This window comes from Pseudomonas sp. zfem001, from assembly GCF_032621725.1.
GTDB lineage: Bacteria > Pseudomonadota > Gammaproteobacteria > Pseudomonadales > Pseudomonadaceae > Aquipseudomonas > Aquipseudomonas sediminis.
The window spans coordinates 57,672-284,639 of sequence record NZ_JAVYJI010000007.1 but is presented as its reverse complement, the minus strand read 5'-3'; the positions used below and the strand labels follow the sequence as shown (position 1 = coordinate 284,639).

General features: G+C 62.2%; 210 protein-coding genes, 4 tRNA genes and 2 pseudogenes (2 of these 216 running past the window's edge). 150 read left to right on the top strand and 66 right to left on the bottom strand.

What is annotated here, in order from left to right:
- The 3 genes in view from RTH74_RS21780 to RTH74_RS21770 are tightly spaced (each overlapping or abutting the next) and all read left to right on the top strand, a layout consistent with a single transcriptional unit that may run on beyond the window.
- Window positions 1–4,432, top strand: the final stretch of a protein-coding gene (locus RTH74_RS21780) for a non-ribosomal peptide synthetase (protein WP_316916028.1). It extends 4,580 nt beyond the left edge of the window; the window shows 4,432 of its 9,012 coding nt (coding positions 4,581–9,012); its start codon lies off the left edge, out of view; the stop codon is at window positions 4,430–4,432.
- Window positions 4,429–8,211 (top strand): amino acid adenylation domain-containing protein, encoded by a 3,783-nt coding sequence (locus RTH74_RS21775; RefSeq protein WP_316916027.1) that lies wholly within the window; start codon window positions 4,429–4,431, stop codon window positions 8,209–8,211. The genes RTH74_RS21780 and RTH74_RS21775 overlap by 4 nt, the downstream gene beginning before the upstream one ends.
- The gene (locus tag RTH74_RS21770) at window positions 8,211–9,854 is read left to right on the top strand and encodes a cyclic peptide export ABC transporter (protein ID WP_316916026.1); all 1,644 of its coding nucleotides are present in this window, start codon (window positions 8,211–8,213) and stop codon (window positions 9,852–9,854) included. Before RTH74_RS21775 ends, RTH74_RS21770 begins: the two co-directional genes overlap by 1 nt.
- A 4-nt stretch (window positions 9,855–9,858) precedes the next feature.
- On the opposite strand, the gene fhuF is transcribed toward RTH74_RS21770, so the two are convergent.
- A complete protein-coding gene (gene fhuF / locus RTH74_RS21765) occupies window positions 9,859–10,584 on the bottom strand; it encodes a siderophore-iron reductase FhuF (protein ID WP_316916025.1) in 726 nt (241 codons plus the stop codon).
- A 288-nt stretch (window positions 10,585–10,872) separates the two neighbouring features.
- Here fhuF and RTH74_RS21760 point away from each other — a divergent pair, with 288 nt between their 5' ends.
- The 3 genes from RTH74_RS21760 (at window position 10,873) to RTH74_RS21750 (ending at window position 13,594) form a co-directional block, all read left to right on the top strand.
- Complete coding sequence (locus tag RTH74_RS21760; RefSeq protein ID WP_179544549.1) at window positions 10,873–11,088, top strand: MbtH family protein; 216 nt, start codon at window positions 10,873–10,875, stop codon at window positions 11,086–11,088.
- Window positions 11,088–11,864, top strand: coding sequence for an alpha/beta fold hydrolase (locus tag RTH74_RS21755; RefSeq protein ID WP_316916024.1), 777 nt, complete (start codon window positions 11,088–11,090; stop codon window positions 11,862–11,864). The genes RTH74_RS21760 and RTH74_RS21755 overlap by 1 nt, the downstream gene beginning before the upstream one ends.
- Before the next feature lie 305 nt (window positions 11,865–12,169).
- Window positions 12,170–13,594, top strand: coding sequence for a diaminobutyrate--2-oxoglutarate transaminase (locus tag RTH74_RS21750; protein WP_316916023.1), 1,425 nt, complete (start codon window positions 12,170–12,172; stop codon window positions 13,592–13,594).
- Window positions 13,595–13,671: 77 nt separating this feature from the next.
- On the opposite strand, the gene sstT is transcribed toward RTH74_RS21750, so the two are convergent.
- Window positions 13,672–14,895, bottom strand: a complete 1,224-nt coding sequence (gene sstT, locus RTH74_RS21745) for a serine/threonine transporter SstT (protein ID WP_316916022.1) — start codon at window positions 14,893–14,895, stop codon at window positions 13,672–13,674.
- Window positions 14,896–15,276: 381 nt separating this feature from the next.
- Between sstT and RTH74_RS21740 the strand changes: the two genes are divergently transcribed.
- Both RTH74_RS21740 and RTH74_RS21735 read left to right on the top strand, forming a co-directional pair.
- Window positions 15,277–16,518, top strand: coding sequence for a glutamine synthetase family protein (locus RTH74_RS21740; protein ID WP_316916070.1), 1,242 nt, complete (start codon window positions 15,277–15,279; stop codon window positions 16,516–16,518).
- A gap of 39 nt (window positions 16,519–16,557) precedes the next feature.
- Window positions 16,558–17,886, top strand: a complete 1,329-nt coding sequence (locus tag RTH74_RS21735; protein WP_316916021.1) for an MFS transporter — start codon at window positions 16,558–16,560, stop codon at window positions 17,884–17,886.
- Between the two features lie 4 nt (window positions 17,887–17,890).
- On the opposite strand, the gene RTH74_RS21730 is transcribed toward RTH74_RS21735, so the two are convergent.
- From RTH74_RS21730 to flgA, 4 genes are all read right to left on the bottom strand, one after another.
- Window positions 17,891–18,640 carry a flagellar regulator YcgR PilZN domain-containing protein gene (locus RTH74_RS21730; RefSeq protein ID WP_316916020.1) on the bottom strand — a complete coding sequence of 250 codons (750 nt, stop codon included), beginning with the start codon at window positions 18,638–18,640 and terminating at the stop codon, window positions 17,891–17,893.
- Between the two features lie 90 nt (window positions 18,641–18,730).
- The gene (locus tag RTH74_RS21725) at window positions 18,731–19,198 is read right to left on the bottom strand and encodes a flagellar export chaperone FlgN (RefSeq protein WP_316916019.1); all 468 of its coding nucleotides are present in this window, start codon (window positions 19,196–19,198) and stop codon (window positions 18,731–18,733) included.
- Between the two features lie 50 nt (window positions 19,199–19,248).
- Entirely contained in the window at window positions 19,249–19,584 is a 336-nt protein-coding gene (gene flgM / locus RTH74_RS21720; RefSeq protein ID WP_003460690.1) for a flagellar biosynthesis anti-sigma factor FlgM, read from the bottom strand.
- A gap of 135 nt (window positions 19,585–19,719) precedes the next feature.
- Window positions 19,720–20,478 carry a flagellar basal body P-ring formation chaperone FlgA gene (flgA, locus tag RTH74_RS21715; RefSeq protein WP_316916018.1) on the bottom strand — a complete coding sequence of 253 codons (759 nt, stop codon included), beginning with the start codon at window positions 20,476–20,478 and terminating at the stop codon, window positions 19,720–19,722.
- Between the two features lie 77 nt (window positions 20,479–20,555).
- On the opposite strand from flgA, the gene RTH74_RS21710 reads away from it, so the two are divergent.
- From RTH74_RS21710 to RTH74_RS21400, 63 genes are all read left to right on the top strand, one after another.
- A complete protein-coding gene (locus RTH74_RS21710) occupies window positions 20,556–21,488 on the top strand; it encodes a chemotaxis protein CheV (RefSeq protein WP_316916017.1) in 933 nt (310 codons plus the stop codon).
- Window positions 21,489–21,531: 43 nt separating this feature from the next.
- On the top strand, window positions 21,532–22,359 hold the full coding sequence (cheR, locus tag RTH74_RS21705; RefSeq protein WP_099523164.1) for a protein-glutamate O-methyltransferase CheR: 828 nt from the start codon (window positions 21,532–21,534) through the stop codon (window positions 22,357–22,359).
- 363 nt (window positions 22,360–22,722) lie between these two features.
- Window positions 22,723–23,130: a flagellar basal body rod protein FlgB gene (flgB, locus tag RTH74_RS21700; protein ID WP_037002939.1), complete on the top strand. Its 408-nt coding sequence runs from the start codon at window positions 22,723–22,725 to the stop codon at window positions 23,128–23,130.
- An 11-nt stretch (window positions 23,131–23,141) separates the two neighbouring features.
- Complete coding sequence (flgC, locus tag RTH74_RS21695; protein ID WP_013714948.1) at window positions 23,142–23,585, top strand: flagellar basal body rod protein FlgC; 444 nt, start codon at window positions 23,142–23,144, stop codon at window positions 23,583–23,585.
- A 21-nt stretch (window positions 23,586–23,606) separates the two neighbouring features.
- Entirely contained in the window at window positions 23,607–24,272 is a 666-nt protein-coding gene (gene flgD / locus RTH74_RS21690; protein WP_099523162.1) for a flagellar hook assembly protein FlgD, read from the top strand.
- Window positions 24,273–24,308: 36 nt separating this feature from the next.
- Window positions 24,309–25,679 (top strand): flagellar hook protein FlgE, encoded by a 1,371-nt coding sequence (gene flgE / locus RTH74_RS21685; protein ID WP_316916016.1) that lies wholly within the window; start codon window positions 24,309–24,311, stop codon window positions 25,677–25,679.
- A 210-nt stretch (window positions 25,680–25,889) separates the two neighbouring features.
- Window positions 25,890–26,630 carry a flagellar basal body rod protein FlgF gene (locus RTH74_RS21680; RefSeq protein WP_206408975.1) on the top strand — a complete coding sequence of 247 codons (741 nt, stop codon included), beginning with the start codon at window positions 25,890–25,892 and terminating at the stop codon, window positions 26,628–26,630.
- A 46-nt stretch (window positions 26,631–26,676) separates the two neighbouring features.
- Complete coding sequence (gene flgG, locus RTH74_RS21675; protein ID WP_074681288.1) at window positions 26,677–27,462, top strand: flagellar basal-body rod protein FlgG; 786 nt, start codon at window positions 26,677–26,679, stop codon at window positions 27,460–27,462.
- A 38-nt stretch (window positions 27,463–27,500) separates the two neighbouring features.
- Window positions 27,501–28,223: a flagellar basal body L-ring protein FlgH gene (gene flgH / locus RTH74_RS21670; RefSeq protein ID WP_074916121.1), complete on the top strand. Its 723-nt coding sequence runs from the start codon at window positions 27,501–27,503 to the stop codon at window positions 28,221–28,223.
- Window positions 28,224–28,479: 256 nt separating this feature from the next.
- Window positions 28,480–29,559 (top strand): flagellar basal body P-ring protein FlgI, encoded by a 1,080-nt coding sequence (locus RTH74_RS21665; RefSeq protein WP_037002928.1) that lies wholly within the window; start codon window positions 28,480–28,482, stop codon window positions 29,557–29,559.
- 13 nt (window positions 29,560–29,572) lie between these two features.
- Window positions 29,573–30,757 carry a flagellar assembly peptidoglycan hydrolase FlgJ gene (flgJ, locus tag RTH74_RS21660; RefSeq protein WP_316916015.1) on the top strand — a complete coding sequence of 395 codons (1,185 nt, stop codon included), beginning with the start codon at window positions 29,573–29,575 and terminating at the stop codon, window positions 30,755–30,757.
- 9 nt (window positions 30,758–30,766) lie between these two features.
- A complete protein-coding gene (gene flgK, locus RTH74_RS21655) occupies window positions 30,767–32,812 on the top strand; it encodes a flagellar hook-associated protein FlgK (RefSeq protein ID WP_316916014.1) in 2,046 nt (681 codons plus the stop codon).
- 68 nt (window positions 32,813–32,880) lie between these two features.
- Window positions 32,881–34,569: a flagellar hook-associated protein 3 gene (locus RTH74_RS21650; protein WP_316916013.1), complete on the top strand. Its 1,689-nt coding sequence runs from the start codon at window positions 32,881–32,883 to the stop codon at window positions 34,567–34,569.
- 40 nt (window positions 34,570–34,609) lie between these two features.
- Window positions 34,610–35,941 (top strand): UDP-glucose/GDP-mannose dehydrogenase family protein, encoded by a 1,332-nt coding sequence (locus RTH74_RS21645; protein WP_316916012.1) that lies wholly within the window; start codon window positions 34,610–34,612, stop codon window positions 35,939–35,941.
- A gap of 123 nt (window positions 35,942–36,064) precedes the next feature.
- Window positions 36,065–36,835, top strand: coding sequence for a glucose-1-phosphate cytidylyltransferase (rfbF, locus tag RTH74_RS21640; RefSeq protein ID WP_316916011.1), 771 nt, complete (start codon window positions 36,065–36,067; stop codon window positions 36,833–36,835).
- Window positions 36,832–37,908, top strand: a complete 1,077-nt coding sequence (rfbG, locus tag RTH74_RS21635) for a CDP-glucose 4,6-dehydratase (protein WP_316916010.1) — start codon at window positions 36,832–36,834, stop codon at window positions 37,906–37,908. Before rfbF ends, rfbG begins: the two co-directional genes overlap by 4 nt.
- Window positions 37,899–38,456 (top strand): dTDP-4-dehydrorhamnose 3,5-epimerase, encoded by a 558-nt coding sequence (rfbC, locus tag RTH74_RS21630; protein ID WP_316916069.1) that lies wholly within the window; start codon window positions 37,899–37,901, stop codon window positions 38,454–38,456. Before rfbG ends, rfbC begins: the two co-directional genes overlap by 10 nt.
- Window positions 38,453–39,676 carry a class I SAM-dependent methyltransferase gene (locus RTH74_RS21625; protein ID WP_316916009.1) on the top strand — a complete coding sequence of 408 codons (1,224 nt, stop codon included), beginning with the start codon at window positions 38,453–38,455 and terminating at the stop codon, window positions 39,674–39,676. The genes rfbC and RTH74_RS21625 overlap by 4 nt, the downstream gene beginning before the upstream one ends.
- Entirely contained in the window at window positions 39,673–40,515 is an 843-nt protein-coding gene (locus RTH74_RS21620) for an NAD(P)-dependent oxidoreductase (protein ID WP_316916008.1), read from the top strand. Before RTH74_RS21625 ends, RTH74_RS21620 begins: the two co-directional genes overlap by 4 nt.
- 44 nt (window positions 40,516–40,559) lie before the next feature.
- A complete protein-coding gene (locus RTH74_RS21615; RefSeq protein ID WP_316916007.1) occupies window positions 40,560–41,561 on the top strand; it encodes a class I SAM-dependent methyltransferase in 1,002 nt (333 codons plus the stop codon).
- Window positions 41,554–42,327: a cephalosporin hydroxylase family protein gene (locus tag RTH74_RS21610; protein ID WP_316916006.1), complete on the top strand. Its 774-nt coding sequence runs from the start codon at window positions 41,554–41,556 to the stop codon at window positions 42,325–42,327. The genes RTH74_RS21615 and RTH74_RS21610 overlap by 8 nt, the downstream gene beginning before the upstream one ends.
- A 37-nt stretch (window positions 42,328–42,364) precedes the next feature.
- Window positions 42,365–47,500 (top strand): glycosyltransferase, encoded by a 5,136-nt coding sequence (locus RTH74_RS21605; protein WP_316916005.1) that lies wholly within the window; start codon window positions 42,365–42,367, stop codon window positions 47,498–47,500.
- A gap of 248 nt (window positions 47,501–47,748) precedes the next feature.
- Window positions 47,749–49,233 (top strand): flagellin, encoded by a 1,485-nt coding sequence (locus tag RTH74_RS21600; protein WP_316916004.1) that lies wholly within the window; start codon window positions 47,749–47,751, stop codon window positions 49,231–49,233.
- A gap of 72 nt (window positions 49,234–49,305) precedes the next feature.
- Window positions 49,306–49,698, top strand: coding sequence for a flagellar protein FlaG (locus tag RTH74_RS21595; RefSeq protein WP_316916003.1), 393 nt, complete (start codon window positions 49,306–49,308; stop codon window positions 49,696–49,698).
- Window positions 49,699–49,777: 79 nt separating this feature from the next.
- The gene (gene fliD / locus RTH74_RS21590; protein WP_316916002.1) at window positions 49,778–51,250 is read left to right on the top strand and encodes a flagellar filament capping protein FliD; all 1,473 of its coding nucleotides are present in this window, start codon (window positions 49,778–49,780) and stop codon (window positions 51,248–51,250) included.
- Between the two features lie 3 nt (window positions 51,251–51,253).
- Window positions 51,254–51,646 carry a flagellar export chaperone FliS gene (gene fliS / locus RTH74_RS21585; RefSeq protein ID WP_106734291.1) on the top strand — a complete coding sequence of 131 codons (393 nt, stop codon included), beginning with the start codon at window positions 51,254–51,256 and terminating at the stop codon, window positions 51,644–51,646.
- Between the two features lie 102 nt (window positions 51,647–51,748).
- Window positions 51,749–52,129 (top strand): flagellar export chaperone FliS, encoded by a 381-nt coding sequence (gene fliS / locus RTH74_RS21580; RefSeq protein WP_316916001.1) that lies wholly within the window; start codon window positions 51,749–51,751, stop codon window positions 52,127–52,129.
- 21 nt (window positions 52,130–52,150) lie between these two features.
- Window positions 52,151–52,444: a flagellar protein FliT gene (gene fliT, locus RTH74_RS21575; protein WP_106734292.1), complete on the top strand. Its 294-nt coding sequence runs from the start codon at window positions 52,151–52,153 to the stop codon at window positions 52,442–52,444.
- Between the two features lie 259 nt (window positions 52,445–52,703).
- Window positions 52,704–54,179, top strand: a complete 1,476-nt coding sequence (locus RTH74_RS21570) for a sigma-54 dependent transcriptional regulator (protein ID WP_316916000.1) — start codon at window positions 52,704–52,706, stop codon at window positions 54,177–54,179.
- 167 nt (window positions 54,180–54,346) lie between these two features.
- Window positions 54,347–55,561 carry an ATP-binding protein gene (locus tag RTH74_RS21565; protein ID WP_316915999.1) on the top strand — a complete coding sequence of 405 codons (1,215 nt, stop codon included), beginning with the start codon at window positions 54,347–54,349 and terminating at the stop codon, window positions 55,559–55,561.
- A gap of 3 nt (window positions 55,562–55,564) precedes the next feature.
- On the top strand, window positions 55,565–56,980 hold the full coding sequence (fleR, locus tag RTH74_RS21560) for a sigma-54-dependent response regulator transcription factor FleR (protein WP_316915998.1): 1,416 nt from the start codon (window positions 55,565–55,567) through the stop codon (window positions 56,978–56,980).
- Between the two features lie 251 nt (window positions 56,981–57,231).
- Window positions 57,232–57,561 (top strand): flagellar hook-basal body complex protein FliE, encoded by a 330-nt coding sequence (gene fliE, locus RTH74_RS21555; RefSeq protein ID WP_013714978.1) that lies wholly within the window; start codon window positions 57,232–57,234, stop codon window positions 57,559–57,561.
- 10 nt (window positions 57,562–57,571) lie between these two features.
- Entirely contained in the window at window positions 57,572–59,356 is a 1,785-nt protein-coding gene (gene fliF, locus RTH74_RS21550) for a flagellar basal-body MS-ring/collar protein FliF (protein WP_316915997.1), read from the top strand.
- Entirely contained in the window at window positions 59,349–60,365 is a 1,017-nt protein-coding gene (gene fliG / locus RTH74_RS21545) for a flagellar motor switch protein FliG (protein ID WP_099523135.1), read from the top strand. Before fliF ends, fliG begins: the two co-directional genes overlap by 8 nt.
- 3 nt (window positions 60,366–60,368) lie before the next feature.
- Window positions 60,369–61,169: a flagellar assembly protein FliH gene (gene fliH / locus RTH74_RS21540; RefSeq protein WP_316915996.1), complete on the top strand. Its 801-nt coding sequence runs from the start codon at window positions 60,369–60,371 to the stop codon at window positions 61,167–61,169.
- The gene (fliI, locus tag RTH74_RS21535) at window positions 61,159–62,505 is read left to right on the top strand and encodes a flagellar protein export ATPase FliI (RefSeq protein ID WP_316915995.1); all 1,347 of its coding nucleotides are present in this window, start codon (window positions 61,159–61,161) and stop codon (window positions 62,503–62,505) included. The genes fliH and fliI overlap by 11 nt, the downstream gene beginning before the upstream one ends.
- 46 nt (window positions 62,506–62,551) lie before the next feature.
- The gene (gene fliJ / locus RTH74_RS21530; protein ID WP_021489636.1) at window positions 62,552–63,001 is read left to right on the top strand and encodes a flagellar export protein FliJ; all 450 of its coding nucleotides are present in this window, start codon (window positions 62,552–62,554) and stop codon (window positions 62,999–63,001) included.
- A gap of 85 nt (window positions 63,002–63,086) precedes the next feature.
- Window positions 63,087–63,392, top strand: coding sequence for an STAS domain-containing protein (locus RTH74_RS21525; RefSeq protein ID WP_003460737.1), 306 nt, complete (start codon window positions 63,087–63,089; stop codon window positions 63,390–63,392).
- A gap of 2 nt (window positions 63,393–63,394) precedes the next feature.
- Window positions 63,395–65,083: a fused response regulator/phosphatase gene (locus RTH74_RS21520; protein WP_316915994.1), complete on the top strand. Its 1,689-nt coding sequence runs from the start codon at window positions 63,395–63,397 to the stop codon at window positions 65,081–65,083.
- Window positions 65,084–65,113: 30 nt separating this feature from the next.
- A complete protein-coding gene (locus RTH74_RS21515) occupies window positions 65,114–65,467 on the top strand; it encodes an Hpt domain-containing protein (RefSeq protein WP_316915993.1) in 354 nt (117 codons plus the stop codon).
- Window positions 65,468–65,534: 67 nt separating this feature from the next.
- Entirely contained in the window at window positions 65,535–66,761 is a 1,227-nt protein-coding gene (locus RTH74_RS21510) for a flagellar hook-length control protein FliK (RefSeq protein ID WP_316915992.1), read from the top strand.
- Between the two features lie 227 nt (window positions 66,762–66,988).
- Window positions 66,989–67,510 carry a flagellar basal body-associated protein FliL gene (gene fliL, locus RTH74_RS21505; RefSeq protein ID WP_316915991.1) on the top strand — a complete coding sequence of 174 codons (522 nt, stop codon included), beginning with the start codon at window positions 66,989–66,991 and terminating at the stop codon, window positions 67,508–67,510.
- A 12-nt stretch (window positions 67,511–67,522) separates the two neighbouring features.
- A complete protein-coding gene (fliM, locus tag RTH74_RS21500) occupies window positions 67,523–68,494 on the top strand; it encodes a flagellar motor switch protein FliM (RefSeq protein ID WP_017679168.1) in 972 nt (323 codons plus the stop codon).
- A 71-nt stretch (window positions 68,495–68,565) separates the two neighbouring features.
- Window positions 68,566–69,042, top strand: coding sequence for a flagellar motor switch protein FliN (fliN, locus tag RTH74_RS21495; protein WP_106734304.1), 477 nt, complete (start codon window positions 68,566–68,568; stop codon window positions 69,040–69,042).
- Between the two features lie 2 nt (window positions 69,043–69,044).
- Complete coding sequence (gene fliO, locus RTH74_RS21490) at window positions 69,045–69,476, top strand: flagellar biosynthetic protein FliO (RefSeq protein WP_316915990.1); 432 nt, start codon at window positions 69,045–69,047, stop codon at window positions 69,474–69,476.
- On the top strand, window positions 69,476–70,261 hold the full coding sequence (fliP, locus tag RTH74_RS21485) for a flagellar type III secretion system pore protein FliP (RefSeq protein ID WP_099523125.1): 786 nt from the start codon (window positions 69,476–69,478) through the stop codon (window positions 70,259–70,261). The genes fliO and fliP overlap by 1 nt, the downstream gene beginning before the upstream one ends.
- Before the next feature lie 11 nt (window positions 70,262–70,272).
- Complete coding sequence (gene fliQ, locus RTH74_RS21480; RefSeq protein ID WP_003460763.1) at window positions 70,273–70,542, top strand: flagellar biosynthesis protein FliQ; 270 nt, start codon at window positions 70,273–70,275, stop codon at window positions 70,540–70,542.
- A gap of 13 nt (window positions 70,543–70,555) precedes the next feature.
- Window positions 70,556–71,332 carry a flagellar biosynthetic protein FliR gene (gene fliR, locus RTH74_RS21475; protein ID WP_099523124.1) on the top strand — a complete coding sequence of 259 codons (777 nt, stop codon included), beginning with the start codon at window positions 70,556–70,558 and terminating at the stop codon, window positions 71,330–71,332.
- Between the two features lie 2 nt (window positions 71,333–71,334).
- Window positions 71,335–72,471 carry a flagellar biosynthesis protein FlhB gene (flhB, locus tag RTH74_RS21470; RefSeq protein ID WP_316915989.1) on the top strand — a complete coding sequence of 379 codons (1,137 nt, stop codon included), beginning with the start codon at window positions 71,335–71,337 and terminating at the stop codon, window positions 72,469–72,471.
- Between the two features lie 83 nt (window positions 72,472–72,554).
- Window positions 72,555–74,702 carry a flagellar biosynthesis protein FlhA gene (gene flhA, locus RTH74_RS21465; protein WP_316915988.1) on the top strand — a complete coding sequence of 716 codons (2,148 nt, stop codon included), beginning with the start codon at window positions 72,555–72,557 and terminating at the stop codon, window positions 74,700–74,702.
- A gap of 11 nt (window positions 74,703–74,713) precedes the next feature.
- Window positions 74,714–76,024 (top strand): flagellar biosynthesis protein FlhF, encoded by a 1,311-nt coding sequence (gene flhF, locus RTH74_RS21460; RefSeq protein ID WP_106734309.1) that lies wholly within the window; start codon window positions 74,714–74,716, stop codon window positions 76,022–76,024.
- Window positions 76,025–76,137: 113 nt separating this feature from the next.
- Entirely contained in the window at window positions 76,138–76,968 is an 831-nt protein-coding gene (gene fleN, locus RTH74_RS21455) for a flagellar synthesis regulator FleN (RefSeq protein WP_162843938.1), read from the top strand.
- Complete coding sequence (gene fliA / locus RTH74_RS21450) at window positions 76,965–77,711, top strand: RNA polymerase sigma factor FliA (protein ID WP_166432387.1); 747 nt, start codon at window positions 76,965–76,967, stop codon at window positions 77,709–77,711. Before fleN ends, fliA begins: the two co-directional genes overlap by 4 nt.
- Before the next feature lie 99 nt (window positions 77,712–77,810).
- Window positions 77,811–78,185 carry a chemotaxis response regulator CheY gene (locus tag RTH74_RS21445; protein ID WP_169968482.1) on the top strand — a complete coding sequence of 125 codons (375 nt, stop codon included), beginning with the start codon at window positions 77,811–77,813 and terminating at the stop codon, window positions 78,183–78,185.
- Between the two features lie 19 nt (window positions 78,186–78,204).
- The gene (locus tag RTH74_RS21440; RefSeq protein ID WP_106734310.1) at window positions 78,205–78,993 is read left to right on the top strand and encodes a protein phosphatase CheZ; all 789 of its coding nucleotides are present in this window, start codon (window positions 78,205–78,207) and stop codon (window positions 78,991–78,993) included.
- A 12-nt stretch (window positions 78,994–79,005) separates the two neighbouring features.
- On the top strand, window positions 79,006–81,219 hold the full coding sequence (locus tag RTH74_RS21435) for a chemotaxis protein CheA (protein WP_099523118.1): 2,214 nt from the start codon (window positions 79,006–79,008) through the stop codon (window positions 81,217–81,219).
- Between the two features lie 45 nt (window positions 81,220–81,264).
- Entirely contained in the window at window positions 81,265–82,401 is a 1,137-nt protein-coding gene (locus RTH74_RS21430; RefSeq protein WP_316915987.1) for a chemotaxis response regulator protein-glutamate methylesterase, read from the top strand.
- Window positions 82,402–82,426: 25 nt separating this feature from the next.
- Window positions 82,427–83,167: a flagellar motor protein gene (locus RTH74_RS21425; RefSeq protein WP_316915986.1), complete on the top strand. Its 741-nt coding sequence runs from the start codon at window positions 82,427–82,429 to the stop codon at window positions 83,165–83,167.
- Window positions 83,168–83,179: 12 nt separating this feature from the next.
- Window positions 83,180–83,989: a flagellar motor protein MotD gene (motD, locus tag RTH74_RS21420; RefSeq protein WP_316915985.1), complete on the top strand. Its 810-nt coding sequence runs from the start codon at window positions 83,180–83,182 to the stop codon at window positions 83,987–83,989.
- Window positions 83,990–84,071: 82 nt separating this feature from the next.
- Window positions 84,072–84,860, top strand: a complete 789-nt coding sequence (locus tag RTH74_RS21415; protein WP_316915984.1) for a ParA family protein — start codon at window positions 84,072–84,074, stop codon at window positions 84,858–84,860.
- A gap of 86 nt (window positions 84,861–84,946) precedes the next feature.
- Complete coding sequence (locus tag RTH74_RS21410; protein ID WP_179544586.1) at window positions 84,947–85,750, top strand: CheW domain-containing protein; 804 nt, start codon at window positions 84,947–84,949, stop codon at window positions 85,748–85,750.
- 95 nt (window positions 85,751–85,845) lie between these two features.
- Window positions 85,846–86,325 carry a chemotaxis protein CheW gene (locus tag RTH74_RS21405; RefSeq protein ID WP_003243242.1) on the top strand — a complete coding sequence of 160 codons (480 nt, stop codon included), beginning with the start codon at window positions 85,846–85,848 and terminating at the stop codon, window positions 86,323–86,325.
- Between the two features lie 3 nt (window positions 86,326–86,328).
- On the top strand, window positions 86,329–86,742 hold the full coding sequence (locus tag RTH74_RS21400; RefSeq protein ID WP_099523112.1) for a DUF2802 domain-containing protein: 414 nt from the start codon (window positions 86,329–86,331) through the stop codon (window positions 86,740–86,742).
- A 56-nt stretch (window positions 86,743–86,798) separates the two neighbouring features.
- Here RTH74_RS21400 and RTH74_RS21395 read toward each other — a convergent pair whose 3' ends face one another.
- Together RTH74_RS21395 and RTH74_RS21390 are read right to left on the bottom strand one after the other, a co-directional pair.
- Window positions 86,799–87,149, bottom strand: a complete 351-nt coding sequence (locus RTH74_RS21395; protein ID WP_316915983.1) for an EscU/YscU/HrcU family type III secretion system export apparatus switch protein — start codon at window positions 87,147–87,149, stop codon at window positions 86,799–86,801.
- On the bottom strand, window positions 87,146–88,675 hold the full coding sequence (locus RTH74_RS21390) for a flagellar hook-length control protein FliK (RefSeq protein ID WP_316915982.1): 1,530 nt from the start codon (window positions 88,673–88,675) through the stop codon (window positions 87,146–87,148). The genes RTH74_RS21395 and RTH74_RS21390 overlap by 4 nt, the downstream gene beginning before the upstream one ends.
- Window positions 88,676–88,879: 204 nt before the next feature.
- On the opposite strand from RTH74_RS21390, the gene ccmA reads away from it, so the two are divergent.
- The 10 genes from ccmA (at window position 88,880) to RTH74_RS21340 (ending at window position 96,193) form a co-directional block, all read left to right on the top strand.
- The gene (ccmA, locus tag RTH74_RS21385) at window positions 88,880–89,524 is read left to right on the top strand and encodes a cytochrome c biogenesis heme-transporting ATPase CcmA (protein ID WP_316915981.1); all 645 of its coding nucleotides are present in this window, start codon (window positions 88,880–88,882) and stop codon (window positions 89,522–89,524) included.
- Complete coding sequence (gene ccmB / locus RTH74_RS21380) at window positions 89,521–90,192, top strand: heme exporter protein CcmB (RefSeq protein ID WP_037002833.1); 672 nt, start codon at window positions 89,521–89,523, stop codon at window positions 90,190–90,192. Before ccmA ends, ccmB begins: the two co-directional genes overlap by 4 nt.
- Before the next feature lie 65 nt (window positions 90,193–90,257).
- Window positions 90,258–91,013 carry a heme ABC transporter permease gene (locus RTH74_RS21375; protein WP_079783422.1) on the top strand — a complete coding sequence of 252 codons (756 nt, stop codon included), beginning with the start codon at window positions 90,258–90,260 and terminating at the stop codon, window positions 91,011–91,013.
- The gene (gene ccmD, locus RTH74_RS21370; RefSeq protein ID WP_079783423.1) at window positions 91,010–91,186 is read left to right on the top strand and encodes a heme exporter protein CcmD; all 177 of its coding nucleotides are present in this window, start codon (window positions 91,010–91,012) and stop codon (window positions 91,184–91,186) included. Before RTH74_RS21375 ends, ccmD begins: the two co-directional genes overlap by 4 nt.
- On the top strand, window positions 91,183–91,671 hold the full coding sequence (ccmE, locus tag RTH74_RS21365) for a cytochrome c maturation protein CcmE (RefSeq protein ID WP_099523107.1): 489 nt from the start codon (window positions 91,183–91,185) through the stop codon (window positions 91,669–91,671). The genes ccmD and ccmE overlap by 4 nt, the downstream gene beginning before the upstream one ends.
- The gene (locus RTH74_RS21360; RefSeq protein WP_316915980.1) at window positions 91,668–93,641 is read left to right on the top strand and encodes a heme lyase CcmF/NrfE family subunit; all 1,974 of its coding nucleotides are present in this window, start codon (window positions 91,668–91,670) and stop codon (window positions 93,639–93,641) included. The genes ccmE and RTH74_RS21360 overlap by 4 nt, the downstream gene beginning before the upstream one ends.
- Window positions 93,638–94,177: a DsbE family thiol:disulfide interchange protein gene (locus tag RTH74_RS21355; RefSeq protein WP_316915979.1), complete on the top strand. Its 540-nt coding sequence runs from the start codon at window positions 93,638–93,640 to the stop codon at window positions 94,175–94,177. Before RTH74_RS21360 ends, RTH74_RS21355 begins: the two co-directional genes overlap by 4 nt.
- Window positions 94,174–94,662 carry a cytochrome c-type biogenesis protein gene (locus RTH74_RS21350; protein WP_316915978.1) on the top strand — a complete coding sequence of 163 codons (489 nt, stop codon included), beginning with the start codon at window positions 94,174–94,176 and terminating at the stop codon, window positions 94,660–94,662. Before RTH74_RS21355 ends, RTH74_RS21350 begins: the two co-directional genes overlap by 4 nt.
- On the top strand, window positions 94,659–95,870 hold the full coding sequence (gene ccmI, locus RTH74_RS21345) for a c-type cytochrome biogenesis protein CcmI (RefSeq protein WP_316915977.1): 1,212 nt from the start codon (window positions 94,659–94,661) through the stop codon (window positions 95,868–95,870). The genes RTH74_RS21350 and ccmI overlap by 4 nt, the downstream gene beginning before the upstream one ends.
- Window positions 95,867–96,193 carry a hypothetical protein gene (locus tag RTH74_RS21340; RefSeq protein WP_099523102.1) on the top strand — a complete coding sequence of 109 codons (327 nt, stop codon included), beginning with the start codon at window positions 95,867–95,869 and terminating at the stop codon, window positions 96,191–96,193. Before ccmI ends, RTH74_RS21340 begins: the two co-directional genes overlap by 4 nt.
- A gap of 84 nt (window positions 96,194–96,277) precedes the next feature.
- Here the strand turns inward: RTH74_RS21340 and RTH74_RS21335 are convergent, their stop codons facing one another.
- The 10 genes from RTH74_RS21335 to gcl all read right to left on the bottom strand — a co-directional run bounded on the left by RTH74_RS21335 (window position 96,278) and on the right by gcl (window position 108,478).
- Window positions 96,278–97,735: a DASS family sodium-coupled anion symporter gene (locus RTH74_RS21335; protein ID WP_316915976.1), complete on the bottom strand. Its 1,458-nt coding sequence runs from the start codon at window positions 97,733–97,735 to the stop codon at window positions 96,278–96,280.
- 83 nt (window positions 97,736–97,818) lie between these two features.
- A complete protein-coding gene (locus RTH74_RS21330; protein WP_316915975.1) occupies window positions 97,819–98,685 on the bottom strand; it encodes an ion transporter in 867 nt (288 codons plus the stop codon).
- A gap of 64 nt (window positions 98,686–98,749) precedes the next feature.
- Entirely contained in the window at window positions 98,750–99,139 is a 390-nt protein-coding gene (locus RTH74_RS21325; protein ID WP_316915974.1) for a hypothetical protein, read from the bottom strand.
- Between the two features lie 59 nt (window positions 99,140–99,198).
- Window positions 99,199–100,224: a DNA topoisomerase IB gene (locus RTH74_RS21320; RefSeq protein WP_316915973.1), complete on the bottom strand. Its 1,026-nt coding sequence runs from the start codon at window positions 100,222–100,224 to the stop codon at window positions 99,199–99,201.
- A 171-nt stretch (window positions 100,225–100,395) separates the two neighbouring features.
- Window positions 100,396–101,304 (bottom strand): urea transporter, encoded by a 909-nt coding sequence (locus tag RTH74_RS21315; RefSeq protein WP_316915972.1) that lies wholly within the window; start codon window positions 101,302–101,304, stop codon window positions 100,396–100,398.
- A 249-nt stretch (window positions 101,305–101,553) separates the two neighbouring features.
- Window positions 101,554–102,969 carry a pyruvate kinase gene (pyk, locus tag RTH74_RS21310; protein ID WP_099523096.1) on the bottom strand — a complete coding sequence of 472 codons (1,416 nt, stop codon included), beginning with the start codon at window positions 102,967–102,969 and terminating at the stop codon, window positions 101,554–101,556.
- A gap of 208 nt (window positions 102,970–103,177) precedes the next feature.
- Window positions 103,178–104,497, bottom strand: a complete 1,320-nt coding sequence (locus RTH74_RS21305; protein WP_316915971.1) for a glycerate kinase — start codon at window positions 104,495–104,497, stop codon at window positions 103,178–103,180.
- 410 nt (window positions 104,498–104,907) lie between these two features.
- A complete protein-coding gene (locus tag RTH74_RS21300; protein WP_316915970.1) occupies window positions 104,908–105,798 on the bottom strand; it encodes a 2-hydroxy-3-oxopropionate reductase in 891 nt (296 codons plus the stop codon).
- A gap of 26 nt (window positions 105,799–105,824) precedes the next feature.
- Window positions 105,825–106,607, bottom strand: coding sequence for a hydroxypyruvate isomerase (gene hyi / locus RTH74_RS21295; RefSeq protein WP_316915969.1), 783 nt, complete (start codon window positions 106,605–106,607; stop codon window positions 105,825–105,827).
- Between the two features lie 95 nt (window positions 106,608–106,702).
- Window positions 106,703–108,478 carry a glyoxylate carboligase gene (gene gcl / locus RTH74_RS21290; RefSeq protein WP_316915968.1) on the bottom strand — a complete coding sequence of 592 codons (1,776 nt, stop codon included), beginning with the start codon at window positions 108,476–108,478 and terminating at the stop codon, window positions 106,703–106,705.
- Between the two features lie 109 nt (window positions 108,479–108,587).
- Between gcl and RTH74_RS21285 the strand changes: the two genes are divergently transcribed.
- Together RTH74_RS21285 and RTH74_RS21280 are read left to right on the top strand one after the other, a co-directional pair.
- Window positions 108,588–109,502, top strand: a complete 915-nt coding sequence (locus tag RTH74_RS21285) for a LysR family transcriptional regulator (protein ID WP_099523091.1) — start codon at window positions 108,588–108,590, stop codon at window positions 109,500–109,502.
- Between the two features lie 176 nt (window positions 109,503–109,678).
- Entirely contained in the window at window positions 109,679–110,113 is a 435-nt protein-coding gene (locus tag RTH74_RS21280) for a GlcG/HbpS family heme-binding protein (protein ID WP_125880175.1), read from the top strand.
- Window positions 110,114–110,391: 278 nt separating this feature from the next.
- On the opposite strand, the gene RTH74_RS21275 is transcribed toward RTH74_RS21280, so the two are convergent.
- Window positions 110,392–111,036, bottom strand: a complete 645-nt coding sequence (locus RTH74_RS21275; RefSeq protein ID WP_017679203.1) for a TetR/AcrR family transcriptional regulator — start codon at window positions 111,034–111,036, stop codon at window positions 110,392–110,394.
- Between the two features lie 213 nt (window positions 111,037–111,249).
- Here RTH74_RS21275 and moaA point away from each other — a divergent pair, with 213 nt between their 5' ends.
- Window positions 111,250–112,245: a GTP 3',8-cyclase MoaA gene (gene moaA, locus RTH74_RS21270; protein ID WP_316915967.1), complete on the top strand. Its 996-nt coding sequence runs from the start codon at window positions 111,250–111,252 to the stop codon at window positions 112,243–112,245.
- A 41-nt stretch (window positions 112,246–112,286) separates the two neighbouring features.
- Window positions 112,287–113,126: a transporter substrate-binding domain-containing protein gene (locus tag RTH74_RS21265; RefSeq protein WP_316915966.1), complete on the top strand. Its 840-nt coding sequence runs from the start codon at window positions 112,287–112,289 to the stop codon at window positions 113,124–113,126.
- Window positions 113,127–113,130: 4 nt separating this feature from the next.
- On the opposite strand, the gene RTH74_RS21260 is transcribed toward RTH74_RS21265, so the two are convergent.
- The 7 genes from RTH74_RS21260 to puuE all read right to left on the bottom strand — a co-directional run bounded on the left by RTH74_RS21260 (window position 113,131) and on the right by puuE (window position 121,198).
- Window positions 113,131–114,597, bottom strand: coding sequence for an NCS1 family nucleobase:cation symporter-1 (locus RTH74_RS21260; protein WP_179544602.1), 1,467 nt, complete (start codon window positions 114,595–114,597; stop codon window positions 113,131–113,133).
- A gap of 524 nt (window positions 114,598–115,121) precedes the next feature.
- Entirely contained in the window at window positions 115,122–115,982 is an 861-nt protein-coding gene (locus RTH74_RS21255) for an outer membrane protein OmpK (RefSeq protein ID WP_099523086.1), read from the bottom strand.
- A gap of 76 nt (window positions 115,983–116,058) precedes the next feature.
- Window positions 116,059–117,561: a nucleobase:cation symporter-2 family protein gene (locus RTH74_RS21250; RefSeq protein WP_316915965.1), complete on the bottom strand. Its 1,503-nt coding sequence runs from the start codon at window positions 117,559–117,561 to the stop codon at window positions 116,059–116,061.
- A gap of 252 nt (window positions 117,562–117,813) precedes the next feature.
- Entirely contained in the window at window positions 117,814–119,151 is a 1,338-nt protein-coding gene (locus RTH74_RS21245; RefSeq protein WP_316915964.1) for a urate hydroxylase PuuD, read from the bottom strand.
- A 47-nt stretch (window positions 119,152–119,198) separates the two neighbouring features.
- The gene (locus RTH74_RS21240) at window positions 119,199–119,702 is read right to left on the bottom strand and encodes an ureidoglycolate lyase (protein ID WP_099523083.1); all 504 of its coding nucleotides are present in this window, start codon (window positions 119,700–119,702) and stop codon (window positions 119,199–119,201) included.
- Between the two features lie 42 nt (window positions 119,703–119,744).
- Window positions 119,745–120,260, bottom strand: coding sequence for a 2-oxo-4-hydroxy-4-carboxy-5-ureidoimidazoline decarboxylase (gene uraD / locus RTH74_RS21235; RefSeq protein ID WP_064495564.1), 516 nt, complete (start codon window positions 120,258–120,260; stop codon window positions 119,745–119,747).
- A complete protein-coding gene (gene puuE, locus RTH74_RS21230; protein WP_179544606.1) occupies window positions 120,257–121,198 on the bottom strand; it encodes an allantoinase PuuE in 942 nt (313 codons plus the stop codon). Before puuE ends, uraD begins: the two co-directional genes overlap by 4 nt.
- A gap of 402 nt (window positions 121,199–121,600) precedes the next feature.
- Between puuE and uraH the strand changes: the two genes are divergently transcribed.
- Window positions 121,601–121,954: a hydroxyisourate hydrolase gene (gene uraH / locus RTH74_RS21225; RefSeq protein WP_072425641.1), complete on the top strand. Its 354-nt coding sequence runs from the start codon at window positions 121,601–121,603 to the stop codon at window positions 121,952–121,954.
- A gap of 207 nt (window positions 121,955–122,161) precedes the next feature.
- Here uraH and RTH74_RS21220 read toward each other — a convergent pair whose 3' ends face one another.
- A complete protein-coding gene (locus RTH74_RS21220) occupies window positions 122,162–122,956 on the bottom strand; it encodes a hypothetical protein (protein ID WP_125880158.1) in 795 nt (264 codons plus the stop codon).
- Between the two features lie 36 nt (window positions 122,957–122,992).
- On the bottom strand, window positions 122,993–123,985 hold the full coding sequence (locus RTH74_RS21215; protein WP_316915963.1) for an alpha/beta fold hydrolase: 993 nt from the start codon (window positions 123,983–123,985) through the stop codon (window positions 122,993–122,995).
- Between the two features lie 124 nt (window positions 123,986–124,109).
- Here RTH74_RS21215 and aroC point away from each other — a divergent pair, with 124 nt between their 5' ends.
- From aroC to RTH74_RS21190, 5 genes are all read left to right on the top strand, one after another.
- Entirely contained in the window at window positions 124,110–125,201 is a 1,092-nt protein-coding gene (aroC, locus tag RTH74_RS21210) for a chorismate synthase (RefSeq protein WP_316915962.1), read from the top strand.
- A 13-nt stretch (window positions 125,202–125,214) separates the two neighbouring features.
- The gene (locus RTH74_RS21205) at window positions 125,215–126,366 is read left to right on the top strand and encodes an MFS transporter (protein WP_099523077.1); all 1,152 of its coding nucleotides are present in this window, start codon (window positions 125,215–125,217) and stop codon (window positions 126,364–126,366) included.
- A 16-nt stretch (window positions 126,367–126,382) separates the two neighbouring features.
- Window positions 126,383–126,922, top strand: a complete 540-nt coding sequence (locus RTH74_RS21200) for an acireductone dioxygenase (protein ID WP_316915961.1) — start codon at window positions 126,383–126,385, stop codon at window positions 126,920–126,922.
- Between the two features lie 61 nt (window positions 126,923–126,983).
- A complete protein-coding gene (locus RTH74_RS21195; protein ID WP_037002762.1) occupies window positions 126,984–127,175 on the top strand; it encodes a PLDc N-terminal domain-containing protein in 192 nt (63 codons plus the stop codon).
- Complete coding sequence (locus RTH74_RS21190; protein WP_316915960.1) at window positions 127,172–127,729, top strand: histidine phosphatase family protein; 558 nt, start codon at window positions 127,172–127,174, stop codon at window positions 127,727–127,729. Before RTH74_RS21195 ends, RTH74_RS21190 begins: the two co-directional genes overlap by 4 nt.
- 34 nt (window positions 127,730–127,763) lie before the next feature.
- Here RTH74_RS21190 and RTH74_RS21185 read toward each other — a convergent pair whose 3' ends face one another.
- The 3 genes from RTH74_RS21185 to RTH74_RS21175 form a co-directional block, all read right to left on the bottom strand.
- A complete protein-coding gene (locus tag RTH74_RS21185; protein ID WP_316915959.1) occupies window positions 127,764–128,249 on the bottom strand; it encodes a methylated-DNA--[protein]-cysteine S-methyltransferase in 486 nt (161 codons plus the stop codon).
- A 3-nt stretch (window positions 128,250–128,252) separates the two neighbouring features.
- Window positions 128,253–129,131, bottom strand: a complete 879-nt coding sequence (locus tag RTH74_RS21180) for a DNA-3-methyladenine glycosylase (protein ID WP_316915958.1) — start codon at window positions 129,129–129,131, stop codon at window positions 128,253–128,255.
- Window positions 129,132–129,307: 176 nt separating this feature from the next.
- On the bottom strand, window positions 129,308–130,321 hold the full coding sequence (locus RTH74_RS21175) for an AraC family transcriptional regulator (RefSeq protein WP_316915957.1): 1,014 nt from the start codon (window positions 130,319–130,321) through the stop codon (window positions 129,308–129,310).
- Between the two features lie 98 nt (window positions 130,322–130,419).
- On the opposite strand from RTH74_RS21175, the gene RTH74_RS21170 reads away from it, so the two are divergent.
- From RTH74_RS21170 to RTH74_RS21150, 5 genes are all read left to right on the top strand, one after another.
- Window positions 130,420–131,895 (top strand): NAD(P)/FAD-dependent oxidoreductase, encoded by a 1,476-nt coding sequence (locus tag RTH74_RS21170; protein ID WP_316915956.1) that lies wholly within the window; start codon window positions 130,420–130,422, stop codon window positions 131,893–131,895.
- A complete protein-coding gene (locus RTH74_RS21165) occupies window positions 131,879–132,808 on the top strand; it encodes an alpha/beta hydrolase (RefSeq protein WP_316915955.1) in 930 nt (309 codons plus the stop codon). Before RTH74_RS21170 ends, RTH74_RS21165 begins: the two co-directional genes overlap by 17 nt.
- Window positions 132,808–133,569 (top strand): SDR family oxidoreductase, encoded by a 762-nt coding sequence (locus tag RTH74_RS21160; protein ID WP_316915954.1) that lies wholly within the window; start codon window positions 132,808–132,810, stop codon window positions 133,567–133,569. The genes RTH74_RS21165 and RTH74_RS21160 overlap by 1 nt, the downstream gene beginning before the upstream one ends.
- 319 nt (window positions 133,570–133,888) lie before the next feature.
- On the top strand, window positions 133,889–134,233 hold the full coding sequence (locus RTH74_RS21155; RefSeq protein WP_017679242.1) for a ribonuclease E inhibitor RraB: 345 nt from the start codon (window positions 133,889–133,891) through the stop codon (window positions 134,231–134,233).
- A 237-nt stretch (window positions 134,234–134,470) separates the two neighbouring features.
- Window positions 134,471–135,178, top strand: a complete 708-nt coding sequence (locus RTH74_RS21150) for a type 1 glutamine amidotransferase (RefSeq protein ID WP_279921138.1) — start codon at window positions 134,471–134,473, stop codon at window positions 135,176–135,178.
- 40 nt (window positions 135,179–135,218) lie between these two features.
- On the opposite strand, the gene RTH74_RS21145 is transcribed toward RTH74_RS21150, so the two are convergent.
- The 8 genes and pseudogenes from RTH74_RS21145 to acnA form a co-directional block, all read right to left on the bottom strand.
- Window positions 135,219–135,755 (bottom strand): DinB family protein, encoded by a 537-nt coding sequence (locus RTH74_RS21145; protein ID WP_279921139.1) that lies wholly within the window; start codon window positions 135,753–135,755, stop codon window positions 135,219–135,221.
- A gap of 22 nt (window positions 135,756–135,777) precedes the next feature.
- Window positions 135,778–136,341, bottom strand: coding sequence for a GNAT family N-acetyltransferase (locus RTH74_RS21140; RefSeq protein WP_279921140.1), 564 nt, complete (start codon window positions 136,339–136,341; stop codon window positions 135,778–135,780).
- A 24-nt stretch (window positions 136,342–136,365) separates the two neighbouring features.
- Window positions 136,366–137,068: pseudogene (locus RTH74_RS21135) on the bottom strand (SDR family NAD(P)-dependent oxidoreductase).
- Between the two features lie 218 nt (window positions 137,069–137,286).
- A complete protein-coding gene (locus RTH74_RS21130) occupies window positions 137,287–137,649 on the bottom strand; it encodes a VOC family protein (protein WP_316915953.1) in 363 nt (120 codons plus the stop codon).
- A gap of 31 nt (window positions 137,650–137,680) precedes the next feature.
- Window positions 137,681–137,917 (bottom strand): helix-hairpin-helix domain-containing protein, encoded by a 237-nt coding sequence (locus tag RTH74_RS21125; RefSeq protein WP_059391504.1) that lies wholly within the window; start codon window positions 137,915–137,917, stop codon window positions 137,681–137,683.
- Window positions 137,918–138,370: 453 nt separating this feature from the next.
- Complete coding sequence (locus RTH74_RS21120; protein ID WP_316915952.1) at window positions 138,371–138,760, bottom strand: hypothetical protein; 390 nt, start codon at window positions 138,758–138,760, stop codon at window positions 138,371–138,373.
- A 287-nt stretch (window positions 138,761–139,047) separates the two neighbouring features.
- Window positions 139,048–140,613: a PAS domain-containing methyl-accepting chemotaxis protein gene (locus RTH74_RS21115; RefSeq protein WP_316915951.1), complete on the bottom strand. Its 1,566-nt coding sequence runs from the start codon at window positions 140,611–140,613 to the stop codon at window positions 139,048–139,050.
- Between the two features lie 181 nt (window positions 140,614–140,794).
- Entirely contained in the window at window positions 140,795–143,536 is a 2,742-nt protein-coding gene (acnA, locus tag RTH74_RS21110; RefSeq protein WP_316915950.1) for an aconitate hydratase AcnA, read from the bottom strand.
- Window positions 143,537–143,790: 254 nt separating this feature from the next.
- Here acnA and rlmM point away from each other — a divergent pair, with 254 nt between their 5' ends.
- Together rlmM and tusA are read left to right on the top strand one after the other, a co-directional pair.
- Window positions 143,791–144,846: a 23S rRNA (cytidine(2498)-2'-O)-methyltransferase RlmM gene (gene rlmM, locus RTH74_RS21105; protein WP_316915949.1), complete on the top strand. Its 1,056-nt coding sequence runs from the start codon at window positions 143,791–143,793 to the stop codon at window positions 144,844–144,846.
- A gap of 68 nt (window positions 144,847–144,914) precedes the next feature.
- A complete protein-coding gene (gene tusA, locus RTH74_RS21100) occupies window positions 144,915–145,166 on the top strand; it encodes a sulfurtransferase TusA (protein WP_003460892.1) in 252 nt (83 codons plus the stop codon).
- Window positions 145,167–145,256: 90 nt separating this feature from the next.
- On the opposite strand, the gene RTH74_RS21095 is transcribed toward tusA, so the two are convergent.
- The gene (locus tag RTH74_RS21095) at window positions 145,257–146,330 is read right to left on the bottom strand and encodes a DUF3080 domain-containing protein (protein WP_316915948.1); all 1,074 of its coding nucleotides are present in this window, start codon (window positions 146,328–146,330) and stop codon (window positions 145,257–145,259) included.
- Window positions 146,331–146,369: 39 nt separating this feature from the next.
- On the bottom strand, window positions 146,370–147,743 hold the full coding sequence (locus RTH74_RS21090) for an MATE family efflux transporter (protein WP_316915947.1): 1,374 nt from the start codon (window positions 147,741–147,743) through the stop codon (window positions 146,370–146,372).
- 150 nt (window positions 147,744–147,893) lie between these two features.
- Here RTH74_RS21090 and pdxB point away from each other — a divergent pair, with 150 nt between their 5' ends.
- The 3 genes from pdxB to RTH74_RS21075 all read left to right on the top strand — a co-directional run bounded on the left by pdxB (window position 147,894) and on the right by RTH74_RS21075 (window position 150,145).
- A complete protein-coding gene (pdxB, locus tag RTH74_RS21085; RefSeq protein ID WP_316915946.1) occupies window positions 147,894–149,024 on the top strand; it encodes a 4-phosphoerythronate dehydrogenase PdxB in 1,131 nt (376 codons plus the stop codon).
- Window positions 149,025–149,204: 180 nt separating this feature from the next.
- Entirely contained in the window at window positions 149,205–149,690 is a 486-nt protein-coding gene (locus tag RTH74_RS21080; RefSeq protein WP_037002727.1) for a glutathione peroxidase, read from the top strand.
- Window positions 149,687–150,145: a MarR family winged helix-turn-helix transcriptional regulator gene (locus RTH74_RS21075; protein ID WP_296235963.1), complete on the top strand. Its 459-nt coding sequence runs from the start codon at window positions 149,687–149,689 to the stop codon at window positions 150,143–150,145. Before RTH74_RS21080 ends, RTH74_RS21075 begins: the two co-directional genes overlap by 4 nt.
- Here the strand turns inward: RTH74_RS21075 and RTH74_RS21070 are convergent.
- Window positions 150,135–152,456, bottom strand: a complete 2,322-nt coding sequence (locus RTH74_RS21070) for a response regulator (RefSeq protein ID WP_316915945.1) — start codon at window positions 152,454–152,456, stop codon at window positions 150,135–150,137. The two genes, RTH74_RS21075 and RTH74_RS21070, sit on opposite strands and share 11 nt — an antisense overlap.
- A gap of 110 nt (window positions 152,457–152,566) precedes the next feature.
- Between RTH74_RS21070 and RTH74_RS21065 the strand changes: the two genes are divergently transcribed.
- A complete protein-coding gene (locus RTH74_RS21065) occupies window positions 152,567–153,457 on the top strand; it encodes an ATP-binding protein (protein ID WP_316915944.1) in 891 nt (296 codons plus the stop codon).
- Entirely contained in the window at window positions 153,454–153,936 is a 483-nt protein-coding gene (locus tag RTH74_RS21060; protein ID WP_316915943.1) for a GAF domain-containing protein, read from the top strand. The genes RTH74_RS21065 and RTH74_RS21060 overlap by 4 nt, the downstream gene beginning before the upstream one ends.
- A 138-nt stretch (window positions 153,937–154,074) precedes the next feature.
- Here RTH74_RS21060 and RTH74_RS21055 read toward each other — a convergent pair whose 3' ends face one another.
- The gene (locus tag RTH74_RS21055; protein ID WP_316915942.1) at window positions 154,075–154,737 is read right to left on the bottom strand and encodes a glutathione S-transferase family protein; all 663 of its coding nucleotides are present in this window, start codon (window positions 154,735–154,737) and stop codon (window positions 154,075–154,077) included.
- 47 nt (window positions 154,738–154,784) lie between these two features.
- A complete protein-coding gene (locus tag RTH74_RS21050) occupies window positions 154,785–155,552 on the bottom strand; it encodes a hypothetical protein (protein ID WP_316915941.1) in 768 nt (255 codons plus the stop codon).
- Window positions 155,553–155,774: 222 nt separating this feature from the next.
- Here RTH74_RS21050 and RTH74_RS21045 point away from each other — a divergent pair.
- The 4 genes from RTH74_RS21045 (at window position 155,775) to RTH74_RS21030 (ending at window position 156,153) form a co-directional block, all read left to right on the top strand.
- A tRNA-Glu gene (locus RTH74_RS21045) sits at window positions 155,775–155,850 on the top strand.
- Window positions 155,851–155,865: 15 nt separating this feature from the next.
- Window positions 155,866–155,941 (top strand) — tRNA-Gly (locus tag RTH74_RS21040).
- A 46-nt stretch (window positions 155,942–155,987) separates the two neighbouring features.
- Window positions 155,988–156,063: transfer RNA gene (locus tag RTH74_RS21035), tRNA-Glu, on the top strand.
- A 14-nt stretch (window positions 156,064–156,077) separates the two neighbouring features.
- A tRNA-Gly gene (locus RTH74_RS21030) sits at window positions 156,078–156,153 on the top strand.
- Window positions 156,154–156,265: 112 nt separating this feature from the next.
- Here the strand turns inward: RTH74_RS21030 and RTH74_RS21025 are convergent.
- On the bottom strand, window positions 156,266–156,673 hold the full coding sequence (locus tag RTH74_RS21025; protein WP_099523050.1) for a PA2817 family protein: 408 nt from the start codon (window positions 156,671–156,673) through the stop codon (window positions 156,266–156,268).
- Window positions 156,674–156,815: 142 nt separating this feature from the next.
- Complete coding sequence (locus RTH74_RS21020) at window positions 156,816–159,263, bottom strand: acyl-CoA dehydrogenase (protein WP_316915940.1); 2,448 nt, start codon at window positions 159,261–159,263, stop codon at window positions 156,816–156,818.
- Window positions 159,264–159,403: 140 nt separating this feature from the next.
- Between RTH74_RS21020 and RTH74_RS21015 the strand changes: the two genes are divergently transcribed.
- The 6 genes from RTH74_RS21015 to queF all read left to right on the top strand — a co-directional run bounded on the left by RTH74_RS21015 (window position 159,404) and on the right by queF (window position 167,177).
- Window positions 159,404–160,066, top strand: a complete 663-nt coding sequence (locus RTH74_RS21015) for a transglutaminase family protein (protein ID WP_316915939.1) — start codon at window positions 159,404–159,406, stop codon at window positions 160,064–160,066.
- Between the two features lie 154 nt (window positions 160,067–160,220).
- Window positions 160,221–161,153: an ABC transporter ATP-binding protein gene (locus RTH74_RS21010; protein WP_099523047.1), complete on the top strand. Its 933-nt coding sequence runs from the start codon at window positions 160,221–160,223 to the stop codon at window positions 161,151–161,153.
- Window positions 161,150–161,944 (top strand): ABC transporter permease, encoded by a 795-nt coding sequence (locus RTH74_RS21005; protein WP_099523046.1) that lies wholly within the window; start codon window positions 161,150–161,152, stop codon window positions 161,942–161,944. Before RTH74_RS21010 ends, RTH74_RS21005 begins: the two co-directional genes overlap by 4 nt.
- A gap of 156 nt (window positions 161,945–162,100) precedes the next feature.
- Window positions 162,101–163,123, top strand: a complete 1,023-nt coding sequence (locus RTH74_RS21000) for an efflux RND transporter periplasmic adaptor subunit (RefSeq protein ID WP_316915938.1) — start codon at window positions 162,101–162,103, stop codon at window positions 163,121–163,123.
- Entirely contained in the window at window positions 163,120–166,188 is a 3,069-nt protein-coding gene (locus RTH74_RS20995; protein WP_316915937.1) for an efflux RND transporter permease subunit, read from the top strand. Before RTH74_RS21000 ends, RTH74_RS20995 begins: the two co-directional genes overlap by 4 nt.
- Window positions 166,189–166,346: 158 nt before the next feature.
- Window positions 166,347–167,177, top strand: a complete 831-nt coding sequence (queF, locus tag RTH74_RS20990; RefSeq protein ID WP_316915936.1) for an NADPH-dependent 7-cyano-7-deazaguanine reductase QueF — start codon at window positions 166,347–166,349, stop codon at window positions 167,175–167,177.
- Window positions 167,178–167,244: 67 nt separating this feature from the next.
- On the opposite strand, the gene RTH74_RS20985 is transcribed toward queF, so the two are convergent.
- From RTH74_RS20985 to RTH74_RS20975, 3 genes are all read right to left on the bottom strand, one after another.
- Window positions 167,245–167,511: a DUF4404 family protein gene (locus RTH74_RS20985; RefSeq protein WP_021490580.1), complete on the bottom strand. Its 267-nt coding sequence runs from the start codon at window positions 167,509–167,511 to the stop codon at window positions 167,245–167,247.
- 116 nt (window positions 167,512–167,627) lie between these two features.
- The gene (locus tag RTH74_RS20980; RefSeq protein ID WP_316915935.1) at window positions 167,628–168,344 is read right to left on the bottom strand and encodes an HAD family phosphatase; all 717 of its coding nucleotides are present in this window, start codon (window positions 168,342–168,344) and stop codon (window positions 167,628–167,630) included.
- A gap of 62 nt (window positions 168,345–168,406) precedes the next feature.
- Entirely contained in the window at window positions 168,407–168,817 is a 411-nt protein-coding gene (locus tag RTH74_RS20975) for a thioesterase family protein (RefSeq protein WP_316915934.1), read from the bottom strand.
- A gap of 103 nt (window positions 168,818–168,920) precedes the next feature.
- Here RTH74_RS20975 and RTH74_RS20970 point away from each other — a divergent pair, with 103 nt between their 5' ends.
- Window positions 168,921–169,625 carry a VacJ family lipoprotein gene (locus tag RTH74_RS20970; RefSeq protein WP_099523040.1) on the top strand — a complete coding sequence of 235 codons (705 nt, stop codon included), beginning with the start codon at window positions 168,921–168,923 and terminating at the stop codon, window positions 169,623–169,625.
- A gap of 57 nt (window positions 169,626–169,682) precedes the next feature.
- On the opposite strand, the gene RTH74_RS20965 is transcribed toward RTH74_RS20970, so the two are convergent.
- The gene (locus RTH74_RS20965) at window positions 169,683–169,982 is read right to left on the bottom strand and encodes a PilZ domain-containing protein (protein ID WP_021490576.1); all 300 of its coding nucleotides are present in this window, start codon (window positions 169,980–169,982) and stop codon (window positions 169,683–169,685) included.
- 214 nt (window positions 169,983–170,196) lie between these two features.
- Between RTH74_RS20965 and rssB the strand changes: the two genes are divergently transcribed.
- Window positions 170,197–171,381, top strand: coding sequence for a two-component system response regulator RssB (gene rssB / locus RTH74_RS20960; protein ID WP_021490575.1), 1,185 nt, complete (start codon window positions 170,197–170,199; stop codon window positions 171,379–171,381).
- 8 nt (window positions 171,382–171,389) lie between these two features.
- Window positions 171,390–171,872, top strand: a complete 483-nt coding sequence (gene rssC, locus RTH74_RS20955; protein WP_026088796.1) for an anti-sigma factor antagonist RssC — start codon at window positions 171,390–171,392, stop codon at window positions 171,870–171,872.
- Between the two features lie 130 nt (window positions 171,873–172,002).
- Here rssC and tal read toward each other — a convergent pair whose 3' ends face one another.
- Window positions 172,003–172,929 (bottom strand): transaldolase, encoded by a 927-nt coding sequence (tal, locus tag RTH74_RS20950; RefSeq protein ID WP_021490574.1) that lies wholly within the window; start codon window positions 172,927–172,929, stop codon window positions 172,003–172,005.
- A 195-nt stretch (window positions 172,930–173,124) separates the two neighbouring features.
- Between tal and RTH74_RS20945 the strand changes: the two genes are divergently transcribed.
- Window positions 173,125–173,427: a winged-helix domain-containing protein gene (locus RTH74_RS20945; RefSeq protein WP_021490573.1), complete on the top strand. Its 303-nt coding sequence runs from the start codon at window positions 173,125–173,127 to the stop codon at window positions 173,425–173,427.
- Here the strand turns inward: RTH74_RS20945 and dusA are convergent.
- Complete coding sequence (gene dusA / locus RTH74_RS20940; protein ID WP_279921170.1) at window positions 173,421–174,422, bottom strand: tRNA dihydrouridine(20/20a) synthase DusA; 1,002 nt, start codon at window positions 174,420–174,422, stop codon at window positions 173,421–173,423. The genes RTH74_RS20945 and dusA overlap by 7 nt on opposite strands.
- 240 nt (window positions 174,423–174,662) lie before the next feature.
- Here dusA and RTH74_RS20935 point away from each other — a divergent pair, with 240 nt between their 5' ends.
- The 14 genes and pseudogenes from RTH74_RS20935 to nahK all read left to right on the top strand — a co-directional run bounded on the left by RTH74_RS20935 (window position 174,663) and on the right by nahK (window position 193,501).
- Complete coding sequence (locus RTH74_RS20935; RefSeq protein ID WP_316915933.1) at window positions 174,663–175,589, top strand: LysR substrate-binding domain-containing protein; 927 nt, start codon at window positions 174,663–174,665, stop codon at window positions 175,587–175,589.
- Between the two features lie 415 nt (window positions 175,590–176,004).
- Entirely contained in the window at window positions 176,005–177,195 is a 1,191-nt protein-coding gene (locus tag RTH74_RS20930) for an aromatic ring-hydroxylating dioxygenase subunit alpha (RefSeq protein ID WP_316915932.1), read from the top strand.
- Window positions 177,196–177,205: 10 nt separating this feature from the next.
- The gene (locus tag RTH74_RS20925; RefSeq protein WP_316915931.1) at window positions 177,206–178,651 is read left to right on the top strand and encodes an aldehyde dehydrogenase family protein; all 1,446 of its coding nucleotides are present in this window, start codon (window positions 177,206–177,208) and stop codon (window positions 178,649–178,651) included.
- A gap of 5 nt (window positions 178,652–178,656) precedes the next feature.
- Window positions 178,657–178,821 (top strand): annotated as a pseudogene (locus RTH74_RS20920) (rubredoxin); the annotation flags it as partial.
- Window positions 178,810–180,063, top strand: a complete 1,254-nt coding sequence (locus RTH74_RS20915; RefSeq protein ID WP_316916068.1) for an FAD-dependent oxidoreductase — start codon at window positions 178,810–178,812, stop codon at window positions 180,061–180,063. The pseudogene RTH74_RS20920 and the gene RTH74_RS20915, both read left to right, overlap by 12 nt.
- Before the next feature lie 10 nt (window positions 180,064–180,073).
- Window positions 180,074–181,402 (top strand): FAD-dependent oxidoreductase, encoded by a 1,329-nt coding sequence (locus RTH74_RS20910; RefSeq protein ID WP_316915930.1) that lies wholly within the window; start codon window positions 180,074–180,076, stop codon window positions 181,400–181,402.
- The gene (locus tag RTH74_RS20905; protein ID WP_074941209.1) at window positions 181,399–181,770 is read left to right on the top strand and encodes an ethanolamine utilization protein EutQ; all 372 of its coding nucleotides are present in this window, start codon (window positions 181,399–181,401) and stop codon (window positions 181,768–181,770) included. The genes RTH74_RS20910 and RTH74_RS20905 overlap by 4 nt, the downstream gene beginning before the upstream one ends.
- 82 nt (window positions 181,771–181,852) lie before the next feature.
- Entirely contained in the window at window positions 181,853–183,124 is a 1,272-nt protein-coding gene (locus RTH74_RS20900) for an MFS transporter (protein ID WP_177432912.1), read from the top strand.
- Between the two features lie 305 nt (window positions 183,125–183,429).
- Window positions 183,430–184,983 carry a BCCT family transporter gene (locus RTH74_RS20895; RefSeq protein WP_316915929.1) on the top strand — a complete coding sequence of 518 codons (1,554 nt, stop codon included), beginning with the start codon at window positions 183,430–183,432 and terminating at the stop codon, window positions 184,981–184,983.
- A gap of 169 nt (window positions 184,984–185,152) precedes the next feature.
- Window positions 185,153–187,543: a pyrroloquinoline quinone biosynthesis protein PqqF gene (gene pqqF, locus RTH74_RS20890; protein ID WP_316915928.1), complete on the top strand. Its 2,391-nt coding sequence runs from the start codon at window positions 185,153–185,155 to the stop codon at window positions 187,541–187,543.
- A 314-nt stretch (window positions 187,544–187,857) separates the two neighbouring features.
- A complete protein-coding gene (locus tag RTH74_RS20885; RefSeq protein WP_106735313.1) occupies window positions 187,858–189,042 on the top strand; it encodes a porin in 1,185 nt (394 codons plus the stop codon).
- A gap of 72 nt (window positions 189,043–189,114) precedes the next feature.
- Entirely contained in the window at window positions 189,115–189,507 is a 393-nt protein-coding gene (locus RTH74_RS20880) for a hypothetical protein (protein WP_279921178.1), read from the top strand.
- Between the two features lie 258 nt (window positions 189,508–189,765).
- Window positions 189,766–190,929, top strand: coding sequence for a nitric oxide-sensing protein NosP (gene nosP / locus RTH74_RS20875; protein WP_106735315.1), 1,164 nt, complete (start codon window positions 189,766–189,768; stop codon window positions 190,927–190,929).
- Window positions 190,859–193,501, top strand: coding sequence for a hybrid sensor histidine kinase/response regulator NahK/ErcS' (gene nahK / locus RTH74_RS20870; protein WP_316915927.1), 2,643 nt, complete (start codon window positions 190,859–190,861; stop codon window positions 193,499–193,501). The genes nosP and nahK overlap by 71 nt, the downstream gene beginning before the upstream one ends.
- A 250-nt stretch (window positions 193,502–193,751) precedes the next feature.
- Here nahK and RTH74_RS20865 read toward each other — a convergent pair whose 3' ends face one another.
- The 8 genes from RTH74_RS20865 to RTH74_RS20830 all read right to left on the bottom strand — a co-directional run bounded on the left by RTH74_RS20865 (window position 193,752) and on the right by RTH74_RS20830 (window position 200,811).
- Window positions 193,752–194,171 carry a GNAT family acetyltransferase gene (locus tag RTH74_RS20865; protein ID WP_316915926.1) on the bottom strand — a complete coding sequence of 140 codons (420 nt, stop codon included), beginning with the start codon at window positions 194,169–194,171 and terminating at the stop codon, window positions 193,752–193,754.
- A gap of 154 nt (window positions 194,172–194,325) precedes the next feature.
- Entirely contained in the window at window positions 194,326–194,991 is a 666-nt protein-coding gene (locus RTH74_RS20860) for a response regulator transcription factor (RefSeq protein WP_316915925.1), read from the bottom strand.
- Between the two features lie 23 nt (window positions 194,992–195,014).
- On the bottom strand, window positions 195,015–195,590 hold the full coding sequence (locus RTH74_RS20855; protein ID WP_316915924.1) for a PQQ-dependent catabolism-associated CXXCW motif protein: 576 nt from the start codon (window positions 195,588–195,590) through the stop codon (window positions 195,015–195,017).
- A 235-nt stretch (window positions 195,591–195,825) separates the two neighbouring features.
- The gene (locus RTH74_RS20850; protein WP_316915923.1) at window positions 195,826–196,617 is read right to left on the bottom strand and encodes an ABC transporter permease; all 792 of its coding nucleotides are present in this window, start codon (window positions 196,615–196,617) and stop codon (window positions 195,826–195,828) included.
- Complete coding sequence (locus RTH74_RS20845) at window positions 196,614–197,474, bottom strand: ABC transporter ATP-binding protein (RefSeq protein ID WP_316915922.1); 861 nt, start codon at window positions 197,472–197,474, stop codon at window positions 196,614–196,616. Before RTH74_RS20845 ends, RTH74_RS20850 begins: the two co-directional genes overlap by 4 nt.
- Complete coding sequence (locus RTH74_RS20840; protein WP_316915921.1) at window positions 197,471–198,436, bottom strand: YVTN family beta-propeller repeat protein; 966 nt, start codon at window positions 198,434–198,436, stop codon at window positions 197,471–197,473. The genes RTH74_RS20845 and RTH74_RS20840 overlap by 4 nt, the downstream gene beginning before the upstream one ends.
- A 112-nt stretch (window positions 198,437–198,548) precedes the next feature.
- Window positions 198,549–199,730, bottom strand: coding sequence for an ABC transporter substrate-binding protein (locus tag RTH74_RS20835; RefSeq protein WP_316915920.1), 1,182 nt, complete (start codon window positions 199,728–199,730; stop codon window positions 198,549–198,551).
- Between the two features lie 121 nt (window positions 199,731–199,851).
- A complete protein-coding gene (locus RTH74_RS20830) occupies window positions 199,852–200,811 on the bottom strand; it encodes a tetratricopeptide repeat protein (RefSeq protein WP_316915919.1) in 960 nt (319 codons plus the stop codon).
- Window positions 200,812–201,060: 249 nt separating this feature from the next.
- Between RTH74_RS20830 and RTH74_RS20825 the strand changes: the two genes are divergently transcribed.
- The 3 genes from RTH74_RS20825 (at window position 201,061) to RTH74_RS20815 (ending at window position 203,569) form a co-directional block, all read left to right on the top strand.
- On the top strand, window positions 201,061–201,498 hold the full coding sequence (locus RTH74_RS20825) for a copper-binding protein (protein ID WP_316915918.1): 438 nt from the start codon (window positions 201,061–201,063) through the stop codon (window positions 201,496–201,498).
- A gap of 13 nt (window positions 201,499–201,511) precedes the next feature.
- Window positions 201,512–202,813 (top strand): histidine kinase, encoded by a 1,302-nt coding sequence (locus tag RTH74_RS20820; protein ID WP_316915917.1) that lies wholly within the window; start codon window positions 201,512–201,514, stop codon window positions 202,811–202,813.
- Between the two features lie 105 nt (window positions 202,814–202,918).
- Complete coding sequence (locus RTH74_RS20815; protein ID WP_316915916.1) at window positions 202,919–203,569, top strand: response regulator transcription factor; 651 nt, start codon at window positions 202,919–202,921, stop codon at window positions 203,567–203,569.
- Window positions 203,570–203,741: 172 nt separating this feature from the next.
- On the opposite strand, the gene RTH74_RS20810 is transcribed toward RTH74_RS20815, so the two are convergent.
- The 4 genes from RTH74_RS20810 to exaA all read right to left on the bottom strand — a co-directional run bounded on the left by RTH74_RS20810 (window position 203,742) and on the right by exaA (window position 208,608).
- Entirely contained in the window at window positions 203,742–205,043 is a 1,302-nt protein-coding gene (locus RTH74_RS20810; protein WP_316915915.1) for a sorbosone dehydrogenase family protein, read from the bottom strand.
- The gene (locus RTH74_RS20805; protein WP_316915914.1) at window positions 205,040–205,468 is read right to left on the bottom strand and encodes a DUF2231 domain-containing protein; all 429 of its coding nucleotides are present in this window, start codon (window positions 205,466–205,468) and stop codon (window positions 205,040–205,042) included. The genes RTH74_RS20810 and RTH74_RS20805 overlap by 4 nt, the downstream gene beginning before the upstream one ends.
- A gap of 517 nt (window positions 205,469–205,985) precedes the next feature.
- On the bottom strand, window positions 205,986–206,645 hold the full coding sequence (locus tag RTH74_RS20800; RefSeq protein WP_079783512.1) for a pentapeptide repeat-containing protein: 660 nt from the start codon (window positions 206,643–206,645) through the stop codon (window positions 205,986–205,988).
- Between the two features lie 100 nt (window positions 206,646–206,745).
- Window positions 206,746–208,608 (bottom strand): quinoprotein ethanol dehydrogenase, encoded by a 1,863-nt coding sequence (exaA, locus tag RTH74_RS20795; protein ID WP_420713174.1) that lies wholly within the window; start codon window positions 208,606–208,608, stop codon window positions 206,746–206,748.
- A gap of 329 nt (window positions 208,609–208,937) precedes the next feature.
- Between exaA and pedF the strand changes: the two genes are divergently transcribed.
- The 4 genes from pedF to RTH74_RS20775 all read left to right on the top strand — a co-directional run bounded on the left by pedF (window position 208,938) and on the right by RTH74_RS20775 (window position 212,133).
- Complete coding sequence (gene pedF / locus RTH74_RS20790) at window positions 208,938–209,357, top strand: cytochrome c-550 PedF (protein ID WP_143507084.1); 420 nt, start codon at window positions 208,938–208,940, stop codon at window positions 209,355–209,357.
- Window positions 209,358–209,505: 148 nt separating this feature from the next.
- Window positions 209,506–210,378 carry a substrate-binding periplasmic protein gene (locus RTH74_RS20785; protein ID WP_031306804.1) on the top strand — a complete coding sequence of 291 codons (873 nt, stop codon included), beginning with the start codon at window positions 209,506–209,508 and terminating at the stop codon, window positions 210,376–210,378.
- A 21-nt stretch (window positions 210,379–210,399) separates the two neighbouring features.
- Window positions 210,400–211,149 carry a quinoprotein dehydrogenase-associated SoxYZ-like carrier gene (locus RTH74_RS20780; protein WP_196448379.1) on the top strand — a complete coding sequence of 250 codons (750 nt, stop codon included), beginning with the start codon at window positions 210,400–210,402 and terminating at the stop codon, window positions 211,147–211,149.
- Window positions 211,150–211,203: 54 nt separating this feature from the next.
- The gene (locus tag RTH74_RS20775) at window positions 211,204–212,133 is read left to right on the top strand and encodes a quinoprotein relay system zinc metallohydrolase 1 (protein WP_316915913.1); all 930 of its coding nucleotides are present in this window, start codon (window positions 211,204–211,206) and stop codon (window positions 212,131–212,133) included.
- A gap of 169 nt (window positions 212,134–212,302) precedes the next feature.
- Here RTH74_RS20775 and RTH74_RS20770 read toward each other — a convergent pair whose 3' ends face one another.
- Entirely contained in the window at window positions 212,303–212,689 is a 387-nt protein-coding gene (locus RTH74_RS20770; protein WP_106735332.1) for a hypothetical protein, read from the bottom strand.
- Between the two features lie 217 nt (window positions 212,690–212,906).
- Between RTH74_RS20770 and RTH74_RS20765 the strand changes: the two genes are divergently transcribed.
- From RTH74_RS20765 to RTH74_RS20710, 12 genes are all read left to right on the top strand, one after another.
- Entirely contained in the window at window positions 212,907–214,682 is a 1,776-nt protein-coding gene (locus RTH74_RS20765) for a methanol/ethanol family PQQ-dependent dehydrogenase (protein ID WP_316915912.1), read from the top strand.
- Window positions 214,683–215,004: 322 nt separating this feature from the next.
- Window positions 215,005–216,525: an aldehyde dehydrogenase family protein gene (locus RTH74_RS20760; protein WP_099523006.1), complete on the top strand. Its 1,521-nt coding sequence runs from the start codon at window positions 215,005–215,007 to the stop codon at window positions 216,523–216,525.
- 525 nt (window positions 216,526–217,050) lie between these two features.
- A complete protein-coding gene (gene pqqA, locus RTH74_RS20755) occupies window positions 217,051–217,122 on the top strand; it encodes a pyrroloquinoline quinone precursor peptide PqqA (RefSeq protein WP_003243383.1) in 72 nt (23 codons plus the stop codon).
- Window positions 217,123–217,169: 47 nt separating this feature from the next.
- On the top strand, window positions 217,170–218,084 hold the full coding sequence (gene pqqB / locus RTH74_RS20750; protein WP_115291353.1) for a pyrroloquinoline quinone biosynthesis protein PqqB: 915 nt from the start codon (window positions 217,170–217,172) through the stop codon (window positions 218,082–218,084).
- Between the two features lie 87 nt (window positions 218,085–218,171).
- Window positions 218,172–218,924 carry a pyrroloquinoline-quinone synthase PqqC gene (pqqC, locus tag RTH74_RS20745; protein WP_179544696.1) on the top strand — a complete coding sequence of 251 codons (753 nt, stop codon included), beginning with the start codon at window positions 218,172–218,174 and terminating at the stop codon, window positions 218,922–218,924.
- A gap of 100 nt (window positions 218,925–219,024) precedes the next feature.
- On the top strand, window positions 219,025–219,306 hold the full coding sequence (gene pqqD / locus RTH74_RS20740) for a pyrroloquinoline quinone biosynthesis peptide chaperone PqqD (RefSeq protein ID WP_017363275.1): 282 nt from the start codon (window positions 219,025–219,027) through the stop codon (window positions 219,304–219,306).
- Window positions 219,278–220,432, top strand: coding sequence for a pyrroloquinoline quinone biosynthesis protein PqqE (pqqE, locus tag RTH74_RS20735; RefSeq protein WP_316915911.1), 1,155 nt, complete (start codon window positions 219,278–219,280; stop codon window positions 220,430–220,432). Before pqqD ends, pqqE begins: the two co-directional genes overlap by 29 nt.
- Complete coding sequence (locus tag RTH74_RS20730) at window positions 220,420–222,318, top strand: S9 family peptidase (protein ID WP_316915910.1); 1,899 nt, start codon at window positions 220,420–220,422, stop codon at window positions 222,316–222,318. Before pqqE ends, RTH74_RS20730 begins: the two co-directional genes overlap by 13 nt.
- Before the next feature lie 77 nt (window positions 222,319–222,395).
- Complete coding sequence (gene ercA / locus RTH74_RS20725) at window positions 222,396–223,559, top strand: alcohol dehydrogenase-like regulatory protein ErcA (protein ID WP_316915909.1); 1,164 nt, start codon at window positions 222,396–222,398, stop codon at window positions 223,557–223,559.
- Window positions 223,543–225,267, top strand: a complete 1,725-nt coding sequence (locus RTH74_RS20720) for a NahK/ErcS family hybrid sensor histidine kinase/response regulator (protein WP_316915908.1) — start codon at window positions 223,543–223,545, stop codon at window positions 225,265–225,267. The genes ercA and RTH74_RS20720 overlap by 17 nt, the downstream gene beginning before the upstream one ends.
- Before the next feature lie 80 nt (window positions 225,268–225,347).
- Window positions 225,348–225,755: a PA2779 family protein gene (locus RTH74_RS20715; protein WP_143507104.1), complete on the top strand. Its 408-nt coding sequence runs from the start codon at window positions 225,348–225,350 to the stop codon at window positions 225,753–225,755.
- Window positions 225,740–226,693 (top strand): PA2778 family cysteine peptidase, encoded by a 954-nt coding sequence (locus RTH74_RS20710; protein ID WP_420713173.1) that lies wholly within the window; start codon window positions 225,740–225,742, stop codon window positions 226,691–226,693. The genes RTH74_RS20715 and RTH74_RS20710 overlap by 16 nt, the downstream gene beginning before the upstream one ends.
- A gap of 49 nt (window positions 226,694–226,742) precedes the next feature.
- Here the strand turns inward: RTH74_RS20710 and RTH74_RS20705 are convergent, their stop codons facing one another.
- A protein-coding gene (locus RTH74_RS20705; protein ID WP_316915906.1) for an FAD-binding oxidoreductase crosses the window boundary here: on the bottom strand, window positions 226,743–226,968 show its 3' portion. It continues 1,058 nt past the right edge of the window; the window shows 226 of its 1,284 coding nt (coding positions 1,059–1,284); the start codon falls outside the window, past its right edge — the gene reads right to left on this strand; the stop codon is at window positions 226,743–226,745.

Sequence of the window (226,968 nt, the reverse complement as noted above, 5' to 3'; positions counted from 1 at the left end):
GGCATTGCCGCAGGGGGCGATCAGCGCCAAGTTCGACCTGACTTTCAACCTGTTCAGCCAGGGCCGTGGCGATGAGGCCAGCAGCCAACTGATCGTCGAATACGCCACCGCGCTGTTCGAGCCGGCGCGCATCCAGTGCCTGGTGGACGACTACCTGGGCGTGCTGGCCAGCCTGGTGCATCTGGATCTGCAGCAGCCGCTGCTGGCGCTGCCACTGCCCTCGGTGCAACGCCTGCATAGCGCGGGCGACGCTGCCGAGCTGGATGTCGAGGCGGATTTCGTGACCCGCTTCGAGGTGCAGGCCGCCGTGCATCCCGAGCGCACCGCGCTGTTCTGCCGTGACCGGCAACTGAGCTATGGGCAGTTGCAGGCGCAGGCCAACCAGCTTGCGCATTGGCTGCTGAGCCAGGGTGTAACGGCAGAATCGACTGTTGCCTTCTGCCTGCCGCGCGACGAACGCCTGCTGCTCTGCCTGCTGGGCATCCAGAAGGCCGGGGCGCAGTACCTGCCGCTCGACCCCAGCCATCCGCCTGCGCGCCAGGCCGCCATCGTGCAGCGGGCACGGCCGCATCTGCTGCTGTGCGAGCGCGAGGATGAGCATTTCCCGGCTGGGCTGCGTTGTCAGCGCTGGCAGGACCTGGCCTTGTCGGCGCAGCCGGTCGATGCCCCGGCGCTGCCGAGGCATTTGCAACAACTGGCCTATACCCTCTACACCTCCGGCTCCACAGGGCAGCCCAAGGGCGTGCAGATCAGCCGGGGTAACTTCGCCAACTTCCTTTTGGCGATGGAGCGCGCCTTGCCGCTGGACGGCGTGCAGCGCTATCTGGCGCTGACCACCGTGACCTTCGATATCAGCGGCCTGGAGCTGTGTCTGCCACTGGTACGCGGGGCCAGCGTGGTGCTGGCCGATGACGAGCAACGCCAGGACCCGCTGCTGTTGGCGCAACTGATCCGTGAGAAGGCGGTGGATCTGATCCAGGCCACCCCGGCGACCTGGGCCATGCTGCTTCAGGGCGATCGCCAGGTGCTGGCCGGGCGTGTCGCTTTGGCTGGTGGCGAGGCACTGGCAGCGGAAATGGCCAGTGCACTGAAACCACTGGTGCGCTGCCTGATCAACGTCTACGGGCCGACCGAAACCAGCGTCTGGTCGACCCAAACGCCAGTGACTGAGCTGACTCAGTCGGTGGTGCCGATTGGTAGGCCGCTGCTCAACACGCGCTGCCATGTGCTCGACGAGTTTCTCTGTGAGGTTCCGCCGGGCCGTGCCGGCGAGCTGTATATCGCAGGCGAAGGGCTGGCCCGTGGTTATGCCGAGCAACCGGCGCTGAGCGCCGAACGCTTTATCGCCGACCCGTTCGGCACAGGCGGGCGTCTGTACCGCACCGGTGATCTGGCACGCTGGCAGGCTGATGGCCAGTTGTACTACCTGGGCCGCAGCGATGATCAGATCAAGCTGCGTGGCTTCCGTATTGAGTTGGGCGAGATCGAGGCGGCGCTGCTCAGCTACCCTGATGTCGCCCAGGCGGTGGTGGCGGTGCAGGGCGAGCACCTGGCTGCGTTTTGGGTCGCACAGTCTGGCGCAGAGCCGAGTGCCGACGCGCTGCGCGAGCATCTGCAAGCACGCCTGCCGGTGTATATGCTGCCAACCCATCTGCAAGCGCTGGACACCTTGCCGCTCAACAGCAACGGCAAGGTGGATCGCAAGCAGTTGCCGCAGATGAGTGACGCGCCCCGCACGGCAGACAGCGCACAGCGGCCAATGAGCGCCAGCGAGGCGTTGCTGAGCGAGATCTGGGCGCAGGTGCTGCAGCTTGAGCAGGTGCCGCTCGGTGGGCATTTCTTCCAGCTCGGCGGGCACTCGCTGATGGCTGCGCAGGTGCGCGCGCGGCTGCGCGAGCAGGGCTTCGAGGTGCCGCTGCGTTGGTTGTTCGAGACGCCCGTGCTGACGGAGCTGGCGGCGCGCCTTGAGACCCAGGCCGCCGCCATCGACCCGGCCACATTGAACATCGCGCGGGTCGACCAGCAACTCGACCAGCCGCTGTCGCCGGCACAGCAACGGGTCTGGCTGATGCAGCACCTGCAGCCGGACGACAGCAGCTTCAACATGAGCAGCAACGTGCGCCTGCTTGGCCAGCTCGATGTCGAGGCATTGCAGCGGGCCTTGCAGCGCGTGGTGCGGCGCCACGCGATTCTGCGCACTACCTATCACCAGCAGCAGGGGGAGGCGCGTCAGCGCATCCATGCGCAGTCGACGCTGACCTTGCAGGAGGTGATCGTCAGCGCAGCACAGTGGACGCAGGCCGCCCATGAGCTGGCCACGCGACCGTTCGACCTGAGCAGTGAGGTTTCGCTGCGGGCAGTGCTGTATCGCTTGGGCGAGCAAGAGTATGTGCTGCAGCTGGTGCTGCACCATATCGCTTCCGATGGCTGGTCTGGCTCGGTACTGATCAGTGAGCTGGTCGATGGCTACGAGGCGTATAGCCAGGGCCAGGCTCCGGTCGAGCAGGCGCTGGAAATCCAGTACGTCGACTATGCCGCCTGGCAGGCTTCACCCGCGCTGCGCGCGCGTCAGCGCCAGGGTCAGCAGTTCTGGCAGCAGACCTTGGCCGGTATTCCAAGCCAGGTGCCATTGCCGTTCGACTTCCCGCGCGCCGAGGCTGATGTCAGCGCAGGGGCGGCGCTGGATTTCCAGTTGCCGGCGGCGACGCTGGCGCGTCTTGAGGTCTTGCAGCGCGACAGCGGCGTGTCGCTGTTCATGCTGTTGCTGACGGTTTATGCCGCCGTGCTGCAACGGGAAACCCAGGGCCGTGATCTGGTGATCGGCACCGACGTGGCCAACCGCGAGCACCCGGCCACCGAGGCGCTGATCGGCTTTTTCGTCAACCTGTTGGCGTTGCGCATCCGCGTGCAACCGGAGCTGAGTTTCCGTGAGCAGGCGGCACTGGTACGCGATGTCTGCCTGGATGCCTTCGCCTGGCAGGACACGCCGTTCGAGCAGGTGGTCGAATGCCTCGATCTGCCGCGCGTGGCCAATCAGCATCCGCTGTTGCAGACGCTCTTCGTGCTGGACAACACACCACGTCAGGCGCGGCGTCTGGGCAGTCTCGAAGTGACGTCGCTGACGGGTGAACAACAACACTCCAAGTTCGATATGGCGCTGTTCGCCAGTGCCGACGGCGATGCCCTCAGCCTGCGCTGGGTGTATCGCACCAGCCTGTTCCGCGCGGCCACCATCGAGTGCCTGCGTGACAGCTTCCTGGCACTGCTCGAGGCCGCACTGACTGCACCGGACAGCCCTATCGACGCCTTACCTCTGCCTTTCAAGGGAGCCGCTGCCATGTCCACCGCTACGGACAATCCGCTGCAACGCAAGATGAGTAAACTCGGCAAGATGCGCCAGAGCGGCCCGGCTGTGGCTGCCGCTCCTATTGAAACCCGGCCACTGCGCGCGGGCTCCAACTTCCCACTGCTGGTGCAGTTGCGTGATCGTGAACTGGCGCCTGCGGTTTGGGCCGAAGCCAATCGCGAGAGGGTGGAGGGTTGGTTGCGTGAGCACGGCGGGATTCTCTTCCGTGGTTTCGATCTGCCCACCCCGGCGGACTTCGAGCAGTTCTGTCAGACGCTGTGCCCGGAGCTGTACGGCCAGTACGGCGATCTGCCTAAGAAGGAGGGCGGCAAGAAGATCTACAAGTCCACGCCGTACCCGAAAGACCGTATGATCATGTTCCACAACGAGAGCGCCCACCAGCATCGCTGGCCGCGCCGCCAGTGGTTCTATTGCGAGACGCCGGCTGCCAGCGGCGGGGCCACGCCCATCGTCGACAGCCGTGAGGTTTACCACGAGCTGCCGAGCTGGCTGCAGGACAAGTTGCGCCGCAAGCAACTGATGTACGTGCGCAATTTCAGCGCCAGCCTGGACGTTAGCTGGCAGCACTTCTTCCAGACCGAGGAGCGTGCCGAGGCCGAGCGCATCTGCCGCGAGGGTGGCATCGAGTTCGAGTGGCGCGGCGCCAACGAATTGCACACGCGTCAGGTCTGCCCGGCGGTGATCCTTCACCCGCTGACCGGCGAGGCCAGCTTCTTCAACCAGATCCAGCTCTACCACCCGGCGTTTCTCGATGCCGATATCCGTGAGCAATTCCTCAAGGGGCGCGACAGCGTGCTGCCTCGGCAGGTGTTCTACGGCGATGGCAGCGAACTGGAAGAGGCCGCCATCGAGGCGATCAACGCCGCCTACGAGCGTTGTGCGGTGCGCTTCGACTGGCAGCGCGGCGATGTGGTGATGCTCGACAACATGCTCGCCGCCCATGCCCGCGACCCCTTCGAGGGCGAGCGGCGCATCGTCGTCGCCATGGGCGATATCTACCGCCGCGATCAGGTTGCGGCCGCACCGGCCATGGCCGCGGAAAACGCTTTGGAGATGACACCATGATGGATCTTGGCCAGACCCTGACACCGGCCCAGAAACAACTGGCCGAGACCAACCCGCAGGGGTATCGCTGGGTGCGGATGGCCCTTGCAGGCATTGTTCCTGAGCGCGTCGAGCAGCGCCTGCGTGATCTGCTCAATCGCCATGCGGCGCTGCGTCTGCGCTACCAGCGCCCGCTCGGTGCCACAGGCTTGCGCCAGCGCGTGACCGAGCCGGGCGAGTTGCGTCTGGACTGGCGCCAGGCTGCGGCAGGCATGGATACAGCCACCTGGCAGCGCGAGGCTTGGGCGCATTGCCAGGCCCAGCAGCCTGACCTGTTGGCCTGGTGGTGTGATCAACAGCTATGGCTGGCACTGCCGGCCTACTCGCTGGATCTGCGCAGCTTCGAGCAACTGCGGCGCGAGCTGTTGGGACAGGGCGTTGCGGGTGATGACGAGCCGATGCAGTACAGTGATTACGCCGAGTGGATCGCCGGCCTGCAACTGGACGAGGACGCCGAGCAGGGCGTGCAGTTCTGGCGCAACCTGGCCCTGCAGGAGGTGCCGGGGCTGCGCCTGATCGAACGCTATGGCATGGCCAGCGGTGCCCGTGGCTGCGTGCAGCAGGCGCTCGACCCTGCATTGCGTTCGGCTGTGCAGACACTGGCCGAGGGCGAGGCGCTGGCTATCGAGCCGCTCGTCCTGGCCGCCTGGGGCGCCTTGCTCGGCCGCATCAACGGTCAGCGCCATGCGCAACTGGGCCTGCAGCACGACCCGCGTGACGACTACGAGGAACTGCAGGGTGCCTACGGGCTGTTCGAGCAGACCCTGCCCATGCAGGTGCATCTGTCCGAGCACGCCAGTTGGCTCAGCCTGGCGCGGCAACTGGCGCGGCAACTGGAAAACGCCGTGCTCTGGCAGGAGTACCTCGGCCAGGCCGAGCTGCTGCCGGAGTGGCGCGCCAGCTATCAGGCCGGGCTGCGCGTGCAGCATCTGGCCGATGTGCAGGCGCTGCAGGCCCTGTCCTTCGACACACCGCTGGAGCTGCAGCTGCACTGGCTGCTGGATGAATCCGGCCAGGGCCAGTTGGCCCTGGTGTACGACAGCGGGTTGTATCGCCGTGAGCAGATGCAGCTGTTGCTGCGCCGCTACGTGCACTGGGTCGGCCAACTGTTGCAGGCGCCGCAAGCGCCGCTGGATAGCCTGGATGCCTTGCTGGCGGAGGAGGCGCAGCCGGCTGCGACTGCCGCGGAGTTGCCAGCGGATGTCGATATCGTCGAGCGATTCCGCACCCATGCGCGCAACCAGCCGCACAGCCCGGCGCTGCGCGATGGCCGACAGGTGCTGTCTTACGCCGAGCTGGACGAGCTGAGCGATCGGGTAGCCGGCAGCCTGCATCAGGCTGGCGTTGGCCCGGATCAGGTAGTGGTGCTGCTGCTGCCGCGCAGCGCACAGATGCTGGCTGCCATGCTCGCCTGCTTCAAGGCCGGTGCGGCCTATCTGCCGCTGGATTCGGCGCTGCCACCGTTGCGCCTGGCCAGCATTCTCGACGATGCCAAGCCAGCGCTGCTGTTGCATCTGGATGAGCAGGCGAACCCGAGTGAGGTGCCCAGCCTGGCCTGGTCGCAGGCCAGCAGTGCAGCGCCACTGCCTGCGCCTGTGGCCAGCGCGCCGCAGCACCTGGCCTATGTGCTCTACACCTCGGGCACCAGCGGCAAGCCAAAAGGTGTGCAGATCGAACAGGGGCAACTGCGCCATTATTCGAGCCAGATCATCCATGCCCTGGATCTGCCGGCTGGCGCGCATTACGGGCTGGTGTCGTCGCTACTCGCCGACCTGGGCAATACCGTGCTCTACCCGGCCTGGTTGCAGGGCGGCTGCGTGCACCTGCTGAGCCAGGCCAGCGTTACCGATGCACAGGCCTTCGCCGAGGAGCTGCGCGAACATCCGCTGGATGTGCTGAAGATCGTTCCGTCGCACCTCGAGGCCTTGATCGGCGAGCATCCGCTGGAGGGTGTGCTGCCGCGTCAGGTGCTGGTGCTTGGCGGCGAAGCGGTGGGCGAGAGTCTGCTGGCGCGGCTGGCACAGGCTGGCGCTGGCTGCCGCCTGTACAACCACTACGGGCCGAGCGAAACCACGGTGGGCGTGCTCTGGCGCGCCATCGACAGCGAGCAGGGGAGTAGCGGCACGGCCCTGAATCAGGTGCTTGGCAACAACCGCATCTTCCTGCTCGACGACCAGCAGCGCCCCGTGCCTTGCGGGCAGGCGGGTGAGCTGTGCGTGGCCGGTGCCAGTGTCGGTCGTGGTTATCTGGGCAATGTCGGTAGTTCGGCATTCGGTCAAGACCCGCTGTCCGGCGCGCGCCTGTATCGCACCGGAGACCTGGCGTTGCGTCAGGCCGATGGCGCCTTGCGCATTCTCGGGCGCAACGATCAGCAGGTGAAGATTCGCGGTTTCCGCCTGGAACTGGCGGAGGTCGAGCAGGCCTTGCGCGGCCTGCCGGGTGTGCAACAGGCGGCGGTGCTGCTCGATGGCGAACGCCTGCTGGCCTTCGTCGTGGAGGAAGAGGGGCAGGGCCGTGCAGCCAACCTGCTGCGCGACGACCTGGCCCAACAACTGCCGGACTACATGCTGCCCGCCGGCATCTTCGCCCTCAAAGCCCTGCCGCTGAACAGCAATGGCAAGCTCGATCGTCAGGCGCTGCTGGAGCGTGCCCGGCAGCGTATGCAGGGCGCGCGCGTGGCCCCGGTCGGTGAGCTGGAGAGCGCTGTGCTGGAAATCTGGTGCCGCGTGCTGGGTGTCGAGGATCTCGGCGTGACCGACAACTTCTTCGCCATGGGTGGGCATTCCCTGGCGGCGATCAAGGTGGTGGCGCTGATTCGCGAGCAACTGGGGCTCAACCCGCCAACCAATCTGCTGTTCGAGCGGCAGACCGTGCGCGAACTGGTGCATAGCCTCGATCAGGGCGTGAGCAGCGAGGGCTGGCAGGTGCTGAGCGATGTGCCCGGAGATGCGCCGGCCTTGCTCCTGGTACATGGCGCGGATGGTCACCTGAAAGACTACCGACCGTTGCTGGCGCAACTGGGCGAAAACCAGGCCGTTTATGGCCTGGCGGCATTTGAAGAGGGTTGGCAAAGCAAGGATCTGGACGCGCTGCTGCAACGCTATGTGCAGAGCATTCCCGAGTCGCTCAAGCAGCGGCCGCTGGTGGTGCTGGGCTGGTGCCTGGCTTCGCGTCTGGCGCTGCTGTTGATTGCGCACCTGCAGTCAGCCGGCTTCAGCATCGAGGCCCTGGCAGTAGTGGATCATGACCCGCAGCGCAGCCTTGCTGGCGACGGCGACGAGGGTGGCCAGTTGCTCGCCGACCTGGTGTTCCTCTGCGGCAGCCGTGCGCGGCCGCTTGGCGACAGGTTGCGTGAGCGTCTGGCCAGGCAACTGGTCGCTTGCGATTATGCCGAGGGGGTGACCCGCCTGCTGGCCGACGCCGAAGTGCGCGAGCATCTGCAGTGGGAGGGCGCTGAGGCCGAGTTGCAGGCAGCGATGGTGCGCTACCGGACGATCAAGACACGCCTGTACGAACAGGCCTTGCCGGTGGTCGAGGTGCCCATCTGGTTGTGGCGCAGCAATGCCCACCGTGATCTGCGTACACCCTGGCAGGCACATACGCGCAAGACGCTGCATGAACTGAGCCTGGATGTCGGCCATCATGCGATCCTTGCCGAACCGCGCCTGAGTGCGGATCTGTTGTCCTTGCTGGCGCCGAGCATTGCGCCGCAACACCAAGCCGAGAAGGTGTCGAGCTGATGATGTTATTGAAGGAACTGCTGATTGACGCGCGCTGGCGCATTTTCCTGGCGGTGCTGTGCAGTGCCTTGAGTGCGGCCTGCAGCATCGGCCTGATCGGCTATATCAACCGCAGTCTGGAGCAGGGGCTGGATGACCTGAGCCAGGCGCTGGCGCTGTTCGCCGGCCTGCTGTTGCTGTTGTTCGTCAGCGGCACCCTGGCCCAGTGGCTGCTGGTGCAGATCGGCCATCGCCTGGTCTATCAGTTGCGCCTGCGCCTGGTGGGCAAGGTGCTCGGCACCGCCCTGGAGCGCATCGAGCGGCTGGGCAGCCCGCGCATCTACAACGCCCTGACCAAGGACGTGACCACCGTGGCCACGGCCTTCAAGCAACTGCCGGTCTCTCTGTACAACGGCCTGTTGCTGCTGGCTGGCCTGGCGTACATGGCCTGGCTGAGCCTGCCGTTCTTCGCCCTGACCCTGGTGGTGATCGCCTTCGGCGTGGCGCTCGACGTGCTGCTCGGGCGCAAGGTCAAGCGCCTGATGCAGCAGGTGCGGCAACAGGATGACCGCCTGACCGAGCAGTTCGAGGCCACCATTCACGGTCGTTGCGAACTGGCCTTGAGTCGGGAACGTCGGCAACTGCTGTACAACCAGCGCCTGGAGCCTATCGCCCGCGATTCTCTGCAGGCCTCGGTACGCGCCGATACCCTGTGGGCGATCAACCTGAACTGGACCTCGCTGCTGGTGTTCCTGCTGATCGGCACGCTGTTCTTCCTCGGCCAGGGCCTTGGGATGCTGAGCCAGCAGGTGGTGGTGGGCTACGTGCTGGCGATCATGTTCCTGCGCACGCCGATCTCGATGATCCTCGATGCCGTGCCGGCGGTGATCCGCGGCCATGTGGCCTTGCAGGCCATTGATGACCTGGCGCTGGGCGAGACCGTGCACTTCACCCTGCCGCCCAAGGCATCCGAGCCTTTCCGTGAGTTGCGCCTGAGCAAGGTGCAATACCGCTACCCTGGGCAGAACGACGAGTTTGCCTTCCACTTGGGCCCTATCGATCTGCATATTCGTCGTGGTGAGCTGATCTTTATCGTCGGCGGCAATGGCAGTGGCAAGTCGACCCTGGCCAAGCTGCTGACCGGGCTCTACCAGCCCAGCGAAGGGACGGTCACGCTCAATGGCGTGACGCTGGATGCCGCGCACAGCGAATGGCACCGCGAGCATTTCGCGGCGATCTTCGCCGACTTCTATCTGTTCGCCGATGTGCTGGGGGAGAACGGCCAGCTCGATGGGCTGGAAGAGCGGGTCGAGCACTACCTGCAACGCCTGGGGCTGGCGCACAAGGTGCAGTTCGTGGAAGGGAGCCTGTCCACCACGGCGCTGTCCCAGGGGCAGCGCAAGCGTCTGGCCCTGCTGTTGCTGATGATGGAAGGGCGCGAAGTGCTGCTGCTCGACGAATGGGCGGCGGACCAGGACCCGGTGTTCCGCCACGTCTTCTATCACGAACTGCTGCCGGAACTGCAGGCGGCTGGCAAGACGATCATCGCCATCAGTCACGATGACCGCTACTTCGACGTGGCCGACCGCATCTACCGGCTCGACTACGGCCAACTGGTGGATTACGACCACAGCAGCGAGAGCCCTTTCCAGGTCGTCAGGTAGTGGGTTACTCGGGCCTCTTGTCGCGATCGAGCGGGCAACTGCTGCAATAGTCGACGCCTGGCAGGCGGTAGCGAATGCAGCAGATGCGCCTTAGCCGCTGCGGTTCGCTGGCGCCGACGTCTTTGTAGTACACCGGGGCGAATAGCGGATTGCGCCGGCCATCGGGGCGCAGCCGGCTTTCCAGCACGGCTCTGGCCGGGGTGGAGCAACCGGCCGTTGCCAGTGGATGCCGTTCGGTTTGTGTGGTGGCGAATTCGAAGAGGTTGCCGGCGTTGCTCCAGAACAGGCGTGGCGAGGCTTTCGAGACGCTGGCCATTACCTCGATCACCGGTTCAAGATGCCCTTCTACCAGGGTTCTGAAGCGCTCGAAGGGCGAGCAGGGGGGTAGAGCTTTGCCTTCATGGGACAGGCGTAGGCCGAGCGGTTTGCCTTCTGCCGACAGGGCGATGCCGACATCGCTCAGGGCGATAGGCAGTTCGCGCTGCAAGAGCAAGCTGGCCGCCACGGTGGGGGCCAGGAAGCAGAAATACCATTTCGACCAGATGGAGGTCAGCGCCAGCAGATCGCCTGTGCCACGGCGGGCTGCCAGGTCACCAATGAACTCGGCGAAATAGTCCGGCTGAAACAGTTGCGAGCCGGCAACTGCCTGCTGTTGATCATCGGCCAACTGCAGGTTTTTCCCATAGGCAGCCAGCTGGCCGCTGAACAGCGGGGCAAGACTGTCGATCATCAGAGACGCTCGTTGCCGCTGCCAGGCAGCGTTGGAGGTGGGGCGAGAGGGGAAGGGGTTATCTGAGCCATGCTTGATATTTGCTGGTGAGACTCGTTATCACTTGAGGTGCCGGCAGTATAAACACACCTCATCCTGCAAGCGAACCGGACAGTGGTGCCGGGGTGAGAGAAACCTCAAAATTGGTTAATGATAATTGTTATTAACTGTATTATTCTGCATTCGCTTGCATGGCGATCGATAAATGGCCGCGAGCATTTGCATCGTCAGTTAAAAACGGAGTGAAACATGAGTCTGGACAGTCCTGAAACACGCTTCCTGGTTGTGGTCAACGCTGAAGAGCAATACTCCATCTGGCCTGAGTACAAGGAAATACCGCAAGGCTGGCTCGAAGCCGGCAAGCAGGGCAGCAAGGAAGAATGCCTGGCCTACATCGAAACGGTGTGGACCGACATGCGCCCGCTTAGCTTGCGTCAAGCCATGCAGGGGCAAGGGCGCGTTTGATGCATCAGCCATCCAGCTACTGGTTTTCTCTGTTGACTGGTGGCGCCCATCGGCCTGCGTTGCGGCTTTACTGTTTTCCTTATGCTGGGGCTGGGCACACGGTTTTTCAGCATTGGCGTGTTGGGTTACCGAGCGATATCGAGCTGGCTCTGATCAAATTGCCGGGGCGCGGGGCGCGTTTCGGCGAGCCTCGGGCGACTTCATTGGCCGAGTTGGCCGAAGCCCTGACCGTGGCAATCGTCCAGGCCAGTACCGATGGCATTCCCTTCGCTTTCTTTGGCCACAGCATGGGCGCGCTACTGGCTTTCGAGACGGCGCGCCGGCTGGCTCGGCAGGAATTGTCGCCGGCCCTGTTGCTGGTTTCGGCACGCACTGCGCCAGTCGCCCATGGCTGGCGCGAGCGGGTCGCGGATCTGCCGTCTGCGCAGTTTCTCGAGGTCATCCGTGGCATGAACGGGATGCCTAGGGAGGTGCTGGACAACCCTGAGTGGATCGAACTTTTCCTCCCGATCATCCGGGGTGATTTCGCGCTTTGCGAAGATTATCGCTACAGCGCTGCGCCGGCGTTGCCGTGCGCGATCCATGTGCTGGCTGGAGAGGCGGATGCCAGTGTGCCTCTGTCACTGCTCGATGGATGGGCTCAGGAAAGTCAGGCCGAGTGCCGGACATGGCTGTTTCCCGGCGGTCATTTCTATCTGTTCGAGCAGGAACCCGAATTGTTCGCCCTGCTGCAACGCCTGTTGCTGAGTGAGCCACTGCGACAATTCGCCAACTGACTACAGCGATCATCGCTGCCGCTCTAAGTCCATTGTTTCCTGCCGCGTTGATAACGGGGTTGCGGTGGCGCCAGTAGAAACCGGGCGCTTTCTGTATCTGTGACGCATCTCGCGTGTCATGTTTGATTAATATAATGATAGTAATTATCATTTATAAAATGCCGTTCACCACGAATATGCAGGGGCATTGCTGCGGGCCGATCGACGGCGTCGGAGTGTTGCCAGGATGGTGATGCCATCGCATCGCTTGGCTCCCGTGGTGTCTGTCAGATCACGCGCCACTGGCGCGACACGAGGATGCAGTCATGAATGCGATCACCCCGATTTCCACCACCATCGTCGATCTACAGAGCCGGCACAGCGGGCTCCGTCAATGCTACTGCCTGGACAGCACGCCATTGCTGCAACGGCAAACACAGCGCGAGTCGAATGCGCGCAGCTATCCGCGGCGCATACCGCTGGAGTTGAAGCGGGCACAAGGTGTTTACGTCGAGGATTCGCGCGGGCAGGTCTACATCGATTGCCTGGCGGGGGCCGGTACGCTGGCGCTCGGGCACAATCATCCGGTGGTGGTCGAGGCGATCCAGCGAACCCTGGCATCGGGCATCCCATTGCACACCCTTGATCTGAGCACCTCGATCAAGGATGCCTTCGTACAGACCCTGTTCGATCTGCTGCCGAGTGAGTTCGCCAAGGACGCGCGTATCCAGTTTTGCGGCCCGACCGGGGCGGATGCGGTGGAGGCGGCGCTCAAGCTGTCGCGTACGGCAACCGGGCGGCAGAGCGTGCTGGCGTTCCATGGTGCTTACCATGGCATGACCCTTGGCACGCTCTCGATCAGCGGCAATCTTGGACCGAAGAGTGCGTTGGGTGGGCTGCTGTCTGGTGTGCAGTTCCTGCCGTATCCACATGAATACCGCTGCCCGTTCGGGTTGTCCGGCGAGCAATCGATCGATGCCAACCTGCATTACATTCGCCACCTGCTCAGCGACCCGGAAAGTGGCGTGACTCAGCCAGCCGCGATGATCCTGGAAACGGTGCAAGGCGAGGGCGGCGTGATTCCCGCGCCTGATCGCTGGCTGCAGGGGCTGCGGGCTATCACCCGTGAGCATGGCATTCCGCTGATTCTCGACGAGATTCAGTGCGGCATCGGCCGTACCGGTGATCTTTTCGCCTTCGAGCGCAGTTCGATCAGTCCCGATGTCATCACGCTGTCGAAAGCCATCGGCGGCGGTTTGCCGCTCTCAGTGGTGGTCTATCGTGGCGAGCTCGATCAATGGCAGCCGGGCGCCCATGCTGGCACCTTCCGTGGTAACCAGTTGGCCATGGCCGCTGGTGATGCCACCTTGCGCTTCATTCAGCGCGAAGGCATCACCGAGCACGTCCGCGGCGTCGGTGCGCGGTTGCAAGGCGTCTTGCAGGGGCTGCAAGCCGAGTTCGATTGGGTGGGGGATGTACGAGGCCGTGGCCTGATGCTGGGCATGGAGATCGTCGACCCGTCCCGCAATGACGGTGCTGGTCGTCCCGTGGCTGATGGTGAACGGGCGCGCAAACTGCAGCGTGCTTGTCTAGAGCGCGGGTTGATCGTCGAGCTGGGCGGGCGCCACGGGGCGACCGTCAGGTTCCTGCCGCCGCTGATCATCAGCGAGGCCGAGATCGACCTCGTCGGGCAGATTCTCTACCAGGCCGCCCAGTCCGTTCAGGGGTTCGCTCTGGCAGCGCAGCAGTGAGCTGCATGCGACAAGTTTGAGCTCTTGCTCCGTGTGATAGAAAGAAGGCTTGCGCATCGCACAAGCCTTCTTTTGTTTCAGCCCTGGTGTTCTTCTTTCGCCATGCAGGCAGCCGCCGTGAACAGCACGTCGGTAGAAGAGTTCAGCGCGGTTTCTGCCGAGTCCTGAACGATGCCGATGATGAAACCGATGGCGACGATCTGCATGGCCACCTCATTAGGTATACCGAACAGGCTGCAGGCCAGCGGGATCAGCAGCAGCGAGCCGCCAGCCACGCCCGAGGCGCCGCAGGCACTGATCGAGGCGAGTACGCTGAGCAGCAGGGCAGTGGGCAGGTCGACGGGGATCTCCAGAGTGTGCACGGCCGCCAGGGTCAGGACGGTGATGGTGATGGCCGCACCGGCCATGTTGATGGTGGCGCCGAGTGGAATGGAGACGGAGTAGGTTTCTTCGTGCAGGTTCAGGTCCTCGCACAGTTGCAGGTTGACCGGGATGTTGGCGGCCGAACTGCGGGTGAAGAAAGCGGTGATCGCACTGCCACGCAGGCAGGTCAGCACCAGCGGGTAGGGATTGCGACGGATCTTCCAGTACACCAGCACCGGGTTCATGACCAGGGCCACCAGCAGCATGCAGCCGACCAGCACCACCAGCAGATGCAGGTAGCCCAGCAGGGCGTCGAAGCCGGATTCGGCCAGGGTCGCTGCGACCAGGCCGAAGATGCCCAGCGGCGCCAGGCGGATCACCAGCTTGACGATGGCGGTGACAGCATTGGACAGGTCGCCGAGCAGTTGTTTGCTGCTGGTACTGGCATGGCGGAAGGCAAAACCGAGGCCGATGGCCCAGGCCAGAATGCCGATGAAGTTACCCTTCAACAGAGCATTGACGGGGTTGTCGACCGCGTTCATCAGCAGGGTCTTGAGCACCTCGCCAATGCCGCCGGGCGGTGTCAATTCTGCGGCCTGGCTGCTCAGCACCAGCGAGGAGGGGAAGGCGAAACTGGCCACCACCGCGACCAGTGCGGCGCTGAAGGTACCGATCAGGTACATCATCAGGATCGGGCGGATATGGGTCTGCTGGCCTTGCTGATGGTTGGCGATGGACGACATCACCAGGATGAGCACCAGCACCGGAGCCACCGCTTTCAGCGCCGAGACGAACACGTTGCCGATGAAGCCAACCGACAGGGCGGTCTGCGGGGCGATGATGGCAAGGGCGATACCTGCGAGCAGGCCGATGATGATCTGCGTCACCAGGCTGGTGCGGTTGAGGAGCTGCAAGGCAGGGTGGATGGCTTGGGACATCGCGTGGTTCTCTGGTTGCTGAGCACGGCGCAGGTGGCGCTGAGCCTGGATCGAGAGGGCTTCCAGCACCGCCTCGGGAGGTGGGCCGAAAAAATAGCGCGCGACTCTAGCACAGCCTCGCCGGGCTTCGGTCCAGGCGCCAGGCAACTGGACGACAGGGTGCAAGCCGGTGTCGCATCTCGGTAAGCTTCGCCTGCTTGAAATATCGAACGACTGATGCGTATTTTGTACGCTGCGCCGCCATAGAGCGGTATTTGCGTCATTCAAGGACAACAGACAATGAGCACTGCCAGCCGCTGCGACCTGGAAACCCTGCTGCAGGGTATCGACGAGATCGATTGCGTAACCCCCGACCTCAATGGCGTCCCCCGTGGCAAGGTGATGACCGCGGCCGGTTTTCTCGAGGGGCGACGTTTGCAGCTCGCTCGCGGCGTACTGTTGCAATGCATCATGGGTGGTTATCCGCCGGCACGCTTCTACGGCGGTGACGATGGTGATCTGGCGCTCAATGCCGAACCTCGCCAGATCCACCGTCTGCCCTGGAGCGAGTCGCCGCGCGCGCTGGCCATCTGCGACGCGGACGAACTGGACGGGCGCAGCTCTGGCCTGTCCACTCGTGGCCTGCTCAAAGGGGTATTGGCGCGTTACGCCGAGCATGGCTGGCAGCCGGTGGTGGCGACCGAACTGGAGTTCTTCGTGTTTGCCGCCAACCCTGATCCGCAGCAGCCATTCGAGCCGCCGGTGGGCTTGGATGGTCGTCGCGAGGACGGCGGCTCGGCGTTCAGTGTCAGTTCCGGCAATGGCCTGCGGCCGTTCTTTGCCGAGGTCTATCGCTGTATGGAGGCGCTGGGGCTGCCGCGCGACACCTTCATGCACGAGATGGGTGTCAGTCAGTTCGAGATCAACCTGTTGCATGGCGACGCGTTGCAGTTGGCCGATCAGACCTTCCTGTTCAAGCATCTGCTCAAGGAGGTCGGCTTCAAGCATGGTCTGTCCGTGGTCTGCATGGCCAAGCCGCTGGCGCACACACCGGGCAGTTCCATGCACATTCATCAGAGCGTGGTGGAGCAGGGTAGCGGCCGCAATATCTTCACTGCCGACAATGGCGAGGCCACGCCAGCCTTCTACCACTTCATCGGCGGTCAGCAGGCGGCGATGGCCGATTTCACCCTGCTTTTCGCGCCGCACGTGAATTCCTACCAGCGCCTGTGCCATCCCTATGCATCGCCGAACAATGCGTGTTGGTCTGCCGACAACCGCGCTGCTGGGCTGCGTATCCCGGCCAGTGCTCCGGTTGCACGGCGAGTGGAAAATCGCCTGCCAGGGGCTGATGCCAACCCTTATCTGGCTTTGGCCGCCAGCCTGGCCGCTGGTCTGCATGGTCTTGAGCGTGAACTGCAACCGAGCGCGCCGATCCAAGGCGAGTTCGAGGTGCCAGAAGAATTGGCGCTACCCTGTACCATGCACGCCGCTATCGAGCGTCTGAAACGCAGCGAGCTGGCCGTAGAACTGTTCGGTGCTGAATTCATCGAAGGTTACATCGCCAGCAAGGCCCTGGAGCTGACCAGCTTCTACGATGAAATTACGCCCTGGGAGCGCCGCGTTCTCGCCGCACAGGCCTGACGCCAATCCCGGTTACCGAACAAGGAGCTTTACCCGCCAATGCGATTGATCTGGAAGTCATTCCGCTCACTGTACTTTGCCACTCTGCTGATGCTGCTCGGCTCAGGTTTGCTGAGTACTTATCTGGCACTGCGTCTGGCCGATACCGTGGATGGTCTGTGGGTCGGTGCGTTGATGGCGGCCAACTATTTCGGCCTGGTGCTGGGTGGCAAGCTGGGGCATCGGTTGATCGGTCGGGTCGGGCACATCCGTGCCTACGTGGCCTGCGCCGGGGTGGTTACCGCAGCGGTGCTTGGCCACGGTCTGGTGGAGTGGCTGCCGTTCTGGTTATTCCTGCGCATGCTGGTGGGTCTGGGCATGATGTGCCAGTACATGGTCATCGAGAGCTGGCTCAACGAGCAGGCGGAAGTCAAACAGCGTGGCCTGGTGTTCAGTGGCTACATGGCGGCTTCCTATCTGGGGCTGATCCTTGGCCAGCTGGCTCTGGTCCTGCATCCGACGCTGGGGTTGGAGCTGTTGATGCTGGTCGCTCTTTGCTTCGCGCTGTGCCTGGTGCCGGTGGCGTTGACCCGGCGCCTGCACCCGGCACCGTTGCATCCGGCGCCGTTGGAGCTGCGTTTCTTTCTCAAGCGTGTGCCGCTGTCACTGACCACTATCTCGGTGGCCGGTTTGCTGATCGGCTCGTTCTACGGTCTGGCGCCGCTATACGCCACGCGGATGGGCTTGTCGACCGAGCAGGTGGGTCTGTTCATGGGTAGCTGCATTCTTGCCGGCTTGCTGGTGCAATGGCCGCTGGGCTGGCTATCCGATCGGCATGATCGTGTGCGCCTGATTCGTGGCTGTTCGGTCTTGCTGCTGCTGGCTGCCTTGCCGCTGGCGGCAATGCCGGAGGTCTTCCTCGGCTTGCTGTTCGGCGTTGGCTTTCTGGTCAGCCTGATGCAGTTCAGTCTTTACCCACTGGCAGTGGCCCTGGCCAATGACCACGTCGAGCCCGAGCGCCGCGTGTCCTTGACGGCCATGCTGCTGGTCACCTTCGGCGTGGGGGCGTGTATTGGCCCGCTGCTGGCTGGCGTGCTGATGCGTTTCTACGGCGCCAACATGCTCTATGTGTTCGTCAGCGTTTGCGCGTTGATTCTGGTCTGGCGCATTCGTCCTGAAGTGGTGACTCACTTGCATCAGGTCGATGACGCGCCGCTGCACCATATGGCCATGCCGGGTAACGTCACCAGTTCACCGCTGGTCGCTGCGCTCGACCCGAGGGTCGATGAGCAGACAGTGCAGGAGCAGATGCAGGAGCCTGCCGCAGCTGCGGCAGCGGCGGCTGAAGAGGAACAGCAGAAAACGCAGGCGGAGCAGCAGCGGCTGTAGGGCGTCAGAAGGCCCCGTCGCTCTCGGTGCGGCGGGCCTCGCGTTGCAGTTGATAGACGAAGCGCTCGACCTGGCGTTGCTCCAGACCGGTCATGCGATGAAAACGAGTGCCGACGAAGGTCATGTCGACCTTGTCCTCGTATTGCACGTGACGTAACTCCACAGCGCAGGTCATGTTGCCAACGGGCAGGTAAGCGGTGAGTCGCTCGTGCACCTGGCCATTGCTCAGTTGCTGGCTGAGATTGCCGGCGAAACGCAGTTTGCAGCCGGTGGCCGAGATGTCCAGCAGATGGCCTGGCAGCGGCTCGCGCAGCTTGTCGCCATTGAGTACAACCTTGACCAGATCGCTTTGCTTTAGTTGTGCGCGAAAGGCGCTGCGGCGCTGGTGATAGATCACCTCAGTAGGGAGCGGCGCCCAGTAGCAGGGTGCTCCCTCGAGCTCGCCGAGCTGCACGTCATGATCACAGGTCCAGGCGACTCGTACTCCGTCGCGAAACGCTTCTATGTTAAAGGTTTCACCCTGCTTGAGAAAACGCTCACCATCGTTGGGGATGATTTCGTCCAGTGCCACGCGAGCACGGTCTTTATCGATTTCAACCAGGTAGCTTTGGAAGCGCAGGCCGCGCCCCTTGAACTGAATGATCAGGGGGTCATGGTACTGTTGCAGTTGACGCAGGGTGGCAATGATCTCGACGGATGTCTTGAGCACCTTGGGCGGCTGAGGACCGCTCTCGTCGTTGAACGCGCTGGACACAGGACGGAACTCTCCGGTTCATGAGCTATAACGGCACTAGCATACTGGCAGAGTGCCTGCATGTCCCTGTGCTTTTTGTTGGGGGATGGCTCAGGCCTGGCTGAGCGGTCTTTGCTGCGCGATTCTAGCGGCACTACCACGGCTGTCATAGAGGCCGGGTGTCTCTGCGCCGCGCAGAATACCAAGGACGCTGCCGACCGAGGCCTGGTTGGCGCGAATCAAACGCCCATTGCGCAGATTGGCCTCCTGGCAGCGCTGCAGGAGAGTGGACAGTTCTTCACTGCGCCCCAGCAGCTGATCACCTACGGAGGACTTGCTCGCCAGCGCGGTGAGCCCTTCGCGATCTGCACTCAGACCGGCGTTTTGCAGCAGACGGCTGCGCTCGTTGCCGTGCTGTTGAAGCAGGGCAAGCAGAGGTTGTTTTTCACTGAGCAGGCTGTCGAGGCGCGGCAGGTCGCGTTCGGTGAGGGCCTGGAATTCGCTATCGATCAGCTCAAGCAATTGCTCGGCGGTGCCGATATCGTGGGTGAAGAGGTCAAGCAAGGCTGTGTCGTTCATGGCGGGCTCTTGGGGGTCGGGCGTCCAACACCCCCAGCGCAGCCCTGAGACTAGCGCTGGGATTCGAAGTCGAGCAGTTTCTGGGCGACGCGTTTGCTGTCGACCTGATAGCTGCCATCAGCGATGGCCTGTTTCAGCTGGGCCACACGCTCCTTGTTGACGATTGGCTGATCACGCAGCTTCTCGCCGATTGTTTGCAACTGCTGTGCCTCACGGCTCAGTTGCACCGATTCACCGCTCTTGGTGTTGGTCTGTTCATCAGTACCGGTGACAGGCGCTTTGTTCGGCTGTGCCGACTCATTGCGATTGCCAGCCTGAGTCGCGCCGGTACGCCCCGCATTGGCGGGCGTATTGGCATTGTTCAGCCGGTTGAAGTCGATGACCATGATGCAGAACCTCAGACGATATGGTGGACGCTTGCCATGCTTCTCGGCTGCTGCCAGGAAAACTTTAGGATTAATTTCATCGCGTCGTTAAACAGTGTAGGGAATCGCCAGACCTTTGCGCTACAAGAAACATGCCTACATTGATACTTCTACCTGCCCTGGCCCGACTACACGAGCGCGAACCACTCGCTGCGAGCGTAGGTTACGCACGTTGATCTGCTCGCCCGGGGCCCCGTCGGTCAGGGCTTCGCCGGGCATGCGTACGTTGACCGTGGAGCCACGAGCGCTGATCACCACCTGATCTCCTCGACGAATGACCTCGGCTACTTGCAGGTGGATAGACATAAGAATCTGGTCACTGCCGAGCTGGCGCGTCAATTTCTTGCCGATCGCCTGATTCAGGTCGGTGAGAAAGTTCTGACCCAATTGACCGACATCGCGTTCAACCAGGCTCAGATCCGTAGCTTTGACTACGCTCATGCGCTTGAGGGGGCGAGTCAGTACGACAATGGGGCGATACAAGCGCACTTCAGCGGGCACGAATACTGTCCACGGAGCGCTGCCGTCACAGCGCACGCGCGTAGTGACACGGCCCAGCGGCTGAGCTGGGCTCTCCAGCGTGGTGGTCAGCGGCTGATCACACAGTGGCAGGCGCAACCGCGGGTCGAGGCGATTGACGCGAATCTCATGGCGACCCTGAATTTCGCTACGCTGTAGATATTCAGTGGTCGCCTGCTCAAGAAAGGCCTCAGTGGCGCCGATAAGTTCTTCAGTGCTGGTGAAGGTCGCCGCCGCTGTAGCGCTGTAGCCGAGGATCGGCAAAGCGAGTAAAACGGGCAAGGGCACAAGGCACTTTGCCAGTAGCTGACGGAATGATGACGTTCTCTGCTTCATAAGCAATGCAAAGCAAGCCCCGTGCCGCCTGCTAGGCTCATTGGGGTAGGCGTTACTAGACGAGAAGGAGTCCGGGCATGGCCGGGTTGATGGATTCGGTTAACCAGCGCACGCAGCTGGTAGGGCAGAACCGCTTGGAGTTGTTGCTGTTTCGCCTGGAAGGCCCACAGCTTTACGGTATCAACGTATTCAAGGTGAAAGAGGTGCTGCAATGCCCGAAACTCACCATCATGCCCAAATCCAGTCCGGTGGTACGGGGTGTAGCCAACATTCGCGGGGGCACCATTCCGATTCTCGATCTTTCCATCGCGACCGGCCGCGCTGCACTGGAAGATCTGAAGACCAGCTTCGTGATCATCACCGAGTACAACACCAAGGTTCAGGGTTTTCTGGTGCGCTCGGTCGAACGTATCGTCAACATGAACTGGGAGGAGATCCATCCACCACCCAAGGGCACGGGGCGCGATCACTACCTGACAGCGGTTACGCGGCTTGACCAGCAGTTGGTCGAGATTATTGATGTCGAGAAGATTCTTGCCGAGGTTGCGCCGACCTCGGAAGTGATCTCTGTTGGCGTCATCGATGATCAGGTGCAGAGTCAGGCGGTGACCAAACATGTGTTGATCGTCGATGACTCCTCGGTGGCGCGTAAACAGGTTTCTCGCTGCTTGCAGACCGTTGGCGTTGAGGTGACCGCGCTGAACGATGGCCGTCAGGCGCTCAATTACCTCAAGAAAATGGCGGACGAGGGGCAGAATCCCGACAAGGAATTGCTGATGCTGATTTCCGACATCGAGATGCCCGAAATGGACGGATATACGCTGACTACGGAGATTCGTAGTGATCCACGCATGCAGAAGCTGCATATCCTCCTGCATACTTCGCTCTCCGGTGTGTTCAACCAGGCGATGGTGAAGAAGGTCGGTGCTGACGACTTCCTCGCCAAGTTCAAGCCAGATGATCTGGCGGCGCGTGTGGTCGATCGCATTCGTGTATCGGATGGGGGCTGAGGGGCGACCTTCGGCGAACGTTATGGTTGCAGAGGCGGCACTAGTGTCTTCAGGTAATTTGGATTTTGAGCAGTTCCGGACTTTCCTGGAAAAGGCCTGCGGTATTTTGCTTGGTAGCAACAAGCAGTACCTGGTCTCCAGCCGTCTGAACAAGCTGATGGAACAGAACGGCATCAAAACCCTGGGCGAACTGGTGCAGCGCATGCAAAGCCAGCCGCGCGGAGGCCTGCGTGAGCAGGTCGTCGATGCCATGACCACCAACGAGACCCTGTGGTTTCGTGACACTTATCCCTTCGAGGTGCTCAAGAATCGCGTGCTGCCGGAGTTGATCAAGGCTTACCCGGCCCAGCGCCTGCGTATCTGGTCGGCAGCTTGTTCGTCCGGCCAGGAGCCTTACTCGCTGTCGATGTCCATCGACGAGTTCGAGCGCACCAACCTCGGTCAGCTCAAGGCAGGTGTGCAGATCGTTGCCACCGACCTTTCGCCGTCGATGCTGACCAATTGCAAATCCGGCGAGTACGACAGCCTGGCCATGGGCCGTGGCCTTTCGCAGGAGCGTCTGCAGCGCTACTTCGACCCCAAAGGGCCGGGGCGCTGGCAGGTCAAGGCGCCGATCAAGAGTCGTGTCGAGTTCCGCCCGCTGAATTTGCTGGATAGCTACGCGGCGTTGGGCAAGTTCGACATAGTTTTTTGCCGCAACGTACTGATCTACTTCTCGGCAGAAGTGAAGAAGGACATCCTGACGCGTATCCATGCCACGCTGAAGCCGGGTGGTTATCTGTTCCTCGGCGCCTCCGAGGCGCTAAATGGCCTGCCAGAGAAGTACCAGATGGTGCAGTGCAGTCCGGGGATCATCTACAAGGCCAAATAACCGCAAGGCATGTTTGGTATCAGCAACGGGAGGCCTTTGGCCTCCCGTTTGCGTTTCCAGAGCTGGAGATGATGGTTCGGCTGCGCGTGACCGGTTGGGTAGGGTGTGCTGTGCGCACCAGCGACCTGGCGGGGCTGAAGAGCCGGTGCGCATGGCGCACCCTAGGGTTCGGTGGGCGGCAATCTGTCAGGTTGGCTTTGCCGCCTGCTTGCCAATAGGCGGTAAAGCCTTGCCGCTTTGCCGCTATTCGTCTATTCGGTATCAATTAAGCTATTGATTTTATTGGTTTAAATGAGTTGGCACAGCCTTTGCTGAATATCTTGCAACAGAGACCACATGGCCCAAGCGGCAAAGGTTCGGAACATGAGCATCAACTTCGGCAGAGCACTCGGCATCCACGAACAGGCCCTCGGTTTCCGCGCCCAGCGCGCCGAGGTGCTGGCCAACAACATCGCCAACGCCGACACGCCGAACTACAAGGCTCGTGACCTGGACTTCGCCAGTGTCCTGGCTGAGCAGAGCAATCGCATGCAGCGTGGTGGCGTTTCCCTGAATCGCACCGATAGCCGCCACATTCCGGCCGAGGGCATCAGCAGCGGCGAAGCTGAGCTGCCGTACCGCACGCCGTTCCACGCGTCGCTGGACCAGAACAGTGTCGACCTGCAGATCGAGCAATCGAACTACGCCGAAAACTCGGTGCAGTTCCAGGCCAGCTTCACCTTTCTCAATAGCAAATTCAAAGGGCTGACTGCAGCCCTGCGTGGCGAATAAGGAGCGCGACCATGTCCCTTGCCAGTGTCTTCAACATCGCCGGAACCGGCATGAGCGCGCAGAGCACTCGCCTGAACACCATTTCCAGCAACATCGCCAACGCAGAAACCGTGTCCTCGAGCCTGGACCAAACTTACCGCGCTCGCCACCCGGTGTTCGCCACCGTATTTCAGCAGGCACAAGGTGGCGACCGTGGTTCGCTGTTCGCCGAGCAGGATGAGGCTGGTCGTGGTGTCCAGGTGCTCGGCGTGATCGAGGATCAGAGCAGCCTGATGCCGCGCTACGAGCCGGATCATCCGATGGCTAACGCCGATGGCTACGTCTACTACCCGAACGTCAACGTGGTCGAGGAAATGGCCGACATGATTTCCGCCAGTCGCGCCTTCCAGACCAACGTTGAAATGATGAATACCGCCAAACAGATGCTGCAGCGCGTGCTGACCCTGGGTCAGTAAGCCAAGACGAGGAGACTAGGGATGAGCACAGTAAGCGGCACTGGCTCGGTACTGGATCAGTATCAGCACAAACCGGACGCACCGAAGAGCAATGACCTCGGCAAGAACGAGTTCCTCAACTTGCTGGTCGCGCAGCTCAACAACCAGAACCCGCTGGAGCCGCAGGGCAACGGTGAGTTCATCGCCCAGTTGGCGCAATTCAGCCAGGTCGAAGGGATCGAGAAGCTCAACACCAGCATGGGTTCGATGCTGTCCAGCTTCCAGTCTTCGCAGGCGTTGCAGGCGTCTTCTCTGGTCGGTCGTAAGGTGATCGTGCCGAGCGAGAAGGCCGTGGTCGATACCAGTGAAAGCTTCAAGGCCAGCACTGTTCTGCCGGTCAGCAGCAGCAACGTGTACGTCAACGTCTATGACAATTCCGGCTCGCTGGTCACCCGCGTCAACCTGGGCGAGCAGGCTGCCGGCAACGTCAGTTTCATCTGGGATGGCAAGGATTCCGACGGCAACGTGGCGCCGCCGGGCACCTACAAGTTCGAGGCGCAAGCCACCTACGGCAGCGAAACCAAGGGGCTGTACACCTTGCTCCCGGCTAACGTCGACAGCGTCACCCTGGGCGGTAGCGAGCTGATGCTCAACCTCGCCGGCCTGGGCAGCGTTCCGCTTTCTCAAGTGCAGGTCATCGGCCAATAACTATTGCCGCCGGCAGTTCCGGCAAAGGAGTCTTCCATGTCGTTCAATATTGGTCTCAGTGGCCTGCGTGCCGCGACCAGCGACCTCAACGTCACCGGCAACAACATCGCCAACGCCGGTACTGCGGGTTTCAAGCAGTCGCGCGCCGAGTTCGCCGACGTTTATGCCGCTTCCGTTCTGGGTACCGGCAAGAATGCGCAGGGCAGTGGTGTACTGCTGGCAGACGTGTCGCAGTTGTTCAACCAGGGCAACGTCAACTACACGAACAACGCGCTGGATCTGGCCATCAATGGCAACGGTTTCTTCGTGACCAGCAACAACGGTGAGATTGGCTATACCCGCGCCGGTTACTTTGGCACCGATCGTGATGGCTATATCGTCAACAACTTCGGTTATCGCTTGCAGGGCTATACGGCCGATGACAGCGGCAATATCCTGCCGGTACAGGCAGATCTGCGTATCAGCGCCGGTCAGCAGGAGCCCAAGGCGACCACCAGTGTTACCCAGCGCCTCAACCTGAACTCCAATGCTGTGCGGCCTGCCAACGCGGGAACCATGGCGGCACCGACCTTCGACCCGAGCGATTCGAAGTCCTTCAACTGGTCCACTTCGACCAATATCTACGATTCGCAGGGCAATGCTCACGTGATGAGCCAATACTTCGTCAAGAACGAAGCGCCGGCCAACAACGGCTGGGTGATGCATGTGCTGATCGATGGAGTCAATCCGCGCGACCCATCCAGTACTCAACCATTCAGCTATGCGGTGAACTTCGATGCCGCCGGACAACTGGCGACGCCGGCATTCACCCCGCTGGCCAGCACGCCGGCCAACCCGGCGCTGGATGCGCCCGCCATTCCGGTAGGCACGCCCAATGGCATCTTTGCGTTGGCTGATACCGATTGGGTGCCGGCTGAGAAAGACCCGGTCAACCCTGGAACCATGGTGCCCAACGGCGCTGACAGTGAGGCCTTCACCTTCGATATGCGCGGCTCGACCCAGTACGCGGCCTCCTTCGGGGTCAACGCTGTCAGCCAGGATGGTTACACCACAGGTCAGCTGGCGGGTATCGAGATCGACGACACCGGGGTGATCTTCGCTCGTTACACCAACGGCCAGTCCAAGGTGCAAGGGCAGGTGCTGCTGGCGAACTTCGCCAACGTTCAGGGGCTGACGCCAGTGGGCAAGACGGCCTGGGCGCAGTCGTTCGAATCCGGCGAGCCGGTGATTGGCACGCCGCGCAGCAGTACTCTGGGTGCTCTGCAGGCAGGTGCACTGGAGGATTCCAACGTCGAGTTGTCGGATCAATTGGTGAACCTGATCGTGGCTCAGCGCAACTACCAGGCCAACGCCAAGACCATCGAGACCGAAAGCGCCATCACCCAGACGATCATCAACCTGCGTTGATGATCGGAGGGGGGCAAAGCGGCAAGCCTGGCTTGCCGCTTTGCCGTTCCTGGGCCGGCAAAACCTCGCCGCCGCACTTCTATAGCGTTCATGCTGATCTTATAAAGTCCTTTTAAATCAGTATCTTGTGTTTATTTTTCGAGCCTGGCACGGCGCTTGCTGTAGTCACTGCAAAGAGCCAAGGGCGTGTCGCCCACTCGGAGAATTACCATGGACAAGATGCTGTACGTCTCCATGACCGGAGCGCAGAACAACACACTGGCTCTGCGCGCCCACGCCAACAACCTGGCGAACGTTTCTACCTCGGGTTTTCGTCGCGACTTCGAGCAGGCGCGTTCCATGCCGCTGTTCGGTGAAACCTATCCCGCTCGCGTATTTGCCATGAGCGAACGCCCGGCCACGGATTTTCGCGCGGGTTCGCTGCAGGAAACCGGACGCGACATGGACGTGGCGATTGGCGGCAAGGGCTGGATCGCCGTGCAGGCACCCGATGGCAGCGAGGCCTATGTTCGTACGGCCAGTCTGAATATCGATGCCTTGGGCGTGCTGCGTACCGGCAACGGTTTGCCGGTGATGGGCAATGCCGGGCCGATTGCCGTGCCGCCGGAGCAGAAGGTGGAAATCGGCCAGGACGGCACTATCAGCATTCGTGCGCTTGGTGAAAACCCCAACGTATTGGCTGAAGTCGACCGCATCAAGCTGGTCAACCCTGATCCGAAAAGCATGGAGAAGGGCACTGATGGCCTGATCCGTGTGAAGGGGCAGCCCGAGGTAGAGGCCGATGCAACCGTTCAGGTGACTTCGGGTTTCCTCGAGGCGAGCAACGTCAACGCCGTTGAAGAGATGACTGCCATTCTCTCCCTGTCCCGCCAGTTCGAGCTGTCGGTGAAGATGATGCGCACCGCCGAGGACAACTCGTCGGCCATGGCGCGGGTTTTGCAAATTAGCTAATTACCAGCACGCGGCGCCGTAAAACCGGCGCCCGAGGAGAATCGATATGCTTCCGGCACTGTGGGTCAGCAAGACCGGTTTGTCCGCTCAGGACATGAACCTGACCACCATTTCCAACAACCTGGCCAACGTGGCGACCACGGGCTTCAAGCGTGATCGCGCGGAATTCGAGGACCTGCTCTATCAGATCCGTCGTCAACCAGGTGGCCAGTCCAGCCAGGACAGCGAGCTGCCTTCGGGTTTGCAGCTCGGCACTGGTGTGCGCGTGGTGGGTACGCAGAAGATCTTCACCGCCGGTAGCCTGCAAACAACCGAGCAACCGCTGGACATGGCGGTCAATGGCCGTGGTTTCTTCCAGATTCTGCAGCCCGATGGCACCGTTTCCTATACCCGTGATGGCAGCTTTCACCTCAACTCCGATGGGCAGATCGTCACCTCTCAGGGCTTTGCCCTGGAGCCTGCAATCGTGCTGCCCAACGAGGTGCGCACCTTCACTGTCGGTGAAGACGGCACTGTCTCGGTGACCACGGCTGGCAACCCGCAGCCGCAGATCATCGGCAATCTGCAGTTGGCTGACTTCGTCAACCCGGCAGGCCTGGAAGCCATCGGTAACAACCTGTTCCTGGAGACCGGTTCCAGTGGCGCTCCGCAGGTGGGCAATCCGGGCCTCAATGGCCTGGGCACCACGCTGCAGAACACCCTGGAAAACTCCAACGTCAGCGTGGTGGAGGAGTTGGTCAACATGATCACCACCCAGCGTGCTTACGAGATGAACTCCAAGGTGATCTCCACCGCTGATCAGATGCTGTCGTTCGTGACGCAGAACCTCTGATTTTTTGACACTGTTTTGAACGCCGCGAGGTAGTGGTTATGAACCGGCAAATTCTCTGTTTCCCCCTGTTGGCTGGCGTGCTGCTCTCCAGCGGCTGCATGGCGCCGACAGCCAAGCCGGACGATCCCTATTACGCGCCGGTATTGCCGCGTACGCCACTTCCGGCTGCACAGAACAATGGTTCGATCTATCAGGCGGGTTTCGAGAATGGCCTGTATGACGACCGCAAGGCATTTCGCGTGGGTGACATCATCACCATCACGCTGAACGAGCGCACCCAGGCCAGCAAGAACGCCAACAGCAATCTGCAGAAAGACAGTAGCGGAACCCTCGGCGTGCCCAACCTGTTCGGCATGGCTGTCGCGCCGGACAACCCGCTGCGCAGCCTCAGCGCGCTGGGTATGACCAACAACAACCTGAGCCTGGATTCGAGCTGGAACTCCCAGCGTGACGCCACCGGCTCTGGTCAGGCAGGGCAAAGCAACAGCCTGTCCGGCTCGGTCACCGTGACCGTCGCTGAAGTGCTGCCCAACGGCATTCTGGCGGTGCGTGGCGAGAAGTGGATGACCCTCAATACCGGCGATGAGCTGATGCGTATTTCCGGGCTGGTGCGTGCCGACGACATCTCTACCGACAACACCGTGTCTTCCACTCGGGTTGCCGATGCGCGCATCACCTATTCCGGTACGGGTGCCTTCGCCGACGCCAGCCAGCCCGGGTGGATGAGTCGTTTCTTCATGAGCCCGCTGTGGCCGTTCTGATCGCGGGGAACTGTAGATGAAAACCTGGCTGACTCACTCTCCGTCCCTGTTACTCGAGCACCTGTCCAATTGGTACGCGCGAGTGACGGCCAGCGGTTCGGCGCGCAAGGCTTTCGCTGTGACCTCGGCAACCAAGCGAGGGGCGCGAGTTCATAGCGGTGAGTCGGCACAGGCTGGCGCATGCCGCCGGCAGTTCGCCGTCGCTCATCGTGGCTATCGTCACCGCGGCGCCAATGACTGGCTGCTGCTGGCGACCATGCTTGCCTGCATGCTGTTGAGCCTGCCGACCCAGGCCGAGCGCCTGAAGGATCTGGCGTCGATCCAGGGTGTGCGTAGCAACCAGTTGATCGGTTACGGCCTGGTGGTCGGCCTCAATGGCAGTGGCGACCAGACCACCCAGACGCCTTTCACCGTGCAGACCTTCAATAACATGCTGGCGCAGTTCGGCATCAAGGTGCCGCCAGGTGGCAACGTGCAGTTGAAGAACGTCGCTGCGGTGTCGGTGCATGCCGACCTGCCGGCGTTCGCCAAACCGGGGCAGACCATCGATATCACTATCTCGTCTATCGGTAACGCCAAGAGCCTGCGCGGCGGCAGCCTGTTGATGACGCCGCTCAAGGGCATCGATGGCAACGTCTACGCCATTGCCCAGGGCAACCTGGTGGTCGGCGGCTTCGATGCCAGTGGCGCCGATGGCTCGCGCATCACCGTCAACGTGCCGTCTGCCGGGCGCATTCCTGGTGGTGCCACCGTGGAGCGACCCGTACCGAGCGGTTTCGATCAGGGCAACTACCTGACTCTGAACCTCAATCGTCCCGACTTCACCACGGCGAAGAACATCGTCGACCAGATCAACGATCTGCTCGGCCCTGGCGTTGCCCAGGCCATCGACGGCGGTTCGATTCGCGTCAGCGCGCCGCTCGACCCGAATCAACGCGTCGACTATCTGTCGATCCTCGAGAACCTGCAGGTCGAAGCCGGCAAGGCAGTAGCCAAGGTCATCATCAATTCGCGTACCGGCACCATCGTCATCGGCCAGGACGTCAAGGTGCAGCCGGCTGCCGTTACTCACGGCAGCCTGACCGTGACCATCACCGAAGACCCTATCGTCAGTCAGCCCGAAGCGCTCTCCGGTGGGCAGACCGCAGTGGTGCCTCGTTCGCGTGTGGGTGCCGAGGAAGAGGCCAAACCGATGTTCAAGTTCGGCCCCGGCACCAGCCTGGACGAAATCGTGCGTGCAGTTAACCAGGTGGGCGCGGCACCTTCCGACCTGATGGCCATCCTGGAGGCGCTCAAGCAAGCCGGTGCCTTACAGGCTGACCTGATTGTGATCTGAGGAGGATTGCCATATGGATTCTCGACTCTCAGCCGGTCTGCTCGGCAACGGTAAAAGCCCGATCGACAGTGGTGCGTTCACCGATCTGAATCGCCTCAACCAGTTCAAGGTGGGCGGCGATACCGAGCAGAACATCCGCAAGGTCGCCCAGGAGTTCGAATCGCTGTTCATGAACGAAATGCTCAAGGCCATGCGTTCGGCCAACGCCGCGTTCGGCGAGGGCAACTTCATGAACAGCAACGAGAGCAAGACCTACCAGGATATGCACGACCAGCAGTTGGCCGTGACGCTCTCCAAGGAAGGGCGCGGTATCGGTCTGGCTGATGTGCTGGTGCGGCAGATGTCGAAGATCAAGCAGCCGTCGAGCCGTCCCAATCCCTTCGCGCAAATCGAGCAACCGGTTGCTACGTCGAGCGAAACCAAAGCCGATAAGGTCGCCAGCAGCGAAGGCTTCCGTGATGACGTGGCGCTGCTCAATCGCCGTCGCCTCTCCGTACCGGGCAAACTGGCAGATCGCCTGTTGGCCGGTATCGTGCCATCGGCCGCAGAAGGCGAGGGCAAGGCCCTGGCCGGCAGTGACTGGATTCCGGCGAAGACCGGCGCCGCGTCCAAGGATGTAGGCCTGAGTCTGGCCAACAGCGATGCCTTGACGGGACGCCGTATCGCCCAGCCGCCGCTGGCACCGGGCAAAGCTGCATTCAGCTCACCGCAGGAATTCGTCACAACCATGCTGCCGATGGCTGAAGCAGCCGCGGAGAAGATTGGCGTCGACCCGCGTTACCTGGTGGCCCAGGCCGCGCTGGAAACCGGTTGGGGCAAGTCGATCATCCGCACCCGTGATGGTGACAGCAGCCACAACCTGTTCGGCATCAAGTCCCATGGCAGCTGGGAGGGCGAATCGGCCCGCGTGCTGACCACCGAATACAAGGGTGGCAAGGCGGTCAAGGAGGCGGCCAGCTTCCGTGCTTATGACTCCTATGCGCAGAGCTTCGACGATTACGTCAGCTTTTTGCAGAGCAACGGTCGCTACGAGAAGGCTCTGAACGTCACCGAGAACCCGGAGCGTTTCGTCAAGGAGCTGCAGCAGGCCGGCTACGCCACCGACCCGAACTATGCGCGCAAGATCTCGCAGATCGCCCGCAAGATGCAGACCTATCAAGCAATCGCCGCTGCCGATAGCGCCACTACAAGGACTTGAGGTTGAATCATGGCTGACCTGTTGAACATAGGCCTTTCGGGCCTGGCAGCGAACAAGACTTCGCTGGCTGTTACCGGCCATAACATCGTCAACGTCAATACGCCTGGCTTCTCCCGTCAGGAGACGATTCAGGCCACGCGTACGCCGCAGTTCAGTGGCGCGGGTTATATCGGCTCGGGTACGACCCTGACTGATGTCCGTCGCATCTACAACGAATTCCTCAATACCCAGGTACGCAGCAGTACGGCGCTGAACAGCGACACCAAGGCGTACCTGAGCCAGATCAACCAGCTCGACTCTCTGCTCGCCGGCAGCAACACCGGCATCACTCCGGGGTTGCAGAAGCTGTTCTCGGCCCTGCAGACCGCGGCCGAAGACCCGGCGAACGTACCTGCGCGGCAGTTGGCGCTGTCGGAAGCAGAGGGGCTGGCCAAGCGTTTTAATACCGTTTACGACCGCCTGAACGAACAGAACGCATTCATCAACAAGCAGCTGTCGGCGGTTACCGATCAGGTCAATCAGTTGGCCACCGCGATCGCCGGTTACAACGATGCGATCGCCGTGGCCGCCTCCAATGGGCAGGCACCGAACGACCTGCTCGATGCGCGTGAAGAGGCGGTGCGCAAGCTTTCCGAGTTCGTTGGCGTGACCGTGGTGCCGCAGGACGACAGCAGCTACAACCTGTTCATCGGCTCCGGTCAGCCACTGGTCGTCGGCAAGCAGGCCGCTCGGCTCGAAGTGGTGCCAGGGCAGGCCGATCCGCTGCGGCACGAGGTGCAGTTCGTTAGCGGCAATTCGCGGCAGAACGTCACCTCGCTGATCACCGGTGGTGAGATGGGCGGCCTGCTGCGCTACCGCGAGGACGTGCTGGACACTTCGCTCAATGCCGTGGGGCGCCTGGCACTGTCGGTCGCCGACCAGATCAACCGGCAACTGGGGCAGGGCCTGGATCTCAATGGTCAGTTCGGCAACGAGCTGTTCCGTTCGATCAATGACCCTGCGCTGCTCAGTCAGCGCAGCTTGGCGCGGGTCGGCAACAGCGATCCCAACGCCAACCTCAACGTCACGCTCACCGACACCTCGCGCCTGACTACCAGCGACTACGAAGTGCAGTTCACCAGTGCCACCGAGTACGTGATTCGGCGGACGTCCGATGGCACGCTGTTTCCGCCGACCCCGGCGACCTTCGACATCACTACGGTGCCTGCGCCTGAAGTGGACGGCTTCTCCCTCGGCGTGGCCGGTGGCACCTTCGCTGCCGGTGATCGCTTCCTGGTGATGCCGACCCGTAACGCCGGTCGTGATGTCCGTGCGGACATGAAGAACCCCGAGGAGCTGGCCTTCGCTGCGCCGCTCAAGGCCGAAACCAGCCCGGCCAATATCGGCACCGGCAAGATCACTCAGCCGAAGCTGCTGACCGAAATCAATATCTACGACCCGGTCGCACAGGCGGATCTGGAGACCAGTCTGCGCAATGCGCCACCGCTGCGCATCGTGATGGGGGCGGGCGGCGGTGCGACGCAGAGCTATGACGTGGTCGATATCAACGGCAACGTGATCGACACCGGCAGCATCGTTCCAGGGCAGGACAACGCGCTGACCATCAGCGTGCCGGCCAACCCACCTGCGGTTCCCGCTGCATTCGACTACCAGGTGACCATCAGCGGCAGGCCGTCGGGCGGCGACAACTTCTCGGTGTCGTTCAATACCAATGGTGTATCGGACAACCGTAACGCGCTGAATCTGGTCAACCTGCAGAACAAAGCCGTGATCGGGGTCAACCCTTCGGCGCCCGATACCACGGGTTCGAGCTTTTCCGACTCGTATGGCGATCTGGTGGAGCGGGTCGGTACGCTCACCAGCCAGGCGCGTGTAGATGGCGAGGCGACCGGCGCGATTCTCAAGCAGGCCACCGATAACCGTGACTCGGTTTCCGGGGTCAACCTCGATGAAGAAGCGGCCAAACTGATCCAATTCGAGCAGTACTACCAGGCATCCGCACAGATCATTCAAGTTGCGCGTAACCTGTTCGATACTCTGATCAATACATTCTGATAGTCGCTTTCCCGAGTTCGGCAAGGCGCGGCCTGTACAGATGACAGGCGTTGCAAGAGGCAAGCCCCATGGTTATGCGCATCTCATCCATTCAGGCGTTCAATAACGGCGTTTCCGGTCTGGGGCGCAATTATTCGAATCTGATTCGCACCCAGGAGCAGATCAGCAGCGGCAACCGCATCCTGACCCCGGCGGATGATCCGGTGGCATCGGTTCGCCTACTGCAACTCGAGCAGCAACAGGCGGTGCTCAAGCAATACAGCGACAACCTGACAGCCGCGAAGAACAGTCTGACTCAGGAAGAGACCACACTGAACTCGGTCAATACTGTGTTGCAGCGTGTGCGTGAGCTGGCCGTGCGGGCCGGTGGCGGTTCGCTTTCATCGGAGGACCGCAACTCCATCGCCAAGGAGCTTGCCGAGCGCGAGGCCGAGCTACTCAATCTGATGAACAGCCGCAATGCTCGCGGCGAATACCTCTTCTCCGGTTTCCTGGGCAAGAACGAGCCTTTCGTGCGTAACCCGGATGGCACCTACTCGTACTTCGGCGACGAAGGGCAGCGGACGCTGCAGGTAGCCAGCTCGACCAACGTGGCGATCAACGACAACGGCAAGCGCCTGTTCGAGGATGTCACCAACGCCAATCGTGTGGCTAACGGCAATGGAGTCAATAACCCGGCACTGCCATCGCCACCCTTGCCGGCGACCACTATTCCCGCAGTGCCCAGCGCTGATCAGCGGGTGTTCATTTCGCCAGGGCTGGTCGAGGACAATCGCGCATTCAACTCCGATTTCCGAGGCGGCGAGCCCTATTCGCTGGCATTCGTCAGTGGCACCGAGTTCCGCATTTACGATGCCAGCGGTGCTGATGTGACCTCCGAGATCCCCGGCGGGGGCAAGATCGATCCGCTGGTCAATGGCGGCAATGTCATCAACTTCCGTGGTATGCGTTTTCAGCTCGATGTCGTCTTGAAAGAGGGCGACAACGCGCTGGATCTCGACAACCTGCTGGCCGACATCCAGCCTCCTGCCACCGCCGGTTCGCCTGGTATCGGCACCCACAGTTTCACGTTGCAGTCCGCTCCGACCGAGTTCGCCGTGACCCGTGCCTCTACCAACGGTTCGGCCGCTGTGGTGGCTGGGGGCAACATCGTCAACCAGGCCGTTTTCGACAGCCAGTTCCCCACCTCTGGCGTGGTGCTGCGCTTCACCGATGACACCAACTACGAGGTTTATGCCCAGCCGGTCGGCCCCAACAGTCCGGTGCTTGCCACTGGAACCGTGACGGCTCCGTACCCTGCCACCTTCACGGTCTATGGCGCGGAGTTCACGATGTCCGGCCCGGCAGCCGCTGCAGGCGGAGACGAGTTTGGCGTGCAGCCGCAATTCCAGGAGCAGCGCAGCATCCTCAACACCATCTCCCGTCTGCGCCAGGCACTGGAGTCATCACCGACCTCGCCGGCAGGCAACCTGGCTGTGCGCGACGAAGTGGCCATCGCCCTGAAGAACCTCGACAACGGTATGGGCAACGTGCTGGAAGTGCAGACCGAGATCGGCGCGCGCCTCAACATGATCGACACCACCAGCGTCGACAACGAGGACGTGACCCTGGTGAACAAGTCGGTGCAGGCCGAGTTGCGCGAGCTGGATTACGCCGAGGCATTGTCGCGCCTGTCGTTCCAGACCATCATTCTCGAGGCGGCGCAGCAGAGCTATGTGAAGATCGCCGGGTTGAATCTGTTCAACCAGCTGCGTTGAGTTGACGATGCCTTTTGCCTGATCCCATTTAGGATGTCGTATGAATATCTGTGTATTCGGTGCCGGTTACGTTGGGCTGGTTCAGGCTGCCGTTCTCGCCAATGTCGGCCACAACGTTCTATGCATCGAGACCGACGAGGGGAAACGGGCAGTCCTGGAGAAGGGCGGGATTCCGATATACGAGCCGGGTCTTCAGGGGCTGGTTGCGACCAACCATGGCGAAGGCCGTCTGCGGTTTTCGGGAAGCCTGACGGACGCGGTGCATCACGCCGATATTCATTTCATTGCCGTGGGCACGCCTTCGGATGGGAATGGGCACGCTGATCTGACCTTCGTTCATGAAGTCGCCAAGGGTATTGCTCTGGTGGCTGAGAAGGATCAGTTGATCATCAATAAATCCACCGCGCCGGTAGGCACTGCAGACGCCATTCATCAGGCGATGCGCGATACCTTGGAGGCCCGGGGTCGTGGGGATATTCAGGTCGATGTCGTTTCGAACCCTGAGTTTCTCAAGCAGGGAGCGGCGGTCAGCGACTGCCAGCGTCCGGACAGAATCATTATCGGTTCCAGTAACCCGGCCAGTATCGAGGTATTGCAGGAACTGTATGCACCCTTCAACCGCAATCGGGAAAAAATCATGGTCATGGATCGGCGCAGTGCTGAACTGACCAAGTACGCGGCCAACTGCTTCTTGGCGACCAAGATCTCGTTCATGAATGAAATGGCCAATCTGTCCGAGCTGTTCGGTGCGGACATCGAGGCCGTGCGCCGAGGTATCGGGGCCGATCCGCGTATTGGCTACGACTTCATCTACCCTGGGTGTGGCTATGGCGGAGCCTGTTTTCCGAAGGATGTGCGGGCGCTGAAAGCGTCGGCGCAAGGCGAAGATTACGAGCCAGCTATTCTGGCTGCAGTGGAGTCGGTCAACGAAGCGCAGAAGCGAAAACTGGGCCATAGCCTGCAGGATTTTTATGCGGGTGACTTGCGCGGTCGGGTAATCGCACTCTGGGGGTTGGCATTCAAGGCTAATACCGGCGACATGCGCGACGCCCCAAGTCGGGTGTTGATGGAGCATCTCTGGAGTCTCGGCGCTACGGTCCAGGCATTCGATCCTGAGGCCATGCCAGAGTGTCGACGTCTCTATGGCGAGCGGGCCGATCTATTGCTTGTCAACAGCAAGGAGGAGGCGCTCGTCGGTGCTGATGCATTGGTGGTAGTCACCGACTGGCAGAGTTTCAAAGCGCCGGATTTCCCTCTGATTCGTCGTACCCTCGGCGATGCGGTGGTCTTCGATGGGCGTAACCTGTACGACCCCCATGTGATGAAGCGTCACGGGCTGAAGTACTTCTCCATCGGTCGGCAACCGGTCTGACCCTTACTTCTGTCTGAGGGCTGCCTAGATAGGGGTGGCCCGCTTGTTGCTATACCTGTATATCGGGCAACAAAATGCCGACTAATTGACGATTGGTCGAATATCCGGGGCAGGGGAGTAGCGATGAAGGCGGTCATTCTTGCCGGCGGGCTGGGTACGCGTATCAGCGAAGAGTCTCACCTGCGGCCCAAACCCATGATCGAAATCGGTGGTAAGCCGATTCTCTGGCACATCATGAAGATCTATTCCCACCATGGCATTCAGGACTTCGTTATCTGCCTGGGCTACAAGGGTTATGTGATCAAGGAATACTTCGCCAACTACTTCCTGCATATGTCCGACGTGACCTTCGACATGTCGAAGAACTCCATGGAAGTGCATCAGCGTTATGTAGAGCCCTGGCGAGTCACGCTAGTCAATACCGGCGAGGACACCCTGACCGGCGGCCGGCTGCGCAGGGTGCGCGAGCACCTGGGCGATGAACCCTTCTGTTTTACCTATGGTGACGGCGTTGCGGACGTCGACATTCGAGCTTTGATCGACTTCCACAAGGCACACGGCAAACCGGCTACGGTCACTGCCATCCAGCCGCCTGGTCGTTATGGCGCCCTGAATATGGAGGGTGATCGGGTGGGAGCCTTTCAGGAGAAACCCGCAGGCGACGGTGCCTGGATCAATGGCGGATTCTTTGTGCTCAACCCCTCGGTCATCGACTATATCGACGGCGACCAGAGCAGTTGGGAGGGCGAACCGCTGACGCGACTTGCGGACGAGAATAATCTGATGGCCTTTCGTCATTGCAGCTTCTGGCAGGCGATGGATACCCTGCGTGACAAGAATCAGCTTAACGACCTCTGGCTCAGCGGCAACGCACCCTGGAAAGTCTGGCAATGACCGCATTCGCGACGAGTTACCGGGGGCGCAGGGTGTTGCTGACTGGGCATACCGGATTCAAGGGCAGTTGGCTTGCTACCTGGCTGGTCGAACTCGGAGCCGAAGTGACCGGTTTTTCCCTGCCGCGCGAGATGGACGGCGATACACCTCATTGGGATGTGTTGCGCCTGCCGATTGCTGATCGACGTGGTGATATGCGTGATGCCGTCGCGCTGCAGCGCTTGGTCGCCGAGTGCAGGCCCGAGATCGTATTCCACCTAGCGGCCCAGTCACTGGTGCGGCCCTCCTACCGTCAGCCTTTAGATGCCTGGTCGAGCAATGTGCAGGGCACTGCCAACCTATTGGAGGCCTGCCGCGTGATCCCTGGCGTTGCCGCTGTAGTGGCGGTCACCACAGACAAGGTGTATGCCAATCGGGAATGGCCTTGGGGGTATCGTGAGTGTGACCAGCTGGCTGGTCATGACCCCTACAGCGCCTCCAAGGCGGCCGTCGAGCTGCTGTGTGACAGCTACCGCAAGTCGTTCTGGCACCGCTCGGGCCCGCTGCTGGCGACAGCTCGCGCCGGTAATGTGATCGGTGGCGGAGACTGGGCGGAAGATCGGCTGATTCCCGATCTGGTTCGTGCTATGCAGGCTGGGCAGCCGCTACTGATTCGCTCGCCTTCCTCTACGCGCCCTTGGCAGCACGTGCTTGAGTGTCTGTCCGGCTACCTGCTGCTGGGCCAGCGCTTATTGGAGGGGGATCGAACTTGCGCCGAAGCCTGGAATTTCGGCCCGGCGCACGAGGCCAATCGCAGTGTGGCTGAAGTACTTCAAGCGTTGCGTGAGTACTGGCCAACACTCAACTGGCAAACTGGTGCCGAGGACGGTTTGCATGAAGCACGCTTACTTTATCTGGACTGCGCCAAGGCCCGCGCCGGGCTGAACTGGATGCCAGTCTGGCCGCTGGCTACTGCGTTGCAGATGACTGCCGACTGGTATCGTCGTAGCCATGAGCGAGGTGAGACCTGCACCCGTGAGCAATTGCTGCAGTTCATCGATGCTGCGAGGCGGGCCAGTTGCGTATGGGCCTGACGGCGAGCGCAACTCCGATCGACGGCCTGCTGCGCGTCGACTGCGATTCCTATCGCGACGAGCGGGGCGCTTTCACCCGTCTGTTCTGTGCCAGCGAACTCGCACCGCTGCTAGGCGAACGACGCATCGTGCAGATCAACCAGTCGCTCACCCGCCAGGCGGGGGCGGTACGCGGTCTGCACTTCCAGCATTTTCCTCATGCGGAGATGAAGCTGGTGCGTTGTATCCGTGGAAAGGTATGGGATGTTGTAGTGGATTTACGTCGTGACTCTACGACCTTCCTGCGCTGGCATGCTGAAGTTCTGAGTGCGGAAAACCAACGTTTGCTGGTGATACCCGAGGGCTGTGCCCACGGTTTCCAGGTGCTGGAGGAGGACAGCGAGATGCTCTACCTACACACCGAGTTCTATTGCCCCAACGCTGAGGGTGGTGTGTGCCACGATGATCCTGCGCTGGCCATCACCTGGCCGTTACCGGTGCGAGATTTGTCGAAGCGCGACCGACAGCATGCCCCAATTACCTTGGCCTTCAACGGACTGGCACCATGAACTGTCGCCATTGTGAGGCCCAACTGCGGCATTCCTTCCTCGATCTGGGGCATGCGCCGCCGTCGAATGCTTACCTGACAGAAGCGGATCTGAGCCGGCCCGAGCGCTATTACCCGCTGCGCCTGTGGGTCTGCGAGGAGTGCTGGCTGGTGCAGACCGAGGATTACGCTGACGCCGGCGAGCTGTTCGACGCTGACTATGCCTATTTCTCCTCCACTTCCAGCAGTTGGTTGGAACACGCACGTATCTATACCGAGCGTATGCGCGAGGCCCTGGAGTTGGGAGCGAACAGCCTGGTGATCGAGGTGGCTTCGAACGATGGCTACCTACTGCGCAACTTCGTCGAGGCTGGAGTGCCTTGCTTGGGAGTCGAACCTACCGCCAGCACTGCCGAAACTGCCGAACGACTAGGTATTCCTGTATTACGCGAGTTCTTTGGCGAGGCTCTCGGCCATCGCCTGGCTGATGAGGGTCGGAAGGCCGACCTGTTGCTGGGCAACAACGTGTTCGCCCATGTGCCGGATATCAACGACTTCTCACGCGGGTTGAAAGCAGCGCTCAAGCCAGGCGGCACTCTGACTTTGGAATTTCCGCACCTGCTGCGTCTGATCGAGCTGGTGCAATTTGACACTGTCTACCACGAGCACTTTTCTTACCTGTCTCTGTACAGCGTGCAGCGCATTCTAGAGGCGGTCGGCTTGCGCATCTTTGATGTGGAAGAGCTACCGACCCATGGTGGTAGCCTGCGTATATTCGCTTGCCATGCAGATGATCCGCGCAGCATTGAGTCCAGGGTCGCTGCTGTGCTTGAGGAGGAGTTGCAAGCGGGCCTGCGTACTCTCACTACGTATCAGGAGTTTCAGTTCCGCGCAGACCGCGTCAAGGACAACCTGCTGGCTTTTCTGATAGAGCAGAAGCGCACAGGGCGTCGGGTGTTGGCCTATGGCGCTGCTGCCAAGGGCAATACCATTCTCAACTATGCTGGGATCAAGCCAGATTTGCTGCCGTGCGTGGTCGATGCTGCACCCTCGAAGCAGGGGAAATACATGCCCGGTAGCCACGTTCCGATTCATCCCGTCGCCATGCTTGAGCAAATGCAGTGTGACTACTTGTTGATCTTGCCGTGGAATATTGCAGATGAGGTCACTCGGCAACTAGCGCATTTGACTGAGTCCGGAGTGCGATTCGTCACCGCTGTTCCGCATCTGGTGATCAAGTGAACCGTCGCGTCTTACTGACCGGTTCGACGGGGTTTGTCGGGCGCCAGGTATTAGCTGCTCTGCGTGAGGCGCCAGTAAGCATCCGACTTGTTACGAGGGAGAACGGGTTGCGGGACGGGGAGGTCGACTATCGTGGCCTGGAGGTTTTCCAGTCTGCAGACATTTTCTCCGAGGGGCTGGATTGGTGGGTATCTGTTTGCTCCGGGATCGATACAGTCATCCATGTAGCCTGGTATGCGGAGCCGGGACGGTACTTGGAGTCTCCGAAGAACCTAGACTGCTTGAGTGGCACACTGACTTTAGCCAAGGCTTGTGCGCAGGCGGGTGTCCGGCATTTCCTAGGCGTTGGAACCTGTTTCGAGTACGACTTGAAAGGCGGACTGCTTTTCGCGGATACGCCACTTAAGCCCGTAACGCTCTACGGTGCGGCAAAGGCCGCTACATATTTGTCATTGGCACGGTATTTCGACGACCTCGCTATGGAGTTCTCCTGGTGCCGCCTCTTTTATCTCTATGGAGAAGGAGAAGATGAGCGGCGGCTGACTGCATATATACGCACCTGTCTTTCTCGAGGCGAGCCCGCGAAGCTATCCAGTGGCGGACAGGTACGGGACTTTATGGATGTGAAGGTCGCGGGCCAGGCGATAGCAAAGGTTGCAATGGGGCCCGGTCGTGGGGCCATGAATATCTGCTCGGGCAAAGGTGTCTCTGTCCGCGAACTGGCGGAGCGTATTGCCGACGAATATGGACGGCGTGATCTCCTGCATTTTGGCGCTAGACCTGACAATGCAAGTGAGGTGCCGGTTGTTGTAGGTGTATGTACGGGGGGTGCAGAGTGAAGGTCATATATCGGGAAAAGGGATTCCCCATCTTCCAGAATCGTATGTATGACAATATGGATGAGGCTGTTAATTGTCCGCGAGGTGATATCGAGCTGGTAGAGGATGAAATTACCGGAGTTATTTCCAATTTCGCTTTTCGTCCGGAGCTGATGACGTACGATGGACACTATCAGAACGAGCAAGCACTGAGCCCTCAATTTCGCCTGCACCTACAGGAAGTGGCAGATGTCGTCGAGCGAGACATGGGGCTTTCTCGCCTGGTTGAGGTCGGTTGTGGCAAGGGTTCGTTTCTTGAATTACTGCAGGCTCGTGGGGCGGATATAACTGGTTTCGATGTGACTTACGAAGGAAATAATCCGAGTATTCAACGAAAGCTGTTTTCCGCTGAAGTGACTGTGCAGGCCGATGCTCTCATCCTTCGTCATGTCCTGGAACACATAAAGGATCCTTTTTCCTTCCTTCATCAGTTGAAAGAGGCGAATGGTGGGCGGGGGAGAATTTACATCGAAGTACCATGTTTCGACTGGATTTGTGAGCGCCGGGCTTGGTTTGACATATTTTATGAGCACGTCAACTATTTTAGATTGTCGGACTTCTTCAGGTTCTTTGGGGAGGTAGTCAGTTGTGGGCATCTGTTCGGTGAGCAGTATTTCTACGTAGTGGCCGACCTCGGACTGCTTAGGCAGTGTCCACTTCCCGTCGTGAGTGGCTTCAGCCTGCCGAATGATTTCACTTGCGCTATCGCCAAGAGGCGATCGGGTGATCAAGGCTGTGCGGTGGTATGGGGGGGAGCCTCTAAGGGGGTAATTTTCTCCCTCCTGCGTGCGCGTGCTGGTTATCCCGTCGATAAAGTCATCGATATCAACCCAGAAAAGCAGAGGCGATTTCTACCGGGAACAGGACTGATGGTGCATGCACCGGAACAGGTATTACCTGAATTGCCAAAGGGCTCAAGTATCTACGTCATGAACTCCAACTATCTTCAGGAAATTCGCAGCATGGCGGGCGAAGACTTCATTTATATCGGGGTTGATCATGAGTAAAGATGATATCGGTGTAGGCGAGGGGCAGGTTGGTATTTCTCCATGCAGATCCTTGCGGGACGTTGCAGGGGAGTTCATGTTGGCGTCCATTCAGCCAAAATACTCTTATAACTTCAACTGGCTGGGGCGGCCCATTATCCAGTATCCACAGGATATGGTCGCGATGCAGGAGCTGATCTGGGCCGTTCGTCCGGATCTCATCATCGAGACCGGTATCGCCCACGGGGGCTCTCTGGTGCTGAGCGCGTCCATGCTGGCACTACTGGATATGTTCGATGCGATGGAGCAAGGCGTTCAAATGGATCCCCGAGTGCCTCAGCGAATGGTGCTGGGCGTGGATATAGATATTCGTGAGCACAATCGTGTTGCGATCGAGAAACATCCGTTGTCGTCACGAATCAAGATGATTCAAGGCTCCAGTATTGCTGACGAGGTTGTTGAACAGGTCCGTGAGTTTGCATCTGGGTATTCCCGAGTGCTGGTTTGTCTGGATAGCAACCATACCCATGATCACGTCCTTGCGGAGTTGAATGCTTATGCGTCACTGGTCAGTAAGGATAGTTACTGCGTGGTTTTCGATACTATCGTCGAGGATCTTCCGAAAGAGTTGTCCGGGGATCGTCCTTGGGGGCCGGGGGATAACCCAAAGACCGCCGTTCATGAGTGGATGTCGTTGAATCCAGGCTTTGTGATCGACAAAGATATTGAAAACAAATTGCTGCTGACAGTCTGCCCTGATGGGTACCTGAAGCGTGTTGCCGACTAGTTTGAGCATGCCTGCTTCAGGTTTATGAGGGGATAGTATGTCTACTCTTGTTTCGCACCGGATCGTGATCACGGTTCCCGTATATAACGAAGGCCTCTATATTGAGCAAACGCTTACCTCCTTGGCGGAGCAGCGTTTTCGGGATTTCAAGGTTCTGCTGTCTGACAATGCATCTACTGATGAAACCGGAAATATCTGCCGATCCTTCTGTGAGGCTGACTCCCGATTTGTCTACTTTCGGCACGAAACCAATATTGGCTCAGCGGCAAACTTTCGCTTCTGCCTCGAGGCGACAAGCTCGGATTACTTCATGTGGCTCGGCGGGCATGATCAGCTTCATCCTGAGTTTCTCGAGTTGGCGTCGGCTGAACTAGATGCAAATGAGCATGCCAGCCTTGTTTACGGGCATACCCAATGGATCAACGAAAGCGGAACCGTGCTTGGGTACTCTAATGGAGGCAACTATGTTTTCGCCGAACCGCTAGAAAACTCGGAGCGCTATGTCAGGCTACTGAACTCATTGGATCGTTGTGAAGCAATCAATCAATTGATTCGGCGTAAGTTTATCGACTTTCGCATCGAGCCTGTCATCAGTGGTGATCTAGTCTGGCTCTGCCATCTCGCAGGTCATGGACCATTCCGTCGCTTGGAAAAGCCGCTATACCTGCGGCGTGAGTTTGCCAAGCGTGAAACTACCGCTATACAGCGGTTCGTGGGTAAAAATATCCAGGCAGATTACTCTGGCCTGCGCGACGCATTCATTGATGACATTCGTCACCATCGAGGACTGCGTTCTGAGAGTAAGGAGGCATTGGCCGAACAGGTGGGCCAGTGGATGCATCGACGGTTCGGTGTTCCTTTTCCCGTTTCAGCTCCTGTCAGTTCAGCCCCCACTGGCACTGATGTATTTTTCAGTGTGGTGATGCCTGTCTATAACCGTGAGCGCTATGTGCGCGAGGCGATCAACTCTGTACTGGCGCAGGACCACGGCGATTTCGAGCTGATCGTGGTCGACGATGGTTCCACTGATCGTTCCGTCGAGATCATCCGCTCGATCCAGGATCCGCGCATTCGTCTGCTGCAGAATGACCATGGCGGCGGTGCGGCGGCGCGAAACACTGGTATCGACGCGGCACGTGGTGAGTTCATCGTCTGGATCGATAGCGATGACAGGCAGGCGCGGGGTGCATTGGCCGCACAGCGTCGGGTCATTGTGCAGAACCCGGATGCTGATGTGGTCTATGGCGATCTGGAAATATTCGATGACGTTAGACATCCTGATAAGGTTTTCCGGACCAATTACCCGGACTATCAAGGGCAGTCGTTACTGCCCATCCTGATACAGGGCAATTGCCTGCCGAACCCGGGTACGGCGGTACGTCGATCCTTGTATGCCAAGTACGGCGGCTACGATGTAAGTTTCAGGCGCTGTCACGATTATCAGATGTGGACGCGGCTGGCCGACTCGGCCTGCTTCAAAAAGGTCGAGGCCATCGTATGCCACTGGCGTCAGCACGATGAAAGCCTGTCCAGTGCTAAGACCAAGGCATTCGAGGCGCAAGTCGTGCTCGATGCATTTGCCCGCTACCCTGTGAGTCGCCTGTATCCCGAGTTGGCTGCAGAGCAGAACGCACAGGCGCAGGCACGCTGGAAGGTCACGCAGACCTTGCAGGCGCTTGGCGAATATTCAGCGGCCTTGCGTTCAGGCTACAGGGCTCGAGCACTTGGCCTCGAGGTCTCGTCTGAGCTGGCCGAACTGGAACATCTGGCTGGGGCAGGGCACGAGCCACTGTTTTCCATCATCTTGACCACGTACAACCGCCCTGAGCTGCTCAAGGACGCCTTGGCTAGCGTTGGCCTGCAGAGTTTGAGGGACTTCGAAACCATCCTGGTCAATGACAATGGCATAGTGATCGAGCCGTTGCTGGCGAACTACGATTTCCCTATCACCTATGTGCGCCAGGGGCGTAACCAGGGGCCTGCAGCTGCTCGTAATGCGGCGATACGCCTGGCTCGTGGCCAATACGTCGTTTATCTGGACGATGACGACCGGTACTTGCCCGAGCATCTGCAGGTGTTGGCGGAGGCATTGGACGCGCATCCGGATCGCGTGGTGTATACGGATGCGGCCTTCATCCTGGAGAAGGTCGAGGATGGCAACCGGGTCGAGCTGGGGCGTGAGCAGCGTTATCCGCACGATGAGTACTCGCAAGATCGCCTGCTGGTCAACAACTACATTCCAGTCAATACCTTTGCTTGCCCTCGTACGCTCGCTCTTGATGTCGGTGACTTCGACGAGTCGTTGGCAGGCCTGGAGGATTGGGATTTTCTGATGCGTCTGTGTGCACGCAGCGAGTTTCACCATATCCAACGCGAGACGGTGGAAGTGCGCATGCGTCAGGATCAATCCACTGCGCAGCGGCGATCCCAGCAAGCGCTCAAGGACTATCCAGCACTCTATCGTGAGCTGTATTCGCGCCATTCCGATTTGGGGCGGGAAACGTTGCGACGAAATCGTCAGGCGCTGCTGGAGAGTCTGGGGGCGGGCCCTGGCGAGTCGTCCGGCTTCGCTCTACCAGGCTGGCTGGCGGAGCGTCTACCGACAGCAGCCGAGAACAGTCTGATCGCCGATTACCTGCAGGATCACCAGGGAGGGCCGTTGATTGGCGTGGTGGTAGTCGATAGCGACGACCAGTCCGATCAACTGATGGTCACGCTTAAAAGCTTGCTCGGCGAGCGCTGCCTTTACGCAACATTGCGCATCTTGGTGATCACCTCGGCCGATGTCCCGGCCACCTCGGCGGCGGACAAGCTGCATTTCCTGCAATTGACCGACGAGCCCTTGGTTGAGCAGATCAACCGCGCGGTCGAGGCGAGCGATTGCCAGTGGTTCATGCTGGCGCGTGCCGGAGATGAGTTTACCCAGAGCGGTCTGATGGTCGCTGGGCTTGAACTGGCTGGTAACCCCGACTGCCGCGCGGTGTATGGCGATCAGCTGCAACGCCTGCCGGACGGTAGCCTGGGCGGGGCCTTCCTGCCGGGCTTCAACCTGGATCTGTTGCTCAGCTTCCCGATGGTGATGGCGCGCCATTGGTTGTATCGTCGCGATCTGTTCCTGGCTGTTGGTGGCTTCGATTCGGCGTTCTCCGATGCTTTTGAGTTCGAACTGCTGACCCGCCTTATCGAACAAGAAGGCCTGACTGGGCTGGGGCATATCGATGAACCGCTGTTGATCACCGAAGCGCCTACGCTGCGTGATAATCCTGACGAGCGCCGAGTGATCGAGCGTCACCTGGGTAATCGAGGCTATCAGGCTCAGGTGCTGCCCGGCTTGCCGGGACGTTATCGGGTGCACTATGGCCATGGCGCTGCTCCCTTGGTGTCGATCATTCTCGCCACGGATGTGCCGTTGGCCGCCTTGCAGCGCTGCTCCGACAGCTTGCTGGAAAAGACGGCCTATGGTCATTACGAGCTGTTGCTGGCTGATAGCGGCACGCGGGCTGACGTCAGCGCTTGGCTGCGCGAGGTGGAGTTACTCGGTGATGACAAGGTTCGCGTGTTCCCCGCAGAAGCTGGGCTAGCGCAGAACCGCGCTGCCGAGCAGGCTCGTGGCGAATATCTGCTGCTGCTTTCCGGCGAAGCGGCCGTCGTCAATGCTGACTGGCTGGATGAGTTGCTCAATCACGCTCAGAGGCCGGAGGTCGGTGTGGTCGGCGGCAAGCTGCTGACGTCGAACGGGCGTATCGCCCAGGCCGGGTTGCTGTTGGGGGTCAACGGCCCGGCGACTCCAGCCTTCGCTGGGGAGGCGATGGATGCGGCGGGTTATATGCATCGTCTGCAGGTGGATCAGAACTACAGCGCCGTCGGTGAGCAATGCCTGATGGTGCGTGCTGAAGTGTTCCGTCAGGTTGGTGGGATGGATGCCGGGCTGAATGCCTTCCGCGATGTGGATCTCTGTTTGCGCGTGCGCGATGCCGGGTATCTGACTGTATGGGCGGCAAACGCGATCATCCTGCATGAGACGGAGCAAGTGCGGGCCAGCGCTGCGGCAGAAGATCAGCTTTACGAGCGTTACTTGCCGCAACTGGCAAACGACCGTGCTTACAACCGCAATCTGGCATTGAACGGGCGGGGCTTCGATCTGGAAAGCGACGTGTCCCTGACCTGGCGCCCCCTGAGTTGGCGGCCTTTACCGGTGGTATTGGCCCACCCGGCCGATCCTTGGGGCTGTGGTCATTACCGCGTCATCCAGCCGCTCTCTGCGCTGAAGTCTCAGGGGCTGGCCGATGGCACTCTGTCCATGGGGTTGTTGCAGGTAACCGATCTGGAGCGTTACGACCCGGACGTGGTCGTGTTGCAGCGCCAGATTGGCGATGATCGCCTGGAGGCCATGCGCCGTCTCAAGCGTTTCTCGCGCGCGTTCAAAGTCTACGAGCTGGACGACTATCTACCGAACCTGCCACTGAAAAGCGTGCATCGGGATCAGATGCCTCGCGATATCCTCAAGTCTCTGCGTCGCGGCCTGGAGTTCGTCGACCGCTTCGTGGTGTCCACTCAGCCATTGGCAGAGGCGTTCTCCGGTTTGCATGGCGATATCCGTGTAATCGAGAACCGCCTGCCGGTGAAATGGTGGAAGGGGCTGCAAAGCCAGCGTCGGCGAGGGCGTAAGCCTCGGGTCGGCTGGGCCGGTGGGGTGAGCCATACCGGTGACCTGGACTTGATCGTTGATGTCGTTCGCGAATTGGCGGGAGAGGTCGAGTGGGTGTTCATGGGCATGTGCCCGGATGCGATCCGGCCCTTCATTAATGAATTTCACCCAGGTGTCGATATCGAGTCTTACCCGGTTGCGCTCGCGAGTCTGGACCTTGATCTGGCGCTGGCGCCGGTGGAGGCCAATCTGTTCAACGAGTGCAAGAGCAACTTGCGCCTGTTGGAGTATGGCGCCTGCGGCATTCCGGTGATCTGTAGTGATCTTGTGTGCTATCGCGGAGACCTTCCTGTTACGCGAGTGAAAAACCGCTTCCGGGACTGGGTCGACGCCATACGCATGCATATCAGTGATCTGGATGCTGCTGCGCAGGCGGGTGATCGCCTACGTGAGGCCGTTTATCGTGACTGGATGCTTGAAGGTGAGAGCCTTGAGCTTTGGCGCAAGGCCTGGATGCCTGACTGAATGTGCCGTAAAACCCGTCGAGCACTGCAATAGTGCTCGACGGATTTCAGTCAAAGAGGTCTGAAAGGCGTGTGTTGTTGTTTAAGTGGTTGACTGTAAAGAATAAAAAAAAGCTGAAAATTGTCTCTAAAGCTCCTTAGGCAAGCGCCGATAAAGAGATCGAATGCGAACTCTCTGGGCGTCTGAGCATGCAGGCCCGAGCTCGCAAGCTCAGACAAACGGTTCTAAGGTCATCTGGAGGCAATACCATGGCCCTTACAGTCAACACTAACGTTGCGTCCCTCAACACTCAGCGTAACCTGAACACCTCGTCCAAAGGCCTGGATACTTCCCTCCAGCGTCTGTCCACCGGCTACCGCATCAACAGCGCCAAAGACGACGCTGCTGGTCTGCAGATCGCCAACCGCCTGACCAGCCAGATTACTGGCCTGGGCGTAGCGACCCGTAACGCCAACGACGGTATCTCCTTGGCGCAAACCGCTGAAGGTGCCCTGCAGCAGTCCACTGGCATCCTGCAGCGTATGCGTGACCTGGCCCTGCAATCGGCTAACGGCTCCAACGGCGCCATCGAGCGCGCCGCCCTTCAGGGTGAAGTCGCTCAGCTGCAACAAGAGCTGAATCGTATCTCTGATACCACCAGCTTCGGCGGTCGCAAGATTCTCGACGGCAGCTTTGGTTCGCAGAGCTTCCAGGTTGGTGCCAACGCCTACGAAACCATCAGTGTTTCCATCGGCTCCGCTGCCACTGATCGTATCGGTATCAACCGCGTCACCACTTCCGGTGGGGCGGCTCAGGCCATCGCTTCCGGTGCCGCGTTCAGCGCTACCTCGGGCAGCGCTTACGGCAGTGCTTCGTTCAACATCAACTCCAAACTATCCGATGGTGACGTCGCCATCTCTGGCGCTGCCAGTGGTTCGGCCAGTGAAGTGGCTCGTGCCATCAACGCCAAGAGCGATGAGACCGGTGTGACTGCCAACGCTCGTACCGTGGCAACGCTCGGTGGCATCACTGCCTCGGGTACCGTGTCGTTTAACCTGTCCGGCGTCACCAGCAAGTCCAAGGACACTGACGCGGCAACCGTCTCGGCTGTGGTGACCGATCTGACCGACCTGTCCTCGCTGGCTGACGCCATCAACCGTGAAACTGGCAAAACCGGTATCTCGGCTGTCAACAAAGGCGACACCATCGAACTGGTCAGCTCGCGCGGCGATGCGATCCAGATCACCAACTACGCTGGTTCGGGTGGTGCGACTCTGCAGGCCAAGAGCTTCGATGGCGCAGACGATGTGGGCACTGCGGCTACCATCGCCACCGGTGGCGGTGCTCGCGCCGACGGTCAGGTACAGCTCGAAGCAGCCGATGCCTTCCAGGTTACTGGCATGAGCGGTGGTCTGGGTGCTGACGGCTTCAGTGAGCTGGATGCGGTGAATAGCATCGACATCAGTACGGCGACGGGGGCTCAGGATGCTCTGGGTATCATCAACGGTGCGATCTCCAACATCGACAGCCAGCGTGCTCAGCTTGGTGCCGTGCAGAACCGCTTCGAGAACACTATCTCGAACCTGCAGAACATCGCTGAGAACTCCTCCGCTGCTCGTAGCCGGATTCGTGACACTGACTTCGCTGCCGAAACCTCGGAACTGACCAAGAATCAGATCCTGCAGCAAGCCGGTACCGCGATCCTGGCTCAGGCCAACCAGTTGCCGCAGGCCGTACTCAGCCTGCTGGGCTAAGGTCAAAGGCGCTAGACTACGGGGGGAAGGGCCTGGCTCTTCTCCCCGTTACCTCATTGTGAGGAGTAATTTATGGACGTCAGCTCAATTAAGCCCCAGGTCAATTCCACGGTTGTCCGCGATGGTGGCGTCTCCAATGCTGCCGAAACTCGGCAGAAGCAAGGTCTTTCGACTATCGCGACAGTTTCAAATACTGACGAACAGGCTTCTACCCGAGTAGTCACACCTGCTCAGGATGTCAGTCGTGAGCAGGTTGAGGATGCGGTAGCGACCATTCAGGAATTCGTGCAGTCGGTTCGTCGCAGCATCAATTTTGCCGTCGATGACGGCTCTGGGCGTGTGGTTGTCAAGGTGACGGATGCTGGGTCGGGCGATGTGATTCGCCAGATTCCGTCTGAGGAAGCGTTGAAGTTGGCAGAAAATCTGTCAGAAGTGCGCAGCCTTTTGTTCAAGGCCGAGGCATAACGACACGTCTTGGCATGAGTTTTGACTGATATCCTTCAATCGACAGGGTGCAGTCGGATTTTTGACGAGGTGCAAGATCATGGCAGGTATTACGGGAATCGGTTCGGGTCTCAACATCAACGAGATTGTTACGGCGTTGGTTAATGCCGAGAAAGCGCCGAAAACCAACCAGCTCGATAATCTCGAGAAGAAGACCACTACCCGTATCTCTGCGATCGGCACCCTCACGGGGGCGATGAACTCCTTCAAGACGGCCCTCGACGCGCTAAACAAACCTTCCCTGTTTGAGTCGCGCACTGCCAGCACCTCCAATAGCAGTGTGCTCAAGGCTACTGCTGCCACAACTGCGCCTGCAGGCACATACAGCGTTCAGGTTCAGCAACTGGCTGCCAGCAGCAAGGTTGCCCTGCAGTCTGTCTCGGGTGTGGGTAACGCCCCGGCTACTTTCAACAGCGGTACGCTGGAAATTTCCGCTGGCAGTACCAGTATCAGTGTCGATGTCACCGCAGCTAACAACACGCTTGCTGGCATGCGTGACGCGATAAACGAAGCCGGGAAAAACAGCGGTATAAGTGCCACCATCATTACCGATGATTCCGGTTCCCGCCTGGTGCTGAGCTCGACCAAGACTGGCGAAGGCAATGACATCCGGGTAGCGGTTACCGAAGATGGTGAAACGACCGGCGGCAATGCCCTGACGACTCAGGCGTTCACGCCACAGGCTGATCCTGACAATGCTGATGCTTTCCTCAAGCCAAGCTCGGACAGTGGCGCGGGCGGTGTAATCACTCAAGCCAAGTCCGCCAAGTTGACCATCGATGGCCTGCAGTTGGTCCGCAACAGCAACAAGATCGAGGATGCCCTTGAGGGCGTTACGCTTGATCTGGTTGCGGCGCAGAGCGCTACCGATCTGACCGATGGCAAGACCATCAATCTAACCGTTGGTGTCGACAAGTCCAGCGTCAAGAGCAATCTGCAGAAGTTCGTCGACGCCTACAACGCTCTGATCACCTCGTCTGCGCAGCTTACAGCTGTCGTTGAGGTGGAAGGTTCCAAGCCTGTAGCAGGCCCTCTGGTTGGCGACTCCACGGTGCGCAGCGTGCTCGCCGGTTTGCGTAACGAAATCGTCAAGATGACCGGCGGTGGAGAGAGTGGCGTTCGGGCGCTGGCGGATCTGGGCATTACAACGGGCAAGGATGGCAAGTTGTCTCTCGACGATGCCACGCTGACCAAGGCGCTTGAGACCAATTTCGATCAAGTGGGTAGCTATCTCACGGGCAGTGACGGCTTGATGGGGCGTCTTTCTGGCTTTGTATCCGGCTATGTGGCGACCGATGGTGTATTGAAGCAGCGTGACAGTGCCCTGCGCGATACCTTGAAGAGCGTTGACTCTCAGCGCGAAAGCCTGAACAAGCGTGTCGAAAGCCTGCAAACCCGACTTTATGCCCAGTACAACGCAATGGATTCTCTGGTAGGACAGCTTTCTCGCACCAGTGAAAGCTTGAGCGGCATGCTCGCCAATCTGCCTGGCTTCGTCAGAAAGGATAAGTAATTCATGAGCAAGAACCCCATCGATGCCTACAAGCAGGTCAAGACCAGCCAAGAGGTATCGCCTTATCGCACGGTGCAGCTGTTACTCGAAGGTGCATTGCAGCGCGTGATGCTGGCCAAACAGGCGCAGGCCGAGGGTGATACCGAGATTCGTGGCATGGCCGTGGGTAGCACCATCACCATTCTGGGTGTGTTGCAGGCGGCTCTGGACAAGGAGCTGGGCGGTGAAATCGCCGAGAACCTGGATGCGCTTTACGACTATATGACGCGTCGTTTGGCGGGTGTCGCTTTGGACGACACGCCACGTACCCTCGAAGAGGTTCAGGCGCTGCTGGGTGATATCAAAAGCGCCTGGGATGCCATCGGCCCTGAGGTCGAACCGGCACCTGCTGGCTGATTGAGTGCTTCTGGCTTAGCTGTTTCAGCGACAAAATCGTTAAAGCTTTGAGCCTCAGGGCCGATACCGAAGTATCAGCCCATCGGTAGAGCGAGAGCGACTATGAACGCAATGGCGGCCCTCAAGCAGTATCAGAGCGTCAACAACCAAGCGCAGGCCGCAGAGGCCAGCCCTCATCGACTGATCCAGATGTTGATGGAGGGCGGTCTGTCTCGTATCGCTCAGGCACGTGGTGCCATGGAGCGCGGGCAAACAGCGCTGAAAGGCGAGTTGATCGGCAAGAGTATTGCCATCGTCGCGGGACTGCGCGAGAGTCTCGACCACCAGCAAGGTGGCGAGCTGGCCGGTAACCTCGATAGCCTGTACGAATACATGATCGCCCGTTTGACCGAGGCCAATGTGAGCAACGAGCCGGAGCTTCTCGAAGAGGTTTCAGTGCTGCTTCGTAACGTCAAACAGGGTTGGGATGCCATCGCTCAGTAGCGAGCATCGAAGGAGAAGCGAATGAGTTCATCCGTTCAGCGTTTGCAAGCGACCGGTTCGGCCCTGCGCGATGCTCTGGCCAAACAGGACTGGGCCGCGATCGGCGAGCTCGATCTGCAGTGCCGCATGGTAGTCGATGCGGCTATGGTCGATAGCGATGACGAAGAAGAGCTGCGCAGTGGCCTGGAAAATCTGCTGTCACTGTACCGTGAGTTGGTGACCGTTTGTCAGGCCGAGCAGCAGCGTCTGGCTGGTGAATTGGTGCAGCTCAATCAATCCCGCCAGGGCGCCAAGGTTTATCAGCTTTTCGGCTGATAACCTGATGTTTACCGAGTTTAACCAGTAGGTTCGGCTCGGTTGTCCCTCTCTGCGCTTGCGCTACTCCTGCTTTTTTATCGGCTACCACTACCCGGCTCTGCAAACAGCTGCTTAGCTAATTCCGTTGGCGGGCGAAAAAGTTACGCCATAAAATTGACTGGCTTCAATTTTTTGACTTTACTAGTGGCTAATTGCCGGCGCGCGTCGAAGATCTGGCGTGCGATTTCTCTCACCTCTCGGGTCAGACAAGCACAAGATGTGGCGTGAAACCAAAATCCTGTTGATCGATGACAATGCTGCGCGCCGCCACGAGTTGGCGATCATTCTGAGTTTTCTCGGGGAAGAGTATCTGGCCTGTACCAGCCAAGACTGGCGCAACGCCGTGGCCGAACTCGCTTCCAGTCGCGAAGTGCTCAGCGTCTTGCTGGGCGATGTCGAGGCCAAGGGTGGGGCGCTCGAGCTGACCAAGCAGATTGCTGGCTGGGATGAGTTCCTGCCGTTATTGACGGTCGGCGACTCCAGTATCGTCGAGTGGCCGGAGGATTTGCGCAGGCGTGTATTGGCCAGCCTGGAGACTCCGCTCAGCTATAACAAGCTGCTCGATTCGCTGCATCGTGCTCAGGTCTATCGCGAGATGTACGACCAGGCTCGTGATCGTGGGCGGCAGCGCGAGCCCAACCTGTTCCGCAGTCTGGTGGGCACCAGTCGCGCCATTCAACAGGTGCGGCAGATGATGCAGCAGGTCGCCGACACCGAGGCCAGCGTGTTGATCCTTGGAGAGTCCGGAACCGGCAAGGAAGTGGTAGCGCGTAATCTGCACTACCACTCCAAGCGCCGTGAGGCGCCGTTCGTGCCGGTCAACTGCGGCGCGATTCCGGCCGAGTTGCTGGAGAGCGAGCTGTTCGGTCATGAGAAGGGCGCCTTCACCGGCGCTATCACTAGCCGGGCAGGGCGCTTCGAACTGGCCAATGGCGGTACGCTGTTCCTCGATGAGATCGGTGACATGCCTCTGCCGATGCAGGTCAAGCTGTTGCGCGTGCTGCAGGAGCGCACCTTCGAGCGTGTCGGTAGCAACAAGACGCAGACCGCTGATGTGCGCATCATCGCCGCCACCCACAAGAACCTGGAGAGGATGATCGAGGACGGCAGTTTCCGTGAGGACTTGTATTACCGCCTCAACGTCTTCCCCATCGAGATGGCGCCGCTGCGCGAGCGCATCGAAGATATCCCGCTGCTGATGAACGAGCTGATTTCACGGATGGAGCACGAGAAGCGCGGCTCTATTCGTTTCAACTCAGCTGCCATCATGTCGCTGTGCCGCCATGATTGGGCAGGCAACGTGCGTGAGCTAGCCAACCTGGTAGAGCGCATGGCGATCATGCATCCATACGGCGTGATCGGGGTGGGCGAGTTGCCGAAGAAATTTCGTCATGTCGATGACGAGGATGAGCAGCTTGCAGCCAGCTTGCGCGATGAAATGGAAGAGCGCGCTGCGATCATGGCAGGTCTACCGGGCCTCGATACGCCAGCCATGCTGCCGCCGGAGGGGCTGGATCTGAAGGACTACCTCGGTAACCTGGAGCAGGGACTGATTCAGCAAGCGCTGGATGATGCCGGTGGTGTGGTGGCGCGCGCTGCTGAGCGCCTGCGTATTCGCCGTACCACGCTGGTCGAGAAGATGCGTAAGTACGGCATGAGCCGCCGCGAAGAGGATGGCCAGGACGAGGATTGATCCAGCAGCCTCGCGTCAAACAGCACAAAGAAAGCCGGAGCTTTGACGCAAGCTCCGGCTTTGTTTTTTCAAGTGATTGATAAATAAGAACAAAAAAGTAGGCACGAGGATTGCTAAAGCTCTTGTATCTGACCGTCTTCTGACGGTACGTCGTACGAGAGAAGCAGATGGAAGCCAACCTTCGTCCTACCGAGTCAGCAGAGCCAAACGGCTCCGCACCGCTCGAACAAGCCAGCCGCGCGGGACTGGAGCAGGCCTTTGCCCTGTTCAATCAGATGTCCAATCAGCTCAGCGAGTCCTACAGCCTGCTTGAGGCGCGGGTCAATGAGCTGAAGGGGCAACTGGCGCTGGTCAGTGCACAGCGCATGCAGGAACTGGCGGAGAAGGAACGCCTGGCCCATCGCCTGCAAAGCCTGCTGGACCTGCTGCCTGGCGGTGTGATCGTCATCGACGGTCAGGGTGTCGTGCGCGAGGCCAACCCCGTGGCGCGTGCGCTTCTCGGCCAGCCCCTGGTGGGCATGCTCTGGCGTCAGGTGATCGCACGCAACTTCGCCCCGCGCGAAGACGATGGTCATGAAATTTCCATGCGCGACGGCCGCCGTCTATCTATCGCCACGCGTTCCCTGCACGGGGAGCCGGGGCAGCTTGTGCTGCTGACCGACCTGACGGAAACCCGTCGCCTGCAGGATCAGCTTTCTCGCCATGAGCGCCTATCGGCGCTGGGGCGCATGGTCGCCTCCCTGGCCCATCAGATCCGTACACCGCTTTCCGCTGCGTTGCTCTACGCAAGCCACCTCAATGAACAGGTGCTGCCGGCCGAACAGCAGCAGCGTTTCGCTGGGCGTTTGAAGGAGCGTTTGCACGAGCTGGAAAACCAGGTGCGCGACATGCTGATCTTTGCCCGTGGCGAGCTGCCGTTGCCGGATCGTCTGTCGCCGCCTGTCTTGTTCGACGCGCTGCGTGCTGCTGCCGATGCCCATGTGGGTGATATGGCCGTACGCTGGCAGTGCGATGTGCGTGACGGCGAACTGCTGTGCAATCGCGATACGTTGGTCGGCACCGTGCTTAACCTGATCGACAACGCCATACAAGCGGCCGGGCGCGATGCGCGTCTGAAGGTCCATCTGTACCGCCGCGACAACCAGTTGCGCCTGTGCGTCAGTGACAACGGGCCCGGCATGAGTCAGGAAACCCTGGCGCGCCTGGGTGAGCCGTTCTTTACCACCAAGACTACCGGAACCGGCCTCGGCCTGGCCGTGGTCAAGGCTGTGGCACGCGCCCACCAGGGCCAGCTGCTGCTGCAATCGCGTGCGGGTCGTGGTACCTGCGCCATCGTTTCTCTACCGCTGCTTGATGCGGCGTCTCACTCGAATCAGGAGTAACCCATGGCTGCCAAAGTCCTGCTGGTTGAAGACGATCGCGCGCTGCGCGAAGCCCTGGCCGATACCCTGTGCCTGGGCGGACATGATTATCGAGCCGTCGATTGCGCCGAGGCGGCCTTGGTCGCGTTGACCGAAGAGCCGTTCGGGCTGGTGGTCAGCGACGTCAACATGCCGGGTATGGATGGTCATCAACTGCTGGCGCAGATCCGTAGTTGTTATCCGCAACTGCCGGTATTGCTGATGACGGCTTTCGGCGCGGTAGAGAGGGCGGTAGATGCCATCCGTCAGGGCGCCGCTGATTATCTGGTCAAGCCGTTCGAGCCGCGCACGCTGCTGGAGCTGGTGGCCAAGCACGCTCTCGGTAAATTGACGGCGGGGGATCGCGATGGTCCGGTGGCGCTTGAGCCGGCCAGCGTGCAGTTGCTGGAGTTGGCGTCACGCGTGGCGCAGAGTGATTCGACGGTGATGATCACGGGTGAGTCGGGGACCGGTAAGGAGGTGCTGGCGCGTTATATCCATCAGCAGTCGCCGCGCGCCTCTGGGCCTTTCATCGCCATCAACTGTGCGGCGATTCCCGACAACATGCTTGAGGCCACGTTGTTCGGGCATGAGAAGGGCGCGTTCACCGGTGCGGTCACCGCTCAGCCGGGCAAGTTCGAGTTGGCCGATGGCGGGACCATCCTCCTCGACGAGATTTCCGAAATGCCGCTGGGGCTGCAGGCCAAGTTGCTGCGTGTGCTGCAGGAGCGTGAGGTGGAACGGGTCGGGGCGCGCAAGCCAATCAACCTGGATATTCGCGTGCTGGCCACCAGCAACCGTGACTTGGCTAGCGAGGTTGCCGCAGGGCGCTTCCGCGAGGACCTCTATTATCGACTGTCGGTCTTCCCCTTGGCCTGGCGGCCGTTGCGTGAGCGGCCTGCCGACATTCTGCCGCTTGCCGAGCGGCTGCTGGCCAAGCACGTCAAAAAAATGAATCAGATGCCGGTGCGTCTGTCCGAGTCGGCTGCGCAGAGCCTGGTGCAGCATCAGTGGCCGGGCAACGTGCGTGAGCTGGACAACGCCATTCAGCGAGCCTTGATCCTGCAGCAGGGTGGGGTGATACAGGCGCAGGATCTCTGCCTGCACGCCCCCATAGGTCAGACGGTGCAGAGCGCCGTGCCGCGCCTGGCAGTCGTACCAAACGTCGCGCCGCCAGTGGTGCAGCCAGCCGAGCCGGCGGCTGCGGTGGATTCCGGCGCGTTGGGCGAAGACCTTCGCCGTCGTGAGTTTCAGGTCATCATCGACACCCTGCGTGCCGAGCGCGGCCGCCGTAAGGAGGCCGCTGAACGCCTGGGTATCAGCCCGCGCACCCTGCGATACAAGCTGGCGCAGATGCGAGATGCCGGGATGGATGTCGAGGCTTACCTGTACGCCAGCTGAGACTTCTCGCTCGGGGCATCTTTGCCTGTCAGGTGAAGGGCTCCGTGGCGGCTCATGTGTGTCGTCAGCTTCGCGGTGCGCGCTGCGCACCTTGCATGAACGCCCGACCCTAGGGCGTTCTGTGTATACCGATCATGGTGACCGGTTCCCCGGTCGTACCGCTCTCCGAACTCTCCTTCATTCTGGCACCCTTGTTGCAAATACCCCTGCATAGCGCCGCTAGTGTCAAAAAGCGGGCAGTGGAGGAAGTCATGAGCCAAGGTGTCGAATTCAATCGCTTGATGCTGGAAATGCGTTCCATGCAGGCTGAGGCCATGGCGCGTCAGAAGCCTGCTGCGAGCGAGCCAGTGCAAGGGGCGCCGAGTTTCTCGGAAATGCTCGGCCAGGCGGTGAACAAGGTCAACGAGACCCAGCAGGCTTCCAATAAACTGGCGACCGCTTTCGAGATGGGGCAGAGCGGGGTCGATCTGACCGATGTGATGATCGCCTCGCAGAAAGCCAGCGTATCCTTCCAGGCCATGACCCAGGTGCGTAACAAGCTGGTCCAGGCGTATCAAGACATCATGCAGATGCCGGTCTGAGGATTGAGTCATGGCTGAAGCAGTAGTAGCAAACGTACCGGCCAAGGCCGAGTCAGGCGAGTCGAAGAAGCCCCTGCTGGGCCTTAGCTTCCTGGAAAATCTCGCCGAAATGTCGGTGCTGCGGCAGCTCGGCCTGTTGGTCGGTCTGGCTGCCAGCGTGGCCATTGGCTTTGCCGTGGTGCTCTGGTCACAGCAGCCGGACTATCGCCCGCTCTATGGCAGTCTCAATGGGATGGACGCCACCCAGGTGGTGGAAACTCTCAATACTGCGGGTATCAACTACACCGTCGAGCCCAACTCCGGCGCGTTGCTGGTCAAGGCCGACGATCTGAGTCGTGCGCGTATGCGTCTGGCTGCCGCTGGCGTGGCGCCGACCGATAATAGCGTCGGTTTTGAAATTCTCGACCGTGAGCAGGGCCTGGGTACCAGCCAGTTCATGGAGGCGACCCGCTATCGCCGCGGCCTTGAAGGCGAGTTGGCGCGCACGGTGTCCAGCCTCAACAACGTCAAAGCTGCGCGCGTGCATCTGGCGATGCCCAAGGCTTCCGTTTTTGTGCGTGATGAGCGCAAGCCTAGTGCCTCGGTACTGGTGGAACTCTACCCGGGCCGCAGCCTGGAGCCGAGTCAGGTGATGGCCATCGTCAACCTGGTGGCGACCAGTGTGCCTGAGTTGGACAAGGGCCAAGTCACGGTGGTCGACCAGAAGGGCAATCTGCTTTCCGATCAGCAGGAGCTGTCCGAGCTGACCATGGCTGGCAAGCAGTTCGACTACACCCGCCGTATGGAAACGCTGTTCACCCAGCGTGTGCATAACATTCTGCAGCCGGTGCTGGGTACCGGCCGCTACAAGGCAGAAGTGTCGGCTGATGTGGATTTCAGTTCGGTCGAGTCCACTTCCGAAATGTTCAATCCGGATCAACCCGCACTGCGCAGCGAGCAACAGGTTAATGAGCAGCGTCAGAGCAGCCTGTCGCCGCAAGGCGTGCCGGGCGCGCTGTCCAATCAGCCGCCAGGCCCGGCTGCCGCTCCACAGCAGGCTGCAGGCGCTGCCGCTCCAGCCGGCCCGATAGCGGCTGGTCAGCCGCTGGTCGATGCCAATGGTCAGCAGATCATGGACCCGGCTACCGGCCAGCCGATGCTCGCCCCGTATCCGGCCGACAAGCGTGAGCAGTCCACCCGCAATTTCGAGCTGGACCGTTCCATCAGCTACACCCGTCAGCAGCAGGGGCGCCTGCGTCGCCTGTCGGTGGCGGTGGTGGTGGACGACCAGGTACGTGTCGATCCGGCCACCGGCGAAAGCAGCCGGGTGCCGTGGACCGCCGATGACCTGGCGCGCTTCACTCGTCTGGTTCAGGATTCGGTGGGCTTCGATGCCAGTCGCGGCGACAGCGTCAGCGTGATCAACACGGCGTTCACCGCGTCGATGGGCGAAGAAATTCCGGATATTCCGTTCTACACCCAGCCCTGGTTCTGGGACATCGTCAAGCAGGTGCTTGGCGTCCTGTTCATCCTGGTGCTGGTGTTCGGCGTGTTGCGTCCGGTGCTCAACAACATCACCGGCGGTGGCAGGGGCAAGGAACTGGCAGGCTCCGGTGATGTGGAGCTTGGCTCGATGGCAGGTCTGGATGGCGAGCTGTCCGATGACCGTGTCAGCCTTGGCGGCCCGCAGAGCATCATGTTGCCTAGCCCCAGCGAGGGGTATGATGCGCAACTGAACGCTATCAAGAGCCTAGTGGCGGAAGACCCTGGCCGCGTCGCCCAGGTCGTGAAAGAGTGGATCAACGCCGATGAGTGACAATCGCACCGCTACCAAGCTGAACAAGGTCGACAAGGCCGCGATTCTGCTGCTTTCGCTGGGCGAAACCGATGCCGCACAGGTGTTGCGTCACCTCGGGCCGAAAGAGGTGCAGCGCGTCGGCGTGGCCATGGCTGGCATGCGCAACATTCATCGCGAGCAGGTCGAGCAGGTAATGGCCGAGTTCGTCGACATCGTCGGCGATCAGACCAGCCTCGGCGTCGGTGCCGACGGCTACATTCGCAAGATGCTCACCCAGGCACTGGGCGAGGACAAGGCCGGCAATCTGATCGACCGCATTCTTCTCGGCGGCAGCACCAGTGGTTTGGACAGCCTGAAATGGATGGAGCCACGTGCCGTTGCCGACGTGATTCGCTACGAGCACCCGCAGATTCAGGCCATCGTCGTCGCGTACCTCGACCCGGATCAGGCTGGTGAAGTGCTCAGCCATTTCGACCACAAGGTGCGCCTGGACATCATCCTGCGTGTGTCCTCGCTCAACACCGTGCAGCCGTCCGCGCTCAAGGAGCTTAACCAGATCCTCGAGAAGCAGTTCTCCGGCAGCGCCAACACCACACGCGCCACCATGGGCGGCGTCAAACGTGCGGCGGACATCATGAACTTCCTCGACAGCTCGGTGGAAGGTCAGCTGATGGACTCCATCCGCGAGGTAGACGAAGACCTGTCGACGCAGATCGAAGACCTGATGTTCGTCTTCGACAACCTGGCCGATGTCGACGATCGTGGCATCCAGGCCTTGATGCGCGAAGTTTCGTCCGAAGTGCTGGTGCTGGCACTCAAAGGTGCCGACGACGCCATCAAGGATAAGGTGTTCAAGAACATGTCCAAGCGTGCAGCCGAGTTGCTGCGTGACGACCTGGAGGCCAAAGGGCCGGTACGTGTCAGCGATGTCGAAGGTGCGCAGAAGGAAATTCTCACCATTGCCCGGCGCATGGCCGAAGCCGGAGAGATCGTGCTCGGTGGCAAGGGCGGCGAGGAGATGGTTTAAGCCATGGCTGCCAAGGAGCCTGAGAGCGAGCTGATTCGCGCCAAGGATCTCGGCACGTTCGATCGCTGGGCGTTGCCCAGCTTCGACGCGCCGGGTGACGAACTGGCAGAAGCCGAGGCCGCTACTGAAGAACATGTGCAGCCTCCAGCTGAATCCGAGCAGCAGGACGCCGCACAGGTCGAAGAGGTCGCACTCGAAGATGTCAAACCACTGACGCTCGATGAGCTCGAAGCCATTCGCCAGGATGCCTACAACGAAGGCTTCGCCACAGGCGAGAAGGACGGCTTTCACGCCGGCCAGATCAAAGCCAAGCAAGAGGCCGACGCAGCCTTGGCGCTGAAGGTCGGCAGCCTGGAAAAACTCATGACGCAGTTGCTCGATCCGATTGCCGAGCAGGATCAGCAAATGGAAGTGGCCATGGTGCGTCTGGTCAGCCATATGGTGCGCGAGGTGATTCAGCGCGAGCTGAGCACTGACTCCAGTCAAATTCGTCAGGTGCTGCGCGAAGCGCTCAAACTGTTGCCGATGGGCGCGGGCAACGTGCGCATTCAGGTCAATCCACAGGACTTCGAGGCGATCAAGGCGCTGCGTGAGCGTCATGAGGAAAGCTGGCGCATCCTCGAGGATGACAGCTTGCTGCCAGGTGGTTGCCGTATCGAGTCGGAGAATAGCCAGATCGACGCCAGCGTCGAGACGCGCATGGCGCAGGCACTCAAGCAATTGTTCGAACAGCAGCGCGCGCAGAGTACCCAGCCGCCGGAAGCGGACATCAATCTGGACCTGGATCGCGACGATGCGCGTTGACCGCGTGAGCTTCGCCCGGCGCCTGGAGGGCTACAGCGATGCGATCAGCCTGCCCAGCCAGCCCATACTCGAAGGCCGCCTGCTGCGTATGGTCGGCCTCACCCTGGAGGCCGAAGGGCTGCGCGCGGCCATAGGCAGCCGCTGCCTGGTCATCAACGAAGACAGCTACCATCCGGTTCAGGTCGAGGCCGAGGTGATGGGCTTCTCCGGGGGCAAGATCTATCTGATGCCGGCGGGCAGTCTGGCGGGTATTGCGCCTGGCGCGCGCGTGGTGCCGTTGCCCGATGCCGGGCGCTTGCCCATGGGCATGTCCATGCTTGGGCGAGTGCTCGACGGCACCGGTCGCGCCCTGGATGGCAAGGGCGGGATGAAGGCCGAGGACTGGGTGCCGGTGGATGGCCCGACCATCAACCCGCTCAACCGCGACCCCATCAGCCAACCATTGGACGTCGGCATTCGCTCGATCAATGGTTTGCTCACCGTCGGACGCGGTCAGCGTCTGGGCTTGTTCGCCGGTACCGGCGTGGGCAAGTCGGTGCTGCTGGGCATGATGACGCGTTTTACCGAGGCCGAGATCATCGTGGTCGGGTTGATCGGTGAGCGTGGGCGTGAGGTCAAGGAGTTCATCGACGAGATTCTCGGCGAAGAAGGTCTCAAGCGTTCCGTGGTCGTGGCTTCGCCGGCCGATGAAGCGCCACTGATGCGTTTACGTGCGGCGCAGTACTGCACGCGCATCGCCGAGTACTTCCGTGACAAGGGCAAGAACGTTCTGCTGCTGATGGATTCGCTGACGCGCTATGCCCAGGCCCAGCGTGAAATCGCTTTGGCTATCGGTGAGCCGCCAGCGACCAAGGGTTATCCGCCATCGGTGTTCGCCAAGTTGCCCAAGCTGGTCGAGCGTGCCGGTAATGCCGAGGCCGGCGGCGGTTCGATCACCGCGTTCTACACCGTACTGAGTGAGGGCGATGACCAGCAGGACCCCATCGCCGATGCCGCGCGTGGTGTGCTTGACGGGCACTTTGTTTTGTCACGTCGTCTGGCCGAGGAGGGGCACTATCCCGCGATCGATATCGAATCCTCGATCAGTCGGGTCATGCCGCAAGTGGTGCCGCCGGAGCAGCTCAAGCAGGCGCAGCGATTCAAGCAGCTGTGGTCGCGCTACCAGCAGAGTCGCGACCTGATCAGCGTCGGTGCTTACGTTCCAGGCGGGGATGCGGACACCGACCTGGCTATTGCGCGGCAACCGGTCATGGCTCAGTACCTGCGTCAGGGGTTGGACGAAAGCGTCGGCATGCCGCAGAGCCGGGAGCAACTGGCTGCCGTTCTGGGGCAATGATGGTGTTGGCTAGCTATCTTTTCGCTGCAATCGAGGCTGTGAAGCAATGAGCCTCAGTCGTGCCAAGCGCCTGCAGCCGGTTGTCGAGATGGCAGAAAAAGCAGAGCGCGAGGCGGCGCGCCAACTCGGGCATTGCCAAGGGCTGGTGGGGCAGGCCGAGGCCAAGCTGGGCGAGCTGGAGCGCTTTCGTGGCGACTACCAGCAGCAGTGGATCAGTGAGGGCAGCAAGGGCGTTTCCGGCCAGTGGCTGATGAACTACCAGCGCTTTTTGTCACAGCTTGAAACCGCGGTTGGCCAGCAGCAGCAAAGTCTGGAGTGGCATCGCGCCAATCTTGAAAAAGTACGGGCCGTTTGGCAGCAACGCTATGCGCGTCTCGAGGGGCTGCGCAAACTGGTCCAGCGCTACATTGACGAAGCCCGATTGGCCGAGGACAAGCGCGAACAGAAACTGCTCGACGAGCTGGCGCAACGCCTGATCGACCGTGGTGAACCCTGAATAGAGGTTGTTTCGTCGCCGACCAGATGCTACACCTTCAAACGTGAATTGCCCTATCTGGCAAAGTCTCGACAAAGGAGTAGACATGGCCATTACCTCGCAGCCCTCGGCCGACGGGCAAGAGCTGACCATTGTGATTCGAGGACGCTTCGACTTCGCCTCCCACCAGGAATTTCGTGACGCCTACGAGCGCGTCAACCTGACGCCCAAGCGTTATCAGGTCGACCTGCGCGACACCAGCTATCTGGACAGTTCGGCATTGGGCATGCTGCTGCTGTTGCGTGACCATGCTGGCGGCGATTCGGCGCAGATCAGCCTGCTCAACTGCAGCAGTGACGTGCGCAAGATCCTCGCCATCTCCAACTTCGAGCAGTTGTTCAAAATCAGCTGAGCATGTCTGAGCGTCTTGCGATCCTGATCGCCGAGGACAACGCGGCCGACCGCATGCTGTTGTCCACCATCGTCAGTCGCCAAGGGCACCGCGTACTGACCGCCAGCAATGGTCTGGAGGCAGTCGCCCTGTTCGAACAGGAGCGTCCGCATCTGGTCTTGATGGATGCGCTGATGCCGGTGATGGATGGCTTCGAGGCGGCGCGGCGGATCAAGGATCAGGCCGGCGAGGCGCTGGTGCCGATCATCTTTCTCACCTCGCTGACCGGGGGCGAGGCGCTGGTGCGTTGCCTGGAGGCCGGTGGCGACGATTTTCTCGCCAAGCCCTATAACCGGGTGATACTCGAGGCCAAGATCGGGGCCATGGACCGCCTGCGCCGTCTGCACGATACGGTGTTGCAGCAGCGCGACCTGATTGCCCTGCACAACGAGCATCTGCTGCACGAGCAACGCGTAGCCAAGGCGGTATTCGACAAGGTGGCACATTCCGGCTGCCTGGATGCGCCAAACATCCGCTACATGCAGTCGCCTTATGCGCTGTTCAACGGTGATTTGTTACTGGCAGCCTACAAGCCGTCCGGCGGCATGCACGTAATGCTGGGTGATTTCACCGGTCATGGTTTGCCGGCGGCTATTGGCGCTATGCCGCTGGCCGAGGTGTTCTACGGCATGACCGCCAAAGGCCATGCGCTCGCCGAGATCCTTCGCGAGATCAACGCCAAGCTAAAGCGCATCCTGCCGGTTGGGGTTTTCTGCTGCGCTACCTTGCTCAACATCAGCAGCAAGCGTGGGCTGCTCGAAGTGTGGAATGGCGGGCTGCCGGATGGTTACCTGCTGCATGGCGATGGCCGCCCGCGTCAGCCATTGGTATCCCGTCATCTGCCGCTGGGGATTCTGGAGCCAGCGGCGTTCAGTGACCGTTGCGAGGTCTATCCGCTAGCGCCAGGGGATCGCATCTTTCTGCTTAGCGACGGGGTACTCGAAGCCAGCGACCAGCACGGCCAGCTGTTCGGCGAGAAGCGCTTGCTCCGGCTGTTGGAGGCCAATCGGCAGCCGCAGGCCTTGTTCGAGGAAATCCAGCAGGCGCTGGTGACGTTCCGGGGTGAACAGCAGGACGATGTCAGCATGGTCCAGGTCGGGCTTGCCGAAGACGATGAGCGTCCCCGGCCGCTGGCTTTTGCCGACAGCGGCCAGAGCAGCGTGATGGACTGGTCGGCCAGTTTCGAGTTTCGTGCGCTGAGCTTGCGTCATTTCAATCCCTTGCCCTATCTGCTGCAGCTGTTGCTGGATGTGCAGGCGCTGCGTCCACGTGGCGGCGAGCTGTATACCGTGCTCGCAGAGCTGTACTCCAATGCGCTGGAGCATGGCGTGATGGGGCTGGATTCCTCGCTGAAGCAGGATGCCAGTGGGTTTGCCGAGTATTACCGAGAGCGGCGGCTGCGCCTGGCGTCGCTGCGTGACGGTTATGTGCGTTTTCACCTGCAGATGTTGCCCGAGGCCAATGGCGGTCGGCTGATAGTGCAGGTGGAGGACAGTGGGCCTGGTTTCGACCCGGCCAGGGTCATCGATATGGCGGATGATGCCCTTTCCGGGCGTGGGCTTGCGTTAGTGCGTGAACTCAGCGACGGCTTCAGCTGTTGCCCCGACGGACGGGGCGTCAGCGTAGAGTTTTGCTGGTCCACTGAGGCATAATCCGGGCCTTGACGTTCAGGGAGTGACCCGGTGTCCGATATCCATCTCGACGATGCTGTCCTGGCATCCCTGCAGGATGTCATGGAAGACGAATATCCGATTCTGCTCGATACCTTCGTGGCCGACTCTGAAGAGCGTTTGCGCTTGTTGCATCAGGCCCAGCTCGACGGCGATGCCCAGGGTGTGCGTCTGGCAGCCCATAGCTTCAAAGGCAGCTGCAGCAATATGGGGGCGGTACTGTTGGCCAGCCTGTGCAAGGACCTGGAGGATGCGGGGCGGCGCGAGGCACTGGAACTGGCCCCGGCGTTGATCGAGCAGATCGAACGCGAGTTCGCCATCGTCCGAATCCTGCTCAAATCCGAGCGTCAACGCTACCGCGTCTGACCGCTTTTCAGGAGTTGGCCCGTCCTTTGCTCTGATCCCGTCACGACCCATCAGACGGAGAGCGTCCATGTCCGCGTTGCCCGACCTACGCCTGCAGGCTACGCCTGAGGTGAAGAGCAAAGCGAAGCAGCCGGCCAAAGCGCCGGAACCCAGCAAGAACGGTGCTTCCAGCTTTGCCGATATGTATGCCAAGGAGCGTCAGGCCAAGCCTGGCGAGCGTGCTGGCAGTACCGATAAATCCAGCCAGGAGCAGAGGTCTGCTGCACCTTCAGAGACGGCTGATACTGCCTCTTCTGCCGCCGAGCAGCCCTCGGTTGCCGCCCCCGGCAATTCCTTGCCGACCCAGGAGGGCGTTGAAGAAGAGCTCGACCCGTTGCTGGCGATGGCACTGGGCGGTATCCAGGTGCAAGTAGAGGATGCTGCGGTCACCCAGGACTCTTCGGAGTTGCCGGCGCTGGTGATCACCGGCGCCAATGCCAGTACTGCCGATACTGCTGAGCCAGTGCTTGAGGAAGATGTGCTCGATCCGCTGGCGCAGCTCAAGCAGCCGGCAGAAGAAGCGGGCAAGGCGCAGTTGTCGCAAGACGCTGCGATCAAGAGCACGCGGGTGGCGACCAGCACGGACTTCGCTGCGGCCATGTCCGCTATGGGCAAGGGGGAGGAGGCGGCCGAGAGCTCTGACGAGCCGGTGTTGGACCTGCCGTTGGAAAGCCTGGCCAAGGATGTCCTGGAGAGTCTCAAGGACAGTGCTCAGCCCAATCGTCCGGATCAGTTCGTCAGCAAGCTCAATGCGCTGACGCAGGCGCTCAATCATCAGGCCGGCGCCGCCCAGCGCGTACCGCTGGTGCCCGGCCAGCCGGTGGCCATGCATCAGGGGGGCTGGAGCGAGGCGGTTGTCGATCGCGTCATGTGGTTGTCCAGTCAGAACCTCAAGTCGGCTGAAATTCAACTGGACCCGGCGGAGTTGGGGCGTCTTGAGGTGCGGGTGAACCTGTCCCAGGATCAGGCCCAGGTGACGTTCGCCAGCCCCAATGCCGGGGTGCGCGAAGCGCTGGAAGGGCAGATGCATCGCTTGCGTGAGCTGTTCGCGCAGCAAGGCATGAATCTGGCCGATGCCAACGTTTCCGATCAGTCGCTTAACCGCGGCTGGCAGGGGCAGGGCGAGGGCGGTCGTGGTGGTTCTGGCTCGCGTGATGATCTGCTAGCCAGTGACGAGCTGCAGCCGGGCGTCCATCAGGAAGTGCGCAGTGAGCGTTTGACCTCTGGCCGCGGGCTGGTCGACTACTACGCATAAGTAGGGCTCAAACGCTGGCCATGCCCGATTATCGGTGTTCCTCCGCTAGACTTGTATTCGCCCGGGTTGCCGAAAGGTGCCCGGGCGAATGCATTTTGGGTGACAGCAAGTAGCTGGCGCTGTTAAATCCGCGCCCAGAGTTAGACAAGCCTGCTCATATGCTGGCATAACACTTGCTCTTAACCCTTTGAATGCGGAAAGAACTCCGATAGTGACGGATTATTGGCATGGCTAAGAAAGAAGCGGCACCGGCTGCCGACGGACAACCCGCCGGCAAGAGCAAGCTCAAACTCATCATCCTGATCGTGGTGGGTCTGCTGCTGGCCGTTGGCCTTTCCGTGGGCGGTACCTGGTTCATTCTCAGCAAGGGTGACAAGAGCGAGGAGGCCAAACCGGCAGAGGCCGCCGCACCAGTAGCGCCAGTGCGCCAGCCGGCCATCTACCAGGATCTGATGCCGGCCTTCGTGGTCAATTTCAATTACCAGAACCGTACCCGCTACCTGCAGGTCAGCATGGCCCTGATGAGCCGTGATACCGCCGGCATGGAGAAGCTCAAGGTGCATATGCCGGTATTGCGTAACCGTCTGGTGATGTTGCTGTCCGGTCAGGATTTTGCCGCGCTGCAAACGCCGTTGGGCAAGGAAATGCTTCTGCAGCAGGCGCTGGCCAGCGTGCAGGAACTGGCGCAGAAGGAAACCGGCAGCACTGTGGTCGAGCAGGTGCTGTTCACCAATTTCGTGTTGCAGTAGCGGGAGCCGAAGATGGCCGTGCAAGACCTGCTTTCCCAGGACGAGATCGATGCGCTGTTGCATGGCGTCGATGACGGCCTGGTGGAAACCGAGGACGCAGCGGAGCCGGGGAGCGTCAAGCAGTACGACCTGACCAGTCAGGATCGTATCGTCCGTGGGCGCATGCCGACGCTGGAGATGATCAACGAGCGCTTTGCCCGTTATACCCGCATCAGCATGTTCAACCTGTTGCGCCGCTCGGCTGACGTCGCCGTTGGTGGTGTACAGGTGATGAAATTCGGCGAATACGTGCACTCGCTGTACGTGCCTACCAGCCTCAACCTGGTGAAGATGAAGCCGCTACGCGGCACCGGTCTGTTCATCCTTGACGCCAAGCTGGTGTTCAAGCTGGTGGACAACTTCTTCGGCGGCGATGGGCGCCATGCCAAGATCGAAGGCCGTGAGTTCACTCCAACCGAACTGCGTGTCGTGCGCATGGTGCTCGACCAGGCGTTCGTCGACCTGCGTGAAGCCTGGCACGCGGTCATGGATATCAACTTCGAGTACGTCAACTCCGAGGTCAACCCGGCGTTGGCCAACATCGTCAGCCCCAGCGAAGTAGTGGTGGTGTCCACCTTCCATATCGAGCTCGACGGCGGTGGTGGCGATCTGCACATCACCATGCCGTACTCGATGATCGAGCCGATCCGCGAAATGCTCGATGCCGGTTTCCAATCCGATGTCGACGATCAGGACGAGCGCTGGATCAAGGCCCTGCGCGAGGACATCCTCGATGTCAGCGTGCCGCTGGCCGCCACCGTCGCCCGCCGCCAGTTGAAGCTGCGCGACATTCTGCATATGCAACCGGGTGATGTGATCCCCGTGGAGTTGCCGGACAACGTAGTCATGCGCGCCAATGGCGTGCCGACCTTCAAGGTCAAGCTGGGAGCGCACAAGGGCAATCTGGCCCTGCAGGTGCTGGAACCAATCGAACGCCAACGCTGAGGCGTTGGTAACTCTCCAGGGCTGACAAAGCCCGACGTGAACGAATAGCAGAAGCCAGGCGAGGAATCACGATGGCAGACGAAGAAAACACCTCCCCCGAGGAACAGGCACTGGCCGATGAATGGGCCGCAGCGCTGGCCGAGGCAGGTGATGCCGATCAGGACGATATCGATGCCATGCTCGCAGGGCAGGGGGCCGCTCAGGCAGCGCAACCGGCCGCACCGCGTGCACCGATGGAAGAGTTCGGCAGCGCACCGCCTCCCGGCAATCTGCCGGTCAATCTGGATGGCCCCAATCTGGATGTGATCCTGGATATTCCAGTGTCCATCTCCATGGAAGTGGGCAACACCGATATCACTATCCGTAATCTGCTGCAGCTCAATCAGGGCTCGGTGATCGAGCTGGATCGTCTGGCTGGTGAGCCGCTCGATGTGCTGGTCAACGGCACGTTGATCGCTCATGGCGAAGTGGTGGTGGTCAACGAGAAGTTCGGCATTCGCCTGACCGACGTGATCAGCCCCAGCGAACGTATCAAGAAGCTGCGCTGACCATGGCTCGTCTTCTCGCTCTGTTTCTCAGCATGCCTGTGGCGGCCATGGCTGCCGAGCCCGCTGGCAAGGCAGCGACTCCCATGGCTGGCAGCGACATAGCCGGTCAGCTCGGCCAGTTGCTGCTCGGCTTGTTGCTGGTGATCGGTTTGATCTTCCTGCTCGCCTGGCTGTTGCGCCGAGTGCAGCAACTGAACCCGAAGGGCGGGCAGGTGATCAAGCTGTTGTCGAGCCAGGCGCTCGGCCCGCGTGATCGCCTGGTGCTGGTGCAGGTAGGCAACGAGCAGATTTTGCTGGGGCTGTCCGCTGGGCGCATTACCCCGCTGCACGTGCTCAAGGAGCCAGTGCATCTGGCCGATGCCGAGCAGGCCACGCCAGAGTTCGCCCAGCGCCTGATGGAGCTGATGGGCAAGGATCAGAAGGACAAATCCTGATGCTGCGTTTGTTGCTGGTGCTGGTGCTGAGCCTCGCCGCTTCTCTGGCGTTCGCCGAGGACCCTCCTGCAGGCAATTCGCTGATCCAGACGGGCAGCAGCCCGTTGTCGATCCCCGCCATCACCCTGTCCACCGACGCCCAAGGTCAGCAGGAATACTCGGTCAGCCTGCAGATCCTGCTGATCATGACGGCGCTGAGTTTCATCCCGGCGTTCGTCATGCTGATGACCAGCTTCACGCGGATCATCATCGTCTTCTCCATCCTGCGTCAGGCGCTGGGTCTGCAGCAGACGCCGTCCAACCAGATCCTGGTCGGCCTGGCGCTGTTTCTGACTATGTTCATCATGGCGCCGATTTTCGACCGGATTAACACCGATGCGCTGCAGCCTTATCTGAACGAGGAGATCGTCGCTCAGGAGGCGCTGACACGGGCAGAGGTACCAATCCGCGACTTCATGCTGGCGCAGACTCGTGAGAGTGACCTGGCACTGTTCGTTCGTTTGTCCAAGCGTACCGACCTGGCCGGTGTCGAAGACGTGCCGTTGACCATTCTGGTGCCAGCGTTCGTCACCTCCGAGTTGAAGACCGCTTTCCAGATTGGCTTCATGATCTTCATTCCGTTTCTGATCATCGACATGGTGGTCGCCAGTATCCTCATGGCGATGGGGATGATGATGCTGTCGCCACTGATCATCTCATTGCCATTCAAGATCATGCTGTTCGTCCTGGTTGACGGCTGGGCGCTGATCATGGGCACCTTGGCCGCCAGTTTCGGCACCATATAGCGAGGCCTTTGATGACTCCCGAGGTTGCGGTTGATCTGTTTCGCGAAGCGCTCTGGCTGATCGTGCTGATTGTCGGCCTGGCCGTGGTGCCGAGCCTGGTGGTCGGCCTGATCGTGGCCATGTTCCAGGCTGCCACGCAGATCAACGAACAGACGCTGAGCTTTCTGCCGCGTCTGATCGTGATGCTGGTGACTCTGATCTGGGCCGGCCCCTGGTTGGTCAGTCAGCTGATGGAATACACCCAGACGCTGATTCAGAACATTCCGTACCTCATCGGTTGAGGGGCTGGGCGCGATGCTGGAGTTGAGCAACGAGCAGATCAGCGGCTGGGTCGGCCAGTTCCTGCTGCCGTTGTTTCGCATCGCGGCGATGTTGATGGTGATGCCCATCATCGGTACCCAGCTGGTGCCGAACCGCGTACGCCTCTATCTGGCGCTGGCCATCAGTGTGGTGCTGGTACCGACGCTACCACCGATGCCGCAGGTCGATGCCTTGAGCCTGCGTAGTCTGCTGCTGATCCTCGAGCAGGTGCTGATCGGCGCCATGTTCGGCTTTATTCTGCAGTTGTTCTTTCATCTGTTCGCCGTTGCGGGGCAGATCATCGCCATGCAGATGGGCCTGGGGTTCGCCTCCATGGTCGACCCTACCAATGGTGTGTCGGTGCCGGTGCTTGGCCAGTTCATGCTGATGCTGGTGACCTTGCTGTTTCTGGCCATCAACGGCCATCTGGTAGTGCTGGAAATTCTGGCGGAGAGCTTCGTCACGCTGCCGTCCGGGCAAGGGTTGATGGTCAATCATTACTGGGAGCTGGCTGGCAAACTGGGCTGGGTGATCGGCGCCGGCCTGTTGTTGACGCTGCCCATGGTCACCGCGCTGCTGGTGATCAACCTGGCGTTTGGCGTGATGACGCGCGCCGCGCCGCAACTGAACATCTTTTCCATCGGCTTCCCCCTGACCCTGGCCATGGGCCTGGTGATTTTCTGGGTGGGGCTTTCCGATTTCGGCAACCTGTTCCAGGCGCTGGCCAGTGAAGCCCTGCAACAGCTGAGCGAATTCGCTCTTGTGAGGTAGCGATGGCCGAAAGCGAGAGCGGCGCCGACAAGAGCGAGGAACCCACAGGCAAGCGACTTGAAGAGTCGCGCAAGAAAGGCCAGATCGCTCGCTCCAAGGAGCTAAACACGGTGGCGGTGACGCTCACCGGCACTGTTGCCCTGATCATTTTCGGCGCCTACATGGGCAATGTGCTGATGGATGTCATGCGCGGCAATTTCAGCTTGCCGCGCGATGTGCTGATGAGCGAGCGCAGCATGGCGCTTTATCTGCTGGCTTCGGGCAAGCAGGCATTGCTGGCGGTGCAACCCTTTTTCATTGCGTTGTTGATCGCCTCCATCGCTGGTCCCATCGCGCTGGGGGGGTGGTTGTTCTCTGCCGAGGCGCTGCAACCCAAAGCCAGTCGGATGAACCCATTGGCGGGTCTCAAGCGCATGTTCTCGGTTCAGGCGTTGGTCGAGTTGCTCAAGGCCCTGGCCAAGTTTCTGGTAATCCTGGCAGTGGCGCTGGTGGTACTTTCGGTGGACCAGGACGATCTGCTGGCCATTGCCAACGAGCCCGTCGAGCCCGCCATCCTGCACAGCCTGAAGGTTGTCGGCTGGAGTGCGTTCTGGCTGTCCTGCGGGCTTATCCTGATCGCCGCGGTGGATGTGCCGTTCCAGCTGTGGAGTCACAAGCAGAAGCTGATGATGACCAAGCAGGAGGTGCGCGACGAGTACAAGGACACTGAGGGCAAGCCCGAAGTGAAAGGACGTATTCGTCAACTGCAGCGTGAGATGGCCGAACGGCGGATGATGCAAGCCGTGCCGCAGGCTGACGTGGTCATCACCAACCCGACGCACTTCGCTGTAGCGCTCAAGTACGACCCGGAGAAGGGGAGCGCACCGGTGTTGCTGGCAAAGGGCGGCGACTTCCTGGCGCTGAAGATTCGCGAGATCGCCCAGGAGCATAAGGTGATGGTGCTGGAGTCCCCGGCATTGGCCCGTGCGGTGTATTACTCCACCGAGCTGGAGCAGGAAATTCCTGCTGGCCTGTATCTGGCCGTGGCTCAAGTGCTGGCCTACGTCTATCAGCTTCGTCAGTACCAGGCCGGCAAGGGTAAGCGCCCAGGTCCGCTGCCGGACTTCCCGATCCCGGCGGATCTACGCCGCGACTCTTAGGGCGTGTAGCACGCTGTCGTGTCACTTCTGGAACGCTTCTTGCCATGACCTGTCTAGGACGCACTTTCGCGTCAAAAGATTGAATGGCTTGGGGTAGGGACGTGGCAGTAGATCGCGCACAGTTAATCGGTGACGTACGCAGCAACCTTGCAGGTTTGCGCCATGGCAACCTGGGCATTCCGCTGCTGCTGCTGGTCATGCTCGGCATGGTCATGCTGCCGGTGCCGCCGTTTCTGCTCGACACCCTGTTCACCTTCAGTATCGCGCTGTCCATCGTCGTGTTGCTGGTCAGTATCTACGCGCTGCGGCCGCTGGATTTCGCTGTATTCCCCACTATCCTGCTGGCCGCCACGCTGCTGCGTCTGGCGCTTAACGTGGCCTCGACCCGTGTGGTGCTGCTCAATGGTCACGAAGGGCATGGCGCGGCTGGCCAGGTGATCCAGGCTTTCGGTGAGGTGGTGATCGGCGGCAATTACGTGGTTGGTATCGTGGTGTTCGCCATTCTCATGATCATCAACTTCGTGGTGGTCACCAAGGGCGCCGGGCGTATCTCCGAGGTGAGCGCGCGCTTCACCCTCGACGCCATGCCAGGCAAGCAGATGGCTATCGACGCCGACCTAAATGCCGGCCTGATCGATCAGAACGAAGCCAAGAAACGCCGCAGCGAGGTGGCCCAGGAGGCAGACTTCTACGGTTCGATGGACGGTGCCAGCAAGTTCGTCCGTGGCGATGCCATCGCCGGCCTGCTGATCCTGTTCATCAACCTCATCGGTGGTATCGCCATCGGCGTGCTACAGCACAGCCTGGCCTTCGCCGATGCCGGTAAGGTCTACACCCTGCTGACCATCGGTGATGGCCTGGTCGCGCAGATTCCTTCGCTGTTGCTGTCCACTGCTGCTGCGGTGATGGTGACCCGTGTTTCCAGCTCCGAAGACATGGGTGCGCAGGTCAATCGGCAGATGTTCGCGTCACCGCGGGCGCTGGCGGTGGCGGCGGCGATCCTCATCGCCATGGGGCTGGTGCCGGGTATGCCGCACTTTTCCTTCATCAGCCTTGGTCTGGTGGCGGCCGGTGGCGCCTACTGGATCGCGCACAAGAACCGCAAGGTCAAGGAAGAAGAGGTCAAGGAGGTGCAGCGCCAGCAGGAGCTGCTGCCGGCGCAGAAGGCTCAGGAGGTCAAGGAACTGGGCTGGGACGATGTCACTCCGGTGGACATGGTCGGCCTGGAGGTAGGCTACCGCCTGATTCCTCTGGTGGACCGCAACCAGGGTGGTCAACTGCTCGCGCGGATCAAGGGGGTGCGCAAGAAACTGTCGCAGGAAATGGGTTTTCTCATGCCTTCGGTGCATATCCGCGACAACCTCGACCTGGCACCCAACGCTTATCGCCTGACGCTGATGGGTGTCAGCGTGGCCGAGGCCGAGGTGTATCCGGATCGTGAGTTGGCGATCAACCCCGGTCAGGTGTTCGGTCCGCTCAACGGCATCGCCGCCAAGGATCCGGCATTCGGTCTGGAGGCCGTGTGGATCGACCCCACTCAGCGCGATCAGGCGCAGTCGCTGGGCTACACCGTGGTTGACGCCAGTACCGTGGTGGCCACTCACCTCAATCAGGTCCTGCACAAGCATGCTCATGAGCTGTTGGGCCATGAGGAAGTGCAGCAACTGATGCAGTTGCTGGCCAAGAGCTCGCCGAAGCTGGCCGAAGAGTTGGTGCCGGGACTGGTATCGCTGTCGACCCTGCTCAAGGTGCTGCAGGCGCTGTTGCAGGAGCAGGTACCGGTGCGGGACATCCGCACCATCGCCGAGGCCATCGCCAACGTCGCACCGAAGAGTCAAGATCCCGCCGCGATGGTCGCTGCGGTACGCGTTGCGCTGGCCCGCGCCATCGTGCAAGGCATCGTGGGACTAGAGCCGGAGCTGCCTGTGATAACCCTCGAGCCAAGGTTGGAACAGATCTTGCTCAACAGTCTGCAGAAGGCCGGTCAAGGCGGCGAGGATGGCATCCTCCTCGAACCGGGCATGGCCGAGAAGCTGCAGCGTTCCCTGGTGGAAGCGGCGCAGCGCCAGGAGATGCTCGGCAAACCGGTGATTCTGCTGGTGGCCGGACCGGTCCGGGCGATGTTGTCGCGCTTCGCGCGGCTGGCGGTACCCAGCATGCACGTGCTGGCGTACCAGGAAATTCCGGACAACAAGCAGGTCACCATAGTCGCTACGGTTGGCCAGAACTGAGGTAAAAGGTCATGCAGGTCAAACGCTTCTTCGCCGCCGATATGCGGACCGCCATGAAACTGGTGCGTGATGAATTGGGCGCTGACGCCTCGATCATCGGCAATCGCCGCGTTGCCGGTGGTGTCGAGCTGACTGCTGCGCTGGATTATCAGGCGCCGACGCCGGTACGTCCGAACCCGGCGCTGGAAGCCGAGCTGCGCAAGACCCAGGCGCGCATCGCCAGCGCCCAGGCTGAGCTGAGCACGCGTGCCGAGCAGGATGCCGGCAAGGACCGCCAATTATTCGCCAATGAATCCTTGCTGGCGCCCGAGCTGCCAGCGACTCCGGTCAAACCACAGCGCCCGGTCGAGACCGCTGCGCCTGCCACGCCGGCGGTCGATCCGCGCGCGCTGGATGCCATGCGCTTCGAGCTGCATGGCTTGCGTGAGCTGATCGAAGTACAGCTGGGCTCCATTGCCTGGGGCCAGCTGCAGAATCGTCGTCCGCAGCAAGCCAATCTGTGGCGCCGCCTGCAGCGCATGGGGTTGTCCGCCGAACTGTCGCAGGCGCTGCTGAGCAAGGTGGCCGGCGTTGCCGAACCGCGTCAGGCCTGGCGTATGCTGCTGGCACATCTGGCCCATGCGATCGCTACGCCCAAGGTCGAGCCGCTGGAAGAGGGGGGCGTGATCGCCCTGGTCGGTCCGGCCGGCATGGGCAAGACCACTACGCTGGCCAAGCTGGCTGCGCGTTATGTGCTTAAGTACGGCGCGCAGCAGGTCGCTCTGGTGAGCATGGACAGCTTCCGTATTGGCGCGCAGGAGCAACTCAAGACCCTGGGGCGCATCCTCGGTGTATCAGTGACCCAGATCGACCCGGGCCAGTCCCTGTTGCAGGCGCTTGCGCCACTGGCCAAGAAACGCGTGGTGCTGGTCGATACCGCTGGCCTGCCGGGTAACGATCCGGCGTTGCGTCTGCAGTTGGAAAGTCTGGCCTCGGCACGCATCAAGGCGAAGAATTATCTGGTATTGGCCGCAACAAGTCAGAGCCAAGTGCTCAAGGCGGCCTACCATAGTTACAAGCGTTGTGGCCTTTCTGGCTGCATACTGACGAAGCTGGACGAAGCGGCGAGCCTGGGCGAGGTTTTAGGCCTGGCTATAGGCCAGCAACTGCCGGTAGCCTATGTGACGGATGGGCCGCGGATTCCGGATGATCTGCAGGTGCCACGCAGTCACCAGTTGGTCAGCCGGGCGGTGGGCCTGCAGGCTGCCGAGGAACCGAGTGAAGATGCCATGGCGCAGATGTTCGCCGGCCTCTATCACAACCCGGCCAAGCGGGCCGGCTGAAGCAGCGAGAATGTTGCACCCTCTCGCCACGTGGTGCGGGAGTGAGCGGCCTCAACAGGTTATTTCAACGACCTGTAGGGCCAAGTCGAAGTTAGACAAGGTGTAGAAAGAACATGGGTATGCATCCCGTACAGGTGATTGCGGTGACTGGCGGCAAGGGTGGCGTCGGCAAGACCAATGTATCGGTCAATCTGTCCATGGCCCTGGCCGATCTCGGCCGTCGGGTGATGCTGATGGACGCTGACCTTGGCTTGGCCAACGTCGACGTTCTGTTGGGCCTGACGCCCAAACGCACCCTGGCCGATGTCATCGCGGGTGAATGCGATCTGCGTGACGTCCTGCTGCAGGGGCCGGGCGGCGTGCGTATCGTGCCGGCGGCGTCCGGTACGCAGAGCATGGTCAGCCTCACGCCGATGCAGCACGCCGGCTTGATCCAGGCGTTCAGTGACATCAGCGAAAATCTTGACGTGCTGGTGATCGACACCGCCGCAGGCATCGGTGATGCGGTGGTCAGCTTCGTGCGTGCCGCGCAGGAGATCCTCGTGGTGGTCTGCGACGAGCCTACCTCGATTACCGACGCCTACGCGCTAATCAAGTTGCTCAATCGCGATCACGGCATCAGCCGCTTCCGCGTGCTGGCCAATATGGCCCACAGCCCGCAGGAAGGACGCAATCTCTTTGCTAAGCTGACCAAGGTGACGGATCGTTTCCTCGATGTCGCCCTGCAGTATGTCGGTGCCGTGCCCTACGACGAATGTGTGCGCAAGGCCGTGCAGAAACAGCGCGCTGTCTATGAAGCCTTCCCTCGCTCCAAGTGCGCCCTGGCGTTCAAGGCGATAGCTCAGAAGGTAGATACCTGGCCGTTACCGGCCAATCCCCGTGGTCATCTGGAGTTTTTCGTCGAGCGTCTGGTGCAACAACCGACCGCAGACTCGGCCGTATGACAGCAGCCTCTGGACTTCGTATGTACAACAAGGCTCAGGCGCAGGACTCCCAGCACCAACTGATCGAGCGCTATGCGCCGCTGGTCAAACGCATCGCCTACCACCTGTTGGCCCGTCTACCGGCCAGCGTGCAGGTCGATGATCTGATCCAGGCCGGCATGATCGGTTTGCTCGAAGCCTCGCGCAAATACGACTCCAGCAAGGGCGCCAGTTTCGAGACCTTCGCCGGTATCCGCATTCGCGGCTCCATGCTCGATGAGGTGCGCAAGGGCGATTGGGCGCCGCGTTCGGTGCACCGCAACAGCCGCATGGTCAGCGACGCCATTCGTGTGGTTGAGGCAAGAACCGGGCGTGACGCTAAAGATCACGAGGTTGCGGCCGAACTCCAATTGAGTCTGGAGGATTACTACGGCATTCTTGGCGACACTTTGGGCAGCCGCCTGTTCAGTTTCGACGACCTGTTGCAGGACGGCGAGCACGGCGGGTTGCACGAAGACGCCGGGCACAACCACCTCGAACCTTCGCGGGACCTCGAAGACGAACGCTTCCAGGCGGCTTTGGCCGATGCCATCGCCGGTTTGCCGGAGCGTGAACGTCTGGTGCTGGCGCTGTATTACGATGAAGAACTGAACTTGAAGGAAATCGGTGAAGTGCTGGGGGTTAGCGAGTCACGCGTGAGCCAGTTGCACAGCCAGTGCGCGGCGCGTTTGCGCTCGCGGCTGAGTGAATGGCGCGCTGGCTGAAGGCGGCGTGCTCGCAGGCGCAAACGGTTTCACGATTAAAGGACGTAGTTGCAAGCGCAATACGTTTGGGACTGTACGGAGGTCGACTTGGACAAGAACATGAAAATCCTCATCGTTGACGATTTCTCGACGATGCGACGGATCATCAAGAACCTCTTGCGGGACTTGGGTTTCACCAATACCGCAGAAGCCGATGACGGCACCTCGGCGCTGCCGATGCTGCAAAGCGGCAGCTTCGACTTTCTGGTGACCGACTGGAACATGCCCGGAATGACTGGCATCGACCTGCTACGTGCCGTGCGTGCCGACGAGCGTCTCAAGCACCTGCCGGTGCTGATGGTGACTGCTGAAGCCAAACGCGATCAGATCATCGAGGCGGCTCAGGCCGGTGTGAATGGTTACGTGGTCAAACCCTTCACCGCTCAGGTGCTGAAGGAAAAGATCGAGAAGATCTTCGAGCGAGTCAACGGCTGATGCCAGCCGCGAGGGTGCTATGGAACACGATGACTCCACGCTGGGTGACCTCGAGTCGACCCTGAAAAACAACGCCCGCGATCTGGTCGATAGCCTTGAACAAGGCAACTTCGGCGCTGCGGTGCAACTGATCAACGAGCTCAACAAGGTCCGTGATCGCGGGCTGTATCACGAGGTCGGCAAACTGACCCGTGAACTGCACAACGCCATTGTCAATTTTCAACTCGATCCGCGTATGCCGCATGCCCAGGAGCTGTCGCAGATCGCCGACGCTACCGAGCGTCTGAACTACGTCGTGACCATGACCGAGAAGGCCGCCAACCGGACCATGGATCTGGTCGAGCAGAGCGCGCCGCTGGTCAATGATCTGAGCGATGAAGCGCAGAGCCTGAGCGTCGAATGGGGCCGCTTCATGCGCCGCGAGATCGGTGCCGACGGCTTCCGTGAACTGGCCAAGCGGGTCGAGCTGTTCCTCGCCCGTAGCGAGCGAGATGGCGCCAAACTTTCCGGTCACCTCAATGACATTCTGCTGGCGCAGGACTATCAGGACCTTACCGGTCAGGTGATCAAGCGTGTCACCCAGCTGGTGACCGAAGTGGAAAGCAATCTGCTGAAATTGATGCTCATGGCCAGCCAGGTCGACCGTTTTGCGGGTATCCGGCACGACCACGAAGAGCTGCGTAGCGAACAAGAAAAATCAAAAGAGCCATCGCGGGGTGAAGGTCCGCAGATTCATGCCGATAAGCGTGATGACGTTGCCTCCAACCAAGACGATGTCGACGACCTGCTGTCCAGCCTAGGGTTCTAAGGAGCACACAATATGAGCTTCGGCGCCGATGAAGAGATCCTCCAGGATTTCCTGGTAGAGGCCGGCGAGATTCTCGAACAGTTGTCCGAACAGTTAGTCGAGCTGGAAAGCCGACCGGACGACATGAACCTGCTCAACGCCATCTTCCGCGGTTTTCATACCGTCAAGGGCGGAGCGGGTTTCCTCCAGCTCAACGAGCTGGTGGAGTGCTGCCATATCGCCGAAAACGTCTTCGACATCCTGCGCAAGGGTGAGCGTCGCGTCGATTCGGAGCTGATGGATGTGGTGCTCGAGGCTCTTGATGCAGTAAACGGCATGTTCGGCGAGGTGCGTGAGCGCCGCGAGCCGACACCCGCGTCGCCTGAGCTTCTGGCGGCACTGTCACGCCTGGCCGAACCGGGCGGCGCCGAAGCGGCTCCTGCGCCGGTGCAGCAGGCCGAACCAGAACCCGCACCAGAGCCTCAGCCAGCTGCGCCGTCGGTCTCCGCGGGCGACATCACTGACAGCGAATTCGAGCAACTGCTCGATGCGCTGGGTGACGCGCCGGCTGCAGCTCCGAGCGCCGAAGTCAGTGCCAGCGATGAGATCACCGATGACGAGTTCGAGTCGCTGCTCGATCAATTGCACGGCAAGGGACAGTTTGCCGGCGCTGTCGAGGCGCCTGCCTCCACGGTAGTCGCTTCTGCGCCTGCTGGTGCAGCGGCAGGCGATGACATTACCGACGACGAATTCGAAGCACTGCTTGATCAACTGCATGGCAAAGGTCAGTTCTCTGCGACGACCGAAGCCGCTGCGCCAGTCGCTGCCGCTGCGCCAGCCCCGGCTGGCGACGAGATTACCGATGACGAGTTCGAGTCCTTGCTCGATCAGTTGCACGGCAAGGGCAAGTTCGTCCCGCCCAGCGAGCCTGCACCTGTAGTCGCTGAGAAACCGGCTGCCGCGCCCAAGGCCGCGGCACCAGCAGCCAAGCCAGCTGCGGCCAAGGCTGAACCTGCCGCACCGCGTGCCGCGGTGCCGGCCCCAACCCCGGCAGCGGCGGAGAAGGCCCCTGCCAGCGAAGCCGAAACCACCGTACGGGTCGATACCGCACGCCTCGACGAGATCATGAACATGGTCGGCGAGCTGGTGCTGGTACGTAACCGTCTGGTGCGTCTGGGCCTCAACAGCGGCGACGAGGCCATGTCCAAGGCGGTGTCGAACCTCGACGTGGTCACCGCGGATCTGCAGACCTCGGTGATGAAGACCCGCATGCAGCCGATCAAGAAGGTCTTCGGCCGCTTCCCGCGCCTGGTCCGCGATCTGGCGCGCAATCTGAAAAAAGAGATCAACCTCGAACTGGTGGGCGAGGAAACCGACCTCGACAAGAACCTGGTTGAGGCGCTGGCCGACCCGCTGGTGCACTTGGTGCGCAACGCCGTCGACCACGGCGTGGAAACCCCGGAAGAGCGCGAGAAAGCCGGCAAGGCACGCGCTGGCCGCGTGGTGCTGTCCGCCGAGCAGGAGGGTGACCACATCCTGTTGTCGATCACCGATGACGGCAAGGGTATGGACGCTGATGTGCTGCGTGCCAAGGCTGTGGAGAAAGGCCTGCTGGACAAGGACGCGGCTGATCGGCTCAATGAGTTCGAATGCTACAACCTGATCTTCGCCCCGGGCTTCTCGACCAAGACCGAGATCTCCGATGTGTCCGGCCGCGGTGTGGGCATGGACGTGGTGAAGACCAAGATTTCCCAGCTCAATGGCACGGTCAACGTGTTCTCACAGAAGGGGCAGGGCTCGAAGATCATCATCAAGGTGCCGCTGACCCTGGCGATCATGCCGACCCTGATGGTGATGCTGGAGAACCAGGCCTTCGCCTTCCCGCTGGTCAACGTCAACGAGATCTTCCACCTCGACCTGTCGCGCACCAATGTGGTTGATGGCCAGGAAGTGGTGATCGTGCGCGACAAGGCGCTGCCGCTGTTCTATCTCAAACGTTGGCTGGTGCCGCAGGCCTTCCACGAAGGTCAGCGCGAGGGCCATGTGGTGATCCTCACCGTCGGTAGCCAGCGCATCGGCTTTGTCGTCGATCAATTGGTCGGGCAGGAGGAAGTGGTAATCAAACCGCTGGGCAAGATGCTGCAAGGCACGCCCGGGATGTCCGGCGCCACGATCACTGGCGATGGACGCATCGCGTTGATTCTCGACGTACCGAGCATGCTCAAGCGCTACGCTCGACGTTTCTGATGTTTCGCGGCGCGGGTCATGGCTTCGCGCCGTCTAGGAGTGTGTATGGCTGTTAAGGTTCTGGTGGTGGACGACTCCGGTTTCTTCCGCCGGCGCGTTTCAGAAATTCTGTCTGCTGACCCCAGTATTCAGGTTGTGGGCACGGCCACCAATGGGCGGGAAGCCATCGATCAGGCGTTGGCGCTCAAGCCCGACGTGATCACCATGGATTACGAGATGCCGATGATGGACGGCATCACTGCGGTTCGAAACATCATGCAGCGCTGCCCGACGCCAGTATTGATGTTCTCTTCGCTGACCCACGAAGGGGCCCGCGTGACGCTCGATGCGTTGGACGCCGGTGCGGTGGATTTTCTGCCGAAGAACTTCGAAGACATCTCGCGCAACCCTGAAAAGGTCAAGCAGATGCTCTGTGAGAAGGTGCATAGCATTGCTCGCAGCAACCGTCGTTTCAGCTCGGCTGCGGTGGCTCCGGCGCCGACTGCGGCGAGTCCGAGTGCGGCGCCGATTAGTCGTCCGGCCGTTTCAACGCGGCCTGCTGTGCCGGCTACCGCTGCTCCTGCGCGTCCCGCAGCATCGCCTGCTGGCGCAGCGCCTTCGTCATCAGCGCCCAAGCGCAAGGCTTACAAACTGGTGGCCATTGGCACCTCTACTGGTGGCCCGGTGGCGCTGCAACGTGTGTTGACCCAATTGCCAGCCAACTTCCCGGCACCGCTGGTGCTGATCCAGCACATGCCCGCGGCCTTCACCAAGGCCTTCGCCGAGCGTCTGGACAAGCTGTGTCGCATTCAGGTCAAGGAGGCTGAGGACGGCGATATTCTGCGCCCTGGCGTGGCGCTGCTGGCGCCTGGTGGCAAGCAGATGATGGTCGATGCGCGTGGCGCGATAAAAATCCTGCCGGGTGACGAGCGCCTCAACTACAAACCCTGCGTCGATATCACCTTCGGCTCGGCCGCCAAGTCCTATGGCGACAAGGTGCTGGCGGTGGTGCTGACCGGCATGGGCGCCGACGGCCGCGAGGGTGCGCGCCTGCTCAAGCAGGGCGGTAGTCAGGTGTGGGCGCAGGACGAGGCCAGTTGCGTGATCTATGGCATGCCCATGGCCGTGGTCAAGGCCAACCTGGCGGATGCCGTCTATGGCCTGGATGACATCGGCCGGCACCTGACCGAGGCTTGCCAGTGACCCAGGCTAAGTGTGGAAACCGCGCATGGATGTACTGAGCCTAATCGGCGTCATCCTGGCGTTCGTCGCCATTCTGGGTGGCAATTACCTGGAAGGGGGCAACGCCGGAGCGTTGCTCAACGGTCCTGCGGCACTGATCGTCATCGGTGGCACGCTGGGCGCGGCTTTTCTGCAGGCGCCGGTGCAGGTGTTCAAGCGTGCCATGAGCATCATGCGCTGGATCTTCTTCCCGCCTCGTATCGATCTGGTCGGTGGCATCAATCGTGTGACCGGCTGGAGCATGGTGGCGCGCAAGGAAGGCCTGCTTGGCCTCGAGGCGGTGGCCGATGCCGAGCCTGATCCCTATGCGCGCAAAGGCCTGCAGTTGCTGGTCGATGGCGCCGAGCCGGAATCCATTCGCAGCATTCTCGAGGTCGATCTCTACACTCAGGAGGCGCGTGATATCCAGGCTGCAAAGGTGTTCGAGAGCATGGGCGGCTATGCACCGACCATTGGCATCATCGGCGCGGTAATGGGCCTTATCCATGTGATGGGCAACCTGGCTGATCCCAGCATGCTCGGCAGTGGCATTGCCGTGGCGTTCGTTGCCACCATCTACGGTGTCGGTTTTGCCAACCTGCTGCTGATACCGATGGGTAACAAGCTCAAGTCCATCGCGCTGCGCCAGTCGCGTTATCGCGAGATGCTCCTCGAAGGCATCCTGTCCATCGCCGAGGGTGAGAACCCGCGCTCCATCGAACTGAAGCTGCAAGGCTTCATGGACTGATGGAGGTATGGCATGGCGCGCAGGCGGCATCATGAAGAGCACGAGAATCACGAGCGTTGGTTGGTCTCCTATGCCGACTTCATCACCTTGCTGTTCGCCTTTTTCGTGGTGATGTACTCGATTTCCTCGATCAACGAAGGCAAGTACAAGATCCTCTCGGAGTCACTGACAGGCGTGTTCAACCAGCCTGATCGCTCGATCAAGCCGATTCCAGTCGGCGAGGAGCGGCCGCGCACCAGCGAGCCTGATAACACCTCGATGGACGACCCCAGCTCGGATTCGACCCTGCAGAACATTGCCTCCAGCGTGCGCGAGGCATTTGGCGAGCTGATCCAGAGTGAGCAGTTGACCGTGCGCGGCAACGAGATGTGGATCGAAATCGAGCTCAGCTCCAGTCTGTTGTTTCCCAGTGGTGATGCCATTCCGAACAATCAGGCGTTCGACATCATCGAGAAGGTCGCCAAGATTCTGGCGCCCTATCAGAACCCGGTTAAGGTGGAAGGATTCACCGACAACCTGCCGATCCAGACCGCCCAATACCCGACCAACTGGGAGTTGTCTTCGGCGCGTGCGGCGAGCATCGTGCGTATGCTGGCCATGGATGGCGTCGACCCTTCACGTCTGGCGGCTGTCGGTTACGGTGAATTCCAGCCGGTGGCGGACAATGCCACCGCCGAGGGCAGGGGACGTAATCGCCGCGTCGTGCTGGTGATTTCGCGCAACCTCGACACGCGACGTGGCGCTGGCAGTGCCGCGACCCAGCAGTCAGAGGCTGGCACGCAACCTGCACCAGCGTCTGCGTCGGGGGTTCCACAGTCGTGAGCCGTCAAATCCCAGTCGCCTGCTGTGTGCGTGCGACAGCCATTCTCGGCCTGAGCGCCTCTTGCCGGGAGGATGAGAGAAAATGAAAGTTTGGGCAGTAGCCAATCAGAAGGGCGGGGTCGGCAAGACCACCACCTCCATCGCCCTGGCAGGCCTGCTGGCCGATGCCGGCAAGCGTGTGGTCGTGGTCGATCTCGATCCGCATGGGTCGATGACCAGTTACTTCGGTCATGATCCCGATGCGCTGGAGCACAGTTGCTTCGATCTGTTCCTGCACCAGGGCAACGTGCCGCAGGGCTTGCCCAAGCAACTGCTGCACAGCACCAGTCACGAGAATATCGCCCTGTTGCCGTCGAGCACCGCGCTGGCCACGCTCGAGCGCCAGTCGCCAGGGCAGAATGGCCTGGGGCTGGTGATCGCCAAGAGCCTGGCGCAACTGTGGGAAGATTTCGATCACGCCATCATCGACAGCCCGCCCTTGCTCGGCGTGCTGATGGTCAATGCCCTGGCAGCCAGCCAGCAACTGGTGATTCCGGTGCAGACCGAGTTCCTCGCAGTGAAAGGTCTGGAGCGCATGATCACCACGCTGGCGATGATCAATCGTTCGCGCAAGCAGGCCTTGCCTTACACCATCGTGCCGACGCTGTTCGACCGCCGCACCCAGGCGTCCATGAGCACGCTGCGGGTACTGCGCAATACTTACCCTGAGCACCTGTGGCCGGCTTACATTCCGGTCGACACGCGCTTGCGTGATGCCAGCCGGGCAGGGCGCACGCCCTCGCAGTTCGATGCCGGCAGCCGTGGTGTGATCGCCTATCGTGCGCTGCTCAAGCATCTGTTGAGTCATCAGCCGGCGGCGCAGGTGGCTTGAAATGAGCGTCTGTGTTGAACTGCGACACTCAAGTCGGAGCATGCCGCGGCCGATAGGCTGTCAAGATCTTATTCCGGGTTCCAGTCATGAGTCGTAACCTCGCTACCGCTACGCGTTCCCAGCTGGCTCTGCAGTCCTACCTCGATGGGCTGCTGCAGGAAGCTGCCGCCGAACTGGAGATGTCCGTCAGCCTCGACGAGTTCGAGGCTGCAGTGCTCGAGGAGCAAGTGCGCGATGCGCGGTTGGTCGAGCCGGTAGTACTCGCTAGTGTGATCGAGCCGCAGGTGCAGGCGGACGTTGCGCCGGTTGAATTACTCGCGCCGATACAGGCTCCGGTCATCGATGAGGCGCCGCCAGTAGTTGCTCCCGCTGCCGAGCTGGCGCCGCAGCCGGCTGCGCTCCTGGCCGATGGTCGTCCTGCCTGGGCCGAGGAGCCGTTCGAATGCCTGCTGTTCGACGTTGCCGGGTTGACCCTGGCCGTGCCGCTGATTTGCCTGGGCTCGATCTATCCGCTCGAAGGCCAGGAACTGACGCCGCTGTTTGGTCAGCCGGACTGGTTCCTCGGCATCCTGCCGAGCCAGGCCGGTAACCTGAAGGTACTGGATACCGCCCGTTGGGTGATGCCGGACCGTTACCGAGAGGACTTCCGCGAAGGCCTGCAATACGTGATTTCGGTGCAGGGCTATGAGTGGGGGCTGTCGGTACACCAGGTTAGCCGTTCGATTCGCCTGGACCCCAGCGAGGTCAAGTGGCGCAGCCAGCGTACCCAGCGTCCCTGGTTGGCCGGTACGGTGATCGAGCACATGTGCGCGTTGCTCGACGTGGCGGCATTGGCCGAACTGATCGCCAGCGGTGGGGCGAAGCGCCTGAATGGCGGAAAACTGCATTGAGAATTGGTGGGCCTGTGCCAACGGGCTCTATAGTTGATGACAAGCGGGTCGACCCGCGCATGCCGCACTGAGCGGTTTTTGACGAGGCTAGGGACATGAAGAAAAGTTCTGCACAAGGTGCCGAAGATCCGATTCTGCAGTGGGTGACCTTTCGCCTGGACAACGAGACCTATGGCATCAACGTGATGCAGGTGCAGGAAGTCCTGCGTTACACCGAGATCGCTCCGGTACCGGGTGCGCCGAGCTACGTGCTGGGCATCATCAACCTGCGCGGTAATGTGGTCACCGTGATCGATACCCGCCAGCGTTTCGGCCTGGGTTCGGCGCCGGTCACCGACAACACCCGTATCGTCATCATCGAAGCGGACAAGCAAGTGGTCGGCATCCTGGTCGATAGCGTTGCCGAAGTGGTCTACCTGCGTCAGTCCGAGATCGAGACTGCACCGAACGTCGGCAACGACGAGTCGGCCAAGTTCATTCAGGGCGTGTGCAACAAGAACGGCGAACTGCTGATTCTGGTCGAACTGGACAAGATGATGTCCGAGGAAGAGTGGTCGGAGCTGGAGAGCATCTGAGCCATGTCCGAATTCGCCATGCTTGCCGCGGCCCTGGCCTTCGTGGCGCTGCTATGCGTGGCCCTGGGCATCGTCTGCAAAGGCCTGTACCGCAACCAGCAACGCCTGCTGGACGAACAGGCCAAGCGTGACGCCGTGCGCGATGCGCGGATCAGGGAACTGAGTAAGCGTCTCGACGCCTACCTGACCGGCAGCATTCGCATGGGCGAAGAGCTGCATGAGCTGCGCCGTGTGGTGGCGCCGCTGCCGGACAAGGTCAGCCAGATCGAGCAGCGCGATCCCAACAGTCTGTCCTTCACCCAGGCCGCTCGCCTGGTTGGCATGGGCGCCAGCGTCGACGATCTCACCCAGTCCTGCGGTCTCAGCACGGCTGAGGCCGAGCTGATCAGCCGGCTGCATCGACCCAAGAAAGCCTAAGCGCTGCGGCCGCGAAGTTTTCTGCCGGTCACTCAAGGCGTTCTGGCGGTTTCCCGTTAATCGGCAGTCGGCCCACTCAGGCGCGGCAGCGGCGGGGTGACGTCGCGCTCGCTTTCCTGTGCCGGTGTGAAACCCTCCGGTGTCTTGCCTTGCAGGTGCCAGGCGAAGGCGATGATCTCGGCAATGCAGCGATACAGCGCTTCCGGAATGGCATCGCCCAGTTCCAGGCGCGCCAGCAGACGCACCAACTCGGCATTTTCATAAATCGGTACTTCGTATTCGCGAGCGATGGCGAGGATGGCTTCGGCCAGTTCGTCATCACCCTTGGCGCTGAGTATCGGTGCGTTTTGCCCGTCATATTTGAGGGCGATGGCTTGGCGTGCTTCGGACTGCGGCTTGCGGCTCATGCGGTTTCGTCCACCCAGCGTTGTTCCAGCGAGGTTTTCGGTCCTTGCGGTGGCATGCCCTGGCTGCAGGCCAGTTCGCCGACTTCCAGGCCTGCGGCTAGCAGTCGCTCACGCAGGTTGCCCAGTTCGGCGGTGATCAGCGATGCGGTATCGGCGCGTTCGGCCCACAGTTGGCTGGAGAGGCTGCCGCGCAGTAATTGGGCGCGAACCTGCAGCGGGCCAAGATGATCGAGGTCAAAGGCCAGCTCCACGCGCCAGAGCGTTTCCTTCTGCTCCGCTTTCTCCGCCTTGCCACTGTCTTCGCGCTGCAGTTTGATCTGCAGTGGGATCACTTCCTGCTGGTGGCGCATGGGCAACTCCAGCTGCCAGGTGGTCAGCAGGTTACCGTTGGCATCCACCTGGGTTTGCGCCAGGCTCGATAGCTGGTGAGTCTGCAGACGTGAGACGGCCGCAGCGGCGAGCTTCAGCAGGGTTTCCAGGTCGGCTTCGCCATCCATGTTCTGTAGCAAGCGCGAGGGCAGGGGAAAGGTCAGCGCCTGTTGGCGTGCCGTTCCGGTAGCGCCTGCGCCGAGCAGTTGCCGAGCCAGGTTGGGCAGGTTCTGGTTCAGGGCGTTCTGCAGGCCGGCAAGGGGGCCGGAGACTCCTGGCAACTGCGGCATCAGTTGGGCGATCAGGCGCAGCAGGTTGGCCTTCAGGTCCTGCGGCAATGAGCCGGTCTGGCCCTGCAGCAGTTTGGCTTCGAGCAGCACACCACTGCCTTCGAGTGCCTGTGCCAGGCCTTTGGCGGTACTCAGCTGAGTGCTGTCGGGGAGGCCGGCAAGCAGCTTGTCGATACTGCCGCGCAGCGCTTCATCGCCGCCGCTCAGATTCTGCAGGCCCTTGAACAAGCCCTCCAGCGACGCCTGGCGATTCTGCTGGGCGGCCAGTTGCTGGTCCAGCACCAACTGATCGAGGCGGCCGCTGAGTGGCAGAAAGGCAAGACTCTGGCTGCCTTGTACCTGCGCGCTGAGCAAGCTGCCGAGCGGCAGATTCAAGGGGCTGTCGATGGCCAGCTTGTTGCCCGCTAGCGGAGTGTTGAGCAGGTTGACCACCAGGCGATAGATCGTCTGCGCATTCTGTGTCGGCAGCGGGGCGTTGCTGACGACCTTGCCCTGCACCAGCGTACCGGGTGGCAGTTGCTGCAGGTCGAGGCTGGTCAGCGGCTTGTCGCCGCCAGCCTGCAAGGCCAGCGCCAGGCGAGTGTCCGAAAGGGCGGTGACCACCAGCGCGCTGCCCTGGGCCAGTGGCCTGGGGCTTTCGGCTTGCAGAGTCGCCTGTTTGCCACCGGCGAGGGTCAGTTTGAGCAGCAGCTGGAAGCTTTGCGCCTGCTCGCGAATCGCCACGACTTCGGCCTTGGCGCTTTCGCCGGCCGCCAGCATGCCTTCCAGTGGTTGCAGCAGGCGCACGGCCATGTCTGCCGCCGTCGCAGTGTTGCGAATCACCGGCACGGAAGGGGGTAGTGGGCGTGGGCTGCTGATTTCGCTCATGGGCTCTCACGTATCTGATGGCGTACTGCTTCACGAGTACAGCCTACGGCTGATTTGCCTGCCACAGATTAACACCCTGTCGAAAATGCTGACTGCGGGGACAGTGGTGCGCCATGTATAATGCCGCCCCGCTGCGTATAGTAGTTCCGGCACGCGTCAGTATAGCGGCCGGAGCACCGTCGACTTTAACCCTGCCAGGTATCGATGACCCGTCCCGTTCCCCTTCTCGAAGCCGTGGCGCTCAGCTGTGAGCGGGACTGGCGCATGCTCTTCGAGCAGTTGCACTTCGCCCTGCAGCCGGGCGACATGTTGCAGATCAGCGGCCCCAACGGCAGCGGCAAGACCAGCTTGCTACGGCTGATCGCGGGCCTGCGTCAGCCGACCTCCGGTGACATCCTCCTGCAGGGCCAGGCCCTGGCCGAGCAGCGCAGCGAGTTGGCGCGCAACCTGCTGTGGATTGGCCATGCCGCCGGCATCAAGGGCCTGCTGAGCGCCGAAGAGAACCTGGCCTGGCTCTGCGCGCTGCATCGCCCGGCCAGTCGCGAGGCGATCTGGCAGGCGCTGGAAGCGGTCGGCCTGCGCGGTTTCGAGGACGTTCCCTGTCATACCCTGTCGGCCGGCCAACAGCGCCGTGTCGCGCTGGCACGCCTTTATTTGGCCGATACGCCCCCGCTGTGGGTGCTAGATGAGCCGTTCACCGCGCTGGACAAGAGTGGTGTGGCGCAACTCGAAGCGCATCTGGCTGCGCATTGCGAGCGCGGTGGCGTGGTGGTGCTGACCACTCACCACAGTCTGCAACGCATACCGGCGACCTATCGCGACCTGGATCTGGGGCAGTACGCCGCATGAGCAACGTTTTCACACAGCTGCTGTCGCGCGAAATGCGTCTGCTCGCTCGCCGCCCATCCGATCTGGCCAACCCGCTGGTGTTCTTCGCCATCGTCATCGCGCTGTTCCCGCTGGCGGTGGGACCAGAGACGCAATTGTTGCAAACCCTTTCCCCGGGCCTGGTCTGGGTCGCGGCGCTTTTGGCCGTGCTGCTCTCGCTGGACGGGCTTTTCCGCAGTGATTTCGAGGACGGCTCGCTCGAACAGTGGGTCCTTTCGTCGCACCCCCTGCCTCTTCTGGTGTTGGCCAAGGTGCTGGCACACTGGCTGTTCAGTGGGTTGGCGCTGGTGCTGCTGGCGCCCTTGCTGGCGCTGATGCTCGGCTTGCCCGGGCGTTGCCTTCCGGTGCTGCTGATTTCCCTGCTGCTCGGCACCCCGGTGCTGAGCCTGCTCGGTGCGGTGGGCGCGGCGCTCACCGTCGGTCTCAAGCGCGGCGGTCTGCTGCTGGCGCTGTTGATTCTGCCGCTGTACATCCCGGTGCTGATTCTTGGCAGCGGGGCGTTGCAGGCGGCCCTGCAAGGACTGCCGGCGACCGGCCATCTGTTATGGCTGGCCAGCCTCACTGCATTGGCGGTGACCCTGACACCTTTTGCGATTGCCGCCGGTCTGACCATCAGCGTCGGCGAATAACAACGAACCGTGATTGACCTCTGAACCGGGCAACCGCCGGATCAGGCCTGAATAATGAGTCGAGCATGAACTGGACGTGGTTTCACAAATGGGGTTCGCCCAAGTGGTTCTATGAGATGAGCGGCCGCTGGCTGCCCTGGCTCAGCATCGCTGCCGTGTTGCTGATCGCCGCTGGCCTGATCTGGGGCCTGGCGTTCGCGCCGCCTGATTACCAGCAGGGCAATAGCTTTCGCATCATCTACATCCACGTTCCTGCCGCCTTTCTCGCTCAGTCCATCTACGTGACCCTGGCTGTTGCTGGCCTGGTCGGCCTGGTCTGGAAGATGAAGCTGGCCGACGTCGCCGTGCAACAGGCTGCTCCCATCGGCGCCTGGATGACCGCTATTGCGCTGCTCACCGGCGCCATCTGGGGCAAACCGACCTGGGGCACCTATTGGGTGTGGGATGCGCGCCTGACCTCGATGCTGATCCTGCTATTCCTCTACTTCGGCGTGATCGCCCTAGGCAACGCCATCAGCAACCGCGACAGCGCCGCCAAGGCCTGCGCCGTGCTGGCCATCGTCGGTGTGGTCAACATTCCGATCATCAAGTACTCGGTGGAGTGGTGGAACTCGCTGCACCAGACCGCCACCTTCAAGATCACCGAAAAGCCGGCGATGCCGGTGGAAATGTGGCTGCCGCTGCTGCTGGCGGTGTTGGGTTTCTACTGTTTCTTCGGCGCGGTGCTGCTCTATCGCATGCGCCTGGAAGTGCTCAAACGCGAAGCGCGCAGCAGTTGGGTGAAAGCCGAAGTACAGGCACTGGTGGAGGGCAAGGCATGAGCTTTTCGTCCTTTTCCGAATTCCTTGCCATGGGTACCCATGGCCCCTACGTCTGGAGCGCCTACGGCATCAGCCTGGCGATCCTGGCGTTGAATGTGGTGCTGCCGATCCTGGCGCGCCGCCGTTACCTGCAAGACGAGGCGCGCCGTTTGCGCCGGGAGAAGTCGAAGTGAATCCGGTTCGCAAGAAACGCCTGTATATCGTTCTGGCCATCCTCTGCGGCGTCAGCATCGCCGTCGCGCTGGCGCTGACCGCGCTGCAGGAGAACATCAACCTGTTCTACACCCCGAGCCAGATCGCCAATGGCGAGGCGCCGGTCGATACCCGCATTCGTGCCGGCGGTCTGGTGGAAGAGGGCTCGGTGAAGCGTTCCGCCGACACCCTGGAAGTCGACTTCGTCGTCACCGACGGCGCGCACGGCGTGACCATTCGCTACCACGGCATCCTCCCGGATCTGTTCCGTGAAGGGCAGGGCATCGTCGCCTTGGGCCGGGTCAACGAACAAGGCGTGCTGGTAGCCGACGAGGTGCTGGCCAAGCACGACGAGAATTACATGCCGCCTGAAGTCATGCAGGCGCTGGAAAAGAGCGGAATGATGCAGAAGCACAATGAGGCCAAAGCCGCCAAACAGGGCTATCAGCAGGAGAGTGCACAATGATCCCCGAGCTCGGCCATCTGGCGATGATTCTGGCTCTGTGCCTGTGTCTGGTACAGGCGACGCTGCCGCTGATCGGTGCCTGGCGTGGTGACCACCAGTGGATGAGCCTGGCGCAGCCCGCCGCCTGGGGTCAGTTCGCCTTTCTGCTGTTCTCCTTCATCTGCCTGACCTATGCCTTCATGGTCGACGATTTTTCCGTCGCCTACGTGGCCAACAACTCCAACAGCGCGCTGCCCTGGTACTACAAGTTCAGCGCGGTATGGGGCGCACACGAAGGCTCCTTGCTGCTGTGGGCCTTGATCCTCGCGGGCTGGACCTTCGCTGTGGCGATCTTCTCGCGCCACCTGCCGGAAGAAATGCTTGCACGCGTGCTGGCGGTGATGGGCATGATCAGTGTCGGCTTCCTGCTGTTCCTGATCGTTACCTCCAACCCCTTCGAGCGCCTGCTGCCGAACTCACCGGCGGATGGCCGCGACCTCAACCCGCTGCTGCAGGACTTCGGCCTGATCGTGCATCCGCCGATGCTGTACATGGGCTATGTCGGTTTCTCGGTGGCTTTCGCCTTCGCTATCGCCGCCTTGCTTGGCGGCAAGCTGGACGCCGCCTGGGCGCGCTGGTCGCGTCCGTGGACCATCATCGCTTGGGCCTTCCTCGGCATCGGTATCGCCCTGGGCTCCTGGTGGGCCTACTACGAGCTTGGCTGGGGTGGCTGGTGGTTCTGGGACCCGGTAGAGAACGCGTCCTTCATGCCCTGGTTGGTGGGCACCGCGTTGATTCACTCCCTCGCCGTGACCGAGAAGCGCGGGGTGTTCAAGAGCTGGACCGTACTGCTGGCCATCGCCGCCTTCTCCCTGAGCTTGCTGGGTACCTTCCTGGTTCGCTCCGGCGTACTGACTTCGGTACACGCCTTTGCCACCGATCCGGAGCGCGGCGTGTTCATCCTCGCCTTCCTGCTGGTGGTGGTGGGCGGTTCGTTGGCGTTGTTCGCCGTGCGCGCGCCGGTGGTCAAGAGCCAGGTCGGCTTTGGCCTGTGGTCGCGTGAGACGCTGCTGCTGGTCAACAACATCGTGCTGGTGGTGTCGGCCGCGATGATTCTGCTCGGCACCCTATACCCGTTGGTGCTCGATGCGCTGACCGGCGCCAAGCTGTCGGTTGGCCCGCCATACTTCAACGCGTTGTTCCTGCCGCTGATGGCACTGCTGATGGCGGTGATCAGCGTTGGCGTACTGGTGCGCTGGAAGGATACCCCGCTGAAATGGCTGGGCAGCATGCTGGCGCCGGTACTGGTGGCCAGTGTGGTCCTGGCGGTCATCGCCACCTTCTTGCATGGTGATTTCCACTGGGTTGTACTGGCCGTCTGCCTGCTGGCCTTCTGGGTAATCCTCGCTGGCGTGCGTGACATCCTCGACAAGACGCGCCACAAGGGCCTGATCAAGGGTCTGCCGAGCCTGACCCGCAGCTACTGGGGAATGCAGATGGCGCACCTGGGTTTCGCTGTGTGCGCCCTGGGCGTGGTGCTCACCAGCCTCGGCAGCTACGAGCGCGATCTGCGTATGGCGCCGGGTGACTCCGTGGAGTTGGCTGGCTATCGCTTCCAGTTCGACGGCGCCGTGCATCACGAGGGCCCCAATTTCATTTCCGACAAGGGCACGGTGCGCGTATTCGACGGCGAGCGGCAGATTAAGGTGCTGCACCCGGAGAAGCGTCTGTACACCGTGCAGCAGGCGACCATGACCGAGGCGGGCATCGATGCTGGCTTCACTCGCGACCTGTTCGTCGCCCTCGGCGAGCCACTGGAGCAGGGCGCCTGGGCCGTACGCATTCACATCAAGCCGTTCGTCCGCTGGATTTGGTTGGGTGCGTTGCTGATGGGCTTCGGTGGCTTCCTCGCCGCGGCCGACAAGCGCTACCGGATCAAGGTCAGAACCCGCGTGCGTGAAGCCCTTGGCATGCAGGAGGCCAGCGCATGAGACGCCTGCTCCTGCTGTTGCCGCTGCTGGCCTTTCTGGCGATCGCCGTATTCCTCTACCGTGGCCTGTTCCTCGACCCGTCGGAGTTGCCGTCGGCACTGATCGGCAAGCCGTTCCCGGCTTTCAGCCTGCCGTCGCTGGACGATCCCGAGCGCACCCTCAGCGAGGCCGACATCAAGGGCCGGCCTGCGCTGGTCAACGTCTGGGCCACCTGGTGCCCAGCCTGCCGTCATGAGCATCCGGTGCTGAACAAGCTGGCCGAGGCTGGCGTGGTGATCCATGGGGTCAACTACAAGGATCAGCGCGAGCCGGCGCAGAAGTGGCTGCGCGACCTGCATAACCCCTACCAGCTCAATATCGAAGATGCCAAGGGCAGCCTCGGTCTGGATCTGGGCGTGTACGGCGCGCCGGAGACCTTCTTCGTCGATGCCAAGGGCATCATTCGCCACAAGTTCGTCGGCACCATCGACGAGCGCGTCTGGCGTGAGACGCTGGCGCCGATCTATCAGCAGTTGGTCGACGAGGCCCAGCCATGAGGCGCCTGTTGATTTCTGCCGGTCTGGCGCTTGGTCTGTTGGCCAGCGCGCATGCCGCCATCGATACCTTCGAGTTCGCCAACGAGGCCGAGCGCCAGCGTTATCGCAATCTGGTCGAAGAGCTGCGTTGCCCGAAGTGCCAGAACCAGAACATCGCCGATTCCGATGCGCCGATCGCCATGGACCTGCGCAATGAGATCTTCCGCATGCTCGAAGAGGGCAAGAGCAACGACGAGATCATCGATTTCCTGGTCTCGCGCTATGGCGATTTCGTGCTCTACAAACCGCCGCTGACCAGCCGCACGCTGCTGCTTTGGTATGGCCCGGCCGGCCTGCTGGTACTGGGGTTCGGCGTGCTCGGAGTGATCGTTCTGCGTCGCCGCAGCGAGCAGAAGAATCACCCAGCCGCTGGCCTCTCCGCCAATGAGCAGGCGCGCCTCGCCGCGTTGCTCGAACAAGCCTCTCAGGACAAGAAAGACCGATGATTGATTTCTGGTTGCCCGCCGGGCTGCTGTTGCTGACTGCCCTGGCGTTTCTGCTGATTCCGGTTCTGCGCATACGCAAGCTGCAGGCCGAAGAAGACCGTACTGCACTCAACGTCACCCTCTATCAGGAGCGCTTGCAGGAGCTGGAAACCCAGCGTCAGGCCGGCGTGCTCGATGACGCGCAAATGGAGACCGGTCGCGCCGAGGCGGCACGCGAGCTGCTCGATGACACCGAAGGCGTGCAGCGCCGCAGCAGCGTGCTCGGCGGCAAGATTCCGCTGGTTTCGGCGCTGTTGGTACCTGTGCTGGGCGTGGCCCTGTACCTGCATTGGGGCGCGGTCGATGAGGTTGTACAGACTCGCCAAATGGCCGCTGCGCAGCCGCAGAGCATCGAGGAAATGACTGCGCGCCTGGAACAGACTGTCCAGCAGCAGCCAGACTCCGCCGAGGCCTGGTACTTCCTCGGTCGCACCTACATGGCGCAGGAGCGCGCTGGCGATGCCGCCAAGGCGTTCGAGCGTGCCGTGGAGATTGCCGGGCGCGCCCCGGAACTGCTCGGCCAGTGGGCGCAGGCGTTGTACTTCGCTGAAGGCAAGCAGTGGAGCGAGCAGATGCAGGCGCTCACCGACGAAGCGCTGAAGGCCGACCCGCAAGAGGTCACCAGCCTGGGCCTGCTTGGTATCGCCGCCTATGAAAACCAGCGCTATGCTGATGCCGTGCGTTACTGGGAGCGTCTGGTCGCCGTGCTGCCGGAGCAGGACCCGTCGCGCGCGGCCATCGCCGGTGGTATCGAGCGCGCCCGTCAGCAGATGGGCGAGGGCGAGCAGCCCAGTGTGGCAGCAGCGCCGAGTGCCAAGGTGCATGCGCTGGAGGTCAGCGTGTCGCTGTCGCCCGAGGTGCAGCAGAACGTGCAGCCGGACGATGCCGTATTCGTCTTCGCCCGTGCACTCAGCGGCCCACCGATGCCGCTGGCAGTCAAACGCCTGAAGGTCTCCGACCTGCCGGTGCAGATCAGCCTATCCGACGTGGATGCAATGATGCCCGAACTGAAGATTTCCCGATTCGACCAGGTACAGCTGGTGGCGCGTGTATCCCGTGCGGGTAACGCCACCCAGGGCGAATGGACGGGCCAGACTGGCCCGGTTGCCAATACCGCCCGTGACGTTCAGGCGCTGCTGATCGACAGCCGCGACGGGCAGACCCAGTGAAGCGCCTGGCGCTGGCCTGCGCACTCGGGCTCGGTCTGAGTGGCTGCGTACTGCAGCAACCGAGCGCGCCGGTGGGGGAGCTGCCACCGGTACAGCAGCCATCGCACCCGCGCTACGCACCGCCGCCTGGGGTGAAGAGCCATTGGAATCCGGGCTTGGGCGTCTATGTGGTCGAAGGTGCGCGTGATCTCTACTACCGTGAGCGTGTGTTCTATCGCTGGGATGGCGGCTGGAGCTGGTCGTCGCAAGCCGGTGGGCCGTGGAAGGACACCGACAGCTCGGGCATTCCGCCCGGGTTGTTTCGCCAGTACCAGAACCGCTGATCCCGTAGGGCGGGTTTCACCCGCTTTGCATTCCTAACGAAAACGGCGCCCGAAGGCGCCGTTTTCGTTGGCTGTGATCCGTGCTCAATGCGCCCAGATCATGCCCACCAGCAGATAGCAGATCAGCGTCACCAGCACCACGCCGAACAGGTTGAGAACGAAGCCCGCCTTGATCATCGACTGTATCTTCATGTGCCCGGTGCCGAACACGATGGCATTGGGCGGCGTTGCCACCGGCATCATGAAGGCGCAACTGGCGGCGATGGCGGCAGGAATCGCCAGCAGTTCGGCCGGCATACCCTGCGCTACGGCTAGCGCCCCCAGCAGCGGCAAGAAGGCGGCAGCGGTGGCGGTGTTGGAGGTGACTTCGGTCAGGAAGATGATCACCAGTACCACCACGCCGATCATCGCGATCACCGGCAGGGCGCTCAGTGCGCCGAGGCTTTGGGCGATCCACTCGGCCAGGCCGGTGCTGCGAATCACACCTGCCAGCGACAGGCCGCCGCCGAATAGCAGCAGAACGCCCCAGGGCAGTTTGCTGGCGCTTTCCCAGTTCATCAGGAACACGCGTTGCTTGGTGTCCACCGGGATGATGAACAGCGCCAGCGCCGCGGCGATGGCGATGCTGGTGTCGTTGACGCCCGATACCCATTCGCCGATCAGCGGCTGAAACACCCAGGCCAGTGCCGTGGCCACGAAAACCAGCGCCACCAGCTTCTCGCCGCGGCTCAGTGGGCCGAGTTCGGCCAGTTCGCTGCGGATCAGTTGCGTGCTGTCATGTCCGGCCAGGTTGAAGCCGCCACGGGTCAGCCACCACCAGATGAACGCTAGCATGATCACTGCTACTGGCACGCCGAGCAGCATCCACTGGCCGAAGCCGATCTGTACGTCATAGTTGTCGGCGAGGAAGGCCGCCAGCAAGGCATTCGGCGGGGTGCCGATCAGCGTGGCGATGCCACCGACACTGGCGGCGTAAGCAATCGCCAGCAGCAAGGCAGTGGCGAAGCGCTCACGATCGGCTTCGCCGGTGCTCTTCTCGCTGGTGAGCATGCCGATCACCGAAAGGCCGATAGGCAGCATCATGATGGTTGTGGCAGTGTTGCTCACCCACATGCTGAGGAAGGCCGTGGCCATCATGAAACCAGCGATCTGCCGGCTCGGCTTGCTGCCCATGGCCAGCAGCGTCATCAGCGCGATGCGCTTGTGCAGGTTCCAGCGCTCCATGGCCAGGCCCAGGACGAAACCACCGAGGAACAGGTAGATGGTCGGGTTGGCGTAGGGCGCGGTGGCGGCGTTGAGACTGTCGATACCCAGCGCCGGGATCAACAGGATCGGCAGCAGCGAAGTGGCCGGGATCGGAATGGCTTCGGTCGACCACCAGGTGGCCATCAGCAATGTCAGGCCGATGGTGGCCCAGGCAGTGCTGGAAAGGCCGCTCGGCGGCTCGGTGATCAGGCAGACGAGCAGTAGCAAGGGTCCCAGAATCAGACCAATCCAGGCAGCCTTGGCAGGTGCCGTGGATTCATTGGTGGTAACGGCCATGGCGCGCTTCCTTAAACTAAAAAGGCGGGCTTTATAGCCCAGGGGGCGACTTTATGACCACGCGCTGGCCAATCGGTTTTGCTTCAGTCTGTTTCAGGTGTGTTTTGCGTCGACGCTGACGGCTCGACCTGTCTGCTGAACAGCGGTCCACCGCAGCGGCTACAGAACGCCGCACTGTACTCGTGACGGTTCTTGCGACAATGCGGGCAGTCATGCTCCATCAGCCCGTCCTGGCGCATGGCGTTGGCCAGTTCGGCGGTGAAAATACCGGTAGGCACGGCGATGATCGAGTAGCCGGTGATCATCACCAGCGTAGCGAGCATCTGGCCTACGGGAGTTTGCGGAGTGATGTCGCCGAAGCCCACAGTGGTCAGCGTCACCACTGCCCAGTAGATACCGGTGGGAATGCTGGTGAAGCCATTGGCTGGGCCTTCGATGACGTACATCAGCGCGCCATACACCGTGACCAGGGTCGAGACGCTCACCAGAAACACCACGATCTTCTGCTTGCTGCCGCGCAGCGCCACCAGCAGGAAGTTGGCCTGGGTCAGGTACTGGCGCAGCTTGAGCACACGGAAGATGCGGATCATGCGGATGACGCGGACGATCATCAGATACTGCGCATCGGCGAACATCAACGCCAGGATGGCCGGCAGCACCGCGAGCAGGTCCACCAGGCCGAAGAAACTGAAGGCATAGCGCATAGGCTTGGGCGAGCTGTACAGGCGCAAGCCGTACTCGATGGCGAATAGCGCGGTGAAGAACCACTCCAGCGCGCCGAACACATCGGCGTACTGGTTGTGGAAGTGCTCGATGCTGTCGAGCATCACCACCACCAGGCTGGCGAGGATGGTCACCAGCAGCCAGTTGTCGAAGCGCTGCGCCGCCGGTGTGCTGGTTTCGAAAATGATGACGTAAAGGCGTTGGCGCCAGCTCTGCCGGTTTTCCATGGCAAGGTCCAAATCAAGCGAAAGAGCTCAGCCTAGGCAGGAAGGCGCAGCGAGGGCAAGGTTTCTAATCCCCCTCCAGCGACGACTCCTGCCTTGGATCACCGAGTACCAGGGTCTCGCCGGTGACCGGCGTCAGCCAGCCCGTGCCCATGTTACGTAGCAGCCAGTGCCACTGACCGTAACGGCTGGTCAACGTGCCGGTGGCGTAGCAGGGGCCGTAGAGGTACCAATCGTGTTCTTGGCGATTGGTGATGACAATGGCGTGGSGGAGGAAGTCGGCGACTTCCTCCGCCCTCACTCTGTAGTCCTTGCAGCTGTCCACGGCCGTGTTGGGGCCTTGGCCGATCTCGATCACCTCGATCTGCTGCACCGGCCCGATCACCGTCATCACCTCTTCGGCCAGTAGCGGTGCGGCCAACAGTTGCAGGCTCAGGCCGAGAATCCATCCTTTCATGCGTGCATCGTTCCTTGCTGACAGCTTTCAAGTGGTAGTCGCGACTATAGATGACGGCCTCAGGCGGGTGGCAGTTTTTCCAGAAAACGCATCAGCAGGCTTTCGTCGATGCGCAGGCCCTTGCGCGGTGTTGCCAGGCGGATGCCGGCCAGATCGCCAGCCTGGAAGGCTTCGAGCAGAGCAGGGTGGATGTAGCACTTGCGGCAGACAGCTGGCGTATTGCGCAATTGCTCAGCCACTTCCTTGACCATGGCCACCACATGTTTCTTGGCCGCACTTTCCGGCTGCCACTCGAGCTCGCGCAGCAGCGTCAGGGCCAGCGCGCTGCCGGCCCAGGTACGGTAGTGCTTGGCGGTGAAGTCGGCGCCGGTCAGTTCACGCAGATACTCGTTGATGTCGGTGGAGGTCACCGCGCGACGTTCGCCATCTTCGTCCAGATACTGGAACAGGTGTTGCCCGGGCAGTTCCAGGCAACGCTGGATGATGCGGGCCAGGCGGCGGTCACTGACCTGTACCTCGTGTTCGATACCGCTCTTGCCACGGAAGTGAAAGCGAATCGTGCTGCCTTGTACCTCGACGTGACGGTTGCGCAGGGTGGTCAGGCCATAGGAGCGATTTTCCCGTGCGTAGCGGGCGTTGCCGACCCGGATCAGGGTGTTGTCCAGCAGCATGATCACGGTGGCCAACACTTTCTCGCGGCGGTGTTCGCGTAGGCTCAGGTGCTGCTGCAGTGCTTCCCGCAGTGCTGGCAATGCCTTGCCGAATGCCAGCAGGCTGGCGTATTTGTCGGCATCGCGGATTTCGCGCCAGCGTGCGTGATAGCGGTATTGCTTGCGTCCGCGGGCATCGCGGCCGGTTGCTTGCAAATGGCCGTTGGCGAATGGGCAGATCCACACGTCGGTATAGGCGGGCGGCACTGCCAGGGCTTCGATGCGGGCCACTTGTCGCTTGTCGCGGATACGTTGGCCCTGACTGTCGAAATAGCAGAACTTGCCACGCAGCTTGCGCCGGCTGATGCCCGGCATGCTGTCGTCGACATAGCGCAGGTCGGCGGGTAGATCGATGTCGTCAGGCGTTGTGCTCATCGCCAGGCATCCTGCAACGAGGCACTTAACGCAGGCGACACGGCAGTAGCAGGACAGAAAATGATGTAGCGCATTGGCATCGCTCGGCGTGGCAGATATCCATTAGCCCGCCGAGCGTAGCGGTAGTTCAGTTTTTACGAGCTGAGGAGTTGCTTCTGCTGCTGCCAGGCCTCAGGAGGGTGTGCTGCGCTTCACAGCCTGTTGCCAGCTCTGAGCGCTGGCTTTTACCAGCCAGCAGGCGAGTATGAATGGCATGGTCAGGGCTGGTAGACCCAGCGCGCTGAAACCCGGTTGCAGGACCAGGGCAAGGATAATTCCCACTGCGGGGACCAATGGGCAGCGATAAACCTGGGCCAGGGCAATGGCGGCGAGGGTGGCGTTGTAGCCGTAGAGACCGGCCAGCGTGCCATCGCTGGGCCAACCGTAGAACAAGGCCACTACCGAGCCGCTGCTGGAGCCCAATAACGCCCACAGCGCCGTGCGGCCATCGGCCAGGCGCAATCCGATCAGCAGACATAGGCCAGCCAGGGGCGAGTCGAGAAAAATGACCTGACCCAAGCCGCGCAGCACGCCGAGTAGCAGCTGCAGGAAACTCAGCTCCGGTGCAGCGGGCGTGCCGGCTGGCGTATCGAGTGGCAGTTGTAGCCGGATGACCAGTGCCAGCATCAGCCAACCCAGCAGCACGAAGGGAAAGGTGAAGGCAGGCAGCCAGTCATGTTTGCGCATGCGCTGCATCCAGGGCGCGAGCAGCAGGCTGGAGAGGGCGGCGCTGGCGATGATCAGCACGGGCAGCAGCGGTGTCCATGGCAGTTTCAGGCTGAGCAGCAGGCCGAGCAGGATGCCGTTATAGCCATACAGGCCGATGGCGATATCGGCGGGCGGGTAGCCGCGGCGTTGCGCGATCAGCATCGAGGTCAGGCCGCCGAGCAGGGCGCCGGGCAGCAGGTCAGGGGCGCCAATGAGGATGGCGATCAGCACCAGCAGGCCGCAGCCGGGGTGCTGTTGCAGGAAGATCTGAGCGAAGCCGTTGAGCAGGGCGCGCAGGCTTAGCAGGATAGCGGGGGAAGGGAGAGGCAACATGCTGGGGCCGCTCGTAGGGTGCGCCGTGCGCACCGACAACGGGACGCAAGATGCACACGGGCCAGGCGGCCCCGTGACACCCTACGAATCAATACAACGCGCAGCCGGATGAAATCCGGGGCGCAGGGTCAGAGCATTCCCCGGATTTCATCCGAGCTACGGAGCTGTGTAGGGTGCGCCGTGCGCACCTTTTATTCGTGCGTACGGCTTTCGGTGCGCATGGCGCACCCTACAGGAGAGCTGCGCGGCTCAATGCAGCGTTTCGATCCTCAGGCTGTTGGTGCTGCCGGGTTGGCCGAAGGGTTCGCCGGCGGTGATCACCACGGTTTCGCCACGCTGGGCCATGCCCTGGGCCTGGGCGATTTCCAGCGCGGTGCTGGTGACTTCCTCGACCTTGCGCAGGCGTTCGTTGACCACCGAGTAGATGCCCCAGGCCACGGTCAGGCGCCGCGCCGTGGTCAGGCTCGGGGTGAGGCTCAGGATTGGCGCCTTGGGCCGCTCGCGCGAGGCGCGCAGGCTGCTGGCACCGGACTCGGTGTAATTGACCAATGCGGCGACCGGCAGGATCGAGCTGATACGGCGAATGGCGCAACTGATGGCGTCGCTGGCGGTGGCCTCGGCCTGCGGACGGCCGACGTCGAGCTGGCTCTGGTAGTCCGGGCCGTTTTCCACCTGGCGGATGATCTTGCTCATCATCTGCACGGTTTCCAGCGGGTAGTCGCCGGAGGCGGTTTCGGCCGACAGCATTACCGCATCGGCGCCTTCGGCCACGGCGTTGGCCACGTCGGTGACTTCGGCACGGGTCGGTGCCGGGGAGAAACGCATGGATTCGAGCATCTGCGTGGCCACGACCACCGGGCGGCCCAGTTGGCGGCAGGTGCGCACGATGTCCTTCTGGATACGCGGCACGTTCTCGGCCGGTACTTCCACGCCCAGGTCTCCGCGCGCCACCATGATGGCGTCGCACAGCTTGGCGATTTCTTCCAGGTGGATCACCGCCGAGGGCTTCTCGATCTTGGCCATGAGGAAGGCCTTGCCGCCGATCAGTTCGCGGGCTTCGACGATGTCCTCAGGGCGCTGCACGAAGGACAGCGCGACCCAGTCCACGCCCAGCTCAAGGCCGAAGGTCAGGTCGCGGCGGTCTTTCTCGGTCAGCGGTGATAGTTGCAGCACGGCCTCGGGTACGTTGACGCCCTTGCGGTCGGACAGTTCGCCACCGGCGATCACTTCGGTGATCACGGCATCATTCTGCTTGGCGGTCACTTTCAGGCGCAGGCGGCCGTCGTCCAGCAGCAGGCTCATGCCCGGCTGCAGGGCTTCGATGATTTCCGGGTGGGGCAGGTTGACCCGGCTGGCGTCACCGGGCGTCTTGTCCAGATCCAGGCGCAGGCTCTGGCCGTTGACCAGTTGCACCTTGCCTTCGGCAAAGCGGCCGACGCGCAGCTTCGGCCCCTGTAGGTCCATGAGGATGCCGATGGGCTGGTTCAGCTCGCGCTCCACCTCACGCACCCACTGGTAGCGCTGGGCGTGGTCGGCGTGTTCGCCGTGGCTGAAGTTGAGGCGAAACAGGTTGACCCCGGCTTCCACCAGTTGGCGGATGTGTGCGGCATCGCGGATGGCCGGGCCGAGGGTGGCGAGGATCTTTACTTTCTTGTCGGCGTTCATTGGGCAGGTCTCTAGGGGCTGTTGACGTTTCGGCGCGAGTCGCGTTGCCGCGCCAAATGACGCCAGGCTAGGCACGGGACGCAGGGAATGGTGTTCCCTTGCCAAGTCCCGTAACGACGCATGGCGTCATTTGCCGCGCAACCCGGAGGGCCGGGTCTGTTTTTGCGCGCTGCGTTACTCGTCATTCATGCGGAATAAAAATCTTTCTTCACTCCTTGTCTCGCGCAAAAGCAGGTTCCGGCGCGGCCGCGAGCGGAGCGTCAGCAGCCCCTACAATCAGAATGGCGCGGAAGTCGTTGACGTTGGTACGGGTCGGGCCGGTGACGATCAGCTCGTCGAGGGCGGCGAAGTAGCCATAGCCGTTGTTGTCGTCCAGTTCGTCGCGGGCGCTCAGGCCCTTGATGCCGGCGCGGGCGTAGCTATAGGGCGTCATAATGGCGCCGGCGTTGTCTTCGGAGCCGTCGATGCCGTCGGTATCACCGGCCAGCGCGTAGACGCCGGGCAGGCCCTTGAGGCTGTCGGTGAGGCTCAGGAGGAATTCGGCGTTGCGCCCGCCACGGCCGTTGCCGCGCACGGTGACGGTGGTTTCGCCGCCGGAGAGGATTACGCAGGGCGGTTTGATCGGCTGGCCATGCAGCTGTACCTGGCGGGCGATGCCGGCATGCACCTTGGCCACGTCGCGCGACTCGCCTTCCAGGTCGCCGAGGATCAGCACCGGGAAACCGGCGGCTTCAGCCTTGGCCGCGGCGGCGTCGAGCGACTGCTGCGGGGTGGCGATCAATTGGAAGTGGCTACGAGCGAGTACCGGATCGCCGGGCTTGACCGTTTCCGAGCGTGGGTCCTGCAGCCAGCTGCGTACGTTGGCCGGGATGTCGATGGCGTAGCGGGCAAGAATCGCCAGGGCTTCGGCCGAGGTGGTCGGGTCACCCACGGTGGGGCCGGAGGCAATCACCGTGGCTTCGTCACCGGGCACGTCGGAGATGGCGTAGGTGTACACGGTGGCCGGCCAGCAGGCCTTGGCCAGGCGGCCGCCCTTGATCGCCGAGAGGTGCTTGCGTACGCAGTTCATCTCACCGATGGTGGCGCCGGATTTGAGCAGGGCCTTGTTGATCGCCTGCTTGTCCTTGAGGCTGATGCCTTCGGCCGGCAACGCCAGCAACGAAGAGCCGCCACCGGAGAGAAGGAAGATCACGCGGTCGTCTTCGCTGAGGTTCGACACCAGCTCCAGGACGCGGCGCGCGACACGCTCGCCGGCATCGTCCGGCACCGGGTGTGCGGCTTCCACCACTTCGATCTTCTTGCAGTCGGCGCCGTGCTCGTAGCGGGTCACCACCAGGCCGCTGGCCTCGCCTTGCCATTCCTGCTCGATCACCTCGGCCATCGCCGCTGCGGCCTTGCCGGCGCCGATAACAATGACGCGGCCACTGCGGTCGGCGGGCAGATGATCGGCCAGCACCTGGCGCGGATGCGCGGCAGCGATGGCGGTGGCGAACAGGTCGCGCAGCAGGCGTTGCGGGTCGAAGGTCATGGCGATGTTCTCTTGTTCTGGGGTGACGCTGGATGATCGTTCCCGCGTCCGCGTGGTAACGCCTGGCGAGACGCTAAGGCGCCTGCTGTTGTATGACGCGAAGCGTCACGAGATGCATGCCCACGCAGAGCGTGGAAACGATCAATGTTCTTTCGCTGGATCGATTCCAGTCCGCAGGCGCCGCGTGGCAGCGACTGGGGAGTGGAATCGACCGACCTGGCAATCGGGCCGTGACACCTCCTGCCAGGAAGGTCGAAAGGGTGGGCCAGAAGCAAAGCCCCTCTCCCTAACCCTCTCCCATAAATGGGAGAGGGGACTGGTTTGGCGTACGCCGAAAATCGGTATAACGCCGAGCTGCTTGTCTCCCCTCTCCCGCATGCGGGAGAGGGGCCGGGGGAGAGGGCGCTCTGTTACTCGCCGCGGATATTGAAGTTGGCCATGTGCTCCAGGCCCTTGATCAGGCCGGAGTGGTCCCAACCGCTGCCGCCGAGGGCCGCGCAGGTGCTGAACACTTGCTGGGCGTTGGCGGTGTTGGGCAGGTTCAGGCCCAGCTCGCGAGCGCCGGACAGCGCCAGGTTGAGGTCCTTCTGGTGCAGGCTGATGCGGAAGCCCGGATCGAAGGTGCCCTTGATCATGCGCTCGCCGTGTACTTCGAGGATTTTCGAGCCGGCGAAGCCGCCCATCAGCGCTTCACGCACTTTGGCTGGATCGGCGCCGTTCTTGGCGGCGAACAGCAGAGCTTCGGCCACTGCCTGGATGTTCAGCGCGACGATGATCTGGTTGGCCACCTTGGCGGTCTGGCCGTCGCCGTTGCCGCCAACGCGGGTGATGTTCTTACCCATTGCCTGGAACAGCGGCAGGGCGCGTTCGAAGGCGTTCGGGCAGCCACCGACCATGATCGACAGGGTCGCGGCCTTGGCACCAACTTCACCGCCGGACACTGGGGCGTCCAGGTAAGCGGCGCCGGTGGCCTTGATCTTCTCGGCGAAGATCTTGGTCGCGGTGGGGGAGATCGAGCTCATGTCGATCACTACCTTGCCGGCGCCAACGCCCGCAGCAACGCCATCGGCGCGGAACAGCACGTCTTCGACCTGCGGGGTGTCCGGGACCATGACGATGATGAATTCGGCTTCCTGAGCGACTTCCTTCGGGTTGGCCAGGGCGATGCCGTTGTCGCCAACCAGGTCGGCCGGGGCCTTGTCGAAGTGCTCGGAGAAGAACAGGGTGTGGCCGGCTTTCTGCAGGTTCTGCGCCATGGGTTTGCCCATGATGCCGGTGCCGATGAATCCGATTTTAGCCATGAGAGATTGCTCCTGAAGAGTGGGGCTCAGATTGCGTTGTGCGCTTTCATCCAGCCGAGGCCGGCAGCGGTGGTGGTTGCCGGCTTGTATTCACAGCCGATCCAGCCCTGGTAGCCGATGCGATCCAGGTGCTCGAAGAGGAAGCGATAGTTGATCTCGCCAGTGCCCGGCTCGTTGCGGCCCGGGTTGTCGGCCAACTGCACGTGGTTGATGGCGGCCAGGTTGCTTTCAACCGTACGGGCCAGGTCACCTTCCATGATCTGCATGTGGTAGATGTCGTACTGCAGGTACAGGTTGGTGCTGCCGACCTTGTCGCGGATGTCCAGCGCCTGCTTGGTGTTGTTCAGGTAGAAGCCGGGGATGTCGCGGGTGTTGATGGCTTCCATGACCAGACGAATACCGGCGCCGGCCAGCTTGTCAGCGGCGTAGCGCAGGTTGTCGACGAAGGTCTTCTCGACGGTGGCGCAGTCCACGCCCTGCGGGCGGATGCCGGCCAGGCAGTTGATCTGCTTGTTGCCCAGCACCTTGGCGTAGGCGATGGCCTTGTCGACGCCAGCGCGAAATTCCTCGACGCGGTCCGGGTAGCAGGCGATGCCGCGCTCACCCTTGGCCCAGTCGCCGGCGGGCAGGTTGAACAGCACCTGCTCGAGCTTGTTGGCGTCCAGGCGGGCCTTGATCTCTTCTACCGGAAAGTCATAGGGGAAGAGATATTCCACGCCGCTGAAACCGGCTTCGGCGGCAGCGGCGAAACGGTCCAGAAAGTCCACTTCGGTGAACAGCATGGACAGGTTGGCAGCAAAACGGGGCATGGTTGGCTCCTTGTCGTGGTGCAATTTCGTAGGGTGCGCCGTGCGCACCTGGTGGTACGCGGTCATATGGCGGGGTGCGTGGCGCACCCTACGGATCAGTCGAGCAGCGAGATGGCGGTCGGCGCGTCGACGCCGCGCTCGGCCAGTTCCTCGAACTCGTTGATGGCGTTGATCTCGGTGCCCATGGAGATGTTGGTGACACGCTCCAGGATGATTTCCACCACCACCGGTACGCGGTGCTCGGCCATCAGGCGCTTGGCTTCGGCGAAGGCGTTCTGCAGCTCGTTCGGGTCGAACACGCGGATCGCCTTGCAGCCCAGGCCCTCGACTACCGCGACGTGGTCGACGCCGTAACCGTTGAGCTCCGGCGCGTTGATGTTCTCGAACGCCAGTTGCACGCAGTAATCGATGTCGAAGCCGCGCTGCGCCTGACGGATCAGACCCAGGTAGGAGTTGTTCACCAGCACGTGGATGTACGGCAGGTTGAACTGCGCGCCGACGGCCAGCTCCTCGATCATGAACTGGAAGTCATAGTCGCCGGACAGCGCCACCACGTTGCGGTTCGGGTCGGCCTTGACCACGCCTAGGGCCGCCGGAATGGTCCAGCCCAGCGGACCGGCCTGGCCGCAGTTGATCCAGTGACGCGGCTTGTACACGTGCAGGAACTGAGCGCCGGCGATCTGCGACAGACCGATGGTGCTGACGTAGCAGGTGTCCTTACCGAAGGCTTCGTTCATCTCTTCGTACACGCGCTGCGGTTTGGCCGGCACGTTGTCGAAGTGGGTCTTGCGCTGCAGGGTACGCTTGCGCTCACGGCAGGACTCGACCCAGGCGCTACGGTCTTTCAGCTTGCCGGCGGCTTTCCACTCGCGGGCCACTTCGAGGAAGGCGTCCAGCGCTTTGCCGGCGTCGGAGGCGATGCCCAGATCCGGGTTGAACACGCGGCCAATCTGCGTCGGTTCGATGTCGACGTGGATGAACTTGCGGCCTTCGGTATAGACGTCGACCGAACCGGTGTGGCGGTTAGCCCAGCGGTTGCCGATGCCGAATACCAGGTCGGAGGCGAGCAGGGTGGCGTTGCCGTAACGGTGCGAGGTCTGCAGACCGACCATGCCGACCATCAGTTTGTGATCGTCAGGAATCGCGCCCCAGCCCATCAGCGTCGGCACTACCGGCACGCCGGTCAGTTCGGCGAATTCGACCAGTTTGTCCGCTGCATCGGCATTGAAGATACCGCCACCAGCGACCAGCAGCGGGCGCTCGGCCTCGTTGAGCATGGCGATGGCTTTCTCTGCCTGGACGCGGCTGGTGCTCGGCTTGGCAACCGGCAGCGGCTCGTAGGCATCGATGTCGAATTCGATCTCGGCCATCTGCACGTCGAACGGCAGGTCGATCAGCACCGGGCCGGGACGGCCACTGCGCATTTCATGGAACGCACGCTGGAAGGCGCGCGGCACTTGGCCGGGCTCCATCACGGTGGTGGCCCACTTGGTCACCGGACCGACGATGCTGGTGATGTCGACTGCCTGGAAATCTTCTTTGTGCATACGGGCACGCGGCGCCTGGCCGGTGATGCACAAAATTGGAATGGAGTCGGCGGACGCCGAGTAAAGGCCGGTGACCATATCGGTGCCGGCGGGGCCGGAGGTGCCGATGCACACGCCGATGTTGCCGGCATTGGTGCGGGTGTAACCCTCGGCCATGTGCGAAGCGCCTTCGACGTGACGGGCCAGGACGTGATCGATGCCACCGAGTTTCTTCAGTGCGGCATACAGGGGGTTGATGGCAGCGCCGGGGACGCCGAACGCGATATCAACGCCTTCGCGACGCATCACCAGTACGGCTGCCTCGATTGCTCTCATTCTGGCCATGACCATTCCTCTCGAATCGGTTGTTTTTCTGTTGAGGGAGAGGATGACCGCTGGGCGAAAGAGGGGGAATTGATGGATACTTCAGTTCTGTCGATATCTGGAGTATCGAATGGACCGTCATACCCTTATCCGTAGTTTCGTTCTGGTTGCCGATAACGGCAGCTTCGCTTCGGCCGCCCTCAGTGAGGGCGTGACGCCCGTGGTGATGGGGCGGCGGCTGGATGCGCTGGAGCAACACCTGGGCGTCAAACTGATGCACCGCTCCACGCGCGGGCTGCAACTGACCGACCTGGGCGAGCAGTACCTGGAGCGTGCCCGCAACCTGCTCAAGGACTTCGACGAGGCCGATGCAAGCGTCGCGCGCGGCGGTAAATCGGTGCGCGGGCATCTGGTGGTGTCCGCGCCGGCGGCGTTCGGCCGGCGTCATATCGCGCCCCATGCACCGGCGTTCCTGGCGCAATACCCAGACCTCAAGCTGTCGTTCAACTTCACTGACAGCGTGGTGGATCTGGTGCGTCAGGGCTACGACATGGGCATTCGCATCGGTGAGGTCACCGACCCCAACTATGTGGCGCTCAAGCTGTTTCCCAATCGCCGAGTGGTCTGCGGCGCGCCGCGTTATTTCGAGTTGTATGGCGTGCCGCGCACGCCGGATGACCTGGTGCGGCACAACTGCCTGGCGTTCAACATGCAGGGTGGCCAGCAACGTGGCTGGACGTTCCTGCGTGACGGCCGGCAGGTGGCGGTGAAGGTGGCCGGCAACCTCGACTGCAACGATGGCGAGCTGCTCTATAGCTGGGTCAAGCAGGGGCTGGGGATCGGCTGGCGCTCCACCTGGGAGATCCAGGCCGAGCTGAAAGCGGGCGAGTTGGTGACGGTGCTCGACGAGTACGCCCTGCCAGCCTACGACATCCAGGCGGTGTTCCCGCAGCAGCGTTATCTGCCGGCCAAGGTGCGTTTCTTCATCGATTATCTGAAAGGCATCTACAACACGCCGGGCTACTGGGAAGCCCGTAATGGGTAAGGGTTATTCGATACTTTGATTGAGTTATTTGATTTTAATTTTTGTGCACAAAAATTATTTTAATTGTGCTCAGTGATTGTAATCGGTTTCTCCTTCGGCTATTTCATAGGGCGTTTTCTGATGCCGCGCACTTGCGTGTGTGGATGCCCGTATCTGCAGTTTTGGAGATTGCCTCTATGAGTAGCCTTAACCTGAATGTCGCTTTGAACATCACCCTCAATGCCCTCGCCGTGGGGCGGGAGATAAAGGCGGCGCCGCTGACGGTGGCGGTGTTGGATGCCGGTGGACACCTGATCAGCCTGCAGCGCGAGGACGGCGCCAGCCTGCTGCGCCCGCAGATCGCCATTGGCAAGGCCTGGGGGGCGTTGGCCCTGGGCAAGGGCTCGCGGCTGATCGCTGCCGACGCGCAGCAACGTCCGGCGTTCATCGGTGCGGTCAACAATCTGGCGCAGGGCAGCCTGATCCCGGCGCCGGGCGGAGTTCTGATTCGTGACGAGCGCGGCGAGGTGATTGGCGCCGTCGGTATCACCGGCGACACCTCGGATATCGATGAGCAGTGTGCAGTGAGTGCGCTGGAGTCGCTGGGCCTGCAGGCGGACGCAGGGGCGTAGGGTGTTGCGGGGCCGCCCAGGCTCTGCGCACTGGCTTGATCACGGCTGTGCGATGCCCCCGATGCATCCGGGCTACGACTGTGGGATGGGCTTGAGCCGCGACTACGGCATCGAAGCGTCGCCGCTAAAGCGCCTCCCACGGTTTTCGGCTTTGCGTAGGGTTAACTTCTACCAGTCCGTAGGGCGTGCCGTGCGCACCAAGGCTTCCCGAGCGTCCGTGTCGTAAACTCGGTGCGCGCGGCGCACCCTACGGGTTTGGCATAGGCCGCGGATTCGAGTTAGGCGCTGGTCACCAGCTCGGATGCCTTCGATGGCATCGGGCTGACGTCGCAGCCTTTGAGCACCAGGCGAATGATGGTCTGCGCGGCGGCTTCGTAGTCGGCATCGTCCAGGCTGGCCTTGCCGGTGACGGTGGATATCTGCCAGTCGAAGTCGGCGTAGGTCTGGGTCGCCGCCCAGATGCTGAACAGCAGGTGGTGCGGGTCGACCTGCGCCATCTGTCGTTGATCGATCCAGCGCTGGATGCAGGCAATATTGTGTTTGGCCTGGGCGTTGAGCTGTTCGGTCTGTTCCGGCGACAGGTGCGGCGCACCGTGCATGATCTCGCTGGCGAATACCTTGGAGGCGTGAGGTAGTTCGCGGGAGATGCGGATCTTCGAGCGGATGTAGGCGGTCAGCACTTCGCTCGGATGGCCCGGCTGGTTGAAGGGGGCAGAGGCGGCCAGCAGTGGCTCGATGATGCTTTCCAGGACCTCGCGGTAGAGGTTTTCCTTGGACTTGAAGTAGTAGTAGACGTTGGGCTTGGGCAGGCCTGCCTTGGCCGCAATGTCACTGGTCTTGGTGGCGGCGAAGCCCTTGTCGGCGAACTCCTCGCTGGCTGCGCGCAGGATGAGCTCTTTGTTACGCTCGCGGATGCTGGTCATAAGGCCCTGTGGTTTGCTCTGCCGCCGGGCGGCGGTCGGGCATGGTAGCACCGGCTTTGCGCGAGGCTCAAGGCAGCGGCCACGGGCTGCTCAGCGCTTAACTGACTCTGTGGTCAAATTTCTGTATACAAGAAATCGCTTTTCTGTTTCTATCGCGCACAGCGTTATCCATGACATAAAAGTCTCGGCGCGTGACGCTGCAGGAGACCTACCGTGAACACCCATCAGCTCGTCGATCCCTTCGGTCGGCGCATCACCTACCTGCGTTTGTCGGTGACCGATCGCTGCGATTTTCGCTGCACCTACTGCATGAGCGAAGACATGCAGTTCGCGCCGCGCGCTCAGATTCTCAGTCTGGAAGAACTCTACGCTGTGGCCGATGCCTTCATCGGGCTGGGCGTGCGACGTATCCGCATCACTGGTGGCGAGCCGCTGGTGCGCAAGAACCTGCTGAGCCTGCTGCAGCGCCTGGGTGAGCGTGACGAGCTGGATGACCTGGCGATCACCACCAATGGCTCGCAACTGGCAGAGATGGCTGCACCGTTGCGCGCGGCTGGCGTGCGGCGCCTGAATATCAGCCTGGATTCCCTGCAGCGCGAACGCTTTGCCGCCTTTACCCGGCGCGACAAGCTCGATCAGGTGCTGGCTGGTATCGAGGCGGCACGCGCGGCCGGCTTCGAGCGGATCAAGCTCAACAGCGTGGTGCAGAGTGGGCGTAACGACGACGAGGTGCTGGATCTGGTCGAGTTCGCCATCGAGCGCGGGCTGGACATCAGCTTCATCGAGGAAATGCCGCTGGGCAGCGTGGTCAGCCACAGCCGCGAGCAAACCTTCTGCTCCAGCGACGAGGTGCGTCAGCGCATCGAACAGCGGCATGCGCTGGTGCGCAGCAGCAAGGTTACCGGCGGCCCGTCGCGCTACTGGCAGGTGCTCGGTACGCAGACCCAGGTAGGGTTCATCTCGCCACACAGTCACAACTTCTGCGGCGACTGCAACCGTGTGCGGGTCACCGCCGAGGGCAAGTTGGTGCTCTGCCTTGGCCATGACAACGCGCTGGATCTCAAGCGCCTGTTGCGGGCACATCCGGGTGACGACGAGCGCCTGCGCCAGGCGCTGATCGAGGCGCTGCGGCTCAAACCCGAGCGGCACCATTTCGCCACCGACGAGCAGGTCCAGGTGGTGCGCTTCATGAGCATGACCGGCGGCTAGGCCGTCACCGCGATCTCAAAACAACAATAAGGAGGCTCTTGATGCAGCCCGTACGACTGTGCCTGTTTTCCACCATTCTGCTGGCGCCCGCTGCCCTGGCGCAGACCTACGTGGTCGGTGTCGAGGACCTGTCATTCGCGCCGCACTACAGCCTCGATGGCGAAGGGCAGTACCGTGGTTTCGCCCGCGAGGTGCTGGATGCCTTCGCCGCCGATAGTGGCCTGAGCCTGAGCTACAAGGCGTTGCCGGTGGATCAGTTGCTGCCGGCCCTGCTGCGCGGCGAGATCGACTTCAAGTACCCGGACAGTCCGCACTGGGCCGGCGCGCAAAAGGCGGGCATGGCGCTGCAGTACAGCCAGGCCGTGGTCGACTACGTCGATGGTGCGCTGGTCGCGCCGCAGCGTCAGGGGCAGCCGTTGGAGAACATTCATCGCCTGGCGATGGTGCAGGGCTGGACGCCGCGTGGATACGAGCAGCGTATCGACAGTGGGCAGATCCAGCTGAGCTACAGCGATGATCTGCGCCAGATGATTCGTCAGGCCTTGAAGCAGGAGACTGACGGCGCCTACTTCAATGTGGTGGTGGCCACCCATTATCTGGACAACATTCGCGCCCGGCCTGGTGCCCTGGTGTTCGACCCCAAGTTGCCGCACACCCGTGGCAGTTTTCATCTGTCGAGCTTGCGCCATCCGCAGCTGATCGCCCGTTTTGATCGTTTTCTCGCGGAACACGCGGCCCAGGTGGCGGCGCTCAAGGCGAGCTATCGGGTCGAGGCCAATCTCGATAGTGAGTACATGGGGGTCGAGCAATGGAAGGTGGACTTTCTCGAGCGGCAGAAAGAAAAAGCCGGCGCACAGGCGCCGGCTTCGTCCCGTCAGTGAGTGCTCAGAGGCTGGCGTCGGCGCGTTTCAGTGCCTGCGCCTGGCCATGCATCAGGCCGTAGTGCAGCACGGCGCCGAGCAGGGCGCCAAGCAGCCAGGCGTAGCCAGACAGGTGGCTCAGAACGGGCGCCCATACCGAGGCGACGGAGAATACGGAACCGATGGCGAAGGCGAGCATCGCCTTGCGGTTCCAGCCGCCGTCGAAGTAATAGGCCGAACCGACCTCGGCGCTGAACAGCTGCTGCAGGTCGAGCTTGCGGCGACGCACCAGGTAGTAGTCGGCGACGATGATGCCGTATAGCGGAGCCAGCACCGCGCCCAAGGTGTCGACGAAGGCGGCGATACCGACGCTACTGATGAAGGCCACCCACAGGGCGCCGATGAAGAAGGCGATGCCGGCGGTGATGAAGCCACCGGTGCGGGCGCTGATATGCGCCGGTGCCAGGTTGGCCAGGTCATAGGCTGGCGGGATGAAGTTGGCCACCAGGTTGATGCCCACGGTCGCGGCGAAGAAGGTCAGCGCGGCGATGATGGTCAGGGTCAGGTTGTCGACACGCGCAACGATATCGGTCGGGTTGGTCAGCGTTTCACCGAACACCACCACGGTGCCGGCGGTGATTACCAGCGCGATCAGCGAGAAGATTGCCAGGCTCACCGGCAGGCCGAGGAAATTGCCGATGGTCATCTGCTTCTCGCTTTTGACGAAGCGGGCGAAGTCGCCGTAGTTGATCACCACTGCGGCGAAGTAGGCGACCATGGTGCCGACTACCGCGAAGAACGCGGCCACCGGGCCAGCGGCATACTCACCGTTGCCGCTGAAGATGTTGCCTAGCTCACTGAGCAGGCTCGGGCCGGCCTGGTACCAGATCAGGCCCATCAGCACGATCATCACCACGTAGACCAACGGCCCGGCCCAGTTGAGGAAGCGGGTGATCCAGCTCATGCCGCAGACGAAAAGGCTGACCTGGAACACGCAGACGATCACGTAGGACAGCCAGCCGATGGCGGTCAGCCCCATATAGACGGCCGGGTTCTGTGGCTCCAACAGCGAGTTGAGTAGCAGGGCGACTGCGGTGGAAGCGAAGTAGGTCTGCACGCCGTACCAGAAGATGGCGACGATGCCACGTACCAGTGCGGGGAAGTTGGCGCCGCGTACGCCCATGCTGGCGCGGGCGAATACCGGGAAGGGAATGCCGTATTTGACGCTGGGTTTGCCAGTCAGTTGTACCAGGCCCATGACGATGCAGCCGGCGAGGACGATACCGGCCAGCACCGCCCAGCCATTGAGCCCGTAGGAGATGAACAGCGTCGCCGCCAGGGTGTAGCCGAACAGGCTTTGAATGTCGTTCGACCAGACGTTGAAAATCTCGAACCAGCCCCAGGTACGTTTTTCTGGGGCCAGTGGGGCGAGGTCCTCGTTGTGTAGCGAGGGATCGATGTGCTTGATGCGAAAGTCTTCGGTGGTGGACATGGACAGCTCCCAGTTTTGTTCTTGCGCCGCGGCGATCTATGAGGAGATTTGTCTGCAGGTTTCGTTCCGATTTTGTATTCGCGTCATGACTGAATCGATGTATACAGCCATTTCGACAGTGTTTCGGTCGTAACCTGAATGTCTTGTACACAGAAAATACGTTGCTGAATATGGCTTTCGGATAAATTGCACACAAAAATCAAATATATTGTGATCAAAAACTTGACTTTGCGGTCAGTTGCATGGCTGCAAGCTATTGATTGAAAAGCGCCTTGGAGTCCCGGTTGTGCACCGGCGTGGTGCTGAGGTGTATTTGCTGGCGCTGGGTTGGTGCGGCGATACAGACCGCTTTGCCAAGGGCGGTGCGTACGGCGCATCCTGCGGATGGTGCCCTGCCGCGTAGGGTGTGTCGTACGCACCTGCCATTGATCGGTCAAAGAAAAAGGGGGAGGGCGCGAACGCCATCCCCCTTTTACCTGGCCACCGTCCCTACCCGACGTTGGCGAGGTTCGTTGCGGCCGTGATCAGAAGTGATACTTGACCAATGCCTGCACGGCGGTCTGGTCGAAGCGATCATCCGACCCGTCCACCGGCTTCACGCCGTACTTGGCGCGCCACATGTTGATCTCGGTGCCCACGTAAAGCTGACGTTCCTTGCCGAACAGTGCCTTGCCTGCATCCCACTTGACCTGGATCGAAGAGCCCACCGAGGTCTGGGTGCCGGCATCACGCGACGGCGAACGCCAGTCGAGGAAGCCGTCGACGACGAAATCCTGGTCACCCAGGCTGAACGGGTACGCGGCGCTGACGGTCAGCTGGGTGGCGTAGCCGTTGCTATTACTGTCGGCGAAGAAGGTGTGGTTGTTGATCTTCACCTGATACAGGTTGGTCTTGAAGTAGGTGAAGCCGGGCACTTCCCAGTCCAGGCCAATGCCGTAGAGGTAGTTCTCCGGGCCAGGGCCGCCGTTGCCTTTCTCGTAGGTGAAGGCAGCGAAGACGTCCTTGATCGGGCCGGCGGCCAGCTTCTGTCCGGTCAGCCAGCTCAGGCTGACGCGCGGGGAGAACTCCATGTAGTAGAAGGAATCCTTGTCGTGCTGACGGAAGCTGCCGTTGTCGAAGCTGCCGCGCGTCTGCACGTTGTCTGCGCGGATGTAGTCGAGAAAGTAGAAGATGTCGCCCCAGGCCCAGCCGCTGGCGTGCTCGAAGGTGAAGGTGGTCTGGGTGCGCTGTTCTTCGCCGTTGAAGTTCATGCGCTGGAAGTTCTCGCCGTACAGGTAGGACAGGCTGTTGTCCTGCCAGTAGAGCAGGTCGCCAGCGAGTGCTTGCTGGCCGGAGAACAGTCCGGCTGACAGGGCGAGGCAGTGGGGCAGATGCTTGAGTTTCATCGGTTTTCCTTATTGTTGGCGTGCAAGCGTGCGTATCCCGGCAGCGTGCCGCCGGGAGTTGGTTCTAAGTCTGGGATCAGCTAAGTCGGGCGGCCGGGTCGAGGTCGCGGCTGAGCGTCTTGAGGCTGTCGTCGTCGCTGGCTACATCGTCCGGGCGGTTCTGCAGCACGGTGTGCAGGTGCGCCTCGGGGTCGTAGTCGTCTTCCTCGACTTCGTGGTTCTCATCGGGCAGGAAGATGTTCAGCGCGATGGCACTGAAGGCGCCGATGGTGATGGGCGAGCCGAAGATATTCTTCAGTACGTCCGGCATGTGCGACAGCACATCCGGCACGCCGGCTACACCCAGGCCAAGGCCTAGAGATATGGCCACGATCAGCACGTTGCGACGATGCAGACCGGCTTCGCTGAGAATCTTGATGCCGGCCACCGCAACGGTGCCGAACATGATCAGGGTGGCGCCACCGAGTACCGGCTTGGGCATCAGTTGCAGTACTGCACCCACTACCGGGAACAGGCCGAGCAGTACCAGGATACCGGCGATATAGAAAGCCACGTGGCGGCTGGCCACACCGGTGAGCTGGATCACCCCGTTGTTCTGGCTGAAGGTGGTCATCGGCAGGCTGTTGAACATGGCGGCGACTGCCGAATTGCAGCCATCGGCCAGCACCCCGGACTTGATTCGGCGCATGTACAACGGACCTTTCACCGGTTGTTTGGAGATGATCGAGTTGGCGGTCAAGTCGCCAGCGGTTTCCAGTGGGGTGATCAGGAAGATCACGGCGATGGGCACGAAGGCGATCCAGTCAAAGCCGAAGCCGTACTTGAATGGCTGCGGCACGCTGATCAGCGGTACCTCGGCCATGTTGGCGAAGTCCACTCGGCCGGTGAACCAGGCAACGGCGAAGCCCAGGGTCAGGCCGATGATCACGGCAGAAAGGCGCAGCACCTGTGACGAGGCGCGGTTGAGCAGGACTATGGTGCCCAGCACCAGGCCGCCGAGGGCCAGATGGTGCAGGGCGCCGAGGTCTGGCGCGCCATAGCCGCCGGCCAGATCGGTCATGCCCACCTTGATCAGTGACAAGCCCATCAGGCAGATGATGGTGCCGGTGACCACCGGGGTGATGACCTTGCGCAGCTTGTTGATGAATTGGCTGAAGGCAATCTCGACGAAGGCGGCGCAGAAGCAGATGCCGAACAGCGTGGCGAGTATCTCTTCCTCGCTGGCGCCACGGCCCTTGACGATGAAGCCGGCGCTGAGAATCACGCTGAGGAAGCCGAAACTGGTGCCTTGCAGGCACAGCAGGCCGGAACCGATCGGGCCGATGCGTTTGGCCTGGACGAAGGTACCGAGGCCGGAGACGAACAGCGCCATGCTGACCAGATAGGGCACGTGGGCACCCAGGCCCAGAGCACTGCCGACGATCAGGGTAGGGGTGATGATGCCAACGAAGCTGGCCAGCACATGCTGCAACGCCGCGAAGATGGCTGGGGCGAAAGCTGGCGTGTCGTCCAGCTGATAGATCAGGTCGCTGTTGCCGTCGGGCGTAGCTGGGGCTTGGGTGTTGCTGTCTGTGGTCATGTCATAGCCTGCCAGTTGTTCTTATATGGTCATGGGCTTACACGAGGCTTCACGGCACCTCTGCTCCGATCAATCGAAAAAATTGTCCGACTGGTCAGGATGTAGTCGACTATAGCAACTTGTGGACACTGTTAAAAACAATTTATTTTTATATTGTGCACAAAAAATGAACCGCCGGTCAGCTCGCGCTGCCGGCGGTTCATGGATGTAAAAAGATGCCGCGCCGAGTCACGGGCGCGACATTTGTGGCAATCAGTTGATCTGAGCGCCTTTGCTGATCCAGCTGCCGATCAGATCACGTTCGTCCTGGGTCATCTGGGTGATATTGCCCAGCGGCATGATCTGCGTGGCCACAGTCTGCGCGTGGATCTTCGCGGCCTGAGCCTTCATCTGCTCCGGCGTATCGAGCATCAGGCCGGCCGGCGCGGCGCTGAACATCGGGCTGCTCGGGCTCGCCGAGTGGCATACGGTGCAACGCTCGTGGATCACGCTTTCAACCTGGGCGAAATCGGTGCTGGCGGCAGTTGTCGCACTGTCAGCGGCAGTGGACGGCTCCTTGCTTGCATCGACTTTGGCTTGGGTTTCCTCGGCAGCAGGCTCGTTGGTGGTGACGGGGTTGCCAGGGCGACCGGTTGCAGGAACGGGAGCGTACTTGATTGCCGGCGCTTGAGCCGTTGCCGGTGCGCTGACCGCCTTGGTTTGCGGGCCGGTGACGTAAGCCAGGCAGATCATGCCCAGCGCTGCGGCCGGCAGCGTCCAGACGTACTTGCTGCTGTCGTGGCGGGTGTTGAAGTAGTGGCGCACCAGCACGGCCAGAATCGCGATACCTGCCAGGATCAGCCAGTTGTACTGGCTGCCGTAGGTGCTCGGGAAGTGGTTGCTGATCATGATGAACAGCACTGGCAGGGTGAAGTAGTTGTTGTGGCGCGAGCGCAGCAGGCCTTTGGCCGGCAGGGTCGGGTCCGGCGTGGTGTTTTCCTCGATGGCCTTAACCAGTGCGCGTTGGGCCGGCATGATGGTGAAGAACACGTTGCCGACCATGATGGTGCCGATGATGGCGCCGACATGGATGTACGCGGCGCGGCCGCTGAAAATCTGGCTGAAGCCGTAGGCGGCAGCGATGATCAAAACGAACAGCACGGCGCCGAGCAGGGCCGGGCGTTTACCCAGCGGCGAATCGCACAGGAAGTGGTAGATCACATAGCTCAGTGCCATGGAGCCGAGGCCGATGGCGATGGCCGCTGCTGGCGCCAGGTCGACACCTGGCTTGACCAGATAAAGGCTCGGGTTGAGGTAGTAAACCACCAGCAGCAGGGCGACGCCCGACAGCCAGGTGGCGTAGGCTTCCCATTTGAACCAGTGCAGGTTCTCCGGCATTTTCGGCGGAGCCAGCTTGTACTTTTCCAGGTGGTAGATACCGCCGCCGTGAATCGCCCAGAGGTCGCCCGACAGGCCCTCGCGGGGATTGCTACGGTTGAGGTTGTTCTCCAGCCAGACGAAATAGAACGATGCGCCGATCCAGGCGATACCGGTGATCATATGGATCCAGCGGATGCCCAAGTTTAGCCATTCGGTGAAATGTGCTTCCACGATCTGTACCTCTTTCCCAGGGTAGGCACGCCAGCCCCAGGCTTCTCTTATTGGTGGGGGTTGAGGAGGAGAAGCTCGTCCTCATTGAAGAAATGCTCATCGCAGTTGTTGCCGGAACCACTGCGATCAACCACCAGGAAGTCATCCCGCTTTTCGATCGTCAGCACCGGGTGGTGCCAGACGCCGCGATGGTAATTGATGCCCTGCCTGCCATTACTGAGGAAGGCGCGGACGGACCCTGATACAGGTACATCGCCAACTGGCGCGACCACGATCAGAAAGGGGTTGCCGAGCAGCGGAATGAAAGCCTGGCTGCCCAGCGGATGGCGTTCCAGCATGCGGATGGTCAACGGCATCTCGAGCGATTCGGCGCTGAAGATGCTGATGATGGCCTGATCCTCCGGCTGTGCGGTCTGCACCGTGGCCAGCTTGTGATAGCGGCGGGTGGAACCATTGTTGATCATGAAGAAATCGCTGCCTTCGGTTTCGATCACGTCACCGAAAGGGGCGAAGGCTTCTTTGCTCAGGGGCTCGATGGTCAGGCTACGCATGGCTGTTCTACTTATTCTGTTCGGGTGGGGAGGCTGCAGCGCTTACAGTTGCTGCAGGCGGAAGAGGGCGATCTTGTTGATCTCGGCCAGTGCTGTGGCGAATTCCTGCTCCGGCGTGTTGTGAATACGCTCCTCGAAGGCGGCCAGGATCTGGTGGCGGTTGCTGCCCTTGACGGCCTTGATGAAGGGGAAGCCGAACTTGGCCTTGTAGGCATCGTTGAGTTCGGTGAAGCGGGCGAACTCCTCGGCGGTGCACTCGTGGATACCGGCACCGGATTGCTCGGCGGTGCTGGACGCGGTCAGTTCGCCGCGTACGGCGGCTTTGCCGGCCAAGTCCGGGTGAGCGTTGATCAGCGCCAGTTGCGCCTCATGACTGGCGGACAGGAGAATATCCGCCATGCGCTGCTGCAGGCCGTCGATGTCGTCTACCGACGCGTCCAGGCCGAGGTCATAGGCTTTCTCGGCCACCCAGGGCGAGTGCTCATAGATGTCGGCGAAGGCAGCGACGAACGCGTCGCGGCTCAGCTGGGAAGGGGTCAGGGTCTGGAAACGGCTCATGGGCGGCTCTCTTTTTCGGTCGCGCTGAAGGGGTGGGTGGCATGCCAGTGCTTGGCGATGTCGACGCGGCGGGCGCACCAGACCTTGTCGTGGCTCTTCACATAGTCGATGAAGCGTGCCAGCGAGGCCAGGCGGGCCGGACGACCGAGCAGGCGGCAGTGCATGCCGATCGACAGCATCTTCGGAGCGCCGGCTTTACCCTCGGCGTAGAGCACGTCGAAGGCATCCTTGAGGTATTCGAAGAAATCGTCGCCCTTGTTGAAGCCCTGCACCTGGGTGAAGCGCATGTCGTTGGTGTCGAGGGTGTAAGGGATTACCAGGTGCGGCTTCTCTGCGGTGCTGGCCGGGTCCCAGTAGGGTAGGTCGTCATCGTAGGTGTCGGAGTCGTAGAGGAAACCGCCTTCCTCACGCACGAGGCGCCGGGTGTTCGGGCCCAGGCGACCGGTGTACCAGCCCAGCGGACGTTCGCCGCTCAGCTCGGTGAGGATGCGAATGGCCTCGAGCATGTGCTCGCGCTCGGTGGCTTCGTCCATGTTCTGGTAGTCGATCCAGCGATAGCCGTGGCTGCAGATCTCATGCCCGGCAGCGACCATTTCGCGGATCACGTCCGGGTGACGCTGGGCGGCCATGGCCACGGCGAAGATGGTCAGTGGAATGTCGTGTTGCTTGAACAGGTTGAGCAGGCGCCAGACGCCGGTGCGGCTGCCGTACTCGTAGAGCGACTCCATGCACAGGTTGCGCTGGCCCTGCAGCGGCTGAGCGGCGACCATCTCGGAAAGGAAAGCCTCGGATTCCTTGTCCCCGTGAAGAATGTTGCGCTCGCCGCCTTCTTCGTAATTGAGCACGAAGGACAGGGCAATACGGGCATCACCTGGCCAGTGCGGGTGAGGCGGGTTGGCGCCGTAGCCGATCAGATCGCGTGGGTAATCAGCGTTCACTGCAGTCTTCCTATCTGGAGCGTTGCGGTCACTGCGTGCCGGGAAATCGACGGCTACGCGACCGGGATGACTAATTGTATACAAAGTTAGTTGCCGTTTGTAAATCGACTTTTCATCATTTTATTCAGTGTGCGCCTCGCCTGGAAAATTGCCGAACTGGTCAGCAATTCATGCGGCCGATGGCGTAGTTGCTGGTGTGCGCCGATGTGGGCGATGAGCCTGTTTGGTGCACCGACAGCGCCTGCATTGGAATTATTGTGTACAATTTGTGCGTAAAGTGTTTTATATTAGATCTGCATGCTATCCTGCGATTGCGTCGGAGCATTGCGACGAGCCGATTTCAACAGAGTAGAGGAGGTGTGGTGTTCGTAGGGCGCCAGGCGCCGCGGGCATCCGAGACCCATGGGACGTTTGACTACACATGTACTGGATGCCGCACACGGCTGCCCAGGGAGTGACATCAAGGTCGAGCTGTATCGCGTCGAAGGCGCGCAGCTGGAGCTGATCAACAGCGTTACCACCAACCACGACGGCCGTTGCGATGCGCCGGTTTTGCAGGGTGATGACTACCGCACGGGCGTCTACCAGCTGCACTTCCACGCCGGCGACTACTACCGCGCCCGTGGCGTGAAACTGCCTGATATGGCCTTCCTCGACGTGGTCGTCCTGCGTTTCGGCATCGATGCCGGCCAGGAGCACTACCACGTGCCGCTGCTGATTTCCCCTTACAGCTACTCCACCTACCGCGGTAGCTGAGTGACTGGCAGGCCAGGCGCCTGCCAGACGAATGCTTGTCACCCTCAGACTCGTTTGAGTCCTTACGCCCGCTCACACTGCGGGCTTTTTTTCGCCTGTACTTCGGGGTGCTGTTGCTGGGTGAACCATCGCACGGCCCATCGGTGGGGCGCCTATTACGAACAGCGTGATGGGCGGCGTAGGGTGCGCCTTGTGTAGCAAGGGGCCCTAGCGTGTGGCGATCCAGATCAGCAGGCCGGCCTGAAACAGGCTGAACGCCACCAGGCAGGTGATGGTGAAGCGCAGGCCGCTGTCCTCGCGCTTGAGGCGTTCGAGCCGATCTTCCAGTTTGCGCAGTTTGACGTCCTGCTCCTGCAGCGTCTGGTCGGCCTGCTGCAGCATCGCGGCAGCATCCAGCAACTCGATGATCTGCACCTTCTCGGCATGCCAGTCGCCGTGCAGCGAGCTGACCCGTGGCGCGCTGTAGAACGGCTTGAGCTGCAACGGGTCGCTGTACTCGATGGTGAAACCCTGCGCTTTCAGCGCGTGGTCACGCCGGGCGCGGGCCGCTTCGTTGAAGTTGTCCTTGGTCGGCAGGGCGCCGCCCTCGACCTGATAGTGCGCGTATTGCTTGCGCGCCCAGGCGATGCCCTGCGCCATGAGAAAACGCCCGAGACCGCGGTTGGCGGGCTCCACGCTGAGGCCTTTGTCCGGGCCGAAGCGAACCTCTTTGCGCTGATGATCAGCCCAGACTTCCAGCAGGTTGTTCTGCCGATGCAGGCGTTGGCCTGGCACCTGGATGGTCAGGCGCAGCAGGCTCAGATCCTTGGCATGACGCTCCACCCGGCCGAGTTGAACGAAACGCAGCGGTCGCGGCCCGGTCTCCCGGTCGACCGGCAGTGGCGCCAGGCGCAGCAGGCTGAACTGCTCTGCTGGCAGGTCAGTCCAGGGATGCGGCGCGGCGGGCGTCTCGCCTGCGACTGCGTCGGCGGCTTGCGCCTCCGGGGCTGGGTTTTCGCTCATGGGCGTCCTGTGTACTGTTTGGTGGCCTTCGATGCGTTATCGGCCATTTTCCTCAGCACTGGAGCGAATAAAGGACACGATCCGTTCGCCCAGCGCACGGGCCAAGGGTAGCTGCGGATCGTCGTAGGACGCTAGCTGTTCGTTCCAGGGCGCCGGGGTGATGCGCATCACGTGGTTCATGCTGGTGATTAACGCCAGCTCGGCATCGGGCTTGGCCTGCTTGAGCACCTCGGCGTTGTCCGGGCTGACCTGGGCGTCGTGGGTGCCTTGCACGATAAGCGCGGGGATCTGCAGCGCGGCGAAGTTCTCCGCCGGGTCCTGGCGCAGCAGGCTGATCAGGTAGGGCTGTACGCTGGGGCGATAGATCGCTTGCAGTTCCTTGGGGACCTTGGGCTGCAGCTTGCCGCGGATCAGGTTGGCGAGGATGTGCCGGCTCTCGTCCAGCAACGGCGGTGGCAGGCGCATGGCCAGTTGCATGTCCAGCACCTGGCCAATGGGGTAGGCGGGGCCGGCGATGGATACCAGAGCACTGGCCTGGCTGCCAGGTGCGGCCAGGCTGGCGATCAGCGCGCCCTCGCTGTGACCGATAAGAATCAGTCGATCAAAACGCGGATCGTCCCTTAGCAGACTGGCCCAGCCTTCGACATCGGCGACGTAGCGCTCGACGCTGAGGTCTTTCTCATCCGGTGTGGCGGCGCGGCTGGCGGCCACGCCGCGTTTGTCATAGCGCAGGCTGGCGATGCCATTGCGCGCCAGGACCTGGGCCAGCTTTTTCAATGCATCGTTATGGCCACCCTCGGGGTTGTTGCCGTCGCGGTCGGTGGGGCCGGAGCCGGCGATCAGCAGCGCCACCGGCACCGGTTTGTCGCTTTGCGGCACCAGCAGGCTGCCGTACAGGGTGCCCTGGTCGGTGTCGAGGCTGATGGGCAGTTGTCGGGTGGTGTTGGCCTGGGCCAGACCGGTGATCAGGGTGAGGGACAAGAGCAGGGCTCGTAGCATGATGAGGGTAGGGTAGTGGCAGACTGGCATTGGACGCGTTCGGTTGGACAAGGTTCGGGGTGAACTGCAAGTAGGTGGCAGGTATACTCGCCCACCTTGTGAATCGGGCCTGCGCAGTGGCAGGCCGATGCTGAATCTCGCGGAGTGTCTTCCCATGTCCGGCAATACCTACGGCAAGCTGTTCACCGTCACCACCGCTGGCGAAAGCCATGGCCCGGCGCTGGTCGCCATCGTCGACGGTTGCCCGCCGGGTGTCGAGATTTCTCTGGAAGACCTGCAGCGTGATCTCGATCGCCGCAAGCCGGGCACCAGCCGCCACACCACGCAGCGCCAGGAAGCCGACGAGGTGGAGATTCTCTCCGGCGTGTTCGAGGGCAAGACCACCGGCTGCTCCATCGGCCTGCTGATCCGCAACACGGACCAGAAGTCCAAGGACTACTCGGCGATCAAGGACCTGTTCCGCCCGGCCCACGCCGATTACACCTACCACCACAAGTACGGCTTGCGCGATTACCGTGGCGGTGGCCGCAGCTCGGCGCGCGAAACCGCCATGCGTGTGGCGGCCGGTGCCATCGCCAAGAAGTTCCTGGCCAGCCAGGGCATCGTCATCCGTGGCTACATGAGCCAGCTCGGCCCTATCGAGATTCCGTTCAGGACCTGGGATTCGGTGGAGGAGAACGCCTTCTTCAGCCCCGATCCGGACAAGGTGCCGGAGCTGGAGGCCTACATGGATCAGCTGCGCCGTGACCAGGATTCGGTCGGCGCGAAGATCACCGTAGTCGCCGAAGGCGTCATGCCGGGCCTCGGTGAGCCAATCTTCGACCGCCTCGATGCCGAACTGGCCCATGCGCTGATGAGCATCAACGCGGTCAAGGGCGTGGAGATCGGCGCCGGCTTCGCCTGCGTCGCCCAGCGTGGCACCGAGCATCGCGACGAGCTGACCCCGGAGGGCTTCCTCTCCAATAACGCCGGCGGCATCCTCGGCGGCATCTCCAGCGGCCAGCCGATCGTCGCTCACCTGGCGCTCAAGCCGACCTCCAGCATCACCACGCCGGGGCGCTCCATTGATGTCGATGGCAACCCGGTGGACGTCATCACCAAGGGCCGTCACGACCCCTGCGTGGGCATTCGTGCCACGCCGATTGCCGAGGCCATGATGGCCATCGTGCTGATGGATCATCTGCTGCGCCATCGCGGGCAGAATGCCGACGTGCGCGTCACCACGCCGGTGCTGCCGCAGCTGTGATCCGGGCGGCGGCATGAGCGGGGCACTGCCGTACTGGAGGCTGTCCGGCTTCTACTTCTTCTACTTCGCTCTGCTTGGGGGTACGGCGCCGTTCCTGGCGCTGTACTTCGACCATCTGGGCTTTTCCCCGGCGCGGATCGGCGAGTTGATCGCCATTCCCATGCTGATGCGTTGCCTGGCACCGAACTTGTGGGGCTGGCTGGGTGACCACACCGGTCAGCGCCTGTTGATCGTGCGTTTCGGCGCGCTGTGCACCCTGGTCTGCTTCGCCGGCATCTTCTTCAGCCAGAGCTACGCCTGGCTGGCGCTGATCATGGCCACTCACGCTTTCTTCTGGCATGCGGTGCTGCCACAGTTCGAGGTCATCACCCTGGCCCATCTGCGCGAGCAGGCGGCGCGCTACAGCCAGATTCGCCTTTGGGGCAGCATCGGCTTCATCGTCGCCGTAGTCGGCCTCGGCCTGCTGTTCGAATGGCTGAGCCTGGATGCCTATCCGGCAGCGCTGCTGGTGATCATGGCCGGTATCGTCGCCAGCAGTTTGTGGGTGCCCAATGCGCAGCCTGTGCTGCGCCCTAGCACGCTGGAGTCGGATGGTTTTCTGCGCCAATTGCGTCGCCCCGGCATCCTCGCGTTCTACGCTTGCGTCGGGCTGATGCAACTGAGCAACGGTCCGTACTACACCTTCCTGACCCTGCACCTGGAGGGTGTTGGCTACAGCCGCGGCGCCATCGGGTTGTTCTGGGCGCTGGGGGTGGTGGCGGAGATTCTGCTGTTCCTGGTCATGGCGCGGCTGCTGCAACGCTATTCACTGCGCGCGGTATTGTTGGCCAGCTTCCTGATCACCGCCGTGCGCTGGCTGCTGCTGGGCAACCTGGCCCAGTACCTGCCGGTACTGTTGCTGGCGCAGTGCATGCACGCCGCCACTTTTGGCGCTTTCCATGCTGCGTGCATTCACTTCGTGCAACGCAGCTTCGCCGATCGCCAGCAGGGCCAGGCCCAGGCACTGTATGTCAGTCTGGCCGGGATTGGCGGTGCGTTGGGCGCGCTGTATGCCGGTTACAGCTGGAAGAGCCTGGGCCCGGCCTGGACGTTTGCCATCGCCAGTCTGGTAGCCTTGCTGGCCGCCTTCATCATTGCCACCCGTCTGCCGCCCGAGCGGCCCTGAATCGAGTGAACCCTTCATGAGCAGCCTCGCCGTCTACCAGCACACCTCCCCGGAACTGCCGAACAAGATACTGAACCACGCCGACGACATCGCCAGCACCCTGGCGGCGGCGGGTATCGATTATCGCCAGGTGGAGCTGCCGGCTGCGTTGCGCCCCGGCTGTGAGCAGGCCGAGTTCGACGCAGCCTATGGTCTGTGGCTGCAGGCGTTCATGGGCAAGGAAGGCCATGTGCAGCAGGAGCTGTTCAACCTGCAGCGTAACCATCCGCAGAAACTGGAGTTGCGTGCGCGTCATCTGGATGAGCAGTCGCAATCGACGGCCAGTGCCTGGTTGTTCCTCGGTGGCTTCGCCCAGCTCAGCCTGCACATCGACGATCACGTCTACATGCTGCAGGGCGAGAAGGGCGACCTGCTGTCGCTGCCAGCGGGTACCCGCCACTGGTTCGACCTGGGGGAGGAACCGCATGCTCTGGTGGTGCGCCTGAGCGCCAGCGAGGACGCACCTGTGCGCACCGACGACGATATCGCCAGCCGATTTGCCAGGCTCGGTGACTAAGGGAACCCGCGCTGGTGGCCAGCTATCCTATGAAGGTAACCTTTCAGACAGGAGTGTCGTCATGGGTTCTACCTTCAATGGCCTGATTGGCCTAGTCATCCTCGCCCTGGATATCTGGGCCATCATCAACGTGGTCAAGAGCAACGCGGAAACTGGAATCAAGATTCTATGGATTCTGCTGATCGTGCTGTTGCCGGTAATCGGCCTGATCATATGGGCGCTGATGGGGCCGCGCGGCAACGTCAGAATATGAGGCGTATGTGGCTGCTGGCCTTGGCGCTGCTGCCGCTGTTCAGTGTGGCAGCAGATAACGCCGACGCCTGGCAGGCATTGCGTGAAGGTCGCGCGCTGATACTCATGCGTCATGCCACGGCGCCGGGTACGGGCGACCCGGCTAGCTTCCGCCTGGGACAATGCGAAACCCAGCGCAACCTCAACGCTCAAGGGCGTGCCGAGGCCCGGCGCTGGGGCGAGTTGCTCGCACGTCAGGGGATCGAACAGCCGCGGCTTCTCAGCAGTCGCTGGTGCCGCGCATTGGACACGGCCAGCAGCATGCAGCGCGGCCCGGTACAATCATTTGCTGCGCTGGATTCGTTCTTCGGCACGCCCGAGGATGGTGCCGAGCAGACCGCCGAGCTGATTCGCTCGATCAACCAACTGCCTGCTGGCGCGCCGTTGGTGCTGATTTCTCATCAGGTCAATATCACCGCCCTCACCGGCATCTTTCCGGCTTCGGGCGAAGGGCTGATTCTGGCTTTGCCCCTACGTCCGCGTGCTGAGCCTCTGGCGCGCATACCCGCGCCATAGGCACTTTTCGTAAAGAGTCTGGTTACAAAGCCAGTTATGCTTGCGTTGGCTGCAATACACCCTCGAGTTCCAGCAACTGCTGCTTGCGCGGCAGGCCACCGGCATAACCTGTCAGGCTGCCGTCACGGCCGATCACCCGGTGGCAGGGCACGATGATGGAGATCGGGTTGGCGCCATTGGCCGTTCCCACCGCGCGTACTGCCTGCGGCCGCCCGATGACATTGGCCAGCTCCGAATAGCTGCAGGTGCGGCCGTAGGGAATGGCCAGCAGCGCCTGCCAGACCGCCTGCTGGAATGCTGTGCCCCTCGGTGCCAGGCGCAATTCGAACTGACGGCGTTTGCCGGCGAAGTATTCGTCCAACTGGCTGCAGACGGCGTCCAGCTCACGGCCAGCGGGCTGCCAATGGTCTTCGATGCGCCAGGGCCGGCTGTCCAGCTCCATCAGCAGCAGTTGCAGGCCGCCTTCATCGGCCGCGAGAAACAATGGGCCAACAGGGCTGTCGTGATGGCGGTAATGCATGGTTCAGCCTCCCGAATAGTTGTGCCAGAGATGCGCCGCCGCATAAGCGCGCCACGGACGCCAGGCCTCGGCGTGAGCTTTGAGGCGCCGTGCGTCGATACCTTCCGCTCCCCACACTGGCGCCTTGAGTAGACCCAGATCGCTTGCGGGAAAGGCGTCGGCCTCACCGAACGCGCGCAGGGCGATGTACTCCGCTGTCCACGGGCCAATGCCAGGCAGGGCGCACAATCGCTCGATCAGTGCCAGGCTGCCTTCTTCCAGATCAAGCTTCAGGCTGCCATCGGCGATGCGCGCGGCGAAGTGCTGCAGGCACTGCACACGTTTGCCGGGCATGCCGATGCCGGTCAGATCGGCATCGGCAAGCGCCTGCGGCGACGGGAACAGATGGCTGATGCCCAACGCTTCCGGCGTCTCGATCGACGTGCCGACACGCTGCACCAGACGCCCGACGATGGTGACCGCCGCCCTGACCGTGACCTGTTGGCCGACGATGGCGCGCACCGCCTGTTCGAACGGATCGAACGCCACCGGCAGGCGCAGGCCGGGATTGCGCAGCAGCAGCGGCGAGAGCAGTTCGTCAGTGCTCAGGTGCAAGGCAATCGCCTCGGGCTCGCTGTCGAGGTCGAACATGCGCCGCACGCGCTGTTCGAGTTGATCCAGATGCGCGGGCGAGGCCAGGCGACAGCGCAGTTCCAGCGCGTTCTGCCCTGGCAACGGGGCAACTCGAAACCAGCCGGGAGTGCCGTCGATGCTGAAGCCGCGGCTATAGCTGCTCGCGCTCAATGACTCCAGCCCGGGAATCGCGCGCAGGGCGAAGTGGCTGTGGAACTGTTGCCAGTCCCAGGGCGGTTGGTAGGGCAGAAGCAGCGTGATGATATTCATGGCTCGCACCCTAGCTCGGCGTTTGCGGCTTGTCAGCGTGAAGATGACTTTCAAACTCTGACGGCCTGGCCGGTGCGCATGGCGCACCCTACATGAAGCGCGTATCGGAGGGCCAAGGTTCGGACGGATGAGCTTTTGGTAGGGTGCGCCGCGCGCACCAGGGACACCGCAAACCCTTAGGTGCCACGTTGATAACGCCCCGGTGTAATGCCTTTCCAGCGTTTGAAGGCGTGGATGAAATTCGACAGTTCGCCATAACCCAGGCGCTCGGCAATCTCTTCCAGACTCAGACCGCCGGCGGCCAGCAGCTCTTCGGCCAGCGCCTGGCGCACCTCGTCCTGCAGGGCACGGAAGCTGGTTCCTTCTTCGATCAGGCGCCGGCGCAGGGTGCGGCCGCTCAGGTGCAGGCGCTCTGCGACCTGTTCCATATCGGCGATCTGCCCTGGCGACTGCAACAGCAACTGGCGCACGCGTCCGGCCACACCCTGATGCCATTGATGGCGCGCCAGCAACGCCTGGCATTGCTGCTCGCAGGCGCTGACCAGTTGCGGGTTGGCCCGTGGCAGTGGGTTGTCCAGCAACTCGGCGGCGAAGCCCATGCGATTACACTCCGCGCCGAAGCTTGGCACCTGGCCGAAGGCGGCGATGAAAGGCGCTGTATCGGCCGGTGCAGCTTGGCGCAGTTCCACGTCCAGCAGCCGTAGCGTGCTACCGAGCAATTCACGCACGACCACTAGGGCGCCGACCATATCGCGCTGCACGATGAAATCATGCAGCGCCGGTGGCAGGGCGCTGTCGTCGAAGCTCAGGCTGGCCGTGGCATCATCCACGCTCAGGCTGATGCGGGTGAAGGCATAGGTCAGGCCGTGATAGCGCAGGCCCAGCTCAGCGGCCTGGCGCACCGTGGCACTGCTGAGAATCGCGTAACCCCAGGCGCCATAAGTGGTCAGGTGGTAGCGCCGACCGGCCTGCAAGCCGAGATCTTCGGCTGCGGGTAGTGCCTCGATCAGGTTGGCGATCAACTGCAGCTCACGCTGCGCTTCGATCTCCCCGTTCAGGCTGGCCAACTGCACCGGACTGAGCCCCGTTTGATGCAGGCACCTGTCCAGGCTCAGACCCAGATCGAGTCCCAGTTGGGTGAGCAACTGAATGCTGGTGATACTGCGGCGTGCAGGCCAGGGAGATGACATAGATTGTCCGAAAGTCACAATATCCTGGCCGACTATGCCATAACCTGCGCAGGGCGAGGCAAGTAGCATCAGCTCATCGTCATACACGGGTCATCACAATGAATAACAACCCCCGTACGAACGCGCCCTGGCGCGTGTTGATCATCGGCAGCGGCTTTGCCGGTCTGGGTCTGGCCATGCAGTTGCGCAAGGCCGGCGAGGACGATTTCCTGTTGCTGGAAAAGGCCGGTGAGGTCGGCGGTACCTGGCGCGACAACAGCTACCCGGGCGCCGCCTGCGATGTGCCTTCGCATCTGTATTCCTTTTCCTTCGAGCCTAAGTACGACTGGTCGCGCAAGTTCGCGCCGCAGGTGGAGATCCACGCCTACATCCTGCAGTGCGTGGAAAAGCATCGGCTGTACCCGCACATCCGCCTGAACAGCGAAGTGCTCGGCGCCGAGTTTGATGCCGCGCGCGGTATCTGGCGTGTCGAGCTGGCAGGTGGCGAAGTGATCGAGGCGCAGGCGCTGGTGAGTGCCTGCGGCCAGCTCAATCGGCCGGCCTACCCGAAACTGCCCGGGCTGGAACATTTCCGTGGCGAGGCCTTTCACTCGGCGCGCTGGCGGCATGATCTGGATCTGACTGACAAGCGCGTGGCGGTGATCGGCACCGGCGCTTCGGCGATCCAGTTCGTGCCACAGATCCAGCCGAAGGTCGCCAACCTGAGCCTGTTCCAGCGTTCGGCGGCCTATGTGCTGGCCAAACCGGATCGTCCTTACCGCACTTGGGAGATGACCCTGAAGCGCCGTTTGCCGTTGTGGCAGCGCGCCGACCGCCTGCTGCAATATCTGCATCACGAGGGGCGGGCGGTCGCTTTCATCCGCTTTCCCTGGCTGATGCGCTTGTTTCGCCATAGCTTCACCCGCCACCTGCAGCGGCAGATGCCCGATGCTGGCAAGCGCGCGCAGTTGCAGCCGAACTACCCCATGGGTTGTAAACGTATCCTGATCAGCAACGACTACTTCCCGGCGCTGGCGCAGGCCAATGTCGAGATCGTCGACGCGGCGATTCGCGAGGTGCGCGAGCATTCCCTGGTGACGGCCGATGGTCGTGAGCACCCCTGCGATGTGCTGATCTACGGCACCGGTTTCACCGCCACCGACTTCCTCGCGCCGATGCGCATTCGCGGCCTCGACGGGCTGGAGCTGAATCAGGCCTGGAAGGAGGGCGCCGAAGCCTACAAGGGCATCAGCGTCAGCGGCTTTCCCAATCTGTTTCTGCTCTACGGGCCGAACACCAACCTCGGCCACAACTCGATTCTCTATATGCTCGAAAGTCAGTACGGCTACGTGCTGGGCTGCCTACAGGTGCTGCGCGAACAGCAGCTGCGTTATCTCGATCTGCGCCCGACGGTGCAACGGCACTACAACGCGGAGTTGCAACAGGCGACCCATCGAACGATATGGGAACAGGGCTGCGACAGCTGGTACAAGACCGCTACCGGCAAGAACACCAACAACTGGCCGGGTTTCACCTTCACCTATCGCCTCATGACCCGTACTCCGGAGCTTGCCGACTATGACTGCGTCCGCTGATTTCAAAGCCCCAGCCGCCGAGCAGATGTTGCTGCGCGGCCTGTTGCGCGGCTTTCTGCGTCTGTTCTTTCGCGGCCTGGTGCGGCCACCGATGCCCGTGCCGGTGCAGCGCCGCGTATTGCGCGCACTCACCGCCATCACCCTGACGCCGCGTGGCGTAGCGCGCAGCGCCGATACCCTGGCCGGGCGCCCTTGTGAATGGCATCGACCGCCTGCCAGCAGCGGCAGCGTGCTGCTCTATCTGCACGGTGGCGCCTTCATGATCGGCGGGCCGGATACGCACCGGGGCATCTGCGCCAGCCTGGCCAAACGCGCTGCTCTGGAGGTCTGTGCGCTGGATTACCGCCTGGCACCGGAGCATCCCTATCCGGCGGCGCGCGATGATGTGGTGGGGGCTTACCAGGCATTGTTGGAGGCCGGTTATAGACCCGAACAGATCGCCATTGGCGGCGACTCGGCCGGCGGCAACCTGAGCCTGGTCGGCTGCCTGCGCATTATCGAACTCGGCCTGCCGGCGCCCGCCGCGCTGGTGTGTTTATCGCCGGTCACCGACTTCACCGGTGAGCAGATGCACGAGCCGCCTGCCGGCGATCCGCTGGTCCACCCCAGCTGGATCGAACAGGCCGCGCAGCTGTATTGCCCGGCCGACCTGCCGCGCAATGATCCGCGCCTGTCGCCGCTGTTCGCTGACCTCAGTCAACTGCCGCCGACGCTGATCCAGGTAGGCGAAGACGAGTTATTGCTCAATGACAGCCTGCGCCTGGCCGAGCGCGCCAAAGCGGCTGGGGTCAACCTGCGCCTGGAGCGCTATCCGGGGTTGTGGCACGTGTTCCAGGCGCATGTCGGCATGTTACGCGCGGCGGATTACGCCATCGCCCGTGTAGCGGCCTTTCTCCGTGAGCGGGGGGTGTGATGAACAACATTCTCATCAGCGGCGCCGCATCGGGCATTGGCGCCGCCACCGCGCGGCTGTTTCACGCGCGGGGTTGGCGCGTCGGGTTGCTCGATGTCGATGAAAAGGCGCTGGCAGCCTTGGCCACCGAGCTGGGTGGCGCCTGGCATGCGCCGCTGGATGTGGTTGATGCCGCGGCGGTGAAAGCCGCGCTGGCCGACTTCTGCGCGCAAAGTGGTGGCCAGTTGCGCCTGTTGTTCAACGGCGCAGGCATTCTGCGCACCGGCTCCTTTGCCGATATCGAGCTGGAGCAACACACACGGCTGGTACAGATCAACGTGCTCGGCGTGCTCAACCTCTGCCATGCAGCCTTTATCTATCTCAAGGCCACGCCGGACGCGCAGGTGATCAATATGGGCTCGGCCTCGGCGCTCTACGGCGTGCCACAGCTGGCCAGTTACTCAGCCAGCAAGTTCGCCGTACGCGGTCTGACCGAGGCGCTGGAGCTGGAGTGGCGCGAACATGGCATTCGTGTGGGTGACCTGATGCCGCCATTCGTCGACACACCGATGGTGCGCAGTCAGGCGCAGCGCCCGCCGGTAATGCTTCGCCTGGGTGTGCGCCTGGGGGCCGAGCAGATCGCCGAAGCGGCCTGGAAGCAGGCCCACGCCAGCACCGTGCATCGCCCGGTGGGGCTACAGTTCGGGCTGTTGTTCAACCTTGGGCAGATCACGCCGGGCTGGATCAACAGGTTACTGATGGCCTGGCTCAGTCGCTCATGAGTTCCGGCGAGGCATACAGGCTGGCCAATTGCCGTCGGTCGTCGGCTTTGTCACAAAGGCTTTCTGAGCGACGCCAACCTCGCGTTTAGCGGCTACTCTTGAGGTGACGGTTTTCAGCCCGGCGTTCTGTCGGGCAGTCGTCGATACGCTTGCAGTAGACACATCGAGCTCCAGCTCGATTCTCGGGGCGGCGCCACTTGGTGGCTTCTTTAGACGCTGGGCGTTTTCAGAGGTTTCCGGTAGAGGCCGCGACACCGTCTGTAGGGCGGTCGCATTGGGAAAGCGGTTAATCCATCCATAGCCTGAGAGGGGGTCGTTTATGAGCACAGCCTTCCACGAAGACTCCAGCACATCGGTGCTGCGTCGGATGAAAGAAGGGGGATTCGACTTCGCCCAGTTTCACCCGATCGAGTTCTACGCCATCTTTCCCGACGAAGAACGGGCCAGAACGGCGGCCAGAAACTTTCGCGGCGAGTCGCTCAACGCTCAGATATCCGCCCGTGAGGACGGCATCTGGCACCTGCAAATCAGCAAAGTGATGTATGCCACCCATGCCGGTATCGGCGAGTTCGAACATGACCTGGAGTCCATCGTCGTCCCGCTGGGCGGCAAGATGGATGGCTGGGGCGTTACCCAGGAGGTGAAAGCGTCAGCCATGCGTTAGGGAAACACTGAAAAAGTTGTCATGCCTGCGCAGGCGGGCATCCAGAACCAGCGAATTATCTGGGCTCCCGCCTTCGCGGGAGTGACGATAGCTGGCTTTTTCAGGACATCCTCAAATGTGGATGCAGCGGCGTCCATCAGCTCAGACCATCGGCCGGCTGTCCGGCCGATGGCTTCAACTGCCAGCCCACCTCGACTTGCCAATCCTTCTCGCGCAGACTGCGCGGCGGAGGTAGCTATGGCCGATGTTCTGATCCTGACTCATATCGATTATTGCCCGCCAGCCCACCTGGCGCAGGTGCTGCAGGCGCGTGGCTGCAGTTTCGACGTGCTGCGCGTCGATCTGGGTGAACTGCACGGTTACGACCTGGAGCGGCCCAAGGCGGTCGCCGTGATGGGCGGGCCGATGAGCGTCAATGACCCGCTGCCCTGGATCGCCGACGAAGTGGCTGCGCTGCAGCGTTTTATAGAACGCGATATTCCCATCATTGGGCACTGCCTGGGTGGCCAACTGCTGGCCAAGGCACTGGGGGCCACCATCCGCCGCATGCCCTACACCGAGGCCGGCTGGCAGAGTATGCAGCGTCGTTCAGAAGCAGCCGATAGTCCCTGGCTGGCGCATTTGCCTGAAGCGTTCAACATCTTCCAGTGGCACGGCGACACCTTCTCGCTGCCTGACGGCGCCCAGCCTCTGTTGAGTAGCCAGTGGTGCGACAATCAGGCCTTCGCCTGGGGTGACAAGGTGCTGGCGCTGCAGGGCCACCCGGAGATGACCGAAGATCTGATCGCGCTCTGGCTAGACGACTGGGCGCACCTGCTCGATGCCAGCCAGCCCAGCCAGCAGAGCATCGCCGAGATGCGTGACGACCTGAGTGGGAGGGTCAGGGCATTGAACCAGGTTGCCGAAGGTTTCTACGCACACTGGCTGAAACTGGCTGGCCTTTGAGTCTGGAAAGGGCGAGGTGCCATCGGCGCTTGGCCGCAGCTCAAAGCTCGTCAGGGATCAACGCCAGCAGATCGGTCACACCCACATCCACGCCCGCCTGGGTTAGTAGCGTCGTAGCCTGCCCGCGGTGATGCGTCTGGTGGTTGAACAGGTGCATCAGCAGGGCGAAGAAGTGCTTTTGCGCGGCCACACCCTTCGTATTGCGGTAGCTCAGCGGCTGATCCAGCTGCTCTTCGCCCATCTCGGCGGCCAGGGCTTCGATGCAACTGTCCAGCTGTTTACGCAGTGCAGTCAGCTCGCGTATGTCCGCCCCCATCGGTTGATCCAGGCGCGTCGGCGCTTCCAGCTCTGCTAGCGCCTGCAATGCCCGGAAGTTAGCCGGATGCGCGGTGTAGCGCCCCAGCCAGATACGGTCGGCCACCAGCAGATGATTGAGCGTGCCGAGGATCGAGCCGAAGAACGCGCCGCGCTCGGTGCTCAACGCCTCGTCGGACAAGCTGGAAGCGGCTGTGTAGAGCCGTTCGTTCATCCAGCTGTTGTAGCGTGCCATCAGGCGGATATGGTCGATTCTCTGCATGTTTTCACCTGTTGCGTACGATTTACCGCTGACTGTAGCGGCTGCGCCAATCTTCGCTCAGCAGCCCGAAGAGTGCCGAGTCCGACACCTGTCCGTCGATGATCCAACGCTGACGTAGCAATCCTTCCTGGCTGAAGCCCAGGCGCTCCAGAGCACGACCGGAGGCGCTGTTGGTTGGGTCGATTTCAGCCTCGACACGATTCAGCTTCAGAGCTTCGAAACCATGGCGCAGCAGCTCGCCAGCCGCCTCCTGAACGTAACCCTTGCCCCAGGCAGACGATGCAATGCCAAAACCGATCTCTGCACGACGCGACACCGGCTCATAGTTGAACAGCAGGCATTTGCCGATCAGCTCGGCGCTTTCCCTGTCGACAATAGCCAGGGTCAGGCGTTGGCCATCGTGCATGGCCTGTTGCTCGGAGCGGATGAAATCCTGCGCCACGACTTCGGAGCTCCAAGGTGGCGTGTTCCAGTACTGCATGACTTGCGGATCGGAAAAGATCGCGAACAGCGTCGCAGTATCCGCTGCTTGCAGAGGGCGCAGGACAAGACGTGGCGTCGTCAGAGTGACGGAAAGATCGGGCATCGGATTTCCTCGCGGCTCAGGTGCTCAAAAGCGCTCGTCGGCGATGGCTGGCAGTACCAGCTCACGCACGTAACTGGCATCGGACAGACTCAGCAGGGTTTGCACCAGAGCGACGACATCGTGCAACGGAATCAGCTGACCTTCGCCATTTTGCGCCGCCTGTTCAACCGGTATTTGCAGGCCATCCTGGGTATTGAGGTAGCCCAGTTGCAGGCAGGTGACGGCCAGACGATGATCGCGAAAACCTTCGCGCAGGGTCTCGGCAATGCCCTTGAGGGCGAACTTGCTGGCGCCAAAGGTGACTTCCGGGCGGCCACTCTGTGGCAGGGCCGAGGTGGAACCGGTGAGGATCAATTGCGGCTTGGCGCCGCCGAGCAGGCGCGGTAGCAGGCGTTTGAGCAGTAGCAAGGTCGCGCCGATATTGACGCTGACCATCTCGAGAATCTGCGCGTCGTCGTCCTGCAGAAAGCTGTAGTCATCCTCGAACGCGCGAGTTTCCCAGATCCCCAGGTTGTAGATGATCGCGTCCAGGCGCTGAGGCGACTGTGCTTCGATGGCGTCCACGGCCCGCAGTGGATCACTCATATCCGCCTCGATCCACTGGATGCCTGTAGGCAGATCGGCTGGGCGGTTACGGGAAATTCCGATCAACTCGTGGCCCTTGCGCCAAGCCGTCTACCAACGCACGGCCGAGACCTCGGCTGGCTCCGATCACCATGATGCGCATCCTGTGCCTCCTTGATTCATGCTGGGTTCTTCCATGGCTCCGGCGAGGGTAACGCTCGCCCGAGAGGAAGACTGGGACGTTAAGTGGGGAACTTGTGGTGGGTCAAACGGGATATGCCAGACAAGCACTTATCGTGTGGGGGATTGCTCTCACCGTCACTCCCGCGAAGGCGGGAACGACGGTCGCTGCAGGTGATGCAGGCTCGCAGGTGATGGCGACTACTGACCGCTCGGCTCCGACCATACGGCAAACTCGTTGCCGCCTGGCTCGACGAAGTGAAAGCGTCGGCCACCTGGGAAGGTAAAGATCGGTTTGATGATTTCACCACCGGCGGCCTCGACCTTGGCCAGGGTGTCTTCCAGCTGTGCGCTATAGAACACGATCAGCGCGCTGCCGTTGTCGCTGCGCGCGGACATCTCGGCGCTGAAGAAACCACCATCCAGGCCTTCGTCGGCGAAGGCGGCGTAATCGGGGCCGTAGTCCGTGAATCGCCAGCCGAAAGCAGCCTGGAAGAAGGCCTTGGTGGCCGGCAGGTCGCGGGTGGGATATTCGGCGTAGTTGATCTTCTCGTGGGCAGGCATGCCGGATTCCTTGGCGGTAAAAGAGAGGGCGTTACTGACGTGATTTGGCCAGGTCGATGGCGGCCTGGATAGCCGCACGTGCTTGTGGGCTGTTTTTCCAGCAGGTGGAGCCCAACTGACCGGCTACTGCGGTGACGATATCGCTGACACTGGCTTTGGCCAATTCCTGCAAGGAGTTGATGCCGATCTGTTCAAGTCGCTGCACGACGGTAGGGCCTACGCCTTTAACGTTTAGAAGGGCTTGGTGTTCGTCGGTTGGGAAGGGCATTGGGGGCACGCTTTGTTTAAAGGGCGGGCTTTGGCCCGTTCCAGTGAGTGAAACGAACGATTTGAGTGCTGTTAGGCAAAGTGCTCACCTATATATGGCTTGAGTAGTGCTGCCGCGCAGGCTAGGGATAATCCAATACAAAGAGTAATCGTAAGAAATACTAGTGTAAGAAATTTTCTGCCGCCAAAACGTACATGCCACCACCATCGAAAATTTAATAATCCGATAAGGAGAAAAGGCACAGTAGCTAGTGTGATTGCAACCTCAGTCACCGTTTTGGGCTCCGTAACTAGAAGCGAAGAAATGGTTAGCAATACAACCATAATGGCTCTGTGGCGACGATCGCTCTTCGAGTTGTGTAACGGGATCGGTTTCATGTTTTGCCTAACGATTAAGCTAAGGGGCGGGCTTTCGCCCGTCCCAGTGAGCGAAGCGAGCGGTTTGACCCTATTGTTAGGTGTTGATAATAGCAAGTTCTCTTTCACCCAAAGGAAGTTCAGGCTCGGCGAATTCAGATAATCGCAAAGATTTTTTTGCTAAGTGGGGGCTTGATTGATCTCCTTCCCAGCATAGAAAAATTTCAAGTTTAGAATTTCTGCTTAGTGCGTTGCTTAAGTAATCATGAAGGTGTTCAAGGTTTTTATTTGGCTGGTAGTCCGTGTTCAAGAATCCGCAGCCGCAGCCTTCATTAGAGCCTAGATAGATCACATGCTCAAAGGTAAATTTTTTAATTACAGGTTTCTCGGCCTCTGAAATCTCTTGGGTGTTAAACGAAGGATTTGCATTATCCCAAGAAGCCTGAGGAAGTTCTTTGTCTGAAGCAAGGTATAGAGCCCAGCACATACGACACCTAACTATAAATAGACACCAAATGGTGCGTAACCTGCGAGTGATTTTATTGGATAACCTTCCTGGCCATTTTCAAGATCCTTCTCTAGCTCGCGGGAGGTAGCGAGGCGATGGGAGTGTTTGGGAGGTTATACACCATGTCGGATAAATGCTGGCAAGTGGCAATTACGCGAAGGCGGGATGGTTGGAAAGGGCGTAGGGAAATCGCGAGCAAGCTCGCTCCTACAAAAGCAGGGCGGGGAGGGGGGGAGGCGCAGCGGTGAGCCGCTGCGCCTTTCGTTTCAGCGGTTGAAGCGTTCGACCAGGGCGTATTGGCCCTGTGCGGTGTTGGTCAGGGCCTCGCTGAGTTTGGCGGTATCGTTGGCTTCGCCGGCGGTCTGGTCGGCCAGTTGGGCGATGGTGGTGATGTTCTGGTTGATCTCGTCGGCGACGGCGCTTTGCTCTTCCGCCGCTGCGGCGATCTGGTTGGCCATATCGGCGATATTGGCCACCGAGTCGCTGATGCCGGACAGCGCCTGATCGGCCTGCAGCACGCGCTCGACGCCTTCGTCGGCCTGCTTGCGGCCGATTTCCATGGTCAGCACGGCCTCTTCGGCGGTGCGCTGCAGCTTGGCGATCAGCGCGTGGATCTGTTCGGTGGACTCGGCGGTGCGTTGCGCCAGCGAACGTACCTCGTCGGCTACCACGGCGAAACCGCGGCCCATTTCGCCGGCGCGCGCGGCTTCGATGGCGGCGTTGAGGGCGAGCAGGTTGGTCTGGTCGGCGATGCCTTTGATCACGTCGACCACGCCACCGATTTCGCTGCTGTCCTGCGCCAGGCGGGTCACGGTTTCGCCGGTATCGCCGACCGATTGCGACAAACGTTGGATGGCTTCGCGGGTTTCCGCGGCGATGGTGCGGCCTTCGCTGGTCAGGCGGTTGGCTTCCTGGGTGGCGATGGCAGTGCGGGCGACGTTGCTCGCTACTTCCAGGGTGGTGGCGGCCATTTCGTTGACGGCGGTAGCGACCTGCTCGGTCTCGCTGCGCTGGCGCTCGAGGCCAGCCGAGCTGTTATGCGCTAGCTTGTCGGCTTCACGCGCTTGCAGGGTCAGTTGCTCGGCGGTGTCCTGCAGGCGGGTGAGGCAGGTTTTCAGCCGTGCTTCCTGGCTGAGCATGGCCATTTCCAGGCGTGCTTCGGCGCCACGGCTGTCGGTGTACATTTGCGCGATCAGCGGGTCGGAGGTGGTTTGCTCGGCAATACGCAGCAGACGTTTGACGCCGCGCGTCTGCCAGGCGATGCCTGCCAGGCCCAGCGGCACGGAGAGCAGGGCGGCGAGGATGAAACCCCAGTTGCTGCCCATCCAGTGGCCGATCATGAAGCCGATCTGGCTGACCAGGATGAAGGGCATCCACGCCTGGACGATGGGCAGCCAATGGTTGCTGGCCGGGACGGCAGATTTGCCGGCGTTGATGCGGGCGTACAGCGTTTCGGCGCGGCGTACCTGCTCGGCGGTCGGTTTGACACGGACGGATTCGTAGCCGACAACCTGGTTGTTTTCGGTCACGGGCGTGACGTAGGCGTTGACCCAGTAGTGGTCACCGTTCTTGCAGCGGTTCTTGACGATGCCCATCCACGGGCGGCCCTTCTTCAGGGTCGTCCACATGTGCTCGAACACGGCGGACGGGACATCCGGGTGGCGCACGATGTTGTGTGGCGCGCGCAGCAGTTCTTCACGACTGAAGCCGCTGATGTCGACGAAGGCGTCGTTGCAGTAGGTGATTTGCCCTTTGAGATCGGTGGTGGATATCAGGCGTTGTTGCGCAGGAAAAGTGCGCTCACGCTGAGTGACCGGCTGGTTGTTACGCATGGCAGGTATCCGTCGTTGTAATGCCCTGTCATCGGCCGACGGACGGCAAAGTTGAGGGCTGAATCCATTTTTGGCGAGTGTAAACGCTTTTTGAATGACGTCACATTTCTGTCGCGGCGTTGGCCATCTCTGGCTCGACGGATAAGGAGGCCCTACCGCCAGTGGCGGCAGGGCAGGTGCATCAGTTGGCGATCATCTGGCGCAGCACGTAGTGCAGGATACCGCCGGCCTTGAAGTATTCGACCTCGTTGAGGGTGTCGATGCGGCACAGCACCTCGACTTCCTCGTGCGCGCCGTCTTCACGGGTGATGATCAACGTCAGCGGCATCTGCGGGCGCAGTTCCACGCCTTCCAGGCCTTCGATGGCCAGCACTTCCTGGCCGGTCAGTTTGAGGCTGGTGCGGTCGGTGCCCGGGTTGAACTGCAGCGGCAGCACGCCCATGCCCACCAGGTTGGAGCGGTGGATGCGCTCGAAGCTCTCGGCGATCACCGCCTTGACCCCCAGCAGGTTGGTGCCCTTGGCCGCCCAGTCGCGGCTGGAGCCGGTGCCGTATTCCTTGCCGGCGATGATCAGCAGCGGCGTACCTTCGGCCTGGTAGCGCATGGCCGCGTCGTAGATCGCCAGCTTCTCGCCGCTCGGCACGTGCAGGGTATTGCCGCCTTCCTCGCCACCGAGCATTTCGTTGCGGATGCGGATGTTGGCGAAGGTGCCGCGCATCATCACTTCATGGTTGCCGCGGCGCGAGCCGTAGGAGTTGAAGTCGGCCTTGTCCACGCCGTTGTCGCGCAGGTAGCGTCCGGCCGGGCTGTCGGCCTTGATGTTGCCGGCTGGCGAGATGTGGTCGGTGGTCACCGAGTCGCCAAGCAGGGCGAGGATGCGCGCCTCGCGGATATCGGTGATGCGCGGCGGATCGCCGGCGATGTTCTCGAAGAACGGTGGATGCTGGATGTAAGTGGAGTCGCCTTGCCAGGCATAGGTATCGGCCCTGGGTACCTCGATGGCCTGCCATTTCTCGTCGCCGGCGAAGACTTCGGCGTATTCCTTGCGGAACATGGCGGTGTCGACCTTGGCGATGGCCTCGGCGATTTCGGCCTGGGTCGGCCAGATGTCCTTGAGGTACACCGGCTGACCATCCTTGCCGGTGCCGAGGGCGTCGTTCGTCAGGTCGAGGCGCACGCTGCCGGCCAGGGCGTAGGCGACCACCAGGGGCGGTGAGGCCAGCCAGTTGGTTTTCACCAGCGGATGCACGCGGCCCTCGAAGTTGCGGTTGCCGGACAGCACCGAGGCGACGGTGAGGTCGGCCTGGGTGATGGCTTTCTCGATGGGCTCGCGCAGCGGCCCGGAATTGCCGATGCAGGTGGTGCAGCCGTAGCCCACCAGGTCGAAGCCGAGCTTCTCCAGGTAGGGCGTCAGGCCGGCGGCGTCGAAGTACTCGGTGACCACCTTGGAGCCAGGGGCCAGCGAACTCTTCACCCAGGGCTGGCGCTGCAGGCCCTTTTCCACGGCCTTCTTGGCCAACAGGCCGGCAGCCATCATCACGCTGGGATTGGAGGTGTTGGTGCAGGAGGTGATGGCGGCGATCACTACGGCGCCGTCTTTCAGGCGATGGGTATGGCCGTCGTCTTCATAGTCGACTTCGCCGCTCTGCTTGTCGCCGCCAACGGCGGTACCGCCGCCGCCTTCGCTGAGCATGCGGCCTTCTTCTTTGGCCGCCGGTTTGAGCTGCAGGCCGACGAAATCGTCGAAGGCCTGGCTGACCTGGCCCAGGGAGACGCGATCCTGCGGGCGTTTGGGCCCGGCCAGGCTGGCTTCTACGCTGCCCATGTCCAAGCTCAGGCTGTCGGTGAACAGCGGCTCGGCGCCAGGCTCGCGCCACAGGCCCTGGGCCTTGCTGTAGGCCTCGACCAGTTGCACGGTGGCGTCCGGGCGGCCGGAAAGACGCAGGTAGCCGAGGGTAATCTCGTCCACCGGGAAGAAGCCGCAGGTAGCGCCGTATTCCGGGGCCATGTTGGCGATGGTGGCGCGGTCGGCCAACGGCAGATCGGCCAGGCCATCGCCGTAGAACTCGACGAATTTACCCACCACGCCCTTCTTGCGCAGCATCTGGGTGACGGTGAGCACCAGGTCGGTGGCGGTTATGCCTTCTTTCAGCTTGCCGCTGAGCTTGAAGCCGATCACTTCGGGAATCAGCATCGACACCGGCTGGCCGAGCATGGCCGCTTCCGCCTCGATGCCGCCGACGCCCCAGCCGAGTACGCCGAGGCCGTTGATCATGGTGGTGTGTGAGTCGGTGCCGACCAGGGTGTCGGGGTAGGCGAGGGTGGCGCCGTCTTCTTCTTTGGTCCACACGGTGCGCGCCAGGTATTCCAGGTTGACCTGGTGGCAGATGCCGGTGCCTGGCGGCACCACGCTGAAGTTGTCGAAGGCGTGCTGACCCCAGCGCAGAAAGGCGTAGCGTTCGCCGTTGCGCTGCATTTCCAGCTCGACGTTGTCATGGAAGGCGCTGGAGGAGGCGTAGCGGTCGACCATCACCGAGTGGTCGATAACCAGGTCCACCGGCGATAGCGGGTTGATCCGCTGCGGATCGCCGCCGGCCTTGGCCATGGCGTCGCGCATAGCGGCCAGGTCGACCACCGCCGGCACACCGGTGAAGTCCTGCATCAGTACACGCGCCGGGCGGTACTGGATCTCGCGGTCGGAGGCGCGCTTGTCCAGCCAGTCGACCATGGCTTGCAGATCCTGCGGCTGCACGGTCTGGCCGTCTTCGTTACGTAGCAGGTTTTCCAGCAGGACCTTGAGCGACTTGGGCAGGCGGTCGATGTTGCCGAGGCGTTGGGCAGCCTCGGGCAGGCTGAAATAGCGGTAAGTGGCGTCGCCGACTTTCAGTTCGCGGCGGCAGTTCAGGCTATCGAGGGAGGGCATTGCACATCTCCTTGGGCCCGCACGGTTCGGGCTGTGTCTGATGGCGGCAGACCTTCAAGCTAGTTCGGCTTGGGCGGTCTGGCTAGCGCATATCCTTTATCAGTTGCTATGTGCTGCCCGGTCTGCATGGCCGGATCTCATCGAAACACGATGGCTGGCGGCTTCATATATAGGCAGCACATGTATAGCTGGACAGGTTTAACGGCTCTGGGTTCCGGTCTCGGGTATCATGCGCCGCCTGAGGAGACCTTTCGATGAATACCCTGTTTCTGCATTGTCGCCCCGGTTTCGAGGGGGAGGTTTGCGCTGAGATCACCGACCTTGCTGCACGCCTGGATGTACCAGGCTACTCCAAGACCAAGCCCGGCAGCGCGTGCGCCGAGTTCGTCTGCAGCGAGGCGGCCGATTGCGAACGGCTGATGCGCAGCGTGCGTTTCAATCAGCTGATTTTCCCGCGGCAGTGGGCGCGCGGGGCCTATGTCAGCCTGCCGGAAAGCGACCGTATCAGCGTGTTGCTGGAGGCGCTAGCTGATTATCCGGTGTGCGGCAGCCTGTGGCTGGAAGTGGTCGATACCAACGACGGCAAGGAACTCTCGACCTTCTGCAAGAAGTTCGAGGCGCCGCTGCGCAAGGCGCTGCTCAAGGCCGGCAAGCTGGTGGACGACGCGAAGAAACCGCGCCTGCTGCTGACCTTCAAGAGCGGCCGTGAGGTGTTCGCCGGCATTGCCGAGGCAGACAACCAGGCGATGTGGCCGATGGGCATTCCGCGCTTGAAGTTCCCGCGCGAGGCGCCGAGCCGCTCCACGCTCAAGCTGGAGGAGGCCTGGCACCATTTCATCCCGCGCGAGCAGTGGGATCAGCGCCTGGCGCCGGGGATGACCGCAGTTGACCTGGGCGCCGCACCGGGCGGCTGGACCTGGCAACTGGTCAATCGGGAAATCCGCGTCACCGCCGTGGACAACGGGCCGATGGCCGAAAGCCTGATGTACTCCGGCTTTGTCGTGCACCAGCGCGCTGATGGTTTCACCTTCCGCCCGCGCCATCCGGTGCATTGGATGGTCTGCGACATCGTCGAAAAGCCGGCACGCACGGCGGCGATGATCGAAACCTGGCTGGGCGAGGGGCTGTGCCGCGAAGCGGTGGTCAACCTCAAGCTGCCGATGAAGCAGCGTTACGCCGAAGTGCGGCGCCTGCTCGATCGCATCGAATCGGGGCTGGTCGAGCGCGGCCTGAAGGTCAGCATCGGCTGCAAGCAGCTGTATCACGATCGTGAGGAAGTGACCTGTCATCTGCGTCGGCATGGCAAGTGATGGTCTGCGCGCAGGTGACCTGAAGGTCAGCTTTGCGCGACAATGCGCGCCTGTTTGTGGAGCCCCTTATGTCCGAAGCCCTGACCCTCAATCACGATGACCTGCTCGACGCCAGCGGCCTGAATTGCCCTGAGCCGGTGATGATGTTGCACAACAAGGTGCGCGACCTGTCGCCGGGCGGTCTGCTCAAGGTGATCGCTACCGATCCCTCGACCCGTCGTGATATTCCCAAGTTTTGCGTGTTTCTCGGTCACGAGCTGCTCGGTCAGGCCGAAGAAGACGGCACCTACCTGTACTGGATTCGCAAGAAGGCCGACTAGGTGACGCATGTCGCATGTAGGGTGCGCCGTGCGCACCGGTGATGTGTCTTGAACCGTGTTATCTCTGGTTGTTGGTGCGCGCGGCGCACCCTACGGTTCTGCGTCGTTTTCAGCGTTGTTCCAGCCTGCTTGTCCCGGCGCCAGGCCGCAGCTGTTCAGTAATGTCTGCCAGGCCTTGACGTGACGAGCTGTGGCGGCGCGGAAATCCTGCCATAACGAATCCTGCTCGCCGGCCAGCCGCTCTAGGTGTTCGCGGGTGGCTGGAGGAATGCCTTCGATGCGCTGCAATTGCAGCAGTGCCGCCTGCCACTGCTGACCGCGCTGGTCGACCTGAGCCAGGTAGGGTTGCAGGCCGCCAGCGTAGAACTTGACGAAGATGTTCTGCAGGATGCGCCCGCGCGGTGTCGCCTGTCCCAGTGGGCAAAGAGGACGGCCCTGTTGGCGTTGCTCCAGCAGTTCGCTGCCGGCGTCGAGGGTGTGGCGCAGGCTGGCCAGGCTGGTAATCACCTGACCGCCCTGTTCACTGGCATAGAGGGCGAAGAACAATGGCTCCAGCTCGTCAGTACTCGGCGGCAGCTGTGCAGGCAAACCGGCGCCGATGCTGGCCAGTCGCTGCAATGCGCCTAGCGCGGCGCTGTCTTCCAGCGTGTCCACCGGCAAGGCCTGATCGGCAAAGCGCAGGTAGTTCTCGAATTCCGGGCTGCCGTTCAGGGCATTCCAGAACACCGCTTGCAGTTGCTGGCGTTTGTCGCTTGCCAGGCGTTGCAGCGTGGCCTTGAGGCTGGAGTCTTCCTGCAGATGGGGTAGACAGTCATCGATGGCGCGCAGCAGGTCGCCTTCGTAGCCCAGGCGCTGGCTGGGCATCAGTTGCTTGCCCAGGCTGCTGTTACGCTGGCTGATCAGTTGCTGCAGGTGCGGGCAGCGCCGTGCATCGATCACCAGATCGAGCAGGCCAATACGCAGCTCGGGAATCTCGCTAAGCCGCTCACGCCGGGCCGGCAGGCGGTACTGGCTGACACTGCGATTGTCGAAGGCGTTGACGTCAGCAGCATCGAGTGAGCGTTGCAGGCGTTGCAGGTAATCGCTCTGCAGGGCCAGGCCGTCGTTGGCCGGGCCGCATGCAGCGAGCAGAAGTAGGCAGAGGAGCAGGGCTGGTCGAATCATGCGCTCAGTCTAGAACTGATCTCCTGCCTATCCAATGACTCAGGCGGCCCGGCGAATGCGCTTGCGTGCGCTGCGCGCCAGGCGCACGGTGAGCATCGCCGCGGCGCAGGTCAGACCTACTACCAGACCCTGCCACAGACCGCTGGGGCCACTCGGTTCGCCAAACAGGTCGGACAGCCCCAGCGCATACCCCACCGGCAGGCCGATTCCCCAGTAGGCGAACAGGGTCAGCAGCATGGTGATGCGTGTGTCCTGGTAGCCACGCAGCGCGCCGGCCGCGGTCACCTGAATGGCATCGGAGAACTGAAACAGCGCCGCATAGACGATCAGTGTTGCCGCCACGGCGATCACCGTTTGGTCCGGCGTGTAGATCTGCGCGATCTGTTCGCGCAGCAGGAACATCAGGCTGGCCGATATGCAGGCATAGCCCAGCGCTGCCGCCATGCTCACCCCGGCGGCGAAGCGCGCCTCACGTGGCTGGCCACGCCCCAGCGCTTGGCCGACGCGTACGGTGGCGGCCATGGCCAATGAGTAAGGGATCATGAACACCATGGAGCTGAAGTTGAGCGCGATCTGGTGCCCGGCCACCACGGTGGCGCCGAGGCCGCCGATCAGCAGGGCGATCACTGCGAAGATGCTCGACTCGGCGAACACCGCGATACCGATCGGGACGCCAATACTCAGCAGGCGTTTGATCACTGTCCACTGCGGCCATTCGAAGCGGGTGAACAACGCGCTGGCACGGTAGTAGGGTGCCCACTTCACCCAGACCAGCATGCCGATCAGCATGAAGCCCATCACCAGCGCGGTTGCCCAACCGCAGCCAACGCCACCCATGGCCGGCAGGCCGAACTTGCCGTAGATGAAGATGTAGTTGGCCGGGATGTTCAGCAGCAGGCCGATAATGCCCAGCACCATGGCCGGGCGGGTGTGACCAAGGCCGTCGCTGAAACAGCGCAGCACGTGATACAGCGCCACTGCCGGAAAGCCGCAAGCGACCGCGCGCAGGTAGCCCATGGCTGGGGTGATCAGCTCCGGGTCGACGTTCATCGTGCGCAGGATGAATTCGGCGTTCCACAGCAGGGCTGCGGCGCTGCCGCCGACGGCCAGCGCCAGCCAGAGCGCCTGACGCACCAGCGGGCCGATGTCGGCCTCTTGGCCGGCACCGAAGCGTTGCGCCACCTTGGGCGTGGTCGCCAGCAGGATGCCGGTCATCAGCAGGAATATCGGTACCCAGATCGAGTTGCCCAGCGCCACGGCTGCCAGGTCCTGCGGGCTGACGCGCCCGGCCATCAGCGTGTCGACGAAGCCCATGGCGGTGTGCGCCAGCTGGGCGATGATGATGGGCGTGGCCAGGAGCAGGAGGCTGCGCAGCTCCGTGCGCACGCGGCCAAGGCGGCTGTCGATGGACATTTCGACTCTTCGGGATAACGGGAAACCGCGTAGTCTACGCCTTGACGTAGCGGTCAGGAAAGAACGATCTGCCCCTCTGTCTGGCGGCCTGTGGGGCGACGCTGAGGTGTCGGCTGACTTAGAATGGCGACCTGCCTGATGGAGCCCAACATGCACATAGTCGCCGATGAAAATATTCCCCTGCTCGATGAGTTCTTCGCCGCGTTCGGCAGCATCCGTCGCCTGCCGGGGCGCAGCATCACGGCGGCCGATGTGCGCGATGCCGACCTGCTGCTGGTGCGCTCGGTGACCCAGGTGAATCGCGCCTTGCTCGAAGGCAGCCGGGTGCGCTTCGTCGGCACTTGCACCATCGGCACCGACCATCTGGATCTCGATTACTTCGCCGAGGCCGGCATCGCCTGGAGCAGTGCGCCTGGCTGCAACGCCCGTGGCGTGGTGGATTACGTGCTGGGCAGCGTGCTGACCCTGGCCGAGCGCGAGGGCGTAGACCCGGCGGCGCGCGTTTACGGTGTGGTCGGTGCGGGGCAGGTCGGCGGGCGTCTGGTCGATCTGTTGCGTGGTCTCGGTTGGCAGGTACGGGTATGCGACCCGCCGCGCCAGGCCGCAGAGGGCGGCGACTTCGTCAGCCTGGAGCAGATCATCGACGAATGCGATGTGATCAGCCTGCACACGCCGCTGGACGCTTCGACGCGCCATCTGTTCGATACGGCGCGGCTGATGGCGCTCAGATCGGGCACCTGGCTGATCAATGCCAGTCGCGGTGCCGTGGTGGACAACGCTGCGCTGCGCAGCCTGTTGCCGCAACGCCCCGATCTCAAGGCGGTACTGGACGTGTGGGAAGGCGAGCCGCAGGCCGATGTCGAGCTGGCCGCCCTGTGCCAATTGGCGACGCCGCACATTGCCGGCTACAGCCTGGACGGCAAGCTGCGCGGCACAGCGCAGATCTACCAAGCCTGCTGCCGCGCGTTGGGGGTGGCTGAGCAGGTGAGTCTGGCCGATCTGCTGCCGGCACCCTGGCTCAGCGAGCTGAGCCTCGATAGCAGCGCCGATCCGGCCTGGGCGCTGGTCAGTATTTGCCGCTCGGTGTACGACCCACGGCGCGACGATGCGGATTTTCGTCGTAGCCTGGTCGGCGATGCCGAAACCCGACGCGCCGGCTTCGACCGCCTGCGCAAGCATTACCCCATGCGCCGCGAGATCGACGGGCTGCACGTACGCATTAAGGGTGATGCAGCACCACTGACCGCGCTGGTACGAGCCCTGGGCGCAACCCTTCTGTAGGGTGCGCTGTGCGCACCGGCTGATATCGCAGAGCCTCGAGGTGCGCACGGCCTAGGTGGCCCCGCGACACCCTACGATAAGGCGCTATCCATGCGCCTTATTTTGCATTTATTAAATTGCATGCAATTTAATTGCTCGCTACCTTGTTCGTCACTTTCAGCCCATTCAGGACGATTCCTCATGAGCAACGCGCTTTTCGATATCCCGGTCACCACTATCAAGGGCGAGCAGAAGACCCTGGCCGACTTCGGCGGCAAGGCCGTGCTGGTGGTCAACACCGCCAGCAAGTGCGGCTTCACCCCGCAGTACAAGGGCCTGGAAAACGTTTGGCAGCAGTACAAGGACAAGGGCCTTGTGGTGCTCGGTTTCCCCTGCAATCAGTTCGGCAAGCAGGAGCCGGGCGACGAGGGCGCCATCTCGGAATTCTGCGAGCTGAACTTCGGCGTCAGCTTCCCGCTGTTCAAGAAAGTCGACGTCAATGGCAGCGATGCTCACCCGTTGTTCGTGCAGTTGAAGAAGCGCGCACCGGGCCTGCTGGGCAGTCAGGGCATCAAGTGGAATTTCACCAAGTTCCTGATTGGCGAGGATGGCCAGGTGGTCAAGCGTTTCGCCCCGACCACCAAGCCCGAAGAGCTGAGCAGCGAGATCGAAGCCCTGCTCAAATGAGTGCTTTCGATACCGCTGGGCTGCAGTTGGACAACCAGCTGTGCTTCAAGCTCTACGCCGCCTCACGTGCGGTGATCCGCGCCTACAAGCCGATGCTCGACGGCCTCGGCCTGACCTACCCGCAATATCTGGTGATGCTGGTGCTGTGGGAGTGGCAGGAACGGGCGCCCGAGCAGCCGACGCTCAAGGCACTCGGGCAACGCCTGCAGCTGGATTCTGGCACCCTGACGCCGCTGCTCAAGCGTCTGGAGCAGATGGGGCTGGTGCAGCGTCGTCGCGCGCAGGTGGACGAACGCGAGGTGCATCTGGCGCTGAGCGATGCTGGCAGGGCGCTTCAGGTGCAGGTCTTGCCGCTGAAGGCGCAGTTGCTCTGCCAGTTCGACGATCAGGACCTGCTGGAGATGGAAGGGCTGCGCCGCAGCCTGGATCGTCTGTTGGCCAGGCTCAGCGAGTGAGGTCGGCGGGCAGCCAGGTATCCAGAATGGCCGCCAGTTCCTCGCGGCGGAAGGGTTTGGCCAGGTAGTCGTTCATGCCGGCGGCGCGGCAGCGTTCGCGTTCGTCGGACAGCGCATTGGCGGTCAGGGCGACAATGGGCAACTCCGGCCAGCGCCCGTTGCTGCGAATGCGCCGGCTGGCCTCGTAACCATCCATCACCGGCATGTTGCAGTCCATCAGGATCAGGTCGATAGGCTGCTGCTCCAGAACCTCCAGCGCTTCCCCTCCATGGCCGGCTACCAGCACCTGATAGCCGAGCTTGGCCAGCATGCCCTTGGCGACCATCTGGTTGACCGGGTTGTCCTCGACCAGCAGTACGCGTGCACTGCTTTCCCGCACAGGCTGCGCTTGGGCACTACTGTGAACGTCGCCGTCGTCGCTGTGCAGGACGTGCCGCAGCTCCTGTAGCAGGCCATTGCGCGACACTGGGCGGGCGATCTGAAGCAGCGGCATAAGGCGTTGTGCCTGCTCATGCGGCAGGAAGTTGCCGTAGGCGGTGACCAGCAACACCGGTGTGTTCATCGCCGGACGAATGCCGAACAGGCATTCCGGGCAATCGCTGATCAGCAGGTCGGCCTGCACGCCGTGCAGGTTGGCATCGGTATCCAGGCGCTGATAACTCAGGCCCCAGGCTGGCAGCCACTGGCTGAGCATCTGTTGCAGGCCGCTGCTGGCCGGGGTCAGCGCGACGATGCGGCCCTCAAGCGCCGGTTGTGAGCTGGCTTGTACATGGGCAGGCAGCGGTAGCTCGGCGCAGAACTCACTGCCGAAGCCTTCTTTCGATTGCAGGCTCAGCTTGCCCTGCATTGCCTCGCACAGGCGCCGCGTCAGTGCCAGGCCGAGCCCGGTGCCGCCGTACTCACGGGTGATGCCCACTTCTGCCTGGGCGAAGGGCTGGAAGATACGTGCCTGGGCGTCTTCGGCGATGCCGATGCCGGTATCGCGCACGCGAATGCTGATGCCGTCCACAGCGCAGGCGACGATCAGGTCGACGCGACCGAAGCGGGTGAATTTGAGCGCATTGGATAGCAGGTTGCTGACGATCTGGCGAACCCGCGTCGGGTCGCCCAGCATCTGCGCCGGCAGTGCCGGATCGATCAGGCAGGTCAGCTCCACGGCGTTGGCGGCGTTCTGCGACAGCAGGCTGGCGGTTTCTTCGGCCAGGGCGCCGAGGTCGAAGGGGATTTTCTCCAGTTCGAGCTGGCCAGCTTCGAATTTGGACAGGTCGAGAATGTCGTTGAGCAACTCCACCAACACCTTGCCGGAGTCGTGTGCGATACCCAGCTGTTGACGCTGCTCGGCGCTGAGTGGGCCGTCCAGGGCCAGGGCGAGCATGCCCAGCAGGCCGTTGAGCGGGGTGCGGATCTCATGGCTCATGTTGGCCAGGAAGGCCGAGCGCGCCTGCGCCATGTTCAGGGCGGTGGTGCGCGCCGTTTCCAACTCGGCGTTGGACTGGCTGAGGCGCACGTTGGTCGCCTTGAGTTCGGCGGTACGGGCCGAGACGATGTTTTCCAGTTCGCTCAGGTACTGCGTCAGGCGGTCCTCGGCGTTGCGCCGTTGCTCAATCTCCAGCGCGATGTTCGACAACTGGCGGTTGGTGACCTCGACCAGAGTGCCGATCTCGTCGTGCTCATGGCCTTTGGGGCAGGGCACCGGGCGATGCTGCGGGTCCTGCGGGTTGCGTTCGCTGAGGGCGCGAATCACCCCGGTCAGGGGTTTGGTCAGCATGAAATAGAACAGCACCAGCAGGATCAGCGACAGCAGCAGGCTGCGCGCGAACCCGGTGAGCAAGGTCAGCATCGAGCGTTTCAGGAAGTGGCTGCCAAAGGCGTAGGTGTCGACCTCCAGGCGCAGAAAACCGAGGGCCTCGTCGGGGGCGTGGCTGACGTGGAGCGGGTCCTGGAACTGCCGTTGGGCGCCGAACAGGCTGTCGCTCAAGACCCGGTAACGGCTTTCGCTGCGTGGACGGCTGACGCTGGCCAGAACCAGGCCGCTGTTGTCGATCAGTTCCGCGCGGGTCACTGCAGGGGAGCGCAGCAGGCCGAGGACCAGCTCCTGGGCCAGTTCGGCGTCGATGTTGTAGGCGATGCGGGCGGCGGGGTTGTGGCTGATTTCCAGCAGCGCGCGAATCTCGCGGTTGATGGAGGCCTCTTCGCTGGCATAATCGACCGCCACCTGGGTGACGCTGAGCAGCGTACCAAGGATAAACGCCACCAGGACGGTCAGACCGGCCTGTTTGAACGACAGACGATTGGTGAGCGATATATCCATGAATGCGTGCGTCGTCTCTGATCCTTGGGCGCTTGCCAAGCATAGCTGATAGCGACCCTGTACCGGCAGAGCCTGCAACGTGCGGTTCTGCGCAAAAGGAGTAGTAGATCGTGGATTCCCGATTGCTGGATTTTCTCGCCCGCGCCGAACAGGTGCTAGAGCGCATCGAGCCCCTGCTGCCTACACTGCGTCCGGAAGTGGACTGGAGCAAGTGCGTGGCGGCGCGTTGGGTGCGTGATGGGCGCAGCGGCTACCTGCTGCCGCTGGATGTCAGTCTCGATCTGTCGCTAAGCGACCTGCTGGGCGTGGATGTCCAGCGCGAGCAACTGGCGCGCAATACCCGCCAGTTCGTCAGCGGCATGCCGGCTAACCACGCCTTGCTCTGGGGCGCGCGCGGCACCGGTAAATCATCGCTGGTGCGTGCCTTGCTCGCCGAGCACGCCAAGGCCGGCCTGCGCTTGATCGAGATCGAACGCGATCACCTGGCCGATCTGCCGCGCGTGGTCGAGTTGCTGGCTGGTCTGCCGCAACGTTTCGTGCTGTTCTGCGATGACCTATCGTTCGAGGCGGGTGAGGGCGATTACCGGGTGCTCAAGAGCGTGCTCGACGGCTCGCTGGAGCAGGCGCCGGACAATGTGCTGCTGTACGCCACGTCCAACCGCCGCCATCTGGTGCCCGAGCATCAGAGTGACAACGAGAACTGGAAGAGGGTCGACGGCGAGCTACATCCCAACGAGGCTGTGGAGGACAAGATCGCGCTGTCCGACCGTTTTGGCCTGTGGCTGTCGTTCTATCCCTTCACTCAGGATCACTTCCTGATCGTCGTGCGCCACTGGGTGGACGTGCAGGCGCGTCAGGTCGGGCTGAACTGGAGCTGGGACGAGGCGCTGGAAAAGGCCGCCATCCGCTGGGCGCTGGGTCGTGGTAACCGTAATGGCCGCTGCGCTTATCAATTCGCCCGCCACTGGGTCGGGCTGCAACTGCTGGAGCAACAGGCATGATCGATCTTTCCCAGACGGGTGAAGGCCTCAATGGCTATCCGCTGCTGACTGCGCAGTTGCAGGCGCTGTTATCCGGCGAGCGTGATTTCATTGCCAATGCCGCGCAGTTTTCCGCTTTCCTGTTTCACGAGCTGGCCGACTTGAACTGGGCCGGTTTTTACCTGGCGAAAGACGGTGAGCTGGTGCTTGGTCCTTTCCAGGGCAAGGTGGCCTGCGTGCGTATTGCCTTCGGTCGTGGCGTCTGTGGCGCGGCGGCGGCTAGCCTGCAGACGCAACGAGTCGAGGATGTGCATGCCTTCCCAGGACACATTGCCTGCGACAGTGCATCGAACAGCGAACTGGTGGTGCCGCTGGTCAAGGAAGGGCGCCTGATCGGCGTGCTGGATCTGGACAGTCCGTCGGTAGGGCGTTTCACCGCGGTGGATCAGGCTGGCATCGAAGCGCTGGCAGCGGTATTCCTGGCTGCCAGCGACTGCTGAATACGCCCATGGTGCGGCTCTGTCGGAGGCGATGCGGCGGTTTGAGCTCGATCCGGTAGGGTGCGCCACGCGCACCGCCGGCTTGAGGTGTCACCGAAGCTGATTTGGCAATCGGTCGGCACACCCTACGAAGCAGGCTCAGCGCTTGGCGCCGATCTTCTCCAGCGTACGCAGTTCACGCGGCAGCAGTTGCTGTGTGGATACACGGTTCTTGATGCGCTCGTAGTGCGCCATCAGGTTCGGCCAGCGGCTGGCATCCAGGGTTTCCCCGCCATGCTCCATGTTGATCAGCTGGCTGGCCAGCGCCAGGTCGGCCATGGAAAGCTGCTCACCGAGGAAATAGGGCGCATCACCCAGCGTGGTCTCGAAGTAGTCGAAGTGGTTGGGCAGTTTGTCCCTGAGCGTCTGCTGCACCTTTTCCTCGTCGCAGGGCTGACCCATGGTGGCTTTCAGCACGCGGTTGCGGAACACGGTGAATGTGCACAGTGGCGCCAGCTCGTAATCGGCGTATTTTTCCAGCCAGCGTACCTTGGCGCGTTGCTCTGCATCGGCGCCATACAGCGGTGTGTGATCGGGGTAGCGTTCTTCCAGGTATTGGCAGATGACGCTGGAGTCAGCCAGCTTGAGGTCGCCGTCGCGAAAGGCGGGAATTCGGCCTAGCGGGTTGAGTTCGCGAAACCAATCGGGCTGGCCGAAGGGCATGACCACTTCGAGCTCGTAATCCAGGCCCTTTTCGATCAGGCACAGGCAGAGCTTGCGGACGAAGGGGGACAGCGGAGCTCCATATACAGTCAGACTCATTGCGACTCCTAGCGGCGGTCAGTGTGCTCGAGTGAGCGTGGCGATCCTCAGTCGTAGATGTTCTTCTTCTTCCAGTCGTCGCCTTCCAGATCTTTCAGACCTTCGGTCAACTGGCTCGGTTCTTCCGCCGTTGGAGCATTGTTGTTGAGCACCATGGCATTGGCACGTGCCAACTGCTCCTCGAATCGTTTGAGCTGCGTCTGGTAGGGCGCGGGATCTTGCTGCTTGCGCAGGTACTGAACACCGCGCTCGAAGGCCAGGCGGGCCTGGCCGGGTTGCTTCTGCTGCATGGCCGCCTGGCCCAGGGTGCTGAAGAACTCGATATGCACCAGCACCAGTATCTGACGGATCTGCTTGAGCCAATGCTTGCCGTCGCCCGCGGGTAGCAGGCCGGCCTGAACCGAACCGGTGATCAGGGCATGCAGGTTTTCCAGCAGAAAACGCACGTCCTTGGCTTTGGCTTCGTTGGCGATGGGTTGAGGAGGGTTCTTCACGGCAATGGATTCGCCCTGAGCGACCTGCGCCTTAAGCGTGTCGATATCGCTCCGAAGGGTAGTGTTCTGTTTCTCCAGTGGCAGTAAGCGTTCGCTGGCCTGCAACTGTAACTGGCTCAGCAGTAGCTTCAGCTGCGGCGTCATCAATTGGCCAGGTATACGCTCGGAGATGTCCTGACAGCGACGAATTCGGTCGAGCAGATCGGCGCGCTGGCGCGCTTTCTCCAGCTTGCTGTTCTCGACGGCGTGGTTTATGTAGGCAATCACCATCAACAGGGCGATGCCGCCGACGATCAGCATGGTTATCACGAGTGCGGACACTGCTTGGGACCTCTCGAGAATCGACTTTTCGACCGAGTGTAGTGGCTTGGTCGCATGGCTCCTAGTGGCATATCGATTTCTGGGCTGAAGTCTTTGATTTTAAAAATTTTTTAGAGAGTGGTTGACGACCTTTAAAAGCCTCCATAGAATGCGCGCCACTTCCAGCGCAAAGCCCAAAGCGAAGCGAAGGAAGCCGGAAAGTTGCTTGATGTTCCGGGGTGTGTCCCCTTCGTCTAGTGGCCTAGGACACCGCCCTTTCACGGCGGTAACAGGGGTTCGAGTCCCCTAGGGGACGCCACTTTCAAGCTGTAATGCGGGAATAGCTCAGTTGGTAGAGCACGACCTTGCCAAGGTCGGGGTCGCGAGTTCGAGTCTCGTTTCCCGCTCCAAATTTTGGAAATGCTGCTTAGGCAGGGTTTCAAACGAAGTTCCAAGGTCCCCTTCGTCTAGTGGCCTAGGACACCGCCCTTTCACGGCGGTAACAGGGGTTCGAGTCCCCTAGGGGACGCCATTTCAAGTTGTACTGCGGGAATAGCTCAGTTGGTAGAGCACGACCTTGCCAAGGTCGGGGTCGCGAGTTCGAGTCTCGTTTCCCGCTCCAAATAAACGAAAACGCCGCTCAATCGAGCGGCGTTTTCGTTTCTGTCGTTTGCTGCCAGAAAAAAGCCCGCTCGGTGTACCGGCGGGCTTTTTCGTTGTTGGCCGGCCAGCGGTCAGTGCTTGGCGCCGTCAGTGGGCAGGGCCAGCAGCTGTTTTTCCAGGTTCCAGTCGAAGGGCTCGTCGTTCTCTTCGGCTTCGAAACGGCGCTCGTCGAGGGTCTGGTACAGGGCGATTTCTTCGTCGGGCATGAAGTGCAGGCAGTCGCCGCCGAAGAACCACAGTAGGTCACGCGGTACCAGGTGGGCGATCTGTGGGTAGCGGTGGAACACCTGGCTGATCAGATCCTGGCCCAGGTATTGGCTGGAAACCGGGTCGCGCGGCAGTTCGGCGAGCAGTTCGTCGTAGCGCTCGAGGAACAGGGCGTGGCTGTCGTCGAGCACCTGTTCGGCTTCGCCCAGGGCGACGAGGATGCCGCGCAGGTGATTGAGCAGGGCGAGGTGGTGTTCGATATGGCTGGCCATGGTTCAGGTTCCTGAAGGGTAAAACGGGCGCAGGAGTATAGAGTTCCTGACGCCCGCTGTCCCGTTTGGCTGGCCTTTGCGTGGGAGGGGGCGGTCGCGATGCAGAAGCTCGCGGCTGAAGCCCCTCCCACAAGCAATACCGTCAGCGCACTTTGCCGCTCTCCAACGTGAGCTCTTCCTTGGCGAAGTCGTCGACGTCGATCACGCGACGCCGAGCCGCTTCGGCCGCTTGCAGGCGCTTGCCCTGTTCGCCGTCGAGGATGCCGGCAGCGATCGCCGCTTCGATGGTGTCCTGGCCCGGCGCTGGTTGCAGGCTGCCGTCCTTGAGCGCCTGATGCAGGCGCTTGCGCGCGTCCTGGCTGGCCTGCACCAGGTTCAGCGCATGCTGCAGGGCGCCAACCGAATCCTGATCGGCCTGCGGGCGGTAGCAACCTTCCAGCACCGACTCCAGAGCAGGATCGCCGGCTTGGCGGCCGATGATCGCCGCCACTTCGGCGTCCAGTGCGTCGCTTGGGCCCTGGTGGCGGCGGCCAAGCGGGAACACCAGCACTTTCAGCAGACAACCGAACAGGCGGCTGGGGAAGTTGCTCAGCAGGTCATCCAGCGCTTGTTCGGCGTGGTAGAGGTTTTCCTCCATGGCCCAGCGCAGCAGCGGACGAATCGCTTCAGGGTAGTCCAGGTCGTGGTAGCGCTTGAGCGCGGCCGAACCCAGGTAGAGGTGGCTGAGCACGTCGCCGAGGCGCGCGGACAGACGCTCGCGGCGCTTCAGGTCGCCGCCGAGCAGCATCATGCTGCTGTCGGCGCACAGGGCGAAGGCTGCTGCCAGGCGATTGAGGGCGCGGTAGTAGGGCTGGCTGAGATCGTCACCCGGCACAGTGCCCAGGCGGTTCAGTGTCAGGCCGAGAAGGGAGCTGCTGGCAGCGTTGCCGACGGCGAAGCCGATATGGCTCATCAGCAGCGAGTCGAACTCGATCAGTGCCTGGTCCTTGTCCTCGCGGTCGGCCAGGGACATTTCCTTGAGCACGTACGGATGGCAGCGGATGGCACCCTGACCGAAGATCATCAGATTACGCGAGAGGATGTTGGCACCCTCGACGGTGATGAAGATCGGCGCGCCCTGCCAGGAGCGGGCCAGGTAGTTGTTCGGGCCCATGATGATGCCTTTGCCGCCGTGCACGTCCATCGCGTGGCCGATGCACTCGCGGCCGCGTTCGGTGAGGTGGTACTTGAGAATCGCCGACAGCACCGAGGGTTTTTCGCCCAGGTCGACGGCGTTGGCAGTGAGGATGCGCGCGCTGTCCATCAGCCAGGCGTTGCCGCCGATGCGCGCCAGGGCCTCCTGGATGCCCTCGAAGGCGGCCAGCGGCACGTTGAACTGCTCACGCAGCTGAGCGTACTGGCCGGTGGCGAGGCTGGTGAACTTGGCCGCGCCGGTGCCGACCGCCGGCAGAGAGATGGAACGGCCGACCGACAGGCAGTTCATCAGCATCATCCAGCCCTTGCCGAGGTACTCCTGGCCGCCGATCAGGTACTCCAGCGGAATGAACACGTCCTTGCCGGAGTTCGGGCCATTCATGAAAGCAGCGCCGAGAGGCAGATGACGACGGCCGATTTCCACGCCGGGGGTATCGGTGGGGATCAGCGCCAGGCTGATGCCGAGATCCTCCTTGTCGCCCAGCAGGTGATCCGGGTCGTAGGCCTTGAAGGCCAGGCCGAGCAGGGTCGCCACCGGGCCGAGGGTGATGTAGCGCTTCTCCCAATTCAGGCGCAGGCCGATCACTTCTTCGTCGTTGTACTGGCCCTTGCAGATAATCCCGGTGTCCGGCATGGCACCGGCATCGGAGCCGGCCAGCGGGCCGGTCAAGGCGAAGCAGGGGATGTCATCGCCGCGCGCCAGACGCGGCAGGTAGTGCTGGCGCTGCTCATCGGTGCCGTAGTGCAGCAGCAGTTCGGCCGGGCCGAGGGAGTTGGGCACCATCACGGTGGAGGCCAGGTCGCCACTGCGGGTGGCCAGCTTCATCGCTACCTGCGAATGGGCGTAGGCCGAGAAGCCCTTGCCGCCGTACTCCTTGGGAATGATCAGGGCGAAGAAGCCATGTTGCTTGATGTGTTCCCAGGCCCTCTCCGGCAGATCCATCTGCTGGCCAACCTGCCAGTCGCTGATCATGGCGCAGAGTTCTTCGGTAGGACCGTCGATGAACGCTTGTTCCTCGTCGGTCAGCTTGGCCTTGGGGTAGGCCAGCAGCTTGTCCCAGTCAGGCTTGCCGCTGAACAGCTCGCCATCCCACCACACCGTGCCGGCTTCGATGGCGTCGCGCTCGGTCGCCGACATCGGCGGCAGTACGCGCTGGAACCAGGCGAACAGCGGGCTGGTGAACAGTTGCCGGCGCAGATCACCGAGCAGGATGAACGCGGCGACGGCGCCGGTGACGATCCACAGCAGCAGTTGTAACCAGCCCGGTACCGGGCTGAACAATGCCATGGCCACCAGATAGGCTGCGGTGATGCCGAGGGCGGGTAGGGCGGCGGTACGGCTATGGGCCAGGTAGGCGACCCCGAGCAGCAGAACCAGCAACCAGATGACGAGCATGTGCATTCCTCCATGATTCGAGCGGGCGACGCCCCGAGCATAGCCATAAATGGCGGCAGGGGCGGTGAGCTTGGCCGGATCGTCGTGAACGTGGCGCAATTGACGGGATTAGACTGAAGCAAACTTCAGGAGCCCTCGCCATGCAGACCTATCTACGTCCCGGCCGCTTCATTGACAGTGACCATCGCGCGGTAGTCGAGTTCGCCGAACGTTGGCGTGGTGCGTCACGAGAACCGACCAGTCAGGCCGTGGCCCTGTATCTGGCGGTGCGTGACGAGGTTCGCTACAACCCCTATGCCTTCAGCCTCGATGCGCAGACATTGAAGGCCAGTCATGCATTGGCGGCCGGTGAGTCCTACTGCGTGCCCAAGGCCAATCTGCTCGCTGCCTGTGCCCGGCATTGTGGGATTGCCGCGCGTATTGGCCTGGCCGACGTGCGCAATCACCTGTCGACGCCGCGTCTGCTGGAGCTGCTGCGTAGCGAGGTATTCGCCATGCATGGCTATACCGAGCTGTATCTGGATGGGCGCTGGGTCAAGGCCACGCCGGCGTTCAACGAGGCACTGTGCCGGGTGTTCAAGGTGGCGCCGCTGGAGTTCGACGGCGTGCATGACAGCGTCTTCCACCCTTACAACGACCAGGGGGAGCGCTACATGGAATACCTGCACGATCACGGTCAGTTCGAGGATCTGCCCGAGCAACTGTTCTTCGACCATCTGCGCGGGTGTTATCCGCATCTGTTCGAGGTAGGTGCGCTGGAATTGAGTGGCGATATGCAACGTGAGGCCAGTGTTATCGACTGAGTCGATAATCAAGATTGGCATGACGGTCTTTTATCTGCGCGCCGGGGTCGGTAGGGTGCATGCCAGAAAGAAATGGGCGAAACACCCGGTTGCAATCGGGGCTCTTCGTACCCATCTATAACGACCTCACTCTCGCGCGGGAAACCCCATCTTCATGAGCTCCGCCCTGACCATTCGCCAGTTGACCAAGACCTACGGAAACGGCTTCCAGGCCCTGCACGGCATCGATCTGGACGTTGCCGAAGGTGACTTCTTCGCCTTGCTTGGCCCCAATGGCGCCGGCAAATCCACCACCATCGGCGTGCTTTCCACGCTGGTGAACAAGAGCAGCGGCACGGTCAGCGTGTTCGGCCATGACCTTGACCGCGAACCCTACGCGCTCAAGCGCTGCCTCGGCGTGGTGCCGCAGGAATTCAACTTCAACCAGTTCGAGAAGGTGTTCGACATCGTCGTCACTCAGGCCGGCTACTACGGCATTCCGCGTTCCGTCGCCAAGGAGCGCGCCGAGCAGTACCTGACCCAGCTCGGCCTGTGGGACAAGCGCGACGTCGCCTCACGCGAACTGTCCGGCGGCATGAAGCGCCGCCTGATGATCGCCCGCGCTCTGGTGCACCAGCCGCGCCTGCTGATCCTCGATGAACCGACTGCCGGGGTGGATATCGAGCTGCGCCGTTCGATGTGGAGCTTCCTCACCGAGCTGAACAAGCAGGGCACCACCATCATCCTGACGACCCACTACCTGGAAGAGGCCGAGCAGCTCTGCCGCAACATCGGCATCATCGACCACGGCCGTATCGTCGAGCTGAGCAGCATGAAGGACCTGCTGAAGAAGCTGCATGTGGAGACCTTTCTCTTCGACCTCAAGGACTCCTACAGCTCAGTGCCGCTGCTGCAGGGCTATCCCGCGCGCCTGGTCGATCATCACACCCTGGAAGTGCAGGTGGAGAAGAGTCAGGGCCTCAACGCGCTGTTCCAGCAACTGGCCCAGCAGCAGGTCGAGGTGCTCAGCCTGCGTAACAAGAGCAATCGCCTTGAGGAGCTGTTCGTCTCCCTGGTGGAAAAGAACCTGGCCAAGGTGGCGCAATGACCTCTCAGTATCTCAACAGCGAATTTGCCGCCAATCTGGTGGCGCTGCGTACCATCGTTCACCGCGAAATCCGCCGCTTCGTGCGCATCTGGCCGCAGACCCTGCTGCCACCGGCGATCACCATGGTTCTGTACTTCGTCATCTTCGGCAACCTGATCGGCCGGCAGATCGGCGACATGGGTGGCTTCAGCTACATGGAGTACATCGTGCCGGGGCTGATCATGATGTCGGTGATCACCAACAGCTACGGCAACGTGGTGTCGAGCTTCTTCGGCAGCAAGTTCCAGCGCAACGTCGAGGAACTGCTGGTATCGCCGGTCTCGCCGCACACCATCCTTATCGGTTTCGTCGTCGGTGGCGTGCTGCGTGGGTTGGCGGTGGGCTTCATCGTCACGCTGCTGTCGTTATTCTTCACCCACCTGCAGGTGCATCACCTCGGCGTGACCGTGCTGGTGGTGCTGCTGACGGCGACCATCTTTTCCCTCGGTGGCTTCGTCAACGCGGTGTACGCGCGCAACTTCGACGACATTTCGATCATCCCGACCTTCGTGCTGACGCCGCTGACCTACCTGGGCGGGGTGTTCTATTCCATCACCCTGTTGCCGCCGTTCTGGCAGACGGTGTCGCTAGGTAACCCCATCCTGCACATGGTCAACGCCTTCCGTTACGGCATTCTCGGGGTATCCGACATCCGTATTGGCGTAGCCATCGGCTTCATGCTGCTGGCCACAGCTGCGCTCTACACCCTGTGCATCCGCCTGCTGATCAGCGGTCGCGGCATGCGTCAGTGACGCTTTTGTGGGAGCGGATTCATCCGCGATCTCGCGGCTAAAGCCGCTCCTACAGGCGTGGTGGCGATGGAAAAAACATAGCGAAATAACTTGCGCACCTGTCAGTAACGCAGCAGCCGGTTAGACTCCGCCTCTACCAAGAAGAAGGGGCTGATCATGACCGTGTTGTTGCGTGCTCTTCCATTGCTGTGGCTGGGTGTATTCGCGTTGCCTGCGGTTGCTGCAGAAGGGCCAATGGTCGAGATCGTGCCGGTGCGGCAGATGGAGGTGCGTGACGAGCTAATCACCTTCGGTTCGCTGCGCTCCGACGAGTCGGTGATGATCCGTCCTGAAGTGGAAGGACGCCTGGCAACCCTGCATTTTCGCGAGGGCCAGGCGGTAACCGCTGGCGACCTGCTGATCAGCCTCGACGACGCCATCGCCCGTGCCGAATTCGCCCAGGCGCGGGCTAATCTCGATCTCGCCGAGAAGAACCACCAGCGGGCGCAGATGTTGTTCCAGCGCGGCGCCAGCAATGCCCAGGCGCTGGATGAGGCGCAGAGCCAGCTGCAGGCTGCGCGCGCCAGCCAGGCCCTGGCGCAGGCACGGCTCGACAAGACTCAAATCAAGGCCCCTCACGACGGCACGCTCGGCCTACGCCAGGCCAGCGTCGGTGACTACCTCAGCGCCGGGCAGAACATCGTCAACCTGGAGGTGCTCGACCCGCTCAAGGTCGACTTCCGTATTCCACAGAAGGCCGTGGCCCAGGTGCGCCTCGGTCAGACCGTGGAAATCACCCTCGATACCTACCCGGGCGAACGTTTTCGTGGTGAGATTTTCGCCATCAACCCGCGCCTGGATGAGGCGGGGCGCAGCCAGGCGATCCGCGCGCATATCGGCAACGATGATCGGCGCCTGCGTCCAGGCCAGTTCGTCCGCGTTTCGGTGATTCTCGAAGAGCGGCCCGATGCGCTGGTGATCCCCGAAGAGGCGGTGATGCCGCAGGGCGACAAGTTGCTGGTCAACCTGGTAGTCGATGGCAAGGTCGAGCGCCGTGAGGTGACGCTGGGCAAGCGTTTCGATGGCCTGGTGGAAGTCCGTGAGGGCCTGCAGGGTGACGAAACCATCATCAGCGCCGGTTGGCAGCGTGTGCGTGAAGGGCTGGCCGTGCGTACCAAGAGCGGGGAGCGCCAGCCGTGACACTTTCCGATGTCTGCATTCGCCGGCCGGTATTCGCCACTGTTCTGTCGCTGATCGTGGTGTTGCTGGGACTGATGGCCTACGACCGCCTCAATGTGCGCGAATACCCCAATATCGACGTGCCCATCGTCACCGTGCAGGTTACCTACCCCGGCGCCAGCCCGGAAATCATGGAGTCTCAGGTGGCGCAGCCGGTGGAGGATGTGCTCTCCGGTATCGAGGGCCTGGACTTCGTCACGTCCATCAGTCGCGCGGAAAACACCCAGATCACCGCCCAGTTCCGTCTCGGTCGCAGTGCCGACGAGGCAGCCAACGACGTACGAGATCGCCTCGGGCGGGTGCGCAGCCTGCTGCCGGATGAGGTCGACGAGCCCATCGTGCAGAAGGTCGAGGCCGATGCCCAGCCGGTGATCTGGATCGCCTTTCATAGCCAGCAGCACAGCGCCATGGAGATCACCGATCTGCTGGAGCGGGTGATCAAGGACCGTCTGCAGACCATTCCCGGTGTTTCCGAAGTACAGGTGCGCGGGGCGCGTACCTTCTCCATGCGCATCTGGCTCGACCCGGAAAAGCTCGCTGCGCACAACCTGACCGTGCAGGACGTGGAAGACGCCCTGCGTCGGCAGAACGTGGAGATTCCGGCCGGACGCATCGAGTCACGCGAGCGTGAGTTCAGCGTGCTCTCGGAAACCGATCTGCGTACCCCGGAGCAGTTCAGCGAGCTGATTCTCGACGACTCGCAAGGCTATCTGCTGCGTCTGTCCGACGTTGGCCGCGCCGAAGTGGGGCCGCGCGATGAGCGTACCGTGGTGCGTTTCAACGGTTTGCCAGCGGTGACCCTGGGCCTGGTCAAGCAGGCCACGGCCAACCCGCTGGATATCTCCGACGGGCTCGAAGCGGCCTGGGATGACGTTCAGGCATTGCTGCCCGACGGCATGAACATGACCGTGGCCAATGACAACTCGCAGTTCATCCGAGAGTCCATCGATAACGTCTTCACCACCATCTGGGAGGCTGTGGCGCTGGTCATCCTGATCATCTTCATCTTCCTGCGCTCGCTGCGCGCGACGCTCATTCCCCTGGTGACCATTCCGGTCTCGTTGATCGGCGCCTTCGCCCTGATGTCGCTGATGGGCTTCACCATCAACACCCTGACCTTGCTGGCCATGGTGTTGGCCATCGGTCTGGTGGTGGATGACGCCATCGTCATGCTGGAGAACATCCATCGCCATATCGAGGCCGGGATGAAGCCCATGCAGGCGGCCTTCAAGGGCAGTCGCGAGATCGCCTTCGCGGTGATCGCCATGACCCTGACCCTGGCAGCCGTGTTCGCGCCCATCGGCTTCATGCAGGGCACCACCGGCAAGCTGTTTACCGAGTTCGCCTGGACCCTGGCTGGCGCCGTGCTGGTTTCCGGTTTCGTGGCGCTGACGCTGACGCCGATGATGTGCGCGGTGATGCTCAAGCCGCACCAGCACGAGCAGCGTCATGGCCGCGTGTACAACCTGATCGAAGGCTTTCTCAACGGCCTGACCTATAGCTACAAGCACAGCCTGGACCGTGCGCTGCGTGCCTGGCCGCTGGTGCTGGGCGTGCTGTTCGGTGCCTTCGTGATGTGCGCCTGGCTGTTCGGCGGTTTGCGTTCGGAGCTGGCGCCTACCGAGGACACCGGCACCATCGTCGGCGTGTTCAATGGCCCGGACGGCGCCACCATCGATTATACGGCGCGCTACGGCCGTGAGGTCGAAGCCGCTTACGCGAGCATTCCGGAGACCAATCGCTATCTGATGATCGCCGGTTTCCCCACGGTGGCGCAGGGCATCTCCTTCATGAAGCTGGAGGATTGGGGCGACCGTTCGCGTACCCAGTTCGAGATTCGCAACGAGCTGTTGCCGCAGTTGCAGGACATCGCCGGCATGCGCGTGACCCCGGTCAACCGTCCGCCGCTGGGACAGAGTGCGCGTAACCAGCCGATCAACTTTGTCGTGCGCTCGTCCATGGAATACGCCGAGCTGCAGGTTTATGTCGATCAACTGATGGAACGCATGCGTGATTATCCGGGCCTGGAGGGGCTGGATAGCGACCTCAAGCTCAATTCGCCGCAGCTCAAGATCACTGTCAATCGTGAGCAGGCAACGGCGGTTGGCACCAATGTATCGGTGATCGGCCGCAGCCTGGAAAGCCTGTTTGGCAGCCGCCAGGTGACCCGCTTCAAGCAGAACGGCGAGCAGTACGACGTCATGGTGCAGCTGCAGGATATCGACCGCAGCAACCCGCAGGACCTGGATCGGGTGTACGTGCGTGATCGCGACGGCGGCATGGTGCAGTTGTCCAACCTGATCGAGGTGCGTGAGACGGTCGCGCCGCGTGAGCTCAATCACTTCAACCAGCTACGTGCGGTGACCATCAGTGCCAACGTCGGCACCGGATATACCCTGGGCGAGGCGCTCAACCACCTGGAGACCGCTGCGCGTGAGGTGTTCCCGCCCGAGACGCAGTACGACTACACCGGCACTTCGCGTGATTTCAAGGAATCCAGCTCGGGCATCTTGCTGATCTTCGCCCTGGCGCTGGCGTTCATCTTCCTGGTGCTGGCGGCGCAGTTCGAGAGCTTCAGCGACCCGCTGATCATTCTGTTCAGCGTGCCCCTGTCGATGGCCGGGGCATTGCTGGCATTGAAGCTGTTCGGCGGTACCTGGAATATTTATTCGCAGATCGGCCTGGTGACTCTCATCGGCCTGATCACCAAGCACGGCATCCTTATCGTCGAGTTCGCCAATCATCTGCTGCGCGAGGGCAAGGCTCTGCGTGAAGCGGTGATCGAGGCCTCGGTGCAGCGCCTGCGGCCGATCCTGATGACCACCGGCGCCATGGTGCTGGGTTCGCTGCCGTTGGCCATCGCCACGGGTGCCGGTGCCGAAAGCCGTCAGCAGATCGGCCTGGTGATTGTTGGCGGATTGCTGGTGGGGACCTTCTTCACCCTCTACGTGATTCCGACGCTGTACCTGCTGCTGCGCCGTTGGGCACCACTGCGCAGGATCGAGGAGGAGCCAGTGGCGGTCTGAGTCCTGTAGGAGGCGCTTTAGCGGCAAGCTTTTGAAACTGTCGCGGCTACGACTGCATTGAGCGACTGATTGTTGTGGTCTGCGTGGTGCTTCGCGGGTGCGACTTGGCGTTCAACCCGCTAAACTCGCGCGGTTTTCGCCACCCTGGATTGCCAGCCATGCAGCACCCCGCCGAACATTCCCCGCTGGGCAAGTCCAGCCAGTACATCGCCGAGTACAGCCCCGAGCTGCTGTTTCCCATCTCGCGTACCACCAAGTGGGCGGAGCTGGGTCTCGATGGCGCCAGCCTGCCGTATCAGGGCGTGGACTACTGGAACTGCTACGAGCTGTCCTGGCTGCTGCCGTCCGGTAAGCCGGTGGTGGCCATCGGTGAGTTCGCCATCCCCGCAGACTCGCCGAACATCATCGAGTCGAAGTCCTTCAAACTGTATCTCAATTCCCTGAACCAGTCGGCTTTCGCCAGTTGGGATGAGTTGCAAGCGACACTGGTGCGTGATCTGTCGGCGGTGGCCGGCAAGCCAGTAGCGGTGCGCCTGCGCTCTCTGGCTGAGGTTTCTGACGAAGGAGTGGCGACGCTGCCGGGTCAGTGCATAGACGAACTGGACATCAGTGTCAGCCAGTACGACCACCCGCAACCCGAGCTGCTGCGTTGCGACGCCGGTCGCGTGGTGGGGGAGAGCCTGCATAGTCATCTGCTCAAATCCAACTGCCCGGTTACCGGTCAGCCGGATTGGGGCAGCCTGGTCGTCGAGTATCGCGGTGCCGCGCTGGATCATGCCAGCCTGCTGGCCTATCTGGTGAGCTTCCGCCAGCACGCTGATTTTCACGAGCAGTGCGTCGAACGCATCTTTCTCGATCTGCAGCGCCTGCTGCAGCCGCAGTCGCTGACTGTCTATGCACGCTACGTGCGCCGTGGCGGGCTGGACATCAACCCTTACCGCAGCACCGAGGCGATCAAACCGGAAAATGGTCGCCTGGCGCGGCAGTAACCCATGAAAAATGCCGCCAAATGGCGGCATTTTCCTGAGTCGCTCGATGTTAACCGGGGCAGGGCATTCAGATGCCCATGTTGGCCAGACTCTGCATGATGTTGCGCAGGGTGCCGGCGAGGGTAGGGTGGCTGGCCTCGAAACGTTCCACCGCCAGATTAACGCCATCGACCAGCGTGGCGTCGGGCGCTGAGGCGGCTTCACGCGCCAATTGCACTTCGATTTCCTGGGTCAGCAGGTAAAGCGATGCGCGTTCTTCCTCGCTGAGCGGCGTGTCCTGGGCCAGGTGTTGCTGGAGGGCTTCCAGTTGCTGCTGCAGGTCGCTTGCTGGCATAGAGTTCTCCTTTTCCAATCAGCTTAGGCATTGACCCCCAGCTGCGCTGGAAGTTTTCAACCCGTACCTGAAGGTTAATCCAAGCGAGCCGGCTTTGCCTGATCAGAGTCAAAGTCTCAGGGCTTTTCGCCCTTGCTCCGGCGTACGCCGATATCGTCCAGGCTGGCCTCGATTTCTCCCAGGTGATCGACCACCGAATGCACGCCCAGACGATAGAGCTGCAGCGTGGCCTCGGCGCGCAGGTGTTTCTGCTCGCTTGCGTCCAGTGCCTGCCAGTCGGCCAGGGCGTAGCCGCACAGTGGCCCGCAGGCGGCCAGGCCGATGGTCCAGCAGCCAGCATTGAGCCCGGCTTGCAGCAGTAGTGGATTACCACTGACGACTACACAACCATCCAGGCGCTCGACATTCAGCTGGCTCAATGCCTGCCAGCAACTGTCTGGCGCCGGCCATGGCCTGGCCTGACGTGCCAGCACCGCTTCGATGGATGTGGGCAGCGCTTCGGCCAGGCGCAGGCTGGTATCGGCCGGCAGGTCGTCCAGCCAGGCGCAGGGCGTGCCATTGGCATGCAGGCTTTGCAGCAACTGTGCAGCACCTGGGGTCAGCTCGGCATGGTCGCCGGCCACTTCGCTCAGCGTCTGCTGTAGCGCTTGCAGTTGTGCGGTGGTTGCCGACTTGCCTAACCAGGCGTCCAGTGTCCGTTGCGGCGTACTGACGAGGTTCGGGGGCGTGCACTCGGGATGCAGCCGCTGCAGTGCGACGGGTAGCGTGCGGGCGCCGAAGTCGACCAGGCAGCCGGACAGTTGAAAGATCAGGGCGGTGCAGGGGGAGGGCATGGGATCATCCGTGGCATTGGCCTAGGCCAATCTAGCGCCAGCGGATGACCGTAATGTGACCGCTAGATGACGTCGAACAGAGCGCGTACATGCTCCGGCAGGGCTACCGACTTGCCACTCTCATGGTCGATCCACACCAGTTTGCAGTAACCCTCACCGTAGATCATGAGCGGGTCTTCGACGGTGCGCAGCCGGTGTTCGATCACCAGGCTGCTGCGCCCCACCGCGCCAGCCCGCAGTTCCACCACCACGGTGGCGGGGTGGATCACCGGTTTCAGGTAGGTGTGCTGGGTTTGCAGGACCACCGGGCCGAACGGCACGTTGCTCATGGCTACGCCGGCCAGCTCGAACCAGGCGACACGGGCTTCTTCTAGGTATTGCATGTAGATGATGTTGTTGACGTGCCCGTAGCTGTCCATGTCGCCCCAACGTACGGGGATGTGTGCGGTGTGCAGCAAGGTTTCGTCGGTCATCGCTTTTCTTCGCTATGCTGCCCAATCAGGGCTCCAGGCTTTATACTACGCGGCATTCGGCCCGCTGGCGGTGGCCACATTATTTCCTCAAGGAGAGATTTAAATGCATGTGATCGGTGCTCGCTGGATCGCGCGCCTGGGTGGCCTGATGGCCCTCGTCGGCCTGAGCCTGCTGCCTGCGATGAGTCAGGCCGCTTCGGAAGAAGATCCTTGGGAAAGCTTCAATCGCCCCATCTTCCGTTTCAACGATACCGTCGATACCTATGCGCTGAAGCCGATCGCCCAGGGTTACCGGGCTGTCACGCCGCAATTTCTCGAAGATGGCGTACACAACGTATTCGGCAACATCGGCGACGTTGGCAACCTGGCCAACAACCTGCTGCAGGGAAAACTGCACAACGCCGGCGTCGATACCGGTCGCCTGATCTTCAACACCACCTTCGGTGTGCTGGGCTTCTTCGACGTGGCCAAGCACATGGGCCTGCGCAAGAGTGACGAAGACTTCGGCCAGACCCTGGGCGTCTGGGGGCTGAACAGTGGGCCTTACCTGGTCATCCCGCTCCTCGGGCCAAGCACTGTGCGTGATGCCACCGGTCGGGTGCCGGACAGCTTCCTGACGCCGTATCCGCACATGGATCATGTGCCGACCCGTAACGTCACTCGTGGCGTGCAGGTGGTCGACACCCGTGCCAACCTGCTGCAGGCCGAGCGACTGATCAGCGGCGACAAGTACATCTTCATCCGCAACGCCTACCTGCAGAGCCGTGAGTTCAAGGTCAAGGATGGCCAGGTCGAAGACGACTTTTAAGTCCTGACAGATGCAAAAAAGGCGGCCCCTGGGCCGCCTTTTTCGTAAATGCAGATTTCAGCTCATGGAGATGATGGCCAGGCCCAGCGACTGACGGCCGTCACCCAGGTCGCCGACCCGCACGACCTCTGCGTGGGCGTCGAGGCCGGCGAGTTCGCTGTGTTCTGAAGGGATATGGACCTTGACCTTGTCTCCCATGCTCAAGGCCGCTTCAGCCTCGATTTGCATGCCAGTACTGGAAAGATCCAGGCACAGTGCAGGAATTTCCCGGCCAGCATGATGGAGGACGACTGCAGCTTCCAGTCGCATGCGGATGTAGTCGCGTTTCTCGCTGTACGCTCGATCGTTCTGACTCATGGACCCTGTCCTCTTCTTATGAGCTCTCCCGCGGCTCTTATAACCCTCGTCGATTTGACCTGTAAAGCCGCCGAACGACGACCGGTCCCGGCTTGAATCGGCCGGCAGATGGGAGTACCGTCTGCCCCTTGAAATCGCCCTGGCGCCATAGATGCAGCGCCGCGCCACGGGCAGTGACCAAAAATTGCCCTGGCGCAGTTTGCCTGGATACCCCATGCACAAAACCAGTGCCACTCTGCTGATCATTGACGACGACGATGTCGTACGTGCAAGCCTCGCGGCTTACCTCGAGGACAGCGGCTTCAAGGTGTTGCAGGCCAACAACGGTTTGCAGGGGCTGGAAGTGTTCCAGCAGGAAGGCCCCGACCTGATGATCTGCGATCTGCGCATGCCGCAGGTCGACGGTCTTGAACTGATTCGTCGTATCAACGCGCTGGGCGTCGAAGTGCCAGTTATCGTCGTTTCCGGCGCCGGTGTGATGAACGATGCCGTCGAAGCCCTGCGTCTCGGCGCTGCCGACTACCTGATCAAACCGCTTGAAGATCTCGCCGTACTGGAGCACTCGGTGCGCCGTGCGCTGGATCGCTCGCGTTTGCGCGTGGAGAACCAGCTCTATCGTGAGAAGCTGGAAGCGACCAATCGTGAGCTCCAGGCCAGCCTGCACCTGTTGCAGGAGGACCAGAACGCCGGCCGTCAGGTGCAGATGAACATGCTGCCGGTGACGCCCTGGCAGGCCGATGGCCTGAGCTTCGCGCACCAGATCATTCCGTCGTTGTACCTGTCCGGTGACTTCGTCGATTACTTCCGTATCGACGAGCGACGCATCGCGTTCTACCTGGCCGATGTCTCCGGCCATGGTGCATCGTCGGCATTCGTCACCGTGTTGCTCAAGTTCATGACCACGCGCCTGCTCTACGAGTGGCGGCGTGGCGGCACGTTACCGGAATTCAAACCCTCCGATGTGCTCGGCCACATCAATCGCGGGTTGATCAACTGTAAGCTGGGCAAGCACGTGACCATGCTCGGCGGTGTGATCGACGAGGAGAGCGGCATGCTCACCTACAGCATCGGCGGGCATCTGCCGCTGCCGGTGCTGTTCGAAAATGGCCAGGCGCGCTACCTGGAAGGCCGTGGCCTACCAGTCGGCCTGTTCGAGGAAGCCGAATACGGTGATCTGGAAATGCAGTTGCCAGAGTCTTTCAGCCTGACGCTGCTGTCCGATGGCATTCTCGACCTGCTGCCAGGTGACACGCTGAAAGAGAAGGAATTGGCGTTGCCACAACTGGTTAGCCAGGCTGGCGGTACGCTGGGTGGTTTGCGTCAAGTTCTCGGTCTGGCCAATCTGGGCGAGATGCCGGATGATATCGCCTTGCTGGTGTTGAGCAGGAACCTTGCATGAATCCTGGGATAAGCCCCGGTCGCATCCAATTCGCCGAGCAGGACGGAACCTTCGTCCTGAAGTTTGTCGGTGAAGTCCGTCTGACGTTGTGTTCAGCACTGGATGCCACGATTGAAAAGATTTTCACCGCGTTGAATTTTTCGGCCATCGTCATCGACTTGACCGAAACTCGCAGTATCGACAGTACGACTCTCGGTTTGCTGGCGAAATTGTCCATTCTGTCGCGGCAGAAGGTTGGTCTGTTGCCGACCGTTGTCACCACTCACGACGACATCACGCGCCTGCTGGAGTCAATGGGCTTCGACCAGGTGTTCAACATCGTCGACCGGCCGATTCCCTGCCCGGATTGCCTGGATGATCTGCCTTCGCAGGATCAGTCCGAAGAGGTGGTGAAGGCCAAGGTGCTGGAAGCGCACCGCATCCTGATGGGGCTGAACGACTCCAATCGCGAAGCCTTTCACGATCTGGTTAGCGCGCTCGAGCGGCACTGATCGATTGTTTCCGTAGGGTGCGCGGCGCGCACCGATATCTGCCGAGAAAGTTGGTGGTGCGCACGGCGCACCGCACCTTCGAACTCGCAATGACAAAGGGGCGTCAGCTTGGCTGACGCCCCTTTGTCATTCAGGCCTTGGCGGCCAGCAGGGCTTCGAGTTTTTCCTGATCGCGGGCGAACAGGCGGATGCCTTCGGCCAGCTTCTCGGTAGCCATGGCGTCTTCGTTCAGCGCCCAGCGGAAGCCGCCTTCATCGAGGCTCTGGCGAGGTTCGCCGGTAGCACCAGGGGCGAGCTGGCGACTCAGTTGGCCATCGCCCTCAGCCAGTTTCTGCAGCAGGTCGGGGCTGATGGTCAGGCGGTCGCAACCGGCCAACGCTTCGATCTGACCAAGGTTGCGGAAGCTTGCTCCCATCACCACGGTGTCGTAGCCGTTGGCCTTGTAGTAGTTGTAGATGCGTTTGACCGACTGCACGCCAGGATCATCGTTGCCTACGAAATCACGGCCCTCGGCCTTCTTGTACCAATCGTAGATGCGCCCCACGAACGGCGAGATGAGGAATATGCCGGCATCGGCGCAGGCCTGTGCCTGGGCGAAGGCGAACAGCAGGGTCAGGTTGGTCTGCACGCCGGCTTTTTCCAGCTGCTCGGCCGCGCGGATGCCCTCCCAGGTCGAAGCTATCTTGATCAGTACGCGCTCGCGGCCAATGCCCGCTTTTTCGTAAAGGCCGATCAGGCGCTCGGCGCGGCGCAGGGTCGCGTCGGTGTCGAACGACAGGCGCGCATCGACTTCGGTGGAAATGCGGCCCGGGATGACCTTGAGGATCTCCTGGCCGACGGCCACCGCGAAATGATCGCAGGCCAGCCCCAGGTCACCCTTGCCAGCACTCATGGCCTGATTCAGCAGGTCGGCATAACGAGGCAGGGCAGCCGCCTTGAGCAGCAGCGAGGGGTTGGTGGTGGCATCCACCGGTTGCAGGCGGGCGATGGCATCGAGGTCACCGGTGTCGGCGACTACGGTAGTGAACTGCTTGAGTTGTTCCAGCTTGGAGGTCATGACGAGGCCTTGTCGTTGCAGATGGCATGACCTTACCCGAGGCGCAGCGGGCGCTCAACGGTCGGGTCACTGACAATATTTACCTTTTCGGGCTGCGCTTTTTGCCGGCTCATTCGTCTTTATCTATGACGGTACGTAAGAACGTGCCGAAGTCGGTGGAGTCCGACTGTAGACGAGCTGCCAAGGAGCCCGAGCATGTCGACCCAAACCCAGCTTTCTCGTTCAGTTTCCGCTGGTCTGGACACGCGCCAGTGCCGTGAGTGGTTGCAGGCCGCCGGGCTGCGCTTCAGTATGCCCCGGCTCAAGGTGGTGGAGGCGCTGTGCAGCGCCAATGACGAGCAGGGGATATCTGCGCGCGCACTCCACCAGCAATTGAATGAGGCCGGCGAACCGCTGTCGCTGGTCAGCGTGCGCCAGGTGCTGCGCCGTATGGAGGAGAATGGCCTGGTGCAGACGACCGGGCGTAGCCGCTATCGCCTGAGCGCGCCAGATCAATGACCGCGTAGCAGTTCGGCTGCCTGGTCGAGCAGCGCCAGCGGGTCTTGCACCTTGTGAATGTCCACCGACAGCAGCTGGCGGAAACGCCGTGCACCGGGGAAGCCTTGGGCCAGGCCCAGTACGTGACGGCTGACATGATGCAGGGTGCCGCCCTCGCGCAGGTGTTGCTCGACGTAGGGTTTGAGTGCGAGCAGGGCATCCATGCGGGAAATGCCCGTGTCTGCGGCGCCGAACAGGCGGCTGTCCACCTGCGCCAGCAGATAGGGGTTGTGATAGGCCTCGCGGCCGAGCATCACGCCATCGAAGGTCTGCAGATGTTGCTCGCATTCCTCGAGGGTCTTGATGCCGCCGTTGAGGATGATCTCCAGATCTGGGAAGTCCTGCTTGAGCTGCGCTGCGATGTCGTAGCGCAGCGGCGGAATCTCACGGTTTTCCTTCGGCGACAGGCCTTCGAGGATGGCGATGCGCGCATGCACAGTGAAGCTGCGGCAGCCGGCATCGCGCACCTGGCCGACGAAATCGCACAGCTCGGCGTAGCTGTCACGGCCATTTATGCCGATGCGGTGCTTGACCGTCACCGGGATGCTCACGGCGTCCTGCATGGCCTTTACGCAGTCGGCGACCAGCGCCGGGTGGCCCATCAGGCAGGCGCCGATCATGTTGTTCTGCACGCGGTCGCTGGGGCAGCCGACGTTCAGGTTCACTTCGTCATAGCCATGTTCTTCGGCCATCTTCGCGCAGGTCGCCAGGTCCTGCGGGTTGCTGCCGCCCAACTGCAGGGCGATCGGGTGTTCGCACTCGCTGTAACGCAGGAAACGCTCGCGGTCGCCATGGATCAGCGCGCCGGTGGTGACCATCTCGGTGTAGAGCAGGGCATGACGCGACAGCTGACGGAGAAAGAACCGGCAGTGACGGTCAGTCCAATCCATCATCGGGGCCACGGAGAAGCGGCGGGACAGGGCGGACGGCGTGGCTACAACATTTTCTAAAGACATGTGGGATGACGCGTTCTGACGTGTTGACGGGGTTTTCAGGCAAGAAACTCTGGCGCGGCGCTGTTCTACTGGTATCCGTCGCGCAGTGGCGCAACTGCTGGCAGCGGCGTGCAAGTCTACCAGAGCTGTGACTTTTCTCTCGCGACGCGTATCGGTTTAACGCTACAAGCTGCATGCTTTAGGTCGAGTCGCTCTCCAGACAGCGGCCAAATAACAACAATGCCTGCGTGAATTGCCTGCATGAAGATTCAACCTCTGCCCCCACTCAACAGCCTGGTGGCGTTCGAGTCAGCCGCGCGAAACCTGAGTTTTACCCTCGCGGCCAAGGAACTGAACGTCACCCAGGGTGCGATCAGCCGGCAGGTTCGTCTGCTCGAGGATTACCTCGGCAAGACCCTGTTCGAGCGCACCACCCGCGAGATCAATCTCAGCCCGACCGGCAGCCACTACTACGACACGGTGCGTGAGTCCCTGCTGCAGTTGGCCCATGCCACCGGCGAGATCCGTCACTGGCGCGGCGCGCAGCAGGTCACGGTGGTCACCAGTACCGCCATGGCCTCGCTCTGGCTGTTGCCGCGGGTCGCCGAGTTCCAGCGAGACAATGAAGAAGTGGACCTGCGCATCATCGCCTATGACCACGTCAAGGATTTCTCCCGCCTGGACTGCGATCTGGCGTTGTACTACTGCCGCACGCCGCCGAAGAACATGCAGGTGACGCCGCTGTTCGCTGAAGAAGTGTTCCCCGTGTGCAGCCCTGGCTACCTGGCCAAGCACCCGGATTTCTACGACCCGACGCAGCTGGCCACCGGCACCTGGCTGTGGCTGGAAGACCCACAGCGTGACTGGATCAGCTGGCCGGAGTGGTTCCAGCGTCTGGGCCACAAGGCGCGCGAGCCGCGGCACCGAATCAACATCAACAGCTATTCGATGCTGATCCAGTCGGCGCTGAGCGGGCAGGGCATTGCGCTGGCCTGGTCGAACCTGGTCGACAACCACCTGCAGACCGGCGCGTTGGTGCGACCCATCGATGTCACGCTGCATACCGATGCGCAGTTCTGCTTGCTCGAGCCCGTCGGGCGCAGCAGTCGGCAGAGCGTGCAGCGCTTTCGCAACTGGTTGATGGAGCAGGTCACCAGCGAGTCCGGTGATGAGCTTCAGGCGGGTTGAAACGAGGCTGCCGCAGGCTTTTGGCCTGAGGCAGCTCGTACGTCGCCCGTAGCGTGGGCGATCAGTGAGGAAGGCGGTTTCGCGGCTGTTGGCGTGGAACCGCTGCGCAGCAGGCAGCGCTTGCCGGGTTGGCAAGTGCCTGCAGAGCGTTGCGCAGTGGCGGCAAGATGGCACCGGCGGCAATGCCGGACAAACCATTTCTCGTCATGAGTCGATGAGTTAACGACATGCATCAACCCGCGTAATCACTGGCTTTACTAACCCATTCCTCCCAATATTTATGATTTTTTATCATAAATGTCAGTGCAAAAAATCGTTTGTCGAACAATCCCCTGCTTTTCGACACTGGTGACCAACGAGCAGCGCCGTAGCGACTGCCGATCACCACCACCGCGCCTTGCAGGGGATAACAACAATGACTCAAGCCACTTCTCAGCAAATCCCAGTGCACCAACTGGAAACCGTACTCGCGCCCATCCACCAAGCCACCGGCCTGTCCAACGAGTTCTATACCGACCAGAAGCTGTTCGAGCTCGAGCGCGACCAGGTCATGGGTAAGACCTGGGCCTGTGTCGGTTTCGCCAGCGACCTGAACCAGAACGGCTCGGTAAAACCGGTCGACTTCATGGGCCTGCCGCTGCTGCTGATGCGTAACCGCGAAGGCCTGGTGCAGGTGTTCCACAACGTTTGCAGCCACCGTGGCATGAAGCTGGTGGAAGAGGCCGGCACCGTGCAGGGCGTGATTCGCTGCCCGTACCACTCCTGGACCTACGATCTTAACGGCGGCCTCAAGGGCACGCCGCACGTGGGCGGCATCGACAAGCACAAGGACGAGCGTTTCGCCTGCGAGAAGCACGGCCTCAAGGCCATCCGCAGCGCCATCTGGATGGACATGGTATTCGTCAACCTGTCCGGCGACGCGCAGCCGCTGGAAGAGATGCTGGCGCCGCTGACCGCGCGCTGGAGCCAGTTCCTCGGTGATGATGGCATGGACCTGATGCGCCGCCGCGCCAACATGGACTCAACCACCCTCGACATCGCCTGCAACTGGAAGCTGGCCGTGGAGAACTACTGCGAGGCGTACCACCTGCCGTGGGTGCACCCGAGCCTGAACACCTACTCGCGCCTGGAAGATCACTACCACATCCTCTTCGACGAGCAGTTCGCCGGCCAGGGCAGCTACGCCTACAACCTCTCCGACGTTGCCGGCACCCACTTGCCGCAGTTCCCAAGCTGGCCGCAGGACCGCCTGCGCAACGCCGAGTATGTGGCTTTCTTCCCCAACGTGCTGCTGGGCATCCAGGCCGACCACGCCTTCGCCATGCAGCTGGAACCGGTCGCACCGGGCCGTACCATCGAGCACCTGCGCCTGTTCTATGTCGGTGACGAGGCGCTGAGCGACGAGTACGCCGCCTGCCGCAACGCCATTCTGGAGTCGTGGAAAGTGGTGTTCGCCGAGGACATCGCCTCGGTCGAAGGCATGCAGAAGGGCCGTCATTCGCCGGGTTATGGCGGCGGCGCGTTCTCCCCGGAAATGGACATCCCAACGCACTACTTCCACCAGTGGGCCGCGCGCAAGTTGCTGACTATCGCGCAGAACGCCTGAGGAGGCCGTCATGTATCCGATCGCCTCTCACTGGCTCAATTACATCGATGGTGCTTGGGTCGACAGCGCCCAGCACCTGAGCGTGAACAACCCCGGTACCGCCGAGCCGCTGGCAACCATTGCCCAGGCCACCGTCGAAGACGCCGAGCGCGCGCTGCTGGCGGCGCGTCGCTGCGCCGACAGTGGTGAGCTGACCCGCGCCCGCCCGGCGCAACGGGTCAGCTGGTTGCTGCGTATCGCCGAGGAAATCCGCGCGGTGGCGGACGAGGGTGCCTGGGTTCTGTGCCAGGAGAATGGCAAGAGCCTCAACGATGCCCGCGATGAGTTCATCGAAGCCGCGCGCTACTTCGAGTACTACGCCGGTATGGCGGACAAGATCGAGGGCACCTCGATCCCGCTGGGTAACGGCTACATGGATTTCACCGTCTACGACCCCATGGGCGTGTCGGCGCAGATCGTGCCGTGGAATTTCCCGGTGTCCATCTGCGCTCGTTCTCTGGCGCCGGCGCTGGCTGCCGGCAACGCGGTGGTGATCAAGTCGCCGGAGCTGTCGCCGCTGGGCATGTGCGTGCTGGTGCGCGCCATCGTCAAGGCTGGCTTGCCGCAGGGTGCGATCAACCTGATCTGCGGCCGCGGTCGCGAGGTCGGAGCGCATCTGGTGAGCAGCGCCAAGGTCGACCAGATCGTCTTCACCGGCTCGGTGCCTACCGGCCAGTCGATCCTCCGTGATGCAGCGGCCAACGCCATTCCCAGCGTCATGGAACTGGGCGGCAAATCGGCCGCCATCGCCTTCGCCGACGTCGACCGCAAGCAACTGCTGGCCAGCGTCAAGAACGGCATTTTCTTCAATGCCGGGCAGGTCTGCTCGGCCATGTCGCGCCTGCTGGTGCAGCGCGAGATCTACGAAGACATCGTCCAGGCGGTGGTCGAGCTGGCCGAAGGGCTCAGCGTCGGCCTCGGCCAGGACAACCCGGACCTCACCCCGGTGGTCAGTGCCGCTCAACTTGCTGGAATCGAAACCCTGTGTCGGCGCGCAGTCGATGAAGGCGCGGTACTGGCCACCGGTGGCGAGGCTCATAGCGAACTGGCCGGGCACTTCATGCGCCCGACAGTGTTTCGTGACGTGCGCGCGGACATGTGCATCGCCCAGGAAGAGGTGTTCGGCCCGGTGCTGGCGATCATCCCCTTCGACAGCGAAGAGCAGGCCATCGAGATTGCCAATGGCACCGATTTCGGCCTGGTCGCCGGCGTCTTCACCCAGGACATCAGCCGCGCCATGCGCTGCGTGCGGCGCCTGCGCGCTGGCCAGGTATTCGTCAACGAGTGGTATGCCGGTGGCATCGAAACGCCGTTCGGCGGTGTTGGCCTGTCCGGCTTCGGCCGTGAGAAGGGCCAGGAAGCGCTGTACAGCTACGTACGCACCAAGAACGTCGCCATTCGCGTGGCGGGGGAGTGAGCGCCATGTTCAAGACCTGGTTGTGTGTGGTCTGCGGCCTCATCTATGACGAGGCCCTGGGCTGGCCGGACGACGGCATTGTCGCCGGCACCCGTTGGGAAGACGTACCGGCGGACTGGAAGTGCCCGGAGTGCAAAGTCGGCAAGGAAGATTTCGAGATGCTCGACATCAGCCCGGTCGTCGCTGCCGCCGCAGCGCCGCTCAGCACGCCGTTGCCGGTGCCACCGCAACCGTTGCAAGCCATAGCGGCCGACGTGCGCCAGCCCATCGTCATCATCGGCAGCGGTTATGCTGGTTATGGCCTGGCCCAGGCCCTGCGCCGCGCCGATGCCGAGGTAGAAATACGTGTGCTGACCCAGGAGTCCGGGCACCTGTACTCCAAGCCGGCGCTGTCCATCGGCCTGGCTCAGGGCAAGAGTGCCGACGCGCTGGCCGGTGAGTCGGCGCTGGCCATCGAGAAGCGCCTGAAGATTCGCGTCTACCCGCATTGCACGGTGCAGCACATCGACACCACGGCGCGGCGCCTGCACACCAATATCGGTGAGATGGAATACGGCCAATTGGTACTGGCCAGCGGCGCCGCGCCGATTCGGTTGCCCATCGAAGGGGTCAGCGAGGCGCTGATCAGCGTCAATAACCTGCATGACTACCGCAGCTTCCGCGAGCGCCTGGTTGGCGTGCGGCGTGTGGCGATTCTCGGCGATGGCCTGATCGGCTGTGAATTCGCCAACGACTTGGCGGCCAGCGGTTTTCAGGTCAGCGTCATCGGTCTCGGCAAGTGGCCGATGGAGCGCCTGCTGCCGGCTGAAGTCGGGCAGCACCTGCAAGACGCGTTGGCGGCGCTCGGCGTCAGTTGGCATCTGCAGAACACCGTGCGCCGCGTCGATGCGCTGGAGCAGGGTTACCGGCTGACCCTGGCCAATGGCGACAGCCTGGAGGCCGATCTGGTGCTCTCGGCTGTCGGCCTGCAGCCCAATCTGGGCCTGGCCAAAGGCGCTGGGCTGGCCGTGGGCCGTGGGATACAGGTCGATGCTCAGTTGCAGAGCTCGCAGCCGGGCATCTACGCCCTGGGCGATTGCATCGAGGTCGGCGGGCAGCTGCTGCCGTATCTGGCCCCGATCAATCAGGGCATCGCCGCGCTGAGCAAGACCTTGCTCGGCCAGCCGACGGCGGTGAGCTATCCGCTGATGCCGGTGACGGTGAAAACCCCGGCCGCGCCGCTGTGCCTGCTGGCGCCGGCGCCAGGCACCGCCGGAGAGTGGCGCTGCACAGCGAACGACGATGGCCTGAGCGCGGGTTTCTACGATGCCCAGGGGCTGGCCTGCGGCTTCGTCCTGCTCGGACGACAGGCGCAGACCCAACGCAACAGCTGGCTGCAAAGCTGCCAGAACGCACAACGATCAGTGGCCTGAGGGCACGCGCATGAGCAAGCAAATCAATCTGCCCCATGATGACAGCAGTTGCGGCTGGTACGCCGCGTTGGGGCAACAGCCCGCGTGCAAACGCCTGCTGGGTGAGCAATGTGCCGATTACGCGGTGATCGGCGCTGGTTTCGCCGGCTTGGCCGCTGCACGCCGCCTCGGCGAACTGCTGCCGGACAAACGCATCATCCTGGTCGATGCTCAGCGTGTCGGCCAGGGCGCTTCCGGGCGTAACTCCGGTTTCGTCATCGACCTGCCGCACAAGTTCGCCCTGGAGCATCCCGACCCGGCGCACAAGCAGCGCCTGCTGTCGCTCAACCGCGCCGCCATCGCCCAGCTACAGGGGTTGATCGAACGCCACGGGATCGACTGTCAGTGGTCCCACGCCGGCAAGTATCAGGGCGCCGTGGGCCAGCGTGGCCTGGCGTATCTGCAGCACTTCGAAACGTTGCTGACGAACCTCGGCGAACCCTTTCGCCTGGTCGAACGCGACGAGCTGGCGCAGGTGCTGGGCAATACCTATTACAGCCGCGCAATCTTCACCCCGGGTTGCTACTTGATGCAGCCCGCGGCGTTGGTCACCGGGCTGGCACGTTCGCTACCTGACAACGTCGAGCTGCTGGAAGAGTCGCCCATCACCGGTCTGCAACGCGACGGGCAGGGCGGCTGGCTGCTGCAGGGTAGCCAGGGCACGATTCGTACCGAGCAACTGCTGCTCGGCACCAGCATCTTCACCCAGGAGTTCGGCTACCTGCGCAACCGCCTGCTGCCGGTGATGACCTTCGCCAGCTGGACGCGTCCGCTAAGCGATGCCGAGCTGGCGGCCTTCGGTGGTCAGCTCGACTGGGGCCTGACCCCGGCCGATCACGCCGGCACCACGGTGCGCATGACCCAGGATCGTCGCCTGATCATCCGTAACACCTACAAGCACGTGCCGAAATACGGCAAGAGCACCAGCGACGCCATGCGCGAATCGGTGCGCGACGACCATCGCAAGGCCTTTCTGGCGCGCTTCCCGCAACTGGCCGATGTGCCGTTCAGTCACACCTGGGGCGGTGTTTACGCGATCTCGCGCAACTTCACCAACTTCTTCGGCGAGCTGGAGTCGGGTGTGTTCGCCTCGGCCTGCGACAACGGCGTCGGCGCGGCCTGGGGCACCATCTCCGGCACGCTGCTGGCGGAAATGGCGGTCGGCAGCGACTCGGCGCAGTTGCGCGATATCCAGGCCGTCACCGGCATGCCGTCGCTCAATCCGCCGGAGCCATTTCTCGGCCTGGGCGTGCGCTCGCGCATTCGTCTGGCGGCCTGGAACAGTCGGAGCGAGCTATGACTCAGGTCGTTTCCGGGAAAGGTCCGGTGCTGTTGGTCGATCACCATGATCTGGAGTTCATTCCGCGCGGTGGACCGCCCGGAGCTGCCTTCGTGGCGCGGGCGATCAGCAACGAGATTTCGCCGAACATCGGCATCGGCTTCGCCCGCTGGGAGGGCGCCGAGGTGGCCTGGACCCTGTTGTATGACGAGGTGATCTTCGTCATCGAGGGCTGCTTCGAACTCAAGGCCAACGGCGAGTTGTATCGCGTCAAACCGGGGCAATTGCTGTGGATTCCCGAAGGCACCGAGCTGGTTTACGGCGGGCATGCGCTGTTCGGTTACGTGGTCCATCCGGGTGACTGGAAACAACGGCATGGTCTGGCCTAGCAGCGAGAGGGTTGACGATGCTCCAGCTTTGCTGCGCGCCCGGCTCAGGCGTGGTGGTTTTCCGTGAGAAAGGGGTGAGCAATTGCTCGGATTGACCCAGGCGTTCGCTGCACTGTATCTGGCCAGTTTACTGATGCAGCTCGGCTCGACCCTGCTGATGACTTATCTGGCGCTGCGCCTGACTGCCGGTGGCGTCGCCGAGTTCTGGGGCGGTGCGCTGATGGCTGCCAATGCTCTGGGCATGGTGGTCGGCGGCAAGGTTGGTCAGGTGCTGATCGGCCGTGTCGGTCACATACGTACCTACGTGGCCTGTTCCGGCATCATCTGCGCGGCGGTACTGACGCATGCCTTCAGTGAGGCATTGCCGCTCTGGTTGTTGCTGCGCTTTGTCGTTGGCGTGGCGATGATGTGCCAGCTGATGGTGGTGGAAAGCTGGCTCAACGACTGCGCGCAAAGCGATCAGCGCGGCAGGGTGCTGGGCATCTACATGGTCGCGGCCTACGTCGGCATGATGCTCGGTCAACTGGCGCTGAGCATCGACGGCAATCTCGGCCTGCATGCGTTACTCGGCGTGGTCATCGCTTTCGCCCTGAGCCAGGTGCCGGTGGCGCTGACTCGCAGTACTCATCCGAGCATACCGGGCTCTGAGCCGATCGATCTGCGTCTGTTCTTGCAGCGTGTACCGCAGTCGCTGTTTACCGTGCTGATCTCGGGGATGATCAACGGTGGTTTCTATGGCTTGTCGTCGATCTATGCCAGCCGACAGGGCCTGAGCACGGTGGAAGTAGGTCAGTTCATGGCTCTGGCGATTGCCGCGGGGTTGCTTGCGCAACTGCCACTGGGTTGGCTGTCGGATCGTCTGCCACGCGCCAGCCTTATTCGCGGTGTGGCGGCGTTGCTGATCCTGACCTGCCTGCCGCTGGCGTTCTATCAGGGCCTGTCGTTCGGCGTGCTGCTGCTGTTCAGCGCGTGTATCGGCTTTCTGCAGTTCTGCCTGTACCCGCTCGGCGTGGCCCTGGCCAACGACAACATGGAGCCGCGTCTGCGCGTGTCACTGGCGGGCTTGTTGCTAGCCACCTTCGGTGTGGGCGCCTGCATCGGCCCGCTGCTGGCCGGTGCGCTGATGGGGCATTTCGGCCCCTCCAGCCTCTATCTGTTCTTTGCCATCAGCGCGGCGGTATTGGCGGTCGCTGTGGGGCAAGGACGCGTGACCGGTGAGCACCTGCAGGACGATGCGCCGCTGCAGCATCAGGCCACACCCAATGCCCTTGCCTGCACGACCCTGGCTGCGGTTATCGAGCCAGCGGTCAGCGTGGAGGAGCGAGTCGAGGAGGCACCCAGCCAGAGGCTCTGAACGATCCATACCTACCTGCGAATGGATGCGCAAAGCTCAGCCAGAACACCGGGCAGGAAGACACCTGCCTGATGGCTCGCCAGCGCCCGTGAAATATAGCTTTGAGGCTTTTGCGAGGTGCCCTGATCTGTCGCATGGATTGATGATTAAAAGTCATAAGTCGCGCAGATTAAATGGTTTGTCGATGGATTCGCGCCTGTTCGACTATTGATCATCCGCAGCGATTACCGAGCCGCTCACTGCACCTGCAGGGCTCAGTCCGGATGCGGAGAAAACTATTACAAGAACAAAATCGAGGTGCGTGCATGAAGCCTATGGTTGCGGAAGACATAGTCGGTCGAGACTTCAATATTCGAGTGCTCGGCTTGAACTTCCATCGCGTCATATTCCCCGTTTCCTTCTCCATCATCCTTTTGCTGGTTCTCCTGGCACTGAGCAATCCCGTGGTCTTCGGCGAGACGCTGGAAGGCATCAAGGGCTGGATCCTGAAGAACTTCGACTGGTTCATCATCATCATGGGCAATCTGGCGGTGCTGTTCTGCGCCGGCCTGGCGCTGTCGCCGCTGGGTAAGGTGCGTCTCGGTGGTCGCGATGCCAAACCCGAATTCAGCACCCTGTCGTGGTTCTCCATGATGTTCGCCGCCGGCATGGGCGTCGGCCTGCTGTACTGGGGCGTCGCCGAACCGGTGGCGCAATACACCGCCTGGTGGAAAACACCGCTGAACGTGGCAGCCAGCACCCCGGAGGCCGCTCATGCGGCGATGGGCGCAACGCTGTATCACTGGGGTTTTCACCCCTGGGCGATCTATCTGACCAGCGCTCTGGTGGTGGGGTACTTCTCCTATAACAAGGGCCTGCCACTGTCGCTCAGTTCCGGTCTGCAGCCGCTGTTGGGGCGTGGGCATCGTGGCTTGCCGGGACAGATAGTCGATGTGTTCACCGTGGTGCTGAGCATCTTCGGCCTGGCCACTTCCCTCGGTCTGGGCGCCATGCAGGCCACGGCCGGTATTGCCCACGTACTGGGTACCCCGAACACCTTCGCCTTTCAGCTGCTGTTCATCGTCGCGGTTACCGGCCTGGCCGCGTTCTCGCTGTGGCGGGGGCTGGATGCCGGGGTCAAGGTCCTGAGCAACATCAACATGCTGCTGGCGTTGGTGCTGTTTCTGCTGGTCGCGGTGGGTATTGGGGGCATGGCGTTCTTCTCCAACACTCTGAGCGCAGCGGTCGACTACGGTCAGATGTTCCTGCCGCTGAGCAACTGGATCGATCGTCCTGATCAGGACTGGTTCCAGGGCTGGACGGTGTTCTATTGGGCCTGGTGGTGCACCTGGGGCCCGCTGGTGGGCATCTTCGTCGCACGCGTTTCCAAGGGCCGCACCCTGCGCCAGATGGTGGGCATGGTGATGCTGGCGCCGACGGTGGTCACTCTGCTGTGGTTCTCTGCCTTCGGTGGCGGCGCTATCGCCCAGGTTATCGACGGCAGCGGTGCTCTGGCGGCTGGCCTCAGTGACGTCAACATGGCTATCTTCCAGTTCCTGGAAATGCTGCCGTTGGCCGGTATCGGTTCGCTGCTGGTGGTCGCCTTGTTGGTGTTCTTCATGGTGACGTCGGTGGACTCCGGTGCGCTGGTGATCGACAACCTGTCGGCTGGTGGCGACCCTGACACCCAGCCGGGGCAACGTGTGCTGTGGCTGGTGATGATCGCGCTGGTGACCGTCACGCTGTTCGTGATTGGCGGTGATACCGCACTCAAGGGCATTCAGGCCGGCGCGGTCGCCATGGGGCTGCCGTTCATGGCGCTGATGCTGTTGCTGATGATTGGCCTGGTCAAAGGCCTGATCGAAGACTGCCGTAGCTGAAGTCTGCCAATCGACGCCCCGACACTCGCCGCAAGGCGGTGTCGGGGCGTTTGTGTTTCTGCGTGCACCCTTTTTACGACCAAAGGCGCGTTTTACTCGGCCGAAAGCAGGATTGCCTGGCGCTGGTACGTTGTCGAAGCTGAACGGTACGCTGCCCAGAGAACCCTTGATGACCCTGTACGCTCCACGTTCTGCCCCTGTTCGGCGCCTGGCCAATGGCGCACTGCTGCGTGCGCAGCAGCAGTCCTGGGCGCAGCAGGTGGGGTTGTGTCTGCGGGTGGCGGCGGGCAGTCATGACGAGCCGCAGGCCTATCCGGGCCTGGCGCACTTTCTCGAACATCTGCTGTTTCTCGGTAGCCGCGATTACCCGGTCGACCAGGGGTTGATGGCTTTCGTCCAGCGCCATGGCGGGCTGGTCAATGCTTCGACCCAGGCGCGCCATACCGATTTTGTCTGCGAGCTGCCGGCCGAGCATCTGACGGCGGTGCTGACGCGTCTGCTGGATATGCTCGGCCAGCCGTTGCTGACGATCGACGCGCAACTGCGCGAGCGCGAGGTGCTGCACGCCGAATACCAGGCGCGCAGCCAGGATGCCGACAGCCGGATCAATCATGCGCTGGGCCAGGCGCTCGCCGCTGGGCATCGCTGCAGCGCGTTCCTGGCCGGTGATCGCAGCACGCTGGTTGTGGAGTCTGCGGAGTTTCAGCGGGCGCTGCGTGATCATCATCAGCGCCACTACCAGGCTCGGCATATGAGCCTGACTCTGGTCGGGCCACAACCGGCCGAGCAGTTGCTGGATATCGCCGAGGCGCTACTTGGGAGGTTGCCGGCAGGCGAGGGCGACGCCTGTTCCACTCTGTCGCCGGACCTGCTGCCGCTGCGAGCACCGTGCCTGCATCTGCAGCACAGTCGCTCGGGTGTGTACCTGGGTCTTGCCGTGCAGCTCGACACCCGTGACCTGAACGCATCGTTGGAGCTGTTGCTGGATGCCTTGCAGGACCCTGCGCCCGGCGGCGTGCTCGACGGCCTGCGCGCGATGCAATTGTGCCGGCAGTTGCAGGCGCGGGTGCTGTATCAGCACGGTGGGCAATGCCTGCTGCGTCTGGACTTTCCTGGCGCCAGCGCGGAGCAGGGCGCCGCAGTGCGCGCCGCCGTGCAGAGTTGGGCCGCGCAGTTGCAGGGCGATACAGATTGGTCATTGCGACTGCAGCACCAGCAGCAGGCAGCAGCGCTCAGGTTGCTTGGGCTCAGCCCGTTGGCGGCCGCCAGGGAACTGCAGTCGTCTGCTCAGGACGATAGCCAGACCTTGCACGACCTGAATGCCGTGCTGGCTCGCCTGGCTCGCGGTGATGGGCTGATCGAATTGCAGTGTGGCGAGCAGGCGCGACCCTTGTGGCCGGCAATTGGATTGGATTTGCCATTGCAGGCCTTGCCGATGCCATCGCCAACCCCAATTTCGATCTATCCCTGGCGGCTGCCCGGCAATGATCCGTTGCTGACCGGCGCTGCCGTGGCATCGGCCGTTTTGCCATTGGCCGCGTTGCGACATCATCCGGGGCAGGTCGAGGGCGGGCCGGCTGCGCTTTACTGGCGAGGCCCCTGTGCAGTGGTGGGCGACGCGGCGGCCATCGAAGCGGGATTGCTGGCGCGCAGCGCCGATCTGCGCTGGCGCGGTGAGCGGCTTGGCATCGCCTGCCAGCTGAGCGTACTAGCGTCTGGCTGGAGCCTCTCATTGCGCGGTCCTGCGCCACTGTTGCCGGCCTTCAGTGCCTTGCTGCTACCGCTGCTGTTGGCCGCGCGGGATGAACCAGTCGAGCCCGCTTCCCAGGGCATGTTGTTGCGGGCGCTGCTGCAACGTTTGCCGCAGCTCTGCGAGCTGCCCAGGGCCTTGCGGCTGGAAGGGCTGAGTGTTGGGCTTGGGGCGCGCGAGCAGGCGCAGTTGAACGAGTTGTGCGTGGCTGTCGAGCCGCTTACGGATCTGTCGCCCGCACCGTGTAGCGAGACTGGAGTCGACTGGCACCAGGTCGCGCAGCCGGGCACGGATGCCGCGTTGCTGCTGTTCTGTCCCTTGCCTGCTGGCGATGTCTGCACCGAGGCTGCCTGGCGTCTGCTTGGCCAGGTGTTGCAGGGGCGTTTCTACCAGCGCCTGCGCGGTGAGTTGCAACTGGGTTACGCGCTGTTCGCCGGCTTCCGCCAGGTCGAGGGTTGCCGGGGGTTACTGTTTGCCTTGCAGTCACCCGTCTGCGAGGCGGCTGGCATCTTCGAGCATATCCGCGCCTTTCTGGGCGAGCAGCGTCAGTCGCTCGCTGCGCTGGATGATGAGGCCGTATCGCATTACCGCGAGGCCCTGGTGCCGGCAGTGAGCCCGGCCGAGGCCAACCTCGCACGTGCCGAGCAGCTATGGCAGCTGCATCTGGCAGGCTTGCCCGAGGTGCACCTGCAACGGGTGCAGCAGGCGCTGGTCGACCTGACCTCTAGCGATCTGCTGCGAGCACATGAGCAGTTGCTAAGCGCCCGCGATTGGCGCGTGTTGGCCAGCGGAGCACCGTCGCCGGCCTAACTGCAGCGTTTTTCCTCCCGCTCTCCATTCCGATAAGCAGGCCTGGGCGTTTTGCGTTTGCCTGCAGACGTTTGCCGATTTTCCTTTTCACAGCGCTTTGCGTGCGCGTCTACGCCCTAGGGCTGGCCCGGTACTACGACCTTTCTCCTGCTACCGGTAGCAGGTCGGTCGCGAGCCGGCGGGAGCGGGCCGGTAGCGCCCGGCCAAAGCAGCAGCGAATCGCTGCCAAGGCAGCGTATGGCCCGCCGGACCCGCTTTCGATAATCGCCTCCGACACGACTGCCCTGGCGGTCGCCACTCAAGCGGAGAGCGTTATGAACAACAACAAGATCGCCATCACTCGATTTCTGCCCCTGACCCTGGCTACGGCCGTCGCCCTGGCGACTGCGCAGCAGGCCGCCGCCGAGATCGTCCTGTACGACAAGGACGACACCACTTTCTCCACCGACGGCTACATCAACGCCTTCTACGTCAATAGCGACGTGGATCGTGATGGCGAGCAGTTCGACCGCCGCCAGTCGCGGGTGAAGATGGGCTTTCTGCCCAACTGGATCGGCTTCAACTTCGGCAAGCAGATCGACGGGCTCAAGCTGACCGGCCGCTCCTCCTTCTGGGTCACCATCAACGACAGCGAAACCAATGGCACCGATACCGCCATCGACGTTCGTCAGTTCTACGGCACCGTTTCCAGCCCGGAGTGGGGCGAAGTGCTGGTGGGCAAGGACTTCGGCCTGTTCTCGCGCTCCAACATCTTCCTCGATGAGCTGCTGGCCGGTTACGGCAACGTGTCCGACACCCTTGGCCTGGTGGACGGCAATGGCGTGTCCTTCGGCAACATCGGCACCGGCTACCCGTATCCGTTCCCGACCTCGCAGATCACCTACCGCAACAACAACCTGGCTGAAGGCCTGCGCGTCGCAGTGGGCATCATGGACCCGGTCGACACCAACGACGACAGCCCGACCGGCAAGGCCTACCAGGAAAACCCGCGTTTCGAATCGGAGGTCAGCTACCAGTTCGATGTGGGCGGTTCGACCATCTACACCTGGGTCAACGGTGCCTACCAGACCTCCGAGAACACCGACGACACCGTCGACAAGGTCACCTCCAAGGGCCTCGGCTATGGCGTGCAGGCCAAGTTCGGCGGCCTGTCGCTGACTGGTTCGGGCTTCCAGGCCAAGGGCATCAACCCGTTCTTCACCAACAACCTGGGCGAGCCGACCCTGCGTGACATCGACAGCGACGGCTACCTGCTGCAGGGCTCCTACACCTGGGGCAAGAACCGCGTGGCGCTGTCCTACGGCAAGACCGAGGACGACGGCAACGGCCTAGGCGTGGCAGCGGACTACGAGACCCGCGGCATCGCCTATTTCCGCACCATCAACGACAACCTCAAGCTGGTCGCCGAATACAACCAGTACCAGATCGACGCCGCCGCCGGCAGCGGTCTGAACGAGGACACCGACACCTTCGCTGTCGGTGCGGTACTCAGCTGGTAAGCCATACGGCTTGCGGACAACGGGAGGCCCAAGGGCCTCCCGTTCTTTTAGGGATCGAAAGAGAAAAAACTGATGATCGGACTCTGGAGCGAATCGGCTCAAACCTATCTGCTGGTACTGGCGATCAGTACCACGCTGGTCTTCGCGCTACCCATCTTCCTTGTACCGCTGACCTGGGCGCGCCTGATGCGCTGGCGCATTCCGCAGGATGTGGACCTCGCGGTGTATTTCGGGCGCTGTCTGGGCGCATTCATCCTGATCGTCGAGGCGCTGATGCTGCGCGCCGCGCTGACCGGTGAAGCGCTGCACACCACCTTCGAGGTGCTGGCCGCGGTGGCCCTGATGATGGTGCTGGTGCATGTGCATGGCGCGATCAAGCGCATCCAGCCGTGGACGGAAACCCTGGAGATCGGCTTCTACGCCGGGATGTTCGTGCTGACCCTGATGTTCTGGCCGGCTCCGTAAGAACGCTGGTGCGCACGGCGCACCCTACACAAGCATGGCGGCGTCCCAGGTAGGGTGCGCCATGCGCACCAGCGATTCCGGGCCGTGATGGAGAACCGTGTAGGGCTCGATGGCAGACTCCATCATTGCCCTTGGTGCGGGCGTACTGCTTCGCGAGTACGCCCTACGGGTCGGCTATCCAGTACTCAAGTAGCATGGGGCGGGCAGCGCCGGCTTCGTAGAATTTCCCCATGATCAGCACGTGAATTGGGGCGTGATATGGCCTTGGAACAGTCGGAGGGCGTGCTCAGCGCCGTCTCCAGCACGAAGGATGTGGAATTGGCCGCCCAGGAACTGGCACGCCAGCTGATCCATCCCTATCTCGGTTTCGTGCTGTTCTTCTGCTCGGCCGAGTACGATCTCGACGGCCTCGGCCAGGCGCTGGAGGCCCATTTCGGCGGTGTCAGCCTGGTCGGCTGCACCAGCGCCGGCGAGATCACCCCGCAGGGCTACGGCCGCGGCTGCGTGGTGGCGCTGGGTTTCGACCTGCGCTGCTTTTCCATCGCCAGCGTGCTGATCGACGAGATGGAGCGCTTCAATCTGCTCGACGCGCAGCAATTGGTCGATGGTCTGGTCAAGAATTGCCGCAGCAACGAGCTGGCCTCGATCAAGGGCCACAGCTTCGCCCTGACCCTGCTCGACGGCTTGTCCAGCCGCGAAGAACTGGTGCTCGGCGCACTCAGCGCGGCGCTGGGCAGCATCCCGCACTTCGGCGGCTCGGCCGGCGACGACAACCACCTGACCCATACCCACGTCTATCACGGCGGGCGCTTTCACAGCGGTGCGGCGGTGGTGGTGCTGTTCAACACCTGGCTGGAGTTCGAGGTATTCAGCACCCATCACATCCAGCCCAGTGCGGAAAAACTGGTGGTGACGCGCGCCGACAGCGCCACGCGCCGGGTGTACGAACTCAATGCCGCACCGGCCGCGCAGGAATATGCCGAGCTGATCGGCGTGCCGGTCGAGGCGTTGGATCTGCGCGCGTTCGCCGCCTATCCGCTGGCGGTGCGCATCAGCGATCACTACTACGTGCGCTCGATCCAGCAGGTGCACGACGACCTCAGCCTGACCTTCTACTGCGCGGTCGAGAACGGCATCGTCCTTACCGCCATGCACCCCGGCCCCTTGCTGCCTAATTTGCAGCAGCTGTTCGCCGGGCTGGAGCAGCGTCTCGGTCCGCTGCTGCTGACCATCGGCTGCGACTGCTTCCTGCGCCGCCTGGAGATCGAGAACGATGGCGGCGTCGAGTCGGTCGCCACGCTGCTGCGCCAGCAGCGGGTGATCGGCTTCAACACCTACGGAGAGCAGTTCAATGGCATGCACATCAACCAGACCTTTACCGGTGTCGCCATTGGCCGACCTGTTGGGCGTGCCGAGCGCTGAGCTGCAGGCACGCTGCACGGCGCTGGAGCAGGAAAACGCCAAGCTCCGGCGCATCAACGCCGCGCTGATCGAGCGGGTCGAGTCGATCCATTCCCGTGGCGATGACGCCTACGCGGCCTTCCAGCATTCGGTGGTGCTCTCCGAGCAAGTGCGCGAGCGCACCGATGCGCTGAACCAGGCGATGGCTGAGCTGAAATCCAGCAACCAGTTGCTCAGCGATGCGCGCTTGCGTGCCGAGACTGCGCACCAGCATTTGATCGACGCCATCGAGAGCATCTCCGATGCCTTCGTGCTGTTCGATGATCGTCAGCGCATCGTGCTGTTCAACAGCCGTTTCAAGGCGCTGTGGGCGCGTAGCCGCGCGCGCATCGGCACCGGCACGCGGCTGGAGGAAATTCGCCGGCTGAGCCGCAGCACTGGTCTGGTGGTGGAAGCGCAGTTGGGCAAGGAGGGCGAGCCGAGCCTGTTCCGCCTGCAGGACGGGCGCTGGGTGCAGGTCAGCGAGCGGCCGACCCGCGAGGGCGGGCTGGTGATCCTCTACACCGACATCACCGAGGTGAAGCAGAGCGAGGCGTTGCGCCGCGAGCAGGCCCTGGCGCAGAAGTCGCGCCTGCTGCAGCGCGCGGTCGACAACCTGTCGCAGGGCATGGCCATGGTCAATGCCGAGGGCGCGCTGGAGTTGTGGAACCACCGTTTCCTCGAACTCTGCGGGCTGGCGCCGATCAACGCCCATCGGCCGTTCGCCGAAGTGATGGCGGAAAGCGAACTTGAGCCGCTGACCCCGGACAGCCGCGATGCTACCGGCAAACCCCTGCGCCAGGTGGAGGTGCGTCTGTTCGACGGACGCATGCTGGAAGTGCGTACTCATCCGCTGCCCACCGGCGGCTTCGTCAATACCTTCACCGATATCACCGAGCGCCATCGCCAGGCTCAGGCACTGAGCGACAGCGAGCGCTGGATTCGCCTGATCACCGACCACGTGCCGGCGCTGATCGCCTATCTGTCGGCCGACCTGGTCTACGAATTCACCAACAAGGTCTACGAGGAATGGTACTGCTGGCCACGCGGCGCCATGCTCGGCCAAAGTCTGCGCGAAGTGCACAGCGAGGAGCATTGCCAGCGCCTGGAGCCCTACGTCGAACTGGCGCTATCCGGCGAGAGCGTGACCTTCGAATTCGCCGAAACCAACCATAACGGCCAGGAGCGCTACATGCTGCGTTCCTACGTGCCCAACCGTCAGGCCAGTGGCGAGGTGGTCGGTATCTTCGTGCTGATCCGCGATATCACCGAGCGTCGTCGCACTGCCGAGGCGTTGCACCAGGCCTATCAACATCTGGAACAGCGCGTGCGCGAACGTACCGCCGAACTGACCACGGTGAACGACCAGCTGCGTCGCGAGATCGACGAGCGCACGCAGATGGAGGCACGCCTGCGTGAAGCCAAGGGCGAGGCCGAGCAGGCCAACCTGTCCAAGACCAAGTTCCTCGCCGCCGTCAGCCACGACCTGCTGCAGCCACTCAACGCAGCGCGGCTGTTCACCAGTGCCTTGTTGGAGAAACGCGACCTGTCAGGCTGCGCGCCGTTGGTGCGCAACGTCAGCAACTCGCTGGAAGACGTGGAAAGTCTGCTCGGCACGCTGGTGGACATTTCCAAGCTCGATGCCGGGGTGATCAAACCCGATATCGCGCCATTCGCCGTCAGCGAGCTGCTGGAGAACCTGGCCGCCGAGTATCACCAGATCGCCCGCAGCGAAGGCCTGCGTCTGGATTACCTGCCCAGCTCGGCCCTGGTGCGCAGCGACGTGCAACTGCTGGCGCGGATCCTGCGCAACTTCCTCAGCAACGCCATTCGCTACACCGCCAGCGGGCGCATCCTGCTGGGCTGCCGGCGGCGCGGAAACAGCCTGTCCATCGAAGTCTGGGACACCGGCATCGGCATCGCCCAGGACAAGCTGGTGGAAATTTTCCAGGAGTTCAAACGCGGCGATAACGTGCAGCGCAAGCAGGATCGCGGCCTGGGGCTGGGCCTGGCGATCGTCGAGAAGATTGCGGGCATGCTCGGTCATCGCATCCGCGTAGCGTCGCAGCAGGGCAGGGGCTCGATGTTCGCCGTCGAGGTGCCGCTGACCCGCCGCGCGCCGCGCGTGCGTGCCGTGCAGGACAGCCCGGATATGCTGCTTGAACGCCTTAGCGGTGCACGGGTCTGGGTGCTGGATAACGACGCGGCGATCTGCGCCGGCATGCGCACCCTGCTCGAAGGCTGGGGCTGCCGGGTGGTTACTGCGCTGAGTGAAGAGGACCTGGCGTGCCAGGTGGACAACTACCACGCCGAGGCCGACCTGCTGATCGCCGACTACCACCTCGACGACGAGCGCAACGGCGTCGACGCCGTGGCGCAGATCAACGCCCGGCGTAGCACGCCGCTACCGGCGCTGATGATCACCGCCAACTACAGCAACGAGCTCAAACAACAGATGCGCGAACTGGGCCATAGCCTGCTGCACAAGCCGGTAAGGCCGATGAAGCTGAAGGCGGCGATGAGTCATCTGATGGAGCGTGGGGCAGGGGCTTGAAATCCGGTGCGCACGGCGCACCCCAGGGTTCACCAGGGCGAGCAGAGCTCAGGAGCTGTAGGGTGGATGTCGCTTTTTACATCCACCGCAGCGGTGGATCGGTAGAGCGTGATCCACCCTACGACACTGCGTCGATCCTCCTGTAGGGTGCGCTGCGCGCACCGAGGCGAGCCCGTAGCCCGGATGCAATCCGGGAACGATCACGCCGTTCTACCCCGGATTTCATCCGGGCTACGATAAGGGCGCCTCGTCAATCATCCGCGACCAGGCGTTTGCCCAGGCTGACCGAGGCGTCGATCTTGTAGCCAAGCCGCTCGTAGAAGGCCAATGCCGCCGCGTTGGTGTCGCGCACCTGCAGGCTGAGCTTGGGGCAGCCCAGAGCGAGCAACTGCTCTTCTATATACGCCATCAACTGACGGGCCAGGCCCTGCTGGCGTTGCTCCGGGCACACCGCCAGGTAGTTGACCCAGCCGCGATGCCCCTCGTAGCCGGCCATGGCCGAGGCCACCAGCTTGCCGTCGATTTCACCCACCAGAAATAGCTCGGGCTGTACCTGCAGTTTGCGCTGGATGTCCTTGTGCGGGTCATTCCACGGGCGGGTCAGGTCGCAGCGTTGCCAGAGATCGACGACGGCGGCTTCGTCAGCGAGCCGGAAGGGGCGGATGTGCATGGTGGACTCCAATCGGTGAGGCCGCCGTTTTAGCACGGCTTGATGGCGGGAGTCAGGACAACCTCGTTCGTCACTCCCGCGAAGGCGGGAGCCCAGGTGCCTCTTGGGTTCTGGCTTACCGCCTGCGCGGGAACGACAGCTAACCTGTCGGACGCTAGCGCCGCAGATAGGAGGCGAAATCGATATCGCCGGCCGAGAGAATCGCCTGCACGCGGTTATGTACGTTGAGCTTGCGCAGGATAGCCGAGACGTGGGCTTTGACCGTGGTTTCGGCGATATCCAGGCTGTAGGCGATCTGCTTGTTCGACTCGCCCTTGGTCATCCGCTCGAGCACCAACAGTTGCTTGCGCGTCAGCGCCTGCAGCAGCTCCGGGGCGATGCTGTGGTTGTCGTGGTGATGCCGTGAGCTGCCGCTCTTCTGCGAACGGATGATGTCCGGCGGCAGGTAGACGTTGCCGTCGAGAATCTGTGCGATGGCCTCGGTCATCTGTGCCCGTGGCGAGGACTTGGTGATGAAACCCACCGCACCATAGGTGATGGCTTGCAGCACGATCTGCTTGTCCTGCTCGGCCGAAACGATCACCACCGGGATGGTTGGCGCCTCGTTGCGCAGGTTCATCAGCCCGCCCAGGCCGTGCATGCCAGGCATGTTCAGGTCGAGCAGGATCAGATCCAGATCGTCGTGGCTTTGGGTCAGCTCCAGGGCGCTGTCCAGGTCGGCGGTTTCCATGATCTCGCTGCCGGGAAATCCGTCGGCGATGACGTTATGGATAGCTTCACGAAACAGCGGATGGTCGTCGGCAATCAGAATCTTGTACATGGCCTTGCACCTCGTTGTTGTGATTATGGTGTGGCAGTGGGCGTGAGGAAAGCAGCAGGCAGTTCGGCGGGTTGAGCGGGTACCAAGGGCAGGCCGGCCTGTTCCCAGGCATCGACGCCGTCACGGTACCAGTAGAGCTGGCGATAGCCCATGGCATGGGCGCGGCGCGCAGCGTTCCAGCTCGGCCAGCAGTCGGGGCGGCAGTAGAAAACGAAAGGCTTGTTCAGGTCGCCTTTGCTGGCCTGGTTCAGGTAGTGGGTGAAGTAGCGTAGCCATAGCGCTTCCAGGTTTCCGCTGCCGGTGTTGGGTAGCCACAGACTGCCGGGGATGTTGGCGTGGGGCTCTTCCTCGATGAAACGATCATGGCGCCACAGCTGGCGGTAGACATCGATCAGTTGAACATCGGGGCGTTCGTCGAGCAGCTTTTGCAGGGCGGGAGTATCGAGAACCTGGACACCTTCAAGCGTTGACGGTGTCGGGCTGCGGTACTGGTTGCTGCGATAGCCGTCGGCATCGAACAGGTCGTCGGCACCCACGACGCAGACCAGCAGCAGGGAGGCGAGCATCAGGCCCGCTTGCATGGGCAGACGGTATTTCATGGCAAGGTCTCTACTTATTTTTGTAGCGGTATTACAGGCCATGGTCGCAGGCTTGGAAATTCTACGTTGGAGAGGAAAACCAGTACCAAAGTAGTAGAAGAGGTCGGTTCGCCTTGTATGCAATGTAGGGGGGCTCGGTGCGCCGGCCGCTCGGCAAGCAGTACGCCATCGAATTCGTGACTCTACGAGCGGTCGGCGTCTTGATCCGCCCTGTGGGCGGCGATTCCCCTATTGGTCAACCCGCCTTGCGCAGCGCCGCGTGTTGCGGGTTGAAGGTGGCCACGGCGAGCAGGGTGAGCACCAGCGTCAGGCCGGTACACACCGCCAGCGCCTCGACATGCAGGCGCAGGTGCAGCGCATTGCGCACCAACTCTACCGCGTGGGTAAAGGGATTGGCCGCGCACAGCCAATACAACCACTCGCTGGACTCGCGCATCTTCCACAGCGGGTACAGCGCCGACGACAGGAAGAACATCGGGAAGATGACGAAATTCATCACCCCGGCGAAGTTCTCCAACTGCCGAATGCCGTTGGACAGCAGCAGCCCAAGCGCACTGAGCAGCAACGCCACCAGCAGCAGTGCCGGCATCACCGCGAGCAGGCCCCAGGCCGGTGGTTGCACGCCGTAGACCCAGGCAATGCCAAGGAAGGCATAGACCTGTAGTAGCGAGATCAGCGCCGTGGCCAGCAGCTTGGCCACCAGCAGGAAGGCGCGCGGCAGCGGGCTGGTGAGCAGTACGCGCATGCTGCCCATCTCGCGGTCGTAGACCATCGACAGCGAGCCCTGCATGCCGTTGAACAGCAGGATCATGCAGGTCAGGCCCGGCACGATGTAGGTGTCGTAGGTGATGTAGGTGTCGTACGGCTCGATGATGGCAATGCCCAGCGCCGCGCGAAAGCCGGCAGCGAACACCAGCAACCAGAGCAGCGGGCGCACCAGGGCGCTGAGAAAGCGCGAGCGCTGCAACACGAAGCGCAGCCATTCGCGCAGGACGATGCCACGCAGGCATTCCCAATAGGCGCTCATGGTTGCGGCTCCTTTGCGGAATCTGTGGGTGGTGTGGACTGAGTGGGAGGGGCTTTAGCCGCGAGCTCTTCGATATTGTGGATGTCGCGGCTGAAGCCCCTCCCACAACTGGGCCGCAGCGCCTCACGCACATGGCCACGGCCAAGCGCCTCGTCGCCGGTGAGGCGGGCGAAGCTGATGGCCAGGTCGTCGCCGAACTGGCTGGCCTTGCCCCAGGCCACGCGCGCGCCGCGATGCAGGATCAGCAGATCATCGCTGGATTCGATCTCGTCCAGCAGGTGGGTCGTCCACAGCACGCATAGACCCTGCTCGCGGCACAGGTTGCGCACGTGTCGGCCCAGCGCCAGGCGGCTGGCCGGGTCGAGCCCGGCGCTGGCTTCGTCGAGCAGCAGCAGGCGCGGCTGGTGGAGCAGGGCGCGGGCAATCTCCACTCGGCGACGATGGCCTCCGTTGAGCGTGCGCACCTTGTCGTGACGACGTTCGGCGAGATCCTGGCGCAACAGCTCCTCGTCGATACGCGCCTGCGCCTCGCGGCGCGGCATGCCGTGCAGCGCGGCGTGGTAGGCGAGGTTCTGTTGCACCGAAAGGTCGAGATCCAGCGTGCTCTGCTGGAACACCACGCCGAGCTGGCGCAGCGCCTGGCGCGGCTGCTCGCGCAGGCTGTGGCCGAAGATGCGGATGTCGCCTTGCTGCAGGTCGTACAGGCGGGTGAGCAGGGCGATCAGCGTGGACTTGCCGGCACCGTTGGGGCCGAGCAGGGCACCGAAGCGCCCTGGCGCCAGCTCGAAGGCCAGCTCGTTCAGCGCCTGGCGGGCGCCATAGGCGAAACCGACGCCGCTCACCTCCAGCGCATTCATGGCGTCACCACCACGCCCCAGGGATAGCGGCCAACCTTGATCGACTTGGTCACCTTGAGCGTATCGACGTCGATCACGGATACGTCGCCGCTGACGCCATTGGTAGTCAGCAGGCGCTTCTGATCCGGGGTGAACGCCAGGTGCCAGACGCGCCGGCCCACCAGCAGGTAGTCGAGAATCTCGTAGGTCTTGGCATCCACCACGGCCACATGGTTGGCCGGGCCGAGGGCGACGAAAGCGTACTTGCCGTCATCGGTGAGCTTGACCCCCACCGGCTGCACCTTGTCCGGGTGTACGCCCTTGATGGCGAAGTTGAGCACCTTGATCACCTGGCGCGAGTCGACGTCCAGTACCGTCACCGTGCCGCCGATTTCGGCCGAGGCCCACAGGCGCTTGCCGTCCTTGTCGAACTCGACATGGCGCGGGCGCTGGTCGACCAGGGTGTTGTCCACCAGTTGATTGGTGCTGGTATCGATCCAGTGCAGCATGTTGGTGGTTTCGCTGGTGTTGACCGCCCACTTGCCGTCGGGACTCACCGCCATGCCTTCGGGCTCCACGCCGACTTCGATCTGCGCCAGCACCTCGTCGCTCTGGGTGTCGACCACGGTTACCAGCGCATCATCCTCGTTGGAGATGTACAGCCAGCGGTCGTTGGGATGCAGGGCGAACTGCTCGGGGTCTGCGCCGGAGGGTAGCTCCTTGATGATCTTGCGCGTGGCCAGGTCCATCACCTGTACGCGGTCCGAGTCGCTGGCGCAGATGTACAAGAGCTTATTGTCGGAGGACAGCAGCAGCCCACGCGGGCGCATGCCGACATCGAGAGTGGCGGTGACTTCCAGGCTGTCGAGGTCGATGACGCTGATGCTGTCATCCTTCTCGTTGGACACGTAGGCAGTGGCGGCTAAGGCCGAGTGGCAAGCCAGGCTGAAGGCGACGGCACAGGCGAGACGGGTCAGGTGCATGGGGTTGATCCTCTTGTTGTAATGATTTGCAGCCGTCGGCTGGATGGCTTGCTTTTGTGGGAGGCGCTTAAGCGGCGACTCTCGCGGCTAAAGCCCTCCCACAGGTGTTCTCCTACAGGGACATACCCGCCAGATCGCAGCTCACTTCAGGCTGGTCATAGCCGAGGCTGTCCATCTCGTTGCTGGGATGAAGAAAACCGTCCTGCGGCGAGGTGCTGACCAGGGCGCGTGGATGCACCAGAGGAATAGGTTGGCGCAGCTCGCCGTTCCACGGGCGGAAGCTCAGCTTGCGACCCTTGAAGCCGTCCAGCGGCAGTTGTTCGTTCAGCAGCAGGTGACGAATGCCCTGCGGCTCGGCGGTGCGCTGCTTGGTGATGGCCGTGGCCAAGCTGCGCACGGCCATCCAGGCGGCGAAGTCGCGGTCGTTCATCCAGCGTCCGGCCAGCTCCTCGAAGCGTTTCTGCAACTGCGCGGCGCCAAAGGTTTCCACCGTTTTGTGCCAGGCAGTCGGGGTCAGGCCCTGGGTTCCGGCCACTGGGCGCGGGTACCAGGTGTTGTAGGGCAGGTATTCACCGAAGTCGCCGCGCTCGTCGGCCACCAGCACCACGTCGTATTCGCTGGCCTGGGTGAACAACGGCATTTCCGCCTGGGCGCTGCGGCGTTGGTCGTTGTCGAAGCTCCACGGCTTCTCGGCGACGATCTTGTGGCCGAAGCGTTTGGCGGCGCGCTTGAGCGCCTCGGCGTAGGCGAGGTCGTCCTCGGTGCTGCCGGTGACCAGCAGCCAGCGCGTCCATTTGCGCACGGCAAGAAACTGCGCCAGGGCGTCGGCCAGCATGGCGCGGCTGGGCAGGGTGTGCAGCACGTTGCCCAGGCATTGCTCGCGGCGCAGGCCGTCGTCGGCGCTGCCGGCGTTGAGCAGCAGGCTGTCCGGCAGGCGCGCGCTGAGCTGGCGCAGGGTAGCGGCCGGGGCATTGATCACGAACAGGCGGATGCCGGCCTGGTGCTGTTGTTCGGCGGCGGCGAGCAGCTCCGTTGCATCCTCGCTCTCGGCGCTTTGCAGTTCGAACTGTTGCTTGAGAAAGCGCCCGGTGCTGTTGCTGTCGATGATCGCCAGCTCGGCGCCACGGCGGCCGGCATCCAGCGGTTCGGGGATGACGTTGGACAGCAAGGGCCCGCGTGGTGGTTGATGGGCCAGGTAGCCGATGCGCACCTGCAGCTCGTTCGCGCTGGCTTCGACCACCAAGCTGAATATGGCAGCGAGGCAGAACAACAAGCGGCAACTGATCCGGTGCATGGGGCGACTCCTGCAAAGGGTGTCGCCAGCATAGGAAGCGCTTACGGCTCGGGAAATATGCCCAAGGTAGCGCCGGACATGTACGAAGGTAGTAGCTCTTCAGGGTGGCGGTGTGTCGTGCTCACTCGCCCCGCTGGCGGATATCCAGGCGCAGACCGTAGATGCTTGCCCTGCCCTCAAGGAGCTGCAGTCGGGCGCTCTCGTGGATTTCAAGCTGCTGCGTACGTTCGCCGCGTGCCAGCGTTTCGCGAATCAGCGAGAAGGCCAGGATCCCATCATCAGTACTCAGCAGTTCTGGTTCGTTACGTTGGTAGTGATAGCGATCTGTCTGGGCGAATGTTTGTTGCCACAATGTACGCAGCTGCGCCTTGCTCAACGCTTGCCAGCTACGTGACTGCGGCAGGCGCACCTGTATTTGGGCGTCATCGCGGATCAACGCCACCAGCGCGTCGACGTCACGGCGCTGCGCCGCCTGGTCGATCGTGCTGAGTGCGGCCAGTACCGCTTGGCGTTGTTCGTTATTGGGTTGGATGGCGGCAACGCCATCACCGTCCAGCGCGGCAAGAAACTGCTGGGCCTGCGCATGTTCGCCTTGCCTGGCTGCAGCGCGAATCCAGCTCAGGCCATTGGCGTGCTGGCCCTGCCGGTAAAGGCGCTCGCCCAGCGCCCACTGGGCGTCGGCGTTGTCCTGCTCGGCGGCACGCTGATACCAGCGTAGCGCCTCGTCGGGGTTAGCTGGCGTACCGAGCCCGATGTCGTGGGCGCGGGCCACTTCATACATGCCGATAGCGTCGCCCGCATCAGCTGCGCGTTGGTACCAGCTCAACGCTTGCCCCAGATCAGTCCTGGTACCGAGACCTGCGGCCTGCATGTTGCCCAGGTTGAGCATGCCCTGGCGGTTACCGGCTTCGGCGAGCCGGCGATAGCGCTCGAAGGCTTCGTCGAAGTCGCCCATTTTGTACACCGCGTAAGCGTCCAGTACCTGGATCATCTCGCGAGCAATGCGCGTCTGTTCGTCGTCGCTGGCGCTCAGCGGCGTACTCAACAGAGCGCCCAGCAACAGGCCGGCAAGTTGACGCATGGTGATACTCCAGTGGTTAGACGTGGGCAATGGAGGCTAGCAAGCCCAGTGCGTGGGGTATCTAACTCGATGGTGGCGAATGGATGCACCAATGGTGGCGGGTTGGGCTGTCGTGCTGGGCAGTCAGCCCGTAGCTGCCGGGAAATATGCCCAAAGTACCAGCGCGTCAGTACCAAGGTAGTAACCCGGCGCAAGGCGTTACTTCCTAGCATGGCAGTCAACGTCCAATAACAAGAACAGGTGAACGCCATGCGTATTTTCAAGGCTCTGCTGCTGCCGCTGTTGCTGATCATCAGCCTGCTCGGTGTCGATCAACTGCACGCCGCTGGTGATATGACCCGCCGACCGGTAGCGTTGCCTGACCTGGTGCTGGGTAATGACGACAGCGACTACTTCATGTCGCAGGCCGAGTACCAGCTGGAAACCGGCCAGGCCTACCAGCTCAAGATCATCGCCAGCGGGCAGAAGGAATACGCCTTTCAGGCGCCGGAGTTCGCCACTTCCATCTATCTGCGCAAGGTTGAAGCGGGTGGTGTGGAGATCAAGGCGGTCACCCTCACCGAACTGGAGTTCGAAGAGGCTGGCGAGGCGGAGGTCTTCTTCCTGCCGGTCAAACCGGGCAAATACCGCTTCTACGCCAAAGGCCTGGAAGGCAAGGGCATGCTCGGTTACTTCGTCGTCAAATAGCGCGGCCAAGTAGATGACTGCCCTAGGCCGTATCAACCTCGGCGTCAGCTTGCTGTTCGGGCTGGTGACCCTGGCCGGGCTGGCGCTGCTGTTGCGCCAGGCCAGCCACGATGTGCAACGCGAGCTACAGGCCGCCGAAGCAGTAGTGGAGTACCTCGGTGAAGTGGCGCGCAGCAATCCCGGTAGCTTGCGTCCGGAACTGACCGAGAACCTGCGGCATATCCGCGTCAGCTGGCTGCGTCCGGGTGAAGAGCCCGAGCAGCAGACCGAAAGCCTCATCGAGCACTGGATCGCCGAACGCCTGCTGGGCTCGGCCTCACTGGTGGCTGATGCCTGGCCGCTGGAGGATGGCCGTGAGTTGCGTATCGCTCTCGATCCCTATGACGAGATCGAGGAAATCCAGGACTCGCTGCTGCAACTGCTGCTGCTCAGTGCCTTCGCCCTGATCCTCAGCTTGCTGACCATCCGCTTCGCCGTAAACCGGGCTCGGCGCGTGTTGGACGAGCTGCTCGCCGGTCTGCGCGAAGTCGGCGCCGGTCACTTCGACACCCGCTTGCACGACCATGGCCTGGCCGAGGCCAAGCACTTGGCGGCGCACTTCAACGACATGGCCATCACCCTGCAACAGGTGCAGGCGGACAACGCCGAGCTGACCCAGGCGCTGCTGGAACTGCAGGAGCGCGAGCGCACGCGCCTTGGTCAGACCCTGCATGACGACCTCGGTCAATACCTCAGCGGCATTCGCGCCCAGGCCTGCCTGCTCAAGGTGATTGCTGACCGGCCGCAGCAGGTGCAGGACACCGCGCGCCTGCTGGACGACAACTGCGAGCGTCTGCAGCAGGGCTTTCGCAGCCTGATCCGCGACCTTTACCCGGTGGTGCTGGAACGTCTGGAACTTGGGCCGGCATTGCAGCAACTGGCTGCCGACTGGCAACAGGCGCAAGGCATTCGCTGCCGCCTGCAACTGAGCGAACAACTGCCAAGTCTGCCGCTGGCGAGCAAGGCCCATCTCTATCGCCTGGTGCAGGAGGCGCTGACCAATGTCGCCCGCCATGCCGATGCCAGTGAGGTACGCATTCGCCTGCAACGCCGTGGCCAGGGCTTGCGCCTTTTGGTGCGCGACAACGGCCAGGGCACCGCACTGCCGCTACGCCCCGGCATCGGCCTGCGCTCGATGCGCGAACGCAGCCGCAGCCTCGGCGGCGAACTGCGCCTGCACAGTCGCCCGCAAGCCGGCTGGGCGCTGTGCCTTAACATTCCATTAGAGGGCGCCTCTAAAAACGTAAGCGAGGCAGCCAGCGCAAGGCAAAAATAGGCGAAAAAGCGCAGTTTACGATGTTGTAAATGAGCATTTTGAGCCTGTTTTTAACGCAGTGATGGCAACGCAGGTAGTTTTTAGAGATGCTCGGGAGGCGATGCGATGAAAGTGTTACTGGTAGATGACCACGCAGTGGTGCGCCAGGGCTACGCGAGCCTGCTGCGTGCGCTGTTGCCGGATGTGCAACTGCGCGAGGCCTGCGACGGAGAACAGGCTCTGCAGCGAGTGCAGGAAGAGATTCCCAATCTGGTGATCATGGATATCGGCCTGCCCGGCATCAGCGGTCTGGAAACCACCCGCCGCCTGCGCCAGCGCCTGCCGCAACTGCGCGTGCTGTTCTTCAGCATGCATGACGAACTACCCCTGGTACGCCAGGCACTGGACGCCGGCGCCATCGGCTACCTGACCAAGAACTCCTCACCGGAAGTATTGGTGGAGGCGGTACGCCGCACGGCCGCCGGCCACGCCTATATCGAACAGCAACTAGCTACCCAGCTGGCCTGCAACCCCGCCAGCAGCGACGGCCTCGACCCACGCCTGCGCGAACTGACCCAGCGCGAGTTCGAAATCTTCGTCATGCTCGCCCGCGGCCTGCCACCGAGGCAGATTGCCGAGAAGCTGTGTATCAGTGCCAAAACCCTGTCTAACTACCAGACCCTGGTAAAGAACAAACTGCAGATCAGCTCGCAGGCGGAGTTGGTGCATTTGGCGATTGATAGTGGGGTGGTAAGGGTGGGGTTGGAGAGTGCCTGAGGCCGCAATGGTTGGCTCACTGGGCTGCTTTTATCGCGTGGTATGCAGCTCTTGACGCTCCGCCTCCACTGGCGAGGCGTAACTGAATTCGCAGACGACGCAGAGCTCCGCAGGCTAGCTCCCACGCGGGGCGTGGGAGCCATAGGCGATAGGTGCGATCGATTGCTTAGCCTCACTCGCTACCTTCGCGCACCACCCGCCAAACCGTATTCGCCAGATCATCCGCCACGATCAGTGCGCCGCTCGGATCGACCGTCACGCCCACCGGGCGGCCGCGGGTTTTGCCGTCTTCGCCGCGAAAACCGGTGACGAAGTCGATGGGGTCGCCTGCAGGGCGGCCGTTTTCGAAGGGCACGAAGATCACCTTGTAGCCCACCGGGTTCTTGCGGTTCCAGCTGCCGTGCTCGCCGACGAATACGCCGTCGGCATACTGCTCGCCCATTACCTCGCTGGAGAAGTCCAGGCCCAGCGCGGCGACGTGGGCGCCGAGGGCATAGTCCGGGGCGATGGCGCTGGCGACCTTGTCCGGGTTCTGCGGTTTCACCCGGGGGTCGACGTGCTGGCCGAAGTAGCTGTAGGGCCAGCCGTAGAAGCCGTCTTCCTGCACCGAGGTGAGGTAGTCGGGCACCAGATCTTCGCCCAGTTCGTCACGCTCGTTGACCACTGCCCACAAGGTGCCGGTGCCCGGCTGGATGGCCAGCGCGGTGGGGTTGCGCAGGCCGGTGGCGTAGGGCTTGTAGGCGCCGGTTTCGGCGTCCACCTGCCAGACCAGGGCGCGGTCGACTTCGGCCTCCATGCCGCGCTCGGTGATGTTGCTGTTGGAGCCGATGCCAACGTACAGGTAGCGGCCGTCTTCGCTGATGGTCAGCGCCTTGGTCCAGTGGTGATTGATCTCAGATGGCAGGTCGGCGACCTTGCTCGGCGGGCCGCTGGCCTTGGTCTGGCCTTCTTCATAGTCGAAGCGCACCAGCTCGTCCTGGTTGGCCACGTACAGGTTGCCTTCGTGCAGGGCCAGGCCGTAGGGGGCGTTGAGGTCTTCGGCGAACACCGTCTGCAGCTCGTAGCTGCCGTCGCCATCGGCGTCGCGCAGCAGGGTCAGGCGGTTGCCGCTGTCCACCGTGGTGTTGCCACGTGCCTTGATCACGCCGGCGATCACGTCCTTGGGCTTGAGCTTGGCGGCGTTACCGCCACGGCCCTCGGCGACGAGGATGTCGCCGTTGGGCAGTACCAGGGTTTGCCGGGGAATCTTCAGGTCGGTGGCGATGGCAGTGACGCTGAACCCTTCGGGCACGGTCGGTCGTTGATCACCCCATGACGTTGGCTCGGCAATGGTCATGCTCGGCAGGATGCCGCGTTCGGGGGAGGGCAGGTCCGGCTGGGCGCCGTAGAACTGCTGGTTGCTGCCGGGTTCTTCGCCGCAGGCGGTCAACAGCAGGGTGAAGGGCAGGGCGGTGAGTGCGATGGCAGTTTTCATCGGGCATCTCCTGTGCGTGGCTGGGCCATGCCGACCCAGGTGGCGGCAATGGCCAGCAAGGTGACGATCACCGACAGGGCCAGTCCCATGGGCATGGCGGCCCAGGCGTCTTTGGCGTGTTCCAGTGCATTGATGAAGCCCAGTACCCAGGTAACCAGAAGCAGCAGGAAGTAGGTGAGTGGGCGCGGGTTACGTCGATGAAATAGCCCGACCAGGGCGAACAGCATCGCCAGACCGGCGAATACCAGGGCGCCGGCGATCAACCAGGAGGCGAAGTTGCTCCATTGGATCTGGTAGCTGCGGTAGTAGGCGATGTCGGCCATCAGGGCGCCGAGAAACAGCGGCACCTGGCCGCACAGCAGGGTGGCGTGCAAAGGGCTGAGAATGTTGGGGTAGGCATGTGGAGTTTCGGTGGTGGTGGTCACGGCAGATCCCTCTTGGGCAATGACTGATGACGGCCTGGATGCTGCCGCCTCGATCTGGCTGTTCCTAAGAAGGGATTGCCCTGGGTAGGCATGGTTCAGGTTGTTTTTGCACCAAGTCAGATGGGCGAGGCCCACGATGAGAGCTGTATAGCCTGGCGCTCGGATGATGTAGGAGCGGCGCCCCGCCGCGAACCCGTACGACGGGCACTCGAAGCGCTTCGCCACGGGGCGGGGCTCCTACGGGAAGCGGTCTGGAGGCTTATTTGATCGGCATTGGCGTGTAGTCCGGATGAAATCCGGGGACCGCATACATACTGCTCCCGGATTTATCGGGCTACGAAGCTAACCTTGGGAGGCGCCAGTCGCGGCTAAAGCCCCTCCCACAAGAGCAGCCTGTAGCCTAATGTTGCAGCCGACCTGTAGGAGCGGCTTTAGCCGCGATGTTAAGGCGCGCATCGCGACTGAAGCGCAGTGCCGCCCAGCCGCTCTTACGGGGTGTGGGTGTTTGCGAGCGGGCTCAATCCCACCCTTTGGGACATTGCACGCAGCCGGGCATGTTGGCGTCCTGGAAGTTGCCGAAGCGGGTGCGGGCGCCGGTGAGGTTGGCGTTCTCCAGGTTGGAGCCGCTGAGTTTCACTTCCTGCAGGTTGGCATCTTCCAGGTGCGCGCCCTTGAGGTCTGCTTTGCTCAGCCAGGTCATTTCCAGGTTGGCCGCCTGCAGCTGGACGTTGTGCAGCTTGGCGCCGGAGAGGCGGGCGAATTCCAGGTTGGCGGCGCGCATGTCGGCGCCTTCAAATTGCGCAGCCTGGGCGAACAGGGCCCAGCCACTGATGGCGACCAGGCTGGCGCCAGACAGATCAGCCAGGCGCAGGTTGCTCTGTTGCAGGCTGGCACGGGTCAGGTTGGCGCCGCGCAGCTTGGCTTTCTCCAGGTTGGCCAGGTCGAGGTTGACGTGGCGCAGGTCGGCGCCGGAAAGGTCGGCACCGGACAGGTCCATGCGGCGCATGTCGAGGTTGCGCAGGTCGGCGCCGCGCAGGTTGGCGTTGGGGCATTTGCTGTCGGGTTCGATGCGGCAGCCGTTGATCTGCGGCACGCCGTCGTTCTGGGTTTCGGCGCCGATGGCGTGGCTGCCGATTACCAGTAGCAGGACCGGGATAAGCAGGGGCAGGTAGTTCATGGCGAGTCCTCGAATGGGATGATGGGTGAGGCAGTCGCGGCTAAAGCCCCTCCCACAGATAGCGTGCATGGCGCACTCAGGTGCGCCATGCGTTGGGCCTTTAGCGTTGGGCGCTGGCCTTGTCCCAGCTCGGCAGCTTGAACACCCAGAAGGAGCCGCCCTGGGCCACCGGTTTGGTCAGGTCGGCCATGTCGCCGCCCCACAGCGGTACGGCGCCGCCGTAACCGGCAGTCACGCCGATGTACTGCTCACCGTCCTGTTCCCAGGTGACGGGCGGGGAGATGATCCCGGTGCCGACCTGGAACTTCCACAGCTCCTTGCCGTTCTTGGCATCGAAGGCCTTGAAGTAGCCGTCGCCGGTACCGGTGAACACCAGGTTGCCCTTGGTGGCGAGTACGCCGGCCCACAGCGGCAGGCGCTCCTTGTGCTCCCAGGCGACCTTGCCGGTGGTCGGGTTCATCGCCCGCAGGATGCCGACGTGGTCGTCGAACAGGCGCTTGATACGGAAGCCCATACCCAGGTAGGCGGAGCCCTTCTTGTAGTGCGCTTCCTCGGCCCAGTAGTCCTCTTTCCAGTGGTTGGCCGGCACGTAGAACAGGCCGGTGTCCTGGCTGTAGGCCATCGGGTTCCAGTTTTTGCCGCCGAGGAACGGCGGGGAGACTTCGACCACTTCGCCTTTGCTTTCACCGGGCTTGGGCTTCGGCGGGCGCTGGCCTTCGTTCTCGACCGGGCGACCGGTTTCCAGGTCGATATGGCTGGCCCAGGTGATCTTGTCGACGAAGGGGAAGGCGTTCTTCAGCTTGCCGTTGGCGCGGTCGACCACGTAGAAGAAACCGTTGCGGTCGGCGTGGGCGGTGGCCTTGGTGACCTTGCCGTCCTTGTCCTTGTAGTCGAACAGCACCAGCTCGTTGTTGCCGGAGAAGTCCCAGGCATCGTTCGGGGTGTGCTGGTAGAACCACTTCACTTCGCCAGTGGTGGGGTCGACGCCGACCTGGCCGGAGGTGTACAGGCTGTCGTAGTCCTTGGGGTTGCCGCCGTCGCTGGTGCGTGCCCAGCCGTTCCACGGGGCCGGGTTGCCGGCGCCGATGATGATGGTGTTGGTTTCGGCATCGAAACTGGCGCTCTGCCACGGCGCACCGCCGCCCTGGCTCCAGGCTTCCTTCTTGCCGGTCGGGTGGTTGGGATCATCCGGCCAGCTCGGCGCCTTGATGTCGCCGGTCGGGGTGCTGTCCTTGCCGTTCAGGCGGCCCATGTGGCCTTCGACGAAGGGGCGCATCCAGACTTCTTCGCCGGTGTCCGGGTCGCGGGCGAACAGGCGGCCGACCACGCCGAACTCGTCACCGGAGCTGCCATGGATCAGCAGCACCTTGCCGCTTTTGCCGTCCTTCACGATGGTCGGCGCGCCGGTCATGGTGTAGCCGGCGGAGTGATCGCCGAATTTCTTGTTCCAGACCACCTTGCCGGTGTCCTTGTTCAGCGCCACGACGCGGGCGTCGAGGGTGCCGAAGTAGATCTTGTCGCCGTAGATGGCGGCGCCACGGTTGACCACGTCGCAGCACGGGCGGATGTCGTCGGGCAGGCGATGGCTGTAGGTCCACAGGCGCTTGCCGGTCTTGGCGTCGAGGGCGAAGACGCGCGAGTAGGAGCCGGTCACGTAGACCACGCCGTCGTGGATGATGGCCTGGGACTCCTGGCCGCGCTGCTTCTCGTCACCGAAGGAGTAGCTCCAGGCCGGGGTCAGCTTGAACACGTTCTCGGCGTTCACCTGAGCCAGCGGGCTCCAGCGCTGGGCGTTGGTGCCCATGCCGTACTGCAGCACGTTGCTGGTGGTGGTGTGGTCGTTGGCGATGTCTTCCCAGGTGACCGGCTTGGCGAACGCGCCCTGGTTCAGCGCCAGGCCGCCGGCCAACATCAGGGCAAGCGCCAGAGGGCGCGGGGTGCTGGGTAGGTTTCTTGTTGTCATCGTTGTGCTTCCCATTGGAGGTGGTAGGTCGCTGCAGTGACACCGCGAAAACTGGGTTCCGGGGATGTCCAGCAGAGGCAAGCCGATGGTGGTACCCGGCCACCTTCGCGCCTACGGAAAAACTCCCGCCTTTGCCGGGAGGATTTCCCGGTCGGCCCATGACTTGGCCTTGCTGCCAAGGCATCGCCAATACCCCCTCACAAGCCCTACTACCAAGGGACTAGAACGCGACCACCAAAGCAGCATTCGGCGCGTTGCACGGCCTTTCTAAGATGGTCGCCACGAGCTCTGTATGGGCTGTCTTGCGTGCATTAGATGAGGTCCTAGCCATGAACAAGAAGATCCAATCCACCCTGGCGCTGCTGTTGCTCGCCGCATCGACCAACCTTTGGGCGCACGGCGATGTGGTACCGCAGGCGGTGAACACTGATGGCCTGGAACCGCTGGGTGAGGAATGGCTGGACGAGAACCCCTATCGCGACAACCCGCGCGCCATCGAGATTGGCTCCTCGGCCTACAACCAGAACTGCGCTGCCTGCCACGGCCTGGAAGCCAAGTCCGGCGGTATCGCCCCCGACCTGCGTCTGCTGGAACTGGGCGCCAGTGGTGACGAGTGGTTCAAGGAGCGGGTAATCAACGGCGCGGTGCGCGATGGGCGTGTGTACATGCCGAAGATGGCCGACTTCCTTAGCCAGGAAGCATTGTGGGCGGTGCGTAGCTACCTGGAGAGCGTGCACGTCGAGGAGTGAGGGCTTGATGATGAATCTGCTGCGCTCGGCATCTCGCGTTTCGGCGGTGCTCGCAATGCTCATGTATTTCAATACATTCCGCTTGCTGTGCTCCGGCGAAGCGCGACCTGCCATCGCTCGCGACGATTTCTTCATAAGCACTCGTGTCATGCGCCGGCTGATCCTCCTGTGTGGCCTGCTGTTTTTTCTGGGTACGGCTCAGGCGCAGGTGCGCGACTTCGACCGCATCACCGAGTCGGGCACCCTGCGCGTGGCGCTGTACCAGAACTTCCCGCCCTACAGTTACGAGCAGGACGGTCAGCCACGTGGCGTCGACTACGAGCTGGCCAAGGCGCTGGCTGAAGGGCTTGGTCTGAAGCTTGAAGTGATGTGGGCGCCGCCGGGCGAAAAGCTTGACGACGACCTGCGTGACTACATCTGGCGTGGCCGGGTGACCGCGCAGGGCCAACTGGCCGATGTGATGCTGCGTGTGCCATACGACCGCGACTACGCGCAGATGCGCAACGAGCTGGGCGAGCTGGTCAACGAACTCGTGGTGATGTTTGGCCCCTATCAGCGTGAGCGCTGGCAACTGGCGTTCGATCGTCGGCGTCTGCCCGAGGTGCCGAGCATCGTCGCGTTGCGCCAGCACCCGGTCGGCGTCGAAGTCGAGAGTGTGCCCTCGTTCTACCTGAGTTCGGTGCAGGGCGGCATGCTCAGCCAGGAAACCCGGCACTACCCAACGCCGAAGCTGGCCTTTGCTGCCATGCAGGGTGGTGAAGTGGATGCGGTGATGGCGCTGCGGGGTGAGGTGGACTGGCTGGTGCACGAGGCCGATGACCCGCAACTGGCGCTGGCCGAGAACGCCTACCCGGACATGGGCCGGCAGATCTGGGAAATCGGCATGGCGGTGCACGAAACCAATCGGCAATTGGCCTATGCCCTGGAAGAACAGCTGGAAAACATGATCCTCGACGGCTCACTCGAGCGCCTGTACGCGCGCTACGGGCTGCGCTACGAGAAGCCGGAACAATACCAATAAGAGTCGAGCCGGAGGTGGGCGATGGATTGGCGTAGCCTGATATTGCTGGCCCTGTTTGCCTGGGCCTGGGAAGCGCGGGCCGCCGCGCCCGATCCGGTCACCTCGGTGATGTGGGACTACTATCACCAGCGCCTGCTCAACGGTGAGGCCTTCGTCTTCGACGACAAGGTTCGTCTCGAGGTGCCGCCATTCGCCGAAGATGCGCGCCAGGTGCCGATCCAGATCGACGCCAGCGCCTACCGCGGCAAGGTCAAGCGCATTCTGGCCTGGGCCGAGCTCAACCCTATCCCGCGTATCCTCGACTTCGCTCCCGGCGAGCATCTGGAGCCGAGCCTGGCCATTCGCATTCGGGTCGAGCAGGCCACGCCGATTCGCGCGGCAGTGCTCACCGACGATGGCGTCTGGCATATCGGTTCGGCCCGCGTCGAGGCGGCGGGTGGCGGCTGTACTGCGCCCAGCGTGGTGCGCGCTGAGGCCGGCTGGGAGGAGCGACTGGGCCAGGTGCTGGGCAAGCGCTTCGAACGTGGTGAGGACAGCCGCCTGCGCCTGCAGGTGTCGCACCCGATGGACAACGGCCTGGTCGGCGGCATCCCCGAGTTCTACATCGAGCAGGCCGAGTTGCGCGATGCCGATGGCCAGGTGTTGGGGCGCATCGAGTTGTTCCCGGCGGTCAGCGAGAACCCGACGCTGACCTTCGACTTGCGCGACGACCGGCAGGCCGAAGTCTGGCTGCGCGACAACAACGGCAACGAATTCCAGGCCGCGTTCTGAACGCTGCGACCGGTTGGGTGCGCCGTGCGCACCAACCCCATCTAGGAGGCCTCCATGCGTTGGGTGCTACTGCTGACCTGCCTGTGTGCCAGCCTGGCGCAGGCGCTCGATTACCACCTGCAACCCCGACAGATCGCTGAGGGTGTCTGGTTGCTGGAGGGCAGTATCGATAATTTCGCGGCGGAAAACGGCGGCAATATCGTCAACATCGGTTTCATCGAAACCGCAGACGGTGTGGTGGTGATCGACACCGGCCCGTCGCGGCGTTATGGCGAGGCGCTGCGCCAGAGCATCGAGAAAACCACCGGTAAGCCGGTGCTGCGCGTGTTGCTGACTCATCATCATCCCGATCATGTGCTGGGCAACCAGGCTTTCGCCGGGGTACCCATCGCGGCATTGCCCGAGACCACCCGGTTGCTGGCCGAACAGGGCGATGCCATGGCGGAGAACATGTACCGCCTGGTCGGCGACTGGATGCGCGGCACCGAAGTGGTGTTGCCCACCGAGGAGGTGCAGGAAGGCACGCTGGAAATTGGCGGCAGGCGCCTGCAACTGCTGGTGCTACGCGGGCATACCGGCGCCGATCTGGCGATTCTCGACGAGCGCACGGGCGTGCTGTTCGCCGGCGATATCCTGTTCTACCAGCGTGCGCTGACCACGCCGAACAGCCCGGGGCTGGACGTGTGGCTGGCCGATCTGGATCGGCTCGAGGCAATGCCATGGAAGCAGATCGTGCCCGGCCATGGCCCGGTGACCACTGATGCGGCGCCGTTCGTGCAGATGCGTGATTACTTGGGCTGGCTCGATGGTTTGCTGCGTCGGGGGGCAGAGCAGGGCGCGGAGATGAACGAACTGATTCGTGCGCCGATCCCTGAGCGCTTCGCTCAGGTCAACTTGTCGCGTTATGAGCTGATCCGCAGCGTCAGCCACCTTTACCCGCACTACGAGCGCAGTGCCATGGGGCGGGTTGATCGTCAGGATTAGAAACCTGGGGTGTCATCGGTGCGCGCGGCGCACCCTACGCGAACGTCGCCACGGCTTGGTAGGGTGCGCCGCGTGCACCAGCATGTGCTGGAAATACCCTGTGGGAGGGGCTTTAGCCGCGACTTGCGTATAAAAGCGTCGCCGCTGAAGCGCCTCCCACTCTCAGCGATCAGAGCTCTTCGTCGTCACGAATCAGCACGTAATGGCGGCCGTGCTCGGTCTCTTCGTGGTCGTAGACGTAATACATCACCACTTCGCCCTGGCTCGACTGCACGGCCACATAGTCACCGCTCTCGGGCATGAAGAAATCCCGAGTCGCCGGCTTGGCCAGGCACTCGATATGGGCGCTGACGAAGTGGGTGGGGTCTTCTTCGCCGTAGTAGTCCTCGCGCTGGTGCGCATCCCAATCCTGCGGCGGCTCGAAGGCGCCGGTGATCAGCACCTTGCCGTCGCCCAGATCCTGCTCTTCGGCATCCGGATCCTGCTCGTCCGGGCGATAGACCGTGCAGTCCAGTGCATCGGGATGGTTGAGAATTTCCTGGCGAGGGTGGGGCACGGGCGTCTCCGATCAGAATGTGCGGGCGGCCAAGTGTCGGGCAAAGCCGGGGCCGCCGCAATCGTCATCATCATGGCCTGTGGAGCAGGTATTGCTACCAAGGAACGAGGAAAATCGGCTGGGGGTGCAATTGTTGGGTGGCCCGGGTGAGCCAAGAATTTGCGGCAGACCGGGAAAATTTCCCGGCAATAACAATGAACCCGCAGAGGTAGCCGCAATGAAACACGCCGGTCTTCGCCAGCCTTTCCTCCTCACCGCACTCTGTGCCGCCATGCTGTTGCCGTCCGCCGCCGCGCTGGCGGTCACCGACGCCGAGATTCTCAAGGACGCCACCACCACCGACGAGATCGTTACCAACGGCCTAGGTCTGCAAGGCCAGCGCTACAGCCCGCTGAACATCCTCAACGAGCAGAACGTCAAGGAACTGCGCCCGGTCTGGACCATGTCCTTCGGTGGCGAGAAGCAGCGCGGCCAGCAGGCGCAGCCGCTGATCAAGGACGGTGTGATGTACGTCACCGCTTCCTACTCGCGGGTGTTCGCCGTCGATGCGCGCACCGGGCGTGAGCTGTGGCAGTACGAAGCGCGCCTGCCGGACGATATCCGTCCCTGCTGCGACGTGATCAACCGGGGTGTAGCCCTGTACGACGACCTGGTGATCTTCGGCACCCTCGACGCCAAGCTGGTGGCGCTGAACAAGGACACCGGCAAGGTGGTATGGCGCAAAAACGTCGCCGATCACAAGGCGGGTTACTCCATCACCGCGGCGCCGCTGGTGGTCAACGGCAAGCTGATAACTGGCGTCTCCGGTGGTGAGTTCGGCGTGGTCGGCAAGATCGAAGCCTACGATCCGAACAACGGTGAGCTGCTCTGGAGTCGCCCGACCGTCGAAGGTCACATGGGCTACGTCTACAAGGACGGCAAGGCCGTCGAGAATGGCATCAGTGGTGGCGAGGCCGGCAAGACCTGGCCGGGCGACCTGTGGAAGACCGGCGGCGCCGCACCCTGGCTGGGCGGCTACTACGATGCCGACACCAACCTGCTGTTCTTCGGCACCGGCAACCCGGCACCGTGGAACTCGCACCTGCGTCCTGGCGACAACCTCTATTCCTCGTCGCGCCTGGCACTGAACCCGGACGACGGCAGCATCAAGTGGCACTTCCAGACCACGCCGCACGACGGCTGGGACTTCGACGGTGTCAACGAGCTGATCTCCTTCGACTACCAGGAAGGCGGCAAGACCATCAAGGCAGCTGCGACTGCCGACCGTAACGGCTTCTTCTACGTGCTCGACCGCACCAACGGCAAGTTCATCCGTGGCTTCCCCTTCGTCGACAAGATCACCTGGGCCAAGGGCCTGGACAAGAATGGCCGGCCGATTTACGACGACAGCAACCGTCCGGGCTCGCCGAGCGCGAAGGAGAAGGGCACGAGCGTGTTCTCCGCACCGGCCTTCCTCGGCGCCAAGAACTGGATGCCCATGGCCTACAGCCAGGACACCGGCCTGTTCTACGTGCCGTCCAACGAGTGGGGCATGGACATCTGGAACGAGGACATCGCCTACAAGAAGGGCGCCGCCTACCTGGGTGCCGGCTTCACCATCAAGCCGCTCAACGAGGAATACATCGGCGTGCTGCGCGCCATCGACCCGAAGACCGGCAAGGAAGTCTGGCGCCACAAGAACTACGCGCCGCTGTGGGGCGGGGTGCTGACCACCAAGGGCAACCTGGTGTTCACCGGCAATCCGGAAGGCTACCTGCAGGCGTTCAATGCCAAGACCGGTGAGAAAGTCTGGGAATTCCAGACTGGCTCTGGCGTGATCGGCTCGCCGGTAACCTGGGAAATGGACGGCGAGCAGTATGTCTCCGTGTTGTCCGGCTGGGGCGGTGCGGTACCGCTGTGGGGCGGCGAGGTGGCCAAGCGCGTCAAGCACCTGAACCAGGGCGGCATGCTGTGGACCTTCAAGCTGCCGAAGGAGCTGGTGGCCAAGCGCTGATCGCTTGAGGTCTCAGACGATGGCCGGACTCTGTCCGGCCATCGTCGTTTCCGGCGTCTGGCTGCCAGCGCCGAGCCGCTGCGAAATGCCACGGGCGAATTTTCCTGGTTTGGAACGCAAGACCAGGCCAACGGGTCTAGCCTTTAGCTTCCATAGCCTCGTACCTCGCTGCCAAAGGCCCGTGCCAGACCGCTCTACTACCAAATGACTAGGCGATCTGTGCCATGGGTGCATACCGAGGTTTTCGGGGGCTTTCTAAGATCGAACCATGACTCGCTTCCCCGATTGGCAGCGGGCTCCGACAACAAGAGAGGTCAGCATCATGATTTACGCGAATCCGGGTTCTGCAGGCGCCGTCGTCACCCTCAAGCCGCGCTACGGCAACTATATCGGCGGTGAGTTCGTCGCCCCGCTCAGTGGCCAATACTTCAGCAACACCAGCCCGGTCGATGGCTCGGTGATCGGCGAATTTCCTCGTTCCAACGCCGCCGATATCGACAAGGCGCTGGATGCCGCGCATGCCGCCGCCGATGCCTGGGGCAAGACCTCGGTGCAGGAGCGTTCGCACATCCTGCTGAAGATCGCCGACCGCATCGAAGCCAACCTCGAGCTGCTGGCCGTGGCCGAAACCTGGGACAACGGCAAGGCCGTGCGTGAAACGCTGAATGCCGACGTGCCGCTGGCTGCCGATCACTTCCGTTACTTCGCTGGCTGCATCCGCGCCCAGGAAGGCAGCACCGCCGAGATCAACGAAGGCACCGTGGCCTATCACTTCCACGAACCGCTGGGCGTGGTCGGGCAGATCATTCCGTGGAACTTCCCGCTGCTGATGGCCGCGTGGAAACTGGCGCCGGCACTGGCTGCTGGCAACGCAATCGTACTCAAACCAGCCGAGCAGACGCCGCTGTCGATCACGCTCTTCGTCGAGCTGATCGGCGACCTGCTGCCACCGGGCGTGCTCAACATCGTTCAGGGCTTTGGTCGCGAGGCAGGTGAAGCGCTGGCTACCAGCAAGCGCATCGCCAAGATTGCCTTCACCGGCTCCACCCCGGTCGGCTCGCACATCATGAAATGCGCGGCCGAGAACATCATCCCGAGCACTGTCGAACTGGGCGGTAAATCGCCGAACATCTTCTTCGCCGACATCATGAACGCCGAGCCGGCCTTCATCGAGAAAGCCGCCGAAGGCCTGGTGCTGGGCTTCTTCAACCAGGGCGAGGTGTGCACCTGCCCGTCGCGCGCACTGGTGCAGGAGTCGATCTACGACGCCTTCATGGTCGAAGTGCTTAAGAAGGTCAAACAGATCAAGCGTGGCAACCCGCTGGACACCGACACCATGGTCGGCGCCCAGGCTTCGCAGCAACAGTACGACAAGATCCTCAGCTACCTCGAAATCGCTCAGCAGGAAGGCGCCCAGGTGCTCACCGGCGGTGCCGCCGAGCAGCTGCAGGGTGACCTGGCCAGCGGTTATTACATCCAGCCGACGCTGCTCAAGGGCACCAACAAGATGCGCGTGTTCCAGGAAGAAATCTTCGGCCCGGTGATCGGTGTGACCACCTTCAAGGACGAAGCCGAAGCCCTGGCCATCGCCAACGACACCGAGTTCGGCCTGGGCGCCGGCGTGTGGAGCCGCGACATGAACGTCGCCTACCGCATGGGCCGTGCGATCAAGGCTGGTCGCGTATGGACCAACTGCTACCACCTGTACCCGGCGCATGCCGCGTTCGGTGGTTACAAGAAGTCCGGTGTCGGCCGTGAAACCCACAAGATGATGCTCGACCACTATCAGCAGACCAAGAACCTGCTGGTGAGCTACGACATCAATCCTCTCGGTTTCTTCTGATAGCCAGCACACGATCTGCTGCGCGTCAGCCCTACTGCGTTAGAAGCAGGCTCGGCAGGCCGCTTGCGGCCAACGCACTTCAGTGCGGCCCCGGAGGGGCGAGCGGAGCAAGTCATGCGGACAAAAGTACAGTCGCCCGCGACTCCGACCGTTCCTCACCTGCTTCTGCCTTGTAGGTCTCTAGCTCGCAAGATCGTGAGCCGGCTATGTACCAACGGTGGCGCGCTCGCTCCGGTGCGCCGCCTCTTGCCAGGCGAACAACCCTACCCGGGTGGATCTGCAGGCAGCCATGGGCCTGAACGGCAGCAGATCCTTATCGCGACGCGGCTTCGGCCGCGTTTTTTATTGGCGCATGTTTCAGCTCGGGCGATGACTGGAACCTTCCAGGCGCGAGGCATGCCTACTGATAGCGTCACCTACCAATGCCAGTGCCGATTCATCCCAAAGTACCATTTGGCCTCTTGCCTGGCGGGGGCTTAATGGGGTTGCCGGAATGCCCCGGCTTCATAAAAAGAGGACCGCACCATGTGGACTAAACCCGCCTACACCGATCTGCGCATTGGCTTCGAAGTGACCATGTATTTCGCCAACCGTTGATCGCTCCTGGCCCCGGCTCGTCCGGGGCATCCCCGCTGGTGACTTCCATGCATATCCAGATTCTCGGTTCCGCCGCTGGCGGCGGCTTTCCCCAGTGGAACTGCAACTGCCGCAACTGCCGTGGCGTGCGTGCCGGTACCCTGCGGGCGCAGCCGCGCACGCAATCGTCCATCGCCATTTCCGATGACGGTGAGCAGTGGATCCTGTGCAATGCCTCGCCGGACATCCGTGCGCAGATCGAAGGCTTTCCGGCGCTGCAACCGGCGCGCAAGCTGCGTGATACCGCTATCGCCGGCATCGTCCTGCTCGATAGCCAGATCGACCATTGCACCGGTCTGCTGACCTTGCGCGAAGGCTGCCCGCATCAGGTCTGGTGTACCGAGATGGTGCATCAGGATCTGACCACCGGTTTTCCGCTGTTCAACATGCTCAGCCACTGGAATGGCGGCCTGCAGCACCAGTTGATCGAGCTGGATGCAAAACCCTTCAGTATTCCCGCCTGTCCGGCGCTGAGCATCACCGCCATCGCCCTGCGCAGCAGTGCGCCGCCGTATTCGCCGCATCGCGGCAATCCGCACCCGGGGGACAACATCGGCCTGTTCATCGAGGACCGTCGCAGCGGCCGCAGCCTGTTCTATGCGCCGGGCCTGGGCCAGGTAGACGAGCACCTGCTGGGCTGGATGCGCCGCGCGGACTGCCTGCTCGTCGATGGCACGCTGTGGCGTGACGATGAGATGCGCGTGTGTGAAGTGGGCGACAAGCTCGGCAGCGAGATGGGCCACCTGTGCCAGAGCGGCCCGGGCGGCATGATCGAGGTGCTCGACGGCCTGCCGTCCGCGCGCAAGATCCTTATCCATATCAACAACACCAACCCGATTCTCGACCTGGATTCGCCCGAGCGCACCGAACTGGACGCCCACGGCATCGAGGTCGCGTTCGATGGCATGAGCATCGTTTTGTAGGGTGTGCGGGGCCGCTCAGGCCGTGCGTACCTTAAAGAATGCTGGTGCGCACGGCGCACCCTACGGCAACGCGTATCGGAGATACTGATGAGCCAACCTGCCATGACCCCTGCCGAGTTCGAGCAGGCGCTGCGCGCCAAGGGCGCGCTGTATCACATCCATCACCCGTTCCATCGCACCATGTACGAAGGGCGCGCCACCCGTGAGCAGATCCAGGGCTGGGTGGCCAACCGCTTCTACTACCAGGTCAATATCCCGCTGAAGGATGCGGCGATCCTCGCCAACTGCCCGGATCGCGAAACTCGGCGCGAGTGGATTCAGCGCATCCTCGACCATGACGGTGCGCCCGGAGAAGAGGGCGGTATCGAGGCCTGGCTGCGCCTGGCCGAGTCCGTCGGTCTCGACCGTGATCAGGTGCTGTCGCAGGAGCTGGTGCTGCCTGGCGTGCGCTTCGCCGTCGATGCCTACGTCAACTTCGCTCGTCGCGCCAACTGGCAGGAAGCGGCCAGCAGTTCGCTGACCGAGCTGTTCGCCCCACAGATCCACCAGTCGCGCCTGGATGCCTGGCCGCAGCACTACCCATGGATCGACGCCACCGGCTACGACTACTTCCGCAAGCGTCTGAAAGAGGCGCGCCGCGATGTCGAACACGGCCTGCGCATCACCCTCGAACACTACCGCACCCGCGAAGCGCAGGAGCGCATGCTGCAGATCCTGCAATTCAAGCTCGATGTGCTGTGGAGCATGCTCGACGCCATGAGCATGGCCTACGAGCTGCAGCGTCCGCCGTATCACACCGTGACCGCCGAGCGCGCTTGGCATCGGGGTATAGCCCTATGAGTGTCGAGCGAGCGGTGCGCACGGCGCACCCTACGGCCGCATTTCCGTTCGACGCTCCCTTTGTAGGGTGCGCCGCGCGCACCAGTCAGGAGCCCGAACAATGACTGCTGTCATCCTCCCACCCAGCGTACCCGCCATCCGCCGCGGCTTTCGTCTGCAGTTCGAACCGGCGCAAGGTTGCCACGTGCTGCTCTATCCGGAGGGCATGATCAAGCTCAACGATAGCGCCAGCGAGATTCTCCAGCAGGTCGACGGTAAGCGCTCGGTGGCCGAGATCATCGGCAACCTGCACCAGCGCTTCCCCGATGTGCCCGGTATCGACGAAGACATTCTTGCCTTCATGGAGGTGGCCCATGCTCAGTTCTGGATCGAGCTTCGCTAAGGCAGGTCATGAACCAGGGCCACCGCTGTGGCTGCTGGCGGAGCTGACCTACCGCTGTCCGCTGCAGTGCCCGTACTGCTCCAACCCGCTGGATTTCTCCCAGCAGGGCGCAGAGTTGTCGACCGCCGAATGGATCGAGGTATTCCGCCAGGCCCGTGAACTGGGGGCGGCGCAGCTGGGCTTCTCCGGTGGCGAGCCGCTGGTGCGCCAGGATCTCGCCGAGCTGATCGCAGCGGCGCGCGGCCTGGGCTACTACACCAACTTGATCACCTCCGGCATCGGCCTGACCGAGGCGCGTATCGCCGAGTTCGCCGAGGCTGGGCTCGATCATATCCAGATCAGCTTTCAGGCCGCCGACGAGGAGGTGAATAACCTCCTGGCCGGCTCGAAGAAGGCCTTCGCGCAGAAACTGGCGATGGCTCGCGCGGTCAAGGCGCACGGCTACCCAATGGTGCTCAACTTCGTTACCCACCGGCACAACATCGACAATATCGAGCGCATCATCGAGCTGTGCCTGGAGCTGGAGGCGGATTTCGTCGAGCTCGCCACCTGCCAGTTCTACGGCTGGGCCGAGTTGAACCGGGCCGGGCTGCTACCGACCCGCGCGCAACTGGAGCGCGCCGAGCGCATCACCAATCAGTGGCGCGACAAACTGGCGGCCGAGAACCACCCGTGCAAGCTGATCTTCGTCACCCCGGATTACTACGAGGAGCGCCCCAAAGCCTGTATGAACGGCTGGGGCAATCTGTTTCTCGACATCACCCCGGACGGCACGGCGCTGCCTTGCCACAGCGCGCGGCAGTTGCCGGTGCAGTTTCCCAACGTGCGCGAGCACAGTCTCGAACATATCTGGCGGCATTCCTTCGGTTTCAACCGCTTTCGCGGCGACGACTGGATGCCCGAGCCGTGTCGTTCGTGCGACGAGAAGGACAAGGATTTCGGCGGCTGTCGCTGCCAGGCCTTCATGCTCACCGGCGATGCCAGTAACGCCGACCCGGTATGCAGCAAGTCGGCGCACCATGGCGTGATTCTCGCTGCACGTCAGCAGGCTGATGAGGCGCCGCTTGGGCTGGAGGCCCTGCAGTATCGCAACGAGAAAGCCTCACGAATCATATGCAAAGCGTAGGGTGCGCCGTGCGCACCGATCCTGACGCGATCTGGAGCGCCGAACAGGCTGCAGCCGCCAGTGCCGACTTCGCCGAACTGCACGCTGCCCACGGTGGCGTGTTGTGGGTGGCGTTCGACCCACAGTTGGCGCGTTGCGGGCTGTTCTTCTGCCGCGACGGTGTGGTGTGTGAGCTGACCCCGCCAGGGTTTTCCGTGCGCAGCCGCGTCTACGAGTATGGTGGTGGCGCCTGCTGCGCCACGGAGCAGGGGGTGGCGTTCGTCAATGAGCGTGATCAGCAGGTCTATCGTATCGATATCTGCTTGGACGGCGGTGCGCACGGCGCACCCTACCTGATCACCAGTCACTCCCACTGCCGTTATGGCGACCTGTCCTTAGTGCCGGCCTGGCAGGCATTGCTGGCTGTGGAGGAAAGTCATGAAGGCGGCGCGGTGGTGCATCGCCTGGTGCGCATCGGTCTGAACGGCAAGCGTGAGGTACTGGTCGAGGGCGCCGATTTCTACGCTGCGCCGGTGGCTGACCCAACTGGCCAGCGTCTTGCCTGGATCGAATGGGATCGACCACATCAGCCCTGGATCGCCACGCGCCTGTGCCAGCGTGAGTCCGGCGAGCGCACTCGGGTGCTGTCAGGTGAGGCCGGTGATCGATCCCTGCAGCAGCCGCGCTTCGATTCCCGGGGCCGGTTGTGGGTGTTGAGCGACAAGGCAGGGTGGTGGCAACCCTGGTGCGTCGATAGCGGCACCACACTACACGCTGCGCCTTATGATCACGCGCCGGCGCCCTGGCAACTGGGCAGCCGAACCTTTATGCCGCTGGAAAACGGTGAACTGTTGCTGACCCGTTTCGAGGAGGGAATAGGCCGCCTCGTAGGGTGCGCCGTGCGCACCGATGCTGCTGTCGGAATCCGTGGTGCGCATAGCCTGGGCGGCCCCGCGACACCCTACGCAGAGCGGCTGTTGGCCGAAGGGTTTACGCGTTTCCGCAGCCTGGCTGCCGACAACGAACATTTCTACTGCATCGCTGCCGCTCCTGATCGTCTGCCAGCGGTGCTGGCCATTCGCCGCAGCGATGGCGCACTGCAGATGCTGGCTGGCGGTGAGCAGCCGCTGTCTGAAACACAGCTATCACGGCCTCAGCCTTTCAGCTGCACGGTGGGTGAGGGCGAACGTAGCCACGGTTTTTTCTACTCACCAGCTCAATCCGGGGAGCGCCCGCCGCTGGTGATCTTCCTGCACGGCGGGCCAACCTCGGCCTGCTACCCGGTGTTCGATCCGCGTATTGCCTTCTGGACGCTACGCGGCTTCGCCGTGCTCGACCTCAACTACCGTGGCAGCAGTGGCTACGGTCGCGACTACCGCTTGCGTCTGGCTGGCCAGTGGGGCGAGTTGGAAGTCGAGGACATCCGCGCCGCTATCGATGCACTGGCCGGTGATGGCCGTATCGATGCGCAGCGCGTCTTCGTGCGCGGTGGTAGCGCTGGCGGCTTCAGCGCGTTGCGTGCTCTGGTCGAGTTACCGCAGTTACGTGGCAGCGCCAGCCTCTATGGTGTCAGCGACCCGCTGGCGCTGCGCCGGCTGACGCACAAGTTCGAGGCAGATTACCTGGACTGGCTGATCGGCGACCCCGAGCAGGATGCCGAGCGCTACCGGAATCGTACACCCTTGTTGCAGGCCGAACGGATCAAGGCACCAGTGATTTTCTTCCAGGGCGCATTGGATGCGGTGGTGGTGCCGAGCCAGACCGAAAGCATGGTCGAGGCACTGCGTCAGCGCGGTTTCCCGGTGGAATACCACCTGTTCGCCGAGGAACGCCACGGTTTCCGTCAGGCCGCTAATCTGGCCGAAGCGCTGCGGGCCGAACATGCCTTCTATCAGCGGCTGAGCTGATCGCAGGTCGCATTGCATTAACCCGGCAATGCAGTAGGCTGATCGCCATTCCATAACAATAAATTTCAGGCCGTTGTATGAGCCACGAATTGAATCAGCTGCGAAAGTTCGTTTCCCCCGAGATCATCTTTGGCGCCGGCTCCCGGCATAACGTCGGCAATTACGCCAAGACCTTCGGTGCACGCAAGGTGCTGGTTGTCTCCGATCCCGGTGTAGTCGTCGCTGGCTGGGCTGGCGATGTCGAGGCCAGCTTGCAGGCCCAGGGCATCGCCTACTGCCTGTACACCAAGGTATCGCCCAACCCGCGCGTGGAAGAGGTGATGGAGGGCGCCGAGCTGTATCGCAGCGAGGGTTGCAACGTCATTGTCGCGGTCGGTGGCGGCAGCCCGATGGACTGCGCCAAGGGCATCGGCATCGTCGTCGCCCACGGTCGCAGCATTCTCGAATTCGAAGGCGTGGACACCATTCGCGTGCCCAGTCCACCGCTGATCCTGATCCCGACCACCGCCGGCACGTCGGCAGACGTGTCGCAGTTCGTGATCATCTCCAACCAGCAGGAGCGGATGAAGTTCTCCATCGTCAGCAAGGCAGTGGTGCCGGACGTGTCGCTGATTGATCCGGAAACCACCCTGAGCATGGACCCATTCCTCAGCGCCTGTACCGGCATCGACGCCATGGTGCACGCCATCGAGGCGTTCGTTTCCACTGGCCACGGCCCTCTGACCGACCCGCACGCGCTGGAAGCCATGCGCCTGATCAACGGCAACCTGGTGCAGATGATCGCCAACCCGGGCGATATCGTCCTGCGCGAGAAGATCATGCTTGGCAGCATGCAGGCCGGCCTGGCGTTCTCCAACGCGATCCTTGGCGCTGTACACGCCATGAGTCACAGCCTCGGTGGCTACCTCGACTTGCCGCACGGTCTGTGCAATGCGGTGCTGGTCGAGCACGTTGTGGCGTTCAATTACAGTGCGGCGCCGGAGCGTTTCAAGGTCATCGCCGAAACCCTCGGCATCGACTGCCGTGGGCTCAACCATGCGCAGATTCGCCAGCGCCTGGTCGAGCACCTGATCGCCTTCAAGCACTCCATGGGCTTTCGCGAGACGCTCAGCTTGCACGGCGTAAGCACTTCGGACATTCCGTTCTTGTCCAGCCATGCGATGGACGACCCGTGCATCCTCACTAACCCGCGTGAATCGACCCAGCGTGACGTCGAGGTGGTGTATGGCGAGGCGCTCTGACGAAGCGCTGGCCGGGCTGCTCGGCCTCGGCAGCCAGTCCGCGCGCAAGAGCCACTATCCCGAGCTGCTGGCGCGTTTGGAAGAGCTTGAAATAGAACGCAACCGCTACAAGTGGCTGTTCGAGCACGCGGTGCACGGCATCATCCAGGCCAGCCTGCAGGACGGCGTACTGGCGACCAATCCGGCGATGGCGCGTATGCTCGGTTATGACGACCCACAGCAGGTGCTGTGGTCGCCGAGCGATCTGGCCCGGCACTTGTTCGTGGGTGGCTTCGACGAGCTAGAAGTGATTCGCCAGCGACTGAGTCAGGGCCAGGCGCTGCTCGGCTACGAGACGCGCCTGCGCAGGCGCGACGGCAGCACCATCGACGTGCTGATGAACCTGCTGCTCAAGCCTGAAGGGGAGGGAATCTTCGAAGGCTTCGTCGCCGATATCACCGAGCGCAAGCAGGCGCAGCAGCGCCTGCAACAACTCAATGACGAACTGGAGCGCCGCGTCGCTGCACGTACCTTCGAGCTGCTCGAATCCAACCGCAACCTGCAGCGGCAGATCGAGGAGCGCGAGCGCATCGAACTGGCCCTGCGCGAGGCGCGCGACGCAGCCGAAGCGGCCAATCGCAGCAAGGACAAATACCTGGCCGCGGCCAGCCATGACCTGCTGCAGCCACTTAATGCGGCGCGCTTGTTGATTTCCACGCTGCGCGAGCGTGAGCTGCCGAGTGCCGAGCAGAATCTGGTGGAGCGCAGCCACCTGGCCCTGGAAGGCGCCGAGGATCTGTTGGCGGATCTGCTGGATATTTCCAAGCTGGATCAGGCGGCGATCAAGCCGGATCTCGATGTCTATCGCCTTGAAGAGTTGCTCGCTCCGCTGGCGTCCGAGTTCGACAGTGTGGCCTCGGCCAGCGGTTTGCGCCTACGCGCGCGAATTGCCAATTGCGCAGTGCATACCGATTTCCGCTTGCTGACGCGCATCCTGCGCAACTTCCTCAGCAACGCCTGCCGTTACACCGAGCGTGGCGGCGTGCTGCTTGGTGCGCGGCGCCGTGGCGCTTTCGTCGAATTGCAGGTGTGGGACAGCGGGCGCGGCATCGCGGCCGATCAACTGGACACGATCTTTCTCGAGTTCAGCCAGCTTGAGGTCGGGCGTGCGGCCGAGCGCAAGGGTGTCGGCCTGGGCCTGGCCATCGTCGAGCGCATCGCGCGCATGTTGGGCTACTCGGTGCAGGTGCGCTCGCAACCGGGGCGTGGTTCGGTCTTCAGCATCCGCGTGCCGCTGGCGCAGGAGGCTCCGCGGCGCCAGGCACAATCTGCGACGCAACCGGTCCTCGGCAACCCCCTGCCGGGGAGGCGCTTGTTGGTGATCGATAACGAAGTCGACATCCTCCACAGCATGCAGGCGCTGCTCGGGCAGTGGGGCTGCGAGGTGGTCACGGCGGTCGATCTGAACGAGGCCCTGCAGCGTCTGCAGGGCAGGGCGCCAGAGGTGATTCTGGCGGATTTTCACCTTGATCACGGCGTGCTCGGTTGTCAGGTGATTCAGCAGCTACGTGACGAATTTTCCAGGCAGATTCCGGCGCTGATCATCAGCGCTGATCGCAGCGATGACTGTCGTCGCGAATTGCAGGCGCTGGGTGCGCCTTTGCTGAACAAACCGGTCAAGCCAGGCAAGCTGCGTGCGGTGCTCAGCCAGCTTTTGACGGAAACGTGAACGCGCGCAGACTGGTGGAGTGAACCTGAGCGATTTGGATGCTGTCTATTGGCTACCTCGTCCCTCAGGAGATAACCACAATGACAACTTCCATGAACCCCGTTATGCGCCGTCTGGCAGCTATTACTGCGCTGTTTCACCTGCTGCTGGTGGTGCAGATTCCTGCTGCGAATGCGGCAATGGTTGGCACTCACGAGGTGATCGCCGAGCAGCAGCACAAGGTGGATCAGGAGCAGTTGATGGCCATGCTCGATGACGAGCAGGTGAAGGAGAAACTGGTATCGATGGGCGTCGACCGTGATCAGGTCGAATCGCGTATCGCCAGCCTGACCCCGGCCGAACTGGCGCAGTTCAACCAGCAGTTGGATCAGGCCCCCGCCGGTGCAGGTGTGGTCGGCATCATCGTGTTGTTTCTGGTGATCTTCATCATCACTGATATGCTGTGCGCCACCAACATCTTCAATTTCGTCAAATGCATAAATCGCTGATTCGCCTCTGCTGTATCGCATCGATCGTTCTACTCACAGCCTGCGCTCGCTCCCCGGTGTTATCACCGGTGGGCGAGCGTTTGCCTGAGCGGGTGGAACTCACCGACGTTCCCTTCTTCCCCCAGGACGCCTATCAGTGCGGCCCGGCTGCCTTGGCCACCATGCTCAACCAGCGTGGCGTGCTGACCACGCCAGGTGCGCTCAAGGACAAGGTCTACATCCCCAGCCGTGAAGGCAGCCTGCAGGTGGAGATGGTCGCCGCCGCACGCAATCACGAAATGCTGGTGTATCCGCTGCAGCCACGCCTGGAGGCGGTGCTCGCCGAGGTGGCCGCCGGCAACCCGGTGCTGGTGCTGCAGAACCTGGCATTCGACTGGTATCCGCAATGGCACTTCGCGGTGGTGGTGGGTTACGACCGCCGCGAGCGCACGCTGATTTTGCGCTCGGCCACTACGCGCAGGCTCGAAGACAGCTTCAACAGCTTCGACAGAACCTGGGCACGCGGTGGTCGCTGGGCGGTAGTGACCCTGCCACCGGAACGCTTGCCGGCACAGGCCGATATTCATGTCTGGATGAAGGCTGCCAACGACCTTGAGCAAACCGGCAATGCTCAGCCGGCTCGGCGCGCCTATCGCCGCGCCGCCGAGGCCTGGCCGGAGCAGTCATTGCCTTGGTTCGCCCTGAGTAACAGCCGCTACGCCGATGGTGATCGCAAGGGCGCCGAGCAGGCGTTGCGTGAGAGCCTCAAGCGCGAGCCGAGTTTTGCTGCGGGTTGGTTCAACCTGTCGCAAGTGTTGGGTGAGCAGGGCTGTGCTGCTGAGGCGCAGCAGGCCCAGGTCTGCGCACAGCGTCTGGCGCCGGAAGATGGGCGCTTCGCCGCACCGCCGAAAGCCAGTGGTTCTGGTGGGCAGTGTCAGGTCTTGCCTACCTGTCCGTGATGCAAAAGAAAACGGCGCCCGAGGGCGCCGTTTTCGTTGATGGGTAGGATTACACGCCGAGCTTGTCACGCAGCGTGTAGTACCAGGCGCCGAGGGCGCTGAAGGGTACCTGGAACATCCGCCCGCCAGGGAAGGGGTAGTGCGGCAGGCCGGCGAAGGCATCGAAGCGTTCGGCCTGCCCGCGCAGTGCTTCGGCCAGAACCTTGCCCGCCAGGTGCGTATAGGTCACGCCATGGCCGCTGCAGCCTTGCGAGTAGTAGATGTTGTCGCCGATG

Coding starts and splice junctions, on each gene's coding strand:
- RTH74_RS20880 (WP_279921178.1), top strand. CDS start 189,115: ATGATCGGACTCTGGAGCGAATCGGCTCAAACCTATCTGCTGGTACTG.
- RTH74_RS20820 (WP_316915917.1), top strand. CDS start 201,512: ATGACTGCCCTAGGCCGTATCAACCTCGGCGTCAGCTTGCTGTTCGGG.
- flgM (WP_003460690.1), bottom strand. CDS start 19,584: ATGGTCATCGACTTCAACCGGCTGAACAATGCCAATACGCCCGCCAAT.
- ccmI (WP_316915977.1), top strand. CDS start 94,659: ATGATTGATTTCTGGTTGCCCGCCGGGCTGCTGTTGCTGACTGCCCTG.
- RTH74_RS20710 (WP_420713173.1), top strand. CDS start 225,740: ATGCATAAATCGCTGATTCGCCTCTGCTGTATCGCATCGATCGTTCTA.
- RTH74_RS21320 (WP_316915973.1), bottom strand. CDS start 100,224: ATGAGCACAACGCCTGACGACATCGATCTACCCGCCGACCTGCGCTAT.
- ercA (WP_316915909.1), top strand. CDS start 222,396: ATGAGCCACGAATTGAATCAGCTGCGAAAGTTCGTTTCCCCCGAGATC.
- RTH74_RS21170 (WP_316915956.1), top strand. CDS start 130,420: ATGAATAACAACCCCCGTACGAACGCGCCCTGGCGCGTGTTGATCATC.
- acnA (WP_316915950.1), bottom strand. CDS start 143,536: ATGCCCTCCCTCGATAGCCTGAACTGCCGCCGCGAACTGAAAGTCGGC.
- fliF (WP_316915997.1), top strand. CDS start 57,572: ATGGCTGAAGCAGTAGTAGCAAACGTACCGGCCAAGGCCGAGTCAGGC.
- uraH (WP_072425641.1), top strand. CDS start 121,601: ATGGGACGTTTGACTACACATGTACTGGATGCCGCACACGGCTGCCCA.
- pqqD (WP_017363275.1), top strand. CDS start 219,025: ATGACTGCTGTCATCCTCCCACCCAGCGTACCCGCCATCCGCCGCGGC.
- RTH74_RS20895 (WP_316915929.1), top strand. CDS start 183,430: ATGAAGCCTATGGTTGCGGAAGACATAGTCGGTCGAGACTTCAATATT.
- RTH74_RS20845 (WP_316915922.1), bottom strand. CDS start 197,474: ATGAATGCGCTGGAGGTGAGCGGCGTCGGTTTCGCCTATGGCGCCCGC.
- RTH74_RS20720 (WP_316915908.1), top strand. CDS start 223,543: ATGGCGAGGCGCTCTGACGAAGCGCTGGCCGGGCTGCTCGGCCTCGGC.
- rfbG (WP_316916010.1), top strand. CDS start 36,832: ATGACCGCATTCGCGACGAGTTACCGGGGGCGCAGGGTGTTGCTGACT.
- flgK (WP_316916014.1), top strand. CDS start 30,767: ATGGCTGACCTGTTGAACATAGGCCTTTCGGGCCTGGCAGCGAACAAG.
- RTH74_RS21055 (WP_316915942.1), bottom strand. CDS start 154,737: ATGAGTCTGACTGTATATGGAGCTCCGCTGTCCCCCTTCGTCCGCAAG.
- RTH74_RS20840 (WP_316915921.1), bottom strand. CDS start 198,436: ATGCACCTGACCCGTCTCGCCTGTGCCGTCGCCTTCAGCCTGGCTTGC.
- RTH74_RS21220 (WP_125880158.1), bottom strand. CDS start 122,956: ATGAGCGAAAACCCAGCCCCGGAGGCGCAAGCCGCCGACGCAGTCGCA.
- RTH74_RS21195 (WP_037002762.1), top strand. CDS start 126,984: ATGGGTTCTACCTTCAATGGCCTGATTGGCCTAGTCATCCTCGCCCTG.
- flgD (WP_099523162.1), top strand. CDS start 23,607: ATGAGCACAGTAAGCGGCACTGGCTCGGTACTGGATCAGTATCAGCAC.
- fleN (WP_162843938.1), top strand. CDS start 76,138: ATGGGTATGCATCCCGTACAGGTGATTGCGGTGACTGGCGGCAAGGGT.
- fliR (WP_099523124.1), top strand. CDS start 70,556: ATGCTGGAGTTGAGCAACGAGCAGATCAGCGGCTGGGTCGGCCAGTTC.
- RTH74_RS20815 (WP_316915916.1), top strand. CDS start 202,919: ATGAAAGTGTTACTGGTAGATGACCACGCAGTGGTGCGCCAGGGCTAC.
- RTH74_RS21520 (WP_316915994.1), top strand. CDS start 63,395: ATGTCTGAGCGTCTTGCGATCCTGATCGCCGAGGACAACGCGGCCGAC.
- RTH74_RS21080 (WP_037002727.1), top strand. CDS start 149,205: ATGAGCAACGCGCTTTTCGATATCCCGGTCACCACTATCAAGGGCGAG.
- RTH74_RS20885 (WP_106735313.1), top strand. CDS start 187,858: ATGAACAACAACAAGATCGCCATCACTCGATTTCTGCCCCTGACCCTG.
- RTH74_RS21615 (WP_316916007.1), top strand. CDS start 40,560: ATGTATGACAATATGGATGAGGCTGTTAATTGTCCGCGAGGTGATATC.
- RTH74_RS20865 (WP_316915926.1), bottom strand. CDS start 194,171: ATGCACATCCGCCCCTTCCGGCTCGCTGACGAAGCCGCCGTCGTCGAT.
- RTH74_RS20760 (WP_099523006.1), top strand. CDS start 215,005: ATGATTTACGCGAATCCGGGTTCTGCAGGCGCCGTCGTCACCCTCAAG.
- queF (WP_316915936.1), top strand. CDS start 166,347: ATGCAGCACCCCGCCGAACATTCCCCGCTGGGCAAGTCCAGCCAGTAC.
- RTH74_RS21650 (WP_316916013.1), top strand. CDS start 32,881: ATGGTTATGCGCATCTCATCCATTCAGGCGTTCAATAACGGCGTTTCC.
- RTH74_RS21015 (WP_316915939.1), top strand. CDS start 159,404: ATGCAGACCTATCTACGTCCCGGCCGCTTCATTGACAGTGACCATCGC.
- RTH74_RS20965 (WP_021490576.1), bottom strand. CDS start 169,982: ATGAGTCAGAACGATCGAGCGTACAGCGAGAAACGCGACTACATCCGC.
- RTH74_RS21190 (WP_316915960.1), top strand. CDS start 127,172: ATGAGGCGTATGTGGCTGCTGGCCTTGGCGCTGCTGCCGCTGTTCAGT.
- RTH74_RS20775 (WP_316915913.1), top strand. CDS start 211,204: ATGCGTTGGGTGCTACTGCTGACCTGCCTGTGTGCCAGCCTGGCGCAG.
- RTH74_RS21090 (WP_316915947.1), bottom strand. CDS start 147,743: ATGTCCATCGACAGCCGCCTTGGCCGCGTGCGCACGGAGCTGCGCAGC.
- RTH74_RS21165 (WP_316915955.1), top strand. CDS start 131,879: ATGACTGCGTCCGCTGATTTCAAAGCCCCAGCCGCCGAGCAGATGTTG.
- RTH74_RS21735 (WP_316916021.1), top strand. CDS start 16,558: ATGCGATTGATCTGGAAGTCATTCCGCTCACTGTACTTTGCCACTCTG.
- RTH74_RS21330 (WP_316915975.1), bottom strand. CDS start 98,685: ATGGAAAACCGGCAGAGCTGGCGCCAACGCCTTTACGTCATCATTTTC.
- RTH74_RS21725 (WP_316916019.1), bottom strand. CDS start 19,198: ATGAACGACACAGCCTTGCTTGACCTCTTCACCCACGATATCGGCACC.
- RTH74_RS21250 (WP_316915965.1), bottom strand. CDS start 117,561: ATGACCACAGACAGCAACACCCAAGCCCCAGCTACGCCCGACGGCAAC.
- RTH74_RS20975 (WP_316915934.1), bottom strand. CDS start 168,817: ATGACCGACGAAACCTTGCTGCACACCGCACACATCCCCGTACGTTGG.
- rlmM (WP_316915949.1), top strand. CDS start 143,791: ATGAATACCCTGTTTCTGCATTGTCGCCCCGGTTTCGAGGGGGAGGTT.
- RTH74_RS20905 (WP_074941209.1), top strand. CDS start 181,399: ATGACTCAGGTCGTTTCCGGGAAAGGTCCGGTGCTGTTGGTCGATCAC.
- uraD (WP_064495564.1), bottom strand. CDS start 120,260: ATGAGCCGTTTCCAGACCCTGACCCCTTCCCAGCTGAGCCGCGACGCG.
- RTH74_RS21610 (WP_316916006.1), top strand. CDS start 41,554: ATGAGTAAAGATGATATCGGTGTAGGCGAGGGGCAGGTTGGTATTTCT.
- fliA (WP_166432387.1), top strand. CDS start 76,965: ATGACAGCAGCCTCTGGACTTCGTATGTACAACAAGGCTCAGGCGCAG.
- RTH74_RS21005 (WP_099523046.1), top strand. CDS start 161,150: ATGACCTCTCAGTATCTCAACAGCGAATTTGCCGCCAATCTGGTGGCG.
- RTH74_RS20765 (WP_316915912.1), top strand. CDS start 212,907: ATGAAACACGCCGGTCTTCGCCAGCCTTTCCTCCTCACCGCACTCTGT.
- RTH74_RS21350 (WP_316915978.1), top strand. CDS start 94,174: ATGAGGCGCCTGTTGATTTCTGCCGGTCTGGCGCTTGGTCTGTTGGCC.
- RTH74_RS20800 (WP_079783512.1), bottom strand. CDS start 206,645: ATGAACTACCTGCCCCTGCTTATCCCGGTCCTGCTACTGGTAATCGGC.
- flhA (WP_316915988.1), top strand. CDS start 72,555: ATGGCTTGGGGTAGGGACGTGGCAGTAGATCGCGCACAGTTAATCGGT.
- RTH74_RS21435 (WP_099523118.1), top strand. CDS start 79,006: ATGAGCTTCGGCGCCGATGAAGAGATCCTCCAGGATTTCCTGGTAGAG.
- RTH74_RS21265 (WP_316915966.1), top strand. CDS start 112,287: ATGCAGCCCGTACGACTGTGCCTGTTTTCCACCATTCTGCTGGCGCCC.
- RTH74_RS21025 (WP_099523050.1), bottom strand. CDS start 156,673: ATGGCCAGCCATATCGAACACCACCTCGCCCTGCTCAATCACCTGCGC.
- RTH74_RS21130 (WP_316915953.1), bottom strand. CDS start 137,649: ATGCCTGCCCACGAGAAGATCAACTACGCCGAATATCCCACCCGCGAC.
- RTH74_RS21510 (WP_316915992.1), top strand. CDS start 65,535: ATGTCCGCGTTGCCCGACCTACGCCTGCAGGCTACGCCTGAGGTGAAG.
- pedF (WP_143507084.1), top strand. CDS start 208,938: ATGAACAAGAAGATCCAATCCACCCTGGCGCTGCTGTTGCTCGCCGCA.
- fliO (WP_316915990.1), top strand. CDS start 69,045: ATGGCTCGTCTTCTCGCTCTGTTTCTCAGCATGCCTGTGGCGGCCATG.
- rfbF (WP_316916011.1), top strand. CDS start 36,065: ATGAAGGCGGTCATTCTTGCCGGCGGGCTGGGTACGCGTATCAGCGAA.
- RTH74_RS21440 (WP_106734310.1), top strand. CDS start 78,205: ATGGAACACGATGACTCCACGCTGGGTGACCTCGAGTCGACCCTGAAA.
- RTH74_RS21395 (WP_316915983.1), bottom strand. CDS start 87,149: ATGAGCCGCAAGCCGCAGTCCGAAGCACGCCAAGCCATCGCCCTCAAA.
- RTH74_RS21300 (WP_316915970.1), bottom strand. CDS start 105,798: ATGGCTAAAATCGGATTCATCGGCACCGGCATCATGGGCAAACCCATG.
- RTH74_RS21095 (WP_316915948.1), bottom strand. CDS start 146,330: ATGATTCGACCAGCCCTGCTCCTCTGCCTACTTCTGCTCGCTGCATGC.
- RTH74_RS21750 (WP_316916023.1), top strand. CDS start 12,170: ATGAATGCGATCACCCCGATTTCCACCACCATCGTCGATCTACAGAGC.
- RTH74_RS20855 (WP_316915924.1), bottom strand. CDS start 195,590: ATGAAATACCGTCTGCCCATGCAAGCGGGCCTGATGCTCGCCTCCCTG.
- RTH74_RS21305 (WP_316915971.1), bottom strand. CDS start 104,497: ATGACCTTCGACCCGCAACGCCTGCTGCGCGACCTGTTCGCCACCGCC.
- fliJ (WP_021489636.1), top strand. CDS start 62,552: ATGAGCCTCAGTCGTGCCAAGCGCCTGCAGCCGGTTGTCGAGATGGCA.
- flgG (WP_074681288.1), top strand. CDS start 26,677: ATGCTTCCGGCACTGTGGGTCAGCAAGACCGGTTTGTCCGCTCAGGAC.
- fliH (WP_316915996.1), top strand. CDS start 60,369: ATGGCTGCCAAGGAGCCTGAGAGCGAGCTGATTCGCGCCAAGGATCTC.
- gcl (WP_316915968.1), bottom strand. CDS start 108,478: ATGGCCAGAATGAGAGCAATCGAGGCAGCCGTACTGGTGATGCGTCGC.
- RTH74_RS21255 (WP_099523086.1), bottom strand. CDS start 115,982: ATGAAACTCAAGCATCTGCCCCACTGCCTCGCCCTGTCAGCCGGACTG.
- RTH74_RS21755 (WP_316916024.1), top strand. CDS start 11,088: ATGCATCAGCCATCCAGCTACTGGTTTTCTCTGTTGACTGGTGGCGCC.
- flhB (WP_316915989.1), top strand. CDS start 71,335: ATGGCCGAAAGCGAGAGCGGCGCCGACAAGAGCGAGGAACCCACAGGC.
- RTH74_RS21215 (WP_316915963.1), bottom strand. CDS start 123,985: ATGCCAGTCTGCCACTACCCTACCCTCATCATGCTACGAGCCCTGCTC.
- pqqB (WP_115291353.1), top strand. CDS start 217,170: ATGCATATCCAGATTCTCGGTTCCGCCGCTGGCGGCGGCTTTCCCCAG.
- fliL (WP_316915991.1), top strand. CDS start 66,989: ATGGCTAAGAAAGAAGCGGCACCGGCTGCCGACGGACAACCCGCCGGC.
- RTH74_RS21680 (WP_206408975.1), top strand. CDS start 25,890: ATGGACAAGATGCTGTACGTCTCCATGACCGGAGCGCAGAACAACACA.
- flgH (WP_074916121.1), top strand. CDS start 27,501: ATGAACCGGCAAATTCTCTGTTTCCCCCTGTTGGCTGGCGTGCTGCTC.
- RTH74_RS21260 (WP_179544602.1), bottom strand. CDS start 114,597: ATGTCCACCACCGAAGACTTTCGCATCAAGCACATCGATCCCTCGCTA.
- tusA (WP_003460892.1), top strand. CDS start 144,915: ATGTCCGAAGCCCTGACCCTCAATCACGATGACCTGCTCGACGCCAGC.
- RTH74_RS20830 (WP_316915919.1), bottom strand. CDS start 200,811: ATGCGTCAACTTGCCGGCCTGTTGCTGGGCGCTCTGTTGAGTACGCCG.
- RTH74_RS21120 (WP_316915952.1), bottom strand. CDS start 138,760: ATGTGCTGGGCTCTATACCTTGCTTCAGACAAAGAACTTCCTCAGGCT.
- RTH74_RS21275 (WP_017679203.1), bottom strand. CDS start 111,036: ATGACCAGCATCCGCGAGCGTAACAAAGAGCTCATCCTGCGCGCAGCC.
- fliP (WP_099523125.1), top strand. CDS start 69,476: ATGCTGCGTTTGTTGCTGGTGCTGGTGCTGAGCCTCGCCGCTTCTCTG.
- RTH74_RS21605 (WP_316916005.1), top strand. CDS start 42,365: ATGTCTACTCTTGTTTCGCACCGGATCGTGATCACGGTTCCCGTATAT.
- RTH74_RS21075 (WP_296235963.1), top strand. CDS start 149,687: ATGAGTGCTTTCGATACCGCTGGGCTGCAGTTGGACAACCAGCTGTGC.
- RTH74_RS21405 (WP_003243242.1), top strand. CDS start 85,846: ATGAAGAAAAGTTCTGCACAAGGTGCCGAAGATCCGATTCTGCAGTGG.
- RTH74_RS21145 (WP_279921139.1), bottom strand. CDS start 135,755: ATGCAGAGAATCGACCATATCCGCCTGATGGCACGCTACAACAGCTGG.
- RTH74_RS21160 (WP_316915954.1), top strand. CDS start 132,808: ATGAACAACATTCTCATCAGCGGCGCCGCATCGGGCATTGGCGCCGCC.
- RTH74_RS20810 (WP_316915915.1), bottom strand. CDS start 205,043: ATGAAAACTGCCATCGCACTCACCGCCCTGCCCTTCACCCTGCTGTTG.
- RTH74_RS21240 (WP_099523083.1), bottom strand. CDS start 119,702: ATGCGTAGCCTGACCATCGAGCCCCTGAGCAAAGAAGCCTTCGCCCCT.
- RTH74_RS21280 (WP_125880175.1), top strand. CDS start 109,679: ATGAGTAGCCTTAACCTGAATGTCGCTTTGAACATCACCCTCAATGCC.
- sstT (WP_316916022.1), bottom strand. CDS start 14,895: ATGTCCCAAGCCATCCACCCTGCCTTGCAGCTCCTCAACCGCACCAGC.
- fliN (WP_106734304.1), top strand. CDS start 68,566: ATGGCAGACGAAGAAAACACCTCCCCCGAGGAACAGGCACTGGCCGAT.
- RTH74_RS20945 (WP_021490573.1), top strand. CDS start 173,125: ATGTCGACCCAAACCCAGCTTTCTCGTTCAGTTTCCGCTGGTCTGGAC.
- RTH74_RS20730 (WP_316915910.1), top strand. CDS start 220,420: ATGCAAAGCGTAGGGTGCGCCGTGCGCACCGATCCTGACGCGATCTGG.
- fliI (WP_316915995.1), top strand. CDS start 61,159: ATGCGCGTTGACCGCGTGAGCTTCGCCCGGCGCCTGGAGGGCTACAGC.
- pqqF (WP_316915928.1), top strand. CDS start 185,153: ATGACCCTGTACGCTCCACGTTCTGCCCCTGTTCGGCGCCTGGCCAAT.
- RTH74_RS20850 (WP_316915923.1), bottom strand. CDS start 196,617: ATGAGCGCCTATTGGGAATGCCTGCGTGGCATCGTCCTGCGCGAATGG.
- RTH74_RS21175 (WP_316915957.1), bottom strand. CDS start 130,321: ATGTCATCTCCCTGGCCTGCACGCCGCAGTATCACCAGCATTCAGTTG.
- aroC (WP_316915962.1), top strand. CDS start 124,110: ATGTCCGGCAATACCTACGGCAAGCTGTTCACCGTCACCACCGCTGGC.
- motD (WP_316915985.1), top strand. CDS start 83,180: ATGGCGCGCAGGCGGCATCATGAAGAGCACGAGAATCACGAGCGTTGG.
- RTH74_RS21770 (WP_316916026.1), top strand. CDS start 8,211: ATGATGTTATTGAAGGAACTGCTGATTGACGCGCGCTGGCGCATTTTC.
- flgC (WP_013714948.1), top strand. CDS start 23,142: ATGTCCCTTGCCAGTGTCTTCAACATCGCCGGAACCGGCATGAGCGCG.
- RTH74_RS20785 (WP_031306804.1), top strand. CDS start 209,506: ATGCGCCGGCTGATCCTCCTGTGTGGCCTGCTGTTTTTTCTGGGTACG.
- RTH74_RS21760 (WP_179544549.1), top strand. CDS start 10,873: ATGAGTCTGGACAGTCCTGAAACACGCTTCCTGGTTGTGGTCAACGCT.
- exaA (WP_420713174.1), bottom strand. CDS start 208,608: ATGACAACAAGAAACCTACCCAGCACCCCGCGCCCTCTGGCGCTTGCC.
- dusA (WP_279921170.1), bottom strand. CDS start 174,422: ATGTCTTTAGAAAATGTTGTAGCCACGCCGTCCGCCCTGTCCCGCCGC.
- RTH74_RS21415 (WP_316915984.1), top strand. CDS start 84,072: ATGAAAGTTTGGGCAGTAGCCAATCAGAAGGGCGGGGTCGGCAAGACC.
- RTH74_RS20915 (WP_316916068.1), top strand. CDS start 178,810: ATGCTCGACATCAGCCCGGTCGTCGCTGCCGCCGCAGCGCCGCTCAGC.
- RTH74_RS21200 (WP_316915961.1), top strand. CDS start 126,383: ATGAGCAGCCTCGCCGTCTACCAGCACACCTCCCCGGAACTGCCGAAC.
- fliS (WP_316916001.1), top strand. CDS start 51,749: ATGAACGCAATGGCGGCCCTCAAGCAGTATCAGAGCGTCAACAACCAA.
- RTH74_RS21070 (WP_316915945.1), bottom strand. CDS start 152,456: ATGGATATATCGCTCACCAATCGTCTGTCGTTCAAACAGGCCGGTCTG.
- RTH74_RS21740 (WP_316916070.1), top strand. CDS start 15,277: ATGACCGCGGCCGGTTTTCTCGAGGGGCGACGTTTGCAGCTCGCTCGC.
- RTH74_RS21150 (WP_279921138.1), top strand. CDS start 134,471: ATGGCCGATGTTCTGATCCTGACTCATATCGATTATTGCCCGCCAGCC.
- RTH74_RS21185 (WP_316915959.1), bottom strand. CDS start 128,249: ATGCATTACCGCCATCACGACAGCCCTGTTGGCCCATTGTTTCTCGCG.
- RTH74_RS21390 (WP_316915982.1), bottom strand. CDS start 88,675: ATGAGCGAAATCAGCAGCCCACGCCCACTACCCCCTTCCGTGCCGGTG.
- RTH74_RS21020 (WP_316915940.1), bottom strand. CDS start 159,263: ATGCTCGTCATCTGGTTGCTGGTTCTGCTGCTCGGGGTCGCCTACCTG.
- RTH74_RS21710 (WP_316916017.1), top strand. CDS start 20,556: ATGGCCGGGTTGATGGATTCGGTTAACCAGCGCACGCAGCTGGTAGGG.
- RTH74_RS21430 (WP_316915987.1), top strand. CDS start 81,265: ATGGCTGTTAAGGTTCTGGTGGTGGACGACTCCGGTTTCTTCCGCCGG.
- tal (WP_021490574.1), bottom strand. CDS start 172,929: ATGACCTCCAAGCTGGAACAACTCAAGCAGTTCACTACCGTAGTCGCC.
- RTH74_RS21335 (WP_316915976.1), bottom strand. CDS start 97,735: ATGGCCGTTACCACCAATGAATCCACGGCACCTGCCAAGGCTGCCTGG.
- RTH74_RS21180 (WP_316915958.1), bottom strand. CDS start 129,131: ATGAATATCATCACGCTGCTTCTGCCCTACCAACCGCCCTGGGACTGG.
- RTH74_RS21155 (WP_017679242.1), top strand. CDS start 133,889: ATGAGCACAGCCTTCCACGAAGACTCCAGCACATCGGTGCTGCGTCGG.
- RTH74_RS21425 (WP_316915986.1), top strand. CDS start 82,427: ATGGATGTACTGAGCCTAATCGGCGTCATCCTGGCGTTCGTCGCCATT.
- RTH74_RS21595 (WP_316916003.1), top strand. CDS start 49,306: ATGGACGTCAGCTCAATTAAGCCCCAGGTCAATTCCACGGTTGTCCGC.
- RTH74_RS21140 (WP_279921140.1), bottom strand. CDS start 136,341: ATGCCCGATCTTTCCGTCACTCTGACGACGCCACGTCTTGTCCTGCGC.
- RTH74_RS20910 (WP_316915930.1), top strand. CDS start 180,074: ATGAGCAAGCAAATCAATCTGCCCCATGATGACAGCAGTTGCGGCTGG.
- RTH74_RS21570 (WP_316916000.1), top strand. CDS start 52,704: ATGTGGCGTGAAACCAAAATCCTGTTGATCGATGACAATGCTGCGCGC.
- RTH74_RS21565 (WP_316915999.1), top strand. CDS start 54,347: ATGGAAGCCAACCTTCGTCCTACCGAGTCAGCAGAGCCAAACGGCTCC.
- RTH74_RS21205 (WP_099523077.1), top strand. CDS start 125,215: ATGAGCGGGGCACTGCCGTACTGGAGGCTGTCCGGCTTCTACTTCTTC.
- RTH74_RS21115 (WP_316915951.1), bottom strand. CDS start 140,613: ATGCGTAACAACCAGCCGGTCACTCAGCGTGAGCGCACTTTTCCTGCG.
- fliG (WP_099523135.1), top strand. CDS start 59,349: ATGAGTGACAATCGCACCGCTACCAAGCTGAACAAGGTCGACAAGGCC.
- flgB (WP_037002939.1), top strand. CDS start 22,723: ATGAGCATCAACTTCGGCAGAGCACTCGGCATCCACGAACAGGCCCTC.
- RTH74_RS21285 (WP_099523091.1), top strand. CDS start 108,588: ATGGACCGTCATACCCTTATCCGTAGTTTCGTTCTGGTTGCCGATAAC.
- pqqE (WP_316915911.1), top strand. CDS start 219,278: ATGCTCAGTTCTGGATCGAGCTTCGCTAAGGCAGGTCATGAACCAGGG.
- RTH74_RS20925 (WP_316915931.1), top strand. CDS start 177,206: ATGTATCCGATCGCCTCTCACTGGCTCAATTACATCGATGGTGCTTGG.
- ccmD (WP_079783423.1), top strand. CDS start 91,010: ATGAGCTTTTCGTCCTTTTCCGAATTCCTTGCCATGGGTACCCATGGC.
- RTH74_RS21315 (WP_316915972.1), bottom strand. CDS start 101,304: ATGTTGCCTCTCCCTTCCCCCGCTATCCTGCTAAGCCTGCGCGCCCTG.
- fliE (WP_013714978.1), top strand. CDS start 57,232: ATGAGCCAAGGTGTCGAATTCAATCGCTTGATGCTGGAAATGCGTTCC.
- nosP (WP_106735315.1), top strand. CDS start 189,766: ATGGCCTTGGAACAGTCGGAGGGCGTGCTCAGCGCCGTCTCCAGCACG.
- flgE (WP_316916016.1), top strand. CDS start 24,309: ATGTCGTTCAATATTGGTCTCAGTGGCCTGCGTGCCGCGACCAGCGAC.
- RTH74_RS20715 (WP_143507104.1), top strand. CDS start 225,348: ATGACAACTTCCATGAACCCCGTTATGCGCCGTCTGGCAGCTATTACT.
- fliM (WP_017679168.1), top strand. CDS start 67,523: ATGGCCGTGCAAGACCTGCTTTCCCAGGACGAGATCGATGCGCTGTTG.
- rfbC (WP_316916069.1), top strand. CDS start 37,899: ATGGGCCTGACGGCGAGCGCAACTCCGATCGACGGCCTGCTGCGCGTC.
- RTH74_RS21375 (WP_079783422.1), top strand. CDS start 90,258: ATGAACTGGACGTGGTTTCACAAATGGGGTTCGCCCAAGTGGTTCTAT.
- RTH74_RS21445 (WP_169968482.1), top strand. CDS start 77,811: ATGAAAATCCTCATCGTTGACGATTTCTCGACGATGCGACGGATCATC.
- RTH74_RS20930 (WP_316915932.1), top strand. CDS start 176,005: ATGACTCAAGCCACTTCTCAGCAAATCCCAGTGCACCAACTGGAAACC.
- RTH74_RS21125 (WP_059391504.1), bottom strand. CDS start 137,917: ATGCCCTTCCCAACCGACGAACACCAAGCCCTTCTAAACGTTAAAGGC.
- RTH74_RS21010 (WP_099523047.1), top strand. CDS start 160,221: ATGAGCTCCGCCCTGACCATTCGCCAGTTGACCAAGACCTACGGAAAC.
- fleR (WP_316915998.1), top strand. CDS start 55,565: ATGGCTGCCAAAGTCCTGCTGGTTGAAGACGATCGCGCGCTGCGCGAA.
- flhF (WP_106734309.1), top strand. CDS start 74,714: ATGCAGGTCAAACGCTTCTTCGCCGCCGATATGCGGACCGCCATGAAA.
- RTH74_RS21400 (WP_099523112.1), top strand. CDS start 86,329: ATGTCCGAATTCGCCATGCTTGCCGCGGCCCTGGCCTTCGTGGCGCTG.
- ccmA (WP_316915981.1), top strand. CDS start 88,880: ATGACCCGTCCCGTTCCCCTTCTCGAAGCCGTGGCGCTCAGCTGTGAG.
- RTH74_RS20825 (WP_316915918.1), top strand. CDS start 201,061: ATGCGTATTTTCAAGGCTCTGCTGCTGCCGCTGTTGCTGATCATCAGC.
- RTH74_RS20980 (WP_316915935.1), bottom strand. CDS start 168,344: ATGCCCTCCCCCTGCACCGCCCTGATCTTTCAACTGTCCGGCTGCCTG.
- RTH74_RS21665 (WP_037002928.1), top strand. CDS start 28,480: ATGCTTGCCTGCATGCTGTTGAGCCTGCCGACCCAGGCCGAGCGCCTG.
- pqqC (WP_179544696.1), top strand. CDS start 218,172: ATGAGCCAACCTGCCATGACCCCTGCCGAGTTCGAGCAGGCGCTGCGC.
- rssB (WP_021490575.1), top strand. CDS start 170,197: ATGCACAAAACCAGTGCCACTCTGCTGATCATTGACGACGACGATGTC.
- RTH74_RS20780 (WP_196448379.1), top strand. CDS start 210,400: ATGGATTGGCGTAGCCTGATATTGCTGGCCCTGTTTGCCTGGGCCTGG.
- RTH74_RS21060 (WP_316915943.1), top strand. CDS start 153,454: ATGATCGATCTTTCCCAGACGGGTGAAGGCCTCAATGGCTATCCGCTG.
- RTH74_RS21000 (WP_316915938.1), top strand. CDS start 162,101: ATGACCGTGTTGTTGCGTGCTCTTCCATTGCTGTGGCTGGGTGTATTC.
- RTH74_RS20970 (WP_099523040.1), top strand. CDS start 168,921: ATGCATGTGATCGGTGCTCGCTGGATCGCGCGCCTGGGTGGCCTGATG.
- fliQ (WP_003460763.1), top strand. CDS start 70,273: ATGACTCCCGAGGTTGCGGTTGATCTGTTTCGCGAAGCGCTCTGGCTG.
- fliS (WP_106734291.1), top strand. CDS start 51,254: ATGAGCAAGAACCCCATCGATGCCTACAAGCAGGTCAAGACCAGCCAA.
- ccmB (WP_037002833.1), top strand. CDS start 89,521: ATGAGCAACGTTTTCACACAGCTGCTGTCGCGCGAAATGCGTCTGCTC.
- fliD (WP_316916002.1), top strand. CDS start 49,778: ATGGCAGGTATTACGGGAATCGGTTCGGGTCTCAACATCAACGAGATT.
- RTH74_RS21355 (WP_316915979.1), top strand. CDS start 93,638: ATGAGACGCCTGCTCCTGCTGTTGCCGCTGCTGGCCTTTCTGGCGATC.
- RTH74_RS21360 (WP_316915980.1), top strand. CDS start 91,668: ATGATCCCCGAGCTCGGCCATCTGGCGATGATTCTGGCTCTGTGCCTG.
- fhuF (WP_316916025.1), bottom strand. CDS start 10,584: ATGATCGACAGTCTTGCCCCGCTGTTCAGCGGCCAGCTGGCTGCCTAT.
- RTH74_RS21625 (WP_316916009.1), top strand. CDS start 38,453: ATGAACTGTCGCCATTGTGAGGCCCAACTGCGGCATTCCTTCCTCGAT.
- pyk (WP_099523096.1), bottom strand. CDS start 102,969: ATGAACGCCGACAAGAAAGTAAAGATCCTCGCCACCCTCGGCCCGGCC.
- RTH74_RS21775 (WP_316916027.1), top strand. CDS start 4,429: ATGATGGATCTTGGCCAGACCCTGACACCGGCCCAGAAACAACTGGCC.
- nahK (WP_316915927.1), top strand. CDS start 190,859: ATGGCATGCACATCAACCAGACCTTTACCGGTGTCGCCATTGGCCGAC.
- RTH74_RS21525 (WP_003460737.1), top strand. CDS start 63,087: ATGGCCATTACCTCGCAGCCCTCGGCCGACGGGCAAGAGCTGACCATT.
- flgJ (WP_316916015.1), top strand. CDS start 29,573: ATGGATTCTCGACTCTCAGCCGGTCTGCTCGGCAACGGTAAAAGCCCG.
- RTH74_RS20935 (WP_316915933.1), top strand. CDS start 174,663: ATGAAGATTCAACCTCTGCCCCCACTCAACAGCCTGGTGGCGTTCGAG.
- fliT (WP_106734292.1), top strand. CDS start 52,151: ATGAGTTCATCCGTTCAGCGTTTGCAAGCGACCGGTTCGGCCCTGCGC.
- RTH74_RS21600 (WP_316916004.1), top strand. CDS start 47,749: ATGGCCCTTACAGTCAACACTAACGTTGCGTCCCTCAACACTCAGCGT.
- hyi (WP_316915969.1), bottom strand. CDS start 106,607: ATGCCCCGTTTTGCTGCCAACCTGTCCATGCTGTTCACCGAAGTGGAC.
- pdxB (WP_316915946.1), top strand. CDS start 147,894: ATGCACATAGTCGCCGATGAAAATATTCCCCTGCTCGATGAGTTCTTC.
- RTH74_RS21645 (WP_316916012.1), top strand. CDS start 34,610: ATGAATATCTGTGTATTCGGTGCCGGTTACGTTGGGCTGGTTCAGGCT.
- RTH74_RS20860 (WP_316915925.1), bottom strand. CDS start 194,991: ATGTACAAGATTCTGATTGCCGACGACCATCCGCTGTTTCGTGAAGCT.
- RTH74_RS21410 (WP_179544586.1), top strand. CDS start 84,947: ATGAGTCGTAACCTCGCTACCGCTACGCGTTCCCAGCTGGCTCTGCAG.
- RTH74_RS20985 (WP_021490580.1), bottom strand. CDS start 167,511: ATGCCAGCAAGCGACCTGCAGCAGCAACTGGAAGCCCTCCAGCAACAC.
- RTH74_RS20835 (WP_316915920.1), bottom strand. CDS start 199,730: ATGCACCGGATCAGTTGCCGCTTGTTGTTCTGCCTCGCTGCCATATTC.
- flgA (WP_316916018.1), bottom strand. CDS start 20,478: ATGAAGCAGAGAACGTCATCATTCCGTCAGCTACTGGCAAAGTGCCTT.